The organism is Salinispora sp. CH2A1_6 (assembly GCF_056820975.1).
Map to the genome: position 1 here is coordinate 115,344 of NZ_JBXEDG010000010.1, position 230,686 is coordinate 346,029.

Genomic DNA, 230,686 nt, shown 5'->3' on the forward strand with positions numbered 1-230,686 from the left:
ATCTCCCCGGCTCTGGTTCGGCCGATTCTGCTGACTGGCGAGGCCGGAATCCCGGTGTACCTGGCGGAGATCGACGCCAAGCGCTGGCGGGGCGGACGCCGCACCGGTGCCATTGGAGGCAGACGTGAGCCTGCGGGAGGCGCACCTCAATGACCGGGGGGCCTACCAGATGTGCTGCGGGCTCCCTGGTGGATGGCCGAATGATTCTTGGAAGGGTCCAGTCACGTTTGGGGTCCGCAGCTGGTGGCCCCGCTGGGCGAGCCGATTGTGGTCGCGCGAACGACCGGCGTCGGTCCGGGTGGTGTGACTCTGGCCGCTGGGGAGGCGTGGCTGTACGGGACGGGGCCGGTAATGGTGCGGCGGTCCGCGGTGTACCTGCCGAAGCTGGACGAGGCACTGGATCGCAAGGAGAACGAGGGTGTTCGCCGTCGTCGAGCGGTTCTACCCGGTGGGGTGGAGCTGCGCGGTGGCGGCGACGAAGGTCAAGTTGCCGGGCGTGTCGGCGTAGGGGGGAAGTGCCCTTAATCCACCCGAAAGACCGCGCGGAGGTAATAGACCTCACATGGCAGCTGCTAGAGGCGGCCGGCGAGAGGGTACGCCGAGGTGCGGACCACGAGTGACGGCCTTCTGGGGGGCGTTCGACGTGCCGGACGTGCTGGCTAGTAGGGCAGCAAGCACGTCTTGGCGTGTCCGGGGACATCCGGTTTGACCGCGGCGGCCGGTTGGTGGGAACGGCGCGCAGTCATCTTCCTAGGATGCTCTACGGCGTGAGATGTCGTCACGCATAGTCGGTACATGCCGGTTTGGGGGTGTGGTCGGGGGCGTGGTGGTGGTGGAATCTCGGCGGCCGTCGGGGCGTTACACCCTGCGTACGGCCGTGGAGGTGGCCCGCTTGGGCGGGTGACACCGGGTGCGGGTCGCCGGGAATGCCGGTGGCCGGCCGGTCGTTACATCTGGACCCGGCGCCGTGCGTGTCCCCGGACCGCGGTAGCCGACCCCCTTCTCTTTTCTTCTCGTTTTGTTTTGAGCGCCGGACGGTGCTTGCACCCTGTTGCCGCCTGACCCCCTTCGGGCGTGCGTGATGGGTGTCGACCCCCGAATGGAGCAACCCCCATGGTGAACACGATTCTGCGTCGTAGTGTGCTTGGTATCGCTGGTCTGGCCCTGTCCACCGGTGTCGTCGCCGGCCCCCTGGCCACCCTCACCGACACCACCACCACCCCCGCCGCCGCTGCTGGTGTGGTGCAGGTGGAGAAGCCGGACATGGGCACGCTGATCCCGCACGGCACCCAGGGCGAGCAGTCCCGCATCGACCTGGGCGACGAGCAGGTATCGAATGTGAAGGCCATCATCGAGGCCACGAAGAAGGCCGGCATGGACGAACGCGCCGCCGTGGTCGCGATCGCTACCAGCTTGCAGGAGTCGAAGCTGGAGAACCTGGGACACCTGGGTGCGCGTAACGACCACGACTCGCAGGGCCTGTTCCAGCAGCGCCCCTCCTCCGGTTGGGGCAGCGTGGAGCAGATCACCGACCCCGAGTACTCCACCACCGCCTTCCTCAACGGCCTCAAGCAGGTCGACGGCTGGCAGGAACTGCCGTTGACCGAAGCCGCCCAGAAGGTCCAGGTGTCGGCCTACCCGTTCCACTACGCCCAGTGGGAGACCCAGGCCGCCGACCTCGTCGCCGCGCACTGGACCAACTGACCCCACCGCAGCACCACACCCCCCGCCCACAGACCTGACCCAACCAAGGGGGAAAGAAACTGTTGGCCGGCACCCGAACCGGGCGCCGGCCAACAGCCGTCTCTGGGCACCCTCGGATCCATCCCTTCAGTCTTTGGAGGGTGCCAGGTGCGTACGGTAGGGCCGGCCACGGCCAAGGAGCTCCGCGACGGCACGTCGAGCGAAACATCAGCGAAGTTTCCGCGTTCGGCTACCCCGTGGCGTAGAGCCGCGGCCCCTACCGTAGAGGTTCCCGCATTGCGCCCTCCGGGACAGGTGATGTGGGACAGCACAGCTATCGAGCCACATGGGATCGAGTGGACACCCGGTGGCGGGGACGCCGGACTATGTCCTGCCGATTACTGCCAGGGGAATGGAAGCGAATCCTGGTTGCACCTAGGATCGCGATATGTTTAGCATTCCTCGGGCGTTGAAGATCGCAATTGCCAGCGCGACGTTGGCAGCCGCCGCCTTTGTGGTGCCCACATCCGCTGCCGCGTTACCCACTCAGACAGCTGGGGGAAGCTCCTCCGGCGGGCTGGATCGGGGTGAGTTGCGCACCGCGCTCGCCGCGGTGCCCGAAGCCGGGGTCCCGGGTGTGTTGGCTGCGGTGCGCGATGGCCGGCACGACTGGCGCGGCAGTGCCGGCCAGGCGTTCCTGACCAGCCCCCGACCGATGCAGCCGCAGCTGCGGCACCGCATCGGCAGCATCACCAAGACGTTCGTCGCCACCACTGTGCTGCAGCTCGTTGACGAGGGCCGGCTGGGCCTCGACGACCCGATCGGGGAGCTGCTGCCGGAGATCGTGCCGGGTGAGCGTGGCGCCGAAGTCACCGTCAGGATGCTGTTGAACCACACCAGCGGCATCGGCAACTACACCAACGCGATGCTCGACTCGTGGGCGGCGATCGACCAGATGCAGGTCACGACGTACGTTCCGGCAGATCTGGTGGCGACGGGCTTGGCCATGCCGCCGACCAACGCGCCCGGGGCTGGGTTCAGCTACTCGAACACGAACTATATTCTGGCCGGCCTACTGATCGAGTCGATCACTGGTAACCCGGCGGCGGCCGAGGTGCAGCAACGCATTCTGCGGCCGCTGAAGCTCACCGGGACCTCGTTCCCTGGCACTGATCCGACTATTCGTGGCCCACACAGTGGTGCCTACTTCGCTCCGTTCGGGGTTCGCGACCTCAGCGAGTTCAACATGAGCTGGGGGTGGACGGCGGGCGAGATGATTGGGACCGCGGCGGACCTGAACACGTTCTTCCGGGCGCTGCTCGGCGGTGATCTGCTCAGCCCGGCCACGCTCGACGAGATGCTCGCCGGGGTGCCGATGTTCCCGGATGTGCCCGAAGCCGGTAGCTATGGTCTCGGTATCCTCTCGCTTTCTACCCCGTGCGGTGAGTTCTTCGGCCATGACGGTTTGGTGATCGGTCACCAGATGTTCTCGTTGCACAGCCGGGATGGCGGGCGCCAGGTATCGTCCGGGATCAACCTCAGTCACTATCAGATCGGCCTGCCCGAGGCCCATCCGATCGACATCGCCTGGCAGTCGTTCCTGCTGACTGCGATGTGCCCGACCAGCGAGACGAGTGGCCGGTCGGCAGCGGCCGTGCTGCAGCTGCCCAGCGTGACCCGGATGCCGGGCAATGACGCGGCGGTTGCGGGGCCCTGATATCACGCAGGGGCGAGGCCGACCGTCCGATGGCAGTCGGCCTCACTGCGGCGAGAGTGAGGAGGACGTCCCTGATTCGGGCGGCACGACAGTCGGAGCTCGGCGATCTGGCTCGGCTTGAGGTCCAGGCTGGCCAGCTCTTCCACACGGTTGGCAGGTCAGAAGTAGCTGATCATGCCGTGGATCAACAGGTCCTGCGGCGCAGTCAGCGGCAGGGGCTGATCTGGGTCGCCGAGGAAGGCGACCGGACGGTCGGTTACGTCATCGCGGCGGTGCTGGACGGCAACGCCCACATCGAGCAGGTGTCGGTAGCGCCCACGCACGCTCGGCGAGGGATTGGTCGGCGGCTCATCGCACACGTCGAGGGATGGGGGAGGCGTCAGGGTCGTCCGGCGACGACCCTGACCACCTTCCGCGATGTGCCCTGGAACGGCCCCTACTACCGGAGGCTTGGATACCGGGAGCTACCCAACGCGGAGATGGGACACGAGCTGACCGCCACAATGCGACACGAAGCCGCGCTGCCGGGCATGGACTCCTCGCTCCGGTGCGCGATGATCAAAGTTAATGGGTACGCGCCTTGACCCTGGCGGACCAGGGTCTGTGGTTGAACCCGAGTAAGCGGGGGGTTGTGGACCACAAGCCGGTCGGTGGGTGGCGGGCCGGGAGGTCGCGGCGGTGCCGGTGGTACGACTGGGGCTGGGCAGCGGCGTAACCGCCGCTGCCCAGCCCCAGCACTGGAGGGCAGCTGTCTGCCCCAGGCCGTACGCGGTCAGATGTCGGCCGCGACCGGGTAGTGGTCGGCGTAGTCGGTGTAGCAGTAGCGGACGAACCAGCTGCTCACGCACCACTTCGGTGCCTCGACGGCTAACGTCTCGTTGTCGCCGGCCCCGTTCCGTACGTGGCCGTTGCGTTGCAGGATGTAGTCGAGTTGCTGGCGGCTGTCCTGGTCGTCGTTGTAGTCGGCCATGTCGTTGCGCTGAGCGTCCCACGAGTACGGATGGCCGGTGAAGGTGGCATCGCTGACATCGAGCCGGGCCAGCATGCTGTCGTACTCCGTGGAGGAGCGGTCAACGTTGAGATCACCGGCGACGATGACCTGTTCGTCCGCGGGGGTTTGGCGAGCGTCCAGGAAGGCGTCGAGCTCGTCGAACTGGGCTGCCCGTACCTGGGCCCCGGTGCCGTCGGCGCACCCGGTGTCGGCCGCCTGCGCATGCGTGCCCACCACGTGTACGGGTTTGTCGTTGACGTTGAGCTGCGCGTAGACGAAGCCCTTGTTGGAGAACCAGTCTGCCCCACAGCCGTCCGCATAGACGTACTGGACCTTTTCCACGATGGGCCACCGGCTCAGGATGGTCACTCCACCATCCTCCGGGGTCGCGCTGGAGTATGAGCCCAGAGTGGCGTCCCAGCCGGACCTCGACCGGCCGAGAACTGGGGTGTGGTAGGGGTACTCCGCGGCGAGCTGGTCTTTGAGCTGGTCGGATGCCTCGTTGTCGAACAGTTCCTGCAGGATGACGACGTCCTGGCCGGTGATGTAGCCGGCCTCGGCGATCAGGTTGGCGCGAGTGACCTGCCCCCAGTTCGGGAAGAGTAGCTGGGGCAGGAACATGACGTTGTGGGTCAGGACCTGCAGCGGTGCCGGGGCGGCGGCGGCAGGGGCGGTGGGGGCGAGCAACCCGGTCGCGGTGAGAGCAAGGGCGAGCAGCAGACTCAGCGGTCTCTTCATGAGAATCGATGATGGTCGCTGTAGTCAGCCGAACTCAATTACTCCAGGATGTTCAATGGGTGAACGTGTTCACCGTCGTGCAGCTACCGGCCTGGGGTGGGATCAGCGGTATCCGGTGGTGTCGGCGGGCTTGCCGACGTCCTGCACTTCGACCAGGTATCGCCAGGCATCGGGCTGACTCCCATCAAGGTCGGTGAAACCGTAGACCTTCGCCAGTTCCCCGCTGGAGAGCGACCTGCCATGCCAACGGGAGGCCTCCGGGTCCTGTGCCAGGGCCGCCACGGCGCGGCCAACATAGGCCGGGCTCTCGGAGATCGCGAAGTGGGGCTCGACCGCGAGGGCGTCGCGCCAGTTCTGCTCGGTCACATCGAAGCTGTCCAGCATGTCCTCGGACCGTAACCATCCGGGCGTGAGCAGCACCGATGTCGTGTCATACGGTCGGAGTTCGTGCGCCAGTGCGAACGCCATCCGGCTCACGGCGCCCTTGGCGAGATCGTAGAAGAACGAGTTGCGGTAGGTGGCCGCGTTGTACTCGTCTGTCCCGTCGGTCATCTCGACGACCAGTCCGCCCGGGTTCCGGATGAGCAGGGGCAGCGCGAAGTGACTGGTGACGGCGTGGGTTTCCACGGCGAGACGCAGCGTGTGTAGCCCGGCGTCCAGGTCTGACTCCCAGACCGTCTTGTTCCACTCCACCTGGGAGGTGCCCCAGATGTCATTGACGAGTACGTGGAGGGCGCCCTGTTCGGATTCGATCCGGGCGATCAGCGCGCGTACCTCGGCGGGGACCAGGTGGTCGACCTGCACCGCGATGCCGACGCCACCAGCGGCGCTGACCAACTCGGCGGTCTCCTCAATGGTCTCCGGTCGGTTCATCTCCGATCGTTGGGCGCGGGTTGACCTGCCGGTGACGTAGACGGTAGCCCCGGCCGCTCCGAGCTGGATGGCGGTTCCTCGCCCGGCGCCTCGGGTCCCTCCGGCGACGAGCGCCACCTTGCCGGTCAACTGCGTAGCCATGCGCCGTACCCTAGCGGTGAGCCGCGGCTCCCTGCGTGGCTTTTTTCCGGCCCAGGTAGTAGGTCCGCTGCTCCTGGTCGAGGTGTTCGATGGCGGCGCGCAGTAGCGTCCGGGGCATGGTGGCCGCGTGCCGGTCGAGGAATTCGAGCAGCCGCGCCCGGTCCTGGTCCCCGGCGCTGCGCAACAGCCAACCGGTGGCCTTGTGGATCAAATCATGTGGATCAGCAACGAACATCTCGGCGATCCGGAACGTGTCGTCGAGGTCACCGGCGCGGACGAACGCCATGGTGCTGACGATCGCGGTTCGTCGCCGCCACGGGTCGTTCGAGTGGGCCAGCTCGTACAGCACGTCGCGGGGCTTGTCGGCCAGATGTGCCCCCACCACGTTCGCGGCACCGAGGTCGACCAGGTCCCAGTTGTCGATCCGGTCATGCCGGCGCAGGTAGAGGTCGTACAGCTCCGCCCGACGGGCATCGGTGGTCTTCTTTCGCGTGGCCTGCTTGGACATGATGCTGACCGCGCCGGCGCGGACCTCGTGGATCGGGCTGTCGAGTAGGAGTTCGATCTCGCCGGGCGCCAGGTCGATGAATTCCTTGGCCAGCGCGAATACCTGACCCATTCGGACGCCCAGGAACGTGTCGCCCTCGGCGTGCCTGAAGTAGCGCTGGATCTTGCGGAGCTCCTCATCCGACTGGTACGTCTGCAACTTCTCGAGGAACTGCGCGGCGCTGACATCCGTCATGGTGGCCCCTCCGATCGATAGGCGATCGTACCGATCCCCTAAGAGGCGACCAGCGATAGGTCCAAGCTGCGGACGGGCGGGCACCCGTGGGCAGTGAACTGCAACAGCGGCCCGAGTTCGATCCGGCTCACCCGCTGGGCTGTCATCGCCGGCGGATCCCGGACCGGGTCGTGTTTGCGTGCGTTGGTTCACGGATCGGATACGCAACCCGCCACCCGCCGACTCCGTTAACCCCTACTGCCGTCGCGAGACTATTCACTGGGAGCCCATCGCCACAGGGGGGCACCGGCAAGAGCGGCCACGTAGATCTCCCCCCGGACACCGATGGCGAGTTGGTGGGGGTTGGCGCGCTGATCAGCCAGCGCCCACCGGTGGGTGACCTGCCCGGTGGTCGACAGCCGGCACACGTAGCCGCGCTGCTCACCGTTGTTCTCATCCAGGAGATCTCCGCCGTCGAGGACGTAGACCGCGTCGTCTGGACCGATCGCGACGTCGTAGGGACGGCCCAGGGCGCTGCTGTGCCACACGTGCCGCACCGACCCGTCGGCATTGAAGACCTGCACTCGTGCGTTGCGCCGGTCGGCGACGTACACAGCTCCATTGCTGTCCAGGGCCACGCCATGCGGAATGTTGAATTGTGCGGGCTGGTCACCGAGTTCGCCCCACTGGCGGGTCAGCACGCGGTGCGTGTCGAACCGGGCCACTCGGGAGTTGCGGTAGCCATCGGTGACGACGATGGACCCGTCGGCCGACACGGCCACGTCGGTGGGGCGGGCGAAGATGTACTCGTCGAGGGTGCAGGGCAGGTTGCTGAGGACGTTACGTACTCGCAGGCAGGTTTCCAGTTCGGTGGGATAGTCGTGGCCCAGGTCACCGACCTGCCGTCCCGCCACGTCGAACGTGGTGATCTTGTTAGTACTGACGTCGGTGACCCAATACCGTCCTTCACTGTCTGCGGTGATCGAGTGAGGGGAACGAAACCGTCCCGCTCCCCAGGTGCGACGCACGGTGCCGTCGCGCGGGTGCAACACGACGACCGTGTCCGTGTCGATGACCGCGTCGTAGGCGAACGCGGTGCCCGCCCGGTGCAGCAGAGCTATCTCCCCGGTAGGCCCCACCGTGATGCCGGTACCGATGCGCGCCGTGGTAGGTAACCGTCCCCACGGCCGTAACAGCCGGTCCTCGGGGGTGGCGCCCACCGCAGGATCGCTGACCGTGGCCGCTGAGGGCGGATCGCCCCAGAGTGTGGCGCCGGCGGCGGTGAGCAGACCAAGACAACTGCCGGTCAGCACGGCGCGGCGCGACAGGTGGGGGCGGATCGAGCGTTTCGACGGCGGTTGCGATGACATGGTTTCACCCTGCCCATGCGCTCTACCAAGATCAATCAGGTGTTCCCCGGACCGCATCGCTCAGGTGCTACCCGTACGAACCCTGAGCACCTCATCAGGGCATGGGCGGCCAGGTCCGGGTCCTTGGGCACCTCGCCTCGTGGCCGACCCACCTTTCGGAGGAACGGGGTCACAGTAGGCGAGTCGTCTGCGGCGACCGGCAGGCCTTGACTGTCGGCCCCCCGCCTGCACCCGGAAGCGACCATCGTCACCAGCCGTGACCTATCCCGGAGCCGGACTCCCGTGTACCGGCAGGGCCGGTGCGCCAGTCGGGCAGCCGGTCAGCTCGCGTCACCTCGCCGGAGCACCCTTCACCTGCGAAGACATGCCGGGGTCGGGCTTGACAGGGCAACAGTCGAAGGATATAACCAAGTAGTTATGAAACAAGCTAGTTATGCACTCGACGAGCCCGAGCGTCTCGACGCCACCTTCGCGGCCTTGGCAGACCCGACCCGGCGAGCGATCCTCGCCCGGCTCGCGCAGGGTGACGCGACGGTGAAAGAGATCGCCGCCCCGTTCCCGGTGAGTCAACCGGCGATCTCTCGGCACCTGAAGGTCTTGGAGAGCGCGGGGCTGATCTCCCGCGAACGTGTCGCCCAACGTCGGCCGTGTCACCTTGAGGGACGCCAGCTCAGGTTGGTCGTGGACTGGCTGGAGAACTACCGCAGCTACTGGGCGGAGGCGTACGGGCGCCTTGACGAACTCCTCGACGCACTCCAGGCCGGCGACGATGCCCGCCAGTCGAGTGGCGGCCGGGAGGGGCACGGGACATGACGGCGAAGACCCTGCGGGTGACCACACCGGCGCCGACTGACATCGTTCTGACCCGGGTGTTCAACGCGCCACGGCACCTCGTGTTCGACACGTTGACCAAGCCCGAGTTGCTCAGGCGGTGGTTCGGCGCTCGCGGTTGGCGCCTGGTCGAATGCGAGGTCGAGCTACGGGTCGGTGGGAGCTGGCGCTTCGTCTCGGTGGGGCCGGATGGCCTGAAGATGGGCCAGGGTGGGGTGTACCGCGAGGTCAGGGCGCCGGACCGGCTCGTCTACACCGAGTCCTACGACGACCAGTGGGTGCCGGGCGAGTCCCTCGTCACCGCCGTCCTTTCCGAACGCGCCGGGTTGACCACGCTCCAGACCACGCTGCGCTACTCGTCGCCAGAGGTGCGCGATCTGGTGCTGGCCACGCCGATGGAGCGGGGCGTGGGGGAGAGCTACGACCGGCTCGACGAGGTGTTCGCGTCGCGGTGATCTGAGCCCGGGGAGCCAACAAGAATAGGTCGGCGGCCGGAGATCGTGTCCGTCAAGCAAGGAGTGCGAGCGAGAGCGGGACAATGAACTGGACTCTGGAAGTTGTGCTGGTGCCGGTGGCGGACGTGGACCGCGCCAAGGATTTCTTCACCGAAAAGCTGGGTTTCCACCTGGATTTCGATTCTCGCGGCGACGGCGAGTTCGGTCCGGTGCAGCTGACCCCACCGGGTTCCGGGTGCTCGATCATCATCGGGAAGGGCATCAGTGCGATGGAGCCGGGCTCGCTGAAGGGGGTGCAGTTCGTGGTCGCGGACGTGCGGAAGGCCCGTCAGCAGTTGGTGGAGCGGGGGGTCGAGGTCAGCGAGGTCCGAGTGGCCGGGCCGGAGGGCTTTCGCCCGGCCCGGGACGGCGACAGCCTGGACAATGTCGGTTTCATCGTTTTCGACGATCCGGACGGCAATCACTGGACAGTGCAACAGATTTCGGCCCGCGGATAGTGCGGTGGGGCGTGGGCGGTTCACGGTGGGGCCCGGGCCTGGCATCGTAGAGCCATGTGTCGGAACATTCGCGTGCTCCACAACTTTGAACCGCCCGCCACCGACGACGAGATCGAGGCCGCCGCGATCCAGTACGTGCGCAAGGTCAGTGGTGCGACCAGACCATCTGCGGCCAACGAGGAGACGTTCAACGAAGCCGTTCGGGCGGTCGCCGCGGCCACGCAGACCCTCCTGGGTGACCTGGTGACCAAGGCGCCGCCCCGGGACCGCGCAGTGGAGGCCGCGAAGGCCAAGGCGCGTGCCGCCGAGCGGTACGGGGACCGCACAGCAGCGGGGCGGGGCTGACCGGGCCGGGTCAGTCCGAGTCGTCACCGGCCTGTTCAGCGGAGAGCCGGTCGAGGATCGGTAGGAGTTGTGCCTCCTCGTAGTCGAGATGCGCCTCGACCGCGGCGGTGAGCCGGTCAACCTCGGTTTGCACGCTCGCCCGGTCCATGTCGGCTGCCCCGACCACCTGCTGCAGTTGCTGGAGCAGCGCGTCTATCGCCGCGTGTTCCTCCCGCAGCCGCCGTACCGCGTCGGCGAGCTCGGGATGGTGCTGGGCAACCACCGGGAGCAGCTGGTCGTCCTCGCTGCGATGGTGATGACCGAGGCCGCCGCAGAGGGCGAGGCAGTTGATGCGCAGCTGCGCACCGAGGCGGCTCCCCGGCCGTGCCAGCTCGCTGCGGATGACCGCCAACTCGCGGCGGAAGGCGTCGTGAATCAGCTTCAGGCCGCTGCTCCAGGTGGCGCCGACCGGCCGGCCGCGGAGCGGGTTCAGCGCCACAACCGGTGGCGGTTCCGGGGCGAGGGAACGCTTCCGCCGCAGTACGGGGTCCAGCTCCGCCGCCCGGTCGAGCGCGGCGTCCCGTTCGCCCTCCTCGAGCAGCACCGCGTGCGCCTCGATCGTGAAGGCGCTGTTCTCCAGGGTCACCTGCGGCTCGGTGAGCAGGTCGTCGTACCAGTCCGGCTTGGTGCGACAGCCGTCGGGCAGCGCGATGACCAGGATGTGTCGGTCTTCGCCGAGGAAGAACTCCACCCAGGTGGTACGCGGTGCCCCGGTTTCTCGGTTTGCGGTGGTGAGCAGGATGCGCCGCCGGTCTTCGGGAATCTTCGAGGTCTGTCCCTGCGGGGCGTGGAAATCCTTGATCTGGGTAGCGTGGTCGGACGGCAAAAGGGTGTACTCCATTCCTTGGGTGGGTGTCGTTCTTGTCAGCGGCCACCAGCGCAGCCCGAGACGATGGCGGCCGGCCAGCGAAACGGTGTGGGCACCACAAATCACCGGCTGGGGCCGGATGCGCCTGCGGGAGTGGCGCGGCGAGAGGTGGGGAAAAGAAAAGCGCAGGCGACAGCAAGCAGAAGTGCGGTTGCTGTGCTGGCAAATAGCTGATCCGGAGGGTGGGGCTCGGCCCCGCCGGGCGATCACGCCCCGGCCGGGAACCCTATTCGCTTCTGGCGTGTAGCCGACCCGGCAGTCATAGCGCGACGATAGCATAGGTGAATATCTGGGTCTCACCCCAAGCTGCCAGCTCTGCCCGGAATACCGGCACTACCGGTACTACCGGCTCGGTTGCTCTACCGGCTCGGTGGGCCACGTGGCCGCTGCGGCCGTTCGCCGCGCGGGTAGCGGGTAGCGGGTAGTAGCAGCAGCAGGCGATGGCCGTACGTCAGGATCCGCTGGTCGAGGTGAGGTGCCCGGGGCACCCGAATCAGGGGACCATGCAACATTTCCAGGGGGATGCGGGGTAGTCATAGTGTGAAGGTGCCTGCACTCCCGCCGGAAGGGTCCGGGTTCGACGCGTTCGTGCGACAGAGCGCCGCCGGGCTGCTGCGCTTGGGCAACATTCTGACGCTGGACCGAGCCGCTGCGGAAGATCTCGCCCAGGAGACCCTGATCCGCGTCGGACTGGCCTGGTCACGGGTGCGCGCGGACGGAAATCCGGTCGGCTATGCCCAGCGCACCATGACCAACCTCTTCCTCAACGAACGCCGACGTCGCCGGCCGACGCCGACCGACACCATCCCGGAAACCGGGTACGAGGACACCGCACTGGCCGCGGTGGAGTCGACCGCCGGGGTTCGGCGGATCCTCGGGAGCCTGCCACCGAAGCAGCGGGCGGCGATCGCCTTACGTTACGTCGCCGACCTGCCGGACGACGAGATCGGTCGCCTCCTGAACTGCACCCCCGCGACGGTGCGGTCGCAACTCTCCCGAGGTTTGTCCCGCCTCCGTACGACGCTGTCAGCAGAAGGGTGAATTCGGTGTCCGAGAATCTCGCCGACAAGCTAACCGAATTGGATAGAGAAGACTTCGCGCTCCCGGTCACGGACGCTTTCGTCACCCGGGTGCATCGCGGCGTACGCCGACGTCGAATTCAGCGCGCGGGTGCGGCCGGCGGCACGGTAGCCGCAACGGCCATCGCTGTCACTGTCGCGGTTTCCCTGACCGGGATCACCCCATCGGCTCCGCTTCCGAACTCGTCCACCGATCCGTTGGTGGCCGCCCCGCCGACCTTCGTTGCATACCCGCTCTACCAGCCACTGGACGGCTACCGGATCACCTCCGTTCCGGAAGGGCTGCGGGCCAATGTTGCGGAGCGTGGACCTATTAGCTATGACGTGTCGAAGAACCAACTGCACAACGACCGCGGGGTGCCCACCTCGCCAGGTGGCGGAGCGGTCGCCGACTCCGACCATCCGACGGCTGCGACAACGCTTCGTATCTATGTGCGGCCCAACGGGGCGAATTGGCTTTGGATTTCGGTGTTGCGCCCCGAACGGACGACGGCGGAGGTTGATCGGGCGCAGGTCACCGAGTGGCTGGTCGGCTGGGCCATCAAAGGCACGGAGGTGATTGACAGCTTCCCGGTTCCGGCCGGACAGGCCCAGCTCACCAGAACTGTCGGCTCCGAGGTCACCGTCCACGCGGTGGTGATCACGACGCCCAGCGGTACGGTGATCGACGTTAGCGGGAATGGAGCGGTGCCCGTTGCGGACCTGCGGGCGGTGGCCGCCGGAATTCTGCCGCCGTGACGAGTCGCCGCTCGCCAGGAGTGCGGCTTACTGCCGAGCGGAGGGCTGATGGTCAACGAGGTGGCGGTACGGATCGCGCGCCCGTGCACGGATTTGACGGCTGCGGAACGGTTCTATGTCCAGGGTCTCGGCCTGGCCCTGCTGCAGCGGATCGCGGCGAACGGGCCCGGTGAGCACGACCTGCTGATCCTCGGGCGACGGGAGGCGAACTGGCACCTGGAGCTGGTCGGCGGCGCCGACCTTACGGTGCGGCCGGCGCCCACCGCCGAGGACCTACTGGTGCTCTACCTGGACCAGCCGATCGATGAGGCGATTGTCGATGGCCTGAAGCAGGCTGGCGGCCGGGTGGTCTCCCAGGGGCCCTACTGGGATCGTTGGGGCGTCACTGTCGAGGACCCGGATGGCTACCGGGTGGTCCTGTCCAGCCGATCCTGGTCGAACGCGGGCTGACCCAGCGCGCCCAGCGAGAGCAGTTCGCCCGTCGCGCTCGGCAAGCCCGGTGCGCCCCGTGCACGCCGGCAATTGACCTCAAGCTCGCTTCAACTCCTACCGTTCCCGAATGGATCAACTCGACGAGGCCCTTCCACGGATCCGGTGCTTCGGACCGGAACGGGATGGGTGGCTCTCCAACCACGCGCCCATGGCCGTTGAGGCGCTCGCCCGGCACGGCCACGCCGCGGTCGTCCACCGATGGCTGGACGGGTACGCGGACCGGCTGGAGGAGCGACCACGGGGAATCGAGCCGATCACCGCCGACGAGTGGCGGGATCCGCTCGGCGACCCCGTACGCACCGGCGATTGGCTCAACTACTTCGATCGAGAGTTGGCCGACGAGCCGTGGCGGCAGGTGCTCGCGCGCTGGTGGCCCCGCCTGCTGCCCGGCATCGCGGCCGGCGCCACCCACGGAGTGATCCGCGTCGGCCACGCTGTTCGCGCCCTGCTGGATGAGGAGACCGTCCCGCGGGTCGGTGAACTCGGGCAGGGGCTGGCCTACTGGGCGGCCCGCTGGCAGCCCCTCGCGCCACCCGGCGCCGGGCCGTATCCCGCCATCGATCCCCGCGCAGCGCTCGACGCGGTGCCCCGCGTACCCGACCAGCGGTTCGGTATCCGGGCCCGGCTCGCTCAACTGGCTGACCTGCCCGGTTGGTCGGCGGTGGCCGGTGCGGTGCCCGGCCGAGGAGCAGGTAGCGGGAAGGTCGCCGACGGGCCGGAGGCCGTGCCAGCTCGGCTGGCCGGCATCGTGCACGCGGCGGTTGCCCGACACGGCACCCACGGCTACGCCAAGCCGGTCATGCTGGTGCACGCCGCGACCGCCCCGAACGCGGTCCTGCGTACCCTGCCCGCCCTGCCCCGGGAGATCTGGCCGGCCAGCCTCGCCGCCGGCTGGGCCGCCACCGCGGCCATCACCGCTGCGTACGCCCCGGCGATCGGAGAACCCCGGCCGCTGCTCAGGGCCGAACAGGAGGCAGCCGAGGTCATGCGGCTCGCGGTGGAGTCCGCCGATCCGCACGCCATCAAGTTTGCCGATACCGCGCTCGACGCGTACGCCGGCACCGGTGACACCGCCCTGCTCGCCGCCGCGGTACGCGCGACAGCACAGATCGGGCCGTGGTGAACCGGAGCGCCCCGGCTCCAGGGTTGTTCGGCGCAGAGTTTCACCGTTGCGACGTCGAGGTGTTACGAAGCCTTGGCGCGGCGTACGAGTCGGTGGGGCAGGTTGAGGTGGTGGCTGCGTCGGAGAGCGGCGCAAGCCGTTGATCATTCTGGTGTCTACCCGGGAGTTGCTCGTGCGTAGGAAGTGGTGGAGTGGGGTGCTGGCCGTGGTGACGGCGGGTGTGGTGGTCGGTGTCGCTCCGACGGTGGCGGGAGCCAGGGCCACGGCCGGGGCCACGCCGATTTCGGGGGCACTCGCCCAGACTGTCGAGTCGGCGTCGGCGCACACCAGCGGGCAGGTGCGGAAGCAGTTCCTGCGGCACGGTCCGGGTGCGGAGGTGTTGGTGGTGGCGCATCGTGGGCACTGGCGTGCCGCACCGGAGAATTCGCTGAGGGCGATCCGGTCTGCGGTGAGGGTGGGCGCGCACGTGGTGGAGATTGATGTTCGGCGTACGGCTGATGGTCATCTGGTGTTGATGCATGACAGCACGGTGGATCGGACGACGGACGGTACGGGTGCGGTGTCGGAGTTGACGCTGGCCGAGGTGAGGCAGCTGCGGTTGAAGGTGGGCCTGGGGGGCGATCAGGCGCCGTTGACTGAGGAGCGGGTGCCGACCCTGGCGGAGGCGATGGCGCAGGTGAAGGGCCGCGCCATGGTCAACCTGGACAAGGCGTGGGACATCCGGGACGAGGTGTATGAGGTCCTGGTCGAGACGGACACGCTTGATCACGGCATCTTCAAGGGGCCGGCGACGCTGGCGGACGCGCAGGAGTTTCTCAACTCCGACCCCGAGATTCTCTACCTGCACAAAATCAACGACGACAACGTGGATGAGATCGGCGCGTTCACCGGTCGTGCTCCGCAGGCGTACGAGATCGGCTTCGACCGGCTCACTGATCCGCAGGTGCAGCCGGCGGCGTTGGCGGCGGTCCAGTCGCACGCCCGGGTGTGGATGAACACCTTGTGGTACGGCCAGGCCGCCGGCTACACCGATGAGTCGTCGTTGCGGGATCCGGCGCAGGGTTGGGGTGCGGTGGTGGATCGGCACCAGGCGGACATGATCCAGACTGACAACCCGGAGCAGTTGGTCAGCTGGTTGGCCGGTCGGGACCGGGAGCACGGTGGTCAGGGGCAGTGGCCGTCGTTGCCGAAGGGGTCGGTGCGGGTGCAGGCCGAGGACTACTCGCGGGAGGGTAAGGGGATCGGCTACCACGACCTGGATGACGAGAACCGGGGTGGCACGGCGGGCCGCCAGTACGAGGGCGTGGACATCTGCGACAGCAATGGCGCGCTGGTGATGTGTTACATCCGCGGCGGCGAGTGGGTCAGGTACACGGTCGACGTCCCGAAGTCGGGGAACTACCGGGCGAGCGTGCGTTTGTCGTCGCCGTACTTTCCGGCGGGCCGACTCACGATCACCTTCGACGACAGGACGGTGTTCGGTCCGATGAGGGCGGCCGGTACGACATCACACCGCGCGCTCGAGTCCCAGGAGATCGCGGAGACCCACTTCCTGCGGAAGGGTACGCACGAGTTCGAGGTGCGGATGGACGACGCGGTGGACCAGAACTTCAACATCGACTACTTCCAGTTCGACCGCGTCCCGCACTGACCAGTCGAACCGCTGATGTCGTGGAGCCGTCGCGCGGCTCCGAGCGGCCACCCTTCCGCCAGGGTGGCCGCTGGCCGTCTTGGACGAGGAGATTCATCTGCGCTGGTGGGTCCGACTCGTTCGTCGTAAAACTTGATTCATTCCAGAAGAGTGGTTATCGTCGTCGCGTGACGCCCGACTTCGAGACGCAGCTGCGGGCGGTCTCGTTGCGCGTGACCCGACCTCGGATGGCGGTGCTCGCCGCGCTGCGGGATCATCCGCATGTCGACACCGATGAGGTTATTGCCCTGGTTCGGGTGGATAACCCAACCGTGTCGCATCAGACGGTGTATGACGTGCTCCGCGCGCTCACCACCGCCGGTCTGGTGCGACGCATTCAACCGACCGGCGCCCCCGCTCGGTATGAGTCCCGGGTGGGGGACAACCATCACCACGTCGTGTGCCGGTCCTGCGGAGCGATCGCCGATGTCGACTGCGCGGTTGGTCACGCTCCCTGCCTCACCGCCTCTGACGACCACGGGTTCGTGGTGGATGAGGCGGAGGTTGTCTACCGGGGCACCTGCCCCAACTGCAAGAAATCGGACGCGCCTTCCGCGCTCCACCACGTGAAGGGAAGTAGATGAGCGACACTCAGGACAACGCCCCCGTCAGCGCGCAGGGCGTGGATCAGAAGGCGGCGGCCGGCTGTCCGGTCGCGCACGACTCCGTCACCGCGCACGGCAGCGAGAGCGAGAGCCCGGCGATCGACTCTCCCCGCGCGGTTGCTGGCGGCCGTCCGCGTACCAACCGGGACTGGTGGCCCAACCAGCTTGACCTGTCGGTGCTCTCCACCAACTCGGCGAAGGTCAACCCGCTGGGCGAGGACTTCTCCTACGCCAAGGAGTTCGCCAAGCTCGACATCGAGGCTCTGAAGCGGGACGTCACCGAGGTGCTCACCACCTCGCAGGACTGGTGGCCGGCCGACTTCGGCCACTACGGCGGTCTGATGATCCGGCTCAGCTGGCACGCCGCCGGCACCTACCGCATCCACGACGGCCGTGGTGGCGCCGGTGACGGCGGCCAGCGGTTCGCGCCGCTGAACAGCTGGCCGGACAACGTCAACCTGGACAAGGCCCGGCGGCTGCTGTGGCCGGTCAAGCAGAAGTACGGTCAGAAGATCTCCTGGGCCGACCTGCTCGTGCTCGCCGGCAACGTCGCCCTGGAGTCGATGGGCTTCAAGACGTTCGGGTTCGGTTTCGGCCGGGAGGATGTCTGGGAGCCGGAGGAGATCTTCTGGGGCTCGGAGGACACCTGGGTCGGCGACGAGCGCTACGTCTCCGAGAAGGAGTTCGTGGCCGGTGTCGGGTCGACCGAGATGGGTCTGATCTACGTCAACCCGGAGGGGCCCCGCGGCAACGCGGATCCGGCCGCGGCGGCGTACTTCATCCGGGAGACCTTCCGCCGGATGGCGATGAACGACGAGGAGACCGTGGCCCTCATCGCCGGCGGCCACACCTTCGGCAAGACGCACGGTGCCGGGGTCGCCGACGACCACGTGGGTCCCGAGCCCGAGGGTGCCCCCCTGGAGGCACAGGGCCTGGGCTGGCTGAGCAGCCACGCCAGCGGCGCGGGCGCCGACACGATCTCCAGCGGCCTCGAGGTGACCTGGACCGACCGGCCGACGCAGTGGAGCAACCGCTTCTTCGAGATCCTGTTCGGCTACGAGTGGGAACTCACCACCAGCCCCGGTGGTGCGAAGCAGTGGGTCGCCAAGGACGCCGAGGCGATCATCCCCGACGCCTACGACTCGACCAAGAAGCACAAGCCGACGATGCTCACGACCGACCTGTCGCTGCGCGTCGACCCGGCGTACGAGCGGATCTCGCGTCGCTTCCTGGAGAACCCGGACGAGTTCGCGCTGGCCTTCGCCAAGGCCTGGTACAAGTTGCTGCACCGCGACATGGGTCCGGTCAGCCGGTTCCTCGGGCCGTGGGTGGCGCAGCCGCAGCTGTGGCAGGACCCGGTACCCGCCGTTGACCACGAGCTCGTCGGCGCGGCCGACATCGCCGCCCTCAAGGCGAAGGTGCTGGAATCCGGCCTGACGACCGCCCAGCTGGTCTCCACCGCATGGTCCTCCGCGGCCAGCTTCCGCCACACCGACAAGCGCGGTGGCGCCAACGGTGCCCGGATCCGCCTCGAACCGCAGCGCAGCTGGGAGGTCAACCAGCCCGAGCAGCTCGCCACCGTCCTGGCGGCGCTGGAGGAGATCCAGCGGGAGTTCAACGCCGCTGGCGGCGCCAAGATCTCGCTCGCGGACCTGATCGTTTTGGCCGGCTCGGCCGCGGTCGAGAAGGCGGCGCGGGACGCCGGGGTCGAGGTGACCGTGCCGTTCCGGCCGGGTCGTACCGACGCCACCCAGGAGCAGACCGATGTCGAGTCCTTCCAGGTGCTCGAGCCGCGGGCCGACGCGTTCCGTAACTACCTGCGTCCCGGTGAGAAGACCCAGCCGGAGGTGCTGCTCATTGACCGCGCCTACCTGCTCAACCTGACCGCACCCGAGATGACCGTCCTCATCGGCGGCCTGCGGGCGCTCGAGGCCAACGTCGGCGGCGGCCGGCAGGGCGTTCTCACCGACCGTCCCGGCGTGCTCACCAACGACTTCTTCACCAACCTGCTCGCCTCGGGTGCGCGGTGGAAGGCCTCGGAGTCCGTTGAGCACGGGTACGAGATTCGGGATCTGGCCACCGACAAGGTGAAGTGGACCGCCAGCGCGGTCGACCTCATCTTCGGCTCCAACTCGCAGCTGCGGGCCCTCGCCGAGGTGTACGCCAGCGAGGACGCGCGGGAGAAGTTCGTGCAGGACTTCGTCGCGGCCTGGACCAAGGTCATGGAGCTCGACCGGTTCGACCTCGCCTGATCACACCCCACGACGAGCCCGGTCGACCCGACGAGGTCGACCGGGCTCGTCGCTGCCCGGCCCAGCGTCGGCAGCGGTGTCCGGCCGGGCGACCGCGGCTGAGGCAGGTGTCAGCCGTCCCGCCCGGCCGGCACGATCCGCGGCCGGTCGCATGCCGCGCTGGTAGCAGCGGACCTGACCTGGCCGCCATAGTTTTATTGTCATCGAAGCCACAGTCGTCACTCTCTGGTGGTGGCGATGGTCGTCTGCGTAGGCTCACCGGTGAGAGTGGAACGAGTTCCCGCTTGTTCCTGACTCAGGGCGATCCGCGCAACGGAGTGTGGAGGTGGCTGATCCGATGGACGAAACCACGTACGATGTCCTGATTGTCGGAGCTGGACCAACTGGGCTGCTGCTGGCCGGTGATCTAGCGGAGGCCGGGGTTCGGGTCGCTGTTCTGGAGAAGCGCCGCGACGAGTCGAACCTGACCCGAGCGTTCGGGGTGCACGCCCGGACGCTCGAACAGTTCGACGCCCGTGGGCTCGCCGACCAACTGGTCGACACCGGCAAGGCGCTGGGCCGGCTCCGGTTGTTCGGCACGGTGTCGGTGTCCCTCGCATCGCTGCCGACCCGCTTCCCGTTTCTGCTCGTCACCCCCCAGTACCAGGTGGAGCGACTGTTGCTGGAGCGCGCCCTCGCCGGTGGAGCCGAGCTGATCCGTGGTGCCCGGGTGATCAAGATCGAGTCAGGTCAGGATGAGGTGCAGCTGACCGTTGACCGCGACGGGGACGTCCACACGTTGACGGGCCGGTACGTCGTCGGCACCGACGGACGCCACTCCACGGTGCGGGACCAACTCGGCCTGGACTTCCCGGGCCACTCCGTACTCCGTTCGTTGATCCTGGCGGACGTGCAGCTCACCGAGTCGCCGCCGGAGGTGCTGACGGTCCTGGGTAACCAGCATGGCTTCTGCCTCATCGTCCCGTTCGGCGACGGTTGGTACCGGGTCATGGCGCGGGACCCGAACTGGGAGCCGCCCGACAGCACACCGGTCACCCTCGAGGAGATCGCCACGTTGGTGCACCGGATCGCCGGAACTGACTACGGCATGCACAGCCCCCGCTGGATGTCCCGCTTCCACAGCGACGAGCGGCAGGCCACCGCCTACCGGCAGGGGCGGGTGCTGCTCGCCGGTGACGCCGCCCACGTGCACTCGCCGGCTGGTGGCATGGGCATGAACACTGGTCTGCAGGACGCCGCCAACCTGGGGTGGAAGCTCGCTGCCGTGCTGCAGGGTCGGGCTGGTGACAGTCTGCTCGACACGTACGAGGCGGAGCGCCGGCCGGTCGGGCGAATGGTGCTGCGTACCAGTGGCGGGCTGATCCGGGCGGTGATCCTCCGTTCGTCGCTCGCGCGGGCGGCCCGCAACGGACTCTTCCGCGCCGGCATCGCCGTGCGACCGCTGGGTGACCAGCTGCGAATGCGGCTCAGCGGGATCGGCGTCCGCTATCCGGCGGCCCGCGGCGCGCATCCGCTGGTCGGCCAGCGCGCCCCCGACCTCGTCGCCCAGGACGGGAGTCGGCTGTACCCGGCGCTGCGGGGTGGCGGTTTCGTCCTGGTGGATCCGGCTCCGAGCGGCTCCGGCTACGACCACCTGGTGACGTTCCGGCCGGCGGAGCCGACCACGCCGATGTTGGTGCGGCCCGACGGGTATGTCGCCTGGGCCGGTTCCACCGGGCCCGACCTGGACCGGGCCCTGTCCGCCTGGGGCGCCGCATGGCCAGCGCCGTGACCTGCTCCAGGTAGTCCCACTCCGGTCTCGCGTCCAGCGGATCGCCCGGGAGCCGTGGGTCACCGTCGGATCTTGCCGGTCGTCTGCTGGAGGCGGGCCAGGTCACCGGCGGTCCGGCATGTCTGCGATGGCACCGGTGTACGAGCCAGCTGACGCCTCTGCGGCCCCTTCGCCTCTCTATCAGGCTCTGTCTGGGTCCGAGCGGGTCGAGCTGCTCGCCGGCCTGGGGCGCTTTCCGGGTGACGTAGCTGCACAGTGGCGGCGACGGGTACCCGGAATCGCTCCAGGAAATCGGTCTCGCACCAGGCGAAATTCAGGCGCTGGCCACCGTGATGGGCGCGGTGGCCAGCGGCGCCGGGTCCGGCGGCTGTGGTGTTTCGGAGAGACAGGCGAAGGTCTCGATGATCCGGCCGATCGGACCGATCGCCAACACCGGCGGGTCGGTTGGCCGCGGTGGTCCGATCAGGATTCGCCCGACCGTCGCGCCGCGCTGGGTCAGCTCCACCTCGGCAGTACCCACCAGGTAACTCGCCGGCTCCTCGTCCACGAGGGCGCTGATCAGCGTACTGTGCGCCCGTGCCAGCACGATCTGGGCGTGGTAGGAGCTGGGTCGGGCAACGACCGGAACGGCCGAACTGCCGGCGGCCACCGTCCACGCGGTCGGTACATCGCTGCTCCGCCCCTTCCCGCGTAGGCCCACCAGCACCAGGTCACCGGGTTCGCTGTCCGGCACGAGCAGGGTCAGTCGGGGACGGCTGACTACTGCGGCTGTGCGGTGGAGTCGTTCCGCCAGGACGTGGCAGCAGCGACCATCGAGCAGGCGTGCCACCTGCCGGAAGTACCCCGGCGTGGTGCCGACCAACCGGGAGAACTGGGTGGTGAAGGTGGCGGCGCTGGTGTAGCCGACGCACCGACTGATCGCGGTGACGGTCCGATCCGTGTGCAGCAGTAGCCGCCGTGCCTCCGCCATACGGAGTGCGGCGAGGAAACGAGCCGGTGTCATGGTGGTCACATCTCGGAACAGCCGATGGAAGTAGAAGGGGCTGAACGGCGCTACCCGAGCCAGGTCGGCCAGCTGCAGCGGCTCGGACAGGTGCTGGCGCATGTAGTCGATCGCCTGTGCGGCGGCCGCCTTTCGGGCCTGGTCCGCGAGGTAGGGCGAGACGCCGGAGGTCGAATTCATGTGCGCCCCCTGTACGGTTGTTCGGGCACCCATGGAGAATTCTGCTGAGGCCTTCTTGAGAGCTTCTTGAAGCCGCCACCACGCATCCCCTGGTGCGGACGCAGCTTGCGTCATTCTGCTTGCGACCTGTGGCCGGTAGGGGAGCGGAACATAACTCGGAAAGATTGACGACCATCCCCGGTTCAGCCGCTGAGGTGGCAGCCGCAGGTGCACCGGGCCGAGGGCGGCGTCCCCGCGCAACCACCCTCCTGGAACAGCTGCCGGGCTAGGGCATGAACCGTGCCGAGCATGTGGTACGTCCGGCCGGCGGGGCCGTGCCGCACCTCCAACACCGACTTGTCGACCAGTCCGTCCAGTAGCGCCCGCACGGCGCGGGGGTCATCGATCAGCGCCGCACCCGCACCCACGCCGGCACCCGCAGCGGCCGCCAGGTCGAAGTCGGCGGGCATCGCCCCGAGCCCGGTGAAACAGCGCAGCTCCGCCGCGTCGAGTAACTCGATGCTGCGGTGCACAGCGGCGTGGAGCGACCGATGGTGACTCGGCACCCCTCGCCGCGGCGGCCGGAGCCAGTGCAGCGGATCGGCGACGACCTCGACCAGGGCGTCCAGCCGCTGCGTCCGCAGACACGCTGCGGCCAGCTCGATGGCGAGGGGGAGGCCGTCCAGGGCCCGGCACACCGTGGTAACCCCGGGCATGGTGGACTCGTCCAATCGGAAGCTCGGCCGCACCTGAGTGGCCCGCCGGGCGAACAACTGTTGCGCGGGTGGAGGTGCCGACGACCCTGGTTCCGGATCGGTGTGCAGTGGCCGGACCGGATACACCGCCTCGTACCGCATCCCGAGTAACTCGCGCGAGGTCAACAGGACGGTGAGGCCGGGACAACCCCGGAGCAGTTCGTCCGCCAGGTCGGCCGTCGCATCGGTAACCAACTCGGCGTTGTCGATCACGAGCAGTAGCCGTCGGTCGGTCAGCTGACGTACCAGGGGCACGGGTGGTTCCGTCGTGCGCCGCGGTGGGGAGGTGATCACGGCGATCACCGCCCGTTCGAGGGCGGGCCCGGTGCGTACGTCTGTCAGGTCGACCACCGCCACCCCGTCGGCGTGCCGCTCCCGCTGCTGCTCGGCGACGGCCAGGCCGAGCGCGGACTTGCCCACCCCGGCCGGGCCGGTGAGGCTCACCAGTCGATACCCGTGGAGCAGGTCATTGACTGCCGCGAGATCGGTCGATCGTCCGGTCAGCTCGTCGATCAGGGGTGCTGCTCCGCGCCACGGTGCGGCGTGCGCCGGGCCCGGGCGGTGAGTGGACGACGAGGTCAGCGTGGCGTCCAACACCTCGCGGTACGCTGCGGACAGTTCGGGCCCCGGGTCCACCCCGAGGTCGAGTCGAAGCCGCTCGCGGACCTCGGCGTACCGCTCGATGGCCCGAGCCCGCTGGCCGATTCGGGCCAGGGCCTGCAACAGTCGGGCTTGCACCCGCTCGTTGAGTGGCTCGGTCAGGGCCAGTTGTTCGGCGACGGGCAGGACCGCCTCCGGTCGGTCCAGCTCCAGCCCGAGGCCGACATAGTTGAGCGCCGAGGCCAGGAACTCCTGCCGCAGCGGACGGATGTCGTCCTGCTCGATCAGGAGCGCGGCCAGCTCGCTGACCTGGGGATCTCGCCACCGGCCAAGGCTCTCGCCGAAGCGGGCGAAGGCGTCGGTCGGCTGGCCGCGCTCGCGGAGTGCTGCGGCCTCCCGGACTTCGGCACGAAACGCGTGCAGGTCGAGTTGCCCGATACCGACCGCCAGTCGATATCCGCCGGGTACCGACGCGATGACGTTGGTTCGTCGGTGGCGCGGTGTGTCCGGCTCCAGCACCTGGCGCAGTCGGGCGACGTAGGTGTGTACGAGGTTGGCGGCCCGGGCCGGTGACTGTCCCGCCCAGAGCGCGGCGATCACCTCATCGAGTGGTACGTGTCGCCCGGCCCGGAGCGCCAGCAGGGCGAGAATTGCTCGTTGTTTCGGAGGGCCCAGGTCGATCTCGCTACCGCGGATCGTCGCGTGGAGGGGACCGAGGATCTGAATATAGGGTCCGATCTCGATCCGGTTCATGCTTCCCCCAAGCTGTCGTGCCGCCGCGCTCGGTTCGTAGCTATTTTACGTTAGGTTTCGGGGTGTCTGAAGTGGCTATTCGATGGCCTGGGGCGGTAGGCACTCGGACCGCGCCTGCCCATCTTTTGGTTTTGGCTTCCCTGGCGTGATCGATTTTGAATTTGTGCCGTTCGTAGGGCGGTAGGTTTGTTGTTCACGATGGGGAATCCACGAGGGGGACGATCTTTCCCCGCCCGTGCCCGGTCTCGAGCGAGCGGTGTGCCTCGGTGGCCTGCGCGAGCGGAAGCGCCTGTCGAATGTGCAGTTTGAGCTTGCCCTTCGCGTGGAGCTCGGCCAGCTCGGTGAGCTGGGCGTTGGACCGTTTCGGGGTGATGGTCGGAACGCCGAGTTCGGCGGCGAGTTCGCCGGAGACCATGGTGCGGACCCGGTTCTTGTCCCGGACCAGTTCTATCGAGGCACGCAGCGCGTCGTCGCCGGCGATGTCCAGGGCGGCGTCCGCCCCGTCGGGTGCCAGGGCGCGTATTCGCTCGACCAGTCCAGCGCCGTAGGTCACCGGAAGCGCACCCATTGACCGCAGGTAGTCGTGGTTGGCCTCGCTCGCCGTACCGATGACGGTGCTCGCTCCCCAGGCCTGGGCCAGCTGGACCGCGAAGGTGCCCAGGGCGCCCGCCGCGGCGTGGATCAGGACCGTGTCGCCGGGGCCGACCTTCATCTCGCGCAGGCACATGTGCGCACCGAGGCCGTTGGCGGAGAAGCCGCCCGCGATGTCCCAGGGCATGCTCGTCGGCTTGACCGTCACCTGCTCGGGGGAGACCACCACGTACTCGGCGTAGGCGCCCAGCGTGCAGTAGCCGAGGACGTCGTCCCCCACCGAGTGTCCGGTGACACCCTCGCCAACCTGGTCCACGACGCCCGCGTACTCGTTGCCGGGTACGACCGGGAAGGAGTTGTCGACCGTCGGCGGTGCCCACCCCTTCCTGATGGCGGTGTCGAAGTGGTTGACCCCGGCCGACCGCACGCGAACACGCAGTTGGCCGGGGCCTGCCTCAGGAGTGGTGATCTCGGTCAACGTCAGAACCTCCGGCCCACCGAAGGATGTCAAGGCGGCAGCTTTCATGAGGGTCACCTCTCACTTTCCCTGTCCTAAAATCTGGGGCTTCGACGCGGAGCGACGCCGGGTGCTCGGACCCGGGGTGGCCCCGGCGGCCCCGGCAGCGGAGGGAAGTATCAAACCTCAAGTCCACTGCAGGTCAAGGCTGACGCTGGCGATTCAGGTGGCAACGGCGGGATGCGTGAATTCTGTAAAATTAACCGCAGCCGTCTTCCACCCACTGAGCTACGCTCTTCGGGCGAGGCGTTGATGGGGACGAGTACCTCCGTACGCAGCCGTTAGCGACCCGGGGATGGTGGAAGCCCGGGGGTCTGCACGGCGGGGAAGATCACCCCGGAGTCGTCGGAAGAAAGGCCGCGAGGCCGAGTAGAACCGACCGCACCCTGAAGTGAGCGGGCCGTACGCGGCCAAGGAGGGTGGTACCGCGGGACCTCGGGGTCTCGTCCCTCCGCCGGAGCTTGCCATCCGTGTTCCGTCGGAGGAGATGTGCGTGTACCACAACGTTCCCACCCAGATCGACCTGCCCACCCTGGACCACGAGGTCCTGCGCTTCTGGCGGGAGAGTGACATCTTCGCCCGAAGCCTGAAGCAGTCGCAGGGCCGCCCGGAGTGGGTGTTCTACGAGGGGCCGCCGACCGCCAACGGTATGCCCGGTGCCCACCACATCGAGGCGCGGGTCTTCAAGGACGTCTTCCCCCGCTATCGGACGATGAAAGGCTTCCACGTCAACCGCAAGGCGGGCTGGGACTGCCACGGACTCCCGGTCGAGCTGGCCGTCGAGCGAGAGCTGGGCTTCTCCGGCAAGCAGGACATCGAGGCCTTCGGCATCGCCGAGTTCAACGCCCGTTGTCGGGAGTCGGTCACCCGGCACACCGACGCTTTCACGGAACTCACCGAGCGGATGGGCTACTGGGTCGACCTGGCCGACGCCTACCGGACGATGGATCCGGCGTACATCGAGTCGGTCTGGTGGTCACTCAAACAGATCTTCGACCGGGGCCTGTTGGCGGAGGACTTCCGGGTCGCGCCGTGGTGCCCACGGGACGAGACCGGGCTGTCCGACCACGAGGTGGGCCAGGGGTACGAAACGGTGGTCGACCCGTCGGTACTCGTCCGCTTCCCGTTGACCACCGGCCCGCTGGCCGGCCGCGCGGCGCTGCTGGTCTGGACCACGACTCCGTGGACGCTGCCGGCGAACGTCGCGGTTGCGGTGCACCCTGACGTCCGGTACGTGGTGGTGACCGACGGCGAGGAGCAGCTCGTCGTCGCCGAGCCGCTCCTCGCGTCCGCACTCGGCGACGGGTGGGACCTCACCGGGGAGTCGTTCCGCGGCAAGGAAATGGAACGATGGACCTATCGGCCGCCGTTCGCGCTGGTGGACGTCGAGGGCGCGCACATCGTGGTGCTGGCGTCGTTCGTGACCACGGACAGTGGCACCGGACTGGTGCACCAGGCGCCGGCTTTCGGCGCCGACGACCTGGCCACCAGCCGCGCGTACGGCCTGCCGATGGTCAACCCGGTCCGGTCCGACGGTCGCTTCGAACTGGACCTGCCGCTCGTCGGCGGGGTCTTCTTCAAGGCGGCGGACCGGCCGCTGATCGAGGATCTCGCGGCCCGAGGTCTGCTGTTCCGCGAGTTCCCGTACGAGCACAGCTACCCACACTGCTGGCGTTGCCACACGGCGTTGATCTACTACGCCCAGCCGTCCTGGTACATCCGCACCACGGCCGTTCGGGACGCCTTGTTGCGGGAGAACGAACGGACCACCTGGCATCCGGCGACCGTGAAGCACGGCCGGTACGGCGACTGGCTGGCCAACAACGTCGACTGGGCGCTGTCCCGGCGGCGCTACTGGGGTACTCCGTTGCCGATCTGGCGGTGCCCCGAGGGACATCTGACCTGCGTGGGCTCGTTGGCCGAGCTGAGCGAGTTGACCGGGACCGACCACAGCGAGCTTGACCCGCACCGACCTTTCGTGGACGAGGTGACCCTCACCTGCGGGTGCGGCGCGACGGCTCGGCGAGTCGAAGAGGTTATTGACGCCTGGTACGACTCGGGAGCTATGCCGTTCGCACAGTTCGGGTACCCGAATCGCGGCGCGGACGAGTTCGCCGCACAGTACCCGGCGCAGTTCATCTCGGAGGCCATCGACCAGACCCGCGGTTGGTTCTACACCCTGATGACGGTGGGCACGCTGGTGTTCGACCAGTCGCCGTACGAGACGGTGGTCTGCCTTGGGCACATCCTGGCCGAGGACGGGCGAAAGATGTCCAAGCACCTCGGCAACACCCTGGAGCCGATCCCGCTGCTGGACCGGCACGGTGCCGACGCCGTGCGATGGTTCATGGCCGCGGTCGGTTCTCCCTGGTCAGCTCGTCGGATCGGGCACACCGCGCTCCAGGAGGTGGTCCGCAAGGTCCTGCTGACCTACTGGAACACCGTCGCCTTCCAGGCCCGGTACGGCCGTACCGCGGGTTGGTCGCCGTCGCCCGCCGACCCGTCGCCCGCCGACCGGCCCGTGCTGGACCGGTGGCTCCTCTCCGAGCTGCACCTTCTGGTGGGGCGGGTTGACGCCGCTCTGGCCGACTTCGACACGCACCAGGCGGGTCGACTGCTGTCGGCGTTCATCGACGAGTTGTCCAACTGGTACGTACGGCGCAGCCGGCGGCGGTTCTGGCAGGGCGAGGGGGCGGCCCTGGCGACCCTGCACGAGGCGCTTTCCACGCTCACGCTCCTGCTTGCGCCGATCACCCCGTTCATCGCCGAGCGGGTCTGGCAGGATCTGGTGGCACCGGTCACCCCGGAGGCCGCACCCTCGGTGCACCTGGCCGCCTACCCAGTGGCAGACCCGGCGTTGGTGGACCCGGGGCTGTCCGAACAGATGGCCCTTGTCCGGCGCCTGGTGGAGCTGGGGCGCACCGCGCGGGCTGAGTCGGGGATGAAGACCCGCCAACCGCTGTCCCGCGCTCTCGCCTCCGGTCCCGGCTTCGCGACGCTCCCGCCGGAGCTCCTCGCCGAAGTCGCAGCGGAGCTGAACGTGGGCTCGGTTGCCGTGCTCGGTGCCGCCGGGGACTCGCTGGTGGACACCACGGCGAAGGCGAACTTCCGTTCTCTGGGACGGCGGCTTGGCAAGGCGGTCCAGCAGGTGGCCGCGGCCATTGCCGCAACCGACCCGGCGGCACTTCGCGCCGCCCTCCGCGAGAGCGGAACGGCCACGATCTCCGTGGCCGGTGAGCCGGTGCTGCTCCAGCCGGACGATGTCGTGTTCACCGAGACTCCCCGGACGGGTTGGGCGGTGGCCAGTGAGGCAGGAGCGACGGTCGCCCTGGACCTGGATCTCACCCCCGAGTTGCGTCGTGCCGGGCTGGCCCGGGACGCGATCAGACTGGTTCAGGAGGCCCGTAAGAACAGTGGCCTCGAGGTCACCGACCGGATCAGATTGCGGTATCAGCCCCACCGGGAGGACACCGCCCGGGCGCTTGCGGAGCACCGGGCCTTCGTCGCCGACGAGGTCCTTGCGACCGACTGTGCCGAGGGCACGCCTACCTGGCCGGACGCGGAGCCGTGCACCGACGAGTCACTCGGCCTGACCTTTTGGCTCCGTCGGGCCTGAGATGTTGGCACCGGGCCAGGAAAGGCGCCTGGGATGAGGAGGGGGTCCGCCTTCCTGGCCCGAGGTCATCCGGGCGATGCCGCGTGGCGACGCCCCGGTTGGCTGCTTCTTTCGACCGCTGGCCGTGCGGTTGCTGCGCGAGGCCTCGCCTTTCGCCAGGACGGTCAGCCGGCGGTGGGCTCCTTGTCGAGGAAGCCGTACACCGCGGAGAGCCGTCCGTCGTCGTCGGCCTTGACCACGTCAAAGCCCACGGCCACCGGCTCGGCTGCCCCGGCCGACCCGGCGGGGACGAGGTGCCAGGTGAAGCGGGCGATGTCGTGGTGGGTGTCGACCGGCCCGGCGAGGGTGAAGGCCATGCCGGGGGTCTGCTCCCGGACGGCACCGATAAACGCGTTGATCGCCTCGTGTCCACTGACATCTGTCTTTGGGTCCGTATAGGTCGCATTATCGGCGCAGATAATGCGCACCTTTTCGGCCCGGCGCGTAGTGTCCGTCTCGTTCCACATGTCGAGATATCGTGCGATGGTGGTGGTGAGGTCGTTCATGACTGTGGCTCCTCTTGTCCCGAAATCACGCGGTGTTTCCCATGACCCCTGGAGATTCGCAGCTGTGGCGGCGGAGTGTCCATTCTGTGCCAGGTAATGTTGTGCCCCATGTGACCTCGGTGTGCTGTCCGTCGCCGTGACGATCCGCGTAGTCCTCGGTCTAAACCCTCCCTGTCGCGTAGGGCTTGACCGTTTTCGCGCAGATGAACGGGTCTGATTCGGTCCAGTACGTACGGGTCGCCCAGACTGGCGCCGCCCCCGACCGGTGGTCGATCGCCGAACTGGGGGTTTTCGAGTAGGACACACTCTCGGTGCGGACCTGCCGGCGGTTTCCCGCCGGCAGGTCCGCACCTGGTTCAGGTGTGGACGTACCCGGTCGGCTACTGCTCGTCGAGGAGGGTGCGCAGCTCACGCAACGCCTCATGGAGGCGGTCGGCGAACGTGTGCATCATCTCCGCGACCGGGCGGGGAGTGCTGAGGTACAGGTGGAACCGGTCGGGTAGCAGCACGTAGGCGATTCCGATGCAACGGCTGCTGGTGGCCCCAAACCCGAAGTAGCGGATATTGGTTGACGGCGCCGAGCTGGTGCTCAGGTAGTCGTCGCGCATCGTGCGCCACCCCGGCGTCTCGTAGAGCCGAGGCGAATCCGGAACGCCGAGTGCGGCCCCCCGCCGCTGCTGGATGAGCTGCAGCTCCCAGAGGTGCTGCTCCGGTGCCGCGCCGGCCTGGCACTGCTTCGCCCGTTCGACATGTTTGTCGGCCGCGGCACGAAACGCCGCCCGTCGCTCGTCGCCAGCTGCGGCGGGATCGTCCATGACCGCGACGAACCGCAGCACCTCCGGCGTGACGACGCGCATCGCCTCAGTCCGCCCCCGCGAGTACTGGCGGGTGGCGATGGACTCGTACGTGGCGCCGGTGAACCCCTTGGCGCGCTTGTGCGCGAGCTGGTATCCCAGCTGCACGAAGGCGTCTGGTGACATCCGTAGCCGCTTGACCTCATCCACCCCAAACTCGTCGAAGGGCAGGGTCACGGTGGCGGTGTCCGCGCCGAATTGGGCGAAGGACTGTGCCGCGGTGGCGATCTCGGCCTGCAGCCCGTCGTCGAGCACGAAGGTGACCGGCTCAATCGCTGGCACGCCCTGCCCCACCGCACCGGACTGCGCGGCGTGTTCCTCCGGAGTTCCGGCGAGGATCGTGTCGACGAAGCTGAGGATGGTGGTGCCGTCCAGCTCGCAGTGCTCGACGTTGATACCGGCGGTGCCGTCCGCGAAGACGATGAGCGACACCGCCTTGTCGAACCACCGGTTGCCGCTGTCGCCGTGTAGCAGTTGGTCGCAGGCCGCCAGGTCGTCGGCGGGGGTCAGGTCCTCCAGGCAGACGCAGAACAGCGCCGTCTCGATGGTCTCCAGCGCCGCGGCGTTGCTGGGGTCGAGCGCGACCAGTCGCTGTCGGGCGGCCGCCCACTCGGCTCGGGCCATGGTGGTGAGATGGCCGGTCGCGGTGGTCATCGCCGCCGGCACGAGGCCGGCCTTCTGCAGCTCCCGCAGGCCCGCAGTCAGGTCATCGAGGGAGTACGGGTGTCCGTCCGGACCGAGTACGTCCATCCGGAAGGCGTTGCCGTGGCAGAACACCACGATGTGCCGTGCGCTTGCGGGGCCCGGCATCTCGGCGCTGTACGGCGCTCGGACGCTGTCCTGCACCGGTCCCGGGATGCGGGTGGTGGAGAAGAGAAACTTGTTTTGCTCCATCGACAGCGGCCGCCCGCGGGTCACGGCAGGGGGAATGCGTTCCGCGTCGAGCTGGACCTTGTAGTTGACGGTGGCGGCGATGAGTCGTACCGCGCGCTCCACCTGCGGGTCGGTGAACCCGCGCAGCGGCGTGTCGCGGAACAGGAAGAAGAAGTTGGCGTTCAACGCGATGCGATCGCGCCGGCCGAGGTAGCGGGCTGGCCAGAAATCGTCCAGCCAGCTGCGGGTGGCGGCATCCTCGTTATACCGCACCAGGTCGGCGTGGAGCTTCGGACCCGGACCGTCGGCCTGCGCGAACTCCCGCACCGCGGCCTCGGTGTCGGCGAACTCCTGCGCGGTCAGCAGCGGCCCGGACCACTCGAGAAACCGGGCGCAGGTCTGCTCCAGCGTGGGTAACGGTACCGAGGGCAGCTTGTCCTCGTTGTCGAACGTACTCACTCGGCCTCCTGGAATGTGCTGCTTGTCGGGCCGTCTTCTGGGCCAGTGGTTGAGGTCAAAGGGTATGCCGTCGGAAGTCTTCCGGGCTGGTCAAAACGCACTGGGTAATGTGCGAGCGCTAATCCAGCAGCTGGTCGACTCGGATGGCATGACGCTCGGCATCGCGGTGCGTGGGCAGAACCCGGCCGAAGAGCTGCTGCGTACGGGTGACGCTGCCCAGCACGCCGGGGCGCTGGGAGTAGGCGAAGATCGCTGTATGCCGCGCGATATCCCCGTGCACGGCGCTCACCCGGTGTAGCGCGTACCGCCCCTTGAACAGTTGGAGGTCACCGGGGCGCAGGATCTGCGCTCGTACCGGTGCACGATCGGTGCCGGTCAGCACCGAACGGACCGCGTCGAAGTTCTCCGCACCCGCCGAACGGATGTTCGGGCAGTACTCGAAGACGCCCCCGTCCTCCGGTTCCTGGGTCAGCAGGCTGACGGTGAACTCGTTGAGGTCAAAGTGCCACGGATGCTCCATGCCGGGTTGCACGACGTTGAGTACCAGGCCGGAGAGCGGGTCGGCGAGCTCGTGGAGCGCCGGGAGCTCGAAGCAGGCGGCGACGAAGCGTACGAACGACGGGTCGCGGTAGAGCCGGTGGACGACATTGTCGACGGGGATCAGATCGCGCGGGACGAACGCGTTGCCACGTCGCATGATGATGCGACCCGGGTGCTCCGCCGGCAGATCAGCATCGAGTTTTGTGTTGTAGACGTTGGTTTCCGTAACGTCGTAGTATGCCGACGGGGCAACCGCGGCGCCTTCGCGTCGTAGCGTCTCCCAGCTAGTTGGCCGAATGAACTCCGGCAGCACACTGCAACCGTGGTCGCGCAGGTCGGCGCGGGTTTTTGTGACGACGCGTTCCCATGCGTCGCTTCCTGGAGCGGCCAGTGGATAACGCACGGTGTCCACGTCATGCATTCAGAGGCTTCCCTTCTTCAATGGCGGCGACATGAAGAATTGCGGAATCCTAACAGGAATTACCGGTGTGCAGCCGCACGTTGGTTACCTTTTTCACAGCCACACGTCCAGAGCTCGGGTTGGCGGCGCTTGCCCCGGTTCGCTGCTGCCGTCCACCACGGACTTCGTGGGGTGGTACCAGTCGCTGCCCCACAGGTGTTGGTGGGGTGCCGGGTGTTGAGTTGCTTCGTCGGTGCGGTGCGGTGCGGTGCGGTGCGGTGCGGTGCGGCGGTGCGGTGCGGTGCGGTGGGGGGGTGGGGTGTGGTGCTGGCTGTCGAGCTGCCCCACCGGTGAGACCAACGCCCGTGTTCGCCTTCGCGTCGAGGTCTGCCGGCGTCCGGTGGTGGAGTTGGCGCGGGGAGTTGGCGGCGTTCAGCACTGCCCGGGCATGGTCAGCGCTACCGGTCCGTGCCCCAGCTGCGGGGGCAGCTCGACAGCGAGCGTGAGCATAGCGAGGCCAGGGTCGGCGGAGCGGACAGGTCCTTGTGTCAACGCAGCCACCAACTGCACCTAGGGACCAGGTTGGCGAGGGCTCACGCCCGCTACGCCGTGGCGCCGATGCGCGATGTGCCGAGGGACGCCGACTGCGCCGACGGACGCCGACTGCGCCCACGTGTCGATGTCCCGATGTGCCCGGTGCCCCGATGCCCCGTGTGCCGGTGCCGGTGCCCGGTGCCCGTGCGTCAGTGCCGCCCGTGCGCCCGTGCGTCAGTGCCGCCCGGGGTATCGGCGGCGTCACTGCATCCCGGAACCTGGTCCACCGGTGGTCACGCATTCGCCGCTGGGCAGGCGAAGGCGCCCGCCCGCGCGGCGACGCCCACCTGGTGGGCCGCGCGCACGGCGAGGTCGCTGTCGGCGGGGGACCGGAGCAGGACGAGGGTGTGGTAAAGGGGTGCGGTCGTGGCGATGAGCACGGCCTCCGGGTCGGTGTCGGGCGGGACCTCGCCGCGTTCAATGGCGCGCTGCACGATGGCAGCACAGCGCGCGTAGCGATCGGTCCAGAAGGTCCGCAGCGCCTCCGCTGCCTGGGGGGAGCGAAACGAAGCGGCGATCAGCGCGGCGCTGATCGGCGGGTCGGCGGTCAGTGCCGCGTGGATCTCACGGTTGACTGCGGCGAGGTCTGTCTCCAGTGAGCCGGTCTCTGGCGGGCTCCAGTCGTCGCCGGTGGCCTCGGCTAGGACATCGGCCAGTAGGCCGCCGACGTCCCGCCAGCGTCGGTAGACCGTGGTCCGGTGTATGCCCGACCGGGCGGCCACGGCGTCCATGGTCAGTAGGTCGAAGCCGCCCTCAACCAGCTGCGTGCGGACAGCGTCGAGCACCTGGCGGCGGACGCGCGCACTGCGTCCGTTGGGGCGGCGGGGGAATTTATCGGTTGGCGCAGGGGGCTCGATCATGTCAGCATCTTATCGCTACATCCATAGCTTTAAGGAGGCATGATGCTCCGCTAAGCGTTCCCGTGTCCGACCTCCCGCCCCAGCGGGGTTCCCGACTACGACGTTTCGGAGTTTTTCCATATGCCCACCCAGATCAGCGTCCAGAACGTGACCAAGGCGTACGGTGATCGACCTCTGTTCGACTGTGTCACCTTCGCCGTCGCCCCGAACCGGCGTACGGGGATCATCGGTGAGAACGGCTCCGGCAAGTCGACGCTGCTGCGCCTGCTCGCCGGCCGAGAGAAGCCGGACGATGGGCAGGTGACCGTCACCGCGGACGGCGGTGTCGGGTACCTCGCCCAGGATCTGAGCCTGCCGGGGCAGCTGACCGTTCAGCAGGCGATCGATGCCGCTCTGGCCGACCTCCGTGCAGTGGAGGCGCGGTTACGGGAGCTGGAGCCACGGCTCGCCGCCGGCAACCCGACCGAGCTGACCGAGTACGGGAACCTGGCCACCGCCTTCGAGCTGCGGGGAGGCTACGAGGCCGACGCCCGGGTCGAGCAGGCGTTGCACGGGCTGGGGCTGACCGCCGTGGAGCGGAATCGTCGGCTTGGCGGCCTCTCCGGCGGGGAGCAGGCCCGCGTGCACCTGGCCTCGGTGCTGGCCGCCAACAGCGAGGTGCTGCTGCTCGACGAGCCGACCAACCACCTTGACGACACCGCGTTGAGCTGGCTGGAAGGGTACCTCCGCTCCCGGCGCGGCACCACGGTCGTGGTCTCCCATGACCGGGTCTTCCTGGAGCAGGTCGCCACCGGCTTGATCGAGGTGGATGCGGATCGGCGCACCCTGGTCCGCTACGGCACGGGGTACGCCGGCTACCTGGTCGAGCGGGCGGCGGCCCGGCAACGCTGGCAGCAGACGTACGAACAGTGGCAGGCGGAGTTGGACCGGCTGTGGGAGGTCGCGGCGACCACGGCCCGAGAGGTGGCGCCCGGCCGGGCGATGAAGGATCGCAACAAGATCGCTTATGATCGCAACGCGGGCCGGGTGCAGCAGTCGGTCGCCAGTCGCGTCCGCAACGCGGAGCAACGACTGCGCCGTCTCCAGGCGGATCCGGTGCCGCCGCCGCCCGACCCGCTTCGGTTCGCGCCGCCCACGCACACGGCAGTCGCCGTCGGGGTGCTACTCGCCGCCCAGGAGGTGAGGTTCGCCGGTCGGCTCAAGCCCACCACGTTGACCGTCGCGACGGGACAACGCCTGCTGATCCGTGGGCCGAACGGCGCCGGGAAGAGCACGCTGCTGCGGATCCTCGCCGGCGACCTTGCCCCAGACGGTGGTCAGGTGACCCGTTCTGGCCGGATCGGGTACCTCCCACAGGAGGTTTCCACCGCCGAGCCGGAGCGGACCCTGCTGGCCGCCTTCGCGCACGGACGGCCCGGTCCGGCTGAGGAACACAGCTCCAGTCTGCTTTCGCTCGGGTTGTTCACCCCGGAGAGCCTCACCGTGCCGATCGGCCGGCTCTCCACCGGGCAACGCCAGCGGCTGGCGTTGGCCCGGCTGTTCAGCGAGCCCGTCGACCTACTGCTGCTGGACGAGCCCACCAACCATCTCTCGCTGGGCCTGGTCGAGGAGTTGGAGGCCGCTCTCGAGGAATACCAGGGCGCCGTGGTGGTGGTCAGTCACGACCGCCGGTTGTGCCGGCGCTGGTCCGGCGAGACCCGGGAGGTGGCCTGACGCCGTCCCCGGCTGGTAGTGCGAATGCCACGACGGCGACGAGGGTCAGGATGAGGGCGGTGAACGCGAACGCCTGCGCGTAGCCACTGACGAGATCGGCCTTGGTGGACGAATGTCGGCTGGTCAACGCGACAAGCGCGGCCAAGCCAAGGGCGCCACCAAACTGTTTGGCGGTGTTCGTCAGCCCGGAGACCGCCCCGGCATCGGAGCCGGAGACACCGGAGGTCACCACGGCGGTCAGTGGCACGATGAGCAGTCCGCCGCCGACCGACATCACGACGGCCGGGCCGAGGACGCCGGACAGGTAGGTGCTGTGGACGGTGATCTGACTCTGCCACCAGAACCCGGCCGCGGCGATGGCGGTGCCGACGATGACCAGGCTCCGTGCGGCAACGTGTCGCATCAACCATGGGGTCACGCGCATTCCGACCAGCATCATCAGCAGGGTGTGTGGTAAGAACCCGGCTCCGGTTTGTAGCGGGGTCAGTTCGAGTACCTGCTGCAGGTACAGGGTCAGGAAATACCACAGCGGAATCTGGAAGCCGGCCCCGACCAGCAGCATCAGCAGGTTGCCCAGCCAGATTGCCCTGGTTCGCAGCAGCCGCAGCGGTAGGAGTCGTGGTTCGGCGCCGCGTGCCTCGACCAGGATGAAGGCGGCCAGGCAGATCAGGCCGACGGCCAACGTCGCTGTGGCGGTCGGCCCTCGCTGGCTGTGTGGGTAGCTGGTCGTGACGGCATACGTCACCGCGAGCAGGGCGGTGGTGATCAGGGCAGCACCCTTGACATCGAGGTGGACAACCCGGTCCCGTGGCCGCCCTCCGGCCAGCGTGACAGCTGCCAGGGCGATGCAGAACACGCCGATTGGTACGTTGATCAGCAAGGTTGACCGCCAGGTCAGGTACTCGGTGAGGGCGCCGCTGAGGAGGTTGCCGGCCGCGCCGCCGGCCAGGCTGACCGCGGTCCAGACAGCCAATGCCCGGTTGCGCACGGACCCAGGTGGAAATGTCGTGGTGACGATCGTCAGGGTGGCGGGTGCCAGCGTGGCGGCACCCAGGCCCTGGAACGCGCGGGCGCCGACCAGCGCACCGGCGGTGGTGGCGAGCCCGCCGACGAGACTCGCGGCGGTGAACAGCCCCAGCCCGGAGATCAGGACCAGCTTGCGGCCATACACGTCGGCTAGTCGGCCACCCAGGAGGAGGAAGCCTCCGAACACCAGCGCGTAGCCGTTGGCTACCCATAGCAGGCCGGACGGGGAGAGGGAGAGGGCCCGTTGGATGGACGGAAGTGCGACGTTGACCACGGATACGTCGAGCACCACCAGGAACTGTGCGGTGCAGGCCAGCAGGAGTGCAGCCCGGCCGGAGGTCGTCTCCGGGGTGTGGCGCCGGACAGGCTGCGTGCCCGGCTCGTCCTCGTCCCGCCACCGCACCATGCCTCCGAGTAAATCAGTGTAAACACATTGCTATACTGCAGACCGTAGTCATGACGTAGTGTCTGGGCAACCTGGATGGGGAAGGGGAAAGGTTGGCGACCGGTCGAACTCGAGGGGTGGGCTTCGAGCACGAGCATCGGCGCAACGAGATCGCCGATGCGGTACTGGCTGTTGTCGCCGAACGCGGCCTGGCGGCCGTGTCCCTGGTCGCGGTGGCCACTCAGGCCGGCGTGTCGCCCGGCCGGGTCCAGCACTACTTCCCCACCAAGCGAGAACTGATCGAGGCTGCCTTCGACCGGGGCAACGCCCTGTCCAGCGATCGGATAGCCGCCAAGACCAGACGCGATGACCAGGACGTCAGCCGACGGCGCCTACTTACCGTGGTGCTCACCGAGCTGATCCCGTACGACGCCGTCACCCGTGCCCACCTGCGGGTACGCCAGTCATTCACCGCGGTGGCGTTGGCCGACGAGGCTATCGCCGCCCGCCTCCGCGTTGACTACGCCAAACTCCACGGCCAGCTCGCCGATCTGCTTCGCGGCGACCAGGCCGCTGGCCACCTCTGTGCCGGGGCCGACCCCGCGGAGGTGGCCGTAGCCCTGGTGGCGCTCGCTGAGGGGCTGGCCTACTACGTGCTTATCGGCGTCTGTCCAGCCGAGGCCGCTCGGGATCAGGTGCTCACTGGGATCTCCGAGGTCTATGCCGTGGCGTGAGGCGCGGGCGTCAGGTCAGTCCGACTCGGGGTGAATGGAACGTGCGACGCGGAAGCCCACGTCGTCCACGCGAAATGTCGGATGACTCCGGCGCCGTACGGAGGCCCGACAACTCCAGTGCTCGTCGAACCAGCCGCCACCGCGGAGGACCCGGTAGCTGCCGTAGACGTTCGGGTCGTAGTGATCCCAGCACCAGTCCCAGACGTTGCCCAGCATGTCGTGTAGGCCCCAGGTGTTCGGTTGTCGGCCGCCCACCTCGTGGATTCGTTCCCGCGAGTTCCCGCGGTACCAGGCGATTTCGTCCAGTGGCCCGTAGCGGGGGCCGGTCGTGCCGGCGCGGCACGCGTGCTCCCACTCGGCTTCGGTCGGCAACCGGTACCCGTCGGCGGAGGGGTCCCACTCGATCTCCTCATCGCCGGAGATTCGATAGGCCGGCAGCAATCCGTCCCGTCGAGACCAGGCATTGCAGTACCGGACCGCATCCCACCAGGACACCCCCTCGACCGGCAGTTGACCTCCGCGAGCCGTGCTCGGGTGTGTGCCGGTGATCGCGGCATACTGGGCCTGCGTGACCGGGAAACGGGCGAGCTCGTACGGCGTCAACTCGACCGACCATCGGCGCTGTGTTCGGCGGTCGGAGAGCGTTACCTGCCCCGCCGGCACAGGGATCATCAGTTCCTGCTGGTTCCCGTCCACAAGGCGCCGATCGTACCGGTCCGGGCTTCCGCTGCCGTTTCCGGCGCTGCGGGAGCCCACCCCGCTGACGTCCGGTCCCGTCCCGGTGGCAGGGTCGCTAGGCTGGGCAGCGCGTGGGAACCATTCGTAGGTGCGCGCTTCGGGTGTTGGTGGTTGGTCTTTGTTGGGGGATTGTGGTGGAAAAGGGAACGATCGTTCGGTTTGATGACGTTCGCGGCTACGGGTTTATCGCACCGTTCGGGGGCGGCGACGACGTCTTTGTGCACGCGAATGACTTCGGTGATCAGCGACACCAGGTCGCCGCCGGCATGCGGGTGAGCTATGAGGTTGTGCAGTCCGAGCGGGGCCTGAAGGTCGCCAGCGTGGCGTTGGAGACGGCGCCGGCGGCAGCAAACCGTAATGTGCCGAGCCGCCCGCAGCCCCTGTCCGACGAGGACGGTGAGTGTGATGTGTTGGCGGTCGAGCAGTTTGACAACGCGGTGACCGAGCTGCTGCTGGCGAACGTGCCCACCATGACCGGTGCCCAGATCGTCGAGGCCCGGCGGGCGCTGGTCGCCATGGCGCGCCAGTACGGCTGGGTCGAGGACTGACCGCTCCGCGCGGCGGCCCGGGGTCCGCGCCCTCCGATCTTGAGGGCGGGCCCCGGAAGGGCGCCGCGCTTCCCGGGGCGGGCAACGGCTCGCCGTGCGCGGTGAGGTGGTCGTCTCGTCAGCAATCGGCTGCGACAATCCGGAGATGGATGACAGCGATCAGGGCATTGATCGTGCCGTTGCGGGCGCTGACTTCGTTGAGTGGAACTTCTCGATCATGGCGAGTGGTTCGCCGTGGCGTATCGAGGAGGGGATGACGCAGCTGCTCGCCCATCAGGGCGCGGAGGGGTTCGGGCCGTCCCTGGCTGTCGCCGCGCGCGAGGATGCCCGGGTCATCCAGGAGTTGGGTCGGCGGGAGACACCGACGGCGGTGGCGGCGCTGCGGGCGTTCCAGGCGATGAGTCCGGTCGACACGCAGCGGGAACTGGCCGGATTGCACGCCGACCGGCTCGTCCGGCAGGGCGTTCCCGATGCCTCCTGGGCGTCCACGATCGGCCGGGTAGGGGTGGAGGGCTGCTGGTGGGCGCACGATCCCTTTGGCGAGACCGCCTTTCTGCTCTGCGTCTTCTCCTACGACGGAGACGATGAGCACGGCATTCTGGCCATGATCGACCTTGCCGTGGATGGTGGCTTGTTTCGGGAACTGACCCTGGGCATGGACGTGGAGGTGCTGCAGGATGTGCTGCGCCGTGCCGACGGAGTTGATGGTCTCGTTACCGAGCCGGTCGACCCGGCGTATGCCCGGCGGTTGTTCGAGGACGCGGTAGCCACCTCGGACGAGGTGCTGGAAGATCCGGACTACCAGCCGAATCCGGCACCGGCTGCGTACCGGAAGATGCGGGCGTTGACCCTGGCCCGGGCCCGGGCGTTGAGCGGCGCCGCCGCATCGCTGGACCCGCTGCCAGACAGCGTGGATGTCGAACTCATGAAGCGGGCGTTCCTCGCCTCCGGCATCGGTTCCAAGCTGCCCGGGGACGATGCGACGAGTCAGGCGGTGGACCTCTTCGTCGAGCAGCTCACCGAGCGAGCGTGCTGCCATCCGATGCGACTCGGCCCGCGTCGGGTGATGGCCGCCCTGGGCCTGCCAGGCCTGACCCGGGACGCCATCGGTGATCCAGATGTGAGTGACGTCCTTCCGGACGTTGTCCATGCCTGGGCTTCCTGGACCGCAGCCGAACGCGGTCTGTCCCGGGACGCCACGGAACGACTTGACCGGGCGTGTGAGCAGGCGTGTGCGCGCCTGCGTTCCACCGATCCGGAGGGCCCCCAGTCCACCTGACCTGTTCTGGCTGGCCGTCCCCGTTCACCACTGACGTACGCCGAAGCTACGCGTCGCCGTCGCGAAGATCGCGAGGGCGAGCAGAACCGACGAGTACAGCAGCACAGTCGGGACCGCGTCGAGCCACTGGACCAGTACCCCGGCTAGTGCGGGGGCTACCGGTAGCAGGCTCCCGCCGAGAAGGTGCACGGCGGCACTCACCCGTCCCTGGAGGGCGGGCTCGGCGCGCGTGAGGATGTAGCCGATGATCGCGGCGTTTCCTGCGGGGCCGAGGAAGAAGACCAGCGCGCCGATGACACCGATGAGATACGCGGAGTGGGCCACCGCCAACAGCGGAGTCACCATCGCCGCAACCCACCCGAACCACGTGATCAGCGTCCGGGGCGGGAACCGCGCGACCAGCCGGGGTGCCGCCAACGCGCCCACCAGCCCGCCCGTGCTTGTAATCGAGAACAGCAGTCCCGTGGCGGCCGGCCCCGCACCGTGGCGTTCCGCCAGGAGGACGCAGACCAGCCCGATCGACTGAAAGACGAAGGTGACGCCGGCGAACCAGAGCACCGCGCTCCGGGCGAACCGCTCCTGCCACAGCCACCGCAGACCCGCGTTGACGAAACCGCGGCCGCGATGCCGCGCACGCTCACCAGTGTTGTTCTGCAGGGGGCGTCGGATCAGGGCCAGCCCTACTGCGGAGACGAGGTAGGAGATGGCATCCACCAGGAACGGCACTATCCGACCGGCGCTGAAGAGTATCCCGCCGAGGGCGGGCCCGACCAGCGTCGCGAGCTGCGTACGGGATTCGTTTCGGGCGGCGGCCCGGGGCACCTGCGCGCGCGCCACAACAAACCGAAGGGCTGCCGTCTCCGCGGGTTGAAAGCAACTACTCAGGGCCGCTTCCGTGGCCACCACAGCGGCAAGGTGTAGGAATGTGATCCGATCGACGATGCCGGCGATGACCAGGCTGCTCAGCGCCAGCGCGCGCCCCAGATCTGCCGCGATCATGAGAAGTCGTCGGTCGTAGCGATCCGCCAGGGACCCCGCCGGGAGCCGACACACCACAGTGGTGATAGCGGCGATTGACGCGACGGCTCCCGCATGTGCTGCCGATCCGGTGAGGGCCAGAGTCAGCAGGACGAAGCTTACCGAGGAGACAGCGCTACCCAGCGCGGAAATTGACTGGCTCACCCAGAGGATGACGAAGTCACGGTTCTGGGAGAGCGGGCGTACCGGCGGCTCGGAGGTTGGCGGTTCTTGATACTCGATCGACGGATCAACCACGTCATCCGACGCTAGGCATGGTCCTGATCAGAAGCATGCGTGATCTGTGTCACCAGACCCGCAGTTCCGTCCGATGTGGAGCTGCCATACACTGCGCGCGATGATCAAGACGAGACGATTGGCGGCAGCCCTCGTCGGGCTGCTGGCGACGAGCGTGATGATTGGTCCGGCACCGGCCCTCGCGGATTGGGAGAACCCGGTCGAACCGCCGAAGGTCGAGTTGGTCCTCGATGTCAGCGGGTCGATGCGGGCCACCGACATCGACGGGCGCAGCCGGATCTCGGTTGCCCAGCAGGCGTTCAACGAAGTGGTGGACGCGCTGCCGGACGAGACGGAACTCGGCATCCGGGTCCTCGGTGCCACCTATCCCGGCGATGACAAGGAGCGGGGCTGCCAGGACACCCAGCAGATCGTGCCGGTCGGGCCGGTCGACCGGGTGCAGGCCAAGGCGGCGGTGGCGACGCTTCGTCCGACCGGGTATACCCCGGTCGGACTGGCGCTACGCTTGGCCGCCGAGGATCTCGGCACCGGTAGCACCGCGCGGCGGATTGTGTTGATCACCGATGGTGAGGACACCTGTGCCCCGCCGGACCCCTGTGAGGTGGCCCGAGAGCTGGCTGCGCAGGGGACGAAGCTGGTCGTGGACACCCTCGGTCTGGCCCCGGACGAGAAGGTGCGCCAGCAGCTGCTCTGCATCGCCGCGGCCACTGGTGGCACGTACACCGCGGCGCAGAGCGCGGACGAGCTGACTGGCCGGATCAAGCAGTTGGTTGACCGGGCCGGGGATACGCACACGGTCACGCCGGCGGTGGTCGCCGGCACCTCGGTCTGCGCCGATGCCCCGCTACTCGGTGCCGGCGTCTACAGCGACCGGGAGAAATTCTCGGAGCACCGTTGGTATCGGGTGCCGGTGTATCCCGGGCAGGAGCTGCGTGCCTCTGTCAGCGTGGCGTTGGACCGGCCGGTCAACCCCGACCACGCGGTGCTGCTGCGGGCCGTGGCCACCGACGGTCGGGAGCTGGTGCGGGGCGTGGACGCAGGTAGTGGCCGGACCGATGTCGTCTCCGCGGGTCTGCGCTGGTCGGCGGGGGAGGAGCCGGAGGGCGGGCCCTCCCCAACCCCGTCCACCACGACCGACGCCGAAGCCACCATCGTCTGTCTCGTGGTGAGTAACGCCTTCGCACCCCAGCCGGGAACCCAGACATCGCCGGGGATGCCGGTTGAGCTGACCGTGGACATGGTCGCGTCCTCGCCTGCTCCGGCTGCCCCGGATCTCGGTCGTGGCTGGGTGCTGCTGGTCCTGCTGACGGTGACTGGTCTGCTGGCCGGACTGGCGTCCGGGGTGCTCACCCGGTGGTGGGTAGTGACCTGGAGGGAGAAGTGATGCGGGTCCGGTCAATGCGGGGTGGAACCGTCCTGGCCGCTGTCGGTCTGGCCCTGCTGGTCTCGCCCGGGGCGGCCCGGGCCACCCCGACACCCTCACCGGGGGGGACCCCGATCACCCGAGCGGGGACCTCCTTCTTGACCGCCACCGATATCACCGCCGGGCAGCCGGTGCAGGTGGACGCCGCTACCGGCGACTACCTGTACTGGTCGTTCCCGGCGGTGGCCGGCGAACGCCACGAGATCACCGCGACCGTGTCGTTGCCCAAGCAGCGTGGTGGCGAGTCGACGTGGACCGTGGAGGTCTTCGACGGGCTGCGGCGGCGTCAGGCCTGCACCGCCGGCGCCCAGACGCCGACGGCCACCGCCGAGGCCGAGAGCGTCTCGCTCGGCTGCACCCTGCGGCAGGTGCGCTCCTGGGCGGAGCCGTGGTCCGCCGATCCGCTCCCCGGCACGTACTACGTCCGGCTCTCGGTGGCCGAGCTGCCGGAGGAGGACCTTGGCCTGCCGATCGAGGTTGACCTACTGGTCGGCGCGGTGGGCGAGGGTTCCCGCGACGACGGCGTGCTGGCGGAGCCGTTGGTGCTGCCCACCAAGGCTGGCACCATCCTCGATGCCGCGCCACCGGAGCCGGCTGAGGGCGACGACGGCGGCTTCTTCGGTTGGCTGCCCGAGCTCGGTTCGCGCTGGGCCTGGAGCACGGTCGGCGGCATCCTCGCCGCGGTGGCTGGAGTTGTCGGCTTCGGTCTGACCCGGCGTCCCCGTCGTCGGTGACGATGACGATGACGGTGCCGGGGTAGGCCGGGCGGGCGTCCGTGGTCCCGGGCGCCCGCTGCCGATCAGTCCTGCGGCAGCAGCTCGTTGATCCGCCCGTGGGGTGGGAAGGCCAGGGCCAGGGTCAGGTCGAGCACGGTGGCGGGGTCGGTGAGCCGCTCCCCGTACAGTTCGCGCAGCTGGCCCAGTCGGTAGCGCACGGTCTGCGGATGCACGAAGAGGTCGGCGGCGACATCGTCGCGGCGGCCGTGGTGCAGCAGCCAGGAGCGCAGCGTCTCGGTCAACCGGTCGGCGGTGGTGGGGGGCAGCGCCGCCAGCGGCGCCAACACCCGTGCCCGCAGGTCCGCCAGGCCTTCCGGGTCGTGGCTGAGTAACAGCTCGGCCAGGTGTGCCTCGGTGTCCAGGGGCGCGCCGGCCTCGTCCGGACGCAGACCCAGGGCAAGCGCCCGGGTGGTCCGCTGCCAGGAGTAGGCGACCTGGGTCCACGGGCGGGCCGGGCCGAGCACCGCCCGCCGGCCATGCAGCAGTCGGGCAAGCTGCCGCCGCCGGTCGCCGTGGATATCCGGGACGAGGAGGCCGGCGGTCTCGTCGCCGGGCCCGCTACCGGGCAGGTCGTCGGCGCTCTCCAGCGTCTGCGCGGGCAGCAGCTTGAGTGCCGGGCGCAGGTTCGACCGGGGCAGCAGGACGGCGGTGAGGGTGTGCGGCGGTGGCCAGTCGGCCCGCTCCGCGCTGCGCAGCAGTACCTCTTCGTCGGCTCCGGTGACCAGCTGCTGGGTGAGTCGTTCCAGGTTTCGGCGGCGGATGAGCCCGGTACTGGCCAACTCGTCGGCGTGGCCCGCGACGCTGGCGGCGGAGAGCTCGTCGATGTAGGCGAACATCAGCTCGGCGAACTCGGCCACCGTGGCGGCCGGCAGCTGTCCGCGTACGGCGATGGCGGACATTTCCCGCCAGGAGACCCGGGCGCCCACCCGGTACGCGGCGAGTAACGCGTCCACGCTGCGGCCGGAGCGGGCCTCTCCGCTGCCGAGCGCGTAGGCGGCCTCGACGGCGGGGACGAGTGGGGTGCTGGGGTCGGCCCCGTAGGAGCGTTCAACGAGTTGGAGGAAGGTGCCGAGGGCGATTCGTACGGCATTTTCGATCTTGTCCCGCATCTGCCCGGTGAGGGTGCCGGAGTAGCTGGGTACCTCGGCGGTGATGGCGGTGACGGTGTGCTCGGCGAGCAGGGCGAGCCGGTTGCGGAGCTCCGCGGCGACCCGATCATTCAGGTCCAGCCCCGCCGCGCGCCGGGTTGCCTCGGATCGTTCGGCCACGATCTTGTTCCCTCCGTATAAATTCGCGCATCGGGTTCACCTTCCCAGGTCAAGATTTTATGCCAGTGTGCCGCGACGATCGGGGTATGACCACCACCGTCCAGCGCCCATCCGCGCCGGCGTCCCTGCGTCGTGGGCTGCTGCGGCTCGCCGCCGCGGTCACCACCCCGCTGCTGCCCGACGACTACCTGGACCTGGTCGCCCCGCTGCGTGCCGGCGCCGACCTACGGGGCCGGATCGTCGAGGTGCGTCCGGAGACCCCGGACGCCGCCACCGTCGTGATCCAGCCGGGGCGGGACTGGCAGGGGCACCGCCCCGGGCAGTACGTCCGGCTCGGCGTGGATGTCAACGGCGTGCGGCAGTGGCGGGCCTATTCTCTGACCTCTGCTCCGGCGGGGCGCCAGGACCCGATCACGATCACCGTCAAGGCGGTCCCGGACGGACTGGTAAGCAACCATCTGGTGCGGCACGCTCAGCCCGGCATGATCGTGCAACTTGACCAGGCCCAGGGCGACTTCGTGTTACCGCCGACCCCGCCGGCGCGGGTGCTGTTGGTGACCGCGGGCAGCGGAATCACCCCCGTCATGGGGATGCTGCGCAGCGGGGCCCTCGCCGGGGCGGACGTCACGCTGGTGCACTCGGCACCCCGCGCAGCGGACGTGATCTTCGGTGCGGCGCTGCGGGACCTGGCCACCGCCGGCGGGCTCCGGCTGGTGGAGCGGCACACCAGGGATGACGGCCAGCTCAGCCTCGCCGACCTGGCCGCGCTGGTGCCAGACCATCTGGAGCGGGAGACGTGGGCGTGCGGCCCGGGCGGGCTCCTCGACGCCCTGACCGCGCACTGGACCGCCGCTGGCCGCGGCGAGCGACTGCACACCGAGCGGTTCCGCCCGACCATCATCTCGCCTGGTGAGGGCGGCACCGTCACCTTCGGCCGCAGCGGGGTGACCGTCGCCGCCGACGGCAGCACCCCGCTGCTGGAGGCGGGGGAGGCAGCTGGCGTACTCATGCCGTCCGGTTGCCGCATGGGCATCTGCTACGGCTGCGTCCTGCCGCTGCGCCAGGGTGCCGTCCGTGACCTGCGCAATGGGTCGCTCACCACCGCGGTTCCCGGTGACGGTGTCCTCGTCCAGACCTGCGTGTCGGCCGCCGCCGGCCCCTGCGACCTCGATCACTGAAATCCGGAGTACCGACGTGACAGTCATCCAACGCAAGCCCGTCAACCCGATCGCTCACCTCACCGCCGAAGACATTGAGGTGATCGGAAAGGAACTGGACGCGATTCGGGACCGGGTGCTGGCCGACCTGGGAGAGCGGGACGCCCGCTACATCCGCCGGCTCATCCGGACGCAGCGGCGCCTGGAGTTGGGCAGTCGGGCGGTGCTGCTCTTCTCGCTGTTCCCGCCGGCGTGGATCATCGGGACGGCCGGTCTGTCGATCGCCAAGATCCTGGAGAACATGGAGATCGGGCACAACATCCTGCACGGCCAGTGGGACTGGATGCGGGATCCGAAGATCCATTCCACGACCTGGGAGTGGGACCACGTCTCTCCGGCCGAGCAGTGGAAGCACTCACACAACGAGCTGCACCACCGCTACACCAACGTGATCGGCAAGGACAACGACCTCGGGTACGGCATCATGCGCGTGGACGAGGACCAGCGGTGGCACCCGCTACACCTGGGGCAGCCGTTGTGGAACCTGGTCAACGCCTGTTTCTTCGAGTACGGCATCGCCGCCTACGACCTGGAACTGGGACGCAACCTGAAGAAGGGCCGGCACCGGGATCCGGCGTTCCGGGCCCGGGCCCGGGCGGTCGGCCGTAAGATCCGCCGTCAGGTCCTGAAGGACTATGTGCTGCACCCACTGCTGTCCGGGCCATCGTTCCTGAGCACGCTCGCCGCGACCTTCACCGCGAACCTGGTCCGGAACCTGTGGAGCCACTCTGTGATCATGTGCGGGCACTTCCCGGAGGGTGTGGAGACCTTCGAGAAGACCTCGATCGAGGGGGAGACCCGCGGCGAGTGGTACCTGCGGCAGATGCTCGGCTCGGCGAACATCAGCGGTAGCCGGTTGCTGCACATCATGTCCGGCAACCTCTCCCACCAGATCGAGCACCACCTCTTCCCGGACCTGCCGAGCAACCGCTACCGGGAGGTCGTCCCGGAGGTCCGGGCACTCTTCGACCGGTACGGCCTGAAGTACACCACCGGATCGTTGCCCCGGCAGGTCTTCTCCGCCTGGAAGAAGGTCATCCGGCTGTCGCTGCCCAACCGTCGGCCCCGCGACCAGGCCAGCAACCGGTCGGCACCGGCGCTGCGCACCTCGGGTGCCTGAGCTGGCGTAGGTCAGTCAGCCCGGGCCGTCTCGGCGGCCCGGGCTCACCTGTTTTCTCCGCTGGCCCGGTGTCCCTCTGGCTGACACGCACGGGGGGTCGGACGAGCCCTCGCGACCTGGGCGTAAAAGCGGCCCGGCGTCCAGTCAGCTGGCGAGCAACCGGTCGCGAACCTCCCGGCGCAGGACCTTGCCGATCTGGGAGCGGGGCAGGTCGTTGACCACCACCACCCGGCGCGGCACCTTGTACGCGGTCAGTTGCTCCCGGCACCTGGCCCGGATGCCCGCCTCGTCGGTGGTGCAGTCGGCGTGCAGCACCACCGCGGCGACAACCTCCTCGCCGCCAGCGGCGCCGGGCAGGCCGACCGCCGCGGCGTCGTCGACCCCGGGGATCTGCCGCAGCGCCTCTTCCACTTCGGAGGGGTAGACGTTGAACCCACCAGTAATGATCAGTTCTTTGATCCGGTCAACGACCCGTACGAAGCCGTCCGAGTTCATCTCCACGATGTCCCCGGTCCGGAGCCAACCGCCGGGCAGCAGCACCGCTGCTGTCTCCTCCGGCCGGCACCAGTACCCGGCGAAGACCTGCGGCCCGCTGATCAGCAACTCGCCTGCCTCACCGGGGGCGCGGTCCTGGGCCGGGTCCTCCGGGTCAACGATGCGGATATCGGTGGCGGGGAACGGAATGCCCACCGTGCCGGGTTGCCGGGCCGCGGACACCGGGTTCCCCAACGCCACCGGGGAGGTCTCGGTCATCCCGTACCCCTCGACCAGCAGTCCGCCGGTCACCGACTCCCACAGGTCCACGGTGGCCGGGGGCAGCGACATCGCCCCGGAGATGGCGTACCGGATGGAGGTCAGGTCGACCCCACGGTCCCGGGCGGCGACGGCGAGCTTCTCGTAGATCGGTGGCACCGCCGGCAGGAACGTCGGCGGGCGGCGACGCATCGCCTGGAGGGCTTCGTCCACGTCGAAGCGGGGCAGCAGCACCAGGGTCGCGCCGATGCTGACCGAGAAGGTCAGGCAGAGCGTCAGCCCATAGGCGTGGAACAGCGGTAGCACGCCGTACACGGTCTCGGCGCCGTCGCGGAGTCCCGGCACCCACGCGCGGCCCTGCGCGGCGTTGACGCGCAGGTTGCGGTGGGTGAGGATCGCTCCCTTCGGGGTGCCGGTGGTACCGCCGGTGTACTGCAACAGCGCGGTGTCGTCCGGCTCCGGCGCGGGGTGGTCGGCGGCCAGCGGCCCGCTGTCGGCCAGCAGGCGCTCCCAGGCCCGGGTGCCCGGTGCGGGAGCGGTGATAGCCGCGCGGGCGGTGCGGGCTCGGGGCACCGGTAGCCGCAGCGCCCAACGTTTGAGCCGGGGCAGGGCCGCACTGAGATCGACTGCGATGACCGTTTCGACCTTGGTGGTGTTGGTGGTGCGCTGCACCAGTGGGGCGACCTTGTTCCAGACCACGGCGATCCGGGCACCGTGGTCGGCGAGTTGATGGGCCAGTTCCTGCTCGGTGTAGAGCGGGTTGTGCTCGACCACGATCGCACCGAGCCTCAGCACCGCGTAGAAGGCCACCACGTGCTGCGGGCAGTTCGGTAGGACCAGGGCGACCCGGTCGCCCTGGCTGACGCCGAGGCGGCGTAGCGCCTCAGCCGCCCGGTCCACCTGTGCCGCCAGCTCCCGGTAACTGGTGGTGGCGCCGAAGAAGTCCAGCGCGGTCCGGTCGCCGAACCGGTGAACGGCCACTCGCAGCAGGTCGACCAGGGACTCGTCGGTCGGGGTGATGGTCGTCGGCACGCCCGGTGCGTAGCTTCGCAGCCACGGCCGTTCGGCGCTCAGGTTCATGGTGTCCATCCTCCCCACGTCCGCCTACCGGACCGTAACCTACGGTCTGGTAGAAGACCCGGCGAGGTACCTGTCGCCGCACCGCCGATGGAGTGTTCCGTGGTCAGTGCCGTCGTTGCGATTGCCGGGCCATCTGGCGCACCTTGACCACCGCCATGATGATCACGACCACCAGCGCGATCGCACCGATAACCATCAGCCATTGGGCCGCCTGCCAGAGCAGTCCCAGCAGGATGAGTGCGGCAGCGACGATGCCGATGACCCACAGTATTACCCGCATGTCGACCTCCGTCCCGCCCCCGTTGGCGGGGGACGCTCCGCCGCCTTCCCGGCCTGGCCGACAACATGCGTGCGCGACATACCCGTCGAGCGCCGCTGCGCCGGGCGGGAACCGACGAGTTCCTGCCCGTGTGGTCAGCTCTTCGCCTGGTGATCCTGTGCAGCGCGGCGCACCGGCCCCGCCGTCCCGGCGGGTCTGCGTCGGCGGGCGGCGACCAGCAGCGCCACCGCCCCGAGGGCACCGGCGAGAGCGGCTACCAGGATTTTGACCTGGCCAGCTCCGGGCACCTGCTGGACCAGGATGAACACGCCCGCGACCACCACGAATCCGCCGAACGTCCGGCGGAGCACGACCTCGGGCAGGCGGCCGGCCAGCCGGGCGCCGGCGAGACTGCCGGCGACCGCGGCGGTGGTGACCGCGGCGGCCAGGCCCCAGTCGATGCTGACGCTGGACAAGAATCCGGCCAGACCCGCGAACGACTTCATCGCAATCACGACCAGTGAGGTGCCGGCGGCGACCGGCATCGGCAGACCACCGAGCAGGGCGAGCGCGGGTACCACCAGGAAGCCGCCACCCGCGCCGACCAGGCCGGTGACCAGGCCGACCACGACGCCGTCCAGCAGGACCCGCCGCACCGGGAGCTCGCGTGGCACCGTACCGCCGCCGGTGCCACGACGACCGCGGATCATCGCGGCCGCCGTGGCGAGCATCATCACCGCGAAGCCGGTGAGCAGGACCGTCGCCGGGATGAACGCGGCCAGCCGGCCGCCGACGTAGGCCCCAGCCATGCCGGCAGCCCCGAAGAGCAGGCCGCTACGCCAGCGGATCCGTCCGGCACGGGCATGCGGTAGCACACCGACCGCGCTGGTCACGCCGACCACCAGCAGGGAGGTGGCGATCGCCTCCTTCGCCGGCAGGTCGGCGACGTAGACCAACAGCGGTACGGCGAGGATGGAGCCGCCCCCGCCAAGTAGGCCGAGGCTGAGCCCGATCAGGACGGCCAGCCCGACGGTCAGGGCGAGGTTGACGGTCACAATCGCCGGCCGGCGGGCGAGGCGTCGCGCAGGTGACCGACGATGGTATCCAGGTCACAGCTGGCGTTCCGGTTGTACGGAAGCTTGCTGAGCAGCATGCCCAACGCGCAGGTGTTGCTCAGCGCGGCGGCGGTGAGTCCCACGCCGATGACGCCGGCTATCCACTCGGCACCGGGTACGAACAGCGAGGCCACGACACTGGCCAGCACGATGGCACCGGCGACCAGCCGGACCTGCCGCTCCAGGTCCCACCGGGGGGTGCCTTCGGTGACGGGCCCGACGGCGCCCCGCCACGCCACCATGCCGCCGGTCAGGACCTTGACGTTCGGTAGGCCGATTCCGGCGAGCGTCCGCTCGGCCTGTCTGGCCCGGGCACCCGAGTGGCAGATCAGCACCACGTCCTCGTCGAGGTGGTCGCGGAGCTCCGCGCGGTGTTCCTTGAGCAGGTCGAGGGGCACGTTGTGGGCACCGGGGATGTGCGCGGTCGCGAACTCGGCCGGAGTGCGCACGTCGAGCAGGCGCGGGGCGCTGCCCGAGTCGATGAGTGCCCGCAGCTGGGTGGCGTCGAGGGCGGTATGGGTGGTGGTCATGGTCTCCTCGCTTATGGGTGCTCCGGTGGGATGGACGAGGGGGCGCCGCTCGTCGCAGGGGCGGCCGTGCCGGTTCAGGCGTGGGTGGCACCCGGCCCGACCAGGGTGACTCCGGCCCCCGCCGCCGCGGCGAACCGGTCGTCGATGACGACCACGTCGCGGCCGGCATTCGCCAACAGCGACCCGGCGGCGGCGGCCCGGTAGCCGGAACCGCAGTGCACCCAGACCGCGCCAGCGGGCAGGTCGGTGAGCCGCCCGGGAAGCGCGGGTAGGGGAAGGTGTACGGCTCCGGCGATGTGGCCCGCGGTCCACTCGTTGGCCATTCGCACGTCGAGCACCACGTCGGGGGTGGGCAGCACGGTGGGGAGCCGCCCGGCTTGGGCGGCGGCGAGCGCGGCGAAGTCGGCCAGCGGTAGCTCCCGTAGCTGCTCGTGGTCGGCGGCCCACCGCCCGGCCGCACCGGTGGCCTGGGCAGCTGGCCGGTCGATGCCGATGCGTACCAGTTCGCGCTGTGCCTCGGCGATCTGCGCGGAGGTCTCGGCGAGCAGGGTCACCGGTGTGCCCCAGCTGATGAGCCAGCCGAGCCAGGTGGACATCGCTCCGTCCAGTCCGAGGCTGACCGTACCGGCCAGATGGGAGGCGGCGTATGCCTTGCGGTGCCGTAGGTCAACCACCCATTCCCCGGCGTTGACCCGTCGGCGCAGTTCGGCGGCGTCGGCGCGGGCGACCGGAGTGAGGTCCACCGGTGCCGGACCGCTGAGGTTGGTGGCGCCCATGTGGGCGTAGTAGGCGGGGTAGGCGTCCAACCCGGAGAGGGTCTCGGTGATGAAGGCGTCGGCGGCCAGCCGGAGCACCGGGTTGGCCTCCTTCTCCCGGCCGATGGTCGATGCCGGGGCGTCGGTCTGGCTGGCGGAGCAGAAACTGCCGAACCCGTGGGTCGGCCACACCTCGGCGCCGTCGGGCAGCAGGTCGGCCAGCCGTCGGGCCGAGGCGTGCTGGTGGTGGGCCAGTTCGTGGGCGTGTTGCTGGCCGAGCAGGTCGGTGCGGCCGGTGGTGCCGAAGAGGAGCGAGCCGCCGGTGAAGACTCCCGCCGGTCGCCAGTCGCCATCGTGCGCGTAGTCCAGGACGTAGGACAGGTGGTGGAAGGTGTGGCCGGGGGTGGCGATCACCCGCAGGCGCATCGTGTCGGAGACCGCCAGGGTGTCGCCGTCGGCGACCGGCAGTCGTCCGAACTCGACCCGCTCGGCTGCGGCGACCAGGTAGTGGGCACCGGTCGCCCGGGCCAGTTCGAGTCCACCGGAGACGTAGTCGTTATGGATGTGTGTCTCGACCACGTGGGTGATTCGGACACCCGCCGCTCCGGCAAGGTAGAGGATTCGGTCGATGTCGCGCTGTGGGTCGACGACGACCGCTACCTGACCATCGGAGGCCAGGTAGCTGCGGTCGCCCAGGGATGAGGTCGCGAGGACCGACACGGTGAACTCCACCGTCGTGCTCCTTCCAGGAGAGGTTTTATACCCCCGGGGGTATCCAGCGGGCGGATGGGTGCCTTTCGGTTGGCGTGCCGGATACCCCCTCCGGCCGCCGGAATGCGGCCGGAGGGTTGGTTCTTCGGTTGATTCAGGCCAGGGCCAGGAAGAGCTTCTCCAACTCCTCCTCGGTCATCTCCGGGGCCTCGCCCTGTTCCCGGGCGGTGGTGCAGTGCCGCATGCCCGAGGCGATGATCTTGTAGCCAGCGCGGTCGACGGCCTTTGACACCGCGGCGAGCTGGGTCAGCACCTCCCGGCAGTCCTGACCGTCTTCCATCATGTCGATCACAGCGTTGAGTTGGCCTCGGGCACGCTTGAGTCGGGTCAGCGCAGCACCGGTCATCTCGGGTCGAAGCTTCACCTGGCACCTCCGGTACCCACCATACCCCCGGGGGTATGGTGTGCGTAGTGGTCTTCGTCATGCCGATCCGGCCGGCGAGTGCCATCGCCGTTACCGACCTGGAGTGCATCCGGTGCGGCACTCGGTATCCGGTCCGGGGCTATCCGCTCGGATGCCCCCTGCCGGCCACCCGATGGTCTGTCGCGTGCGGACCACCGGGCGAGGGTGCCTGGTCGCTCAGCGGTCGCCACCGCTCGCGCTGTCGAGGAGCTGCCGGAGGTGGGGCGAGTCGATGCTCTTCGCCCGGTACATCGCCGCGTCGGCCCGGTCCAACGCCTCGGAGAGCTGGGTGGGGCAGGTGACCGGCGCCAACCCGACGGAGGCGGTCACTCGCACGCTTGCGGAGTGCAGCCGGATCGGTGCGGCGAGAACGTCGTGCAGCCGGCGGGTGGCGTGCTCAAGCCATCGCCGCTCGACCTCGGGAGCGGTGAGCAACCCGGCGAACTCATCCCCGCCGAGCCGGGCGACCGGGTCGCCGCCAGCGAAGTCGGCGAGCCGTTGGGCGACGTTGACCAGTACCTGGTCGCCGGCGGCGTGCCCGTACCGATCGTTGATCTGTTTGAAGTCGTCGAGATCGAGGACGACGGCGATCAGCGGTCGCCCGTCCGCTCGAGTCAGCAGCGCGGCGGCCAGCCGATGAAAGGCTCGTCGGTTGGGTAGGCCGGTGAGCGGGTCGTGGCTGGCCGCGTGGCGCTCGGCGGCGAGCTCGGCCTGGAGGACGGCGATTTCCGTCTCGGCCTGCACCGCCCGGCGGTGCAGCTGCCAGGACGAGACGAGGGCGCCCGCGGCGCAGACGCCGGACGCGATCGTCAGCGGATCCGGCATGAGTCCTCCCGTCATACCGATGACCCGGCATCGCCGATGGTCACCGACCCCGTGTCTGCCCTGCTAGTCGCCCAGTAAAGGTGACTTACGGTAAGCGGATCGACACCACTCCCGTCGGCTATCATGCGCTCTGTCCGATGCAGATGCAATAGCAGATGCACGTGCAGGAGCCTCTCTGTCCACCCGCACCCGCTGGGGCTGCGGTGTGGATGGATGCATGACGAGAAGGGCGCACATGCAGCCGCTACCGAATGGCGTTCCCGTTCCCGAGCTGCCGCCGTTGCGGTGGCAGAAGAGTCGCCGCAGCAACCCCAGCGGCAACTGCGTCGAGCTGGCCGAACTACCCGATGGTGCGGGCATCGCCGTGCGCAACTCCCGGCATCCCGACGGCCCTGCCTTGATCTACACCGTGGACGAGATCGCGGCCTTCGTGCTCGGTGCTCGGGATGGTGATTTTGATCACCTGATCCACTGATCCACTGGTCCACGCCGCGCCGTCGGGACCGATTCCCCTCACCGACGGGCCATGGCATGCTGGCCCGGCGACCGGGTCAGGTCCGGCACGGGCGGTCCAGCAAACGGAGGCGCGGCAGTGGCGACGATACCCGTGGAGGGGGGGTCATCGGCTGGCCCGACCGTCCTGCGGATGATGCTCGGCGCGCAGCTGCGCCGGCTGCGGGAGTCCCGCGGGGTGACCCGGGAGGGCGCGGGCTGGGAGATTCGGGCCTCTGAATCGAAGATCAGCAGAATGGAGCTGGGGCGGGTCGGGTTCAAGGAACGCGACGTCGCCGATCTGCTGACCCTCTACGGCATCACCGACCCCACCGAGCGGGACGCCCTGCTCCACCTTGCCCGGGACGCGAACAGCCCCGGTTGGTGGCACCGATACGGTGACGTGCTGCCGTCCTGGTTCCAGGCGTACCTCGGGCTGGAGGCGGCAGCTGCCCTGATCCGCACGTACGAGCTCCAGTTCGTGCCCGGGCTGCTCCAGACCGAGGCGTACGCCCGGGCGGTCGTGCTGCTCGGTCACAGCCGCGCCGCGTCGGCGGAGATCGACCGTCGGGTCACCCTGCGGATGCGGCGGCAGGAGGTGCTGCACAGGGAGGATCCGCCGCAGCTGTGGGCCGTGGTGGACGAGGCGGCCCTGCGCCGGCCGATCGGCGGCACGGCGGTCATGCGGCAGCAGGTTTCGGCGCTGATCGAGGCGACAAGGTTGCCGAACGTGCGGCTCCAGGTCGTACCGTTCGCCGCCGGCGGGCACGCCGCCGCGGGCGGCGCCTTCTCCATCCTGCGCTTCGGTGACCAGGAACTGCCCGATGTGGTCTACATTGAGCAGCTCACCAGCGCCCTCTACCTCGACAAGCGGGAAGATCTGGAGTTCTACGCGTTGGCGATGGAGCGGCTCTGTGTGGAGGCGGAGCCGCCGGAGCGTACGCCGGAACTCCTCGGCCGGATCCTGGCCGACCTGCCCGCGGACTGACTCGGCGCCACCGCCGCCCGAACTGGTCCTCGGTTGACCGTGGACCGCCTGGATGCGCGTACAGGATCAGTTCGTACCGTGTAGCCCATGCCTCGAACCGTGCACGCCCTCCTCTCCGTCGGTACCACCGCCAACCAGGAACCCCCACAGGATGGGCTGGTGGGGCACGTGATCGGCCTGGTGGAACGGCTGGGCGGGCCCGGCGCCGGCCTCGCCGTGGCGCTGGAGAACCTGTTTCCGCCGATTCCCAGCGAGGTGATCCTTCCCCTGGCCGGGTTCGTCGCCGGACAGGGGCGGATGAGCGTCATCAGCGCGATCTTCTGGACCACGGTGGGTTCGCTGGTGGGTGCGCTCGCGCTGTACTACATCGGTGCGGCACTGGGCCGGGACCGGATGCGCGCCATCGCCGCCCGGCTTCCGCTGGTGAAGCTGAGCGACGTCGACAAGACCGAAGAGTGGTTTCTCCGGCACGGCGTCAAGGCGGTGTTCTTCGGTCGGATGATTCCGATCTTCCGAAGCATGATCTCGATCCCGGCCGGGGTGGAGCGGATGCCAGTGTGGACCTTCGTCGTCTACACCACCTTGGGCAGCCTGATCTGGAACACGACCTTCGTCATGGCCGGCTACCTGCTCGGTGACAACTGGCACCTGGTCGAGGCGTACGCCGGTGTGCTCCAGAACGTCGTCATCCTGGCCTGCGTGGCGGGGCTCGTCTGGTTCGTCGTCACCCGGCTCCGCCGCTCCCGGACGACCGGGGGAGTGCGGCCCAACGGGCCGGAGGACGAGTTCCCCGCGCCGATGCCGCCCCTCGATGGTGTCCCCGACCCGCAGGGCCGGGGAACTCTCTACCGGAGCAGCTGGTCCGAGGACACCACCGTGCGCTGACGTGGCGATCGAGGTGCCGGCGGGCTAGCCGAGGTCGATGGCGGGATAGAGGGGGAAGCCGGTGAGCAGGTCGCTGGCCTGCTTGCCGACCCGGTCGGCGACGCCCGGGTCCAGCACGTACTTCGCCTTCGAGGCGGTGCCGTCGGCGTTCGTCCCGGGCGCGGTCCGGCTCAGGACGGTGTGGATCAGCTCGGCGGTGGCGTCCAACTCCGTGGTGCCGAAGCCCCGGGTGGTCAACGCCGGCGTACCGATCCGGATCCCGGAGGTGTACCAGGCGCCGTTCGGGTCCTGCGGGATCGCGTTGCGGTTGGTGACGATGCCCGAGTCAAGGAGCGCCTGCTCGGCCTGCCGGCCGGTGAGCCCGTACCCGGTCACGTCGATCAGCGCCAGGTGGTTGTCGGTCCCGCCGGTGACCAGCTTCGCGCCCCGACGCTGCAATCCGTCAGCCAGGGCCTGCGCGTTGGCGACGATGCGCTCGGCGTAGTCGACGAAGTCGGGGCGCCGGGCCTCGGCGAGCGCGACCGCCTTGGCGGCCATCACCTGCGGCAGCGGGCCGCCGAGCACCATCGGGCAGCCCCGGTCGACCTGCTCGGCGAGCTCTGGACCGCAGAGCACCAGGCCGCCGCGGGGACCGCGCAAGGACTTGTGCGTGGTGGAGGTCACAATGTGCGCATGCGGAATCGGGTCGAAGTCACCGGTGAAGACCTTGCCGGCGACCAACCCGGCGAAGTGGGCCATGTCCACCATGAAGGTGGCTCCGACCGAGTCGGCGATCTCGCGCAGGATTCGGAAGTTGACCTTCCGGGGGTACGCCGAGTAGCCGCCGACGAGGATCAGCGGCTTGAACTCGCGGGCCGCCTCGGCGACCCGGTCGTAGTCGATCAGCCCGGTCTCCGGGTCGGTGCCGTAGCTGCGCTGGTCGAACATCTTGCCGGAGATGTTCGGCCGGAAGCCGTGGGTGAGGTGACCCCCCGCGTCCAGCGACATGCCCAGCATCCGCTGGTTGCCCAGCTCGCGGCGCAAAGCGAACCAGTCGGCCTCGGTGAGGTCGTTGACGTGCCGGACCTGGGCCCGCGTGAGGGCGGGCGACTCGATCCGGTCGGCGAGGACCGCCCAGAAGGCGACCAGGTTGGCGTCGATCCCCGAGTGCGGCTGTACGTAGGCGTACGGCGCTCCGAACAACTCCCGGGCGTGCTCGGCGGCGAGCGCCTCGACCGTGTCGACGTTCTGGCAGCCGGCGTAGAAGCGACGGCCGACCGTACCCTCGGCGTACTTGTCGCTGAACCAGTTGCCCATCGCCAGCAGCGTCGCGGGGGAGGCGTAGTTCTCGCTGGCGATTAGCTTGAGCGACTCACGCTGGTCGGCCAACTCGGCGCGGATGGCGTTGGCGACCCGCGGCTCGACGGCACCGATCACCTCGAGTGCGCTGCGATAGGCGGTGGACTCGGCGTTACCCGACATGTGACCTCCTGGTGAACGTTCCCGGTGGACGTGTGGAGGCCCAGGCGCTCGGCGTGCGTCCTCGTGATGGGTCGTTCCCCGATGGTGCTCCATCCCAATCGCGCCAGTCCCGACCCGAGGGGATCCTACCGGTTCGCCTCGGCGGGGCCGGCACCCATTCGTACGCCCTGCTCCGCCGGCCGGGAGCCGATCGAAGATCGACGGTGGTGGCGAGTGTGGCTAGGATCGGACCATGACGGGGTCGGGCGATCGGGCGGATGGTCAGGGAAGTCTGCTCGCCATCAGTGATCTGCACGTGCGGCACGCGGAAAACCGGACGGTCGTCGAGCGGCTCCGCCCGGAGTCGCCGGCGGACTGGCTGTTAGTCGCCGGCGACGTGGGAGACACGGTCGCGCAGGTCGAGTGGGCGCTGCGGCTGCTGGCTGCCCGGTTCGCGAAGGTGCTCTGGTCGCCCGGCAACCACGAGTTGTGGAGCCTGCCGGCCGATCCGGTGCCGCTGCGCGGTGCCGCCCGCTACGCCCACCTGGTCGAACTCTGCCGAGAGCTCGGCGTCGTCACGCCGGAGGACCCGTATCAGGTGTGGGAGGGGCCCGGCGGCCCGGTCACCGTGGCGCCGCTGTTCCTGCTCTACGACTACAGCTGGCGCCCCGAGGGCCTCGACACGTCGCAGGCCGCGCTCGCCGAGGCGTACCGGACCGGGATCATCTGCACCGACGAGTATCTGCTTCACCCCGACCCGTACGAGAGCCGGTCGGCGTGGTGCGCGGCCCGGGTCGCCGGGACGGCCCGGCGGCTGGCGGAGCGGGACCCGGCGCTTCCGACGGTCCTGATGAACCACTGGCCGCTGCGTCGCGAGCCCACCCACATTCTCCGCTATCCGATCTTCGCGCAGTGGTGCGGCACCGAGGCGACGGCCGACTGGCATCGGCGCTTCGACGCCGTCGCGGTGGTCTATGGCCACCTCCACGTCCCGCGCACCACCTGGTACGACGGGGTGCGCTTCGAGGAGGTGTCGGTGGGCTATCCCCGGGAGTGGCGGCGACGGAGTGGGCCGCTGGGGCAGCCGCGCCGGATCCTGCCGGCGCCGGCAGGGTTGCCACCGACCGCCTGGTAGCCCGTTCCTGCGCCGGGCAATCGGGTCCGTGCGGCCGGCGATGCGCGTCCGACCTGGTGCGCGCCCGGATCACGGCTACGGTGTGGGCGTGGCGACGCCGGCCGAGCAGCTCCGGGTGGGACGGCGGCTGGTTCGCGTCTCCAACCCGGACAAGCCCTACTTCTCCGAGTTGGGGCTGACCAAACTCGATGTGGTGCGCTACTTTCTGGCCGTCGGCGATGGCATTCTGCGCGCCCTGCGGGACCGGCCGACGATGCTCGAGCGGTGGCCGCGTGGCGTCCTCGCCGGTGCCAAGATCGCGACACGGGCGGACAACCGTGGTGACGCCTTCTATCAGAAGCGGCTGCCGGCGGGCGCTCCCGACTGGGTTCGCACCGCGCACCTGACCTTCCCGAGCGGTCGGAGCGCGGACGAGCTCGCGCCGAGTGAGCTGGCCGTGGTGGCCTGGGCGGTCAACCTCGGTACGCTCCGGTTTCATCCGTGGCCGGTGTCCCGGCGTGATGTCGAGCGACCAGACCAGCTGCGCATCGACCTGGATCCGCTACCCGGAGTCGGGTTCGACCAGGTGGTTCCGGTGGCGCACGAGGTCCGCGCGTTCCTCGACGAGCTCGGGCTGGTTGGCTACCCGAAGACCACTGGGGGACGAGGGCTGCACATCTACCTCACCATCGAGCCACGGTGGGGTTTCGGTGACTGCCGCCGGGCGGTGTTGGCGCTGGGCCGGGAGATCCAGCGTCGCCGGCCCGACCTGGTCACCACCACCTGGTGGCGGGAGCAGCGGGATCGGCCGGTCTTCGTCGACTACAACCAGATGGCCCGGGACCACACGATGACCTCGGCGTACTCGATCCGGCCCACCCCGGCGGCGTTGGTCTCCGCACCGGTGGCCTGGACCGAACTGGACGACGCCCGGCCGGAGGACTTCGACATCACCACGATGCCGGCCCGCTTCACCGAGCACGGCGATCCGCACGCGGGTCTGGACGAGCGGGCCTATTCGCTGGAGCCGTTGCTGGAGTTGGCCGACCGGGAGAAGCTGGCGGCGCCGCCGGAGCGTTCAGGGTCCCGGGCGCCCGGGACCGGGAAGCGGAGGGGACGCGGTCGGGCCCCAGGGTGACAGCTCGCCGTCGAACTCGTGGAAGACCAGCCAGGTGCGGGTGGAGAGCACTCCGGGGATGCGCTGCACCCGGGTCAGCACCACGTCTCGCAACGTGGCGTTGTCCGGGGCTCGGACCAGAGCGAGTACGTCGTGGTCGCCGCCGACCAGTGCGGCGTGCGCCAGGTAGTGCACCTGGGCCAGTCCCGCCGAGACCTCACGCCAGGTGTTCTGTTCGATGGTGATGGCGATGTACGCCGAGGTACCCAACCCGGCGGCCTCCGGTGCCACCCGGGCCTGAAAGCCGGTGACCACCCCGTCGCGCAGCAACCGCTCCACCCGGGTGTACGCGTTGGTTCGGGAGATGTGCAGACGTGCGGCGAGTGTCCGCACCGACGTGCGTCCGTCCCGGACCAGCTCGGCCAGGATACGGCGGTCCACATGGTCTAGCGGCCGGGCCGATCGTCCCGGTCCGGTCGTCGAAGCCCCATCCGGGCTGGGCTCTTGGCTCATCGTGGCACCTCCTGCAGACCAATCATCCTGCGTTTTCGGGGGATCTTGAGTCAATCATCCGACCGCAGGAGCATGGGCGCACCAGATGTCCAGGAGGTATCCGCCGTGACGACCACACCCCGGGCGGTCCGCAAGAAGACCCGGCCGGCCGCGCCGCCGGACCCGGCTCGCCCACTGTTGCCCGCCAGTGCGCAGATTCGCCTGCTAGACCCCGCCGGTGCCCCGCTATTGGCGCACCCCGACTACCCGGCGCCCCCGGTTGAGGTGCTGGTCGAGCTGTACCGCCGGATGGTGCTCGGCCGCCGTTTCGACCTGCAGGCCACCGCCCTGACCAAACAGGGCCGACTCGCCGTCTATCCGTCGGCTCGGGGCCAGGAGGCGTGTCAGGTCGGTGCGATGCTCGCGCTGCGGGACGACGACTGGGTCTTCCCGACCTATCGCGAGTCGATGGCCTTGACCGCCCGGGGGATCGACCCTGTTGAGGTGCTGACCCTGCTCCGTGGGGACTGGCACTGTGGTTACGATCCGGCCGTCCGGCGTACCGCCCCGCAGTGCACCCCGTTGGCCACCCAGTGTGTGCACGCCGCCGGCCTCGCCTACGGCGAGGCGCACCAGGGCCGGGACACGGTGGCACTGGCCTTTCTCGGCGATGGTGCCACCAGCGAGGGTGACTTCCATGAGGGGATCAACTTCGCCGCCGTCTTCAAGGCGCCGGTCGTCTATTTCATCCAGAACAACGAGTACGCGATCAGCGTGCCGCTGTCCCGGCAGACCGCCGCACCCAGTCTCGCGTACAAGGGCGTCGGGTACGGCGTGCCCAGCGAGCGGGTCGACGGCAACGACCCGGTCGCTGTCCTCGCGGTGCTCACCCGGGCGGTGGCGCACGCCCGTGCCGGCCACGGCCCCTTCCTGGTGGAGGCGCACACCTACCGGATGGAACCGCACACCAACGCCGACGACGCCGCCCGCTACCGGGACGCCGATGAGGTGGAGAGCTGGCAGGACCGGGACCCGGTCGTTCGGCTGGAGACCCACCTGCGGGACCGGGGGGCGTTGGACGACACCACCGTGGCGCGGGTGGCCGCGCAGGCCGAGGAGTACGCGGCCGACCTGCGGGAGCGGATGCACGACAAGCCAACCGTTGACCCGATGACGCTCTTCGACCACGTCTACGCCGAACCAACGCCGCAACTGGTCGAACAGCGGGCGCAGGTTCGTGCCGAGTTGGCCGCTGACCAGGAGGGAGCTGGGTGATGGCAAGCATGACCATGGCGAAGGCGCTCAACACCGCGCTCGCCGATGCGATGCTCGACGACGACCGGGTGGTCGTCTTCGGCGAGGATGTCGGCCAACTTGGCGGGGTCTTCCGGATCACCGACGGGCTGGCGGCCCGCTTCGGCGACAAGCGCTGCTTCGACACTCCGCTCGCTGAGGCCGGCATCGTCGGCTTTGCGGTTGGCCTCGCCATGTCCGGGCTACGGCCGGTGGTGGAGATCCAGTTCGACGCGTTCGGGTACCCGGCCTTCGAGCAGATCGCCTCGCACGTGGCGAAGCTGCGCAACCGCACCCGGGGCGCGCTGACCGCGCCCATCGTCATCCGGATCCCGTACGCCGGGGGCATCGGCGGGGTGGAGCACCACTGCGACTCCTCCGAGGCGTACTACGCGCACACGCCCGGTCTGAAGGTTGTCACCCCGGCCACCGTGGCAGATGCCTACTCGCTGCTGCGTTCGGCGATCGACGATCCGGATCCGGTCGTCTTCCTGGAGCCGAAGAAGCTCTACTTCGCCAGCGCCGAGACGCAGTTGCCAGCCAGGACCGAGCCGTTCGGCCGCGCCGTCGTACGTCGTCCGGGCACTGATGCCACCCTGGTCGCGTACGGACCGGCGGTGCCGGTGGCCCTGGCGGCCGCCGAGGCGGCCCAGGCGGAGGGCTGGAACCTTGAAGTCGTTGACGTGCGGACGATCGTGCCGTTCGACGACGACACGGTGGCGGCGTCGGTGCGCAAGACCGGCCGGTGCGTGGTGGTCCACGAGGCCCAGGGCTTCGCCGGGGTCGGCGCGGAGATCGCCGCGCGGATGCAGGAGCGTTGCTTCCACTCCCTGCACGCCCCGGTGCTGCGGGTTGCCGGGTTGGACATCCCGTATCCGGCGCCGATGCTGGAGCACACCCACCTGCCGTCGGTGGATCGCGTGCTCGACACGGTGGCCCGCCTCCAGTGGGACGACCAGCCCGACGAGCGGTGGGTGGCGGCCTGATGAGTGAGCGGGTCTTCCTTCTGCCGGATCTCGGGGAAGGGCTGAGTGAGGCGGAGATCGTCGAGTGGCGGGTCGCCGTGGGCGACACGGTGACGGTGGACCAGACCGTCGTGGAGGTGGAGACCGCCAAGGCGGTCGTGGACGTGCCCTGCCCGTACGCCGGACGGGTGGTGGCCCTGCACGGCATGGCGGGTGAGGTGCGGCCGGTCGGCCAGCCCTTGATCACCATCGCGTCGCTGGACGCGGTCGAGACGGATGCTGCTCCGGGTAGCTCTGGCGGGCCCGTGGTCAACCGGGAGCAGGAGCAGGCTGGCTCCGGGAACGTCTTGATTGGGTATGGCACCGGCCACGGCGGAGCGGCGCGCCGAGGCCGGCCCCGGGTTGTCCGATCCGCACCGGCCGAAGCCGCCTTGGGTGGCGCTGCTGGGAGCGAAGCCGCCTCGGGTGGCGCTGCTCGGACCAACGCTGTCCCGAGTGGTGGTCGGGGAGCGTCCGGCGTGAGCGTTCGGGTCATCTCGCCGATCGTGCGGCGGCTGGCGAAGCAGCACGGCGTTGACCTGGCCGCCCTGCGTGGCACTGGCCGTGGCGGCGTGATTCGGCGGGCTGATGTGGAGGCGGCCACTCCCGCTCCGGTCGCGGTGCCCGCGGCGGACGCCGTGCCCGCCGACGGCGAGGTGATCCTGCCGTTGACCGGCATCCGCAAGGTCATCGCCGACAAGCTCTCCCGCAGCCGGCAGGAGATTCCGGAGGTGACGATCTGGGTGGATGCCGACGCGACTGCCCTACTGGAGACCCGCGCGGCGATCAACGCCGCCACCCCGGCCGAACCGGTGAGTATCCTGGCGCTGCTCGCCCGGATCTGCCTCTCTGGGCTGCGAAGGTTCCCCCAGCTCAATGCCCGGGTAGACAGTGGGGCGCAGCGGATCGTCCAGTCCGCCGGGGTGCACCTGGGCATCGCCGCCCAGACCGACCGAGGGCTCGTGGTTCCGGTGCTGCGCGACGCGCAGCGGCTCACCACCGCCGGACTGGCCACCGCGTTGGCCGAGACCACGGCGGCGGCGCGGGCTGGCACGCTGCCACCGACCCGGCTCACCGGCGGGACGTTCACGTTGAACAACTACGGTGTGTTTGGGGTGGACGGGTCCACACCGATCATCAACCATCCGGAGGCGGCGCTGCTCGGCGTCGGGCGGATCGTGGACAAGCCGTGGGTGGTGGACGGGCAGCTCGCGGTACGCAAGGTGACGCAGCTCAGCCTTACTTTCGATCATCGGGTCTGCGACGGCGGGGTGGCCGGTGGCTTCCTGCGGCATGTCGCGGACTGTGTCGAGCGGCCAGCAGTGCTGATCGCGAACCTCTGACCAGGACGCGGGGCCGGTAGGCCCCGCGTTCCGGGCTCCGCCGGACGTTTGGGTGAATTTCAGACGAACGGCCGTGGATCGCCCGGATAGGAGCAGTGAAACATGATCGGGCGGTTTCGGCGTAGAAAGCCGAAAGCCGGAAAATATGGGAGATAATACGTCGTCAAATTTGTCAAAAATGCACTCCCTGGGTGGCGCGGCGGAGAGAATGTGGCGGAGGAGGCGACCAACGGGGGTGCGCACATGACATTCAGGCGGCGAATGACGCTGCTCACGGTAACTGTCGCGGCCGTATCGGTAGCGCTCGTCGGGTGCACCGTCGGCGAGCGCAAGGAGGCCCAACCGGCTCCGCCGGAATTGACCGTGACGCCGGCCGACCAAGCGACAGACGTCCCGATCAGCGCCGAGGTCGGCACCACGGTCAAGGGCGGGACGATTACCGCGGTCCGCGTCACCGATGACGCGGGGAACGAGGTCAAGGGGGAGCCTCGGGAGGATGGCTCGACCTGGGTGCCGAGTGTGCCGTTGAAGTCAGAACAGACATACACGGCTGAGGTGACCGCTACCGGTGACTCCGGTAAAACCACCACCAATCGAAAGGTAACCTTCACTACTAGGCCGAAGTCCACCAAACCGGCAATCACCAGTACGTTGTATTTTGCGGGTGACCGGACGTACGGAACCGCTATGCCGGTGACGGTCGCGTTCGATCCGCCAATTCCGGAGGAAGCCCGGGCCGCGGTGCAGCGGCGTTTGTTTGTGCGGACCAACCCGTCCCAGCCGGGGGTGTGGTCCTGGGTGTCCGACGGCAGCCAGGCCTACTACCGGGCACCGGACTTCTGGCAACCGGGTACGACGATCAGTTTCCGCGCCGGCTTGGAGGGCCTGCCGATCGGCGAGGAGTACGTGGGCGACGCCGACCGGCGGGCGACCTCGAAGATCGGCCGCCAGGTCGCCTTGGAGATCGACAACGAGACCAAGCAGATGTCGGTGTTCCAGGACGGAAAGCTGTTGCGGGAGCTACCGGTGAGCCTCGGCAAGCCGAGCACGCCGACCTCCAGCGGGAAGATGGTGATCATGGAAAAGCATGAGTTCACCACCTTCGACACCCGTGGCTCGGCGGACCCGTACGTGGTGGATGTCGAGGATGCACAGCGGCTGACCTGGCGGGGTGAGTTCCTCCACGGCGCGCCCTGGTCGGAGGGAGTTCAGGGATACCGCAATGTCTCCCACGGCTGTACCAACCTCTCGGCCGCCAGCGCCGACTGGCTGATGGGCGTCACCCAGGTCGGCGACCTGGTGACGGTCAAGGGTACCGAGGTGACGTTGGATGAGGGCAACGGCTGGACCGCCTGGAACGTGAGCTGGGAGGAGTACGTCAAGGGCAGCGCCCTGCCCGTGCCGGCCGGCCTGAAGCCAAGCCAGGCCGCCCCGAACCCGGGCGCGGTGGCCGGCGGCTCCCCGGCACCGGTGCCGTCTGAGGGCAGCGGTTCCCCTGCCCCGGAGCCCTCCGTGAGCGGCGGCTGACCGCCAGCGCTGAGGTGACGAGTGGTCCCGGGCGTTCCCTTCGGTGATCCGGAGGGAACGCCCGGGCCCGGTCGGTGGGACGGTCAGCGGAGGCCGACCAGGTCAACGACGAAGACCAGCGTCTCGCCCGGCGCAATGACGCCGCCGGCGCCACGGTCGCCGTAGGCGAGGTGCGGCGGAATGGTCAGTCGCCGTCGACCGCCGATCCGCATGCCGACCACCCCCTGGTCCCAGCCAGCGATGACCCGCCCGCCGCCGAGGGGGAACTCGAGCGGCTCGCCACGGTTCCACGATGCGTCGAACTCACGGCCCGTGGAGTGGGCGACACCGACGTAGTGGACGCGGGCGACCTGCCCGGCCTGCGCCTCCGCTCCCTCGCCGACGGTGATCTCCTCAACGAGGAGCTCGCTCGGCGGGGCGCCCTCGATCGGTCCCACCTCGGGCTTCGTTGCCTGGTTCACCAGCGTCTCCTGTCCTTCGTCGTGGTGCCTGACCTGCCTGATCCTGCCGGATGGTCGCTGGCCGACCGCCAGGGGGCCGCAAACACGCTGGGCGGGCGTCACCACTGGTGACGCCCGCCCAGCGGAGTACCGGGATCGTCACCGGAGCCAGGGCATCCGCCGGACGATCGGGAGTCCGGCCCAGGCGCGACCGAGACCCCAGGTGTCACCGGCGTTGAGCAGGGCGATGACCGCCAGCACCGCGGCGTAGATCAGGTGGTCGTCCATGAACGGGTTGTTCGACGGCGGCAGGGCGGCCGTCCACATCAGGACCATGAGTAGTCCGCCGGTCGCGGCGGCGACCCGGATGCCGATCCCGAGCAGTAGGGCGGTGCCGATGGCCGCCAGGCCGATCATGAACAGCCAATCGGCCCAGGCCGCGCCCGCGATGCTGTTGTAGAAGCCCTTGAACGGGCCGGTCGCGCCGAAGCTCAGGAAGCCCCTCGTCGGGCTGCCGCCGTTGATCCAGGCGCTGTCGGCTTCGGTCGCCCTCCCCAGCCCGAACAGCTTGTCCAGAAAGGCCCAGAGGAAGATCCAGCCCAGCGCCAGGCGGGTGCCGGCCAGTACGTGGCGGGCGGCCCGCCCCTGCCCGGTTTCGACCTGGTTCAGGTTGCTGGTGGTCTCGGTGGCGTTCCGCTTGGTCGTCGCGGTCATCGTCTCCACGCCCCTTCCTGCTGGTGCCTCGGATCGCACTGCCTGTGGCGTGTCAATTGGATCGCAGTGGCAACGTGTGCGAACAGGGTCATGTGGGCTCGTCAGCCGGGACCTTGGGCCTGTGGGGTCAACCCGCCGGGTGGGTGACCGGTGCCGTCAGCTGGGCGGCCAAGACGGCGGGCGCCTCCACCAGGGACGGGCCGTACCACGTCAGGTGCCGGCCGGAGACGAGGGCGCACGGGAGCCCGGGGAATGCGTCCGGCCCATCCTCCACAGTGAAACGGTATGGCTCGTCGGGTAACACGACCAGCGCAGGATCCCGGCCGTGTAGCTCGTCCAGGGACGGCCGAGGATACCGCTCGGCGTGGCCGGCGTACAGATTGGTCAGCCCCAGTCGGCGGAGCACGTCCCCGGCGAACGTGTCCCGACCCAGCGCCACCCACGGGCGCCGCCAGACCGGCACCACCGCTCGACGCGGTGACCGGTCCTCGGGCAGTTCCGCCCAGGCGCGGCGGGCGGACACCAACCACTCGGGCTCACCTGGCGAACCCAGCTCGGCGAGAAGCTCGGCCAGCTCGGTGAGCGCCCCATCGACGGTACGAGGGTAGGTGACCCGCACCGGCACCCCCGCCGCCACCAGGGCGTCCGCGTCCTCGCGCCGGTTCTCCTCGACGTTGAGCAGAACCAGATCCGGCCGGAGCGCGCGCACCCGGTCCAGGTCCGGGTACTTGCTGCCGCCGACCCGGGGCACCTGTAGCCCCACCGGATGGGTGCACCAGTCGGTGGCGCCGACCAGCGCCCCGGGCAGCGTCAACGCCACCGCCTCGGTCAGCGACGGCACCAGTGACACCACCCGCATCCGCTCCGCCTCCTGTCGGCCCGTTGCGTCGATCATGCCCGCGCGGGAGTGGCCACGGCCACCCGGGCGGCCGACAATGGCCGGATGTCGCCGAACCGTGCTGAGCAATCCCCCGCCGTCCGACCGCTCTCCGACTACGGCGTGCCGCCTGCGGCGGCACTGGCCCGAGTACGCGGGTTCGCCGATGCGATGGTCCGGCGTCGTACCGTGCGGGACTTCAGCGAGAAACCGGTCCCCGCGGGGGTGCTCGAGCACGCCCTGCGGGCGGCGGCCTCGGCGCCGAGTGGCGCGAATCGGCAGCCGTGGCGGTTCGTGGTGGTAACCGAGCCGGAGCTCAAGCGGCGGCTGCGGGCCGCCGCGGAGGCCGAGGAGCGGGTGTTCTACGAGCAGCGCGCGCCACAGGAGTGGCTGTCGGCGCTGGCGCCGCTGGGAACGGATGCGAGCAAACCGTTCCTGGAGACCGCCCCAGCGGTGATCGTCGTCTTCGAGCTGCACCGCGGCCCGCAGAGTCCCCGCCCTTACTACGTCAAGGAGTCGGTGGGGATCGCGGTCGGGCTACTGCTCGCCGCGCTGCATCAGGCGGGCCTCGCCACCCTGACCCATACCCCGAGTCCGATGCGCTTCCTCAACGAGTTGTTGGACCGGCCGGCGGAGGAGCGGGGAAACCTGATCATCCCGGTCGGCTACCCGGCACAGGGGGCGACCGTGCCGGACATCTCCCGCAAGCCGCTGGACGAGGTGGTTGTCTGGCGCTGACCGGGGACGGGCGCGTCCGCCCAGTCATGCGCGGGTGCAGCGAACGCGCTCCACCCACCCCAGGTCCGGTGCGACGACGACTCGCCGACTGTCTTCGTTCCGCCCACGTCAACACCGATCGGTCGGTGACTCGGAACGACCGTTCGGGGCGCGACCCGGCAGTGCTCCGCTGTGTGGTGTCGCCAGATGTTCCTTATGCCGCCGGCGGCGGAGCTGTGGACCGCGCATCGTGATGGCCAGCGGCACTGCCTTCCAGAAACCGTTAACCCGCGTGGTCCAGCAGTGACCTGGTAAACCCCGGGGACGATGCGGAGAGCGGCGACGAAGGAGGGATTTCGGCCGAGAACCGGCGGGAGGATCGGTGTGCCCGGGGAGCGATCCGGCAGTCGACATCTATGCTCTCGGGGTTGATTGCTGCTGGTGCAGCATTTGGAGCATATCACCCAGCGTCGATCGAGTCGGACGGGTGGCGCCACTGTCGTTCATCAACCGGGATCTCGCTATCGCCGATGCGGGCAGTTGGCGTGCGATGCCCATGGTGGGACCCGTAACTGACTGGCCGGACCGACTGCAGCCAAGTCCGGTGGTGCCCGGTATGACCCCGAACCTCGGTCACGGTCGAATGGTGGCGAGCCCGGATCAATTCAGCTACTCGGGGCGCCCGTCGGTGGTCCGGTGTTCCAGTCCCGCACGGTCGATTCCGCAACCGTGTCCGTGCGCTCGTGGAGTACGCACGGCCGGGCGGACGCCCACAACAGATGCTGGGGAGTGCGGGGCATGTCCCTGGCGGCGGGGTCGTTGGTCGGCGCAAAGGCGGCGGGGCCGTGCCGGAATCGGCACGGCCCCGCCCGGGTGGGTACTCGGGCGCTCAGCGCTTCTTGTACGCCTCGACGACCTCCACCGGGATGCGGCCGCGCTCAGAAATCTTGTAGCCGTTCTGCACGGCCCATTCCCGGATCGCGCGGTTCTGCTCCCGGTCTATTCCGGTGCTGGTGCCCCGTCGCAGCGCCCGCGACGTGTCCACGCCGCCCCGGCCGATCCTGCGGCCGGCGCTCAGATACGGATCCAGCGTCTTCCGGAGGATGCCCGCATTCTCGTCGGACACGTCGATGGTGTACGCCACGCCGTCCAGGCTGAACTCGACGGTTCGATCGGCTTTTCCGCCGTCGAGGTCGTCGGTCAGAACCGTGATTACTTTTCTTGCCATGGCCGATTACTCCCTGTGTGGGGGCGGGGTGTGGTCAAAGTTTGACCTATCCCCAGGCATTTTCGCAACTAAACGCGTCGACTTCATTTCGGGTGCGGCAGAATCTGGTGCCGAATCGCCGTGATGGCAACCGAAAACGCCTCGGGCGCACCAGTGCCGACCATCCTCGGCTGGCTGGTGCGCCCGGAGTGTGTTAGCACCCGGTGGCGAGGAGTCGATCGTCGCCACCGAGGGGTCAGCAAAAGGGCCCCCGTAAATGCCAGGACGTCGGCGAGGGCCCGCCCGCTCAGCGTTGCTGCCGGCGGCGGTCACCCCCGTCGTTGTCCCGGTCGCGGCGAACAGTTGCCCGGCGCCCCTTGATGGTGCTGCCGCGCAGGCCCGAGATCACCTCGTCGGCCAGCCCCGCCGGCACCTCCACCAGCGAGAAGCGGTCGGCGATCTCGATCGAGCCGATGTCCCGTCCGTTCATGCCGGTCTCGCCGGTGATCGCACCGACCAGATCCTGCGGTCGGACCCCGGCCCGTCGACCCAGCCCGACGAAGACCTGGGTGGTGCCGGTGCTCCGGGGCCGTCCGGGCCGGCGCTCCCCCCGGCCCTCCTGCCCGGGTCGGCCGGTCCGGGGTGGGCGAACCGCGATCTGCGGAATCTCCTCTTCCTCCTCCAGGGCGCCCGGCAGGGTGGCCTCGTGGGCCAGGCGTACCGCGGCGAGGGCCACCTCCATCAGGTCGAACTCGTCGCTCAGCGACTCGACGATCACCCGGAACGGCTCCAGGTCGTCTTCCAGTAGGCTCTCCCGCAGCGCGGCCTGGGTGAGTTCCAGGCGACGATTGCGCAGGTCCGCCACGGTGGGGATCTTGTCGATGGTGATCCGTTGGCCGGTGACCCGTTCGATGGTCTTGAGCATCCGGTGTGCCCGCGGCTCGGCGAGAGTGATCGCCACTCCCTCCCGGCCAGCTCGCCCCACCCGGCCGATCCGGTGCACGTACGACTCGGGCGCCGAGGGGACGTCGTAGTTGACGACGTGGCTGAGCTGCTCGACATCCAGGCCCCGCGCTGCCACGTCGGTGGCGACCAGCAAGTCGGCGGTGCCGGCGCGCAGTCGACCCATCACCCGGTCCCGCTGCTCCTGACTCATCCCGCCGTGCAGCGCCTCGGCCCGGTAGCCGCGACCGTTCATCGTCTCGGTGAGCCGGTCAACCTCCTCCCGGCTGCGACAGAAGACAATCGCCGCGGTGGGGGACTCGACATCCAGCACCCGGCCCAGTGCGGCGGGTTTGTGGGCCCGGGCCACCAGGTACGCGCTCTGCCGTACCCGGGGCGCCTCGCCGGCTACCGGCTTCTCCCGCGCGATGAGGATGCGGATCGGGTCGGTCAGGTATGCCCGGGCCATGCCGTCGATGCGGGCTGGCATGGTCGCCGAGAAGAGCACAGTCTGCCGCTGCTTCGGCGCGTGTTCCAGGATCGCCTCGATGTCCTCGGCGAAGCCCATGTCCAGCATCTCGTCGGCCTCGTCCAGCACGACGGTGCCGACATCACCCAGGCGGAGGGTGCCGCGAGCGATGTGGTCGAGCGCTCGGCCCGGGGTGGCCACCACGATGTCCACCCCGGCGTCCAGGGCCCGCAGCTGCCGACCGATTGGCTGGCCGCCGTAGATCGGCAGCACCCGGGTGCCAAGTTCCTTGCCGTACCGATGGAACGCCTCCGAGACCTGCACCGCCAGCTCTCGGGTGGGCACCAGCACGAGCGCGACCGGATCGGCGGTCGACCGGTCGGTGGGCATCCGTTGCAGCAACGGTAGGGCGAATGCGGCTGTCTTGCCGGTGCCCGTGGCGGCCTGGCCGAGTAGGTCCCGTCCGGCGAGCAGGGGAGGGATCGCCTCCCGCTGGATCGGCGTCGGCTCCTCGTAGCCGAGCGCGGCGAGCGCGGCGAGGAGCTCGTCGCGCAGGCCCAGGTCGACGAAGGCGGTCGCCTCGTCGTCAGTGGACGGTTCAGCTGTTGGATCTGGCCTAACGGGTGCGGAACTCATGCGTCAAGCCTTTCATCACGACTCGGGGCCCGCTTCGCCGACCGGCACATCACCGCAGCCGGCCGGTGCTACCACGTACGGCGGGGTCGCCGACACCGGGGCGTGGCGGCGGGTACGGCCGGATTCCTACCTGAAGGTCTAGATACTGGTGCTTCGCGACTGACCAGACTCTTTGACTCCTTGACGGGGAAATAAGAGGAATATTCGATCTACTGCCCGTAAAGGTGATTACGATTTCACGCAGAGTGATGTTCCCCGTGGTGTGGTGACGGGAGAGGGGACCGACGATGCGTTTGCCCAGCCGAAGCCCGGGCCAGCAGCCCGGCCCGCCCATCCCGGCTGCTCCGGCCCGCCGCGCGCCGGCGGACCTGTCCCGTCGGTTTCCGGATGGCGAGCCGGACCTGGATGCGTACCGAGCCGCCGTAGCTGACCTGCTGGTCGAGGTGGGTGCGCTCGCCGGGGCCGCCAGCACCGTAGCCCGGCAGGTGCTGATCGACCAACGGCTGCGCGAGCCAGCCATCGCGGCGGTGCTGGAGGCCACCCCAGCTGGCCTGGTCGGCGCGCGCGAGACGCTGCTGTTGGAGATGGCTCGTTACCAGCCGAGCGAACGCAGTTCCGCGGCTGACCTTACCGCCCTGGCCCGGATCTATCTGCTCTCACGCATCGATGTCATGTGGTGGCGCGACGCTCCCCCCTACCGCACCGACGAGCAGGTCAACCAGAGCACCGACCTGGTTGACCTGGAGTGGCTGCGCCGCCGGGACCTGCTGCGCTTCCACTACCAGGGACAGCCGGCCACGATCTTCGAGCGGGGGATGCGGGCGCTGCGGCGCCGAATCCGCCCCTGCGCCGCCCCACAGACCGCCGGGTTGCTGTTCTGCCGATCCCGCCGGGAGATGGTGGCACTACTCAACGACATCGCCCGCGAGTTCACTGCCCATGCCCCCGCCGGGACCCCGCCGCTCTGGGTGACCAGCCTGGTTCGCAGCGCTGAGCACCAGTACCGGCTGCGGCGGCTCGGGTACGCGGCGATGGTGCCCAGCGGGCACTGTTTCGGCTGGGCGGCGGATGTGGAGATGACCTGGTTCGACCGCTTCGAAGCCCGGGACATCCTCGCCGAACTGCTCCTCGCCCGGCAGCGGGCGGGTGAGGTCAACGTGGTTGACGAGGGGCAGGCCTGGCACCTGTGCCTGGCACCCGGAGCCCGCCGTCGACTGCGCCGGGCATACGAAGCCGAGCTGGGGGTGTGAACGTATGTGTGGGATCGCGGTGAGCCTCGGTCCGGAGGCTGATCCGGCTGTCTTCCGACGGATGCTCGCCACCCTGGAGCCACGTGGTGAGGTGACCGAGACCCGGTCCGAGACTGGCCTGCTCACCGGGGTGCGCCGGCTGCCGGTCGTGGACCGGCAGCGGGCGGTGCAACCCTGGGTCTCCGCCGACGAGCGGTGGGTGCTCTGCTACAACGGCGAGGTCTTCAACCACCATGAGCTGCGCGTGGAGCTGACCGCCCTGGGATACCGCTTCCGTGAAATGAGCGACACCGAGGTGGTACTCGCCGGATTCCTGCACTGGGGCGAGGCGATGGTCACCCGGCTGCGCGGTGAGTACGCCTTTGTGATCGTCGAACGGGCCAGCGGACGGGCGTACCTGGTGCGTGATCCGCTCGGGGTGAAGCCGCTGTACTGGACCCAGGCCCCGGGCTGTCTGCAGGTGGCGAGCGAGGTCAAGGCCCTGGTCGGCTGCGGAGCGCCGATCACCGAGGTGCCGCCCGGACACCACGGGTGGGTGCAGGCCGACGCCGCAGGCAGCCTGCGTCCGTACGTCAACCTGCTCGCCCTCGGCGCGGGGTTACCGACGGTGGACGACCCGGACGAGGCCGCCCTGCTCGTCCGGGCCGCCCTCACCGACAGCATCCGGGCACGGCTGGACACCGACCTCACCGTCGGCGTGGTCCTCTCCGGTGGCCTGGACAGTTCACTCGCGCTGCTACACGCCCGCGAGCTACACCCGGACTGTGTGGCGGTCACCGTCGGCGTGCCGGAGAGCCCCGACGTGCGTTACGCGCGTCGGCTGGCGAAGGACCTTGGGGTCCCGCACGAGGTGGTGGAGTTGCAACCGCGAGACATCCGCCTGGCCCAGATTCGGGAGGCGATCCGGATTTCGGAACTCACCGAGTATGGCGACATCATCAACGCGGTGGTCTCGGTGCCGCTCTTCCGACGGCTGCGCGAGTTGGGCGTCAAGGTGGCACTCACCGGCGACGGTTCGGACGAGTTGTTCGGCGGCTACCCGATGTACCACCGGGTCGGCCCGCAGGCCGCCCGTCGGCTCTTTCTGCACAGGATCAGCAACCTCGGCCGTACGGAGTTGCAACGGGTCGACCGCACCAGCATGGCGTACGGGGTGGAGGCCCGGGTGCCGTTCCTGGACCCGAGCGTGGTCGAGCTCGCGATACGGCTGCCGATGGGGCTGAAGCTGCGCGCGGGGCAGGAGAAGTGGATCGTCCGGCGCGCCTTCGCCGATCTGCTGCCGGACTACATCCGGCAGCGACCAAAGAACCCGATGTCGTACTCTTCGGGTCTGCACGAGCGGGCCCGGCTCTACAAGCCGGTCTTCGCCCGGCTGCACCGCTCCTTCCGTTACGACCTGGCCGAGCCGGTGCGCCGGGACTTCGGCCGCGTGCTGACCAGCTGTGGCAACGACCTGGACCGGGCGATCGCCGCCGGCCGAGCACGCCCGGACTACACGGTGCTGGAGCACGCACGGGACCTGGTCGGCGCGGCGAAGTGGAACGCGGTGCCGGTCGTACGCCGGCTGGTCGGACCGCGTCGCAGCCGGGGGGACGACGTGTCGTTGCCCGACTGAGGACGGGTCCGGGGTTGACCCTGACACGGTGTCAGGGCCGACCGTGGAGGTGCCATGTTCACAATCGGAGACTTCGCCAGGCTCGGCCGGGTATCAGTGCGGATGTTGCGACACTATGACCGCATCGGACTGCTCCGGCCGGTCGCTGTTGACGCCCGCAGTGGCTACCGGTACTACACCGCCGACCAGCTACGCCGGCTCAACCGGGTGCTCGCGTTGAAGGACCTTGGTCTCACGCTGGCCCAGGTGCAGCAGGTCCTCGACGATGCGCTGGATGTCGCGGAGCTACGCGGCATGCTGCGACTGCGCCGGGCTCAGTTGGCGGCGCAGCTTGCGGCGGACGCCGCGCGGTTGACCCGGATCGAGGCGAGGCTTCGGACGATCGAGAGAGAGGGTCGGATGACCACGCAGGACGTCGTGCTCAAGGAACTGTCATCGCTGCGCGTCGCGGAGTTGACAGCAACGGCGGCCAGCCACGAGACCACTGACATTGGTCGGGCGATCCAGCCGCTCTACCCGGAGTTGTTCCGGCGGCTGGCCGTGGCGGAGGCGCCGCCGACCGGGCCCGGCCTGGCCTATTACGAGTCGGCCGGGGACGGGGAGAAGGTGGTGGTGCACGCCGCCATCGAGGTCGCGGTCGGCCCGGATCCGGCGCGGGACTTCGCGGTCGTAGATCTGCCGGCGGTGCCGGCAGCGGCGACCGTGATTCACCGCGGGCCGATGGATGAGGTCGCGGGAACCCTACAGCTGCTGGCTCAGTGGATCGAGGAGAACGGCTGGCGGGCCGAGGGCTACCACCGCGAACTGTACGTGGAGTACTGCGCCGATGATCCCGCGGCCGGGGTTACGGAGCTACAGCAACCAGTGACGCGGGTCTGACCTACGCCCGCCGCCGCGTGAGAGGGTCGACCTCCGGGTGGAAGCCGACCCCCCTTGGTGCGTCCGGTCGTGGCCGGTGACCCGGCGGCTATCGGCCGAAGCGACCGGTCTGGGTCTGTGCGTTCAGCTCCGGGTAGCGGACGAAGTTGGCCGTCCAGGTGCGCCAGTCGGTGAGCCGGAGAACGTCAAGGCCCTTGGTGATGTCGTTGGAGTAGATGTAGCCGTTGTACCAGTACGCGGACCAGGAGCCGCCGCCGATGAGGATCTCCTCGTCCAGTGGTCCCCGCTCCCAGTACGCGATCTCGCGGGGGTTGGCCGAGTTGGTGAAGTCAAAGACCGAGATGCCGCCCTGATACCACGCCTGGACCATGATGTCCCGCCCGAACACCGGGATCAGCGAGCCGTTGTGCGCCACACAGTTCTCGGTGTCGGCGTTTTCCCGCGGGATCTTGAAGTAGCTGCCGAAGACCATGGTGCGGTCGTCGCCGCGACCCACGATGTCGTAGATCGCGTCGGCCCCCCGGTTGGGGCCGATGGTGTCGTTGCAGGTGGGAGCGCCGCCGCCGCCCAGCTCGTCGGTGAAGATCACCTTCGTGCCGGCGTTGTTGAAGGTGGCGGAGTGCCAGAAGGCGAAGTTCTCGGTGTCCCGAACCCGGTTGATGACCTGCGGCGCCTCCCGGTCCGAGATGTCCATCAGGATGCCGTCACCCATGCAGGCGCCGGCGGCCAGGTTCTTCGACGGGTAGGCGGTGATGTCGTGGCAACCACTGGTCGCCGACTTCTGCCCGGGCACGCCTTCGAAGCCGCCGTCGGGGAAGAGGTTCGGGGTGGCCACCACCGCCGCGTCGGTGGGCCGCTGTACCGGCACCTTGACGATGGAGATCGAGTCGTGCGGCGGCGGGCAGCCGACGTACGTGTCCGACGGGCCGTACGACGAGACGTAGATGTACATCGTCGCCTTGTTCCGGCCGGGAACCAGGGTGTGGGTGTGCGAACCGCAGGCGGTCTGCACACTCTTTACGTAGCGGGGGTTGGCCAGGTCGCTGATGTCGAAGATCTTGATGCCCTCCCACTGGGTCTCGCTTGACGGCACCCGGGTGCTGTCGCACGAGTCGTCGCTGCGGGGCGAGTCGGTGGAGAGGAAGAGCAGGTCGCCGTGGACGGAGATGTCATTCTGCGAGCCCGGACAGAGCACGCGGGAGACGACCGTCGGTGCGGCCGGACGCGAGATGTCGTAGATAACGAAGCCGTTGTAGTTGCCGGCGAAGGCGTACCGGCCCTGGAAGGCGAGGTCGCTGTTCGTCGCGTCGAGCGGTGTCTCCAGTGGCAGGTTGGCGACCTGCTTCAGGTTGGGGCTGCTGCGGATCTCGTCAACCCCGGGGATGTCCGCGGTGGTGACGGCGCTGGACTTGGTGGTGGCCGCGCTGGCGTCACGGGGCGCTGCGGCGACCACACTCGTCAGGAGAAGGCCGGCCGCGGCCAGGCTCAGTGTGCCGAGCCAGCGGGACCGCGGCGTGCGGGATCTGCTCATCGGCGAGGCCCTTCGCGAGGTGTGAGGATTGGCCATACCCTACCGCCGAAACGACGAGTATCGATAGCCATTACGGTCGATCGGTGTCGGTTTCGGGCCCGTTCCGGCGCTGACTGATCTCGGCGACGGCGAGGCCCTCGGGCTGTCGGTCGGCTGCTTTGCCGGGCGACGTGCGGTGACTCCCGTCACATGTACTCTCGGTTGTCGATGGCTACGATCGTCGTGATCTAGACCTCCAGGGGGTGTCGGATGACCGCGCGGGGTAGGTGGGTGCTGGCCGTTGTCACCACGGTGGCTCTGTTGCTCGGCGCGGTGGTGTGGTCGGGGGCCGCCCAGGACCGGTCACGGTCCGCGGACCCGACGGCGACCGAGGTCAGCGACGGTCGCGGTCCGTCGGTCATCGTGCCCGGCCGGCCCGGAGAGCCGGCTCGGATCCGCCCTGCCGACGAGGTGCGGGTGAACGCCGCCGGAGCGCACAACTCGCTGGATACCTGGTACGTCCAGATGATGATCCCGCATCATGAGCAGGCTCTGGAGATGTCGGAGTTGGTCCCGGGGCGGGCCGCCGATCCACAGGTGGCGGCGTTGGCTGAGCGGATCCGGGCCAGTCAGGCGCCGGAGATCGAGGTGCTGCGGGCCTGGCTCGAGGCCCGCAACCTACCGGTGGAGGTTCCCGAGCACGATCACAGCGCGATGCGTGGCATGCAGTCGCCGGAGGCGATGCGCCGTCTCGCCGCGTCTCGAGGGACCGAGTTCGACCGACTCTTTGTGGAGATGATGAGCGATCACCATGCCGGGGCGGTCGAGATGTCCGTCGACCTGTTGAGGGTCGGGGCGGAGCCGGTGCTCCTGGAGTTCGCGAACTCGGTCGCGGTCGAACAGGACGTCGAGATCGGCCGGATGCGGGAACTGCTCGGCCACTGATCCGCCGACACCGCGCCGGGACTCCGGGTCACGCTACTGCCCTGGTGGGGTGGCGGTGGGACTCGGTGGCATCGTCGTGGGGCCGCCGCTCGGGGGCGGTGTCTCGGAGTCTGATGGGGAGGGCTCGGGCGTGGAGGAGGTCGGCTGCTCGCTCGGGCTCGGCGATGCGTCCGCCGATGATGACACCGATGCTGATGCCGACGCCGACACGGATACCGACGCCGACGCCGTTGGTGTCGGTATCGGCAGCTGTGGTGGCTTGGTGGTGGACCCGTTCGGTTGGTGGGGACGCTGCGGCGCCGAACTGGTGGTCGCAGTGGGTGGCGGCGGTGCCCCGTCGTCAGCTGTCGCCGTCGGCACTGACAGCGGGGTCTCGCTCGTCCGGTTGCCCGCGGCCGCGCCGATCCCCACCACCGCGGCCAGGCCGGCGATCGCCACTACCACGGTGGCCACCACCCCGACCAACGGTCCGCGTCGGGTTGGGCGGTATGCGTCAACGACCAGGTTGTCGGTCAGCGTCGTCGGCTCGGCAGTGCGCAGCGCCACCGAGCCCCCCGGGTGCACCGGTGCGGTCGCCGCTGTGGGGTCCGACACCGCGGCGCGGGCGGCTGCGGCCATCGCAGAGCCACTGCTGAACCGGTTCTCGGGGTTCTTCGCCAGGGCGCGGCGGACCAGCGCCCGCACTGCCTCCGGGACGTCGTGGGGGAGTTCGGGTGGATCTTCGTCGAGGTGCGCGACGGCGACCTGTAGCGGACTCTCGCCGGTGAATGGTGGGCTGCCGCTGAGGCAGCAGTAGGCCACCGCTCCGAGCGCGTAGATGTCGGTGGCGCCGGAGACCGGCCGCCCGGCGGCCTGCTCCGGCGCCATGTAGAGCGCGGTTCCCGGTACGGCGTCGGTGTGGGTGATGCTCGTCACGTTGGTCGACCGGGCCACTCCGAAGTCGACCAGCACAACGGTGCCGTTCTCCTGCACCACCAGGTTGCTTGGTTTGATGTCCCGGTGCACGACGCCGTGGCGGTGCACGGTCTCCAGCGCCTGTGCGGCCTGCTCGACGATTGACATCGTTTCGACTACGTCGAGGCGACCGGCGGTTTCGATCCGCCGGGTCAGGGGCTCGCCGGTAACGAACTCCATGATCAGGTAGTTGGCCTGGTCGCCGGTGGGCAGCTCGTCCGCGCCGCAGTCGAAGACCTGCACCACCCCGGGGTGCCGCAGGGCGGCCATGATCCGCGCCTCGGTGCGGAACCGGGCGATGAAGTCGGGGTCGGAGACGAGCGCTGGCAGCAGCACCTTCACCGCCACGGGTCGGTCCAGGACCAGATCGACGCCCCGCCAGACGTCCCCCATGCCGCCGGTAGCGATCCGTTCGTCCAGGCGGTATCGACCGCTGAGCACGACGCCCGATATCAACACGCCAACACCGTACCTACAGCGGTCGGCGGCGATGCGCCGTGCCGCCCCGCCGCCGGGCGGCACCCCTGTTTCACCCGGATGCACGGAGTTCGTCTGCTAGACAGAGGGAGGCCGGCCCGCGGGCACTCACCTTCGTTGGTGATCCGCGTTACGGTGGCACGGGTCGGACGTCGGCGCGGCGAAGGGGGCCGAACCATGGTGACGTCGCCGGAGGTGGACCACGGAACGGTCCTGACCTCCTCGGCCGCGGCTGCGGTCCACCTGTCCCGGATCTGTTTCAAGACCGGCCCACCCCGATGGCTCGGCGTCGAGCTTGAATGGACCGTGCACGATGCCGTTGACCCCGCCCGCCCGGTCGGGGCCAACCGCCTGCGGGCCGCCCTCGGGCCGCACAGCCCGCGCACCCTGGACACCACGAGCCCCGCCCAGCCGCTGATGCATGGCGGTTCCGTCACCGTCGAGCCCGGCGGGCAGGTGGAGATCTCCTCCGCGACACATGCCTCGGTCATGGCCCTCGTTACCGCCACCGAAGCCGAGATCGCCGAACTCACCGCGCTTCTGGGGCGAGCCGGGCTGGTCCTTGGCGCCGGCGGGATCGACGCCCACCGTTCCCCCCGCCCCGTTTTCGAAACCCCGCGGTACCGGGCGATGCGTCAGGTCTTCGATCGTCGTGGCCCGGCCGGGCGCAGGATGATGTACAGCACCGCCGGCCTTCAGATCTGCCTGGATGTCGGCGAGGCGGACCAGCTCGCCGACCGCTGGGCCACGGTGCACGCGATTGGTCCACCGTTGCTCGCCGCCTTCGCCACCGCTGGGCGGCACGCCGGGCGAGCGACCGGCTGGGTCTCGGCCCGGATGGCCGCGTGGCTCGCCATCGACCCGGCGCGGACCCGGGCGGTGTGGACTCCCGAGCAGGGCGCCGCGGATCCGATCGCCAGTTGGACGGCGTACGTCCTCGCCGCCCCGTTGCTCTGCGTGCGGGACGGGCCGGACTGGACGGCACCGGTGGGCGTCACCTTCGCCGACTGGCTTGCTGGCGCGCTGCCCCGGCCCCCCACAGTCGACGATCTCGACTACCACGTGAGCACGCTCTTTCCGCCGGTGCGTCCCCGCGGTTATCTGGAGCTGCGCTACCTGGATGCCCAACCGGAAGACAGTTGGTCCGTGCCGGTAGCGGTGGTCGCCGCGTTGCTCTCCGAGCCGGCCGTCACCCGGGCCGCCCGATCGCTCGCCGGGGCGCAGGCGCAGCGGTGGATCGCCGCGGCCCGGCACGGCCTGCACGACGACGCTCTCGCGGCGACGGCCGCTGACCTTTTTGATCTGGCGCTGACCGCGCTGCCCCGGCTGGGGCTGCCGCCCGCGCTGCACGACGACCTTGACCGAGGCGTACGACGGCGGCGCGAGGCCGCGGGAAGGAAGCGGCGGTGACTGAGACGACCGACCGGCCCGACGGGGTACGACTGCGGGAACACATCGCGGCGGAGCTGGCGCGGGCCCGGGCCCGGACCGCGATGTTGACCGACGCGGTTGACGACGCCGACCTGGTGCGACAACATTCTCCGTTGATGTCGCCCCTGGTGTGGGACCTCGCCCACGTCGGCAACCAGGAAGAACTCTGGCTGGTGCGGGACGTCGGCGGCCGGGAGCCGGTCCGCCAGGACATCGATGAGCTCTATGACGCCTTCAAGCAGCCTCGCCGGGACCGGCCGACGCTGCCGTTGCTGCCGCCGCCGCAGGCGCGGGCATACGTGGCGACGGTCCGGGACAAGGTCTTTGACCTCCTCGACGGGGTGACCTTCACCGACCGGCGGCTGGTCGCCGACGGCTTCGCCTTCGGCATGATCGTCCAACACGAGCAGCAGCACGACGAGACCATGCTCGCGACCCACCAGCTGCGCTCCGGTCCGGCTGTCTTCGACACGCCGCCTCCGCCGGAGCCCCGAGTCCGGGTGGGCCGGGAGGTACTGGTTCCGGCCGGCGAGTTCACCATGGGTACCGACACCGACCCCTGGGCGCTGGACAACGAGCGTCCGGCCCACCGGGTACACCTGCCGGCGTACGTCATCGACGCGGCACCGGTCACCAATGGTGCGTATGCCGCCTTTATCGCCGAGGGCGGGTACCGCGACCCACGGTGGTGGAGCGCCGCGGGGTGGGCGCACCGGCAGGAGGCGGGTCTGACGGCACCGTTGCACTGGCACCCGGATGGAGACGGCTGGGCCTACCGCCGCTTCGGCCGGTGGGCGCCGGTACGCGACGACGAGCCGGTGGTGCACGTCAGCTGGTACGAGGCGCAGGCCTACGCCACCTGGGCGGGAAAGCGGTTGCCGACCGAGGCGGAGTGGGAGAGGGCAGCCCGCTGGGACCCGGCGACCGGTCGGTCCCGCCGCTACCCGTGGGGCGACGGGGACCCGACGACCAGCCACGCCAACCTCGGCCAGCGGCACCTCTGGCCGGCGCCGGTCGGGGCCTATCCGGCGGGTGCGTCGCCGCTCGGTGTCCACCAGCTGATCGGCGACGTGTGGGAGTGGACCTCGACAACCTTCCGTGGTCATCCCGGCTTCACGGCCTTTCCGTACCGGGAGTATTCCGAGGTCTTCTTCGGCGACGACTACCGGGTGCTGCGCGGCGGATCGTTCGGCACCGACCGGGCGGCCTGTCGGGGCACCTTCCGTAACTGGGACTACCCCATTCGGCGGCAGATCTTCAGTGGTTTCCGCTGCGCCCGGGACGCCGCCCCCGAGGAGGCAGCAGAGTGAGGGTCCGCTGATGTGTCGTCACCTGGTCTATCTTGGGCCGCCGATCACCCTGCGGGAGCTGCTGTTCGATCCGCCGGCGTCGTTGGTTCATCAGTCTTGGGCGCCGAAGGACATGCGCCGCGGCGGGTGTATCAATGCCGACGGCTTCGGCGTCGGCTGGTACCCGGACGGCGGCGAGCCGGTCCGCTACCGGCGGGCGCAGCCGATCTGGACCGACCCGACGATCGCCCAGCTGGCCGGCGTCACCCGTTCGGGCGCGATCCTCGCGGCGGTCCGGTCCGCGACCGTCGGCATGCCGGTGCTCGACTCGGCTGCCGCGCCGTTTCTGGAGGGGCGGTGGCTGTTCAGCCACAACGGGGCGGTGCGCGGCTGGCCGGACAGCATGGCCCCGCTCGCTGGTGCGTTGCCGGTGCGCGACCTGCTCACCCTCGACGCGCCCACCGATGCGGCGCTGCTCTGGGCGCTGGTCCGGCACCGGCTGCGCGCCGGGGTCGAGCCGGGCCGCGCCGTGGCGGAGACGGTGGTGGCGGTGGCCCGGGCCGCCCCCGAGTCCCGGCTCAACCTGCTGTTGACCGACGGGCACACGGCGGTGGCGAGCGTCGCCGGGCACAGCCTGTCGGTCCGTCGGACCCCGAACTCGGTGCTGCTGGCGTCCGAGCCGCACGATGACGACCCCGACTGGCAGGCGGTGCCAGAGGGGCAACTGGTGGTGGCGACCGCCACCGGGGTGCGGACCAGTGCCCTGCTGGCGGAATGACCGCCAGGCGACCGTGATACCGCCGGAGACGTCCATGAGGAAGGGACAGACATGAGTGCAGAGCCGTTGGAGATCCACCTCGAAGAGCAGGACCTGGGACGCAACCTTCGGCAGGATGTCCGCGCCGGGTTGACCGCCGAGGAGAAGTGGTTGTCCCCGAAGTGGTTCTACGACGCTCGGGGCAGTCAGCTCTTCGAGGAGATCACCCGGCTGGCAGAGTACTACCAGACCGGGGCCGAACGTGCGGTACTGCTGGATCGGGCTGCTGAGATCGCGACAGTGAGCGGTGCCAAGACGTTGATCGAGTTGGGCTCCGGTTCCTCGGAGAAGACCCGGCTGCTGCTGGACGCGTTCACCCGTCATGGCAACCTGGGCACCTTTGTGCCGCTGGACGTTTCGGTGAGCGCGCTGCGCGAATCCACCGCCCGGATCGCCGCTGACTATCCGGGCCTGCGCGTACGGGGAATCGTCGGCGACTTCACCCGGCATCTTGATCGGCTGCCGGCGGGCGGGCGGCGGCTCGTGGTGTTCCTCGGCGGGACGATCGGCAACCTGCTGCCGGCCGAGCGCGCCGATTTCCTGGCGGCGATGCGCGCCGCGCTGGAGCCGGGGGACTGGCTGCTGGTCGGCACCGACCTGGTCAAGGATCCGGCGGTCATTGTTCCCGCGTACGACGACGCGGCGGGGGTGACCGCCGAGTTCAATCGCAACGTGCTGCAGGTGATCAACCGGGAGCTGGGTGCCGATTTCGACCCAGGGGCCTTCGAACACGTCGCGCTCTGGAATCCGGAGCGGGAGTGGATCGAGATGCGGCTGCGGGCCCGGCACCCGATGCGGGTACAGGTGCTCGACACTGAGGTGACGTTCGCCGCCGGGGAGGAGCTACGGACCGAGGTCTCGGCGAAGTTCCGGCCCGAGGGGATCGCGGCGGAACTGCTGGAGGCGGGCTTCGTCACCAGCGAGTTCTGGACGGATCCGGCCGGCCTGTTCGGCGTTACGCTCGCCCGGGCCGAGTAGGCGGACGCGCCGCCGGCCCTCCTCGTCTTACCGGCCGGTCCTCCGACATCAGTGCCGTCGGTGGTCGGCTAGGGTGGTCGGCGCGAAGGGGAGTAGCCCCCAACGTCGTGGTCGACACACTGGTGTTCCCGCACCCGGCCACACGGCCCCGCTCGGCGGGGCGGGCGAGACCTTCGACCCAGGTTGGTAGCCGGGTCGAGGTTGCTCCGTGCCTCTTTCCGGCCGGATCGGAAAGGATGTCATGGAGGGTTTCCTCGTCGCGCTGGGGGTGAGCTTTGGCGTCATCTTCGTCGCCGAGTTGGGGGACAAATCCCAGCTGATGGCCCTGACCTTTGCCACCCGGTTTCGACCGTTGCCGGTGTTGATCGGCATCACCGTGGCCACGGCCGTCGTGCACCTGGCCTCGGTGGCGATCGGCCATGGGCTCGGTGCGGCGTTGCCTACCGGATGGATCGCGCTCCTCGCCGGTGTGGCGTTTCTCGGGTTTGGCGCCTGGACGCTTCGCGGCGACCACCTCACCGAGCAGGAGCGCCGGAAGGCGAACCGGTCGGGCCGTCCGGCGGTGGTGGTCGGCGTCGCGTTCCTCCTCGCCGAGCTGGGCGACAAGACCATGCTGGCGACCATCACCCTGGCGACCCAGTACGGCTGGTTCGGTACCTGGGTTGGATCCACGCTCGGCATGGTCGCCGCGGATTCCTTGGCGATTGTGGCGGGGCGGGTGCTCGGCCGCCGGTTGCCCGAGCGGACCGTGCGCTATGGTGCGGCGCTGCTCTTCGCCGGGTGCGGTCTCTGGCTGATCCTGGATGCGGTCGGGCAGCTCGGCTGACCGCTGGTCCTGGGCGAACCGAACGAGTTCGGTTCGCCCAGGACCAGCGCCGGCAGGTGGGTCGTCGGCAGACGCTGGTTGGCGACGCCGGGGCGTCGCGGTGTCCCGGCGTCCCGGTCGGCCTGGTTAGTCGGTGCGGTGCTGGAAGACGTCGGGTACCCCGTCGCGGTTGCTGTCCACCCGTTCCTTCACCGCGATGCGCCGATAGGCCTTGTTGCGGCGGGTCAGCACGACGGAGGCGAGCAGCGCCGCGATCAGCGATCCGCTGAGTACGGCAGCCTTGACGTTGTCGTCGGCGGCACCGCTGTCGAAGGCGAGTTCACCGATCAGGAGCGACACGGTGAATCCGATGCCGGCCAGCAGGGAGACACCGAGTAGGTCGGTCCAGGTGATGTCCCGGTCCAGCTCGGCGCGGGTGAACCGGGCGAGCAGGAACGTGGAGCCGAAGATACCGAGTACCTTGCCGAGCACCAGGCCGGCGACGATGCCGACGACGATCGGGTCGGTGATCACGGCGCCGAGGTCGGCGCCGCGTAGGGACACTCCGGCGGCGAAGAAGGCGAAGATGGGGACGGCGAAGCCGGCGGAGACTGGCCGCCAGCGGTGTTCGAGGTGCTCGGCGAGCCCGTGTCGGTCACCCTCCCGGCCGCGCAGGACCGGCACCGTGAAGCCGAGCAGGACGCCGGCCACCGTGGCGTGCACGCCGGACTCGTGCACCAGGGTCCACGCCACCAGGGCCAGCGGGATCAGCGCCCACCACCAGGTCTTGCGGCGCTGCACGAGGAGACCGAAGAGTGCGATCGGCAGCAGCGCGAGCAGCAGCGGCATGAGTTTGAAGTCGCCGGTGTAGAAGATGGCGATAACCGTGATCGCGAGCAGGTCGTCCACCACGGCGAGGGTGAGCAGGAAGGCGCGGAGACCCTGCGGCAGGTGGGATCCGATGACCGCCAGCACGGCGAGCGCGAAGGCGATGTCGGTGGCGGTCGGGATGGCCCAGCCGCGCAGGTTCTCACCACCGGCGGAGAGGTTGATGCCGACGTAGATCAGGGCCGGAACAATCATTCCGCCGACCGCCGCGACGACCGGCAGGGCGGCTCGACGTGGGTCGCGAAGGTCGCCGGCGACGAACTCACGTTTGAGTTCGAGCCCGACCACGAAGAAGAAGATCGCTAGTAGGCCGTCGGCCGCCCACGCGGCCAGGTCCAGGTCCAGGTGCAGGTCGGATCCGCCTGGCCAGGGCACCCACGATGCCAACGCGGCGTAGGAGTCGCCCCAGGGCGAGTTCGCCCAGAGCAGCGCGATCACCGCGCCGAGCAGGAGCAGGCCGCCGCCAAAGGTCTCGGTCCGCAGCACGTCAGCCAGGAAGCGGGCCTCCGGCCAGGAGGTGCGCGAGAAGAGGCGGCGGGCACGGCCCGGGGGCGGGGTGCGGTCGGTCATACGCGCGGTCCATCCAAGCGGTGTCGGAGCAGCAGGAAACGTTCGCCGACCAGGCTTCCCGGCACACCGCTCACCACCCTATCCAGGCGAGTGACGGGACGGCGAACGGAGACGACGTGACCTTGCCCCCGTCACACCGTTCTCCCAGGGGGAGGAGGGGTGTCGGGCCTATCGATCGAATAGCGAAACTTCGGATATTTGATGTATGAGGCGCTGTAATGGTTTCACGGTATAAGTTGAGCTTAGGAGTTTTTGTGAGTTTCTTTGGGGTTTTCGGCTCGGTGCGGCGGCGTACCTGATGGACCGCTGCCGCCTGCACCCGGTACTGCGGCGCGCCTACCTGCGTCGCCGGGCAGTCGGCGCGCACCAGAGCGAAACATTCGGATCGCAGACCAGAGCGGACTCGTACATGGACAGCAGTCAGCGGGGCAACACGGCCGCCCTGCTGGCAACGGGGGAGCAACGATGAAGATCGGCATCCTGGCGTATCACTTTCCACCGGAACCGGCTTTCATCCCGGGCAGCCTCGCAGAGGAGCTGGCCCGTCGCGGGCACGAAGTCCGGGTGCTGACCGGATTTCCCGACTATCCGGGCGGGTACGCCTATCCGGGCTGGCGTCAGCGTTGGCGCCACCAGACCCGCAGCGAGCGGCTGACCGTGCGTCGGGTGCCCCGCTACGTTGCCCGGAGCGGCGGCCACGTTCGCGGCCGGTGGTCCGGCCCCCTCTCCTTCGCGGGCAGCGTGTCGCTGGTCGGCCGGCGGTTCTTCGCCGGTGTCGACGCCCTCTATGTGCACCAACCGCCGGCCACCGCCTTCGCCGCCGCCCGCCTGCTGCGCGCGCTCCGTCGGGTGCCGGCGGTCGTGCACGTTCAGGATGTGTGGGCTGGTTCGGAGCCGGCGGCCGGCGGGCCCGATCGGTGGACCGCTCGGCTTGCCAGGGCGATGGCCGCCACGTACCGCCGCGCCGACCGGGTCGCGGTCGCGGCCCCCTCGCTGCGGGACCTCGTCGTGACCGAGGGGGCCGACCCGGACCGGGTCGAGGTGGTGCTCAACTGGACCGACGAGCGGATCTTCCAGCCGGCTCCGCCGACCCCGGCCGCCGGTCAACTGATCCGTCGCGACGACCGCTGCGTGGTCATGTACGCCGGCACCATCGGCGCTCGACAGGGGCTGGAGACGGCGGTCCGGGCGGCGGCAGCCCTCGACCAGCGGATGGATTTGGTGCTGGTCGGGTCGGGCGAGCAGGAGCGGCGGGTGCGGGGGCTCGCCGCCGAGCTGGGCACCGACAACGTGCGGTTCGTCGACCGGCGCTCGCCGTTGGACATGCCGGAGCTGTACGCCGCTGCCGACTACCAGTTGGTCATGCTTCGGGACCTGCCCGAACTGTGCAGCACCCTGCCCGGCAAGTTGCCGACGGCCCTGTCGTGCGGGGTGCCGGTCATCGCCTCGGCCGGCGGCGACACCGCTGAGGTGGTGGAGAGCGCCCGGGCCGGGCTGTCGTGTCCGCCGGAGGAGTGGGACGCCCTCGCCGACCGGTTCTGGTTGGCCACGACCATCCCTCCGGCGGCCCGTGCCGAGATGGGCCGGCGGGGCCGGGAGGCGTACCTGCAGCAGATGTCGATGCCCGGCGGAGTGGAGCGGATCGAGTGCCTGCTGGACGAGGCCGCCAGCGGACGCCGACGGTGAGGGCGACGCGCGCCGCCCGCAGTGCGGCTGGGGCGCTGGCAAGCCGAGGTCAACCGGGGTGGGGGTAGCAGCCCGCCCAGCGACCGTGGCATGTCGGGGCAGCACACGCCGGGCATCCAGGAGTGGCGCCGGTCGGGGCGGGTAGTCCCGCTCATGCCGACCATCGAGGAGAAGAAGCGCTTGGTCCGCCGGCTCGCCGGTGGCGGGCGCGGCTTTGCTGAGCAGTACGGTTTCCGAACCACCAACAACCCGTCAAGTCTCTTCCAGCTGCTCTGCCTAGCGGTGTTGTTGTCCCGCCGCGGTGACGCTCGGCGAGCCATTGAGGTGGCCCGCGCCCTGCAGGACCATGGTTGGGACAGTGCCGCCCGGTTGGCCCGCGCCACGCCCGCGGAGCGGTCCGGGTTCCTGCGTGACTGCGGGCTCCGCGGGGCGGCCGAGCAGACCGCCGGCACGCTCGGGGAACTGGCGCAAGCGGTCGTTGACCGGTACCGGGGCGACCTTCGCCGGTTGCGTGTGGTCGCCGCCCGCGATGCCGACCGGGAACGTGCCCTACTCACCGAGCTGCCCGGGGTGGACGATACGGCAGTCGTCCTGTTTCTCCGCGAGGTGCAGGCACTCTGGCCTGAGATACCTCCGGTCGCCGATCGGCGGGCGCTGGCCGCGGCCCGTCGGCTGGGCCTCGGGCGTTCCGCCGGCGACCTGGCCGGGCTGGCGGGTGGCGGCCGGTCCGAGCGGTTGGCCTGGCTGGTGGGCGCGCTTGCCCGGGTGGATCTGGAGCAGCGATACCCGGAGGTGGTCGGCCCGGCTGTGTCGGCGCCGTGAGCGGGCAGCCCCCGGACGGCCCGGAGTCAGCTCATGGCTCAGTTTCTCGGCCGGCACGGGCCATGGGCGAAAACGAGGGCGCGCGTGAGTCGGCCAACACTTCGGTGAAAGCGGCACCGGGCCAGCGTCCCTGTCGTATGGTGGTCGGGCATTGATCCGCCTGGTTCGGGCGAAGAAAGCAGCTGACCGCCGATGGTCGTGACCCGGTTCGGGGCAATTCGTCGGTGCAGGTCCGCGTTGGGCGCCCCTGGCCGCGGTTCGTGGCCCGGGGCGCTCGGCTTCCCACTGATCGGCCCAGAGATTCTCCGCAGCCGGGGAGTAGCTATCCCGCTCCACCGGCAACCCGGCGGTTTCCGTCCCGCGCATGGTGGGTATCCGGTCGGCCGGACCGAAGGGGACAGCATGGATTACCACACCTTTGTTGACCAGGTCGGGCAGCGGACGGGCGCCCCTGCCGCGCAGGCGGTGGAGCTGACCCGGGCGGTTCTGGAGACGCTCGCCGAGCGGCTGACCGGCGGGGAGGTGCTGGATCTGGCCGTACAGCTGCCGGCGCAGCTGCAGGTGGTGTTGAAGCCGGGGCCCGACAACGAGGCAGCGCAGCGGCTTGCGGCGGCAGAGTTCGTCACTCGGGTGGCCGCCCGGGCCCACGTCGACGAAGCGACTGCGCACGGGGCCGTCCGAGCGGTCTTCAGCACGCTGCGGGAGGCGATCAGCGCTGGTGAGTTCGACGATGTCGCGGTGCAGCTGCCGCGCGACTACCGGGAACTGGTGGAGCCGGCGCTGGCGCCGGGTTCGACGCTGCGCCGGCCCTGAGCCACCGCGCTGACTCCACCGCACCCACCTGCGGTGGCTAGGCTACGGCGCCCGCAGCATGCAGGTCGGCGATGCGGTCAGCTCCGAAGCCCGCCTCGGTCAGCAGTTCGTCCGTGTGTTCACCGGGGTGCGGCGGTGGACGGCGCAGGGTCGTCGGCGTACCGGAGAAGCGTGGTGCGGGTGCCGGTTGGGTCACCCCGTGGTGTTCCACGAAAGTCTCCCGGGCCCTCAGGTGCGGGTGTGCCGGCGCCTCCGTCCAGTCCAGAACCGGGGCCACGCAGGCGTCCGAGCCGACGAACAGCGCCGCCCACTCGTCCCGGGTCCGGGTCCGGAACAACCGTGCCCACGCCTCCCGCAGCGCAGGCCAGTTCGCCGGGTCGGTGCGGTCCAGCGCGATGTCACCGGGCAGCGGAAAGCCGGTGCGCTGGACCAGCTCGTCGTAGAAGCGGGGCTCCAGCGCGCCCACCGCCAGGTGCTTTCCGTCGGCACACTCGTAGCTGTCGTAGAACGGGGCGCCCCCGTCGAGCAGGTTCACTCCGCGTGGATCCTGCCACCTACCGAGGTGGCGCAGGGCGTGGATCTGGGTGCTGAGCACCGAGACGCCGTCCACGATGGCGGCGTCCACCACCTGGCCGGTGGCGCCGCCGCGCACCGCGTACAGGGCGCTGATCAGGCCGAGGGCGAGTAGCATTCCACCGCCACCGAAGTCGCCGAGCAGGTTCAGCGGCGGCACCGGACGCTCGCCGGCCCGTCCGATCCCATGTAGCGCGCCGGTCAGGGCCAGGTAGGTGATGTCATGCCCGGCTTCCGGCGCGGCGGGCCCGTGCTGCCCCCAGCCGGTCATCCGCCCGTACACGAGGTGTGGGTTGACCGTGTGGCAGTCCGCCGGGCCGAGACCAAGTCGCTCGGTCACGCCGGGCCGGAAACCCTCGATCAGCACATCTGCGCCGGCGGTCAGCGCGAGCGCCACGTCACGGCCGGGGGGTGACCTCAGGTCCACGCCGATAGATCGCCGTCCCCGGTTCAGCAGATCAGGGTGCGGGGCGCCGAAAGCGGTCGGGTCCACGTCGGTCGCGCGGTCCACCCGGATCACCTCGGCACCGAGATCGGCCAGCATCATTGCCGCGAACGGCCCCGGCCCAATGCCGGCCAGCTCGATTACCCGCACCCCGGCGAGGGGGCCGGCCGGTACGTTGTCGGTCATCGGGCCACGATAAGCGCCGATGGGCTCGGGTGGTAGGGGGCTGGGTGCGCTGGTGGGAGATGAGGTGCCGATGGTGGGGACCGGGGTGCCGTGTGGCAGTCCGGACCTGGACTGCCCTAACCTTGTCGCGACGAGGGGAGTACTTCCCACGAGCCATTCCGGTCAGTACGGCGGGCCCGGAGCCTGCCTCGGATGGTTGCCTACGAAAGTGGGTGAAGGAGACCTCGAGCATGGCATCGTGTTCGAGGAGGCTCTATGACCGTTTTGTACCTTTCTGCCGAGCTGCAGTCGGTCGGTACGCCGACGCTGTGGGGCGTCACCATCGCCGGCATCGTCGTGCTGCTGATACTCGACTTTCTGGTCACTCGGCGGCCGCACGAGGTGTCGATCCGGGAGGCGCTGGCCTGGTCGGCGTTCTACATCACGCTGCCGCTGGCGTTCGGTGCCTGGCTCTGGTCCCGCTACGGCTCGCAGCAGGGCGTCGAGTACCTGACCGGCTACCTGGTGGAGAAGTCCCTCTCGGTAGACAACCTCTTCGTCTTCATGCTTCTGCTGGCCGCGTTCGCGGTACCCCCGGTGCTCGCCCAGCGGGTCCTGCTGTTCGGGATCACCGGTGCGCTGGTACTGCGCGCGGTGTTCATCGCGCTCGGCGCGGCTGCGCTGCAGACTCTCGACTTCGCCTTCCTGATCTTCGCCCTCATCCTGCTCGCCACCGCGGCAAAGCTGCTGCGCGACGCGATCTCCGGCCATGAGCAGGAGGTCGACATCAACGGGATGCGCTCGGTGCGGCTCCTGCGCAAGTTCATGCCGGTGACCCAGGACTACCAGGGTACGAAGATGGTCGTACGCCTGGGTGGCCGGCGAACCCTCACCCCGCTGGCCCTGGTGGTCGTCGCGGTGCTCGCCACCGATGTGGTCTTCGCCGTCGATTCGGTGCCCGCCGTGTACGGCATCACCGAAGATCCGTACCTGGTTTTCGCCACCAACGCCTTTGCGCTGCTCGGGCTGCGGGCGCTCTACTTCGTCCTGCACGCCGCGCTCAGCCGGCTGGTTCACCTCAACTACGGACTCGCGGTCATCCTCGCGTTCATCGGAGTGAAGCTGGGCCTGCACTGGGCGCACGGGGTCTGGCAGGGGGTGCCCGAGATTCCGACCCTGGCATCACTCGCAGTGATCCTCGTTGTCCTCGTGGTGGTCACCCTCACCAGCCTGTACGCGACTCGTGCCAGCAGGTCGGGTGGGCGGGAATCGATCGTCAACACCTCTGGTGGCGACGGGATCCCCCGTTAGGGGCCCTGTGTCCCCGCCACCCGGACATGACCAGCGGATAGGTCGGCGGAAGCGGACCGGCCCGTCCTGCTAGACGGGCCGGTCCAGCAGGACGGGCACACCTGACCGAGGTGTTCGCCGGCGGTGTGTGGTGCCCGCGGTGCCGCTGCCGGGCACCCCCGGGAGGTTTGTCCGGCCTTGCCCGGGGAACGGCGGTGGAATGACGAAGCCTCGGGTGGTGATTGTTGGGGCCGGTTTCGCCGGGTACCACGCGGCAAAGACGCTCAGCCGGTTGGCCAAGGACCAGGCCGAGATCGTGCTGCTGAACACGACTGACTACTTCCTGTACCTGCCGCTACTACCGGAGGTCGCCGCTGGTGTCGTCGAACCGACCCGGATCTCGGTGCCGCTGGCGGGGACACTCGACGGCGTCCGCCTCGTGGTCGGCGAAGCCGACCACGTTGACCTGCGGAACCGCTGGGTCGGTTTCACGCAGCCGGAGGGGGAGCGGAATCGGCTCGCGTACGACCGGTTGGTGCTGGCCGTCGGTAGCGTCAACAAGCTGTTGCCGATCCCCGGGGTCACCGAGTACGCGCACGGCTTCCGCAGTCTGCCGGAGGCGCTCTACCTCCACGACCACGTGGTCCGACAGATCGAGTTGGCGGAACAAGCCACCGATCCGGCCGAACAACGGGCGCGGGCCACCTTCGTGGTGGTGGGAGCCGGCTACACCGGCACCGAGGTGGCCGCCCACGGGCAGCTGTTCACCGACCGGCTCGTCGGGCAGCGGTCTCGGCTGAAGCTTCGGCCCCGGTGGATGCTGCTCGACGTGGCGCCGCGGGTGCTACCCGAGCTGAACGGGAGAATGTCCGACACCGCTCATCGCGTCCTGGACGAGCGGGGGGTGGATGTGCGGATGGGAACCTCGGTTGCGGTCGCGACCGCCGACGGGGTCAAGCTCACCGACGGGGAGTTCATCCAGACCTGCTCTCTCATCTGGTGTGTCGGCGTCCGCCCTGATCCGTTCGTCGAGCAACTCGGCCTACGGACCGAGAAGGGCCGTCTGGTGACCGATGAGTACCTCAACGTTCCGGGCTACCCGGAGGTGTTCGCCTGTGGCGACGCCGCGGCCGTGCCCGACCTGGCCCAGCCCGGGCAGGTGTGCGCGATGACCGCCCAGCATGCCCAGCGGCAGGGCAAGCTGGTAGCCCAGAACATCGCCGCCTCGTACGGGCAGGGCACCCGCAAGCCATACAAGCACCATGACCTGGGCTGGGTGGTTGATCTCGGGGGTCGCGACGCGGCGGCGAACCCGTTAAAGGTGCCGCTGGCCGGACTGCCCGCCAAGGTGGTGACTCGGGGATACCACTTGCTCAACCTGCCTGGCAACCGCGTCCGGGTGGGCACCGACTGGCTGCTGGACGCGACCCTGCCCCGTCCGGCGGTCCAGCTGAGCCTGGTGCCGGCTCACTCGGTGCCCTTGGAGAGCAGCTCTCCCGAGGTGCCCGCCCACGTCGGGTAGGCGGGGAGGGGCCCGCCACCACCAGCGTGTGGAGGTGGCCCCTTCCCGCCGCCGGGCACCGGGTTAGCTCGCCATCCCGGCCCCCACCTCGTCGATCGCGTCGTCCACGGTATGGGCCAGGTCAACATCTGGTCCGGTTACCTCCGGCGCCTCTCGGGGCCGGGAGGTCGCCACGGTCAACACCGCGGTGGTGCGGTCGGGTTGACCGATCGAAGGACCGCGTCCGGTCTGTTGTCGGAGCCGGTCGAGTCGGTCGAGCACGCGGCCGAGGTTCTCGGCGGGCAGCTCGACCGTCCGGGACAGCCCGTGCCGGTCCCCGGACCAGTACGGGAGGCGGGCCAGCTCCTCGCGCAGCTGCCCCTCCCCCAGGGCCGGGGTCGCGGACGTTGCTCCGATCACGCCTCCGCCGGGCTCGGGCGGGACGAGTAGGTCCCGCAGCCCTTCCGGGACATGCAGCGACTCGACCAGGCCGCCGTCTCGGTCGGCCAGCGCGGTGAGGGTGGCCGCCGCCTGGTAGCGGGCCTGTTCCGGGGTACGGCCGCTGAGCCGGCCCACCTCGGCGAGGAATCCGGGTAGGTCGGAGCGGTCCTCGATACCGTCCACCGGGGTGATGTCGTGCAGCCGGGTCGGAACGGCCGCGAGCAGCCGGCCGCGCTCGGCCACCCCTAGTGCGCGGGCCAGGGCCAGCACTGTCGCTGTCACGCCCACCTTTGCGGTAGGGAAGTCAACTCCGGACCGCCGGCCAACGTCGGTCACCAGGTCCTGGTAGCTGATCGTGGTGGGGCTGGTGGGACCGCTGTCCGGGATGGGCCGTGAGTTGTCCGGGGCGCCGATCGGAGGCGGGGCGGGACCACCGCTGGTGCTGGTCGGTTTGTGTCGTCCCGCCGGAGCGGGCCCGTTGCGCCGCCGTTGGTCAAGACTGGTCAACTGCTTGGTGGCGCCCAGGCTGGCCCCGGTCTCGCTGGGCCGCTGTCCCTGGATCCGGGCCTGTCGGGCGAGCGCCCGGCGGCGTTGGTTGTCGCCCTCCATCTGCTTGCGCATGTGCCAGCTCCTTCACGTTGCTTTCCGGCTGTCGTCAACTGCCTTCCCACCGCCGGCGAGCAGGAAACTAGAGCCGGGCCGGCGGCTCTCTCCCGGCTGGCGGGTGGCCGCGGCGGTGCCGGAGCCGGGCTGGCGGTGGCCGCTGTGGCAGGCCGGATTCGCCGCAACCACTGGGTCGCCCTGGGGATCCTCATCCGGCCGGGGTGATGGTCGCTCACCCGGTTGAGCCGGATGATCGCAGTGGACCGGTGGACTTCCGAGGTATGCGGAAGGGAAGGTCGTGATGAAGCGGATCGTCGAGATCATCCCCGCCCGACCCGGCTGGTACGCGCGTTGGCGTCTGACGCCCGGCGGTACCCGTTGCTACCCGGTCAGCCTGTGGGTCCTGCTTGAGGAGACCGACGGCACTGGCCGGGAGGTGATCGGGGTGGACTGCGTCGGGCAGTGGCCCGGTGCGGACGACAACGAGGCTGGCGGGGAGTTCATCCGCTACCTCTTCCAGACTCCGGATTCGGGAGCGCCGGCCGACGCCGAACAAGCGACGGTGGTGCCGGGGTGAGTAACTGGGCCCCGGCCTGCGGGCGGGGTAAGAGCGGGCGGGTACGGGTGGTAGCGGCCCACCCGGCGTGTCGGAACGGGCGTTTCACTCGAATGTTGAATATTTTTTCGGAATGTCCTCTGCGGTGCTCCCCGGGCACCGAGGATCGGTGGCGGGGATAGACGTACCAGCTGCCTGGGGGCGACAGTATGAGGTTCTCCGTCGTAGACGTCGGTTACGACCAGCGGCAGGTCGATTCCTGCCTGAATGAGCTCGGGGTTCGGTTGAGCCGGTTGGCGGCACGCGCGGCGGGTGCCGCGGGGGCCGGACGGGAGTGGGACGAGATTCGCGAGGAAGCGGCGGGTCTGTGTGGGTTGCTCCAGCGGCTCGACCTCGGCGATGTGTCTCGACGACCCGTCGACGCAGCCGATCGGGAGACGGCGGAGCGGGAGGCGGCCGAACTGCTCCTACGAGCGCGACTGGAGTTCGACTCCGCCCGGGAGGAGGCTCGACGGGTGCGTGAGCAGGTCTACACCGAGGCGGTGCAGGCCCGCCGGGAGCTTGAGGCGGCGCTACACGCCCGACAGTGCCGCGCGGCCCGGGCTGACGAGATTCTCGGGGGCCCGGCGAAGGCGGTGCCGGCTGACACGCCGACCGCCGCCTCCGCCGCCGGGCCGAGCCGAGCCGCCCGCTGAGGACAGACCGCCCACCGGGGACTGGTCGCCCAGTGCGGGGGACGAGACTCGGTCACGCCAACGCGCCGACGATCGTGGTCGCCCGGGTCTCGTGCTGGGCGTACGCGTCGGGGAAGGCGGAGATCTGGACCGATTGGGCTGCCCAGGCGACGCTCATCTCCTGCCAGCCGGGGACCTGCAGCAGCGCTTGGTAGAACGCCTCGGCGGCGTAGGTCGGAGTCATCAGCTCGGCGATGCTGCCCCAGCCGCTGCTCGAGCGCTGCTGGAACAGGCCGACCGAGTCGTGGTCCCAGCCAACTGCCTCGTGCGGGTAGTTCTGTGACTCCGGCACGCCGCCGTTGGCGTAGTTGAGCAAGGTGCTTTCCTGCATCGCGGTGGCGATGGCAACGATCAAACCACGGCGCGGGATGTTCATCTCGGTACCAACATCGACAATTGTCTTGGCATTGTCCATCTGTGTCTGGGTGAGCCCGGCGACCGGTTGGGGCGGTGCGGGCTGGCTGGGCGTGGGCTCCTCTTCTTCCTCTTCCGCCTCCGCGGTCGGGCTGGCGGTTTCGGTCGGGCTGGGGCTCGCCGGGGTGGGGGTGGCATCGGCTCGGAAGAGGGAGCGTGAGGAGCGTTCCGCGGCCTCAACCCGTTCCGCTGCCGCCTCGGCGACCGGGGTCTGCTCCGGCTGTTCGGGGGTCCGTCCCAGCCCGATGTAGGTGGCCGCGCCGAGGCAGCAGGCGAGGCCGGTGGCGAGAGCGACCCGGGCCGGGGTGGACGCCAGTAGGGCGCGGAGCCCATGGCGGTGGGGGGTGCGGACGGGGGCGATCCGCCGTTCGGTGGAGGTCTCCTCGGTTGATTGGGTGGCCGGATCGTGTTGGGTCGTCTGCTGGTCGAAGGTGTCGTCGGGGTGCATCCGCCGAGGCTAGAAAGCGGATCGCTCACTGCCATCGGTCCGATTAGTGGGGCGCGTCACTATTTGCGCCAAAGTTCGGATGGGCTGGATGAGGCCCGGGGAAACCTCACAAACCTCAGCTATCCCTAATATGCGAAATGAGCTATCAAGAACGCCGAAAAGCTACAGGTTTCCGATCTTGCCGGGTGGGTGGAACCGAGCGCGAGACCCTCCTCCGAAAGGCTGACCATAGATAGGGCGTACGGCTGCTTGCGGGGTCGGTCAGGGTGCTGATCCGACTCTCCGGCTCGCTGTGAGCCGTCTCAGTGCCGGCCGTTGTCGGTCAGCGCCACCGTCAGGTGATGTCGGCTCGCATCTTCGGTGGAGAAGGGCCAGAGTCGGTCCGCGTGTTCTACCAGGTCCGCCAGTTGTTGGCGGGTCAGTCCGGCCGACGAGATGGAGGCGCTCACGTCGGCCCGGTAGCGGCCGTCGTCGTCTCGACCGAGTTTCGCCTCGGCCCGTACCTGGACGGTGTGTGCCTCGTCGGTGATTTCGCCAGCTGCCTCCACCGCGGCGTGGTGTAGGCAGGAGGCGAAGGCGGCAGCGAGCAACTGCGACGGGCTCAGCCCGGTGCAGTGCGGAGCCAGTGGGGATGCCAGGGCGGTGGAGAGCCCACCATCCTCGGTCCGGACGTGTCCGCCCTCCGCTGTTGCGGTGGCTGTCTCGTTCAGCCAGGAGCTGTGGGCCATCGCGTTCCTCCCGTCACTAGCCCGGGGGTACCCAGCTTCCGGCCCGCGAAACCGTGTTCCGGGCACGGGAGAGAAGCTCAGGGGCGGGCTGGCCGGACCCGCCGGTTCGCTTCGGGGCCTCCCGGAGCATGCCCGAGTAGCCTGCACAGCGGAGGCACAGGAACCGCACAACCGCCCTACAGCGTGGGCATCCAGGATGAGGCCATGATGACCAACGAGCAGGTGGGACCAGCCCGGGTTGACCTCCGCCGCCCCGACGGCCAGCCCGTGCGTGTCCTGGTCGTTGACGACGAGTCCACCCTGTCTGACCTGCTGTCGATGGCGCTGCGCTACGAGGGTTGGCAGGTGCGGACCGCCGGCAATGGGGCGGCGGCGTTGAGTACGGCCCGACAGTTCCAGCCGGACGCCGTGGTGCTCGACGTGATGCTGCCCGACCTGGACGGCTTCGCGGTGCTGCGTCGCCTACGCGAGGTGGCTCCGACCGTGCCGGTGCTCTTCCTGACCGCCCGGGACGCGGTCGAGGACCGGATTGCCGGGTTGACCGTCGGCGGCGATGACTACGTGACCAAGCCGTTCAGTCTGGAGGAGGTGATCGCCCGCCTGCGGGCGCTGCTGCGCCGCTCCGGCTTCGCGATCGCCGCCCGGCAGGAGGCGGTGCTCACCGTCGGCGACCTCTGCCTCGACGAGGACAGCCACGAGGTGAGCCGGGGCGGAAAGTTGATCACGTTAACCGCCACCGAGTTCGAGTTGCTGCGCTATCTCATGCGTAACCCACGCCGGGTGCTCAGCAAGGCGCAGATCCTGGACCGCGTCTGGAACTACGACTTCGGAGGTCAGGCCAACGTGGTCGAGCTGTATATCTCGTACCTGCGCAAGAAGATCGACGTCGGTCGCGCACCGATGATCCACACTCTGCGCGGGGCGGGCTATGTCCTCAAGCCCGCCGAGTGAACGGGCTGGCCGGCGAGGATGGCTGGCCGGTCGGTCACTGTGGACGCGGCTGGTGGTTATCCTGGTTGCCCTGCTGGCCGTGGTCAGTATCGGCATCGGCAGCATCACCACCGTCGCCCTGCGGGACTTCCTGACCGACCGGATCGACCGGCAGCTCAGACTCGACGCGGGACCCCGCGGCTTCGTTCCGCCCGTGCCTCGCCCCATCCAGGATGACCTGCAGATCGCGCCTGGCATGGACCTGGGCTCAGTCGTCGCGCAACTGCGCGACGGCCGGGTGGTCAAGGCCCGAATCCAGACCGAGGCCCGGGAGGGCGGGGAGAGGATCGCCCCCGAGAAGTTGGCGGGGCTGGGTGCGCTGGTGCCCGACGAGGGGCCGCGCACCGTGGACCTGGGCGGTCTGGGGGAGTACCGCGCCATCGCCCGGCAGTGGCGTGACGGCGAGGTCACCGCGTTCGCCCTACCCCTCGCCGAGGTGCAGGAGACGGTGATGCGAATTGTCGTCGCGCAGGCCGGTGTCGCCGGCGCCGGGCTGGTCGTCGCCGGCACCACGGGCGCGCTCATGGTCCGGCGTACCCTGCGTCCGCTGCGGCGGGTCGCCGCCACCGCCCGCAGCGTCAGTGAACTCCCGTTGGACCGGGGCGAGGTGACGCTGCCGGTCCGGGTGCCAGAACCCGACACCAATCCCCGTACCGAGGTGGGCCAGGTCGGTGCCGCGCTTAATCGGATGCTCGGGCACGTCGCCGCCGCGCTCGCGGCGCGGCAGGCCAGCGAGACGCGGGTACGTCAGTTCGTGGCCGACGCGAGTCACGAACTGCGGACGCCACTGGCCGCCATCCGTGGCTACGCGGAGGTGGCTCGGCGCGGTCGGGACCGGGTGCCGCCCGACGTGGCACACGCCCTACGCCGCGTCGAGTCCGAGAGCACCAGGATGACTGGTCTGGTGGAGGACCTGTTGCTGCTCGCCCGGCTCGACTCGGGTCGTCCTCTCGCCGTCGCGCCAGTGGACCTCTCCGCGTTGGTCGTGGACGCGGTCAGCGACGCGCACGTGGCCGGGCCCGAGCACCGTTGGCAACTCGACCTGCCGGAGCAGCAGATCGGTGTGCCCGGTGACGCGGCCCGGCTGCACCAGGTGGTGGCCAACCTGCTGGCCAACGCCCGGGTGCACACCCCGGCCGGTACCACGGTCACCACCAGCCTCGCTGCCGAGTCGGACGCGGCGGTGCTTCGGGTCGCCGACGACGGACCGGGTATCCCGCAGGACCTTCAACCGGAGGTCTTCGAGCGCTTCGCCCGGGGCGACAGCTCGCGGTCACGGTCGCACGGCAGTACCGGGCTGGGGCTCGCCATCGTCGCGGCCGTGGTGGACGCCCACCACGGAGCGGTGTCGGTACGCAGCCGACCCGGCCGCACCGTGTTCACGGTACGGCTGCCGAACTCCACAGCGGAGACATAGCGCACCCATGGGGGCCGTGCAGCCCCGCCGGCCAGGCTTTCCGCCATGGACAGAACCGAGACGACCTACGGGACCCCTGCGGCCGCCCCGGCGGTGCGCGTCGCCCGGACGCCGTCGACAGAACCGGAGGCGCAGCCGGAGGCCACCCCATATCAGCCGGCCCGCTGGGCTCGCCCCTGCCTCGGCGGGCTACTGCTCGTCACCGCCGGGCTCTACCTGTGGGGGCTGGACGTCTCCGGCTGGGCGAACGCCTACTACTCGGCGGCGGCGCAGGCCGGCGCGCAAGACTGGACCGCCTTCTTCTACGGCTCGTTCGATGCCGCCAACTCCATCACCGTTGACAAGACGCCCGCGGCGCTGTGGTTGATGGCGCTTTCGGTGCGGCTGTTCGGCCTGACCAGCTGGGCGGTGCTGCTGCCGCAGGCGCTGTGTGGGGTGGCCGCGGTCGCGGTGCTCTACGCCGCGGTGCGACGTTGGCACGGGCCGGCAGCAGGATTGATCGCTGGCGCGGTCCTCGCCGTCACGCCGGTGGCCACGCTGATGTTCCGGTTCAACAACCCGGACGCGTTGCTGGTGCTGCTGCTGGTCGCGGCCGCATACGCCACCGTACGGGCGGTCGAGACGGCCGCCACGCGATGGCTCGTGCTCGCCGGCGTGCTGGTCGGGCTCGGCTTCCTCACGAAGATGCTGCAGGCGTTTCTGGTGGTACCGGTGCTCGCCGGCGTCTATCTGCTGGCCGCGCCGACCGGGCTCGGCCGGCGGATCCGCCAGACCCTGCTGGCCGGCTTCGCGGTCGTGCTGTCGGCGGGGTGGTGGGTGGCCATCGTCGAGTTGGTCCCTTCCGGCGCTCGCCCGTATGTCGGCGGCTCGCAGACCGACAGCGTGCTTGAGCTGACCCTCGGCTACAACGGTCTCGGCCGCATCACCGGCCGCGAGGAGGGCAGCGTGGGGCGGCCCGACGGAGGGGGGTTCGGTGACGGGACCGGCCTGCTGCGCATGTTCGACGACCGGGTTGGCGGGCAGATCGCTTGGCTGTTGCCCGCCGCGCTGATCCTGCTCGTGGTCGGCTTGCTGGTGGTCGGACGGGCTGCGCGGACCGATCGGACTCGCGCCGGGCTGCTGCTCTGGGGCGGCTGGTTGCTGGTCACCGGGGTGATTTTTAGCTTTATGTCAGGAATTTTCCACGAGTACTACACCGTGGCCCTGGCGCCGGCGGTCGGTGCCCTGGTCGGGATCGGTGCCACGCTGCTGTGGCGGGTGCGGTCGGCTCCGCCCGGCGCTGTCTGGCGTCGGCAGCCCCACGCCGCCACCGCCATCCTGGCCGGGACCCTGGCCGTCACCGCGGGCTGGTCCTGGCTGCTGCTGGCTCGTAGCCCGGACTGGTATCCGTGGTTGCGTACCACGATTGTGGCGGGCGGCCTCGTGGCGGCGGCGCTGCTGGTGCTCTCTCCTCGGCTGCCCCGATCAGTTGGGGCGGCGGGACTTGCGCTGGGCGCCGCGGCGGCCCTCGCCGGGCCGGTGGCGTACTCGGTACACGCCGCAGCGACGGCGCACAACGGTGGGGTCCCCACCGCGGGCCCCGCAGTGGCTGGCGATGTCGGCACCCGACCGGGTGGCCCGGGGGGCGGCCCGGGGACCCCTGGTGGCGGGCAGCCCGCCGGCGTCGGGGAGTTGCCGCAGCGACCGGATCGACAACCCGGTGCGGCGCTCAACGGCCGTCAGCCGGGCCAGTCGGGCCAGCCGGGTCAGTCGGGTCAGTCGGGCCAGCCGGGTCAGTCGGGCCAGTCGGGCCAGCCGGGTCAGTCGGGTCAGTCGGACCGGCCGGGTCAGTCGGGTCAGTCGGACCGGCCGGGTCAGTCGGGTCAGTCGGGCCGGCCGGGTCAGTCGGGTCAGCTGGGTGGGTTCGGTCAGGACAACCAGCCGGGCGGTAACGGCGGGCTGTTGGATGCCCGCGTTCCCAGCGCGCAACTGCGCGAGCTCCTCGCACGCGACAGCGACAGCTACACCTGGGTCGCGGCCACGGTGGGTGCGAACAACGCCGCCGGCTACCAGCTGGCCACCGGTGATCCGGTGCTGCCGGTCGGCGGGTTCAACGGCACCGATCCTTCACCGACCGTCGCTGAGTTCCAGCGTTACGTCACTGACGGAGAGATCCATTGGTTCATCGGCGGGGGCGGCTTCCGGGGCGCCAACGGCGGCAGCTCCGCCTCCTCCGAGATCGCCGCCTGGGTGGCGGAGACGTTCGAGGCGCGAACCGTCGACGGAATCACTATCTACGACCTGAGCAGCGAGGGAGCGGAAGCATGATTGATACAACCGAAGTCCGGGCTACCGGGTGGATTCCGCCTCTCGTTACGGCGCCCATCCTGGACGTGGTGATTCCCGTCTACAACGAGGAGACCGACCTCGGGCCGTGCGTGCGTCGGCTGCACGCACACCTGCGCGCGAACGTCCCGTATCCGTTCCGAATCACGATCGCGGACAACGCCAGCGCCGATGGCACGCTGGACGTAGCGCGGTCGCTCGCCGCCGACCTCGCCGGCGTCGAGGTGCTACATCTGGAGGCCAAGGGGCGTGGGCGGGCGCTTCGGGCCGCCTGGTCGGCCTCACCCGCGCCGGTGCTCGTCTACATGGATGTGGACTTGTCCACTGATTTGGCGGCGCTGCTGCCGCTGGTCGCGCCGCTCATCTCCGGCCACTCGGACCTGGCCATCGGCACCCGGCTTGCCCATACCTCACGGGTGGTTCGGGGCGCGAAGCGGGAGGTGATCTCGCGGGGATACAACCTTCTGCTGCGGGGCACCCTCGCCGTTCGATTCTCCGATGCCCAGTGTGGGTTCAAGGCGATCCGGGCTGATGTGGCGGCCCAGCTGCTGCCGTTGGTCCGAGACACCGGGTGGTTCTTCGACACCGAGTTGCTGGTGCTGGCCCAGCGGGCCGGCCTCCGCATCCACGAGGTTCCGGTGGACTGGGTGGATGATCCGGACAGTCGGGTGGATGTGTTGGCGACCGCGTTGGCCGACCTGCGTGGCATTGGTCGTCTGGGCCGGGCCCTGTTCACCGGCGCGCTGCCGCTGCGGCAACTGCGTGAGCAGTTCGGACGAGCCCCGCTCGCAGCGCCGCCGGCTCGAGTGCCGGTGGGGCTGCCCCGACAGCTGGGCCGGTTCGCCCTGGTCGGGGTGGCCAGCACGGTGGCTTACCTGCTGTTGTACGTCGCTACCCGCGGCGTCCTCGGCGCCCAGCCGGCAAACCTGCTGTCGCTGCTGGTCACCGCGGTGGCCAACACAGCGGCGAATCGGCGACTGACCTTCGGGATCACCGGTCGGCGGCGCGCCGGTCGGCACCACCTGCAAGGCCTGGTGGTCTTCGGGCTCGGCCTGGCGCTGACCAGCGGCTCGCTCGCGTTGCTTCACGCCGTGGTGGCGGCTCCGACGCGGATGGTGGAGTTGGCAGTGCTGGTTGCGGCAAACCTGGCCGCCACGGTGTTGCGGTTCGTGCTGCTCCGCTATGCCATGCATCACCGGCGGGGTGGCTGACGGGCGGAGTGAATCGCCACCAAATCAGAACACTGGCGTGGCTATCACCCGCATTGCGCCCTTCATGCGCGTACTGTGTCCGAATACATCCTCAGCGTATTGGAGCACCCTCCCCTGTGCGCCCGGTTTGAGGGGCCGAGGGGGCGAGATCGGAAGGAGTGGCCGGTGGATCATCTGGCCTACCTGGACGCGGGATCGGGCAGTCTGATCGTGCAGGCGGTGGTTGGCGGGGCAGCTGGTGTCGCAGTGGCCGGCAAGCTCTACTGGCGACGCTTGGTGGACCGGTTCCGCAAGCAGCCCACCGACCGGCACTGACCGGCATGACATCTGCGTATCCTGACCTGCGGGCCGAGCCCGCGTCCTTCCGGGACCCCGCGAACCGGGTCTTCCACCGCGGCGACGACGTGCTGCGTGGGTTGGACGAGCGGGCCGCCGCCGACTGGCGGGCTCTCGCCGACAGCGACTTCTTCGCGGCGCTGCTCGCCGAGGGTAAGGTCTGCGACACCGTCGAGACCAGCCCGGCACCGCCGGGTTGGTCCGCGGTGCTCCGGCACGAACGCATCCCGTTCGTCTCCCACCCGTACGAATGGTCCCACGGCATGCTGCGGGACGCCGCCCTGCTACACCTGGACATCCTCCAAGCGGCGCTGCCGGGCGGCTTCACCACCAAGGACGGTTCGGCATACAACCTGCAGTGGCGCGGTGCGGAGCCGGTCTTCATCGACATCGGGTCGTTCACCCCGGCCCGGGACGGCGAACCCTGGGCCGGCTACCGGCAGTTCTGTCAGACCCTGCTCTACCCGTTGCTCCTCGGTGCCCACCTGGGGCTGGACTTTCAGCCGCTGCTGCGGGCCCAGGTTGACGGCATCGAGGCGGACCAGATTCGTCGTCTGTTCACCGGCCGTCGCCGGTTTCGCCCCGGCGTACTTACCCACGTCCACCTGCACGACGCGATGCAGCGACGCAATGCCCGCGCCAGCACGGCCGAGGTTCGCAACCAGCTACGCGACGCGGGCTACTCCCGTGACCTCGCCGTCGCCACGGTACGCGGTCTGCGGCGCCTCGTCTGTCGGCTGGACCGGCCGCCGCCCGCCAGCCATTGGATCGACTACCAGCGCACCTGCGGCTACACCGCCGAGGACCGGGCTGCCAAGGAGCGCTTCGTCGCCGCGTCGCTGACCGCCGGACCCCCGACCCGGCTGGCGCTCGACCTCGGGGCCAACGACGGCCGGTACGCCCGCCTGGCCGCGCGCCACGCCGAGCACGTTGTCGCCGTCGAACAGGACCCGGGGGTGGTTGACCGGCTGTACCGGGAGCTGCGGGCCGCGGGGGAGCAGCGGATCCTGCCACTGGTGATGGATCTGGCAGACCCGTCGCCCGGCGGCGGCTGGCGGGGCGTCGAGCGGGCCTCCTTCGGCGAACGGGCGCGAGCTGATGTCGTCCTCGCCCTGGCCGTGGTCCACCACCTCGCGGTGGGGCGTAACGTCCCGTTGCCGGAGGTGGTCGCGTGGCTGGCCGGTTTCGGTCGGCCGGGCACCCGCCTGGTGGTGGAGTTCGTGCACCCGGAGGATCCGATGGCACGTCGGCTACTGGACAACAAGCCGGAGAACACCTTCCCCCGCTACCGCCGGGACGAGTTCGAGCGGCTGCTCGCCGCCCATGGCCACCTTGAGGAGCGCCTCCACCTGCCGTCGGGTAGCCGGACCCTGTACCGGGTGGTCCTGAGTGGTTGACCCGGGCATCACGCCCACACCGGATCAACCCGACGGCACAGCGGGTGCCTCTGATCGACGAGCTGGTGCGGCGGAGGACCCAGCCGATGCGCTGCGGCGTGGCTGGCGAGCGGAGGGCTGTCGGCTGCTGGAGCTCGCCGCTCTGCTCGGGCTCGTGGTCACTCAGCCGTTGTTGGATGTGCTCGGCCAGAGTCCGGACTTTTTTCTCTTCCATCGGGCCAGCCGGGGCGAGATCGTGCAGCTGGTCGTGCTGGTCGCGATCGTGCCGACCGTCGCGCTCGGCGCGCTCGCGGCGATGTCGCGGCTGGCCGGCCGTACCGCCCGGGAGCTGACTCACACGCTGCTCGTAGGGCTGTTGCTCGCCGCACTGGCCGTGCAGATTGGACGGTACGTGACACCGTTGCGGGGCGTACCGCTACTGGTGCTGGCGCTGGTCGTCGCAGTGGCTGCGGTGGTGGCCTACCGACGGTGGCGTGCCCTGGCCCGCGTGTTGCGGGTCGCGGCGCTCGGGCCGGCGGTCTTCGTTGGGCTGTTCCTGCTCGTGTCGCCCACCTCGACGGTGGTGTTGCCGCGTGGGGACGGCGGCGCCGTCGGGCTGGCCCGGGCTGGCGGGCACCCGCCGGTGGTCCTGTTGATCCTCGACGAGTTGCCGCTCGTCTCCCTGCTCCGCCCGGACGGGCAGATCGACGCAGACCGGTTCCCGCACTTCGCGGAGCTGGCCGCTGGCTCGACCTGGTACCGCAACGCGACCGGGGTCAGCGGTTGGACGCCGTACGCGCTACCGGCCATGCTGACCGGCCGCTTCCCGGCCACGGGGGCGGCGCCGCACTATTCGCAGCATCCGGACAACCTGTTCACCGCCTTCAGCGGGCTGTACGACATCCGTGCCGAGGAGAGCATCACCCGGCTCTGCCCGCCCAGCCGCTGTGAGACGCCGCCGGGGCGGGAACAGGGGATGGGGGTACTGGCTCGGGAGAGCGCCAAGTTGCTGGCCCGAATATCCGCGCCGACGGAGAGCCGGGTTGACCCGGCGGACTCCTACCGGGAGCAGACCGCCGCTGAGGCTGGCATCGACGCCGCCGAACCGATCCCGGAGGATCCGAAGTTTCGCTGGGACCGGCTGAACGACAACCAGCCGGCCCGGTTCAGTAGCTTCCTCGCCGGACTCCAGCCGTCCGACCGACCCACCCTGCACTTCCTGCACCTGCTGATGCCGCATTCACCGTGGGCGTACCTGCCCTCGGGAGTGCGCTACACAGCGCCAGAGGACTTCCCGAACGAGGGGGAGGGCTGGGTGGAGTTGGCCCGTCAGCGGCACCTGGCCCAGCTCGGCTACACCGACCGGCTGATCGGCGAGACCCTGCGTACGCTGCGCGCCACCGGACTCTACGACGACGCTCTGTTGGTGGTCACCGCCGACCACGGGGTGAGCTTCACCAAGGGAGCGCAGGGGCGGGGGATGGGTGCGATCGAGGTCGCCGCCGACGAGGTGGCCTGGGTTCCGCTGTTTGTCAAGTATCCCGGGCAGCGCACCGGCCGGCTCGATGACCGGAACTGGCAGCACGTTGATCTGCTGCCTACTCTCGCCGATGAGGCAGCGATCCGGCTGCCCTGGGCGGTTGATGGCCGGTCGGCGCGGGAAGCCCCCCGGGTACAGGCGAGCAAGGTCTTCTATGATCGGCCTGCCCAGCCGACCCCGATTGCTGGTGGCGTACCCACGGCGGCGCAGCCCGCCGCGCCGCACCCGCTGATTGGCAGCATGGTGCCGGACCAGCCGACGGCAGGGGTGGCTCGGGTCGAGAACCTGGCTGCATTCCAGGAGGTGGATCCGGACCAGGGCATGCTGCCCGCGCTGGTCTGGGGTGACGTGCCCGACGAGATCCCCGACGGCACGCCGCTCGCGGTGGCTGTCAACGACCGGGTCGCCGTCGTGGTTCCGGTGGTTGACCGGGACGAGGGCGGGCGCCGGTTCGCCGCCCTGATCGGTGATGACCAGCTTTTCCGGCCGGGAGTGAACCAACTCGGTCTCTTCCTCGTCGCGCGAGATGGCACGCTGACCCGACTCGCGCTCTCCTGACCCCGGGTCCCCGCTCCCCGGGTCGCCGGTCGCCGGTCGCTCGGTCCGCGGTCGCCCGGCCCTTCCCGTCCAGTCCGGCACCCAGGCTATGTGTGGTGTGCGGCTGTGATCTAAGCCGACATCTGTCGTCCAGTGGTGTCGTCCTGTCCTGTCCTGCCTCGGGCTGTCTCCCTGTCCCGGGATGGGCGATCGGTCCGTGTTTCCTGGTCGGTCGGCCGGGAAATGGGTGACGCATACCTCACCGACGAGCCACCGCGGGCGGTGTCCTCGGAAGCACGAATACGGTAAAAGCGAAGGAAATTCAATGGAGAAGATCTGTCGGCGAAGCGAGGACGCACATGACGGAAGTCAAGCTCGATCACCCCGGTGGGCAGCTGTCGATGCCGGTGAACACGGCGATCGAGGGTCCCGCCGGCATCGGGGTGAGCCAGCTGCTGAAGCAGACCGGGATGACGACCTACGATCCTGGTTTCGTGAATACAGCAGCCTGTTCGTCCGGAATCACCTACATCGACGGCGACGCGGGGATCCTGCGCTACCGTGGCTACCCGATCGAGCAGCTGGCGGAGAAGTCCTCCTTCCTGGAGGTCTCGTACCTGCTGACCTACGGTGAGCTGCCCACCCAGTCGCAGCTGACCGAGTTCACCGAGCGGATCCGGCGGCACTCGTTGCTGCACGAGGAGATGCGTCGGTTCTTCGACGGTTTTCCCCGGGATGCGCACCCGATGGCGGTGCTCTCCTCGGCGGTTAGCGCCATCTCCACCTTCTACCAGGACAGTCTCGACCCGTTCGACGACGAGCATGTGGAGATGTCGACGGTCCGGCTGATGGCGAAGGTGCCGACCATCGCCTCGTACGCCTACAAGAAGTCGATCGGCCAGCCGCTGCTGTACCCGGACAACTCCCTCGGGTACGTGGAGAACTTCCTCCGGATGACCTTCGGTGTGCCCGCCGAGTCGTACGAGGTCGACCCGGTGATGGCCCGGGTGCTGGACATGCTGTTCATCCTGCACGCCGACCACGAGCAGAACTGCTCCACCTCGACCGTACGGCTGGTGGGTTCCAGCAACGCCAACCTTTTCGCCTCGGTCTCGGCCGGGGTGAACGCCCTCTTCGGCCCGCTGCACGGCGGCGCGAACCAGGCCGTGTTGGAGATGCTGGAGACGATCCGGGCCGACGGCGGCGATGTCCGTTCTTTCGTGCGGCGGGTCAAGGACCGGCAGGCCGGCGCGAAGCTGATGGGCTTCGGCCACCGGGTCTACAAGAACTACGACCCCCGGGCCACCATCGTGAAGAAGGCCGCCCAGGAGGTGCTTGGCCGGATGTCCACCTCGGACCCGATGCTGGACCTCGCAATAGAGCTGGAGGAGATCGCGCTCGCCGACGACTTCTTCGTCTCCCGCAGGCTCTACCCGAACGTGGACTTCTACACCGGCCTGATCTACAAGGCCATGGGTTTCCCGACGAAGATGTTCACGGTGCTGTTCGCGTTGGGGCGGCTCCCCGGCTGGATCGCCCAGTGGCGTGAGATGATCAAGGATCCGGAGACGAAGATCGGCCGTCCGCGGCAGGTCTACACCGGTGCCGCCCAGCGCGACTACGTCAACCTCGCGCAGCGCTGAGCGGAGCTGACTCTCGCTAACGCATCCGCCGGCAGTCGTTGACCCGTTCAATGACTGCCGGCTCTTTGCGGTGTCGGGTAAGCCCTACCCCGCCGGCGAAGGGGCCAGCGGAGATGCTGCCGCGCTGGCAAGACCGCACGCCTATATGCGCTAATAGCGGGATGTCTTATATTGTGCATGGCGCCACTGGCGCCCAGGGCTTCCCTGTTCTGTCCGCGCTCCAGGCGGCGGGGCAGCGCGCAGTCGCGGCGGTCCGGGACACCACCACGGTGCCGGACGGATTCGCCTCGGCCGCGGTCAACCTGGCGGACGCCGACTCGTTGGCGGCGGCCTACACCGGTGCGGACGGTGTGTTCGTCCACCTTCCGTTGGGGGCGCCAACCGATCTTGAAATCTATGCCAAAGCGGTCGCCGCGGCAGTCGCAAGGGCCCGACCACACCGCGTGGTCATCTCCACCAGCGGTCAAATTGTCGACCAGCCGGGGACGCCGCTGCAAGCCGCGCCGGAGACTCCGGTCGTCCGGCTCATCCGCGACATCGAGGCGAGTGGCATCCCGACAGCGGTCGTCGCTCCCCGCCTCTACCTGGAGAATCTGCTGCTGCCCGTCGTCGCGGGGCCCGTGCGTGAGGAGGGGGTCCTGCGTTATCCGCTTCCGGAGAACTTCGCCGTGTCGTGGAGTTCCCACCTGGACGTCGCGGACGTCGTCACCCGGCTGCTGACCGACGCGACCGCTACTACCGGTACGGTCGCGGTCGGGCATCGGCCGGGGTTGACGGGGGCGGACCTGGCCGCGGGATTCTCCGCCTATCTGGGGACGGATGTGCGCTACGAGGCCATCACGCCGGCCGCGTTCGGCGATCTCATCACCCCGCTCTTCGGAGCCGGTGCCAGCGCCGGCGTGGTGGGCCTGTACGAGCTGTTGAACGCCCAGGCCGGGAATACCGTCGCCGAGGAGAACAGCGCCCAGCGGCTGCTTGGCCTCGCGCCACGTTCCGTCACCGAGTGGCTCACGCAGGTACGCGCCTGAGTCGAGGCGGTGGCGGATTCCCTCGCCGCTCGGCCCGCTGCACCACCCCCGTCCCGAAAGAGGTGACACCCTGCTCAGGGGGCGGGCTCAGAGTGCGTGATCATGCCACCGGCAGCACGAAAGCTGCCGGTGGCGTACTGGTCGTCGCTACGGGCGTACCTGAGCTGCCACACCGGCGGCCGGTGCTGTTCGTTGCCGTGCGGCCTCATACAACACGACAGTCGCCGCCGCGGCGGCGTTCAGGGAGCTGGCGGCGCCGGTGATCGGGATCCGAACCGTACGGTCGCAGGACTGCCGCCAGGCCGTGCTGAGCCCGCGCGTCTCGTTCCCCACCGCGATGATTTTCGGGCCGGTGAGGTCATGCGCGGCGATCTCCACCTCGCCGTGTTCGTCAGTTCCGACGATCTCGATGGGGATGTGCGTGGCGCGCAGCGAGTCGACCCAGTCCAGTACCGCACGGTGGCTCGGCACGCGCACCACGGGCACGGTGAACAGTGAACCGGTACTCGCACGCACGGACTTCGGATCGTAGGGGTCGGCGGCATGCCCGGTGATGACCACGCCGGCGGCTCCGAAGGCATCCGCGGACCGGACCAGCGAACCAATGTTGCCGGGCGCGGTCGGTCGGTCGAAGAGCAGCACCAGCATGTCGGCCGTGCAGGGTATCCGCGGCAGTCGGTCCTCGGGGAGCCCGACCACCGCGAGTAGCTCTGGTGACTCCTCGTCCTTGCCTCCGAGCTCACCCAACAGCTCCGGTGACACCGCTACCCGGCTGGCCCCGCCGACCCGGTCCAGCAGGTCTCGACTCCATCGGGAGAGGTTCTGCCCGTCGGGATACAGCAGTGCACGGACCTGCCAACCGTGTTCGACGGCGAGGGTGATGGGCCGGACCCCCTGGACTACGAATTCCCCCGCCCGCTGGCGTTTGGTGCGATTGGTCAGTAGGGCCTGCCATTGCTGGAAGGTCGCGTTCCGGGTGCTGACCCTGATTGTTCTCGCCACGTGCTCAGTGCCTCCTCGCTACGCGTACCTCTGGCGGGCGGCGCCAGGCGGTATGGCGGGTGTTGCCGACAGTGCCGCGGCCGGTGATCTCGCTGCCGGCCAAGTCGAAGCGTGGCCGGGTCGTTCAGGTCCGGCTGGCGGTCGGCTCTGGGGCGGATTCGTCCGCCGTGATCGAGGTGGTGAACCGAGTCAGGAGCCGGGCCAGGTCGCGTCGGTCCGTGACCGTCCAGCCGGCGAGAAGGCGCTCGTAGCGCGCGTATCGGGCCCGGTGCGTCTGCGCGAGCGCGGCCGCCCCCTGGTCGGTGATCTCCAGGCAACTTCGTCGGCCGTCGTGCTGGGAGGCGATCCGGCGTAGGTAGCCGTTCTGGATGGTCGCCGCCACCACCCGGCTGGCTCGGGATGGGTCGATGCCGAGCCGTTCGGCCACCATGCCCACCGTGACGCCTTCCTGCCTCTCGTCGGGCCCCTCATCGACGGCGTCAACCGCGGCGATCTGGTTCAGGTCGATGCGTGGCCCGTCCTTTGCAGCGATCTGGCCCAGTGCTCGTTGGGTCTGCCGGCGACGAATTTTGCTCATGGCCCGTTCGATGGCGATCAGTGTCGGGTCGGGTTCCTCGATCGCCGGCTGGGGCGTCAGTTCGGTCGCTGACATGTCCACATCTTACTACTTTAACAGTTGCGGTTAGCAAGTCGATGCTGTACGCATCTAGTTGCTGATAGCAGTGCTTGCCCGGGGGATCAACGAGGGGAAGGTAAGGCCGATGGAGACCGGAACGGGCAGCACCGAGTTGGCGGCGGTCCCACTCGGCGCCGTCGTCCTCATGTCCCTGTTCACGTCGCTGGCGGGGTGGGCCTCCTGGCGGTACTGGAGCGATTGACCCGGTTGGCCCGTGCCGTCTGGACGGTGATCGCCCTGAGTGTATTGGTCATCTCCTACGGCGGCCCGCTGCTTGGCGCCGGCATCCCCACCGGCTCCCGGATCACCCTGGCGCTGATGCACACCACTGTCGCGGCGGTTCTCATTCCCGTGTTCCGCAGCACCTCTCCGACCGTCGCTGCCCGGTAGTCCGAATTCGACCGGGGCGGTCAGGGAATGGGCCACTCGTGGGCCGGTCGATTGCTGTGCATCAGGTCCACGTAGTGGCGAACCACCTCGCGCAGGGCCTCGGGCCGGCTCAGGCGGTCAGCGGACTCAAGCCGGTTCAGGGTGGCGACCTGCCAGCTCGCCCCGTTGCGGCCGGTGAGGCAGCGCTGCTCGATGATTCCGAGCAGCCGATCCCGCTCGGTCGGGTCCATTCCCCAGCGGTCCAGCCCGTGGTGGGCCAGCGGCAGTAGTCGGCGGAGCACCAACTCGGTGACGGGTAGGTAGCCGAGGCCCGGCCAGAAGACCTGCGCGTCGATGCCGTGCCGAGCGCAGGTGGTGAAGTTCTCCTCGGCGGCGTTGAAGGACATCTGCGACCACAGCGGGCGGTCACTCTCGGCCAGCGCGCGGACGAGGCCGAAGAAGAATGCCCCGTTGGCGACGGTGTCCACCACAGTGGGCCCAGCCGGTAGTACGCGGTTCTCCAGTCGCAGCTCTGGCCGGCCTGCCAGGACGTCATATCTCGGCCGGTTCCACCGGTAGATGGTGCCGTTGTGCAGGCGTAGCTCGGCCAACTGCGGCACGGCACCAGCCGCGACCGCGTCGGCTGGGTCCTCCGGGTCGCAGACCGGCAGCAGCGCGGGGAAGTAGCGGACGTTCTCGTCGAAGAGGTCGAAGACGGTGGTGATCCAGCGTTCGCCGAACCACACCCGGGGACGGACGCCCTGTGCCTTGATTTCCTCTGCGCGGGTGTCGGTCGCCTGTTCGAACAGCGGGATCCGCGTCTCCCGCCACAGCTCCCGGCCGAAGAACAGCGGTGCGTTGGCGCCCAGCGCGACCTGAACGCCGGCGATCGCCTGCGCCGCGTTCCAGTAGTCGGCGAACTGGGCGGGGCTGACCTGGAGGTGGAACTGGGCGCTGGTGCAGGCCGCCTCTGGGGTGATGGTGTCCACGGTGATCGCCAACCGTTCCACGCCCCTGATGGCGATTCGCAGATCTTCGCCACGGGCAGCGAAGATCTGTTCGTTGAGCAGTGCGAAGCGGGGGTTCGCGGAGAGCGCGGCTGAGGTGAGGTGTTCTGGCCGTAGCGTCGGCAGGATGCCGATCATGACGAGACGGGCGCCGGCGGTGCGCGCCCGGGCATCGGCGGCGTCGAGGCGCTCACGTAGCGTTTTCTCGAACTCCAGGGCGCCGGCGCCCGCGAGCCGCAGGGGAGCCACGTTGATCTCCAGGTTGAACTGACCCAGCTCAGTCTGAAAGTCTGGGTCGGCCACCGCGGCCAGCACCGCTTCGTTGCGCATCGCGGGCTGGGACGTGTCGTCGATCAGATTGAGCTCGATCTCCAGCCCGGTCGTCAGCCGGTCCACATCGAACCGGGAGTCTGGTAGTAGCTCGGCGAAGGCCCGGAGGCAGCGGTGGAGCTTTTCGCGATATCGGGCTCGATCCGCACGGTTGAAGGTCCGCACGTCACCGTTCTCGCGCATGGTCACCGCCCTGTCACCGCTGGCCCGTTACCTGACAGTCGCACAGTGCGTCCAACTGCGGTAGACCTGTGGGCTTCTCCCACCCGCCGGTGGGCTGCGCTAGCCATCCGTCGATTCGGTGTGGCTCCCGCAGTCGCGTGGACAGAGTAGCTACCGGGACCGGCTCACCGCAGGCTGGAACAGGCGGCCACCGCAGCCAGCAGCAGCAGGCCCAGGCTGGCCTGGAGCAGGAGCGGCGGCCCGAGATGCGACCAGAGCGTCGCCCTACGCGGGGTGAGCGACTGTCCGGTGGTGAGGTTGACGATCCGCTCGATCCTGGGCGGAAGCTCGGAGTCGCGCTGGCGGCGTAGGGTGAGTTGCACGTGGTCGGCCGGGTGCAGGGCACTCTGCGGCAGGTGTCCGTGTAGCTCGACCTCGCACAGCTGTCCGGTGGAGTCCCGCAGGCGGACGGGGGTGACCAGGAACTCCGGCCCGTTGCGGAGTTCCTTGAACGTGCGCCGACCGCGGCCGGAACCGGCCGCTGCGAGCTGCTGGAGCAGGGCCATCAGCATTCTGACCACGCCGGCTGTCACGAGCACCGCCACCAGCACCGGCTGGCCCACCCGTACCGCACGTGGGTAGCCCTCGAGTAACCGGACGATTCGCCCGGTGACGATGCGCGCCGTCGGATGTGTGATCCGTGGGGCAGGTAGGTCGCTGTCCATCGCCACCACCCAGGGTTGATCTGTTCCCCGATGGTATCGGCCGCTGTGGGTGAATGGGGGGAATGAAACATCGGTCACGTGGCGTGGGTCAGGTGACAAGTCAGCCGGCTCGGGTAACCGCAGGGTCGAGCTGGAAAGGGGTCGCGCATGCAGCTGTCCTTCCTACGCCCGCTCTATGATCGACCGGGCCCGTGGTGTTCGGTGTACCTGGATGCCTCCGCCGACACCGAGGATGCCCACGCCGCGCTGGATCTGCGCTGGCGCGCGCTGCGGGATCGACTTCAGGAGCAGGGGGCCGACCCGGCGTCGATCGAGGCGATCGATCGGGTGGTTCGGGGGCATGATCCGATGCCGGGTGACTACGGCATCGCGGTCTTCGCCAGCCACGGTCGGGTGGCCCTGTCGGAGTATCTGTCCGCCCCGCCGCTGCGGGACATCGCCGCGGTTGCGTCGCTGCCACACGTGATGCCGCTGCTGGCCCAGCGGGGCGAGCAGGTGGCCTGGGTGCGGGTGATCGCCGACCGGACCGGAGCGGACGCGATGGCGGTCAGTGCGGGGGGCGTGCCACGGCACGCCCATGTGCAGGGCCGGCAGGACTACCAACTGCGTCGCGTACGGCCGGGCGGTTGGTCCCAGTCCCGCTATCAGCGGGCTGCGATGGAGGCCTGGCACCGCAACGCGGGTGACATCGCCGCCGCCGCCGCGGAGCTGGCCGAGCAGGTACGGGCCGACGTGGTGGTGGTGTCCGGAGATGTGCGGGCCACCGGTGTGATCGCCGCGCAGCTGCCGGAACGCTGGCAGGAGGTGCTGGTCCGTACCGATGCCGGCAAGCGAGCCGACGGCGCCGACCACACCCAGTTGGATGACCTGACCGTGCAGACCATCGCCGAGGTGGCCGACCAGCGGGTCAACACCGCCCTGGACCGGTTCGGCCAGCAGGAGGAGGTCGGGTCCGGGCTGACTGCGGTGGTCTCCGCGCTGCAACGAGACCAGGTCGAGAACCTGCTGATTGTGGATGACCCGTCAGCGACGGGAGAGTTGTGGGTTGGGTCGGATCCCAGCCAGATCGCCACTGATCCCGGGCAGCTGTCTGCCATGGCGGTCCGGGACCCGGAGCAGGTACGCGCCGATGCCGCCTTGGTTCGGGCCTTGGTGGGGACGGACGCGGAGCTGACCGTCCTCGGCCCCGACGAGGCGCCGGAGCTGACCGGCGGGGTGGGCGCGGTACTGCGGTACGTTGATGCCGCCACGCCGGGGCGGGACCGCGCCTGAGATCCCACCACCCATCCGTCGGGATTACCGGGTTAATCCCGAGGAGTAAGGGATGCCCAGTTTGAACCCCATCCGGGCGGGAAGCTGGGCTGCGTGGCTAGCGAACGAAGAAAGGTCGGGGTGCGCGCGGGGCGCGCCGGTGGGCTGGCTGGCGACCGCGTCGTCGCAGCCGGCAGCGTAGCCCGGACCCTGGTCGCGGCCACCGCCCGGGCCCTACGCGGCACCGACTGCGCCGACCTGGGACACCCCAGAGGGATGTCCCGTCTCAGTGGGGCACCCGAACCGGTGCGGCGGGCAGCGGCTGCCCGGGCCGCCGGTCGGGTCGCCCTGACCGTGGGGCAGGCCGCCGAGGTGGACGCGGACCAGGTGGCCCGCTGGTTCGCCGACCAGTACCCCCGCCGCCGCTACCCGGGCGTGCTCCTCGGCTCCCCGCACGGCGCGGCAGCGCACCTCGCGGTCGCGCTCGGCATCCCGTGGCTGCCCACCGGCTTCGAGCTGAGCGTCCACTGGCCGCAGGGGGCGGTGGACGGGCCGCAGGCCGCGCTCGATCACGGTGCCGCGCTGGCCGCACGGCTGCTGGTGGCCAACCCCGAACTCCACGTCCGGCAGGTGCACTGCCCCGCCAGCCGCGGTGCGCTGGCGGGCGCGACCGTCGCGCTGGCCGCTCGCTGGCGTTGGCTGCCGGCGGCCTACCTCCGGTTGCTGGCCGAATGCCTGGAGCCCGGAGCGCCGGTGCTGCTGCTCTGCGACGCCCGTACCTGGCCGGTGTTGGACTCCGCCCCCGGGCACAGCTTCCAGGTCGGCTCTCCGGGCAGTGGGTTTGATCCGGTGGACTTCCACCCAGACAGCCCCGCGTTGCGCCAGGTGCTCCACGCGGCCGGAAGCGACGGCGCCCGGTGGTGCCCGCCGGCGGTGGCGGGGGCACCTCGGCTGGCCGAACACGGGGTCGAGCCCGGGTTCGAGCAGTCCGTTCGGGAATGGGGTGCGGTGCGCCGGCATCCGTCGCATCGGGTACTCGTGCCAGAGCCGGCGGTGTTGAGCGCGGCGACGGCGGACCTGTACCGGCACTGGTTGCGTGCGGCCGGAAAGACCGGCAACCGTCTGGTCGTCGAGTGCGGCCGGCTGCTCGACCCGTGGCAGGTGCTTCGGGCCGGCATGGTGCCCTACTGGTGTGAGAGTGCCACCCGGCGCAGCGTGGAGGGGGTGGAGTGGTGGCTCGCCGGCAGCGAGCCGTTCAGCTCGGTGGACGTGCTGCCGGAGCCGCCAGGGCTGCGGTCGCCGGCGGTCGCCGGGCTTCCCCAGTGGCTGGCTGTGGCCGGCTTCGGCCGTCGTCGGCGGGTTCTGGACCGGTCGGCGGCCCGGGGCTACCCGGTCACGTCGGTGCCCACCCGTCGGGCGACCGAGGTGCTGCGGGCGCAGTCGTACGACCTGCCGACGCCGCCGCCGATGACTGTCGCGGCAGCCCTTGCGGCGCTCCGCGACGGCGGCTACCAGCAGGGACTGCTCGTCTCCTGACCTCGGACGCGCCGAAACATCCTCGCGAACCCCGGGTCTCGTGATTGAGTACCTACGGAGCGGGAACACCGCTGGCTGCGGCGACCGGATCTTGCCGGCGCCCGCTGGCGTCCCAGCCACGAAACCCATTTCCGACCCGGTGCGTGGTGGTGTCACCACGCGCACGACCGGTTTGCCAAATCCGGGCGGGACCTTCCTGAGGGAGGCGCGGATGTTCGGACAGACCACCACAAGTACTCCGTCACCGACCGAGCGAGGCCTGGAGGACCTCGACGCGGCAGCTCTGGCGTATGCGGCCCGGATCGAGGGGTTGCCGCCCCAGCGGTGTCAGGAGGCCCGTGACGACCTGGTCCGCTTCGCTCTGCCGTTCGCCGGACGACTGGCCCGTCGGTATCGCGGGCGGGGCGAACCGCTGGAGGACCTGGAACAGGTCGCGCGGCTCGGGTTGGTGAACGCGGTGGATCGTTACGACCCGGAGCGGGGCTCCTTCACCGCGTACGCGGCGATCACTATCGTTGGTGAGATCAAGCGCCACTTCCGGGACCGTACCTGGGGGGTGCATGTGCCCCGCCGGCTGCGTGACCTCATCCTCGAGGTTGGCCAGGCCACCGCGGCGCTGACCAGCGAACTGTCTCGGGCACCCACGGTGGCGGAGCTGGCGGCGCGGTTGGAGACGCCGGAGGAGGAGATCCTCGCGGCGCTGGAATCGGCTGCCGGCTACAGTCCGGCGTCGCTCAACGCCCCGGTCGGCGGCGAGAGCTCGGCCGAGTTCGGCGATCTGGTGGGTGAGTCCGACAACGCGCTGGAGTCGGTGGATGATCGGGTCACCGTCAGCGGCCTGCTGCATCGATTGCCCTGGCGGGAACGGCGGATCCTCGCCATGCGTTTCTACGGTAACCAGACCCAGGCGGAGATCGCCGCCCGCTTCGGCATCTCCCAGATGCACGTGTCCCGGCTGCTTTCCCGGGCGTTGACCTGGCTGCGGCAGGCGATGCTCGCCGACGCGCCGCCGCCGTGGCAGAACGGCGTCGCCGAGGCGGAGACCGGCCGCCCCAGAGCTCGGTGAGAGCGGGCCGGCTACTCCGGGCGGAGGCCGGGCCATCCGCGAGCGCCGAGCTGGCTCAGTTCTCGGCGCTGTCGCCAGATCCACGGGGATGGCGCCACCGGTCGTTTGGTTCCTGCGGGGCTTCGTGGTCGGTGTTCTCCTCGGGCCCGTCGGTCTCCTCGAAGCTGGGTCGGCGTACGTCCTCCGGCTCCGGCACCTCGACTGGCCGCGCCCCGGACTGCGGGGCGGGGTGGTAGGCCACCGCCTCGCGTGCGCCGACCGCGCCCTCGGCGCTGGGTGGCTCGGGCAGGTGCGGCTCTCGGTGCAGCTCGTCGCGGAGCTTCTGCGGCGGCCGGGTGGTGCGCTGCGGCAGGTCGCGGCCGAGATCGGCGACGAGTGGACCGTACTTGGCGTCGAAGGCCGGGCGCTCCGAGCGGATCCGGGGTATCTGGTCGAAGTTGCGCAGCGGCGGGGGACAGGTCGTCGCCCACTCCAGGGAGTTGCCGAAGCCCCATGGGTCGTCCACGTTGACCACGGGTCCGTACCGCCAGGACTTCCAGGCGTTCCAGATGAAGAACAGGGTGGACGCTCCGAGTACGAACGACGAGACGGTGGAGATCGTGTTCAGGGTGGTGAACCCGTCGCCGGGCAGATAGTCGACGTACCGCCGGGGCATTCCCTCGTTGCCCAGCCAGTGTTGGACCAGGAAGGTGCCGTGGAAGCTGAGGAACATGGTCCAGAAGTGCGCCTTGCCGAGTCGTTCGTCGAGTAGCCGGCCGGTCATCTTCGGGAACCAGAAGTAGATTCCGCCGAAGAAGGCGAAGACCACCGTACCGAATAGCACGTAGTGGAAGTGCCCTACCACGAAGTAGCTGTCGGTCACGTGGAAGTCCACCGGTGGGCTGGCCAGCAGCACCCCGGTGAGACCGCCGAACAGGAAGGTGACCAGGAAGCCGATGGAGAAGAGCATCGGTGTCTCGAAGGTGAGCTGCCCCTTCCACATGGAGCCGATCCAGTTGAAGAACTTGACCCCGGTCGGTACGGCGATCAGGTAGCTCAGGATGCTGAAGAACGGCAGTAGCACCTGACCGGTGCCGAACATGTGGTGTGCCCAGACCGCCATGGACAATACGGTGATGGCGCCGGTGGCGAACACCAGTCCGGTGTAGCCGAAGACGGGTTTGCGGGAGAACACCGGGATGATCTCGGTGATGATCCCGAAGAAGGGTACCGCGATGATGTAGACCTCGGGGTGGCCCCAGAACCAGAACAGGTGCTGCCAGAGCAGTGGTCCGCCCGTGGCCGGATCGAAGACGTGTGCCCCCAGCAGGCGGTCGGCGAGCAGGGCGAAGAGCGCGGCGGCCAGCAGGGGGAAGACCAGCAGGATCAGGATGCTGGTGAAGAGCATGTTCCAGGTGAAGATCGGCATTCGGAACATGGTCATGCCGGGGGCGCGGAGAGTGACGATGGTGGTGATCAGGTTGACCGCGGTGAGGATTGTGCCGACCCCGCCGAGGGCGAGGCCGACCAGCACCATGTCGGGGCCGATGCCGGGGGAGTGTTCGGCCTGGCTCAGTGGCGTGTAGGCGAACCAGCCGAAGTCGGCGGATCCGCCCGGGGTCAGGAAGCTGCCGAAGAGCAGCAGACCGCCGAAGAGGAAGAGCCAGTAGCCGAAGGCGTTCAGGCGGGGGAACGCGACATCCGGCGCCCCGACCTGAATCGGGACGATGTAGTTGGCCATCCCCAGCGCCGCCGGGGTGGCGAAGAGCAGCAGCATCGCGAGGCCGTGGGTGGTGAACAACTGGTTGTACTGTTCGGGGGAGAGGAACTGGAGCCCAGGTCGGGCCAGCTCGCCCCGGATCAGCATCGCCTCGATGCCGGCCAGCACGAAGAAGCCGAAGGACGTGATCAGGTAGAGCAGGCCGATCTGCTTGTGGTCGGTGGTGGACAGCCACCGGGCCAGCGTGCTGCCGGGTATCGCCGGCCGTCGCGGGCCCGGGTAGCCGCCAAAGCGCGCCGGTGCCAGGATCGCCGGACCCCGGTCCCGTGGTTCCGTGGTGACCCGCTTGGGCATGGACCCCTCACCCCGCTACGACAGATGGGACGGGCGCGGCTACCCGCCCCTCTGACCATGAAACCAGGCGAGAGGGATTATTCAGGCTAGAGCGGCATTTTCGTTCCTTCAGACCTGCGGTGCCGCGTTCCCCGCCCTGGACCGCCTTGGTCGTCCTGCGGGGCGCAGTCCCCGGTGGCGCTCCTTGCCGACGCCGGCGGACCGGGCGGGCCGGGTGAAGATCGGTTCGGTCGCGTACCGTTGCCGCTCATGGGTGTGTCGCAACGGTTGAAGACCAGGTTCCGCCGATTCCTCCAGCGCCCCGGGACGACAGTCGACCTCGCACCGCTGGAGAAGATTTTGCCCGCGATCGAGGCCCGGGTTGCGGAACTGGAGGCGCTCGACGATGTCGGGTTGACCGAGGCCGCCGGCCGGGCTGAGGGCTACGCGGAGATCTGCGCGGTTGGCCGCGAGGCCGCCCACCGCGGACTGGACCAGCGGCCCTACGATGTGCAGCTGCTCGGCGCGATGGCGCTGCTCTCCGGCAAGGTCGCCGAGATGGCGACCGGTGAGGGCAAGACCCTGACCGCGACGGTCGCCGCGTACGGGCATGTGCGCCTCGGCAACGGTCCGGTGCACGTACTGACCGTCAACGACTATCTGGCCCGCCGGGACGCCCAATGGATGAAGCCGGTGTACGACCTGCTCGGCCTGACTGTCGGCTGGGTCAATGAGGCCTCCACCCCGGAACAACGGCGCGCGGCCTACGCCTGCGACGTCACGTACGTGTCGGTCAGCGAGGCGGGCTTCGACTACCTGCGCGACCAACTCGTCACGGACATTGAGGACCGGGTCCAACCGGCGCTGAGTACCGCGATCGTGGACGAGGCCGACTCGATCCTGATCGACGAGGCGCGGGTACCGATGGTCCTCGCCGGGGCGGTTCCCGGTGATCAGGATCCGGTGCACACCGCCGCGGCGTTGATGCGTGGGTTGCGCGAGGGCCGGCACTACACGGTGGCCGAGGACGGTCGCAGCGTCGCCTTCACCACCGACGGTCTCAGCGCCGTCGAGGCCAAACTCGGCATCGACCTGTACGACGAGGAGCAGGTCGCCCAGCTCTCCACGGTGAACGTAGCGCTGCACGCGCACGCCCTGCTGCACCGCGATGTGGACTACATCGTGCGGGACGGCACGGTCGAGTTGATCGACGAGATGCGCGGACGGGTGGCGCAGCGTCGCCGTTGGCCGGACGGACTGCAGGCGGCGGTCGAGGCCAAGGAAGGGCTCGACGCCACCGCCGAGGGGGAGGTGCTCGGCACGATCGCGGTGCAGGCATACATCGGGCTCTACCCGACCGTGTGCGGGATGACGGCGACCGCGGTACTGGTCGGCGAGCAACTGCGCGAGTTCTTTGATCTTGAGGTGGCGGTGGTCCCGCCGAACACCCCGTGTGTCCGCGAGGACGAGCCGGACCGGATCTACGCGACCCAGGCGGAGAAGGAGGAGGCGCTGATCGACGAGATTCGGCGTAATCACGAGCGGGGGCGGCCGGTCCTGGTCGGTACCCTCGACGTGAAGGAGTCCGAAAGCCTGGCGGCCGGTCTCGAGGCCGCGAACGTCCCCTGCATCGTGCTCAACGCCAAGAACGATGATGAGGAGGCGGCGATCATCGCTGAGGCCGGCGCTCACGGCGCGGTCACGGTCTCGACCCAGATGGCCGGCAGGGGGGTCGACATCCGTCTCGGCGGCAGTGATCAGGCGGACCGGGACCGGGTGGCTGAGCTGGGTGGCCTCTACGTGATCGGCAGTGGCCGGCACGACAGCCGCCGGGTGGACGACCAGCTGCGGGGGCGGGCCGGTCGGCAGGGCGACCCGGGTGGGTCGGTCTTCTTCGTCAGTCTGCAGGACGATCTCGTGGTCCGGCACGCCGGTGACACCGTGCCGCCGTCGCCCCGGATGAACGCCGACGGCCTGGTTACCGATCCGCAGGTGGATTACGCCGTGGAGCACGCCCAGCGGGTCGCCGAGGGGGTCAATCATGAGATCCACCGCAACACCTGGCGCTACAGCGTGGTGGTGGAGCAGCAGCGTAAGGCGTTGGCGGAGCGCCGTGAGCGGCTGCTGACCAGCGACGTCGCCGCCCTGATGCTGCTCGACAAGGTCTCGGACAAGGCCGGCGAGATGGACGAGGATCTTCTCGCCGGGGCCGCCCGCTCCATCGCGTTGTTCCATCTGGATCGGCTCTGGGCCGAGCACCTCGCTGAGCTCTCCGAGGTCCGTGAGGGCGTGCACCTGCGGGCGTTGGGCCGGTTGGACCCGCTTGACGAGTTTCACCGTGCCGCGGTGCCCTCCTTCAACGAACTGGTGCCGGAGATCGAACGGCGCTCCATCGAGACCTTCACCGAGACGGAATTCGACGAGGACTGGGAGCCGGACGAGGCCAAGCTGGTCCGGCCGAGCGCCACCTGGACGTACCTCGTGCACGACAACCCGTTCGGTTCGGAGCTCGACCGGCTCATCGCCTCGGTGGGGCGGCGGCTCAGCTCCGGATCCCGCTGACGGGCCGGGAATGTTCCGGTAGCCTCCGGCTCCGGAGCGCGCCCTTTTGAGTAGTTTCGACCCCTTCCCCTCGGGGTAGTAGGCCGGGGCCGCGGAGTCGGGACAGGTCCGCGCTCCGGCGGTCCGGTGGTGGTGAGACGTGTGGCGTACGCGCAATGGAGGTGGGTCGGGTGAACCTGGAGATGCGGGAGTCGGTTGGGGAGACGCTCGGTGTCCTGGAGACCGCGGGACTACTCCGGGAGCTGACCGCCGAGCTGATCGGCGCGACCGACCTCGACGCCGCGCTGATCCTCCTCGTCCGGATCGCCCGGGATGGCGTCGCGGGGGTCGACTGGTGTGGTTTCACCTCCCTACGCGCGGGGGAACCGGCCGGAGCGGTGACCTCCGACACCCGGCTCGCCGAGCTCGATGACCTGCGGCATGGCCCGGACTCGCCGGCGATGGCGGCGATCGGACGGCGGGAGCTGGTGATCGCGGAGCGACTGAGCACCGAGACACGATGGCCGGAGTGGACCTGGCGCGCCCGTGCACTCGGGGTGTCGGCCGTGATCTCCGCGCCGGTCGACATCGACGAACAGGTGATCGGCGCGCTCAACCTCTATGCGGGGGCTCGGGAGGTGCTCACCCCCCGGCACCAGCTGACCGCGATGCTCGTGGCCGAGCACGCTGGTCTACTGCTCGCCGCGGTACGGGACCGGGCGCGGGCGGTGGCCGAGGCCGGTCAGGTCGACCTGGCGCTGCTCGGCGAGAGTGTTGTTGGCCAGGCGATCGGTGTCGTCATGACCCAGCGGGGATGCCGGGCGGAGGAGGCCGTGACGGTGCTGCGTGGCGCGGCGTCCTCGCTCGGGATCCCCCTGCGAGAGGTGGCCGAGCGGTTGGTTACCACGGTTTCGCGGCCTCGCGACAACTAGCCGTGCCGGAGCCGCGCGGTGGGGTGACTTCCGGCGGGACTCGCCGAAACTGTCAGTGCGCGACCCGGTGGTGGGCGGCCAGGAGGTCGGCGCCGAAGTCGCTGCTCGGGCGGCGAAGCACGGTGTGGGCGTGGTTGCCGTCGTCTGCGGTGTTGTCGTATTCGATCAGCAGGTCGTCGCCGTGTAGGCGGTAGTAGTGCCGCTGCCCCGGCCAGCTCGGTCCAGCCCAGGCGAAGTGCACCGGGGACCCGGCGAGCCGACGGGCCTCCCGGTCTGCCAACTCCGGCGGGAACCGTTCCAGGTAGAGAGCGACAAGTTGGTCCAACAGGGCTCGACCGGTGGGGCTCAGCTGGTCGGCGGAGATGCCGAGGGGAGCCATTGGGGTGTCCACGCGCGGTCGGGTCGCGCTGATGATGTCGCTGGGGGCCGCATCGGCGATGACGGCCGTCGCCCGTAGTCGCGGGCTGAGGGAATCCAGCAACGTCCGGCCCAGGTCCTCCTCGGGGCCGAGCGGGCGGGTGACCGGCCGGCCGGCCCACCGGACGGCGGCCGGGTTCGCCCCGAAGAAGACCGGAGCGGGGGAGACCTGGTCGGCGACGATGGTCATGCTGATCGACAGGTGGTGCCCCTCGACCCGCCACCCCCACGCCTCGTCCTGGATCGGGTCACCGAAGACCGCCACCCAGTAGTCGTCGCTGTGTCGGCCGCGGCGTCCCCCCTCGGCTCGGTCCAGCACCTCCTCCAAGCCGATGATCGTCACCGCCTGGGCATAAGCCGACGGGCTCAGGGCGCTCGCCAGGAGTCGGTGGGTGTTCTTCCGTGCAGCGCGGCGCAGGTCGGCCAGGCAGACGCCGGGCCGGGGCCGGGGCCGGTACTCGATCCAGCGCCGTGCCCTCAGGTCGTCGAACCGGTGGGTTGCCCGGGCACGTTCCGGCTCGTCCAGGGCGGCGAGCAGCGCGGCGGCGGCGGCGCGTTGCCGCTGGGCGAGCGAATCCTCCACCATCCCTGTATACCCTGCCGAGCACCGGGCGCCCCGGGGTGGTGGGCCTGGCACCCGCAGATGTGAACGCGGGAGGGACCCCCGGATCGGGTCCTCGCAGCGGCTCTGCTGTAATCAGTTGACCTCGTACGCAGAGCGAGCATCTCGCTCCGATGTGTTAGTCAACTGTCACATCCATGGAACGCAGCTGCCCCTTGACCCCCGAACGGGTGCCGGGAAGCATCGGTGAAGCGGCGTCCCGGGCCGTTGGGGAGATACCCGGACCAGCCAAGGAGGACCATGTCGGTCAGCCCCGCCTCGTCGCGCGCCGGATGGCATTCGTCCCAACCCGCTGTTCCCGGTCGCCCTCCGGGTGGTCAGCGCCGTCCCACCAACACGGTTCCCCCTGTCCTCACGGTGACCCTGTCGATCCCGTTGGCCAGCGACGAGGTGCTGAACCCGGCGGCCCGGCGGCTGTTGGACGCGGCCCGAGAGTTGATGGAGGGTGGAGACAGCACGGTCACCATGACCGGCAACGGGCTTTCGGACCGGCGGGTGGAGCCAGTCCCGACCGCCCGCCCACCGAGCCGGTCGCTCGCCCCAACCATCCCCACCCTGCACATCCTCGCCTCCTCCCGGTCCGTGCTGCGCGACGGCGAGCCGTTGTCGCTGACCCGGCTGGAGTTCGATCTGCTGCTGCACCTGGTCGCCCACCCCCGGCGGGTCTTTACGCGGCTACAACTGCTCAATGCGGTCTGGGGCTATGAGCACGCCGGGGTGCGCACCGTGGATGTGCACGTGCGCCGGCTGCGGGGCAAGGTCGGTGTGGACGTCCCCCTGGTCACCACCGTCTACGGGGTCGGCTACCGGCTCGCCGACGACGCCCGGGTGACCATCGACCGCAGCGGTTGACGGAGGCAAGAGCCCGCCCTGGCGCTGCCGGGGCGCCGGGCGGGGCCCGAGTAGCCGGTCAGACGGCGTTTGGTTCGTGGCGGTGCGGGGTATTCGGTCGGCTCACCACACGGGTCGCCACCCGTGCAGCGACGATCAGCACCGGTCCGGTGGACCGGGAGGCCCTCAGGAAGGCAGGCAGCAATGCTCGTCCACGACCCGGTCGACACGCCCCGACCCCAGGCGGAAGCCGATCAGATCCGGCAGTCCCTGCAGGCCCGTTACGACGAACTCGCCGCCGAGTATGAGCAGGCTGTGGTGCAGAGTCAGGTGCTGCGTCTGGTGGAGGTCGGGGACACCGCGGGCGATGACCAGGCCGACAGCGGCACGAAGACCGCGGAGCGGGACACCGCGCAGTCCCTGTTGCGCACGATTCTCGACCGCCGGGCACAGTTCGAGCACGCCCTGACCCGGCTGGAAGAGGGTACCTACGGCTTCTGTGAGGGCTGTGGCGCGTCCATTCCGGTGGAACGGCTGGAGATCTTCCCGTCGGCGACGACCTGCGTGACCTGCAAACAAACCCGGGAGCGCCGCGCGGCCTGACCCGCCGCGCCGCGACGGCGCGGCCGGAGTAGACGGAGGTGACTGGACGGTGACGGTGCAGACGAGACCGGAGCGCCGTCAGGGCGGCGTTGTCCACGTTGTCGGGACACCCGGCGGTCGGCGACGGGCGAAGCGACCCGGCGGAGTCAGCCCGGTGCGACAACACCGCGGCCCGGTGGGCCCCCCGCGGCGAGACGACGATGGCCGGTGGGGACCCGACGTTCGGCGGTGGAGAGAGCGCTGAGTAGCCACGGTCCGTGGTTGGTGCCGTTGACTGGCGAACCACCAGCGTCGGAGTCCTGGGACGGCTACCGTGTGGTGGGGAGGGCCGGAGGTGGGGCACACCCGCCGCACGACGGACCCCGGCGTTCGGACGGGGCACAGCCGAGGAGCACCCATGGCATTCAACGACGACGACATGACGACCTCCGGCGGCACCGGCCTCGAGGGTCCGGCGGATGGTGGGGCGACTCCGGGCCAGCATGATGGTGGTGCCGACGGCAGTGCGGAGGGTCCGGCGGACGGTGGGGCGACTCCGGGCCAGCATGATGGTGGTGCCGACGGCAGTGCGGAGGGTCCGGCGGACGGTGGGGCGACTCCGGGCCAGCATGATGGTGGTGCCGACGGCAGCGCGGGCTGAACCGCGCTGTGCCGTACCCTGACTCGCCGGGCGGCCCTGCTCGCCTGGTCACCGCGTTCGCCACCGAGGGCTCGGCGCGTCCCGTGGGGTCGCCGTCGGCGCTGGCCCGGTGCATCTCGGCCGGGCCGGCGAGGTTCGCCGCCGTGCACTGGGGACGGATGCCGCTGCTGTCCCGCGCCGACGAACTTCCCAACCAGAGTGGTTTTCGCGACCTCCTCAGCCCGGCCGACGCGGACGAACTGCTGAGTCGGCGCGGCTTGCGGACCCCGTTCCTGCGGGTGGCGCAGGACGGCGTGTTGGTGCCGGCGGCCCGCTACACCGGTGGCGGGGGCGCGGGCGCCGAGATCGCCGACCAGGTCCTCGACGAGAGGATTCTCGACCTGTACGCCAGCGGCGCCACCCTGGTGTTGCAAGGCCTGCACCGAATCTGGCCGGCACTCATCGACTTCACCCGGGAACTCGGCCTGGCGGTCGGGCAGCCGTTGCAAACCAACGCCTACCTGACTCCTGCCGGCAGCCAGGGATTCGCCACTCACTATGACACGCACGACGTATTCGTCCTCCAGGTGGATGGTGAGAAGCACTGGCGAATCCATCCCCCGGTGCTCCCCGATCCGCTGGAGCGGCAGCCGTGGGGCGGCCGGGCCGATGAGGTCTCCGCGACCGCGACCGGTACACCTACCCTCGACGTGCGGCTCGGCCCCGGCGACGCCCTGTACCTGCCCCGTGGCTGGTTGCACAGTGCCAAGGCCCAGGAACGCAGCTCACTTCACCTGACCGTCGGCGTTCGGGCACTGACTCGATACACGCTGGTCGAGGAGCTGCTCGCGCTCGCCGCCGAGGAGCCGCGGCTGCGGGCCACCCTGCCATTCGGAATTGACGTCTCCGACCCGGCGGCGGTGGAGCCCGAGTTGACGGAGACCGTGGAGGTACTGCGGGACTGGCTGCGCCGCGTCGATCCAGCAGTGCTCGCCGCCCGGCTGCGGCAGCGCGCATGGCCGGCGGCCCGGCCGGCTCCGCTGTACCCCCTTGCCCAGACGGCCGCGTTGGGCGCGCTCGGCCCGGACAGCCGGGTCACTCTCCGCCCGGGCCTACGGTGGCAGCTCACACCGGCGGGAGAGCGGGTCACGCTGCGGGTCTTCGACCGTACGATCACCCTGCCGCAGATGTGTGCCCCGGCCCTGCGCGCGTTGCTCTTCGCGGAGGTCAGCCGGGTCGGGGACCTGCCCGGCCTGGTCAACGACACCGACCGGGTCACCCTCGTGCGTCGCCTGCTCCGGGAGGCGGTCGTCGTACCTGCCCAGGACAGCTGCCGGAGCCGGCCCGAGGGGGTCGCGGCGGATGGCCTGACGCCACCGCCACTGACCGGTTCAGCGGGCCACGGCGACCAGGAGCCCCGTCGCCAGCAGTCCGGCGACGACCACCACGGCCATCGGGCGCGGGCCCAGCACCGCGTGGCGCCGGTCGGCGAGAACCTTCGCCGGGACCAGGCCGGCCAGCGGGCCGAGCAAGGTCACTACCAGCGCCAGCACCGGCAGCCCGACCGCCAGGTCCCCGCCGTACCGGTCGCCGGCAGTCCGGGCGACGGTGCCCAGGGCGTAGGTGACCAGCGCACCGCCGAAGCCGCAGACGGCCAACAGCGGATTGGTGGATCCGGGCAGCTCACCGGGTTGACCGGTACGGGCCAGGAGGTCCCGCACCGCGGCCAACATCGGCAGGGGATTCCCGGCGGCGCCGTTGACCGGGCCGGGGGGCCCGCCCATCCGGCGGCCCGCCGACCGAAACCGCCCGCGTAGCTCCTGCCACAACAGCCGGACCTCAGCCTCGACCCGCTCTTGCAGCCCGCGTGCTGCTGTCACCTCCCGTTCCGCGTGACGGACCTGGTCCTCGGCGTTTGCCACGGCGCGCCGCGCGGCTGCACACTGCTGCTCGTACCAGGTGTGTGCCTCGGCCCGTTGCGCCGACACCTGCTCGGTCAGGTCAGCCAGTCGTCGTACCTGCGCCGGATACGACTCGCTCGGCACTGGTTGATTCACCGCTGGTGCCCGTACGGGATGATCGTCTGCCCGGTGCGGTGGACCGCCCGGTCGAAGAAGAGGCCCCGCCACGGGCGGGGGTACCAGTCCGGCCCGCCGGTACCGGGGTAGAGCGAGGCGCCCAGTTCCCCACCGTGCGTGTCGAGCGCCACCCAGGCGCCCACCTGGTCGGTACGGGCGGCCGGTCCGCCGAGGTCGGCCCGCATCCGCGCGACTCCCCGCCACCAGGCCAGTACATGGGTCCGCCGCTCAGGCCCGTCGTGGAGGACGCGACGCAGCTGCTCCAGCCCGGTCTGGCCGCCGACCCGGGCGGAGAGCGCCCCGGCCGCCGCGTCAACCGCGAACAGCAGCAGGTAGTGGGGGGTGCCGACCCCAGGGGCGCCCAGCCCGGCGGTCGTCTCGGCCATCAGTTCGGTCACGGTCTCCTCGTCATACCAAGCGGCATCGTCGGCGAGGTCGGCGTAGAGGGAACGGGCGGCGGAGTCGGCATCCGGATCCAGGCAGGCGATGGAGAACCGCGCCGTTCCGGGCTGGTGTTGCCGGGCGAGCGACCGGCCCGCAGCGGCGAGTACGGCGCAGGCCTCGTCGACGCGGGTGCCCAGCACGGCGAGGTTGCGACCGGGTGCGCGCGGCAGTCGAAGCACCGCCGAACGGGCCTGTACGTCGATGATCTCGCCGAGTAACGCCGTCGGGGCGCGCGGGGTCCCGGTCTCCGGTGCGGCGAGCGCCTGGTAGTCCGGGGCGTCGGTCAACCGGGGGATCGCGTCGCCATCGAAGAGCCGCGCCGGGGCGGCATCCGAAGGGCGCATCCGCCAGAGTCGGTGCTGCAGCCCGCTCCACGTCTCCCAGTCGCTCGCCGACGGGATCCGGGCGATCTCGTTCCCCTCGGCCAGGCCCGACTCGGCGTTGACCACGGCGTGGTGGCGGGGTAGTGACTGCGCGGCGTCGTTGCGCTCGGCGAGGATCCGCAGCGCCTTGGGTAGGGCGATGCGGAGGGTGAACTGGGCGACCAGGGCCGGCCGCCCCCACAACGCCTCGATTCCCCGGACATCCTGCGAGGCGAGGACCAGGTGGATGCCCTGCGAGCGACCGCGTCGGGCCAGGTCCTCCAGGAGGTCGGCGGCCTCCCGGGCGACCGCGTCCCGGCCGGCGAGCAGCATCTGGAACTCGTCAACCATGGCGACGATCCGCGGCCAGCGTCCGGCTGGATCCACCGCGCGCAGTTCGGCGAGCTTCGTGACCTCGTGTTCCTTTGCTGCGTCGGCGCGCCGACGCAGCTCTTCGGCGAGGAAGCGAAGCAGGGCGAGACCGAACTCCCGGTCCGTGTTGACGTTGATCCCGACCAGCCGCATGTGCGGCAGCCAACTCGGGTCGCGGCGACCCTGCGCGAACCGGGCGAAGGAGACGCCCTCCTTGAAATCGAGCAGGTAGAACTCCAACTCGGCCGGGGAGTAACGGGCGGCGAGCGCACCGATCCAGGCAAAGATCAGATTTGTCTTGCCGGTGCCGGACGGGCCACCGATCAGCGCGTGCGGCGGATAGTCGCCGAGAGTGACCAGCACCGGCTGGCCGTCCGTTCCTTCGCCGATTGGCGCGATCAGGCCGGCCGCCGAGTCCTCCCCCCACATCTGCTCCGGCGGTGGCAGCAGATCGGTGAAGGGCGTCGGCTCCGGGCCGGCGTTGACCTGGGCGGCGACGGCCCGGCAGGTCTCGGTGACCAGGGGCGCCGGGGGCGCCGGGTCGAGCGTGACCGGCGGCGCACCGGCGAGTTCGACCCGGCCCGGTTCAACGCGGATCCGGGCCACGGTGGCGTCCTCCGGCAGCGCCAGGCCGCGTACCACCAGGTGCACGCCGCACGCCGCGCCGGTGCGGACCACCCGGTCGAGTTGCCCACGTTCGTGCCGAGACGGCTCCTCCCCGCCGAGTAGTACCGCCACCCGCCACGGCTCGGGACGACGACCGGTGGCTGCCGCCAGCTCGCGTAGGGACCGGTGTTCCCCGGCCAGGACGGTCGAGTTGATCCGGTGGATCTCGTCGACGAGGCCGTCGAGGAGCCGGCCCAGCCCACCGGGGCCGACGAAGGTCAGCAGTCCGGCGGTGCCCAGCGGCGCGAAACCGGCCAGACCGCCCCCGAGCCGCTCCGGGTCGTACCCGGTCAACCGGACCGCACCCGGGTCTGTCCGGCCTACCGCCCGTAGCAGCAGCGCGGCCACCACCGTCTCGCCCGCCACCCGGTCGCCTCCGGTCAGCTCGACGTGCCCGGCGTCGAGCAGCGGCACCAGCGCCGGCACTGGCTCCCCGCCCGGGACGGTGAGCGTGCCGACCCGGAGCGGGCCGGGCGGCTCCGTCCGGCGGGCGGGGGTCGGTCGCCATTGTGGCCAGTCGGCGGTCGCCGCGCCGGGGGCCTCCCGGCGAGCTGCTTCAGCCGCTCGCCGGGAAAGCTCGGCGATCCGGGCTGAGTGTTGGGCGTCGATCTCGGCGAGCCGCCGGTCTCGCTCCGCGCCGACCCGCGCCGGCACCGCGGCGGCCGCCTGGCGGACGCGGTCGAGTCGGCCCCGCTCGGCGGCGAGTTCGGTCTGCGCCGCCGCCAGCCGGGTCCGCGTCGCGCCGAGGGCCTCGCCGAGGGTTTGCCGGACCCGGGCGGCGAGCTGCGCCCGCCGGTCAGCCATCGGCGTCCCGTCGAGACGAGGGACGCATGGTGTCGGGCGCCCCGCGCCGACTCTCGGCCGGGAGTGGGCCACTGCGGCGTCCGCCGGCAGCCGGCCGCTGGCGGCTGGCAGCCTGTTGCCCGATGACGGCGGCGCGCCGCCCCCACTCGGCGTCGGCCTGCCGGTCGTGGTTCGCGGCGGCTCGCCGCTGGTCGTCCACCGCCGCCGGCCGGGTCCGCGCGTCGTCGGTGCGGCGCTCGCGCTCCGCCGGAGTCGGTAGCTCGCGGCCGAGCCGGTCGAGCAGGACGCCGGTCAGCACCCCGGCGGTGACCGCCGAGTCGGCGGCATGTGGCTGTTCGGGGTCGTCCCGGCGGGGCGGCGGCATCCGGCAGACCCGGGCCAGCAGCGTCTCCACCACCGGCGCGGGCAGGCCCGGCAGCAGGTCGCGGGTCCGGCTGTCCAGGGCTTGGCGGAGCCGCGGCAAATCCTCGGCCCGGGGCGGGTGCCCAAGAAACTCCCCGGCCAGTTCCCGCAGCAGGGGAGGGGCCAACGCGGCCAACCCCAACCCCACGTCGGCGTGGGCGCGGCCCAGCTCGACGCGGAGTCGTTCCCGGCTACCGGCGCGGACCTCGTGGACGACTCGGCGCAGCAGCACGTTGGAGTCGGCGATCGCCGCATCCGGTTGCCCCGACACGCTCCCGCCACCGGTCAACTCGGCGACCCGGACAGCCCACCACCGGGGTGCGGCGGCCGGGACTGGCGGGACGGTGGCCGTCTCCGGTGGCATGGCACCACGGGGAGCGTCGTGTGCCGGTCGCCGCTCGGGGGTGGTGCGTGGCGCGGGTGAGTCGTCGGCCGCCAGCCCGATCCTGGCCAGGTACGCCGTCAGCTGCTCCTGGGCGACGCGCAGCGCGTAGCCGGCGGACTCGGCGTGTTCGACGGCGCTGGACAGCTCCGGCACCCCCATCGGGTTGGCGGATTCCTGGCGTACCCAGCGCAGCCGCTCGGCGGCCAGCCCGAACCGTTCGAGCGCCTCGGCGAGTTGACCGAGCGGCAGGTCATCGCTGGCGGCGCGCACCTGCGCGCCGAGATCTTCGACGATGGACACGGCGGCGCTCAGAGGGTCGCGACGTACAGCTGGGCCTGCTCGACCGCGACGAGTGTGGCCGCCAAGCACTCCTCCAACTCCTGCCCCGCCTGGGTCAGCGAGGCCTGCGCCGCATCCACCGTTTCGTGTCCGCTGCCCTCCAGCGCGCCGGCCAGTGTCTGCTGCGCCTCGGCCAGCTTCTCACCGGCAGCGTGCACAGCGCTCTGGCCGTCACCGATCTGTTGGAGCGCGACATCGATGGCTGCCTTGAGCTCGGCGACGCTCGCCACGACGGAACCTCCTGGGGCAAGGGGAGGCCTCCATTAGAGCCTATCGGCACCGGGGAGAGAACATCCTCCCTGCCACTATTCAACCCTACTGAGCGGTTGTCATCCGCAGGCGCGGGGAGGTCGATTGTCCCCGCCGCGTGGGGATGGGGTTCAGGGGCCGGTCAACCAGCGCGGCCCCTGCACCTCGGCACCCCGCCGGAGCACACGTTCTCGCAGTTCACGGTCGGCGGTGACGACGACCCGGCGGCGCTGCGGATCGGCGGCGACCAGGTCCACCACCGCATCGTCGCCGGACTGCTGGGCCACCACCACCCGTACCCCCGACACCGCCGGCACCCCGCGCGCCGCGCCCTCGACCACCAGCACCACCTCGACCGGCGGCGGCAGCTCCGGGGGCACCCCGGAATCGGGCACGCCAGTGAGGCTGTCCCGCAGTCGGGTGGTCGCCCCGACCCGGTCCCGCCACCACCCGTCGGGCCGGGATCCCACCACGTTGGCGGCGTCCACGATCAGCAGCGGTGTCCCGTTCATGCCGCCAGCCTGCCACGCGATCCGCCCACACCCCGGCAACCCCGGTGGCCAGCCGGCGGAGTTTGTCCCGACGACTGCCGGGTAGCCCCTGGCGACCGTGCCGCGCCGAGCAGCGGAGGAGACAGATATGGGACCCGGCGACTTCGGCTCCGACCCGTGGGACGAGTTCCTGGCCCGGTACTTCGGCCGGAGCGAGGGTGGTCGCCGGCCCGCGCACCGGGTCGACATTACCCGGCTGATGACCGCCGATGCCCGAGAGATGCTCGCCGACGCAGCACGTCGGGCGGCTGAGCGGCACAGTACCGACCTGGACACCGACCACCTGCTCTGGGCCGCGCTGCAACGGCAGTCCCTGCGTGATCTGGTCAAACGAGCCGGTGCCGAACCCGAGACCCTGCTCAACGCGCTCGGCGGGCGGGGTGAGGGGGCACCGGGGGGCGAGGTCCCGCCGAACCTGTCTCTCACCCCCGCAGCCAAGCGGGCGCTGCTCGATGCCCACCAGCTCTCCCGCGCCATGAGTGCCAACTACATCGGGCCAGAGCACATCCTGATGGCGTTGCCGCTGAACCCGGAGTCGCCCGCCGGCCGGATGCTCGCCGCCGGCCGGATCCAGCCGGAGTCGTTGCAGGCGGCGAGCGCCGACCGGGCCCCGGCAAGTGGGCCGCGGCCGGATCGGGGCACCCCCACTCTCGACCAGTACGGGCAGGATCTCACCGAACTCGCCCAGAACGATCAGATCGACCCGGTCATCGGCCGGGCCGACGAGATCGAGCAGGCAGTCGAGATCCTGTCCCGGCGGACCAAGAACAACCCGGTGCTGATCGGTGAGGCCGGTGTCGGTAAGACCGCAATTGTGGAGGGGCTCGCGGAGCGGATCTGCGACGGCGACGTGCCGCAGACCCTGCTCGGCAAGCGGGTCATCCAACTGGACCTGGCCGGCCTGGTCGCCGGTACCCGCTACCGGGGTGACTTCGAGGAGCGGCTGAAGAAGGTCATTGACGAGATCCGGGCCCATCGCGAAAAGCTGATCATCTTCCTCGACGAGATTCACACCCTGGTCGGAGCGGGCGGGGCCGGCAGCGAGGGCGGCATGGACGCGTCCAACATGCTCAAGCCGGCGCTGGCCCGCGGTGAGCTGCGGGTGATCGGCGCGACCACGCTGGACGAGTATCGCCGGACCATCGAGAAGGACGCCGCGCTGGCCCGCCGTTTCCAGCCGGTCTTCGTGCCCGAGCCCGGGGTTGACGACACGGTGGCCATCCTGCGTGGCCTCCGGGACCGTTACGAGGCGCACCACCAGGTCCGCTTCACCGACGAGGCGCTGGTCGTCGCCGCGGAGCTCTCCGATCGCTACGTCACCGACCGCTACCTGCCGGACAAGGCGATCGACCTGATGGACCAGGCCGGCGCGCGGGTGCGGCTGCGCACCCGGACCCCGGCCTCGGACGTACGCGAGTTGGAGACCCAGCTCGACGAGGTACGCCGGGACAAGGAGCAGGCCGTCGCGGACGAGCAGTACGAGAAGGCCTCCACGTTGCGCGACCAGATCGTCGACCTGGAGGCCCAGGTCCGCCGGGTTCGCGGCGACGAGGGTAGCGCCAACCAGGTGCCGCAGGTGGGGCCGCACGAGATCGCCGAGGTGGTCTCCCGGGCCACCGGCATCCCCGTTGCGCAGCTCACCGAGGAGGAGCGGGATCGGCTCCTGCGGCTGGAGGGGCATCTGCACGAGAAGGTCGTCGGTCAGGACGACGCGGTCAACGCGGTCTCCGAGGCGGTGCGCCGTTCCCGTACCGGGTTGGCGGATCCAGATCGGCCGATGGGTAGCTTCCTCTTCCTCGGCCCCACCGGCGTCGGCAAGACCGAGTTGGCCCGGGCGCTCGCCGAGGCGCTGTTCGGCGAGGCCGACCGGATGGTGCGCGTCGACATGAGCGAGTTTCAGGAGCGGCACACGGTCAGCCGGTTGGTTGGCGCGCCGCCCGGCTACGTCGGGTACGAGGAGGCCGGGCAGCTCACTGAGGCGGTGCGGCGCCGCCCGTACGCGGTGGTGTTGCTGGACGAGATCGAGAAGGCGCACCCGGATGTGTTCAACATTCTGCTCCAGGTGCTTGACGACGGTCGGCTCACCGACAGTCAGGGCCGGACGGTGAATTTCAAGAACACCGTTCTGATCATGACGAGTAACCTCGGCTCGGAGCTGATCACCGGCACCCAGCGGGCAGTTGGCTTCGGAGCCGGGGCGGCGGGTGGGGAGAACGACGAGCTCCGCGACCGCTTGTTGCGTCGGCTCCAGGAGAACTTCCGTCCGGAGTTCCTGAACCGTATTGATGAGATCATCATCTTCCGCCGCCTGGAGGCGGAGCAACTGCGGCAGATCACCGAGCTGCTGTTGGCGGAGACCCGCCGTCGGTTGCACGCGCAGGATGTTGATGTCGAGATCACCAGTGCCGGCATCGACTGGCTCGCCGAGCACGGCTACCAGCCCGAGTTCGGGGCCCGCCCGCTGCGTCGGGTTATTCAGCGCGAGGTGGACAACCCGTTGTCCCGGATGCTGCTGGAGTCCGCGGTGTCGCCGGGCCAACGGGTGGTCGTCGACGCCCGTGACGGCCAGCTGACCATCGATGTCGCCGAGGGCGGCGGCTACACCGCGGCCACCACCACGCATCCCCGTTGAGCGCCGGGAGGCGGAGATGACCGAACCCGAGGAGACCCAGGAGAACATCGAACGGACCGAGCCGATCGTTGCCGCACCGACCGCGAACCCCGCCCGGGTGCAGGTGCCACCAGAGGGTCCGGGGCAGCAGGGGACCGGCGAGCCGGACCCGGCAGCGGCCGACGGACCGCGAGAGGAGGGCTGATGGTACGCGAACAGCGGCTCGATCCGCAGGTGGAGGAGCTCTGGGAGAGCTTCCACGAGCGGGTCAACGTGCCGTCCGAGAAGCTGCGGCAGTGGCTGCTTACCCGGGGCTCCGGCGAGGAGACGTTCGGCCCTGACCCCGACCTTGGCCTGCCCGAGCCGGGCCGGCACATCCTGCGGGTGCTCACCAAACGCAAGGTGGACCTGACCCGGGACGACATCGAGACGATGCGGGACACGATCGACGAGATCGAGAACCTGTTGGCGGCGAAGCCGCCGCGGGGCAACGCCGATGACCGGTGGCGGCACGCCCTGCTGGATCTCGGTCATGACGTCCTGGTGGAACGCTGACCGCTGGCAATACCGTCGGGTGGGGCGCCGGCTTCGGGGTTCACCGGCACCCGCACCGACGGATCAATCCGCGCCGGGTTCCAGGCTGGTGATCGTCAAGCCCGCCGCGTCGGCGGCGGCCTCCCGATCGGCGCGGGTCTGCCGTTCCCGGGTGAGCAGGTTGGCGTATTCGGTGATGTCTGCCGGAGTGGGAACCACCGGTAGGCGGCGCAGGAAGAGCTCCACGTCCCGGGCAGCGGCGGTGTGCGCGGTGGCCGCCTGCCGTAGTGTCTCGCGGTCGTCGGCGGTGGGGTACAGGTCGGTCATACCCGTCTGTTACCCGGCGGCACGGTGTTCGCACCCCGCGGACCCCTTCGACAGCTGTCGGATCCGGGGCCGACCCCATCCCGGGTGCTCTCCTGGTATCAAGGAGCGATGAGGAGCGACGCCGCCTGTGCCCACCCCAAGCCCACCGACGAGGTCATCGGCCTCTGCCAGGATCTGCTGCGCATCGACACCACCAACACCGGCGACAACGACACCAGTGTCGGGGAGCGTCGAGCAGCCGAGTACGTGGCAGAGAAGCTCGGTGAGGTCGGCATCGACTCGGTGCTCTACGAATCCGCACCCCGTCGGGCCAACCTGGTTGCCCGTATTCCCGGCACCGACCGGAACCGACCCGGTCTGCTCGTCCACGGCCACCTGGACGTGGTACCGGCCGACGCCGACGAGTGGTCGGTGCATCCGCTCTCGGGTGAGCTTCGGGACGGCTACCTCTGGGGCCGTGGCGCGATCGATATGAAGGACTTCGACGCGATGGTGCTGGCGGTGGTGCGGCACTGGCAGCGCAGCGGATTTCGGCCGCCCCGGGACGTGGTGCTCGCCTTCACCGCCGATGAGGAGGCCGGCAGTGAGTACGGCGCGCACTTCCTGGTGGAGAACCACCCCGACCTCTTCGCGGGTTGCACCGAGGGCATCGGCGAGGTCGGGGGGTTCTCCTACTCGGTGAACGAGACCCAGCGGCTGTATCTGATCGAGACCGCGCAGAAGGGCATTGACTGGTTGCGGCTGCACGCCCGGGGACGGCCGGGGCACGGCTCGATGGTGCACGACGACAACGCCGTCACCGCCCTCGCCGAGGCAGTCGCCCGGATCGGCCAGCACCGCTTCCCGGTCGTCGTTACCGACACCGTCCGCGCGTTCCTCCTTGAGGTGTCCGAGGCACTCGGCATCGAGCTGGACCCGGACGATCCGGAGGCGGCCATCGGCAAACTCGGCCCGATCGCCAACATCATCGGGGCGACCATCCGCAACACGGCCAATCCCACCCGACTCGCCGCGGGCTACAAGGACAACGTCATTCCCGGACGGGCTACCGCCACCATCGACTGCCGTAGCCTGCCCGGCCAGTCGCAGTTGCTGGAGCGGCAACTGCGCGAGTTGGTGGGCCCGGACATCGAGATCGAGTACCTCCAGCGCCAGCCCGCGTTGGAGACCACCTTCGACGGTGCCCTGGTCGAGGCGATCTCCGCCGCGTTGCGCGCCGAGGACCCGGGGGCCCGGCCGGTGCCGTACATGCTCTCCGGTGGCACCGATGCGAAGGCCTTCGCGCGGTTGGGCGTCCGTTGCTTTGGCTTCACGCCGCTGCGCCTCCCCGCCGACCTGAACTTCTCCGCGCTGTTCCACGGCATCGACGAGCGGGTTCCAGTGGACGGACTACAGTTCGGCGTGCGGGTTCTCGACCGGTTCCTCCGCAACTGCTGAGCCGCTTCCGTACTTCGGCGCGGCGCCTTCCGAACACCGAAGGGACGCCTTACATGATCGACCAGCATGGTGAGCTGGACACTGCCCTCGAACGCGTCATCGAGGCGGCCCGTCACCACCTGGCGGCTGTGCGCGCTGCGCAGGGCCGAATCGACGACGATGCCGTCTGGCAGGCATACGTCGACTTGAACAACGCCTCGTACGCCTACGACGAGCAGCTGATGGAGGCCTTCGGCGAGGTGAGTCCCTGGGATGTGCAGGCGATCGACCCGGAGGAGGCCGACGAGCGCTTCGCCAACCCCGACGGATCGCCGGCCGCCGACAGCCACCCCCGGGTCATCTCGGTACGGCAGCGTCGGGACTACCGGGTGCCGAGCGTCTCGGCGCTGATCCGGGCCGCCACGTCGGCCCGGCGGGCGGAGACCCCCGATGAGGAGGAGCCGGCACCTGTCGAAGGGGTCGGCGAGGCGGTCCTGGAGCTGTTGCAGAGCGGCGACGGATCGCTCGCCGCGCTGGATGTGCCGGAGCTGGAGCCGATGGACGGCGTCGTCATGGTCAGCGAGGTTGACGCCGCGGTCGATCTCGAGGCCTTCGACGATGACGACCCGGTGGGTCCGTTCCAGCCCGCCGCCGAGGACCGGCTGGTCGGGCGGCTCGATGAGCACCCCTTCCTCGAACTGGACGACGAGGAGTACGACCATTCCCACTAACGTGATCTCTACCTGGGGTCGGGTGGTATCGACCCTGGGCTGATCACGGCCGTAGCCCCTGGTTTGACCGTTCTTCTCGTCGAGGGAAGAAGATCAGGACCAGGGGCTCCCCGCACCCCACTGCCATGCGTCCAAGGGTAGGATATTTCTGACTCGATAGGCTCGGCGTATGGCTACGCTGCGTCAGCTCGAGTACTTCGTGACGATTATTGACGAGGGCTCCTTCACCCAGGCCGCCGCCCTGCTCAACATCACCCAGCCCGGGTTGTCGCACCAGTTCCACGCCCTCGAGAAGGAGATGGGCGGCCGCCTCCTGGAACGCCTGCCGCGCGGCCTGCGGTTGACCGCCGCCGGGCGTGCGATGCTGCCGTCCGCCCGAGCGGCCCTGGCCGACGCCCGACGGGCCGTCACCGCGGCCCGGCGTGCCACCGGAGTCGCCTCCGGCGAGCTTCAGCTGGCCACGCTCTACTCGGTGAGCTACGGCATCCTGCCCACGGCGCTGGCCCTCTGGCGCACCCGCCACCCCGATGTACGCGTCACCCTGTTCGAGCACCGGCACACCACCGAGCTCGCCGCCGCCATGGCGGACGGAGAAGCCGACATCGCCATCGGCCCGCCCCCGCCCAGTGGGGAGGGCACCATCCGGCACCTGGGAGCGGAGGAGTTCTTCCTGGTCACCCACCCCGACGACCCCCTGGCCGCGGTCTCCGGCGGCACGGTCCGCCTCGCCGACCTCGCCGAGCGGGAATGGGTGCACTTCACCCCCGACAGCGGCCTGGCGCAGCTCCTCGACCGGGCCTGCGCCGCCGCGGGCTTCCCACCCCGGATCACCGTGCGCACCCAGCAGGCGCCGTTCGCGGTCAACTTCGCCGCCGCCGGGCTGGGCCTGGCGCTCGTCCCCGGGAACACCGTTCCTCCCCACTTCGACGCCGCGCTGCTCCGCCCGGACCCCGCGCTGCTGCGCCCCCTGACCGCGTACACCCGCAGCCAGCCCGACCCCATCGCCCGTGCCTTCCTCGACATGCTTGCCGAGGAGGTCCCCCTCACCCCCGCCCACGTACGCGAGCGCTTCCCCGCCCCGACGTTGGCGGACCGGACAACCATCCTCTGAGGTCGTTCCGCCGACGAACAGGCCCGGCCTGGAAGGCGCATGCGTTGCTGCCCAACCGCGCTCATCGACCGAACGGCACTTCTGGTCATCGACCGCGACCGTACTTGTCTGATAACTTCGCAGCGGCGGATCGTCATGGTTCGGGTTCGGCGATGATCGCCATGGTGAACCATCGACGCCAATGCGAAATGGTGGGATACGGTGACAGCGTCAGTCGAGTTCTCGGTCGATCACGGGCACGTTGAGCTGCTTCCGATCCACTTCGACGACCTCGACTCGATGGGGCTCGTGCACAACTGCCGCTACGGAGTTCTGGTGGAACGTGCCCTCAACACCTTCTGGACGTCCCACGGCTGGACGTTCGACGGTGGCACCTACAGTCACCCGGACGTGTTTCTCGCGGTGGCCGAGTTCGCCATCTCCTACCGCATGCCGTTTCGGGGCACCGGCGCCATGGCCGTCCACCTCTGGATCGATCAGTTCAGCGGGTCCAGCGCCGGGTACGGGTTCCGTTGTCTGTCCCGGGATGGGCAGACCGTGCACGCCGAGGGCAGGCGGGTGCACGTCCGCATCGACCCGAAGACCCTGCGCCCCACCGCCTGGGCGGATGACACGCGGTCGGTCATGGAGGGCATCGCACGGCCTTCCTGAGTCTGACCTGGGCGCGCCCAGGTCAGACCGGCACCGCCACCACGACCGAGAGCGCGGATGCGGTCGGGATGATCTGGCCCAGGCGGAAGCCCTCTCCCGCGAGTAGCACCCCGAACTCCTCGGCCGTGCGTTCCCGCCCGTCCCACAGGGCCATCATCAGGACGTCCGACACGACGGCGGGGTGTGCGCCCGGAGTCGAGGGCACCACGGCGTCGACCACCAGCAGCCGCGCGTCGTTGGCCATGGCCTTGCGGCATGAGGCCAGCACCGCAGCCGACTCCTCGTCGCTCTTGTCGTGCAGGATTCGCTTGAGCAGATAGACGTCCCCACCGGGCGGGACGGCGTGGAACAGGTCGCCGGCCTCGGTACGCCACCGTCCGGCCAGTGCCGGGACGTCAAGAAGGTGCCGCTCCAGCACCGGGGCGCGGTCCAGCAGCACGCCGCGTAGCCCTGGGTTCGCCGTCAGCACCGTCCGCAGCAGCCCGCCGCGTCCGCCGGCGACATCCACCACAGTGCCCGTCGTGGGGAAGTCGTACGCGGCTACCACCGCCTCCTGTTCCAGCTCCGAGACCGTGGCCAGGGCATCGGCGAAGAGTTGCTCGGTCTCCGGCGCGGTCGGCAGGTGGTCGAAGAACGGCAGACCGAACACGTCGGGGAAGGCGGTCCGCCCCTGCCGTACCGTGTCGTCGAGCCGCCCGGCCGGCCGCCAGTACACCTCGTCGGTGAAGAGCAGCACGATCGACCGTAACGGCACCGGGGCATCAGTGCGAAGCAGCCGTGCTGCCGGCGTGAGCCGGAACTGGCCCGCGTCGTCCTCGGCGAAGACCCCGCGGGTACTGAGCAGTCGCAGTGCCCGGCCCAGGCGTCCGGCGTCGACGCCGGTGCGGGCGGCCAGCTCTGCCGCGCTGCGGGGCTCGTCGAGGTGGTCGGCGATCGCGAAGCGGGCCGCGACCCGCAGCGCCGCCGGGTAGAGGTAGCCCAGCGAGTCTCCGAGTATCTGCCGGATCGTGGTCGGGTCGATCCGGCCGTGATCGGCCCCCGTCACCGTCATCGTGTCGCCCTCCTCGCCATCGACGGGGCAGGGGCCGCCCCTTCGGGTGTCATCGGATCCCCGCCTCGTCGGGGGCGCTGGGTGCCGCCGGCGGGGCCGGCACGGCTTCGACGATCGACAGCGTCCCGGGAGTCGGGATCACCCGGACGGCCCGGAGGTCCGCGGCGGCCAGGAGGGTGTCGAACTCGGCCCTGGTGCGTTCCTTGCCGTCGAAGTTGGTCATCATCGCGAGGTCATAGAGCTTGCTCAGGTGCGGATCGTTGCCCGAGGGGATGACCGCGTCGATGATCAACAGCGTTGCCTCGTCCGCCATCGCCTGCCGGGTCGCCCGGAGGATGCGCAGGCTGTCGCCGTCGTCCCAGTCGTGCAGCACGCGCTTGAGGACGTAGATGGCGCCGCCGGTCGGGATCTGTCCGAAGAAGTCACCCGCCACCGGCTCCCAGCGCCCGGCGATCGCGGGATCGCCCAGCCGGTGCTGGGCGAGGACAGACTCCTGTTCGAACAACACCCCCCGCAGGCCCGGATTGCGGAGTAGGACCGCGTGCAGCAGGCCGCCGGGCCCGCCGCCGACGTCAACGACGGTGCCGGTGTCCGGAAAGTCGTAGCTCGCCGCAATGGGATCCTGCTCGGTGACCGACAGGTCGGCGATCGCGGTGTGGAAGATGTCGGCGCGGTACGGCTCCCGGGCGAGGACGTCGAAGAGCGGGCCGCCGAAGATCTCGTTGAACACTGTCGTGCCGGTCTGTACGGTCTCCTCCAGCCGGCCGGCCGGTAGCCAGTACATCTCGTCGGTCAGCAGCAGCACCATCGAGCGGACCGACATCGGAGACTCGGCCCGCAGCAGCTCCGCGGCGGGCGTGAGCTGGTAGGCGCCCTGTTCGTCCTCACGAAACACCCCTCGCATCGCGAGGAAACGCAGTACCCGGGCCAGGTGTCCGGGATCCGCGCCGCTCAGCGTGGCCAGCTCGCTCGGGGTCCTCGGCCCGGACGCGAGATGCTCGGCGAGGTCGAGGCGTACCGCGACACGCAGCGCCGCGGCATTCAAGAAACCCAGGGCATCCCCCATGACCTGCCGGACCAGGTCCCCCGGGAGGGCCTGTTCGGTGGTGGGTGCAGCGGTCAACGTTCTACCTCCATCGTGGGTATGGCCGGGGGACCGCGGTGGAGTGCGGAGCCGGCACTGGCCCAGGATCGTGGACCGGGCTGACACCGGACTGATGTGCTGCTGACACGCCGGCCGGCCCCGGTCACCGCCGTCGACCCCGCGGCGACCGGGGCACCGCTGTGGAGGCGCATCCGCGCGTGCGTCGGCGGAGGAACCATCGAGCTCCTGCTGGAGGGGGCGGGGATCGCCCGGGTGCTCGCCGTCGGATCGCCCATCGCCCGGAAGGCGGCGCCGGAGGCCGGGACGAGGAGCGCCGCACTTCGGATGGGCTGTGTTGCTGGCCAGGTCACGCGGCGTTGCGGTCGGGTGACCCGGTGGGCGGTCCGTCGGCACCGTCGGCGATGGTCACCTCGACCTGGCGTCGGCGACGCTCGTCGACCTCGACCGCGATCTCCTCGTCCCGCGCCATCATCTGGTCCAGGTCCACCTCGGCGAAGCCCAGGACACCCAGGTCGGCGAAGGCGCGGTGCAGCTTCGGTCCGAAGAGGCCGATGTCGCGCAGCGTGGGGACGATGCGCGAGAACAGGTGGCTGCGAAACGCACGGAAGTGCGCGGAGCGACGCATGAAGTCGATGCACTCGTCCGCGTCGATATCCAGGTGGCGCCACACCTCCTCGCCCACGAACCGTTTCGCCATCAGGTGACAGGCCTCGACGCAGAACTCCTCGCGTTCGTCGCGCTCGGCCTGGGTGAGCTGTGGGTAGTAGTCGCGCAGGGCCAGCCGGCCGAAGGCCACGTGCCGCGCCTCGTCCTGCATGACGTAGGCGTTGAGGGCCTGGGCCAGCGGCTCCTTGGCGTAGTCGCGGATCAGGCCGAACGCGGCAAGCGCCAAGCCTTCGATGAGCACCTGCATGCCCAGGTAGGTCATGTCCCAGCGGGAGTCGGAGATCACGTTGTTGAGCAGCGCCTGCAGGCTCGGATTGATCGGGTACGCCAGCTCGAGCTTCTCCCGCAGGTAGCGCGAGTAGGCCTCCATGTGCCGGGCCTCGTCCACCACCTGGGTGGCCGCGTAGAACTTCGAGTCGACATCGGGCACACTCGCGACGATCTTCGACGAGCAGATCAGCGCCCCTTGCTCCCCGTGTAGGAACTGGGAGAACTGCCATGCGTTGAGGTGTAACCGGACCAGCCCGCGCTCCTTCGGACCGAGCTTGTCCCATACCCGGGAGCCGTAGATGGCGATGGACTCCTCCGGTACGCCCATCGGGTCGTTCGGGTCGATCTCGATCGACCAGTCCAGCCGTTCGGCGGCGTCCCACTGCCGCTGCTTGCCCTTCTCGTAGAGGGCGAGCAACCGGTCCCGGCCGGTGTCGTAGTCCCAGTCGAAGACGGTCGTCGCCCCGCCCGGCACGTGCCAGCGGGTCTGCTCCACCGGGAGCGTGTAGATGCGCGTGCTCAAGCTCGCCTCCCCAGCTGGTCGCCTAAGCCGGCCCGGGCGGCCTCGCCCGGCCGTTCGTGCTGACAGTCTCGGCTACCGTCACCCGGCGTAGCATTGGGGAGATCCCCAGGTGCACGGGTACGTCAGCCGTCGGTCAGCGGCGCGTCAGCGGGCCCGCCCACCATCGGGGTCATGAGCGTGGACAGCGCAACGGACCCGGAATCCGGAGGCTTTCTGACGTGGGCCGGCGGATTCACCTGGTATCGGCCGGTCGGTGACCTGACCAGCGGTCCCGCGCCCGTGGTGGTGTGCCACGGAGGACCGGGCCTCACCCACGACTATCTTCTGTCGTTGGCGGCACTCGCCGCCGGTGGCCGGGCCTACGTCTTCTACGACCAGCTCGGAAACGGCCGATCCGATCGCCGGACGGATGTGGCGGACGCGTTCTGGACGGTGCCGCTGTTTATCGCCGAGCTGCGCGCACTGCTGACACACCTGGGCATCACCGACGGCTATCACCTGCTCGGCCACTCCTGGGGCGGCCTGCTGGCCCTGGAGTTGGCCACCGAGCGTCCGGCCGGCCTGCGGTCGCTGGTGCTCACCGGCAGCTTCGCCGCTGGCGCGACCTACCGGGCAGAGGTCGGCCGGCTCCGCGACGAGCTGCCCGACCCGGCGCGTACCGCGATCGCCGGCCCGCCCGACAATCCCGGGTACGCCGATGCGGTGCGCACCTTCTACACCCGGCATGTCTGCCGTGCGCGACCGGTGCCCGACGAGGTGCTGCGGACCCTTGGCGCGGTACGCGAGGATCCGCGCGTCTACGAGACGATGGCGGGCGGCACCGAGTTCGACCTCCGTGGCCGCCTCGCCGACTGGGACATCCGGGATCGGCTGGGCCGGGTCGAGGTCCCCGCTTTGTTGATCTCAGGGCGGTATGACGAGGTGACCCCGGCGGCGGTGGCCGAGCTGCACCACGGGCTGCCCTCCTCCCGGTGGGAGTTGTTCGAGGAGTCCAGCCACATGCCACACGTCGAGGAGCCGGAACACTTCCGCGCGACGGTCGACGCCTTCCTGGTCCACGTCGATGCGGCCAACGGTCGTTCGGCCACATCGGACCAGGTCCGCTCCGTGGTGCGCTGAGGACCGACGATGTCGGGACCGGGACCGGGACCGGGACCGGCGCCCCCCGCCGCCCCGGCGACGCGCGGCGCACCGGACGCCCACGAGTTCCGTCGGGTGATGGGGCGGTACCCCACCGGCGCGGTGGTGGTCGCCACGATGCTCGCCGGCCGGCCGTACGGCATGGCGGTGAACTCGTTCACCTCGGTATCCCTCGACCCGATGCTCGTTCTCTTCTGCGTGCACCGGTCATCGCGGACCTGGGGGGCGCTCCGGGCCAGTGGACGGTTCGCGGTCAGTGTGCTCGCCGCCGACCAGGCACCCGTCTGCCGGGTGTTCGCCACCCCGGGCGCGGACCGTTTCGCCTCGCTGCCCTGGGCAACGAACGACTCCGGCCAGCCGGTGCTGGGCGGGGCGGTGGCCTGGCTCGACTGCGCGATCACCGCGGTGGTCGACGGTGGCGATCACGAGGTGGTGTTCGGCGCGGTGCGGTCCGCGCACGACCGTCCGGACGGCGGTCCGCTGGTCTGTCACCGGGGTGAGTTCACCGGCCTGTCGGAGCCGTGACCGCGGCGGACACCACGGCCATGGTCCCGGCCGGGTCGTTCAGGCCTTCCCGAAGACGAGGACGGCGTTCTGGCCGCCGAAGCCGAACGAGTTGCTGATCGCCACGTGCACCGGGGCGTGCCGGGGTGCCTTGGCCACCACGTCGATGGTGATCTCCGGATCCTGACGTTCCAGGTTCGCGGTGGGGGGAATGGCGTCGTGCTGTACGGAGAGCACGGTGAGGGCGGCCTCGATGGCACCGGCGGCGCCGAGCGTATGTCCGATCACGCCTTTGGTCGAGGTTACGGCGGGGCGGGGGCCGAGGGTCCGGGCGATGGCGGTGGCCTCGGTCCAGTCGTTGGCCGGGGTCGACGTGCCGTGCGCGTTGACGTGGTCCACGTCGGACGGGGTTATGTCGGCGTCGGTGAGCGCGGTGCGGATCGCCTGGGTGATGCCCCGCCCGCCGGGCTCCGGCGCCGTCGCGTGGTACGCGTCGGCGCTGGCCCCGTAGCCGAGTAGGCGTGCTCGTACCCGGGCACCGCGGGCCCGGGCGTCGGTGGCCCGTTCCAGGACGAGTACGGCGCTCCCCTCCCCCAGAACGAAGCCGTCCCGGTCCGCGTCGAAGGGGCGCGAGGCGGCGGCCGGATCCTCGACCCGGGTGGACAGTGCGGTCATCTGGGCGAAACCGGTGAGGATGAGCGGGCTGACGCCGGCCTCGCTGCCGCCGGTGACCACCACGTCGCAGGCGCCGCTGTGCAGCAGGGCGCGGGCCGTGCCGATGGCGGTGGCTCCGGAGGCGCAGGCGCTGGCGGTGACGAAGTTCGGGCCGGTGGCCCGAAGCGCGATGCCGACCTGCCCGGCGACCATGTTCGGCACCAGCATCGGGATCAGCAGGGCGGAGACCGTCGGCGGGCCGCCGCCGAGCAGGTTCTTGTGCTGGGTCTCCCAGGTCGCTACCCCGCCGAGACCACACCCCATCACCACGCCCACCCGCGTGCCGTCCCAGGTGGCCGGGTCCAGCCCGGCGTCGGCGACGGCCTCCCGCGCGGCGACCAGGGCCAGCTGGACGAAGCGGTCGTACTGCCAGGAGCGACGGCCTACCGCCCTGCGGGGCTCGAATGCGGGCACCCGGCAGGAGAAGGTGACGGGCAGATCGGCCAACTCCGGGTCGGTCCGCGCGGTGGAGGTGCCCGCGCACACGCCCCTCCAGGTGGCGTCGACGCCGATCCCGGCCGGGGTCACCAACCCCAGACCGGTCACCGCGAGGTCGCCACCGGTCATGCCGGCGCCGCCAGGCGGGCGTCGATCAGCTGCGCCGTCTCGGCGATCGTGCTGTGCGGGGTGGCGTCCCGTTCGTCGAGCTTCACGCCCAACTCCTGCTGCACGACGAGACCGAGCTCCACCAGGAACAGGGAGTCCAGTTCCAGGTCCTCGAAGGTGACGTCTGGGCCGACCTCGTCCGGCTCGACCTCGAAGCGGGTGATCAAGATGTCGACGAAGCGGTCGTAGGTGGTTGCGGTCATGCGCGCGCTCCTCGTTCTGAAGGACTGGTCGCGGCCAGCCCGGGGCAGTTCAGTGACGGCCAGGTGAGGGCGGCCGACCCCCAGGCCAGTCCACCGCCGAAAGCGGTCAGTACCAGCCGGTCGCCGGTGCGTAGGGTGCCCGCGGCGAGGGCGTCGGCAAGGGCCAGGGGGATCGACGCGGCTGCGGTGTTGCCGACGCGGGCGATGTTGCTGACCGCACGGGCCGGGTCGAGGCCGAGGTCCTCGGCCAGGCGGTGCAGGATGCGGCTGTTTGCCTGGTGGCTGACCAGGTGATCGAGATCCGCGGCGCGCCAGCCGGCGCGGTCCAGCACGGTTCGGGTGGAGGCAGCCATCCGGAGCACGGCGTGCCGGAACACCTCCCGGCCATCCATGGTGAAGTAGTGCTCCTCGGGTGGCACGGGCTGACCGGAGAGCCGCTGCCGGGACCCACCGGCGGGTACCGCGATCAGCCCGCTGTGTTCGCCGTCGCTGCCCAGGTCGAAGGGGCCCACGCGGCCCGGCTCGTCCGGGTCTCCGCTGGTCAGCACCACCGCCGCCGCGCCGTCGCCGAAGAGCACGGCGGTGGTCCGGTCGAGCGGGTTGAGGATGCTGGAGAAGGTCTCCGCCGCGATCACCAGGACCCGGTCCACGATGCCTGCCGCGATCATGCCCGCGGCGTTGGCCAGGGCGTAGACGAAGCCGGCGCAGACCGCCATGACGTCGTACGCGCCGACGCTACCCAGTCCGAGTCGCCAGGTGACCTCGGGTGCGATGCCCGGACAGGGGCGATCCGGTGTGGTGGTGGTGACCACCACGGCATCCACCTCGGACAGCTGGGCGTGTGCCAGGGCCCGGGCACCGGCGCGGACGGCCAGATCAGAGGTGGCGGAGCCCGGCTCGGCGAAATATCGCTGGCCGATGCCGGTCCGCAGCCTGATCCACTCGTCCGACGTGTTCAGCTCGGCGGGGAGGGCGCTGTTGGGCACGCGGCGTGGCGGCAGCCAGCTGCCGATTCCCCGAAGGACCGCTACGCGGGTCATGCCGTTCCTCCTCCTGCACCGGTGTCGGCCGGTCGGGTCCGACCGCCGGATCCGGTGGTCCCACCCTCCCGACGGAAGCTGAAAGCGCACTGACGCCGTACTGACGGGCGGACCGGTCGGTGCCGTCTCCGCCCCCCCGTGAGCTGCTTGCTGAAGCTGCCGAACGGACAGCGGCTCGCGGCGGGGCGGATGACGACCGGTGGTCGGCGGCCGTGCCCCTGCTGCGTCTGGTCTCGCACCCAGCCGGCCCCGCGCGTCGGCGGGGCCCGAGACCACACGGGCCCCGGTCAGGCAGCAGCCTCGAAGGCGCGCAGGGCGGGATCTCGGAGCAGTATCTCGAGGTACCGCTTCTGCAGCCGGTCACCGGGGTCGAGGCCGATGTCCCGGGTCAGACGCAGTCGGAGGCGGTGGTAGGCGTTTACCGCGTCGACCTGTCGCCCACACCGGTACAGCGCCACCATGAGTAGCTCGGTGAAGCGTTCCCGCAGTGGGTAGCGGGCGGTGAGCTCCTCCAACTCGGGCACCACCGTCCGGTCCTCGCCGAGGGCGAGGCGGGCGGCGATCAGATCCTCGTTCGCCATCAGTCGGTTCTCGTCCAGCCAGCAGGCGGCGGCCCGGCAGACGGGGCCGGGGCCGGCGTCGAGCAGCGCCGGGCCGTGCCAGAGCCGCAGCGCCTCCTCCAGCAGCGCGACCGCCCGCCGTGGATTCTCCGCCCGGGTCGCGGCACCGAGACCAGCCAACTGCCGGAACCGGTTGGAGTCCAGGGCCTCCGGGGGAAGGTCGAGCTGGTAGCAGGTGCCGATCGTCTGGATGAGTGATCCCCTCGTCCCGTGATCGCGTCCGCCGTCGAGGAGCCGACGGAGTCGAGTGATGTGCGCCTGGAGGGCGTTGCGGGCGTTACCGATCGGCCGGTCGGGCCAGAGTTCGTCGACGAGCCGGTCCGTTGTCACGAGACGGCCCGCGTCGAGGGCCAGCAGCGCGAGTGTCGTACGGACCTTCTCGCCTCGCACCGGCTGGCGACCCGCCTCGGTGATGATGGCGATCGGGCCGAGAACAGACAGTTGCATTTCGCCCCCGAGGGTGGTCGATTCGCCGTGCCGCACCTGTCGACGGCGACGTGGCCAAGCGTTTCAGCAATGCCACATCGAGATCTTTCAACAATTAGGTCAGTTTCAGCACGAGCGTTCTTGCGGGGTTGGTGGAAGTTTTACTTGACCCGGCGTCCGGTGTCAATGGAAGTGTCGGCAGGAGGGCGCGACGGTGATATTGATAGACCGGACATAGAGGCTGTAAGGTGTGTATCGAGCAGTAGCTTTCTGATCGGTTTGACTCGCGCTACTCCGGCTCGGCAGGGCGGTGGTGGACGGGCGACTGGTTGGCGGATGTCTCCTTCCCGACCCGCAACCTCGGGTTTTCCCCAGTGCTGAACCTGGGGCCGGTTGGCCTATGCTCGCTCCTGTCGGTGAACGGTTCGATCGTTTCTCGGAATTCGTGTTTTCGAGTCGACTCGAGCTGGCTCCAGAGGCGATGACAAAGACGGAAGGTCTGCCATGGCAACCGGCTGGACGCCAACCCGTAGTGTCGCAAAACCATTGCCGGACCATTTCATGGTGTTGCTGGACGGTGCCGCCTACAGCGAAGTGCGGTCGAATGATTTCCTCCATGACCGCTTCGCCCGGGTCAAGGGAAAGAACGTAAACAGCTCCCTGGCCGGCCGGTACACGACGGTGGGTCTCGCCGGACGCGAGACCCTGCTGGAACTGTTCGGTGCCCCCGTGCCCGGTCCCCGGCCGGTAACCGGTGGACTCGTCTTCTCGTTCCCGCGGATCGGCTCGGCGCTCGAGGCCCGGCGACTGCTCGCCGAGGAGTATGGGGTCAGCTCCCACCACGAGCTCGTCCGGCGCACCGAGCCGGGCAAATCCGACGGCCACCCCTGGTACCACCTGGTCAGTGTCGACCTCGGTGCGGACAGCCCCGTCGTGCTCTTCCTCAACGAGGTGACTCCCGAGTACTACGCCACCCTCGGCGTCCGGCCCGGGCCCGACGGAGAGCTGAGCCGCGCCGCGTACCTCGACGGGGTGCTCGGACCGTCGTCCGGCCCGGAGACGTTGATGGCCGACATCGCCGGCGCCACCCTACGGCTGCGCCCGGAACGCGTCCGGCGGGTGGCCACCGTGCTCGGCGCGCTCGGATACGCCCATGACAGTGCCGGCGCCGACACCGTCGTCCACGACGGCAGCATCCGGTTACGGCTACGCCCGGACGACACCGCGGTCGAGGGGCTGACGGAGGTCGAGGTCGCCCTCACTGCCACTGTGGACGCGGCCGAGTACCACTTCGGCGCGACCTGCCGGCTGGCTGTCGGGCCCGACGACCGGGCCCGGTGGAGCTTCACCCCGGTCGACCCCGCGGAGCTGCGGCGGTGAGCGGCCTCGACGGCACCGCCGACCGCGACCTGTCGGGCGCCACCGGACACGTGCCCAGCCACCGCCGGCTCCTCGCCGCAGCCCGGACCACCCCGGAGGCGGTGGCGCTGGAGTACCGCGACGAGCGGGTCAGCTACGCCGACCTGGACCGGCGCTCAGCGCGGCTGGCGGTGCTGCTACGCCGGCAGGGGGTGGGCCGCGGCAGCGTCGTGGCGGTGGCGCTCGAGCGCTCACCCGAGCTGGTGGTGACGATCCTCGGGGTGCTCCGGGCCGGCGCGGTCTGGGTACCGGTGGATCCGGCGTACCCGGCCGAGCGGTTGGCGCACATGGTGACCGACTCCGGCGCGCGGGCGCTGGTCGCCACGCCGGCCACTGCCGCCGCGCTGCCGCCCACTGCGGCGATCCGGCTGGATCCGGGGGCCGGCGCCGACGGGACGCCGCCGGACCCGGCCACCGGACCGGACGATCTGGCCTACCTGATCTACACCTCCGGCTCCACCGGACGCCCCAAGGGCGCCCTGCTCACCGATGGCGGTCTGGCCAACCTGTGCCGGGCGCAGGCCGAGCTGCTCGCCGTCCCGCGGCAGGCCCGGGTGCTCCAGTTCGCACCCGCCAGCTTCGACGCCTCCGTCTTCGAGCTGGCCATGGCGCTGGCCGCCGGGGCGACGCTGGTGCTCACCCCACGGCCGGCTATCGCACCCGGCCCGGACCTGGCAGCCACCCTCCGCGAGCTGCGGATCACCCACGTCACGCTGCCACCTTCCGTGCTCGCCACCCTCCCGGCCGGCGAGGAACTGCCCGAACTGCGAATGCTGGTGAGCGCGGGGGAACCGTTGCCGGTGGCGCTGGCCCGCCGGTGGGCACCGGGCCGCATCATGATCAACGCCTACGGCCCCACGGAGACAACCGTCTGGGCGACCGCCGCCACGGTCTCCCCCCATGACAGTCGACCCGGCATCGGATCGGCGATCCACGGCGTGTCCGTGCACGTCGTGGATGCGCACCTGCGGCCGGTGCCCGACGGGGAACCGGGCGAACTACTCATCGGCGGGGCCGGGGTGGCCCGCGGATACCACGGGGCGCCCACCCTGACCGCCGAACGGTTCGTGCCCGACCCGTTCACCGGCTTGCCCGGCGCGCGCCTCTACCGCTCCGGCGACCTGGTCCGGCGTGCCCCGGACGGCGGGCTGACCTTCCTGGGCCGCCTCGACGACCAGGTCAAGCTGCGTGGCTTCCGGATCGAGCCGGACGAGGTCACCGCCGTGCTCCGGGAACATCCGGCCGTCCGGGACGCGGCCGTGGTGGCCCGCGACGACGCAGGCGGCCCCCGCCTGGTGGCGTACGCCGTCGGCGACGAGCCACGACCGGAGCCGCTGGTCGCATACCTCGCCGCCCGGCTGCCGGCCTACCTGGTGCCCTCAGCCGTGGTGGCGCTGGACGAGCTGCCGTTGACTCCCAGCGGCAAGGTGGACCGGGCCGCGCTGCCCACGCCCGACCGGAGCAGCGCCGGCATCACCACCCAACCGGTGGCTCCCCGCTCCGCCACCGAGACCACCCTGGCCGCCCTGGTCGGGGAGCTGCTGGGGCTCGGCGAGGTCGGGGTGACCGACGACTTCTTCGCGCTTGGCGGGCACTCGCTGCTGGCCGGGCGACTGGTCGCGCGGATCCGCGCCGAGCTGGGACGCGAGGTGCCGCTGTCGGCTTTTCACCGCGCACCCACCGTCGAGGCGCTCGCCGAACTGGTGGACGCGGGCGAGCCGCCGGGACTTCCGCCGCTGGTGCCCACCGACCGCACCCGCCCCGTCCCGTTGGCGTACCCACAGGAGCGGATCTGGTACCTGGAGCAGCTGTCGCCGGGCAACCGGGCCTACCACGCCCAGGCGACCCTGCGGCTGCGCGGCCCGCTGGATCAGGACGTGCTGCGGGCCGCGTTGCACGAGCTGGTCCGCCGGCACGAGATCCTGCGTACCGCCTTCGTGGATGAGGGCGCCGGCCCGGAGCAGCGGATACATCCGCCCCTGCCGGTGAAGCTGCCGGTGACCGACCTGTCGCACCTGCCTGTGGCGCAACGGGAGGAGGTGGCGGAACGGCAGGTGGCCAGCTTCCTCACGGAGCCGTTCGACCTGCGCCGTCCACCGCTGGTCCGATGGGCGCTCATTCGCCATGACCGCGACGACCACACCCTGGTCCACGTCGAACATCACCTCGTCCACGACGGCTGGTCGTACGCGGTCTTCCTGGACGAGTTGGGCGTTGTGTACGCCGCGCTGGCCCAGGGCCGCCCGGTGCCCCTGCCCGAGGCCCCACAGTACGCCGACTTCGCCCGGTGGCAGCGCTCCTGGCTGCGCGGCGAGGTGCTGGACCGGCAGGTGGAGCGTTGGGCGGCGGAGCTGGCCGGAGCTCCCGCGGCGTTGGCCTTGCCGACCGACCGACCGCGGCCGTCGGTGCAGAGCTTCGCCGGCGCCGCGTTCCGGGTGGACCTGCACGTCGACCTGTGCCGACGGTTGCGCCGGTTCAGCCGTGAACGCGGTGTCACCCTCTACCCGACCATGCTCGCCGGCTTCGCTGCCCTGCTGTCCCGCCACAGTGGGCAGGAGGACCTGGTCATCGGTAGCGGGGTGGCCAACCGGCGGATCGTCGCGATTGAGCGGATGCTGGGCATGGTCGTCAACACCCTGCCGCTGCGGATCGATCTGCGCGGCCGCCCCGGGTTCGCGGAACTGGTCCGCCGAACCCACGACACGGCGGCCCGGATGTACGAGTGGCAGGACGTCCCGTTCGACCAGCTCGTCCGGCGGCTGGCGCCGGAGCGGGACCTGTCGCGTAACCCCCTGTTCCAGGTGATGTTCAGCTTCCACGACTCGGCGCTGCCGCCGCCCCGGTTCGCCGGGCTCACCGGCACGGTGCTGGAACGGCACAACGGCTCGGCCAAGACCGACCTCAACATCGTGGTGCTGCCCCGCGATGAGCAGCTGGCCGGCCACGGCCCGCGGGACGACGCTGCCCCCATCACCCTGATCTGGGAGTACGCCACCGACCTGTTCGACGCCGACACGATCCGTACGTTGGTCGACCGCTACCAGCGGCTGTTGGCGGCGGCGATGGCCGCGCCGGACCGGCCGGTGGGACAGACGCCGATGCTCACCGCCGAGGAGACGGACCGGCTGCTCACCGCCGGCCGCGGGACCCGGACCGCGTTCGGGGCGGACCGCAGCATCCCGGAGGTCTTCGCCGACCAGGTCGCCGCCCGCCCGAACGCGCCCGCCCTGACCGACGGCGACACCACGCTGACCTACGCCGAGCTGGACACCCGCGCGGAGAAGCTGGCCCGTCGCCTGCGCGACCGCGGGGTCGGGCGCGACACCGCGGTGGGCGTCCTCCTGGAGCGGGGCCCCGAACTGGTGACCGTCCTGCTGGCGGTACTCAAGGCCGGCGGCGGGTACGTTCCCCTCGACCCCGGCTACCCGGTGGGCCGGCTGGGCTGGATGTTGGCCGACTGCGGGGCAGCGGTGGTGGTGTCCCGGCGGGCGTTGGCCAACCGCCTGCCCGACTCGGCCCGGGCCGACCTGGTGCTGCTCGACCGGGTCGACGAGCCGGCGGAGGCGTCGCGTCCGCGGCGGCCGGCGGCCGCGCCGACGAGCCTGGCGTACGTGCTCTACACCTCCGGCTCCACCGGGCGGCCCAAGGGCGTGATGGTGGACCACCGGGCCGTGCTGCGGCTGGTGCGGGCCACCGACTACCTGCGGTTCGGGCCGGGGGAGCGGTTCGCGCAGGTCGCCGATGCGTCGTTCGACGCGTTGACCTTCGAGCTGTGGGGCGCACTGCTGCACGGCGGGACGGTCTGTGTGGTGCCGAAGGAGGCGGTGCTCACCGCCGGAGGGCTCGGCGAGTGGCTGCGTCGGTACGGCGTAACCAGCATGTTTCTCACCTCGGCGCTGTTCAACGAGGCGATGGCCACCCACCCGGACAGTTTTGCCGGGGTGACGAACCTGCTCGTTGGAGGGGAGGCGCTCCACGCCGAGCGGGTCCGGCGGCTACTGCGCTCGTCCGCGCGGCCCCGCCGGGTGCTCAACGGGTACGGACCGACCGAGACGACGACCTTCGCCGTCGTGCACGAGATCGACGACGTGCCCGACCACGCGACCACCATCCCGATCGGACGCCCCATCGCCAACACCACCGCGTACGTGCTGGACCGGTACCTCGCACCGGTGCCCACGGGCGTGACCGGGGAGCTGTACCTGGGCGGCCCGGGGGTGGCCCGTGGGTACGTCGACCGGCCCGGCCTGACCGCGGAGCGTTTCGTGCCAGACCCGTTCGCCGGTGCCGGCAGCCGGCTCTATCGCACCGGGGACCTGGTCCGCTGGCGGCCCGACGGCAGGCTGGACTTCCTCGGCCGGGCTGACGACCAGGTCAAGATCCGGGGATTCCGGATCGAGCCGGGTGAGGTGGAGGCGGCCCTGGTGACCCACCCGGAGGTGGCCGGAGCGGTGGCGACCGTGGTCGACGACGGCGGTGGCCAGCGGCTGGTGGCCTTCGTGACGACGGCGGGCGCGGCCCCGTCCCCGGCGGCGCTGCGCGAATTCCTCGCTGAGCGACTGCCGCCGTACCTGGTGCCGGCGCGCATCGTCGCGCTGCCGGCACTGCCGCTCAACGCGCACGGCAAGGTGGACCGCTCGGCGCTCCCGGTTGCCGAGCTGGGCCAGGCCGCCACCGTCGTCGACAGCACGCCGCCGTCTGGGCCGACGGAGCAGTCGATCGCGCAGCTCAGCGCCGCCCTGCTCGGGGTGGAGCGGGTGGGCCGCCACGACGACTTCTTCGCCCTCGGCGGGCACTCGCTGCTGGCCATGCGCCTGGTCACCTTGACCAACCAGGAGTTCGGCCGGGAGGTGCCACTACGCGCCTTCCTGGAGCGACCCACCGTCGCCCACCTCGCGTCGGTGGTCGACGCGGCGGACCGGTTGCGGACGGCGGCCCCGGAGATCCGGCAGTCCGGCCCGCGCGCCGCGCAACACCTGCTCGACAAGGTCGACGAACTCTCCGACGAGCAGGTGGAACGCCTGCTCGCCGACCTGGCGGAAGGCGAGGCGAACTGATGACCGACACCGTCCCGCCCGCGGACGGCAGCTCTGCCCGTCGGGCCTTGCTCACCGAACGACTACGGCAGCGGGCGCGGCGCAGCCACCCGTTGTCGTACCCACAGCAGCGGTTGTGGTTCCTCGACCAGCTCGACCCGGAGAACCCGGTCTACAACATTCCGCTCGGCTGGCGGATCAGCGGCCCGCTGGACGTGCCGGCCCTGGAATGGGCGCTCACCGAGTTGGTCCGCCGGCACGAGGCGCTGCGCACGGTCTTTCGCACCGTCGACGGCCAGCCGCGTCAGGTGGTAGCGCCCGCCGCTCCGATCCGGATCGTCGTGGTCGATGTCGACGACGACGAGGAGGCGGCGCGACGGGAGGCCCGGACCGGGTTCGACCTGACGACCGGGCCGCTGCTCCGGGTCACCCTGCTGCGCGTCGGCCCCACCGAGCACCGGCTCTGCCTGACGGTCCACCACATCGCCTGCGACGGCTGGTCGATCCGGGTGCTGGAGCGGGAGATCTCCGCGTTGTACCGCCAGGCCGTCGACGGGACACCCGCGGGCCTCGACGAGCCGGTGACCCAGTACGCCGACTTCGCCGAGTGGCAGGTCGCCAGGCTGCGCGACGGCGGGCCGCAGGAGGTGATCGCCTACTGGCACCAGCGGCTGCGCGGAGTGCCGGACGTTGTCAGCCTGCCGACGGACCGGCCGCGGCCGCCGACCCAGACATACCGGGGCGGGCACCTGTCCGTCGACCTGCCGGGCGCGGCGGCGGTCGCCGCGGTGGGCCGGCCGGTGGGGGCGACACCCTTCGCCGTGCTGCTGGCAGCCTTCGCGGTGCTGGTCCGGACGCACACCGGCGGCAACGAGGTGGTTGTCGGCTCCCCGGTCGCCGGGCGTCTCCGACCGGAGCTCGACGGGCTGGTCGGCTTCTTCGCCAACACGCTTGTGCAGCGGCTGGACGTGACCGGGCGGCCCACGTTCCGGGAACTCGTCCGTCGGGCCCGGGACGAGTCCCGGGCCGCGGTGGCCCACCAGGAGCTGCCGTTCGAGCTGCTGGTGGAGCAGCTGCATCCGAACCGGGACCTGGCCCACAACCCGCTGTTCCAGGTGCTGTTCAGCTACCACGAGGCGGACCCGCGCGGGCTGGAGCTGACCGGCGCCCGGGTCCGACCGGTGCCCGGTGACAGCGGCACCGCCAAGTTCGACCTGAGTGTCAGTGTGACCCGGGTCGAGGACGTCCTGTCGGCCCGCATCGAGTACAGCGAGGACCTGTACGAACGCGGCACCGCAGGTCGGCTGGCCGACGGGTTTCGTACCGTGCTGGCCGCCGGGATCGCCGACCCGGACCTGCCGATCGACGACCTGCCGGTGCTGACCCCCGAGGAGCGGCGGCGGATGCTCGTCGACTGGAACGACACCGCCGCGGCCCAGCCGCCGGACACCCTGGTGCACGAGTTGTTCGCCCGGCGGGTCGCCGAGACACCGGGCCTGCCGGTCCTGCGCGAGGCCCGGCAGGCCCCGGAGGAGGCCCTGACCTACCGACAGCTCGACGAGCGGGCCGAGCGGCTGGCGGCGCGGCTGCGCGCGGCGGGGGTCGGGCCGGACGTCCCCGTCGGGGTGTTCCTCGACCGCGGCGTCGATCTGGTGGTCACCCTGCTCGGCATTCTCCAGGCCGGCGGGGCCTACCTGCCGCTGGATCCGACGTACCCGGTGGGGCGGCTGTCGTTCATGGTGGCGGACTCCGGCGCGCCCGTGGTGGTCACCCACTCGGGGCTGGATGGTCGGCTCGAGCCGCTGCCGGTGCCCCGGCTGCTGCTGGACGACGCGGTGGAGGCCACGCCCGGTGCGCCCGGCGTGCGTCCACGCCCGGAGAACCTGGCGTACCTGACCTACACCTCTGGCTCCACCGGGCGACCCAAAGGGGTCCTGGTGACACACCGCAACGTCGGCAACTTCTTTGTCGGCATGGACGCGGTGCTGGGCGCCGGGGAGCCGGGTACCTGGCTCGCCGTCACCAGCGTCTCCTTCGACATCTCGGTGTTGGAGCTGCTCTGGACCCTGGCCCGGGGGCACCGGGTGGTGCTACGGGCGGACGAGCGGCAGGGGCACGAGGGGGCGGTGGCGGCGGAGGTGCAGGCCCGGCACGTCGACTTCAGCCTCTTCTATTTTGGCGGCGACGACGGCGCCGATCCGGCCGACCGCTACCGACTGCTGCTCGACGGCGCCCGGTTCGCCGACCGCAACGGCTTCGCCGCCGTCTGGACCCCGGAACGGCACTTCCACGAGTTCGGCGGGTTGTACCCGAACCCGGCGGTGACCGGGGCGGCGGTCGCCGCCGTGACCGAGCGGGTGGCGGTGCGGGCCGGAAGCGTCGTCCTGCCGCTGCACGACCCGCTGCGGGTGGCGGAGGAGTGGGCCGTGTTGGACAACATCTCACACGGCCGGGCCGGCATCTCCATCGCCTCCGGCTGGCAGCCAACCGACTTCGCCCTCGCCCCCGAGCACTACGCCGACCGCAAGGCGCGAATGGTGACCGCGCTCGCCGAGGTGCGGCGGCTGTGGGCCGGTGAGACGGTGACCCGACGTGGCGGCACCGGGGCCGAGGTGCGGGTCGGCACCCACCCCCGGCCGGTGCAGGAGCGGCTGCCGGTCTGGGTGACCAGCGCCCGCAACGTGGAGACCTTCGAGCTGGCCGGTCAGCTCGGCGCGGGGCTGCTCACCCACTTGCTGGGGCACACCGCCGAGGAGCTGGCCGGCAAGATCGAAGCGTACCGGCGGGCGTGGCGCGCGGCGGGGCACGATGGGGACGGCCACGTGGCACTGATGGTGCACACCTTTGTCGACCCGGACACCGAGCGGGTGCGCAAGCTGGTCCGCGAGCCGCTCAAGGCATACATCCAGTCGTCGTTCGACCTACTCTCCGGCCTGGGGGCGGCGCTCGGCCGGCCCGGAGACTTCCGGGACCTCCCCGCCGACGAGCTGGCCGAGCTGGTCGAGCGGGCCTTCGACCGCTTCTTCGACACCGCGGCCCTGCTCGGCACGCCGGAGCGCTGCGCCGACACGGTCGACCGGCTCAAGGGCATCGGCGTGGACGAGATCGCCTGTCTGGTCGACTTCGGCGCGCCGCACCGGGAGGTGCTCGCCAGCCTGGAGCACCTGGCCGGCGTACGGCGGATCGTGACGGCCCGGCGAGCCGCCGCGCTCGACGACGAGCCGCTCGGCGACCAGCTGCGTCGCTGCGGCATCACCCACCTGCAGTGCACCCCGTCCCTGGCCGGGGTGCTCGCCGACGATCCGGCGTCCCGGGCCACGTTGGGTGACCTGCGCCACCTGCTGGTGGGTGGGGAGGCGCTGCCGGCCCCGCTGGCGACGACCCTGGCCGCCGCCGTGCCCGGGAGCGTGCACAACATGTACGGTCCGACCGAGGCCACCGTCTGGGCCACCACCGACCCGGTGCGCCCCGACGGCGGGCCGGTGACCATCGGGCGCCCACTGGCCAACACCCGGGCCTACGTCGTCGACGCGCGGCTGCGGCCGGTGCCGCTCAACGCCCCCGGCGAGCTGTTGATCGGGGGGGAGGGGGTGGCGCGCGGCTACCACCGGCAGCCCGGTCTGACCGCCGCGCGGTTCGTACCCGACCCCTACCGGGCCGACGGGAGCCGGCTCTACCGCACCGGCGACCTGGTTCGCTGGCGGCCCGACGGCAGGCTGGAGTTCCTCGGCCGGATCGATGCCCAGGTGAAGATCCACGGGCACCGGATCGAGCTCGGTGAGATCGAGAACGTGATCGCCGCGCACCCACAGGTGCGCAGCGCGGTCGTGCTGGTCCGGGGTGAGGGGGCGCACGCGACGCTGGTGGCCTACTGCGTACCGGCGGCCGATTCCGATCCGCAGCCGGAGCACGTTCGCGCGGTCGCCCGCAAGAGCCTGCCGGAGTACATGGTGCCGGCCCGGGTGGTCCTGCTCGCGGAGCTGCCCGTGACCCCGAACGGGAAGGTCGACCGGGGACGGCTGCCTGACGGCCTCGAGGAGCGGACGACCGCGTACCGGCCGCCGCGGACGGACCTGGAACGCATCATCGCCGACGTCTGGGCGGAACTGCTCGGCCGTGACCGCATCGGCGCCGACGACCACTTCTTCAGCGTGGGCGGCAACTCGCTGCTCGCGGTCCAGGCACGCAGCCGGCTGCTGGCCCGCGGGGTCGCCGGGGTGTCCCTGGTGGACATCTTCCGGTATCCCACCCTGCACGAGCTGGCGGCCTCGCTGACCGCCGGTACGGATGCCCTGGACGTGGAGCTGGACCAGGTCCGGCGGTCGGCCGACCGCCGGACCGCTCGGTACGCCGCCACCGCCCGTCACCGTCGAGAGCGGAGCAGTTGATGACCGAGGAGTACGACGGCGCGGAGCCGATCGCGATTGTCGGGATGGCGGCCCGGGTGCCCGGCGCCGAGGGGGTCGACCCGTTCTGGGCGGCGATGCGCGACGGCGTCGAGTCGATCTCCCGGTTCGACCGGTCGGAGCTGCTGGCCGCTGGCGTGGAGGCACAGGCACTGGACGCACCCGACTACGTTCCCGCCGCCGCGGTGATCGATGACGCGGACGCATTCGACCCGGACTTCTTCGGCCTCACCGTCCGTGAGGCCGAGGTGCTGGACCCGCAGCAGCGGGTGCTGCTGGAATGCGCCTGGACGGCGCTGGAGGACGCCGGGCACCATCCCGCGGGGACCCGGGGGCAGATCGGCGTCTTCGTCGGCACGTTCATGAACAAGTACCTGGCCGCGAACCTGGGTACGAACCCGCGGTTCATGCGGTCCCCGATGGCGCCGGCCGCGCGGATCTTCAACGACAAGGACTTCCTGGCGACCCGGCTGGCCTACCTGTTCGACCTGGACGGGCCGGCCTGCACGGTCCAGACGGCCTGCTCGACCTCGCTGGTGGCGGTCCACCTGGCCTGCCAGTCTCTGCTCAGTTACGAGTCGGACCTGGCGCTGACCGGCGGGGTCACGGTCAACCTGCCGCTGCGGGCCGGCTATCCGGTGGTCGACGGCGGCCTGTTCAGCGCCGATGGGCACTGCCGCCCGTTCGATGCCGCCGCGTCGGGCACCGTACCGGGCAACGGTGCGGTGGTGCTGCTGCTGCGTCGGCTCGCGGACGCGGTCGAGGACGGCGACCACGTCTACGCCCTCATCCGCGGCACCGCGGTCAACAACGACGGGCGGAACAAGGCCGGGTTCACCGCGCCCAGCGTCCACGGGCAGGCGAAGGTGGTCGCCGCGGCCCAGGCCGTCGCCGGTGTCGACGCCGGTTCGATCGGTTACCTGGAGGCGCACGGCACCGCCACCGCCGTCGGCGATCCGATCGAGGTGGCGGCCCTGACGCGGGCGTTCCGCGCCGGCACCGATCGGCGCGGCTACTGTGCCCTCGGCTCGGTCAAGGCCAACGTGGGGCACCTCGACGCGGCCGCCGGGGCGGCCGGGCTGATGCGCGCCGCGCTGGCCCTGCGGCACCGACAGATCCCACCGAGCGTGAACTTCACCGCGCCCAACCCGGAACTGTGCCTCGCCGAGAGCCCGTTCTACGTGCCGACCCGGCTCACCCCGTGGGCGCCCGGTCCGCAGCCGCGCAGGGCCGGGGTCAGCTCGTTCGGGGTGGGCGGCACCAACGCGCACGCGGTGCTGGAGGAGGCGCCGGCACGAGTCGCGACGACCAACCGCCGGCCATGGCAGGTGTTGCCGCTGTCCGCCCAGAGCCGGGCGGCCCTGGACCGGCTCACCGAGCGGCTCGGCGCACACCTGGTGGCCCATCCCGAGCTGGACCTCCCCGACGTGGCCTTCACTCTCCAGGATGGGCGGCGTACCCACGAGGTGCGCCGGATCGTGGTGGCGGAGGACAGCGCCGACGCGGCGGCGGTCCTCGGCGGCGCGGAGCCGGGGCGGCTGCACACCCGGACCGGCGACCGGGACCGTCGGGTGGTCTTCGCTTTCCCCGGCGGCGGCTTCCAACACCAGGAGATGGGCCGGGACCTCTACCGCACCGAGCCGGTCTTCCGCGCCGAGGTGGACCGCTGCGCGGAGTTGCTGCGGCCCCGGCTCGACGTGGACCTGCGTGCCGTGCTGTACCCGTCGCTGACCGGAGCGGCGCGCCGACGTCGGAGCCTGGGCCGTGCCGCCGGACCGGTCGCAGTCTCCGCTCTCTTCGTCACCGAGTACGCCCTGGCGAGCCTCTGGCAGGCCTGGGGGGTACGGCCCGTCGGCATGATCGGGCACAGCCTCGGCGAGTACGTCGCCGCCTGTGTGGCCGGGGTCTTCGACCTGCCCGACGCCCTGGAGATCACCCTGGCCCGGGGCGAGCTCTTTGCCCAACTGCCCCCGGGCCGGATGCTGACGGTGGCCGCGCCGGTCGAGGAGGTGGAGCCGCTGCTCGACGAGCGGCTGTCGGTCGCCGCCGTCAACGGTCCTCGGCTCACCGTCGTCGCCGGACCGGACGTCGACATCGACCGGTTCGCCGCCGAGTTGGTCGGGCGGGCGGTGGAGTGCAGCCGGATCAACGTGCCGGTGGCGAGCCACTCCTGGATGGTCGAGCCGTACCTGGACGTATTCACCCGCCGGGTGAAGGCGCTGCGCCCGCGGGCGCCACGGATCCCGTTCGTGTCCTGCGTGACCGGCGCCTGGATCACCGCGGAGGAGGCCACCGACCCGCACTACTGGGCCCGGCACCTGCGGGAGCCGGTCCGCTTCGGTGCCGGCTTGCGCACGGCGCTCGCCGAGCCCGACCGGCTGCTGCTGGAGGTAGGGCCGGGGGAGGGGTTGACCGCACTGGCCTCCGCCGCCGGGCTGGCCCCGATGCCCCAAGCGATCTCGTCGATGGGGCACCCGCGCGCGCCGGAGCCGGAACCGGCCCACCTCGCCGGGGCCCTCGGCCGGCTGTGGCAGGCCGGGGTCGAGGTGGACTGGCGGGCGGTGCACGGCCAGGACCGGCCGCAGCGCGTCAGCCTCCCCGGATACCCCTTCCAACGCCGCCGGTACTGGATCTCCCCGGGGCGCGCCGTCCACACCGAATCCGACGAACCGCAGGAGCCGGCCCGCACCGAGGACATCGGGCCCGACGACCACCTTCCGCCGCGCACCGAGCGGGAACGCCAGGTGGCCGCACTCTGGTCCGACCTGCTGGGCGTCGACCGGATCGGGGTGGACGTGGACCTGTTCTCCCTGGGCGCCCACTCCCTCATGATCACTCAGGCGGCCCGGGAACTGCGCCGGCTCAGTGGCCGAGACATCACCGCTCGCCAGGTGCTCCAGACGCCGACCGTCGCGGCACACGCCGCGCTGGCCGACGGACGGGCCGTCGACCCGGCCATGGCCGCCGGTGACGACCTGGCTGCCGACGTCGTGCTCGACCCCGCGATCACCGCCGCCGGACTGCCCGCACCCTGGTCCGGTCCGCCCCGAACAGTGCTGCTCACCGGCGCCACCGGCTTCGTCGGGGCATTCCTCTGCGCCGAACTGGCGGAGCGCACCTCGGCGCAGATTCGGTGCCTGGTCCGGGCCGCTGATCCGGCCGAGGGGGCGGAACGGCTGCGGGCTGCCCTGGAATCGTACGGGCTGCGGTGGCCGGGCGCCGAGCGGATCCGCGTGATCCCCGGCGACCTGAGCCTTCCGCGGCTGGGGCTCGCCGCCGAGGAGTACGCGCGGCAGGCCACCGAGCTCGACGTCATCCACCACTGCGGAGCCCAGGTCAACTTCGTCCGCCCGTACCGGTTCCTGCGGGCCACCAACGTCCGCGGCACCGAGGAGGTGCTCCGGCTGGCCACCACCACCGTGCTGAAGCCGGTGCACCACATCTCCACGCTGGCCGTACTCGCCGGCGCGGTGGCCACCGGCGTGTCGGAGGTCCGGGAGGACGACCCCCTGCCGCCGCCCGTCGGGCACGACACCGCGTACAGCCAGAGCAAGTGGGTGGCCGAGGGGCTGGTGGGGTTGGCCCGGGAACGCGGCGTTCCGGTCTCGGTCTACCGGGCCGGGGCGGTGCTGCCCGACAGCCGCACCGGTGCGGCCAACCGCGAGGACTACGTGACCAAGGTGATCCAGGGTTGCGTCGAGCTGGGCGCCGCCCCGGCCCGCCGGTACGAACTGGCGGTGGCCAGCGTCGACCACGTGGCGCGGTTGGTGGTCGGGCTCTCGGTCCGGCCCGGGACCCGGGGGGCGACCTTCCACACCGTGCACCCGGCGCCGCTGGCCTGGAACACGATTTTCGCGCAGCTCCGTCGCTGCGGTCACCAGGTGCGGTCGGTGAGCTGGGACGACTGGCGGGCGGAGCTGACCAGGGCGGTCGAGGAGGACGACGCGGCGAACGCCCTCGCCCCACTGATGGCGATGCTGGGCGAGGTGGCGGACCGGGACATGCCCCGGATGGACTGCGGCAACGTGCTCGCCGGTCTGCCCCCCGAGGCATCGCGGGCACCCGACCTTGACGAGCCCTTCTTCGACAAGATGTTTGGCCACTTCGTCCGGTCGGGCTGGTTGCCACGCCCGCAGCAACCGGCACCCGAGGGGGAGGAGCCCCGTCCATGACCACGCTGCTCACCGGTGCGACGCTGATTGACGGTCTGGGAGGTGAACCCGTGCCCCGCGCCGACGTGCTCGTCGACGGCGACCGGATCCGCGCCGTGGGGGAGCAATGTCCACCCGCCGACGCCGACGTGCTGGACCTGAGCGGGCTCACCCTACTGCCCGGGCTGATCGACGCTCACGTACACCTCGGCTACTCCAGCGAGATGCGGGCCATGCTCAGTGCGGAGCTGTCGGTAGCCGAACGGGCGGCGGACATCTTCCGCAACCTGCGCGAGACCCTGGAGGGCGGCTTCACCGCGGTCCGCGACTGCGGTGGAATCGACCACGGCGTGCTGCGCGCCGTGGGGCGTGGCCTGGTCCCCGGGCCGCGGATCTGGGCGTCGGCGTCGCCGTTGACCCAGTGCGGGGGGCACGGTCACCTCGGCTCGCCGTTCCTGCCGCCGGACGCGCAGTTCCACTTCCGGGTCCGCGGCCTCACCGCGGTGGGGCGGATCTCCGACGGGCCGGACGAGGTGCGCAGGGCCGCCCGGGAGTGCTTCCGGCAGGGCGCGTCGTTCCTCAAGATGTCGGTCACCGGCGGGGTGGTGTCCATCGCAGATGATCTTTCCGACACCCAGTTCACCGTCGGTGAGATCGAGGTGGCCGTCCAGGAGGCCGCCGCCCGGAACACGTACGTGACGGTGCACGCACACAACGTTCACGGGATCCGCAACGCGGTGCGTGCCGGGGTCGGCTGCGTGGAGCACGGCACCGGCATCGACGAGCCGACGGCGGCCATGATGGCCGACCGGAGCGTACACCTGGTGCCGACGCTGACCATCGCCCGGTCGTTGCTGGACGACTTCGCGCAGCACGGGCTGCCTTCGCAGATCCGGGATCGGGTGGGCGACACCGAGCAGGGGATGGTCGACGGGATGTTGGCCGCCCGGGCGGCCGGGGTGCTGGTCGGCTCGGGGTCGGATCTGATCGGCCCCGACCAGCGGGGCCGGGGCCGGGAGGTCGCCCTGAAGGCGGCAGTTCTGGGGCCGATGGCGGCGATCATCTCGGCGACCTCGGTCAACGCCCGGATCATGCGGATTGATGGGCAGGTCGGCTCGGTCGAGGTGGGAAAACTGGCCGACCTGGTGGCGGTCGACTTCGATCCACTGGCGGAGCCAGCGGCGTTCGGCGACCCGGAACGCGTCGTGCTGGTGGTCAAGGGCGGCCGGATCGTCAAGGACGTCCGCAGGTGAGCGCGGCCGACAAGAGGGAGGACGGACAGGTGGACGAGGAGCGGTACGTCGTGGTCGTGAACGACGAGGAGCAGTACTCGATCTGGGAGGACGGTGCTCCCGTGCCCGGCGGCTGGACCCCGACCGGGTTCACCGGTGATCGGTCGGCGTGTCTGGCGCACATCGATGCGATCTGGACGGACCTGCGTCCGCGCAGCCTGCGGGTGGCCGCGGAGCAGGCGTGAGCGCACCGCCACGGACGGGTCGCCCGACCGCGACGCCGGACACCTCCGGCGCGGCGACCAGCTCCACGGGGCCGGCGGCCTCGGTCGGCGGTCGGTCCGTGGGTCCGGCGGTCGCGCCGGGGTCCGCTGATCCGGCGGTGACGACCGCGGAGCGGATCGCCGACCTGCGTAGCCGTCGGGAGCAGGCGCGACAGCCCGGGTCGGCCCGGTCAGCCCGTCGATTGGTGGCCCTGGGGCGGATGACCGCCCGGGACCGGATCGACCACCTGCTGGACGAGGGTTCGTTCGTGGAGACCGATCGACTCGCCCGACACCGGGCGCGGCACTACGGCATCGAGGCGGACCGCCCGTACGGCGACGCAGTGGTTACCGGCTATGGCACTGTCGACGGACGGCCCGTCTGCGTGTACGCGCAGGACGGCAGCACGCTCTCCGGCAGTGTCGGGGAGGTCTTCGGCGAGAAGGTGGGCAAGCTGCTGGAACTGGCGGTGCAGACGGGCTGCCCGGTCGTCGGTATCAACGACTCCAGCGGTGCCCGCCTACAGGAGGGGGTACTTGCGCTCGCCGCGTACGGTCGGGTGGCCCGCCGGGTGGTCGGTGCCTCCGGGGTGATCCCGCAGCTCTCACTCATCATGGGCGTCTGCGCCGGTGGCGCGGTGTACACGGCGGCGGCGACGGACTTCGTGGTGATGGTGGAGCGCACCTCTCACATGTTCGTCACCGGACCGGCGGTGATCCGGGCGGTCACCGGCGAGGACATCGGTTTGGAGGACCTCGGTGGGGCCCGGGTGCACACCGAGCGCACCGGCAACGCCCACTACCTGGCGACCGACGAGCAGGACGCCATCGACTACGTCCGCGAGCTGCTCGGCTACCTGCCCTCGAACAACCTCGACGAGCCCCCCGCCCTGCAGGTGGCTTCGGATCCGGAGGTCACCGGGGCGGACCTCGTCCTCGACCGAATCATCCCGGACGCACCGGAGCGTGGGTACGACATGCGGGCGGTCATCACCCACCTGGTCGACGACGGCGAGCTGCTGGAGGTGCATGACCGGTTCGCACCCAACCTGCTGTGCGGGTTCGCGCGGGTCGACGGCCGCACGGTCGGGGTCGTGGCGAACAACCCCCAGTGGCTGGCGGGCGCGCTGGACATCGACGCCTCCGAGAAGGGTGCACGTTTCGTCCGTTTCTGCGATGCCTTCAGTATCCCGCTGCTCACCCTCGTGGACGTGCCCGGCTTCCTGCCCGGAGCCGCGCAGGAGCACCACGGCATCATCCGGCGCGGGGCGAAGCTCGGGTTCTCCTACATCGAGGCCACTGTCCCGAAGGTCACCGTCATCGTCCGCAAGGCGTTCGGCGGTGGGTACGCGGTCATGGGCGCGAAGGAACTCGGCGCGGACCTCTGCGCGGCCTGGCCGACCGCCCAGATCGGCGTGATGGGGGCGGCCAGCGGGGTGGGCCTGCTCTGTCCTCGGGAGCTCGCCGAGGCGGACGGAGCGGGCCGGCAGGCGTTGTACGAGGAGTACGAACAGCGACTGGTCAGCCCGTACATCGCGGCCGAGCGGGGCAGCGTGGACGACGTGATCGTGCCGTCGGAGACCCGGCTGTGGGTGCAGCGGGCCTTCCGGACGTTGCGCACGAAGCGGGTGGTGTCCCCGCCTCGCAAGCACTCCAACATCCCGCTGTGATCAGCCCGCGACGCACAGCGCGACGGCCACCCGTGAGGTCACGTTGAGCTTGGTGAAGATGTGCGCCAGGTGCATCTCGACGGTCTTCTCGGTCACGAAGAGCCGTTGGGCGATGTGGCGGTTGGTCAGCCCCTCGCTGACCAGGGTGGCGACCTGACGTTCGCGTCTGGTCAGGGAGGCTACTCCGGCCTGCTGCACCTGGTGCCGGCGGCGGGGGACACGGGCGGCGAGTCGGCGGCGTTCCAGTCGGGCCTGCTTCAGGTACGCCACGGCGCCGCACTCCCTGAATGCCAACTCGGCGGCCTTGAGGTCGGCGGCGGCCCGCTCGCACTGCCCCTCGACGGCGAGCACGGTGCCGCCGACGAGCACGGCACGGGCGGCGTCGAGCACCAGGCCCGCGTCGTTCAACGTGGCCGCGGCGCGCTCGGACAGGTGGTACGCGTCGGCGTTACCCCGGGCCGCCGCGACCTGTGCGCGCGCCAACAGTGCCAGGCCGGTACGGCCGGACAGGCCCAGCGGCTCCGCCGTCTCTTCGGCCCGGTCGGCCCACGCCTGCGCGCTCTCGAGCTGACCAAGGGCCAGCGCGGCACGAGTCATGATCTCCGCCCACACCGGACGCGAGCAGTGTTCGGTGCGGTCCAGCGACAGCCCGCCGGCCCGCTCCACGAGGGTGGTGGCAGCGGCCGGATCGTTGCCGACGACGTACGCGTCGGCCAGCATCCGGCGGGCGAGCATCGACTTCCATTGGTCGACTCCGGGTAGGTGGGCCTCGGCGGGACCACTGTGCGCCAGGCCGGCGTCGTCACCGGTCAACGCGCCGATCCACCGCTGCATGGCCAGGGCGCAGGCGAAAAGCAGACCACTGCCGGAACGCTGGGCCAGGGCGAGTGCCTCTCGGGTAGCGTCGGTGGCCTCTCCCAACCGGCCCCGACTCCGCAGGGCGATCACCTTGGCGAGGTAGAGCGGGTGCAGCACGAGGCTCTGCTCCGCCCGTGTCGCGGCGGCCAGCGTCCGCTCCAGGTGCCGGAGGCCGTTGTCCCAGCGTTCGAGCAGCACTTCACCCCAGACCACCGAGATGGCAGCCTGGTGACTCGCCGTGAACTCGCCGTTGAGCATGGCGTCCAGTAGGTTCGCGGCCTCGTCGAGGTGACTGCCGGCGGCAGGCAGGTCGCCCCGGGCGGCGTCGGCCATCGCCAGCAGACCCAGCGCCGCGGCCTGGTAGGGCCGCACACAGTGGCGCTGGCTGCTGCGCAGCACCTGGACGGCGTTGGCCCGGCCCGCGTCGATCTCACCCGCGGCGAGGTCTCCGGAGGCCCGCTCGAACAGCAGGATGGCCCGAGCCATGCCATCCTGCTGGTGGGGGCTGTTCAGCTCCGCGCGCAGCAGTGCGTCGGCCTCGTCCCGGTGTAACAGCAGGCGCTCGATCAGCACGCAGAACGCCATCGCGCGGGCGCGCCGGTCGGCCGGGGTCGCCGGCAACAGTTCCAGTGCCTCGTGCATGACCTCCCGGCTGGCCTCGAGCTGACCGTTGAGGCCGAGCGCCTCGGCCAGGCTGACCAGCAGGGTCGCTCGACGCCGGCGGTCGGTGTCGGCCGGTAGAATGCGCAGCGCGGCACGCAGCCAGGCCACCGACGAGGCGACTGAGACGCGCCGGGCCGTGGCCGCGGCCCGTTCCAGCACCGCCACGGCGGCCAGGTCACCACGCGGGGCGGCGTGCTGCAGGTGGTGGGCGAGGGCGGTGGCGCTGGCGCCGCGTCGTCGGAGCACCGCCATCGTCTGGGCGTGCAGCGCGATCCGCTGCCCCGGGCTGGTGTTCTGGTAGAGGGCCTGGCACAGCAGGGGGTGCCGAAAGCCGTAGCGGCGTCCATCCCGGGTGGGGCGGACGAGATCGAGCGCGGTCAGCTCATCGAGGCGTTCGACGACGTCCTGCTCGTGGTGACCGGTCACTTCGGCCAGTAGGTCGGCGCTGAACGGCGCGCCGGCCACCGCCGCCGCGTGGGCGAGCTGGCGTGCCGCTGTCGACGCCTGCTCGACCTCGCCGAGCAGGCGGAGGTTGGTCGAGTTGAGTAGTTGCGGGCAGTCGGCGACAGTGGTCTGGCCTGGATGGTGTCCGAGCCGGGCCAGGGATTCCAGGTAGAGCGGGATTCCGTGACTGGCGTCGTAGAGCTCGCGGACGGTGGAGCGGCTGCGACCCCCGCCGATCAGCGCGGCGGCGTCGTCCTCGCTGATCGGACCGAGTTGCAGGTTGCGGATGGTCCTGCTGTCGGCCAACAGGGTGTGCAGGCGCAGCGGCGCCTGCCGCTGCCGGTAGGCCAGGACGACCACCAGGGGCAGCCGGGGCGTCTCGCGAACCAGCCCACCGATCAGCCGGGTGGTGTCATCGTCCGCGTGGTGGATGTCGTCGAGGAGCAGCAGGCTGGTGGGTGTGGCCGGGGCGCCGACCAGCCGCGCGAGTACCGCCTGGCTTGCCTGGTCGGGGTGGTGCGGTAGCGACCCGGTGTCGGTGACCGAGCCGAACGGCGTCGGAAGGCCGGCCGTGCCGGCTTCGGCCGGCTGGTCGATGTCGGCCAGCGCCTCCAGCAGCGGCGCGTAGGAGGACCGACGGTACAGCGGGTAGCCGCGTCCGGCGAGGACCCGGAGCCCCTGCTCGGTGCCGACGTGCCGGAACTCGGCGAGTAGCCGGCTCTTCCCGATGCCCGGGTCGCCGGTGACGACGAGAATCTGGGTGCGCCCCGCGCGGGCGCGGTCGAGGGCACGCCGGAAGACGTCGAGTTCCCCGCACCGACCGACAAGGGGGCCGGCGGGGCCGAGGCTCGTCGCCGCGTGATCGTCGGTGGCCGTGGAGAGTGCCGCGTCGAAACGGTGCACCATCGCCCCCTGTCGCCGTTGAGCCGACATCCGTCGGGGTGACTCCGTCCGGCTGTTCTGCCGCACAGTCCGTATCGACGATTGTCGTGGCAATCGGCGCTGTGGCCGGTCGGCTGGGCGCCTTGCACAGTATGCTACTGTAGCGCGTTAAACTCCACGGTGGATTATTGTGCCGACGGGCGTGCGCGGTGTGTGGTGGGTTCTCTCCACCGCCGTCCGGGCGGTGGCGGCTAGTAGGAGAGGCCGGGCGGTGGCGGGCTGATCCGGCGACGGCGCAGCACGACCTGCCGGGTCCCATCCCGGAACAGCCGGACTCGGGCCAGCTCCCAGCCGGAGAACTCCGCCTGGATGGCGAGCTGCGCCGCCGCGGTCAGCCGGTCAACGTTTGGGGGCAACCGTAGCGGCGCGTATTCGTAGTCCATGGCCTTATGCTGCCCATCCGCCCAGCCCAGCGCCACCCCGCAGGCACCCCCGGCCGGCCCGGTTATCCCAGGCCAGATGGGGTGCCTGCGGCCCGGAGTCAACCGTCGCGCTCCGGGTAGCCGACCGGGACGGCGGAGACGTCGTCGAGGGCAGTTTTGATCTCTTCCGGCAGGGTCATCTGTTCGACCTGGAGCGCGCCGAGTAACTGCCCCACCGTACGCGCGCCGAGGATCGGCGCGACGACCCCGGGCCGGTCGCGGATCCAGGCCAGCGCGACCTCCAGCGGGGAGACGCCGAGACCGCCGGCGGCGGTGGCAACCGCCTCCACGATGCTGGAGCAGCGCGGTTCCAGGTAGGTCGCGACGAACCGCTCGAAGTGCGGTGAGGCCGCCCGAGAGTCCGCTGGTCGGCCGTTTCGGTACTTGCCGGTCAAGACTCCCCGTCCCAGCGGCGACCAGGGCAACACCCCCAGCCCGAGGGCCGCGCAGGCCGGTAACACCTCCCGCTCGATGCCGCGTTCCAGTAGCGAGTACTCCACCTGGGCGGCGACCACCGGGGACCGGCCGGGCCAGGCCGCCTGCCAGGCCGCCGCACGCGCGGTCTGCCAGCCGGAGAAGTTGGCGACGCCCACATACCGGACCCGCCCGCTGGCGACCGCGTGGTCCAGCGCCGCGAGGGTCTCCTCCAACGGAGTGTCCGGGTCATACCCGTGCACCTGGAACAGGTCGACATGGTCGGTGCCGAGCCGCCGCAGTGACGCGTCCAGGGTCCGGAGTAGGTGCCCACGGGAGCCGTCGCGGCGCCGGCCGTTGCCCGGGCGTAGCCCCGCCTTGGTCGCGATCAGCAACTCCTCGCGGGGGACCAGGGTGCCCAGCAGTGAGCCGATGACCGACTCGGCGTCACCGTCACCGTAGACATCGGCGGTGTCGACCAGGTTGCCGCCAGCGTCGAGATAACCTTTCAGCTGGGCCGCCGCGTCGTCGGCGTCGGTGTCTCGGCCCCAGGTCATGGTGCCGAGCGCGAGCCGCGAAACCGCCAGCCCGCTTCGGCCGAGCGGTCGCTGTTGCATGGCTGAATCTTATTTCCATCAGGGGTCGCACCGATATCCTCGCTACCGCCCAGTCTGCCGCCCCGTTCGTCGCCGCGCTCCTCGAGGTACGTCGCGGCCCACGCTGTTTACGTGAGCCGGTGATCGAGGGGGGCCACGGTATTGCGTAACCTGATGCGACCTGTGGTGTGAATGGGGGAGGACTAGTGCGACTCGGGCTCAGCCTCGGTTACCAGACGGCGTGGAGTACCCCTGCCGACCATCTGGCTCTGGCTCAGGAGGCGGACCGGCTCGGCTACACGGTGGTGTGGGCGGCGGAGGCCTACGGCTCCGACTCGCCGAGCATGCTCGCCTGGATGGCCGGCCAGACCACACGGATCGAGCTGGGTAGCGCGGTGATGCAGATTCCCGGCCGTACGCCGGCGATGACCGCGATGACCGCCGCGACCATCGACGCCCTCTCTGGTGGCCGGTTCCGGCTCGGCCTGGGAGTTTCAGGTCCGCAGGTCTCTGAGGGCTGGCACGGCGTACGGTTCGGCCGGCCGCTCGCCCGGACCCGTGAGTTCGTCGACGTCGTTCGGCTGGCGGTGGCCCGCAAGGAGGTCATCTACAACGGCGACTTCTACACCCTGCCGCTGCCCGACGGCCCGGGCAAGGCGCTGCGCCTGGGCTTCCACCCGCCCCGGGAGTACATCCCGACGTACCTGGCTGCCGTCGGTCCGAAGAACCTGGAACTCGCGGGAGAGATCGCCGACGGCTGGCTCGCCGTCTTCTACGCGCCAGAGTTCGCCGCCGAGCAGCTCGCTGCGATCCGCGTTGGTCGGGCCCGCGCCGGTAAGGAGCTGTCTGGGTTCGATATGGTTCCCTCGGTGCCGGTGGTGATCGGTGACGATGTCGCCAGCTGCGCCGAACTGGTCCGCTGGTACGCCGCGCTCTACCTCGGTGGCATGGGCAGCCGGCAACAGAACTTCTACAACCAGCTCGCCACCCGGATGGGATACGGCGACGCTGCGCGCGAGGTGCAGGATCTGTACCTGGCCAAGCGGCACCGCGACGCGGCCGCCGCGGTGCCACTGGAGTTGATCGACCGCACCTCGCTGCTCGGTCCGAAGGAGCGCATCGCCGAGCGGATGCGGGAGTTCGCCGCCGCCGGCGTCACCACCCTGTCGGTGACCCTCTTCGTGGCCGATCGGGACAGCGGCGTGCAGACCCTACGGACCGTCGCCGAGGCGCTGGATCTCGCGGGAGTCGGGGAGTGACCTGGGTCGAGGCCATTGTCCTGGGCATCGTGCAGGGCCTGACCGAATTCCTGCCGATCAGCTCGTCGGGCCATCTGCGGATCACCTCAGCGATCTTCTTCGAGCGGGACGCCGGGGCGTCGTTCACCGCCGTCACCCAGCTCGGCACCGAGGCGGCGGTGCTTCTCTACTTCGCCAAGGACATCTGGCGAATCACCCGTACCTGGGTCGTCGGAATCTGGGACCGGTCGGTGCGCAGCAGCCTCGACTACCGGATGGGCTGGTACGTCATCGTCGGCTCGATTCCCATCGGTGTCTTCGGCCTCTTGTTCAAGGACCAGATCCGGGAGACCGCGCGAAACCTGTGGCTGGTTGCCAGCACCCTGATCCTGTTCGCCTTCGTGCTGGCATTCGCCGAGTACTGGGGCCGGCAGACGCGTACGCTGGAGAACTTCCGGATGCGCGACGGTGTGGTGATGGGTTTCGCGCAGGCGATGGCGCTGATTCCCGGCGTGTCCCGTTCGGGGGGGACGCTCACCGCCGGCCTGCTGCTCAACCTGACCCGGGAGACCGCGGCCCGCTACTCGTTCCTGCTGGCCATTCCCGCGGTGGTGATGTCGGGCGTGCTCAGTCTCGAGGATGTCTTCGCGCCGGCCGCCCCGGGCACCTCGGTGCCGAGCGGGGCACAGATGATCGTGGCCACGGCGGTCGCCTTCGCCGTGGGTTATGCGGCCATCGCCTGGCTGTTGCGCTACGTGGCGCACCACACCCTCTACATCTTTGTCCTGTACCGGGTGGCGTTGGGAACGCTGGTGCTCGCCCTGTTGCTGACCGGGACGATCAGCGCCACCTGACCCTCGCGCCGACGCGCCCGCGCACCGCCCGGAGCGCGTCGGCGGGCCAGGGGTGGGGTAGGCCCTAGGGTGGTCACCGTGGCGACCCTACTGCTCCTGCGACACGGCCGGACGACCGCGAACGCGGCCGGCGGGCTGGCCGGTCGGCAGCCGGTTGAGCTGGATGAGACCGGCCGTACCCAGGCCGCCGCGGTCGGCGAGCGGCTCCGGCTGCTCACCTGCGCGACTGTGGTGACCAGCCCGTTGGTCCGTTGTCGGCAGACCCTGGACCGGGCGTTGCCCGAGGCCGTGCCGGTGGTGGAGGAGAGGCTGACCGAGTGCGGTTACGGCAGCTGGGAGGGGCAGCCGCTGAAGCAGCTCGCGAAGGACCCGCTCTGGCCGGTCGTGCAGCAGCATCCCAGCGCGGCGGTCTTTCCGGGTGGGGAGGCGATGGCGAGCATGGCGGCCCGGGCGGTGGCCGCGGTGCGTTCCTGGGACGCTCGGGTGAGTGCGGAGCACGGGCCGGACGCGGTCTGGTTGGCCTGTACACACGGCGACGTGATCAAGGCGATCGTGGCGGACGCACTCGGCCTGCACCTGGACCTCTTCCAGCGTCTCGTCGTGGATCCGGCCTCGGTCACCGCGATCCGCTACACCCCGCTGCGTCCGTTTCTGGTGCGGCTCAACGACACCGGCGGCGATCTGACGGCGCTGGTGGCACCCCCGCCGAAACAAGGTGGGGGGAGCACCGCCGACTCGGACGCCGCGATCGGTGGCGGCGCCGGGGCCGGGGCCTGACCGCCGCGGACCCGCGTCGGCGCTGGCGAGGGGCGACGCGGCCCGGGTGGCCACGGCGGGGCCGCGGGTCGCCGTGGCGCGGATGCGCCGCGCCGATTCCGGTCGGTGGGGTGCGCGCTGTGCGGGTGCGCCGGATAGGGTCGAGGTATGACCCACCAGGTGCACGCCTTCGAGCCGCCGGAGCGGTTCGTCGCCGGAACCGTCGGGCCGCCGGGGGATCGCACGTTCTTCCTCCAGGCGCGCGGCGGTGGCCGGCTGGTCAGCGTCGCGCTGGAGAAGGTGCAGGTCTCACTGCTGGCGGAGAAGCTGGAGGAGTTGCTCTCCGAGGCGCAACGGCGGTTTGGGGTGAAGCTGCCGGAGACCGGCCCGGTCGGTGGTGACAACGACCCGCTGGACACACCCGTTGATGAGGAGTTCCGGGTCGGCACCCTGGGGCTGGCCTTTGACGTGGATACCGAGACGGTCGTGATCGAGGCGATCGCGGTCGGCGAGACCGAGGCCGAGGCCGAGGTTGGGCCCGAGGCTGCGGCTGAGGTCGAGTTGGATGAGTCCGACGACGACCTGGACCGGCTGCGGGTGCGGTTGACCCCGGAGGCGACGCGCGAGTTCATCGGACGGGCCCGGCGGGTGGTGAACGCGGGCCGGCCGCCGTGTCCGCTCTGCGGCCAACCCCTCGACCCCGTCGGTCACCTCTGCCCACGCCACAACGGCTACCACCGGTGACCTCATCCGGCCTGCGCCGCAGCTGGGACCGGGAGTGGCCCCGCCAGGACGATGATCCGTCGCTTCGGCTGCTCCGGGAGGGCGCGCTGGATCTGGAGGGGCGGCTGGTTGACGCCTCGAACACGACGTTGCGCGCGGCGTTGACCCTGGACGGGATGACCGCGCATTGTGTCTACAAGCCGGTCCGGGGTGAGCGGCCCCTGTGGGATTTCCCAGACGGCAATCTCGCCGGGCGTGAGGTCGCTGCATATCTCGTGTCCGCCGCCACGGGCTGGGACCTGGTGCCGCCGACGGTGCTGCGCGACGGGCCACTCGGCCCCGGCTCCTGCCAGCTGTGGATCGACGGGCCGGACGGGTTGGAGCCGCTGGTCGGGTTTGTTCCCGCCGACGCGCTGCCGTCTCAGTGGTTCGCGGTCGCGGCAGCACGGGACGACGAGGGCACCCCATATGCCTTGGCGCACGCCGACGACCCGCGGTTGGCTCGGCTGGCGGTGCTCGATGTGGTCATCAACAACGCCGACCGTAAGGGCGGACATGTTCTGGTCGGCCCGGACGGCCGAATCTACGGCGTGGACCACGGGGTCAGCTTCCACGTGGAGGAGAAGCTGCGTACGGTCCTGTGGGGCTGGGCGGGCCGCAAGCTGCCGGCGGAGGTGGTGGAGGTGCTCGCGGCGCTCGCCGACGCGGTCACCGGAGATCTGGGCGAGGAACTCGCCCAGTACCTCACCCGCGGTGAGATCGCCGAGGTTGCGGCCCGGATCGGGCGGCTGCGGGCCGCCGGTCGCTTCCCGCTGCCGTCGCCGCAGTGGCCGGCGATTCCGTGGCCACCCATGTGAGCGGCTGTCACCTTAGTCACCTCTCGGGTGCCCCGGAGTCCACTGCCGGCTGGTTAGGCTGGCGGTCATGGACTCTTGGGCGGAACACGAGGTGCCACGGCTACCGGGCCGGGGCGGGCCGCTGATGTTGTTTGACTCGGCCCGGCGAGGCACCACCGCCAGCCCGCTGGCCGGCACCGGCACAATGTACGTCTGCGGCATCACCCCGTATGACGCCACCCATCTCGGGCACGCCGCCACGATGATCACCTTCGACCTGATCCAGCGCGTGTGGCGGGATGCGGGACTGGACGTGACGTACGTGCAGAACGTCACGGACATCGATGATCCCCTGCTGGAGCGGGCCGCCCGGGACGGCGAGGACTGGAAGGTCCTGGCGATGCGGGAGACCGCCCTGTTCCGGGAGGACATGGAGGCGCTGCGGATCATCCCGCCGGAGCACTACGTCGGTGCGGTGGAGTCGATTCCAGACATCGCCGAGCGGGTCCTGACCCTGATGAAGGAGGGTGCTGCCTACCGGCTGGAGGACGGCACCGGCGATGTCTACTTCGACATCTCGGCCGCGCCCCGGTTCGGGTATGAGTCACACCTGAGCCGGGAGCAGATGCTGGAGATCTTTCCCGAGCGCGGTGGTGACCCGGATCGCGCGGGTAAACGCGACCCGCTTGATCCACTGTTGTGGCGTGGTGCCCGCTCGGACGAGCCGTCGTGGCCCGGCGGTGACCTGGGTCCGGGCCGCCCCGGCTGGCATATCGAGTGCGCCGTGATCGCGCTGAATCTGCTCGGGGAGCAGATCGATGTGCAGGGTGGCGGCAATGATCTGATCTTCCCCCATCATGAGTGTTCGGCCGCGCACGCCGAGTTGCTGACCGGGCAGGCCCCGTTCGCCGGGCACTACGTGCATGCCGGCATGATCGGCCTGGACGGGGAGAAGATGTCCAAGTCCCGCGGCAACCTGGTCTTCGTCTCCCGGTTGCGAGCCGACCAGGTGGACCCGATGGCGGTCCGGCTGGCCCTGATGAGCGGGCACTACCGCAGCGACCGCTCCTGGAACGACGAGCTGTTGGCGACCGCGCAGGAGCGGTTGGGCCGATGGCGCAGGGCCGCCGCGCTTCCCTGCGGGCCGTCCGCGGAGGCGCTTCTGGCTACGCTTCGCACGCGTCTCGCCGATGACCTCGACGCCCCGGGGGCGCTTGCGTTGGCGGACTCCTGGGCGGAGGCGGCGCTCCTCGGTACCGGCGACGACCCGGCGGCCCCCGCACTCTTCACCCGGTCCCTGGACGCCCTGCTCGGCGTCCGGTTGTGAGCGGCTGGGCGGTCCGATCGGCCGGGTCGGCGTTCGGGCCGCCGGGTAGCCCTTCGCCGCTTCGGCGGCTCGCCGCCTGGGCGGCCGCGATCGGGTACCGGGAGAGGGCGGGCTGGGCTGGTCGGAGCCCGATCAGCCGAGGACGAGCCCCGGATCCGGACCCGGATCGGTCGCCGGGGCGGGGATCCGGTACGCCTCGGTCAGGGTGGTGACCGGGCCGGGCCAGGTGGCCTGGGCGACCTCAATGGGCTTACGGCGCTCGTCGTAGGCGACGTGCAGCAGGTGGAGCACCGGGGTGTCGGGTCGGATCTGGAGTGTCTCCGCCTCGTCCCGACTGGGCTGCCGAGCACTGATCGTGTCGGTCGCGGTGACGTATCGCCGGCCGGTGGCTTCCTCGGCCTCCTGGTAGAGGGGGCGGCCGAACGCCTCGGCCCGTTCCAGTGCGGTGCCGGCGGTGTCGGTCGGTAGGAACCAGGCGGCGCCCAGCTCTACCGGGGAGTCCTCGGTACGGACCAGGTGCCGGCGACAGAGCAGTTCGGTGCCGTCGGATACGCCGAACGCGTCGGCGACCTCAGGCGGTGCGGGGGCGGGCCCGACGGAGACGAGCTGTTGCCGGTACCGGGCGGCGAGGTCGGTGTGGTAACCACGGAAACCGCCGTACCGACCCCGGGAGAGCCGGTGGAGACGGCGTCGGGTACCGCGGACGTATGTGCCGGATCCGGGCTTGGTGATCAGGATGCCCTCGACCCGTAGCTGGTCCACGGCGCGCTGCACGGTCTGCTTGGCGACGCCGAACATCTCGGCGATGGCCGGGATGGAGGGTAGCCGCTCGCCGGGGCCCCAGTCACCGCGGCGCACCTGTGCCTTGATCTGCGCGGCGATCTGGCGGTGCGGGAACTCGGCCGCACCCGGGTTGATCTGCATGCCCGCCTCCTCGATCATCACTAGGTTCCTAGGATGCCGTAGCGGGTGTGTCGTGTCCACACCCGACTCACCGCCACCGAAGGACGGCACAGGCCTACGAGCAGGGGGTGCGGTGATGCGTCACGTCGTCGCGGACAGAAAGCCGGGGTGGCCCGCCACCGTCACCGGTGGCGGGCCATGAGGATCAGCGTGCTCCGGGTTACCAGGAGCCGGCGGTAGGTCCGGCGGAGCCGCCGCGCCGACGCAGGTACTTCTCAAACTCCTGTGCGATCTCGTCCCCGGTCAGCGGGGTGATGCCGGCGTCACCGACCCGCTCCTCCAACTCGCGGACGTACTCACCAAGCTCGGCGTCCTGCTCTGCGGCGCCCCGGACCCGCTGCTCCCACTCGGCGGCCTCCTCGGCGAGGTCGGCCATCGGCACCGGCAGGTCCAGCACCTCCTCAACCCGGTGGAGCAGGGCCAGGGTCGCCTTGGGGCAGGGTGGGTTGTTGGCGTAGTGCGGCACATGCACCCAGAACGAGACCGCGTCCACCTCGGCCCGCGAGCAGGCATCGTGCAGGACCCCGACTATGCCGGTGGGCCCGTCGTAGCGGGTGGGGGTGAGCTGGAAGCGCTGCGCCGCGCCCTTGTCGGAGGCGCTCCCGCTGATCGGTAGCGGTCGGGTGTACGGCACGTCGGCCAAGAGCGCGCCGAGCAGCACCACCCGTTCGACCTCCAGGCTGTGGCAGATCTCCAGCACCTGCTCGCAGAAGGTGCGCCAGCGCATGCTCGGCTCGATACCACGGATCAGCACGACATCCCGCTCGGTACCGGCCGGGCTGGCGGCCATGAACCGGGTGGTGGGCCACTCCACCCGTCGGGTCTCGCCGGCCGACATCGCGATCGTGGGGCGGCTGACCTGGAAATCGTAGAAGTCTTCCGGATCCAGCTCGGTCACCGGCCGGGCCTGCCACACCTGTTCCAGGTGCTCGACGGCGGCCGTCGAGGCGTCGGCGGCGTCGTTCCAGCCTTCGAAGGCGGCGATGGCCACGGGGGACCGCAGAACCGGCAGTCCGTCGAACTCGGTCACGCGGTCACCTCGTCCCGCCCGTCGGGGCGGTGCCGGGCGAAAGCCCGATTGGCTGGCCGCCATGCATCGTGGCGTCGCTGTAGTCCCTCACGTCCGTCAGCCTACGTGCCAGGGGCGGGAACCGGACCGTCGGCCGCGCCGATCTACCAATCGACAAAACGGCTATTCTGGCGGTAAAAGGGCGACATGTGCTAGTTACACCATGTGGGACCGGAGGTCGGGGATAGACCACACCCCGTATTGTCGCAGTAACCTGAAGCTGTGGTGATCTCTGTGCTTGACGCGCTGACCGACCGGATCCTCGTCGCTGACGGGGCGATGGGGACCATGTTGCATGCGGCAGACCTGACTCTCGACGACTTCGATGGGCTGGAGGGCTGCAACGAAATCCTCAACGTGACCCGGGCGGACGCTGTTCGTGGCGTGCACGAGGCGTACCTGGCCGTGGGCGCAGACTGCATTGAAACCAATACTTTCGGCGCGAACCTGGCGAACCTGGCCGAGTATGGCATTGAGGGGCGCATCCGGGAGCTGTCCGAGGCCGGCGCCCGGCTGGCCCGCACCGCCGCCGACGCGTACGCGACACCGGAGCAGCCGCGCTTCGTCCTGGGCTCGATCGGGCCGGGCACGAAGCTGCCCACCCTTGGGCACGCCACGTACGCCGCGCTGCGGGACGCGTACCAGGAGAACGCCGTCGGCCTGATCGCCGGCGGGTCGGATGCGTTGATCATCGAGACCTGCCAGGACCTGCTTCAGGTGAAGGCGGCGGTGATCGGGTCGAAGCGGGCGATGGTCGAGCTGGGCCGATCGGTCCCGATCATCTGCCACATGGCGGTGGAGACCACCGGCACGATGTTGCTGGGCAGCGAGATCGGCGCTGCGCTCACCGCGATCGAGCCACTCGGCATCGACCTGATCGGGCTGAACTGCTCTACCGGCCCGGCGGAGATGGGCGAGCACCTGCGCTACCTGTCGCAGCACTCCCAGATTCCGGTGTCGGTGATGCCGAACGCCGGCCTGCCGGTCCTCACCTCCGACGGCGCGTACTTCCCGCTGACCCCGGATGAGATGGGCGATGCCCTGGAGCAGTTCGTCACCGACTACGGTGTGGCGCTGGTCGGCGGATGCTGCGGAAGCACGCCGGAGCACATCCGGGTGCTGGCCGAACGGATGCGTGGCCGGCGACCGCTGCTGCGCGAGCCACGGCCCGAGTCCGGTGCCTCGTCGATCTACCACCATGTCCCCTTCGCGCAGGACGCGAGCGTGCTGATGGTGGGGGAACGGACCAACGCCAACGGATCCAAGGCGTTCCGTGAGGCCATGCTCGCCGAGGATTGGCAGGGCTGCGTGGAGATCGCCCGTGGCCAGGCGCGGGACGGTTCGCACCTGTTGGACCTCTGCGTGGACTACGTGGGCCGCGACGGCACCCAGGACATGCGTGAGCTGGCCAGCCGGTTCGCCACCGCCTCCACGTTGCCGATCATGTTGGACTCGACCGAGCCGGGTGTGATCGAGGCGGGGCTGGAGACGCTCGGTGGCCGATGCGTGGTCAACTCGGTCAACTTCGAGGACGGCGACGGCCCCGACTCCCGATATGCCCGCCTGATGCCCGTGGTCACGGAACACGGCGCGGCGGTGGTGGCGCTGCTCATCGACGAGGAGGGGCAGGCGCGTACCAAGGACTGGAAGGTACGGGTGGCCACCCGGCTGATCGACGATCTGACCGGCCGTTGGGGGATGGCCCGTGCGGACATCCTGATTGACGCCCTGACCTTCCCGATCGCCACCGGGCAGGAGGAGACCCGGCGGGACGGGATCGAGACCATCGAGGCGATCCGAGAAATTGCTGCTCGTTACCCGGGGGTCAACTTCACCCTCGGTATCTCCAACGTCTCGTTCGGCCTCAACCCGGCGGCCCGGCAGGTGCTCAACTCGGTGTTTCTGCACGAGTGCGTCCAGGCCGGGCTGACCTCGGCGATCGTGCATGCCAGCAAGATCCTGCCGATGTCGAAGATTCCCGACGAGCAGCGGGAGATCGCACTCGATCTGATCTACGACCGACGCCGCGAAGGGTACGACCCGGTCCAGCGCTTCATCGAAGCCTTCGAGGGGGTTGACGCCGCCTCGGCGCGGGCCAGTCGAGCTGAGGAACTGGCCGCGCTGCCGCTTAGGGAGCGGCTCAAGCGCCGGATCATTGACGGCGAGCGCAACGGTCTCGAGGCCGATCTGGATGCGGCCCTCGCCAGCGGGTTGGCGGCGATGGCGGTTATCAACGACATTCTGCTGGATGGGATGAAGGTGGTCGGCGAGCTGTTCGGTTCCGGCCAGATGCAGCTGCCGTTCGTACTCCAGTCCGCCGAGGTGATGAAGTCCGCGGTGGCGTACCTGGAGCCGCACCTGGAGAAGGCAGACGACGGTGGTAAGGGACGGATCGTGCTCGCCACCGTGAAGGGCGACGTCCACGACATCGGCAAGAACCTGGTCGACATCATCCTGTCGAACAACGGCTATGAGGTGGTGAACATCGGGATCAAGCAGCCGATCAACGCCATCCTCGACGCCGCCGAGCAAAACCGCGCGGACGCGATCGGCATGTCGGGGCTGTTGGTGAAGAGCACCGTCATCATGAAGGAGAATCTGGTCGAGATGGCCACGCGGGGCGTTGCGGAGCGCTGGCCGGTCCTGCTGGGGGGCGCGGCGCTGACCCGCGCGTATGTCGAGGACGACCTGCGATCGATGTTCCCCGGCCAGGTGCACTACGCCCGGGATGCCTTCGAAGGGCTCTCCCTGATGGACCGGGTGATGGCCGCCAAGCGCGGTGGCGCACAGGTGGTGGACCCGGAACGGGAGGCGGCGCTGGCCGCGCGGCGGGAGCGGCGGGAGCGGCAGCGGGCGATCGTCAGCGAGTCGTTGCCGGAGCTGAACGATGCCTCCGTCCGCTCCGACGTGGCCACCGATGTGGAGGTGCCCACCCCACCGTTCTTCGGCACCCGGGTGGTCAAGGGGCTGCCCCTCGCCGACTACGCGGCCCTGCTCGACGAACGGGCGACCTTCCTCGGGCAGTGGGGACTGCGCGGCACCCGTGGCGGCAAGGGCCCCACCTACGAGGAGTTGGTGGAGACCGAGGGGCGGCCGCGGCTGCGCTACTGGCTGGACCGGCTCATCGCCGACCAGGTGCTTGAGGCGGCTGTGGTGTACGGCTACTTCCCGGCCTACTCCGACGGCAACGACCTGGTGGTGCTCGATGAGAACGGGCATGCTGAGCGGGCCCGGTTCACCTTCCCCCGGCAGCGCCAGGAGCGACGGCTCTGCTTGGCCGACTTCTTCCGTCCTCGCGGCGGTGAGCTTGACGTGGTGGCGCTACAGCTGGTCACGGTTGGTCAACCGATCAGTGAATATACGGCGAAGCTGTTCGCCCGGAACGAGTACCGCGACTATCTGGAGGTCCACGGGCTGTCGGTGCAGCTCACCGAGGCCCTCGCCGAGTACTGGCACCAGCGGGTCCGGGCCGAGCTGAGGCTGTCCGACGACCGTACGGTAGCCACCGCCGACCCGGCTGACCTGGCCGGGCTGCTGCGCAACGACTACCGGGGCTGCCGGTATGCCTTCGGCTACCCGGCCTGCCCTGACCTGGAGGATCGGGCGAAGCTCGTGGACCTGCTGGGGGCGGAACGGATCGGCGTGCAGCTGTCGGAGGAGTTCCAGCTCGTTCCGGAACAGGCTACCGATGCAATTGTCGTGCACCACCCGGAGGCGAGTTACTTTAACGCCAAGTGACACCTGGCCCGTCCGACCAGGTCCTGGTCAAGTGGTCCATTTTTTGATAACCATCGATACCCTTGCTGGGGCTGGGGCGAAATCACGGTGGGTGCCAGCCGGGGCGCCCGGGAGAGCAGCTCAATCCACGAGCTGGGGAAGGTCGAAAGCTCCGCGGGCAGAGGGCAGCTCCCTGCCCGAGGCCGGGCCCTACCGGCCGACTGAGGCCAAATCGTCCACGTTTTCCGCCGAGCTCCTCGCCTGGCAACAGGCCGATGCCCGTCCTCGATGTTCGGTCTCCGGGGCCCAGTCCGGTCCCCTGCTGCGGAAGTAATGGGCCGATACGTGGACTGAGGTTGCCGTTGCTATTAGATTCCAACGCTTCGGCGGCTGGAATAGTGGCGTTTCCAGGGAGGTGACTTGGCTGTGGTCACTTATTTTGGCCATGCCCGGGGCTCGGTGTTGCTGTCTATTCGGGCGTGTTCAGCCCTATGGTGTGGTTGACTCGCGCCGAGTCACGCCGTGCCGGACGGGTAGGCCACGTGCTGTTGTCGCCCCAAAACTTCTGGTGTAAATCGGATTATTGCCTTGATAGCGGGCTGAAGGAAGCGGGGTCGCATCGAACCCGCGGTGGCGGCGCTCAGTAACGTTGTGACGAGGGTCAATGGGAATGCCGTTAATCACACTGCACCGCCTTTGTTTAGGTGCTCGCGCTGCGCAACCCTGTGCAAGTGCGTACTACCGCCTGTCGTGGCCAGATCCCTGGCCTGGCGGGAGCGTGGCGGAGGGTGTAGTTACAGCCAGTGAGAAATACAGTGGATCTTGGGTTGATCCTGTCGGGTATTGGCTCCAATAGTTCCCGTGGGGTGGTGGCGGCTATGCCGTTGGTGGGGAAGAATCACTCTTCAATGCCCCATTCGAGATTTGAGGTACTTGTCATCCCCAGTCGGTTCTGGTATTAGGTGCGTATCCCCATGATCGGCATGATGTCCACAAATTTTGATCGAACAACTATCCAACACAGTGCCCGGGTGTCAGCCCGGCTCCGGGCGCCACCCTTTCCGAGAGCAGCGCGACCCGGCCGCCGTTGGCGTGCCGAGTCGTGCGAAACGTCGCCTTGCAGCAGCGGCCGCTGGCCGCGTACGGGGGACTGGTTTGTCATCTACGCGCAGGTGAGTAGGTCGGGTACTCGGTGACTGACGCCAGTATTGGCGTCGTCAGGCGAGGAGACTGCGCGAGCCGTGGGGAGGATCTCTTGGGTAAGTCAATGCCGTCGGTGCGATTTCACGCCCACCCGTCGCGGAAGGTGCGTGGCTGGGAGGAGCACCTGGAGCAGATCAGTACCGATCTGCGCCGGGTGGTGACCGGCGGGCGGTGCCGGGTGCTTATCGTGCAGGCAGCGCCCGGCGGCGGCAAGACCCGGTTGTTGGCCGAGGCGGTCGAGCTCGCCGACGGCATGGGTTTCACCGTCGTCAGTGGTGCCATGCCTGGTCCTGAAGCGGCACCTGACGTGGTGCGACTTCCCGCCGCTACGCACTTCCAGGTGGCTGGCAGCGACCCGGACCGTCGTTACGGTACCCGGGTGACCTCCCTGGTCGAGGCGACCGCAACGCGACTGGGGCAGGTCGCGAAGGACGTTCCCACGGTGGTTACCCTCGACGACCTGCACCTGGCTGACCCTGCCTCGCTAACGGCGCTGTGTGATCAGATCCTGGCGCTCAAGGGCCGACCGACCCTTTGGCTACTGACCTTCACCTCGTTGGCCAGCTCCGTCCCTTCCGGCCAGGCGTTGATGTGTTTGAGCAGACTACGGGGCAGAGTGGCGGTGGAGCTGATCCGAGGGTTGAGTCCGCTCTCGACCAGAGCACTGGAGCAACTGGTCGCCGACCACACCGGATCCGTCCCCGACCCCACGCTGCTCGCCCTGGTGGAAAGCCTCAACGACACGCCCTCCGCGGTAATCGAACTGATCCGTGGGCTCATGGAGGACGGCGTCATCTGTACGGTTGAGGGCACCTTGGGGCTGACTCCAGGTGCGTTGAGCGGTCCCCGCGAGGTCCACGCTGTTCAGGTGCCCGCGCCAGTGCCGAAGCGGCTGTCCGCCATGATCGAAGAGAATCTCCAGCAGCTCTCCGAGCCGACTGTCAATTCCCTTCGGCTGGCGGCCGTACTCGGGTCTCCGTTCGCACCGGAGGAGCTGTCGGCCATGCTCGACGAATCACCGGCTGGTCTCCTGACGACGGTGCACGAGGCCGTGGAACGCAGGATGCTGGTCAGTTGTGGGCAGAAGCTTGCCTTTCGCACTGACTCCATCTGGCGGGTGCTCCTTGACTCGGTGCCGCCGCCGGTACGCGTGTTGTTGCATCGGCAGGCAGCGGAAGTGCTGCTGCAGCGCCCGGACGGGGCCGAACGTGCCGCCCTGCAACTGGCGCACATAGCGCAACCCGGCAACGTCAGGGATATCGAGATCATCGTGGAAGGAGCTCGACGTCTCGTCGCCACCGATCCCACAACCGCAGCCTCCCTGGCGATTCGTGGGATGGACCTGCTGAATCCGGGACAAGACCAGCGCGTGCGCCTGGCCAACACGGCGGCGAAGGCGCTCACCAAGTCGGGGCGGTTGGACGAGGCGGTCACCCTGGCCAGGGACGAGATTGACCTGGCCGTGAGTAGGGCGCCCGCGTCGGTGCCGCCGGCCCGCGACATCGCTGCCCTGCAGGCATCGATGTCGACCGCATTGCTGCTGCGAGGCGACGTGCCGGCCGCCCGCCGAGCCACCGACGACGTGTTGGCCCGGCAGACGGGGGGACTTCCGCGAGCCGAAGCGACCGTCACCCATCTCGCCGCTTCCTATCTGATCGGTGACGGTACGGCGGTCGAGCAGGCACGCATGATCCTCAGCAGACCCAACCGACGGGACCTGGCGGTCAGGGTCAGCGCCATGACGGTCCGCGCCCTGGATCAGTGGCGAGATGGTCATGTGGTGGAAGCGGTGGGGATCCTGCGGGAGGCTGTGGCGCTTGACTATGTCGGCGACACCGTCCAGGTCCTCGACCCGTGCTGGTTCCTCGCCTTCGCGCTTATCCGGATCGATGAGTATGGCGAGGCGGAGGAGGTCGTTCGAGGATTCGCCCGAACGGCCGCTTCGACGGCGAACACCCCGGCCACCGCGGTGCAGGCCGCGCTTCGCGCCCCCCTTCACCTCGCCCAGGGACAGCTGGACGAAGCCGAAAGAGTTGCCCGAGTCGCCTTGCGGCAGGACGGCGCGTACATGCCGATATTCGCACCGCAGGCGTTGCTGGTCCTGGCCCACGTAGCCCTACGTCGTGGAAGTCCAGCCCTGGCCGCAACCCATCTCAAGGCGCTGGAAGGGGAGGGTCCACAGCATTCCTCCAGCCCGTGGCAGGCCGAGTATCTCCTCCTGCAGGCGCAACTGGCCGAGGTGAACGACGGTCCCGCAGCGGCACTGGAAGTGTTGACCGAGACTGGGGCACAGCCCATCACAGCTCAGGAGATCATTCTGGAGGATCCGGCAGTCGCCGCCTGGTGGGTACGTTGCGCACTGACGGCAGACCAGCCCCATACCGCAGGAGCAGTCGTCGACACGATCGATCACCTCAGCAAGCTCAATCCAGACACCCCCGCGCTCCTCGCCGCGGCCACACACGCCCGAGGGCTCGCTGAGGCGGATACCGACGCCCTCGCCGAGGCCGGTCGACTACACCGAAACCCCTGGGCCCAGGCCGCAACGGCCGAGGATCGTGCCCGGCTCTTTCTCTTTCAGGAGAACCATGAGTCTGCCGTCGTCGAACTCGACCGCGCCATGAACGCCTACGCCCGGTTCGGTGCGGAGCGAGAGGCCGCCCGCGTACGCGCCCAGCTACGCGGACTCGGCGTGTGGCGTCGGCACTGGAAGCATGCGAAGCGTCCAGAGTCCGGCTGGGAAAGTTTCACCGAGACCGAACGAAAAGTAGCCGAACTAGTGGCCGGTGGTCTTACTAACCAGCAGGCAGCCGACCGTTTGTTCATCTCACCGCACACCGTTGGTTTCCATCTGCGGCAGATTTACCGGAAGCTCGGTATCCGATCCCGCTCCGCACTGATCCGAACTGATGCGTCCCGCATGTCACAGCCCCGCAGCATCATCGCCTAGGGTCTGTTTCGGCGGTGGATGGTCGGTTGTGCTGACGGGCCCAGGGTACGCCTGAGTGCGGTGGGGACTGGGTGCGCAGATCGGGGGACGGTCGCATCAACGACCGTCCCCCGGTGCCACCGCCAACCGGCACGACTCGCCGCCGCTGCGCGACCTCCCCGAAGCCAGCCGCACCGAACTCCGCCAGCACCGGCCTGAACAGGCCGCCCTGCCCACCGTGACCACGTCGCGGCACCAACCGCAGGGCCAACTCGTTCTGTCGGGCTTACGGATCTGTGTCAACGCGGCGTGTTCGTGTGCACCAAACTCAGGAGAGCACAGCGGGCAGGAAGCTCATTCGACGGATCATCCACTCTGACTCCCATTGGACGGCGGTGTCGGCGCTGAGCCGGGCCTGTGGGAACCGTCGTAGGAACCCGCGCACTGCGATTTTCGCCTCGAGCCGGACCAGCGGGGCGCCGATGCAGTAGTGCATGCCGAGGCCGAAGGACAGATGCCCGTGCCCCCGTCGCTCCGCGTCGAAGCTGTCGGCACCCTCGCCCGGTTGCCGGTTTGCCGCCGCGATGCTGACCTGCACTGGGGCGCCCTTGGGAATGAGGTAGCCGCCAAGTTCAATATCCTCCAGGGGAAAGCGCCAGGTCGGGTGCGGGAATGGGGGGTGCACCCGCAGGGTCTCCTCGATCCACGCGGTGATGTCCTCATCAGTTCGCGGTCGCTCGTGCGGTGGCCGGCGTAGGGCCTCGTACAGCGAAGTGGAGATCAGGCTCCCCGTGGTTTCGTAGCCAGTAATGATCATTCCCAGGGTCCAGACGATAACCTCACCCTCGGTGACGGCGGCACCTGGTCCGTCGGAGCCGGCCAGCAGCCCGGTTATCACCCCGTCGCGTAGCCCAGCCGGGTTGCGTACCCACTCCTCGACGGCCCCGAACAGACCTCCGATCGCCTCCCGGCGGGCGGCGTAGTCAGAGGAGTAGAGCATGATGTCGGTGATGCTGCGCAGCCGGTGCTCTGCCACTGGGGGGAGACCGAGCATCTCGGAGATGAACGCCAGCGGGATCTTGTGGGTGTAGTTGGTAACCACGTCGACCTCGGCGCTGCTTCCAGCAGCCGCTTGGCTGAGTTCGTCAAGGAATCCCTCGACCTTGTCGGCTACCTGCTCGCCCCATCGCTCGGTGTTACGAGGGCTGAGTACCGGGGCGTGGATCCGCCGGATCCGCGCGTGGTTCTCACCGTCGCTCATGATCATCGCCCGCGCGTACTCTGGCGGCGGCTGGGCTGTCACCATCAGTCCCGGCTGACGCATCCACTCTGGGACAAGGGTGATGTCCTTCCCCATCTTGGGATGGGTGAGAGCCTGCTTGACCAGCTCGCGGTCGCAGACGACCCAGGCATGCCGCCCGAGGTAGGGAATGCGCACCACCGGTGCTATCCGGGCGGCCGCGATCAAATCCGGCATGCAGTCAAACAGCCCTGGGTCGACCGGCATGGCCGTCTCGGGAGCTTCGTGTAATTCGGCGTTCGTGGTAGCACTCATGGTGTGGGACCTCCGGTAGGGACTCGACCCTGTGATTCAGCCATGTCCTCGATCAGCTCAGCCGCTCGTTGCGGTGCGTCGTAGCGTTGGTGTTCGCGGGACAGCGCGCGTGCCCGCTGCCGGTAGCGCCCGTCGTGCAGTACGGTGACCACGGCATTACGCAAGGCGTCTTCGGACACCGCACGGCGGGGAACAACGACACCCGCTCCGGACCATGTGATCCGGGCCGCGACGTCGGGATTCTCCTCGGTCGCCGGGGCGGCGACCAGGGGCACACCGTGGGCGAGGGCAGCGTTGACGCCGTTGTAGCCCCCGTTTGTCAGCATCACGTCCACATGTGGCAGTAGGTGGTGGTAGGAGACGAACCGCTCCAGCCGGACGTTGCCGGGTAGCGGCTGTAGCAGCTCGACGTCCAGATCGCTCCCCGTGGTCACCACCACCAGGAAGTCCTCACCTGCCAGCGCCCGGACTGCGGGAACAAGCAACCGGTCGACATCGTTGGCGGTGGTGCCCTGGGTGATGAGCACCACCGGCTTGCCGGCATCCAGCTCGTGCCACCAGACGGGCGGGTCGAACCTCTCCGGGGGCACCCCGAAGAGGCCGCCGATGAAGTGCGTTCCTGGTAGGAGGTCGGTGCGGGAGAACTCAAAGGACGGCACGGTCGTCACCAGATACAGGTGTGGGGGACGTGCGATGTTCTCCATGGCTCGGGTCCCCAACCGTGGCAGATTCACCGAGTCTCGTACCCGATCGGCCTCCCCGCGTAGGTCCCGCATGGACAGGTGATCGCCGACGAACCGCAGCAGGGCGTTCCGGGCTCGTCCGAGGGGGGAGGAGTTCGGTGGCAGCCCCAACCCGAGTGGTGCGGTGTCCCGACTGCCCAGGATGTAGATCGAGTTGCTCAGCCAGGCCAACGGCAGACCGGTCCGTTCGCTTGCGAAGCATGCGCCATAGCACATGTCGTCGGCGAGGATACAGTCGGCGGGAAAGCGTTCGAGTACGCGGAGCAGATCGGTGAGCTGGCCGGGTGCGGTGTGGTAGAAGATGTCGCGTACGCCGATCTTGAAGCTGGCGAGTCCGGTCAGGCCAGCGTGGTGTGGAAACGCCTCCTCTCGACTCCTGCCGCCGAAGTCGAGTGCGTCACTCATGGGCTCGAATCGCGCCCCTGCCTGCTCGACCTGGTTCTGGAAGGCGCGGCCGGTGTACCACCGCACCTCATGTCCACGTCGAGTCAGCTCACTCGCGACATCCACCATGCTGACGACATGTCCGGGTGCCGGCGTGGTAGCGATCAATACTCGCATCAACATCGCCTCCGTCGGGCCTCGCTTCACCGTTCGCCAGTGTCACCGAATGCCGGGTCGTGAGCATCACCTCGGGGTGAATCCCACGCGTCCACGTAGGATGGCAGCACGCTGCGGCGGTGTGGGACGCACCGGTTCGCCGGGCAAACCCACTTGTGGTCGTGCCCATCACGTGATGTGCGGACGGTGCCCTGGTGGAATGATTGTCGACAGGTCGATTTCGTCATCGCCCTTCGAGCACATTCCTGTGCTGTGCGCATCGTGTTGGGAGGACACCTGTGATGGCAGCCTTGCGAAACAGCGGCGGGCCGGGACTCGCCATTAATGGGCAGAAGCGGGTCACCGTAATAGGCGCAGGAATCGCCGGGCTGGTGACGGCCTATGAACTTGAGCGCCTCGGCCACAAGGTCGATATTATCGAAGCGAGCCGCCGCGTCGGCGGCCGAATCGACACACACCGGTTCACCGTCGGTGGCCGACCCGGTCCTTTCGCCGAACTAGGGGCGATGCGGATCCCCGCAGGGCACAGGCTGACCAGGCACTACATCGCCGAGCTCGGTCTGCAGGATCAGGTTCACCGGTTTCAGACGCTCTTCTCTGACGACGCTGCCTATCTGCCAACCGCGACGGGCTACGTCCGCGTCGGCGAGGCGCACGAAACGCTGGTTAAAGAGTTTGTTGCGGGGCTTCCGAACCGGCGCTACCGGGAGGACACCCTGCTCTTTGGCGCCTGGCTCGACGCCACCATCCGGGCTGTGGCGCCCCGTCAGTTCTACGACGGCCTGCAGAACGAGATCGGTGTGGAACTACTCGACCTCATCGATGACATCGACCTGACGCCGTACCGGTGTGGTAGCTCGGGAAACCGAATTGATCTGCACTCCTTCTACGCTGACCATCCGATGGTCCGCTCCCTCTGCCCGCCGCATCTCGAACGCTTCCTCGACGACGTACTCGACGAGACCGGCTCCAGCATCATCCGGCTGCGGTCGGGAATGGACATGTTGCCCCAGCGGCTCGCGGCCCAGATCCGTGGACCGATCTCGACGGGCCACGAGGTGGTGAAGATCGAGGTCCACGACGACACGGTGGTGCTCCATGTTCGGCAGGGTGCGAAGATCGTCACGACGAGCTGTGACTATGTGGTCTGCACCATTCCGTTTACGGTGCTCCGGGGAGTTCGGCTGGTCGGATTCGACGACGAGAAACTCGACATTGTCCATCAGACGAAGTATTGGCCGGCCACGAAAGTCGCCCTCCACTGCCGCGAAGCGTTTTGGAAGAAGGACGGAATCAGCGGTGGTGCCTCCTTCACCGGTCGGCACGTACGGCAGACCTACTATCCGCCTGCTGATGGTGATCCGGCACTCGGGGCCGTGCTGCTCGCCAGCTACAGCATCGGGCCTGACGCCGACGCACTCGGTCGCCTGAGCGAGGCGGAACGTAACGCGCTGATCATCAGGGAACTGAGTGACATGCATCCTGAGCTGCGTGAACCCGGCATGATCCTCAACGTGGCAAGTCGGGCCTGGGGCCGGCACCGATGGTCACTCGGGGCAGCCACCGTACGATGGGGGCAGGAGACCGCGCTCCGCGAGGCGGAGCGACGAGAGGCGGCGCGGCCGCAGAAACGCCTCTTCTTCGCAGGTGAACACTGTTCGTCGAAGCCCGCCTGGATCGAGGGTGCGATCGAGTCGGCCATCGATGCCGCCCACGAGATCGAATGGCACGAGCTCCGCGCCGACCGTGAGTTCGCCACCACCAGGTCGAGCCAGTGGGGAAAATCGGCATGAGTGTTTTCGATCTGCCCCGGCTGCACTTTCGGGGAGCGGCGACGACACACCTGCCCACCGGTCCACGGAGCGGCCTGGTGGACCTTGCCACGAACACCGCGCTCACCGAGGACGGTCGGGCGTTTGCCGTAGCGCGTCCGGCGCACGCATACCACGACTATCTCGACCAGGTGGGGCCACGCTTTGACCGCACCGGCCGCCCCTGCGCCGACGGACCCTTCAGTGCGGCCAAGGGTAGGGACTTCGCCGGCAACGGACACTTTTCGGTGGACGCGCGGATCGTCAGCGTCGAGGTTCGCACCAGCGAGATCAATACTGCGGACCCGGTGGTCGGGCGCACCGTTGACATGTGGGGGCACTACAACGAATACCTTGGCACGACGGTCAACCGGGCCCGTGTTTTCGATGTTGACCCGGCCTCTGACCGGACCACGACGCTGATGGTGGGGCAGTTTGGCTTCGGGCGCGACGGGCGATCCCATGACCGCGGCTACCTCGCCACCGGATCCGTCCACGGCTTCGTGCCGCCGAGGTGGCACAACGCGGATCACCTTATCGACATCGACGACCACTGGCAGGCCAAGGAGCTGCGTCGGTCCGTCGTGCACCAGTTCGTCGTCACGAAGGACGAACTGACCTGGCTCGACGCGGCAGCAGCCTTCCCGGCCGTGCGGCTACTCAGAGACACCGATGCGAGCGGCCTGGTGGTGCAGTTCTCGCTCAGCCACATGTCCGTCCCGACCACGCCCGACCAGCCGAGCCGGTGGCAGCTGTCCGGGACGATAGCCCCCTGGTACCCGCACGAACTGCGCAGCTACCCGGCGGGCCGCCTGCTCGTCCCGGACAGCCGGGGTCCGTGCCGCACCAACGGCCGGCTGCACAACCTGTCAGTCGAGCTGACCGACACCCACGCCGTCCTCAACATGATCACGGCGGTGCCCGTTGACAGGAATGGACCGGTAGATCTCGGGGATCTCGAGTTGCGTACCGCCGACAGTGATCGGCTGGTAGCCCGCCTGCCCCGGGAGGCGTATCTCGGCCAGGAGTACCTCCTCGCCTGTGGCCTGGTGACCGTGCCTGTCGAGACATCCGCCGAGGCCGTGGCCGAGGAGCCCTTGAGCCTGGTCACCAGGGAACCGGGCGCCGCGCGGCGACAGCTGCGGGAACGAGAGGTCAACGTCCAGGTCGACGAGTCGGCCCGCATCCTTGAGCACCCACGAGACGCCGAGGACGCGAACCACGACATCGAAGTTCCCGTGCGGGCCTTCGTACGGGGCCGGCCGAGCGCCGTCCACGAGATCTGGGTGCGGCAGTTTTTCAACCCCCGGGCTCTGCCCGGTAGTCCGGCAGCCTGTTCCCCCAAGGCCCGCTGTTCCGACATCGACGTGGTCCGGCTGCGTTCGGGACGGGGCAACCAGCCCGGGAGCTGGTCGAGCGCCTGCGTTCTCGGTACTGACCAGGAGGGGTATGGGTGGTTCACGATGCGGGGCGCGACGGCCGGTACGGCCTTGGTGCTGCTCTCCACCGACGCCGACGACCTGCCCTGCGATGTGGACGCTCCCGGCTCCGCGTCGCTGGCCTACGACCACGACGACACCCTCGGCTATTGGCCCGGGGCCGGCTACCTGTCGATACGTGTCCTACCCGACGACTGGCGGCTGGCCGGCCTCGAGCAGAAGGACGTGACGTTCGAGCTGGTCTACCGGGAGGTCTTCGCCTTCTACGAGCACCTGTTCTCCTTCATGAAAGCAGAGGTCTTCAGCCTGGCGGACCAGTGCAAGGTGGAGACGTACGCCAAGCTGATCTGGCAGATGTGCGACCCCCGGAACAAGGCGAAGACCTACTACATGCCGCCAACGCGGGATTTGTCTGAGCCGAAGGCCCAGCTCCTGCTGAAATATCTACGCGCGCAGCAGGTGCCGGATACGGTCCTCCTGACCGCACCGGCGACGAGTCGCCGTAGCCACCGGATAGCCAGCCGTGATCAACTTGTGCACGTGCTGCGTGAGGCGGCGGCGGTCGAATTAGCCGTCATGCTCCAGTACCTCTACGCAGCCTATTCCGTGCCCACCTACGGTGTTGGGCGGGAGTACGTACGGCGAGGTGTGTGGACATCCGAGCAGTTACTGCTGGCCTGCGGCGACGGTGGGGAAACCCTGGACGAGGGTGTCCGTAACATGCTGCTGAACATCGCCCGCGAGGAAATGATCCACTTCCTGTTGGTCAACAACATCCTCCTGGCGGTGGGCGAGCCATTCCACGTGCCGCGGATCGACTTCGCCACGATCAACAGCGAGCTTCCCGTACCGCTGGATTTTTCCCTCGAAGGCCTCGGAATCGGTAGTGTCGAGCGCTTCACCTTGATCGAACGGCCCGAGAATCAGGTACCCGACGTGCTACGAGCTGATGGCGCGGCGGCCCAGGAGGGTGGCCACACCTACGCCTCGCTGAGTGACCTCTATTCCGCCATCCGGGAGGGTCTACAGGACATACCCGACCTCTTTCTGGTCGACCAGGGTCGGGGTGGCGGGGAACATCATCTCTTCCTGCGGGAATCGGTCAACCGCCGCTACCCCGACTACCAGCTTGAGGTCGACAACCTGTCGAGTGCGCTGTTCGCCATCGATATCATCACCGAGCAGGGCGAGGGTGGAGTGCTCACCGCCGGCCCTGACGAGGAGTCGCACTACACCTCATTCCTGCGAATCGGCGAACTCCTCCGTGGCACGGTCACCCCGGGGGGCGATCTGTGGCACCCGGCCTACCCCGTGCTGCGGAATCCGACCCTTCGGCGTGGTGAACGGGCCATGGAGACGGTCACTGACCCGGATGCCCGAACGGTTATGGCACTGTTCAATCGCGCGTATTACATGGCGTTGCAGCTCATGGCGCAACACTTCGGTGAACGTCCGGACGGGAGCCTGCGGCGGTCCGACCTGATGAACGCGGCGATCGACATGATGACGGGCCTGATGCGCCCCCTCGCTGAGCTACTGGTGACGCTGCCCTCGGGGCGGCGCGGTAGGACTGCCGGACCCTCGTTCGAATTGACAGAACACCCCGCACCGGTGCCCCGCCCAGAGGTGGCCCGACGCGGCATCGCCCGGCGTCTCGATGACCTCGCGGCCGAGTGCCGCACATCTTCCCTGGTGCCGAGGCGGGTGGGGGAGATGAGCGCGTTCTGGGCCGACCACTTCCGGCCGTGATGGTGACCGGGCTTCCCGCGGTGGCTGAGCAGCAACCCGGGCCGACTTTCTGGAGGGAGAGCGTATGTCGTCCACGACATTGCCGCGATTCACCCTGACCGGCTGGACCAGGGAGGACATCGTCAATCCCTACCCGGTGTACCGGCGCTACCGGGAGGTCGCTGCGGTGCACCGGGGCGAAGCGGGCGGCGATGCCCCGGAGACCTTCTACGTGTTCTCCTACGACGAGGTTGCCCAGGTGCTGTCCAGTAGTTGCTTCGGTAGGGGGAGGTCCCTGGACGCCACAGCGGCATCTGTCCCGGTACCGGCCGACCAGAAGGCCCTCCGGGCTGTCGTCGAGAACTGGCTGGTGTTCATGGACCCGCCACGGCACACCGAACTACGTTCGCTACTGAACCGAAGCTTCTCTCCCCGGATCGTCACCGGCTTGCGGCCCCGCATCGCGCGGATCGCACAGGAGCTCCTGTCCCGACTGGGCCAGCAGGTGGAGACGGACCTCGTCGAGGGATTCGCCGCGCCGCTACCGATCCTTGTCATCGCCGAGCTGCTCGGGATTCCGGCGGAGCGTCACGGGTGGCTGCGTACGAACGCGATAGCGCTACAGGAGGCCAGCTCCTCCCGGGCACGTCGGGATACAGACGGCTACGCACGGGCCGAAGCGGCGGCGCAGGAGTTCACCGAGTACTTTCGGGAGCAGGTGTGCCTACGGCGCGGCAGCACCGGTGATGATCTGCTGACGATCCTCGCCAACGCGCAGCTACGCGGAGCACCAGTAAGTCTGGACGCAGTCGTGGGGACCGCTGTTCACCTACTGACCGCCGGACACGAGACCACCACCAACTCGTTGGCGAAGGCGGTGCTTGCGCTTCAGGCGCATCCAGCGGTACTCGAGGAGCTGCGTGGCGCTGACCGCCTGACGGCTGATTCGATCGAGGAGTTCCTGCGCTATGACCCGCCCGTGCAGGCGGTGACCCGGTGGACGCACCAGGACACCACCCTTGGCGGTTGGGACGTACCTCGTGGTAGCCGAGTGGTGGCGTTGCTGGGCTCGGCCAATCGGGATCCGGCACGCTTTCCGCTGCCTGATGCCCTGGACGTGCGTCGTCCCGCCGACCGGCATCTCGGGTTCGGCCTGGGCATCCACTACTGCCTCGGCGCGACGTTAGCCCGCGCCGAGCTCGAGATCGGGCTCCAGACGCTACTGAACGGTCTGCCCACCCTGGGCTACCCAGCCCAGTACGTCGACTACGCCGACGACATGGTCTTCCACGGACCGAGCCGGCTGATACTTGTCAACCCAGGAGAAAGGTTCTGCTAATGACCGCAATCTCGTCCCAGCCTGTGCCGCAGGCGGTCGGTGAACTCTACGACCGTCTCACCCTGAGCGCCATGAGTGACGGAACGTTCAACCCCAACGTACACATCGGATTCTGGGATTCACCGGAGTCGGGTGCTTCGGTCAACGAGGCGATGGACCGGCTGACCGATGTGTTTATTGAGCGCCTGCGGGTCAGCGCTTCGGATCATGTTCTCGATCTGGGTTGCGGAGTCGGTGGACCGGCGCTACGACTGGTGGCGCGGACCGGCGCACGGGTCACCGGCATCAGCATCAGTAAGGAGCAGGTGAAGAGCGCCAACCGCCTGGCTGCCGAGGCGGGGGTCGCCGACCGCGCCGTGTTCCAGCACGGGGACGCGATGCGACTCCCATTCCCGGACCAGTCGTTCGATGCCGTGATGGCTCTCGAGTCGATGTGCCACATGCCGGACCGGCAGCAGGTGCTCGCCGAGGTGTGCCGGGTGCTTGTCCCGGGTGGCCGGCTCGTCCTGACCGATGTGTTCGAGCGCTTCCCGCGTAAGGAGGTCCGGCATCAGGGAATTGACAAGTTCTGCAACGACCTGATGTCGACCACGGCGGACATCGACGACTATGCTGCCATGCTCCACCGTTCCGGTCTGCGGATGCGCGAACTCCTCGACGTCACCGAACAGACCACCCTTCGCCTGGCGGAGGAGTTGGCGAAGTTGCCCGTACTGGACGAACGCCCCGCTGCGCTGAACGAAGGCAACTTCGAGTTCTCCGATGACGCCTTCAAGCCGTCCGACCTGGAGGGTGTGGACGACTTCGGCTGCCTTCTGGCAACGGCGGAGCGCCCCTAGCGCAAATTCGGTGCCGGGGGGCGGCATCCAATGTCCCCCGGCACCGGAAGGGCTATCCGATTTTCGGCATGAGGAAAGCGGGACAATATGTCTGACTCCAGCGAGTGGACCGACGTGCTGATCGTGGGCGGAGGGCCGGTCGGAATGGCGTTGGCTCTGGACCTGAGATACCGCGGAATCGCCTGCATGGTGGTCGAGTCGGGTGACGGTGAAGTCCGGCACCCCAAGGTGAGTACGATCGGCCCGCGCTCGATGGAGCTGTTCCGCCGTTGGGGACTCGCAGCTGCCATCCGTGGTGCAGGCTGGCCAGCCGATCATCCACTGGATATCGCCTGGGTCACCAAAGTCGGTGGTCACGAGGTGCATCGGTATAGGCGGGGCACGACGGCGAGCCGTGGACCTTTCGTGCACACCCCTGAGCCGGACCAGATCTGTCCGGCGCACTGGCTGAACCCACTGTTGCAACGCGCCGTCGGAGTGCACCCGAACGGTCCGTTGCGACTGAGGACAACCGTGGACCGCGTACGCCAGGCGGACGACCACGTCGAGGCGACCCTCATCGAGGGTGTTTCCGGCCGCACCAGCACTGTTCGGGCGCAGTTCCTGGTTGCCTGTGACGGTGCCGCCTCTCCCATCCGGCAGGCGTCCGGCATCGACGCTCGGCCTCGCCACAAGACCCAGGTGTTTCGGAATATTCTCTTCCGAGCCCCTGACCTCAAGCGGCAACTCGGCGACCGGGTCGCCCTGGTCTACTTCCTCATGCTGTCCTCCCGATTGCGCTTCCCCATGCGTTCGCTGAACGGCAGTGATCTCTACAACCTGGTTGTTGGTGTCGACGGCGGGGCTCAGGTCGATAGCAAATCATTGATCAATGATGCCATCGCTTTCGAGACTCCGGTGCAGTTGCTCAGTGACAGCGAGTGGCATCTCACCCATCGGGTGGCCGATCGCTATCGAGCGGGGAGGGTATTCCTCGCCGGCGACGCCGCCCACACGCTCTCACCCTCCGGTGGATTCGGCCTCAACACCGGGTTCGGCGATGTCGCCGACCTGGGCTGGAAGCTCGCTGCCGCACTGAATGGCTGGGCCGGGAGCCAGCTACTGGACACGTACGAGAACGAGCGTAGGCCGATCGCGCTGGAGAGCCTGCACGAGGCGAATCTCAACCTGGAACGCACCATGCGTCGACAGGTTCCGCCCGAGATCCACGCCGATGGTCCCATTGGTGAATCGGCTCGTGCAGAGATGGCCAGCAAGCTGGTGCAGGGCGGAGCGCATCGCGAGTTCGACGCACCGGAGATCCACTTCGGGCTGTCATACCGATCCTCGACCATAATCGCGGACCCGCTGGGTCCGCCGCGTCCAGGCAGGCCGGACGCCCACTGGCGACCGGGCAGTGAGCCCGGCTACCGGGCCGCACACGCCTGGTGGGACGCCAACACATCCACGCTCGACCTTTTTGGTCGTGGCTTCGTTCTGCTCTCCTTCGCCGAGAGCATGAAATTGTCCGCCTTGGAACGCGCCTTCGCCGAACAGCACGTACCGCTGACCGTACGACGCGGATCCGATCCGGAGGTCGCCAAGCTCTACGAGCGTCCCTTCGTGCTGGTTCGCCCGGATGGCCATGTCGCGTGGCGCGGCGACGAGCTACCGATCGATCTCGTGACCTTCGTTGACAGGGTCCGCGGCGAACCTTGACCTGCCTACGCTCTCGGAGTTCGGGGGAGTGCCCTGGCCGGGTGGCATGGCAACGACCGCAGCGGTGGACGTGCTGGGAGGAGTGTCTTCCGGTGGCGGCAGGGCCGAAATTCCGGACCCGGCTCTGCTCCGGGAGGCCGAACACATGGAGGAAGTGGTGTGAAAGGAATAGTTCTGGCCGGGGGGTATGGGACCCGGCTACATCCAATTACTCTGGGTGTGTCGAAGCACCTTTTGCCCGTCTATGACAAGCCAATGATCTACTATCCGCTATCCGTTCTCATGCTCGCAGGAGTAACGGACATAAAGATCATTTCCTCGCCAGATGACCTTCCTCTGTTTCAGCGACTGTTGGGTGACGGTTCCCAGCTTGGGCTGTCGCTGAGCTACGCCGAACAGGACAAGCCCCGAGGTCTGGCCGATGCTTTCCGCATCGGCGCCGACCACATTGGTGACGACTCGGTTGCCCTCGTGCTGGGTGACAACATATTCCACGGTCCCGGCTTCAGCGATCTGTTGCAGCAGACCGTGGTGAACATCGACGGCTGCGTGTTGTTCGGCTACCCCGTACGTGACCCGGAACGGTACGGAGTGGGCGAGGTGGACCGGCACGGACGGCTCGTCAACCTGGTGGAGAAGCCGTCCCGACCCCGCTCCAACCTCGCCATCACGGGACTCTACCTCTACGACAACGACGTGGTGGAGATCGCTCGTGATCTCCAGCCGTCCGACCGCGGTGAGTTGGAGATCACCGACATCAACCGCGTCTACCTCCAGCGCGGTAAGGCCGAACTCATCTCACTGGGGCGCGGCTTCGTGTGGCTGGACACCGGAACTCACGATGCGCTGACCGCGGCCAGCCAGTATGTACAGATCATGGAGCACCGACAGGGTGTTCGAGTCGCCTGTCTGGAGGAGATCGCCTGGCGAATGGGGTTTATCGATCAGGATGCCTGTCACCATCTTGGTCGCCAACTCGCGAAGTCACCCTACGGGCAGTACGTGATGGAGGTGACCGCAACCGCCCGTCGGACCGCCGCCACCGCCTCGTAGCTATCCCGATTCGCGTGCCTCCGAGAACTGGTGTTACCCATGCCTCTGATTCCATGTAGTTACCGCCACCTGGGCGCCCTCATCCCGGTCGCAGCGGGATCCGGTGACGGCCGGGCGCCTATTCCGCCAAAAAATAGCTTCGCTGTCGACCGTTCCGGACCGACTGCCCTCGCCAGCCGGCCTGTCGCGGTGGGTGGGAGGCCCTGGTGAGGATTCTGGTCACCGGCGGTGCCGGTTTTATTGGCTCACACTATGTGCGCTCCCTGCTGGCCGGCGAGTTGGCCGCGGAGGATCCGGCCGCCACGTCGGACGCCTGCGTCACTGTCCTGGACAAGCTCACCTACGCCGGCAACCGCGCCAACCTGCCAGGCGCACACCCACGCCTGGACTTCGTGCAGGGTGACATTGGTGATCAGGTGCTACTGCGGGACTTGTTCGAGGGCCATGACGCCATCCTGCACTGCGCTGCCGAGTCACACGTGGACCGCTCGGTCGACGGTGCGGAAGCCTTCGTACGCACCAATGTGTTGGGTACCCAGTCGGTGCTGGAGGCCGCTGTCGCAGTTGGTGTACCACGGGTCGTCCACGTCTCTACCGACGAAGTATACGGATCCATCGAACATGGTGCATGGACCGAGGCGTGGCCACTCCTGCCGAACTCCCCGTATGCGGCCTCCAAGGCGAGTGCGGACCTCATTGCCCGATCTTACTGGCGCACCCATGGTCTGAACGTGTCGATCACCCGATGCGCCAACAACTACGGGCCCTACCAGCACCCCGAGAAACTCATTCCGCGTTTCATTACCAACCTGCTCGAGGGTGTGCCGGTGCCCGTGTACGGCACCGGGGCGAACGTGCGCGAGTGGCTGCACGTCGCCGACCACTGCCGTGCACTCCACCGGGTACTCATCCACGGGCGTCCCGGTGAGGTGTACAACGTGGGCAGTGGAACCGAGCTGACGAACCTCGACCTTACCGAGCACCTGTTACGACTGTGCGGTGCGGACAAATCCATGATTCGCTACGTCACTGACCGTAAAGGGCATGATCAACGGTACTCCCTCGACGACACCAAAATCCGCGAAAGTCTCGGCTACCGGCCGCGGGTGGCCTTCGCCGAAGGGCTGGCCGAAACCGTCGCCTGGTACCGCGACAACCCGCAGTGGTGGAAAGCCGCCAACGTCGGCGCACCTCGGACACCATCGCGGCACCCAGCCGGGCGGCGACCGGTGCGCTCGGTGGACCACGCATCCGAATCGACAACCAGGAGTCACTGAAATGACGACCCGTGTGTGGGACTACCTACCGGAGTACGCCAAGGAAAAGGACGACATCCTCGACGCGGTGCAAACAGTGTTCAGCTCGGGGCAGTTGGTGCTCGGTGCGAGTGTCCGCGGCTTCGAGGAGGAGTTCGCCGCCTACCATTCGCTGCCGTACGCCACCGGGGTTGACAACGGCACCAACGCGTTGAAGCTGGGGCTGGAGGCGCTTGGCATCGGACCCGGTGACGAGGTCATCACGGTCTCCAACACCGCCGCTCCCACCGTGGTCGCCATCGTGGGGGCCGGAGCGACGCCGGTCTTCGTGGACGTCCGCGAGGAGGACTTCCTCATGGACACCGACCAGGTCGCCGCCGCCATCACGCCCCGGACCCGCGCGATTCTGCCGGTGCACCTCTACGGCCAGTGCGTGGACATGGCGCCACTGACCCGGCTCGCCGAGCAGCACGGCCTGAGAGTCCTGGAGGACTGCGCCCAGGCGCACGGTGCACGCCACCATGGACGCCTCGCGGGCACCATGGGCGATGCGGCCGCTTTCTCCTTTTACCCCACCAAGGTTCTCGGCGCGTACGGCGATGGTGGAGCGGTGATCACCGCGGACGAGTCGGTCGACCGTCACCTCCGGCAGCTGCGCTACTACGGTATGGAAAAGGTCTACTACGTGGTCCGTACGCCGGGGCACAACTCGCGCCTCGACGAGGTGCAGGCCGAGATTCTGCGGCGCAAGCTTGGCCGGTTGGACGAGTATGTCGCCGGGCGCAACGCGGTTGCCCGGCGGTGGGAACAACTGCTCGGCGACGTTTCCGGCCCCGGTGGACTGCGGCTGCCGACCACCAACCCGGGCAACACTCATGTCCACTACGTCTATGTGGTCCGGCATCCAGAGCGAGATGCGATCATCCAGGCGCTGCAGGCATACGACGTTTCGCTCAACATCAGCTATCCGTGGCCCGTGCACACGATGGACGGCTTTTCGTACCTCGGCTACCGAGCGGGCTCGCTGCCGGTGACCGAGGGGCTGGCCAGGGAGATTTTCTCACTACCCATGTACCCGTCCCTGCCGGAGTCGGAGCAGGAGCGGGTGGCGGTGGCCCTGCGCGAAGTGTTGGCCGGACTGTGAGCCCGTACCAGAACCCCGGATCCAAGAACCGGCAGCGACAGCCGTTCCCGGAAGGAGATTTCCTGATGCCGGAGGACAATTCCCCGAAGAACGGGCATCGACCCGAGGACGTGCACGGAGTGACGGTGCGCCGACTCGCCATCGACGGTGCCCTCGAGTTCACGCCCAACGTCCACCGGGACCGGCGCGGGCTGTTCGCGTCGCCGTACCAGGAGCCGGCCTTCACCGCGACGTTCGGCCGGCCGCTGTTCCCCGTACGCGACCTCAGCCACAATGTGTCGGCCCATGGTGTGCTGCGTGGTATCCACTACACCTCGACGCCCCCCGGGCGAGCGAAGTACGTCTACTGCCCGTACGGGAAGGTGCAGGACTTCCTCATTGACCTGAGGGTCGGATCGCCCACCTTTGGTCGTTGGGACAGCACCGAACTCGACGGTGATATCTGCCGGGCGGTCTACATTCCGGTGGGAGTCGGCCACGCCTTCCTGTCGTTGGCGGACGACTCCATGATCGTGTATGCGATGTCCAAGGGCTACGTCGCGGAGGACGAGCTGGCCATCTCGCCGCTGGACCCGGCACTGGGACTGACGTTCCCCGCGGGGATCACCCCACTGCAGTCGGACCGGGACCGGGCTGCCCCCACGCTCGCCGAGGCGTTGGATCGTGGGCTGCTCGGCGACTATGCGCTGTGCCGAGACGTGGAGGCGAAGCTGTGGCAGTAGAACGTCCCCTCGTCGTGCTGCTCGGTGCGACCGGCTTCGTCGGCTCCGCCGTGCTGCGCGAGCTCGCCGCACGTGACGTTCGGGTGCGGGCCGTCTCGCGACACGCGGCGGCAGTCCCCGCACCCACTCGCGCCGAGATCGAGGTGCACACCGCCGACCTCACCGAGCCCGGTCGGCTGCGCCAGGCCGTTGCCGGCGCCGACGCCGTCATCCACAGCATCGCCTACATCGCCGACTCGACGACCTGGCGCATCAACGAAGGCGACTCGGCCGCGGAACGCGTCAATGTCGGGCTGGTGCGCGACCTCGTCGGGGTGCTCCGCGACGGCGACCGGAACCGCCCGCCCCTGCCCGTGGTCTTCGCCGGCGCCGTCTCGCAGGTCGGGTTCACCGACAAGGAGGTGCTCGACGGCAGCGAGCCCGACCGACCCCAGGGCGAGTACGACCGGCAGAAGCTCACGGCCGAACGGGTGCTGTTGGAGGCACATGCCGAGAAGACGCTGCGCGCTGTGTCGATCCGGCTGCCAACGGTGTTCGGGTATGGCCCGCGCTCCACCGCCCGGGACAAGGGCGTCGTGTCCACCATGGTACGGCGGGCTCTGGCTGATGAACCGATCACCATGTGGCACGACGGCACCGTGCGCCGGGACCTGCTCTACGTCGAGGATGTGGCGCGTGCACTCGTCGCAGCGGTTGACCACGTGGATGCCCTGGCCGGGCAGCCGTGGCTACTCGGATCCGGGCGCGGGTTGCCCCTGGGTGAGGTGTTCACCACGGTGGCGGATCTGGTCGCCGCTCGCACCGGAAAGCCGCCCGTGCGGGTCACCTCGGTTCCGCCACCCCCGCATGCGGAGCCGGGCGACTTTCACCACCTCACGGTCGACGCGACCCCGTTCCGGACGGTCAGCGGCTGGCGCCCGCGGGTGCCACTGACCGAGGCGCTGCGTCGCACGGTCGACTTCTGCGCCAGTGGTGCCGAGGCGGAGCTGTCATGACCCGGCATCGCGCCAGTTACCGCTCGGCGGCCCGGCGCCCCCGCGCGCGATCCCGCCGCCAGGTCTCCCGATGACCGCGCCGACGGTACTGCGCCGACGCGTCGACGACACGCTGGCTCAACGGTTGGCACGCTCGGCCGCCCGGCAGGCTGAGGGCTTCGCGCTACGCACGGACGAGGTCGCCGGTTGGCTTGCCGGACGGGCTCGGGCGCATCACTTCCGAGTCGAGCGAATCGGGCTGAGTGATCTGGATGGCTGGTTCTTCGCGGCGGATACCGGCAACCTGCACCACCGCACCGGCCGCTTCTTCTCGGTCGAGGGACTCGACGTCAGGCGTAGCGAGGGAGTGATCCGCCAGTGGCAGCAGCCGATAATCCGCCAGCCTGAGGTGGGAATTCTTGGCATCCTGGCCAAGGAGTTCGACGGTGTGCTGCACTTCCTCCTCCAAGCGAAGATGGAGCCCGGTAACCGGAACATGCTGCAGTTGTCACCAACAGTGCAGGCCACTCACAGTAACTACACTGGCGCGCACCGGGGGGCACCGGTGAAGTACCTGGAGTACTTCACCGACCCCAGCCGCGGCACGGTGCTGACCGACGTCCTCCAGTCGGAGCACGGTTCCTGGTTCTACCGGAAGTCCAACCGCAATATCGTGATGGAAGCGGTGGGCGACGTGCCGGTGGACGAGGACTTCTGCTGGCTGACGCTCGGGCAGATTGGTGACCTGCTGCGTCAGGACAATGTCATCAACATGGACGCCCGAACGGTTCTGGCCAGTTGTCCGGTGCGGTCGAACGAGCCGGGCGCCCTGCACACCGACATGGAGTTGCGGTCCTGGTTCACCGTCGAACGGTCCCGACACAGCGTGACCGTCCAGCGGGTTCCACTGGCCGGTATCGAAGAGTGGAAGCGCGACGAATTCAGTCTCAGCCGGGACGACGGTCGATACTTCCGGCTGGTCGCTGTTGGCGTCGAGGCGGGCAACCGTGAGGTCACCGGCTGGTCGCAGCCGCTGTTCGAACCGACCGGCACTGGTGTGAGCGCCTTCCTGTTTCGCCAGTTCGCGGGCGTGCCGCACCTGTTGGTGCAGGCGAAGGTGGAGGCCGGGTTCCTGGATACCGTCGAGTTGGCGCCGACGGTGCAGTGCACGCCGGAGAACTGGGCGCACCTGCCGGAGCCGCTCCGTCCCTCTTTCCTCGATGTCGTCCAAGCGGCGGGCCCTGATCGTGTCCGCTACGCGGCGGTGCATTCCGAGGAGGGCGGACGGTTCCTCAATGCGGAGAATCGGTACATGTTCGTGGCGGCCGACGAAGCGCAGGCGCCGCTCGAGCCGCCCACCGGCTTCCGCTGGGCGACCGCGGGGCAGCTCAACAATCTCGCCCAGCACGGCCACTACCTCAATGTCCAGGCCCGCACCCTGCTTGCCTGCCTCAACGCCGGTACGGTGCGTTTGGATGCCGTGGGGTGAGGTGATCGCGCACCGTCCCAGGGCTCTCGCGGTCGGAGCCGCCGCCTCGGGGTGAGGACGGCGATCGCCAGCAGGGACAGTACGGCCATCAGCACCATCGCGGTGGCGACCGGCACCACCGTGCGAGCGCACCAGCGACCGGTGGTGGAGTGGACGAGGAGGCCGAGGACGAGTCCGCTCATGGTCCGACCCGCGTTCTGTAGGGAGACCGTGACGAAGAGGGGCGTGAACTCACGGGCCTGGAACAACTTTCGATAGGTGCGCATGGACAGGCAGTCTGGTGAGCCTCGAATCCGGTGAGATAGGTGGTCGTCTCCACCCGAAACGACACTCGTCCGTCCCAGGGCGGCCGGAGGGGAGCGGGCTGGGTGGGGATCTGGTGGGATCAGCACGGAATCCCCGGCACGGAGCCGATTCGCCATCTCCGCGTTGGCCAGCTGGCCACGTCGGCGGCGGCTTCTCGAGGCCGACATCGTCTCCCGGATCGGACCACTCAGCTCCGGTGGTGGGGCCGCCGTGCTCGCCCAGACGCGGCCGGGGATGCGCTGGCTCGGCGACGGTCGGCTACAGGTCAACACCAATGACCGTCCAGCGGAAGACCTGGCGGAGGCGCCACTGCTGCTCATCCCGGGCAGCACCCGCCGGGGTTGGCTCAGCTTGGTCAGGCCACATCGCTACGCGGTGGTCTACCCCTGCTCCGCAGTGCTGGCCGACCCGTCCCTCGACCCACCACCACACGCCCCGAGCCGCCTACTCGGTCCGGTCCGCGCGACCATCCTCACCCTGCTGGACTCCCCGAAGCGCCCGACCCGGTTGGTCGCGCTAACCGGATATGGCTTCGGCTCCGTCGGCGGTCACCTCAACGTCCTGCTACAGGCGCAGCTCGTTGGGCGACGGCGGTCGGGGCGATCCGTGCTCTACTTCCGCACACGCGGCGGCGACCTGCTGATCGAGCTGCGGTCTGGCACCGAACCCGCTGACCCTGGTCACGGCCAGTGCAACCGGGCTGGGTTCGCCGATCGTCGGAACCTCCGCGCGGAGCAGCGGGACAGCCTCGGCTGAGCGCGACCAGGCCACCGGATGCCCCTTCGGGCCCGGGTAGCTCTGCGGTCTGTCCGCGAAGGTCACCTCGGCCCCGAGTGGCCAGCACTCCCCGGTTGCCGGTCCGCATGAGATTCCCCAGGAATTGGCTCCTGCGATTCCCAGCCGGGGTGGCTCATCAACCGAGCTCCGCCCTGGTGTCCTCGAACATAAGAGTCACCCCAGGATAAATGACGGAAGTCTCATTATATGAATAGGATCTAACGCCGAGTATGGTTTCGCCACGCTATATTACGTCCTAGGTCGGCTGGACGACGAGGTCAATCCGAACGCGGCTTCACTCCCACCATCTAGCGCGTAGGTGCTCACATGTCAGAACCACAGATCCCGAACAGTGGACGGATTATCGATCATTGGCTTGGAGGCACACACCACTTCCCGGTTGACGCGGCCGCAGCGAGTGAATTCGCCGGCCTATACCCGGGGTTCCCCCAGGTGTACCGCACCCAACGGGCGTTCGTTCGGCGCGCGGTCCGAGCCGTCGCGGACGAAGGAGTCGACCAGTTCCTGGTGCTCGGGGCGGGAGTCCCGACACAGGGCAACGTGCATGAGGTAGTGCCGGGGGCCCGTGTTCTCTATACCGACATCGACCCCGCCAACATTGCGCTGGGGCGTGAGATCGTCGCTGCCACGCCCGGCGTGGACTACGCCTACTGCGACGCCTCAAACCTCAGCACGCTTGATCGGGAAGCAGCGGAGCGCATCCTCGATCCCGCGGCGCGGCTGGGGGTGGTAGCAGTTGGATTTTCGACATCCCTGGAGGACGGAGCGCTCCACGCAACACTTTCCGACATCTTCGACTGGGCACCTCCCGGAAGTTTCCTGGTGGCGGACTTCGACGGTCAGGCACTGCTCTCCCTACCGGCGATACTGGCGAAGATCCTCGATCAGGCAGGTCGACCGCTGCACCTACGTGATCCCGGCCGAATCCGACCGCTACTCGGGCGGTGGCGACTCACCGAAGACGGCATCTGCGCAGTCGACGCCTGGCGCACGTCGGCGCCACCGCCCGACCAGGTGTTCGCGTATGGCTGCCTGTCACACAAGCCCGACGACTCGAGCTGACTGGCGCCGCACCCCGTTGTAGCCCTGTTGGCCCGGCGACTCCGGAGTCGTGGCTGCGGGTCGACAGCCACCGGGGCGACACCGGTGTCGTGGTGTTGTTGGGGCCAGACGCCGACGCTGCCGGCGGGGTGCTTCCTGACCAGGACCACCCCGCCGCTCCGGCTCCTCGGGTGACGCTGTCGCGATTGCCGGCGCGGAGCCGCGATGCGGACGTAGGGTGTGCCCGACGAGCCTTTGCCGCCGGGAAACGCTGTATGCCGATCCGTAGCCCTGGTCGCTGGCAAGCCCTGGGAGGGTAAATGCCGGACATGGAACAAGATTTTGACATGATTGCTTCGGATTCACTTCTGTTGAATCCGATGTTCGCGCGTCCAGGCCAGTCGACGGAGATTGCCCGGTTTTCGATTCCGGACGCCGCCACGCTGCCCGAGACCGCATTCCAGATCGTGCACGACGAGGTGGCCCTCGACGGGAACGCCCGACTAAATTTGGCCACATTTGTTGGCACCTGGATGGATGATCATGCCGAGAAGCTGTTCGCGGAAACCTTCGACCGAAATCTTATCGACAAGGACGAGTATCAGGCGTCCGGCGCCATCGAGAAGCGATGTCTGGTTATGCTGGCAGATCTCTGGCATGCACAGAACCCGCGGCGCACTATCGGTGCGTCCACGACCGGTTCCTCGGAAGCGTGCATGTTGGGGGGGCTGGCGCTCAAGCGTCGTTGGCAGCATGCGCGCCGCCGTGCCGGCAAGCCGACCAGCCATCCCAACCTGGTGATGTCGAGCGCGGTGCAGGTGTGTTGGAAGAAGTTCTGCAACTACTGGGATGTGGAGCCCCGCTTCGTTCCAATCTCCGACGAGCACAAGACCCTGGACGGTCATGAACTTGCGTCATACGTGGACGAGAACACGATCGGGGTCGTCGCGATTCTTGGCGTGACCTATACCGGAATCTATGAGCCGGTCGAGCGCATCGCGGCCGCGCTGGACGAAATTCAGGACTCGACCGGGCTTGATATACAAATTCATGTAGACGGAGCTACCGGTGCGTTCGTGGCGCCCTTTGTCCAGCCAGACCTGGTCTGGGACTTCCGGCTCTCGCGAGTGGCGTCGATCAACGTCTCCGGTCACAAATATGGACTGGTCTACCCCGGGCTGGGATGGGTGGTCTGGCGAGACGAGGCGGCGTTGCCCGAGGATATGATCTTCTGGGTGAACTATCTGGGTGGTGAAACACCGACGCTCGGGCTGAACTTCACCAGACCGGGGTCCCAGGTGCTCTTGCAGTACTATCTCTTCCTGCGTCTGGGTCGAGAGGGATTTCGGCGGGTGCAGCTCGCCATGCATGATGTCGCGCGGTATCTGTCCCAGGAGGTCGCAAAGATACCGCACCTCGAGCTGTGGAGCGATGGTAGCGATATTCCGGTGCTGGCCTGGTATCTGCGGAGCGGGTACACCAAAATTTGGAACCTGTATCACCTGTCCGATCGCATGCGCATGAAGGGATGGCAGATCCCCACCTACGCGATGCCCGAAAATCTCACGGACCTCACGGTGCAGCGAATCGTGATTCGCAATGGGCTCAGCCGTGACCTCGCCGAGGTGTTTATTAATGAACTTCGTGGCGAGATAGCGCACCTTGACTCCCTCAACTCTCCTATACCCACGGCCGGTGAGCGATCTGGGTTCCATCATTAGTACTCTGCGAGAGTGTCATGGCTCCGTCAGATAGTCGGCCGGCGGGCAAAAACCCGGCGAAGATCAGTGTCCTTGGGCTGGCGATGCTCAACATCGTCGCGGTGGTCAGCCTGAGTGGCCTACCGGCCGAGGCCGAGTACGGGTTGAGTGCGGCATTTTACTACATCTTCGCTGCGTTCTTCTTCCTCGTGCCAGTCTCCTTGGTCGCCGCTGAGCTAGCCACCGGATGGCCGGAGAAGGGAGGTGTGTTCCGTTGGGTTGGCGAGGCGTTCGGGGATCGTTGGGGGTTCGTGGCCATGTTCCTACTCATGGCCCAGGTGACAATCTGGTTTCCGGCTATCCTCACCTTCGGGGCGATCTCGCTCGCTTACACCGGCCCGGAGGCAACTCTGGATGAGAAGTTGTCCGGCAACCGAATATATATTCTGCTGACCGTGCTTGCGGTGTTCTGGATCGCCACCGCGATCGGTGCCCACGGGCTTGCTGCGTTTACCCGTATCGCGAAATGGGGCGGCATCGTCGGCACCATCATCCCCGCCCTACTCCTCGTGATCCTCGGTCTTGTGTACCTGAGCTCGGGCGGGCAGTCGCAGACCCCGTTGGGCTGGAGCGAGGTGATCCCGGACTTCACGCGATTCAGTAACCTGGCGCTGGCCGCGAGCATCTTCCTCTTCTACGCCGGCATGGAAATGAATGCGATCCATGTGCGGGACGTGGAGAATCCATCCCGGCACTATCCGCTAGCGGTGCTGATCGCGGCGGTGGGAGCGATGAGTATCCTGGTGCTGGGTACGTTGACGATTTCGTTCGTTGTGCCGCGGTCCGAGATAGACCTGACACAGTCGTTACTGATAACTTTCCTCGACGTTTTCCGCTGGCTCGGCCTCGCCTGGGCCGCACCGATAGTGGCCGTCGCCTTGGTCATCGGCGTTCTGGCCGGCATCGTAACCTGGGTCGTCGGCCCGTCAACCGCGATGCTGGCGGTGGCAAAGGCCGGCTATCTGCCGCCTTTCTTTCAATCGACGAACACATACGGGATGCCTACCAGAATTTTGCTGTTGCAGGCGATTTCGGTTAGCGTCCTGGCGGTGCTGTTCATCGTTATGCCATCGGTGGAGGCGGCCTTCCAGGTCCTCAGTCAGCTCGCTGGCCTCCTGTATCTCCTAGTCTATCTGGGCATGTTCGCTGCGGCGATCCAGCTACGCTACAGCCAATCTGATCGACAACGGCCGTACCGAGTGCCGGGTGGGCTTCCGGGAATGTGGGTCATCGGTGGCATCGGTTTCGTCGCATCGGCGCTCGCACTCTCCTCCAGCCTTACACCCCCAGATCAGATCGGCGTCGGAAGCCCTGTTCTCTACATCGGACTGCTCGTCGGGCTGGCTGCCGTGATCATCGCGGTACCGCTCATCGTGTACACCCTGCGCAAGCCGGACTGGTGTGACCCAGGTCGTGATGTCGCACCGTTTAGCTGGGAAGCGCGCGGCGATCGTTAGCCCGACCGATCGTCAGGGCAACGGTTGGCCGGCAGCAATGAGTCAGTGGGGCCGGCGGAATGGCGCAATTCCCCACGGGTCGCCGATGATCCGCCTACCGTGACCTCGTGGACGGCGGGGCGGAAGCTGAGACAGGCAAGGGCCGCTCGTGGACCCGAGCCCAGAAGTGGACGATCGTCGCGGCTGGCCTTGGCGTCTTCATCACCCTGCACGACGTGCTGGTAGCGAATGTGGCGCTGCCCCGAATCCAGGCCTTCTATGACCTGGGGGAGTCCGGGCTGCAGTGGATCGTCGCCACCTACAGCATGGGAATGGCTATTGCCATCATGCCCGCGGCCAGCGTGGCTGACCGGTTCGGGCGGCGGCGACTGTACCTGACCGCAGTGGTGGTCTTCATCGCGGCCTCGGTGACGGCCGGACTTACCTCCACCTTCACCGTCATGCTGGTGGCGCGGGGGATTCAGGGAGTGGCTGCGGCCGTCATCACCGTCTCCGCACTGGCCCTGGTCTCGGCGACTTTCCCGCAGCAGCGGCAGCGCTTCTTCGCCCTCGGGCTCTTTGCCGCGGTCGCGGACATCGGGCTGGCGCTCGGCCCGCCGCTCGGTGGGATTCTGACCGAGGCAGCGAGCTGGCGGGTGGTCTTCTTCGTCAATGTTCCGGTCGCCGTGCTGGCGGTCGGGCTTACCCTTCGGTACGTCACCGAGTCGCGTGAGTCCACCCGTCGTGTGGTCGATCTGCCAGGGCAGCTGCTGTTTGTGTTCACCGTCGGAGCATTTACTTTTGCCGTCATCGATGGCCATGATCTGGGCTGGGGGTCGCCGATAATTCTGGCAACGTTCGTCGCCTTCGCCATTGGCCTCGTTGCCTTCATTCTCCGTGAGCTCCGCACCCAGTCACCGATGATGGATCTGCGGCTCTTCACCAGCCGCGCCTACCGACTGGGGAATATGACCATATTTTTTGGGTTCTTCACGGTGTATGGCGCCATGTTAATCGTTACCCAGTACTTTCAGAACGTCCGGCTCTATACCCCGGTCGAGGCGGGTCTGCTTATCTTGCCGTCCTCCCTCGCGTCGGTGGCGATCTCCCCGGTGGCCGGCTTCATCGCTGCCCGCCGTGGCGCCCGCCTGCCGGCCCTCGCTGGCCAGGCTCTGCTCGTCGTCGGATTGGCCATCATGGTGGTCGGGGTGGCGCGAAGTGTCGTCGCTGTCGTGCTGGGCTTCTTACTCCTGGGCGCCGGTCTCTCCCTGATCACCCCGCCGGTGCAGGGGCTGGCGCTGAATTCGGTGCCGGTGGAGCGGGCCGGTATGGCCTCCGGCATCGTGGCCACCCAGCGAGGTCTTGGATCAACCGCTGGCTACGCGGTTCTGGGAACGATCGTTTCCGTATGGGTCGGTATCTTCCTGGACGGGGACCTCTCCCGGACCATTCCCGATCGTGCCGAACGGGCTGCTGTGGTCGAGCAAATCGTGGACGACACCAATCCGAACGCTTTCGAGGCGGTGGTCGGGCCTGGTCGGCCAGTTGACCATCCCGAGCCCGACCGGGTGACGGCGATTCGTACGGTCGCAGACCGTACCTTCGTGCGCGGCATGCAGCTCGGCCTGGGGTTCGGCGCTCTGGTCGCCCTGGTCGTCTTGGTGATCCTCATTCGAGGCTTTCGCGACCCCCAAGATCAGTAGGTTGGATCTGTGTCGCGGGCTCGCCCTGCCGTGGGACGGTCGCTGCTTCGGAACCGGTGGTGAGGTGAACTCTCCTCCGCTTTTCAGGGCGGTGGTGGAGGTAGCGGCCCACGGCGGCTGCCGTGCCGAGGATGAATAGATTCGGAATCGAGAAGGCGGTGCCCGCCGTAGCCGGTTAGCTTGAGTGGCACGTTGACCGTAGGGCGGACAGAGGAGCAGTGCGTACGTGAGCGTTACGTCGAAAGCTGGTAAGGACGGCAAACAGGCACAGTCGTCCCAGAAAGAAGGATTCTCCGAGGTCGAGCGTGCCGCGATCAAGGACCGAGCGGCGGAGTTGAAGTCGGCGGCTCGCCGTAGCAAGAGCGCGAACAAGGCGGCGGCCGACGAGCGAGACGTCCTCGCAAAGATCCACGACATGGCGCAGCCGGACCGCGCGTTGGCCGAACGCCTGCACGCCATCATCACCGAGACCGCCCCGGAGCTGGCGCCGAAGCTGTGGTACGGCCAACCCGCCTGGGCCAGGAGCGGGAAGGTGGTGTGCTTCTTTCGCAGTGGACAGGGGGACAAGCAGCGTTACTCGACGTTCGGGTTCTCGCCGGAGGCGAGGCTCGACGAGGAGCATGGCCTGTGGGCGACATCGTTCGCCCTGGTAGAGCTGAGTAGCCAGGCCGAGGCGAGCACGGAGTGATCAGGCGTCGCGGCGTGTGAGGAGGAAGGCGGCGAGTGCCAGCAGAGCGGCGGTCCAGAGGCCGAACACCCCGAAACCCTGCCAGGGCGTGAGGAGGTCTCCCTCATGCTGGATGGCCTGGCCGATCAGGATTCCGGCCTCGGTCGGCAGGTAGGCATGGGCGTACTCGCCGAACGCGCCGGGCAGCAGCTGCACCAGGGGCGCGAGCACGAGCACAAACATGATCACGCTGGTGATCCCGGCCGCGGTACGTCGCACGATGGCACCGATGGCGAGTGAGAACAGACTCAGCATGGCCAGGTAAAGTGCGGTGCCGATCACTGCACGTAATGCACCGGGATCGCCGAGTGACGCCTCTACCTTGTCGCTCAACATCGCTGCGCCGATGAAGAATGAGACGAAAGCCGCCACCAGGCTCACTGCCAACACGACCAGGCTCAGCATCACGCCCTTGGCCGCGAGCATCGGGATCCGACGGGGCTTCGCCAGCAAGCTGGCTCTGATCATGCCCGTGGAGTATTCAGAGGCGATGACCATGACGCCCAGGACGCAGATCGCTGGTTGGCTGATCAGGAAGCCGCTGCCGAGGATGACGGCCGTCGGATCGCTGACGACCAACGCGAGGTCGCTCGGATCGGTCTGCTCCCAGTTGGCGACCGTCAGGCCGACGAGCAGCGCGGTGAAGGACGGATACAGCAACGCGAGTAGTCCGAGGGACCAGCCGGTCGACCGGACCGACCGGAGCTTCGTCCACTCGGAGCGCAGCAGCCCACCGAAGCTTGAGCGGGCGGTCACCGGGGTGGCGGTGGGGCGTGCGGCGGTCGCGGTCACTGGGCTTCCCCTTCGGACTTCCGGGCCCCGGCATCACGGGTGGAGCCGCTGCCGACGTACTCCACGCTGTCCCGGGTCAGCGCCATGAACGCCTCCTCCAGGGTGCCGCGTTGCGGGACCACCTCATGTAGGACATGGCCGCCCGCCGACGCGATCTCGCCGATTCGTGCGGCGCCCAGGTCCTCCACACTCAGTTCGCCGTCGTCGGTGCGGGACACCGTGCCACCTGCCCGTACGATGGCCTCGGCCAGTTCGTCGGCGTGCGGGCTGCGGACGAGCACCGTCTGCTTCGTGCCCCGATCGATGAACTCCTGCGTTGGACAGTCCACGATCAGGCTGCCGCGGCCGATGATGATCAGGTGGTCGGCAGTCACCGCCATCTCGTTCATCAGGTGGCTGGAGACGAAGACGGTTCGGCCCTCAGCCGCGAGTTGCCGCATGAAGGTCCGGACCCAGAGGATGCCCTCTGGGTCGAGCCCGTTGACCGGCTCGTCCAGCACGAGCACGGCTGGGTCCCCGAGCAGGGCGGCGGCGAGCCCAAGCCGTTGCCCCATGCCAAGGGAGAAGCCCCCGGCCCGCTTGTGTGCCACTTCGCGCAGCCCGACCAGGTCGAGTACCTCCGAGACTCGCTTCTTGCCAATGCCCTGCGTCTGGGCCAGGCAGAGCAGGTGATGGTAGGCGGTCCGACCCGGGTGCACGGCCTTGGCCTCCAGAAGCGCGCCGACCACCGTGAACGGGGTGGCGAGGTCTCGGTATCGCCTACCATCGATGGTGGCGGCACCGTGATCCGGGTGGTCGAGACCGAGGAGTAGGCGCATGGTCGTCGACTTCCCGGCGCCATTGGGGCCGAGGAACCCGGTCACTTTTCCGGGTCCAACGGTGAAGGACAGGTCCTTCACGGCGACCGTGTCGCCGTAGCGTTTGGTCAGGTTCTTGGCTTCGATCATCCGTTCCGTCCTGAGAGGCCGTTGGTCGGCAAAGTAGGAAACCCCGGAAGTCGGCACCGTCGCTGGTAGCTTCGCCCGTGCGGGCTCTGGGAGAACCGCAGTGCGTCGCCAGCCTGGACCGCGGAACGTGCGGATCGTAGAACGTTGCCGGCATCGGGCTGCTCGCACGAAGCGAGGGCAAACCAGCGCGATCCTCAAACGTGTGGTCCGGGCGAACCCGCGGCCCACCCCGAGGGAAGGTGAACGGATTCTCCTGGTCGTCCACGGCGAGGAAGTGCTGCGTAACCCTGACTTCCATGTTCTCCATGCTATGAATGGCGGGTAGCCGCCCGCTTCTTGATTCCTGATGGGCCTGGAGCGAACTGTTGTCAGTGGGGATGTGGTGCTACCAGTCGGTGTGGCGCCAGCCGAGTACATTCCGGCAAGGCCCACGGGCAATGGTGCGGCGATCGCCAGGTACGGTTCCCCGATCCGGTCCTCGACGTGGGGTTGGCGCCCTCCGGCGCCGAACATCCGAACCGTGGGCCCCAGAGCCGGATCCGGCACCATCTGCTCGTCGGGCGGCGGCGTGCCCCTCCGCACGCAGGTGACCCGCGCCGTCCGCCGCGACACTGCTGCGGGCGGGAGGAACGGGACCGCGGCGTCAGCCGGTGGTAGCCATTGATTGCCGGGCAGACATCAGGCAGCCGCCAGCGCTGGTGTGGCGACCACTCTTCGGAAGCCATGTTCGGCTTCGCCCCGGTTCCTGCCCGCCCTCGCTGAGAACCAGGAGAACGGATCAGGAATCAAGAAGCATCGGGGGACTGCCGGCCGTTAGCGTAAGCGCTATGAACATCACCATCCACTCGAGCTTTTTGCCGCACAATAACGCGGATGCGTCGGTCGCCTTCTATCGGGAAGTCCTGGGCTTCGAGATTCGAAGCGATGTCGGTTACGACGGGATGCGGTGGATCACGGTGGGCCCGGTCGGTCAGGCGCAGACCTCGATCGTGCTCCAACCACCGGCGGCGGACCCCGGGATCACGGATGACGAGCGGCGCACGATCGAGGAGATGATGGCGAAGGGCACGTACGCCGGTGTCCTCCTCGCCGCCTCCAACCTCGACGAGGTGTTCGAGCGGGTGCAGGCCAGCGGGGCCGAGGTGGTGCAGGAGCCGATTGACCAGGACTACGGGGTCCGGGACTGCGCCTTCCGGGACCCGGCCGGCAACCTGATCCGGATTCAGCAGGCGGGTTGAGCTCCGCGCGGAAGCGTCATCTCCCTCGTGGATCGCAAGCCCACTGCTGCCAAGGAGGTCATCACCCGCATGTTGCTGCCTGACATGATCACGCTCGGTACCACCGACGTGCACGCCGCACACGTCTTCTACCAGTCTGTGTTCGCGCCAACCGTCGTAAGTCATCAGGACGAGCGAGTGGAGTGGGATCTGCACGGTGTGGCCCGGCTCGCCGTGTGCCCGGTTGCGGAGCTGGCGGCGCAGGCGCACGCGGAGCCCGCAGCACCGAATTACCGCGGTTACGTCCTCAGTTATGTTGTCAGCCAGCCCGATGAGGTGCGGAGCATCCTTGATGCTGCCGCCCGGCAGGGCGCGCACGTGCTCAAGCCTGCGAAGAAGGCCATGTTCGCCGGTTTCTCCGGTGCCTTCCAGGCTCCGGACGGTGCGGTATGGAAGCTGACGTCGGCGAAGGCGAAGGCGACCGGGCCGGCCCAGGAGACGCCGGTGCCGAATGAGGTCGGAATCCTCCTCGGCGTCGCTGCGACGAAGTCCGCCAAGTCTTTCTATGCCGCTCTGGGCATGGTGGTTGACCGGGACTATGGCAGCAAGTATATCGACTTCCAGCCAAGTCCGGCCGGCTGCCGGCTGGGCCTCATGGACGGAAAGGTTCTGGCCAAGGATGTCGGAACCACGGAGGAGCGCGCTGGCTTCCGGGCGGCGGCCTTCGAACGGATCGTGCCCTCGCCGGACGAGGCCGACTCCCTGCTGTCGGCAGTGACTGCTGCCGGCGGACGCGTCGTCACCCCGGCCGTAAAGTCTGGGATGGGCGTCTACGCTGGCTACTTTACCGATCCGGACGGATTTCTCTGGAAGGCGACTTCTGGGTAGCGGTCGTGCCGATCCTGCGGCCTGACCCCCGGGGCACTTGAGGCCTGAAATGCCCCCTTGCCCCGGCGAGTCGTCGGCGAACGGCTGGACGAGGCTGCGGAGACTCTGCAGAATTGCATACGTGCGTGCGCGGCAGCCGAACCCGGAGGGGAACGACGTCCGATTCCGCCTGCGCCATCTCGCGCGGCTGCGGCAGGTGCGGGACCGCATCGACCGGGAGTACGCGCAGCCGCTGGACGTACAGGCGTTAGCCCGCGGGGTGAACATGTCGGCCGGGCATCTCAGCCGTGAATTCCGCCTTGCTTACGGTGAGTCGCCGTACGCGTACCTGTTGACCCGACGGGTGGAGCGGGCGATGGCGTTGCTGCGACGGGGCGACATGACCGTCACAGAGGTCTGTTTCGCGGTCGGGTCCTCCTCGCTGGGGACGTTCAGTACCCGGTTCACCGAACTGGTGGGGGTGCCTCCGAGCACGTACCGACGGATGGCGTCGGAGGCGATGGCGGGGATGCCGTCGTGCGTGTCGAAGCAGGTGACGCGGCCGGTGCGGACGGCGCGGAGCCGACAGATGGGGGAGCGACAGCCGGCCTGAGCCCGGGACGGCCCGAGCCCGGGAGTGAGCGCTGCCGGAGCGCCGCCGGCCAGACTCCGGCCGGGTAGCCATCGGTCGGCTGGAACTCTTGTCTGCCAGGTCTCCGGTCTAGCGGTGGCAGACGCGTGAGGCCGGTCACGCTCTCGGCGCGGAGCTGGCGCATACCGACTACGGCCGGTACGTCCTGAACGTGGCGGCGCAGGCATGCGGAGCTCTCGCTGCTTTGGCCGGCGACGCCGGCGCGGTACTGGTGGTGCAGGGTCTCCGTCGTCATCCGGACGCAGCGGACCGGTCGGGCGAGAAGAGATTGATCAGGGCTGCTATCAGGGCGATGGCGAAGAGCCCGACGATGACCAGCGCCGGGATGCGGAAGGCGGTCAACCAGTCGCCGGTCCGGTCGAGGCTCGCGAAGAGGGCCGTGCCGACAAGACCAACTCCCAGACCGCCACCGAATGCCTGCCCCGCCTGAAGCATCCCGCCAGCGCTTCCGCCCTGGGTCTGTGGCACGGGAGTGAGGGCAACGGTCAGGTTCGGGGCGATCACCAGGCCGCCGGCCACCCCCGAGGTGATCAGCCCGCCGCCCAGCCCGACCAGGAGCAGCGGCAACGTGGCCGCGTGCGGGGAGTCCGGGTCGGGAAGAAAGACGTCGGCGACGAGCAGGGCGGTGAGCCCCACTGCCGCGAGGAGCAGGCCGGAAACCACCAGCGGTTTGCCGAGCCGCCCCGCCTTGGACCCGGCGATCACCGCACTGATGGCGGCTCCCAGGGCCAGTGGGGTGAGCGCGATCCCGGTCACCAACTCGTCATGCCCGAGTCCGTGTTGGAGATATTCCGACATCAGGTAGTAGATGCCGTCGTAGCCGGCGGTGTAGCAGATGGCGATGACGACTCCCGCCGAGAAGGAGCGGAACCGGAACAGCCTCATGTTGAACATCGGTTCACCGTGCCGGGCGTATCGTGTCTCCCAGCGGACGAACCCAACCAGCACCGCCACCGCCGTGGCCAGGAGCGTCCAGGTCAACCAACCCGGCATCTGCTCACCCTGGATCAGCCACACCAAGCCCAGCCCGACCATCAGCAGGACGGCGCCCACCAGGTCCATCCGTGGCCGCTCGGCCCGCTCCGCGACGGGGAGCAATCGCCATCCGAGAACCGCGATGACGATCCCGATGGGCACGTTGACCAGAAAGGCCCACCGCCAGCCCCACTCGGCACCGCCGAGGGCGATCAACCCGCCGCCGAGTATCGGACCGATCAGCCGGGCGACGTTGATCCCGGCGGCGACCGCTCCGAAGGGAAGTCCCCGTTCCCGGGGGGAGAATATTCGCTGGATTGTCCCGAACACCTGGGCGAGTGCGAGCCCGATGCCCGCGCCCTGAACAAGTCGGGCGGCGATCAGCCACGCCTCGTGTGTGGCCAACGCCGCGGTTGCGCTCGCCACAACGAACGCCACCACGCCGGTGACGAAGATGTCGCGCCGGCCGTGTACGTCACCGAACCGGCCCGCGGGCACCAGCACCAGGCCGATCGCCAGATAGAACGCCGAGACCAGCCATTGCTGGGTACTCGAATCCAACTCGAGCGCGGTGCGGATCGTTGGCATCGCGATCACCATCAGGGCGATGTTGAGCCCAGCGATGAAGGTGATCAGCGTACTCACCGCCACCACCGGACCCCGTGGTATCGGACGACCCGATCCGGTCCGCGGCAATCCCCGCTGATTCTCCGTGGTCACGGCAGGGCTACCCGAAGAGCTGAGTGAAGGGCCATGTACGCAATAACGATCCGTGGCGCAGCTTGGCGGTACCGGAAGGAAGCTCCTTGCGGTGTCAACGCACCGGTGCTGGCGCATGGTCGATTGCTTCGCCGCCGAAGGCGGTGCGCCCTGCCCGGCCGGCCAGCGGCGAAGGTCACTGGCCCGCAGGATCGGTGTTGCGGCGGGGTCAGCGGCTGGCAGCATCGGTGGTACTGCGAACCCGGAGGAGGCCCACCCTGAGCGCCCAACATCCTGCCGCCGTCCTCTTCGACATGGACGGTACCCTGGTGGACAGCGAGAAGCTGTGGGACATCGCGCTGCACGAGCTGGCAGCCACCTATGGTGGCGTGCTCTCCGCGACCACCCGCCAGGCCATGATCGGAACGAGCATGGCGGCCTCGATGCAACTCCTCCACGAAGACCTGGGCCAGCCGGAGCGCGACCTGCTGGCCAGTGCCGCGTGGATCAACGCCCGGATCCTGGAGTTGTTCCGCGACGGGCTGCAATGGCGGCCGGGCGCGCTGACCCTGCTGCGCGCCGTCCGTGCCGCGCGGATTCCGACGGCCCTGGTCACCTCCAGCGCTCGGGCGCTGGTGGAGGTTGCCCTCGACACCCTGGGGCGGGACAGCTTCGACGCGGTGGTGTGCGGGGATGAGGTGGATGCGGCCAAACCGCACCCGATGCCCTACCTGACCGCGGCTCGGCTGCTCGGTGTGCCGATCGGTCGCTGTGTGGCGATCGAGGACTCCCCGACCGGGGTGGCGAGTGCCCTTGCTGCGGGGGCGGCGGTCCTCGCGGTCCCGGCGGAGGTACCGGTCGAGCCCTGCGCCGACGTGCACCAACTGGCGAGCCTGGCCGCGGCAGACCTGGAGCTCCTCGCGGCGCTGCTTGGGGACCGCCTGCCGGACGCCGCTTTCGGCGCTCGGTAGCGCGCGGCCGCTCCGGCGACCTTCCCCCAGCGTGCGGAAGGGCCCCGGTCCTCGGGGCCCTTCCGAGCTGGCTCAGTCGTGGGCGATAGCGCCCAGGACATCGATGCGCGCGGCGCGGACTGCGGGAATCACCGCAGCGAGGACCCCGACGAGCGCGCCGAGGCCGACCATCGTCCCCATGTCTGCCCAGGGCAACACCAGGTCGGTGATGCCCTCGTCGCGCAGCGCCTCGACGACGGCCGCGCCGAGGCCCGAGCCGACGGCGATGCCGAGCAGCGCACCGAACACCGAGATCACTACCGCCTCTACAGTGATCATGCCCATGGTCTGCGCCCGGCCGAGGCCAACCGCGCGGAGTAGCCCGAGCTCCCGGGTGCGTTCGAGGACCGACAGGGCCAGGGTGTTGATGATGCCGAGCACCGCGATCACGATGGCCAACAGCAGCAGGATCTGGATCATTCGCAACAAGCCGTCGAGCTGGGAGGTCTGCTGCTCGATGAACGCGTCCCGGTCGGCTACCGACACCTCCGGGCTGTCCGCCAGGAGCGTCTCCACCCGGGGCAGCACGTCAGCGGCCTGGGCATCGGGCGTGAGCTGGATGAAGCCCATCATCGGCTGGGGGATGGTGAAGCCCTGCGCCGCGGTGGCCGGCAGAGTGATCGGATCGAGGAACTCACCGGCTTCGTAGATCCCGCTGACGGTGTAGGTCTTCGCCTCGGCGCGGGCCAACCGCACCGGCATGGTGGAGCCGACGGAGAGTCCGCGCGAGGTCGCCACATCCGAGCTGACCAGCATCTGATCCGGCCCGAGTCGACTGATGTCCCCGGCGGTGGCCCGCGCGCCGAAGATCTGCGTCAGCGTCGACACGTCGCTGTTGGCGCCCACCCAGGTGCGCTCGTCGCCGACCTGGGCCAGATCGCCGTATGTTCCGCCGACCAGCGCCACCTCGGGCAGCGCCGCGGTCTTTTCCAGCACCGCCGGGTCGAAGGTCGGCGGTCGGGACCCGGTCTGCGCGCCGGCGATCACCAACTCGGCTTTGATCGTGTCCTGGGCCAGGCCGCTGATGCTGCTCTTGGCGGAATCCAGGATGACGGTGACTCCGGTGACCAGGGCGATGCCGACCATCAGTGCGGCCGCCGTGATCGCCGTACGACGCGGGTTTCGTCCGGAGTTGAGCCGGCCCAGTTTGCCCGGCATCCACCAGGAGAAGATCCCGCCGAGTAGACCGACCACCGGTCGGCTGATCAGCGGGGTCAACAGCGCCACCCCGATGAAGGCGAAGAGCACACCGCCGAGGATGGTGATCAGGGTGTTGCCGCCGGCGTGCCCGCCGAGGCCCAGGAAGAGCAGCGTGGCGCCGGTCGAGGTCACTGCCGCGCCGGCCACCGTGACCTTGGTCAGCGGCCGGTCCGGCGTCGCGACATCCTGCATCGCCGCGATCGGCGGGATTCGGGACGCCCGCAGCGCGGGCAGCAGCGCCGCCACCACCGTGATGATCAGGCCGACCCCGAACGCCCCGATAACCGCCGCCGGAGGTACGGCGATCCCCGCCAGGTCCAGCCCGCCGGAGAGGTTGCCGAACAGGTACGCCAACAGCGCGCCGATGCCGACGCCGGCGCCGAGGCCGAGGCCGGAGGCCAGCAGGCCGACCGCCACCGCCTCCAGGATCACCGAGCCGATGATCTGGCGGCGGCCCGCCCCGACGGCGCGCATCAGCGCCAACTCGCGGGTGCGCTGCGCCACGATGATCGAAAACGTGTTGATGATCAGAAACGTGCCGACCAGTAGTGCCACTGCGGCGAAGCCGAGCAGGATTCGGTTGAAGAAGGACAAGCCCTCTTTCAGGGTCGCCGCGGAGTCCGCGGAGAGCTCGGCACCGGTCTTCACCTCGAAGTCGGCCCCGAGGGCGGCGGCGATGTCGTCGCGCAGCCGATCGTTGGCGACGCCGTCTGCGGCGGTGACCGTGACGTTCGTGAAGGCGTCGCCCTGGCCGAGCATCAACTGCTGCGCTACCGGAGTGGTGAACATGATCTCGTTGACGCCACCGAGGGAGTCGCGCCCGCCGCTGTAGCCGAAGACCCCGACGATGGTGAACTCCTGCTTCGGCGCGAGCGTGAGCACGCCCACCCGATCGCCGGCGGTGACCCGGCCGGCCTTGGCCAGCCCGGCATTGACCAGGATCTCGTCAGCTGCCTGCGGCTCCCGGCCCTCGCGCAGCTGCACGAGATCGCTCACGCCCACCCAGTTCGCACCGATTTGGGGTGGCCCGAAGGAGGCGACCACCTTGCCATTGCTGCCGATCAGGCGTGCGCCGTCGGCGGCCACGATGCCGGTGGCGTCGGCCACCCCGGCAACGTTCCGGATTCGCTCCACCGTCTCGGCCGGCACCGGCGTTGCCACCGCGTCGCCCTCGAAGTCGCCCACCTCCATCCTCGGCTTCGCGGAGACGTTGACGTCCACCCCTTCGTACGCGTCGGCGAAGACGGCGTCGAAGGAACGGCCGAGGGTGTCGGTGAGCACGAACGCGCCCGAGACGAACATGACGCCGAGTACCACCGCCAACCCGGACAGGATCAGCCGGAGCTTGCGTGCCAGCAGGCTCTTGAGGGTCGCCCGGAACATCAGTCGCCCACCTCGACCTGGGTGTCGAGCTTCTTCATCGTGTCCAGCACGGTCTCCGCCGTCGGCTCGATGAGCTCGGAGACGATCTGTCCGTCGGCGAGGAAGACCACCCGGTCGGCGTAGGCTGCGGCGGTTGGATCATGGGTGACCATGACGATGGTCTGCCCGTGCTCCCGCACCGAGTTGCGGAGGAACTTCAGCACCTCCGCCCCGGCCCGGGAGTCGAGGTTGCCGGTCGGCTCGTCCGCGAAGATCACCTGTGGGCGGCTGACCAGTGCCCGCGCGCACGCCACCCGCTGCTGCTGCCCACCGGAGAGCTGCGCCGGCCGGTGCCCCAGCCGCTCCCGCAGGCCGACGGTCTCGATCACCGTGTCGAACCAGGCAGGGTCCGGCTTACGCCCCGCGATCGACAGCGGCAGCAGGATGTTTTCCTTTGCGGTCAACGTCGGCAGCAGGTTGAACTGTTGGAAGATGAAACCGACCTGCTCGCGGCGTAGCTTGGTCAGACCGGCATCCCCCAGGCCGGTGACCGTGGTCTCGCCGATCGAGACCGTGCCCCGGGTCACGGAGTCCAGCCCGGCGAGGCAGTGCATCAACGTTGATTTGCCCGACCCGGATGGACCCATGATCGCGGTAAATCGGCTCTGCTCGAACTCACAGGTGACCCCGCGAAGCGCGATCACCTGTGCCTCCCCGCTGCCGTACACCTTCCACACCTCGCTCGCGCGGGCCGCGGCCTGCGCCTGACGGCCTACCGTCGCGGTCACGTCTTCTCCCTCTCGTCGTTCGGTCCGCGCCGCCCCCCTCGGCCGGCGCGGCAGTCCCATCATGGGTGTTCCCCGGCCCGTATCCCTCCGACTTGGGACGGAGCCGCGGCGGATTTTGTGCTGCGGGTACCCCCGATCGCCCTTCAGGGTTGCCCCTGAGCCCCCGGTGGATTCGAGCCGGGACCCGACCCACATCGGGACCGACCCCGCACGGTGATGTCCAGTGACGGTCAGCCCCGTTGCCCGTTTGTTGGTCACGGTAGGTGAGCGGGACAACCTCCGGCGAAGGGCGGGCAGTCGGGGACCGGGTCAGCCCGGAGTCGGACGCCAGCACCATCGCCCGCACCGGTCGCGGAGCCAGAGCTTGGTCAGGACATGACCGACGTGCCTGCACCGTGGTCTCGCTGACCGACGTGCCGGGGCGATCTCCGCGCTGGACCGCTCCCGGGCGACCTGGATCAGCACCTCCCGCTCCCGCCCGGTCAGCTGGTCGAGCGGCTGCGACGGGGCGTCCGCGGGGCGCGGCAGCAGCCGGCGAGCCAACTCCACCGCCTCGCCGTCGGTGCCGGCCTCGGCCACAACGGCGAGGCCGACCCGGCCCCGGGTGTCGTGCGGTAGCCGGTGCGCAACAGTGGCTGGCCGGCGACGATCAGGATCCGCACCGGCCGCCGCCGCGGGCCGGTGCCCGCGTGGTGCCCACTCACCCGTCGGTGCCCGGCGGCGTCGGCTGGGATCGCGAGTCACGGAGCGAGTCGGCCGGATTCGGGCCCACCGGGAACGGCGGCGGCGTGCCCCCGAAACTCGGACACAGCCGCTGGTGGCTGCACCAGTCACAGAGCCGGCTTGGCCGTGGGCGGAAGTCCTGGGCGGCGGTGGCGGCCTCGATCGCCCGCCAGAGCGCTACCACCGTGCGCTCGAATCGCACCAGTTCGTCGGCGTCCGGGGTGTAGTCGCAGACCTCGACATCTTTCAGATAGAGCAGCCGCAGCACCCGCGGTACCACGCCGCGGGTACGCCACAACACCAGGGCGTAGAACTTGAGCTGGAACAGTGCCCGCGCCTCGAACGCCTCCCGCGGTGCACCGCCGGTCTTGTAGTCGACCACCCGCAGTGCGCCGTCCGGCGCCACGTCCAGCCGGTCCAGGTAGCCCCGGATCAGCAGCTCCTCGTCGACCACCGCGGAGATCAGACTTTCCCGCTCGGCCGGCTCCAGGCGGCGTGGATCCTCCACCGCGAAGTAGCCCTGGAGCAGCCCCGCGGCCGAGTGTAGGAACGTTGACCGGGCCTCGGCGTCGTCGGTGAACAGGGCGGCCAGTTCCGGCTGCTCGGTGACCAGCCGTTCCCACTGCGGAGCCACCAGGTCGCTGGCGGCCCGCGGGGTGCGGCCGGCGGGGGCAGGTCGAACAGCCGCTCCAGTACGGCGTGGACCAGGGTGCCCCGGGCCTGCTCCACGGTGGGCTGCTCGGGCAGCCGGTCGATGCTGCGGAACCGGTAGAGCAGCGGGCAGGTCTTGAAGTCGGCCGCCCGCGAGGGGGACAGTGAGGCCCGCACCGTGGCCGGCACCTCCGCCGTGGGCGAGAGCTGCTGGGCTGTCACCGGATCCGCTGTCATGACCGCAAAGGGTAGGGCACCGGGGTGACAGCGTGACCCGCGCCGTCTGCAAGGCATGATCGGCTCCCGCGTAGCATAGGCCGGTGGAGTCCAGGAGGCGAGGCCCGCATCGACCGGCCGGGGTAACGGTCGGCCGGGTGATCGGGGTGCCGCTGCACCTCGACTGGTCGATGCTGCTGCTCACCCTGGCCGTCACCGTGCTGTACGCCGAGTTCGCCCGTCGGGAGCTTGCGCTCTCTCCGGCCGGTGGCTACCTGATCGGCCTCGGCTTCGTGGTCTCCCTACTCGGGTCGGTGCTGCTGCACGAGCTCGGTCATGCCCTCACCGCCCGCCGATTCGGGATCGGGGTCCGGGGCATCACCCTGGAGCTGCTCGGTGGCTACACCGAGATGGACCGAGATGCCCCGACTCCCCGGGCTGATCTGCTGGTATCCCTCGCCGGGCCGGCGGTCTCCGCGGTACTGGGCGCCGCGGCGGTCACCGTCACCCTGGCGCTCCCCGAGCGCACCCTGGCGCACCAGCTCGCCTTCCAGCTCGCGGTGAGCAACGTGGTGGTCGCGGTGTTCAACGCGCTGCCCGGGCTGCCGCTCGACGGCGGTCGCGCGCTGCGGGCCGCCATCTGGGCCGCCACCCGGGACCGGCACCGGGCCACCGAGGTCGCGGGCTGGGTCGGTCGGGTTGTCGCCCTCGGTACGGGCGGGGGCGCCGTCGTGCTAGCCCTGACCCGTCCGCCGACGCCGCCGGTGCTGCTCGCGATGCCGCTGATGCTGCTGGTCGCGGTCACCCTCTGGCGGGGTGCCGGGCAGTCCATTCGGCTGGCCCGGATCACCCGCCGGCTTCCGCTGATTGATCTCTCCCGGCTGGCCCGCCCGGTCTGCGTCGTTGCGACCGGCACCCCGCTGGCCGAGGCGCAGCGGCGCGCGGCCGGAGCCAACCCACCGGCCGCGCTGCTGGTCACCGACTCCGCGGGCTGCCCACACGCCCTGGTCAACCCGGCTGCCGCCGCGGCGGTCGCGGTCAACCGCCGGCCCTGGTTGCCGGTGGACGCGGTGGCCCGGCCGTTGGCCGAGGTGCCGACCGTGCCGGTCGACCTCGATGGCGAGCAGGTGATGGAGACCGTGCGGCGCCACCCGGGCGCACAGTACGTGGTGACCTCAGGCGAAGATACCGTCGGCATCCTGTACCTCGCGGATCTTGCTCAGCTGCTCGAACCCCACCGGAGATGAACACGTGACTGCACCGCCCTCCGACGCGCCCGACCAGCACGTCCCCGCACCGCCTCCCGCGCGCCGGGGGCCCTTTCAACCCGGTGACCGGGTGCAGTTGACCGACCCGAAGGGGCGAATGCACACAGTTACCCTCGAGCCGGGCAAGGAGTTCCACACCCATCGCGGCATCCTGCACCACGACGCGCTGATCGGTCAGCCCGACGGCAGCGTCGTCAGCACCGCCGGCGGCGGTACGGCGTTCCTGGCCCTGCGCCCGCTGCTCGCCGACTATGTCCTGTCGATGCCGCGCGGCGCCCAGGTGATCTATCCGAAGGACTCGGCTCAGATCGTCGCGATGGGCGACGTCTTCCCCGGCGCGCGGGTGCTGGAGGCGGGGGCCGGGTCCGGTGCGTTGAGCTGTTCCCTCCTGCGTGCCGTCGGCCCTACTGGAGAGCTGCACTCGTGGGAGGCGCGCGACGACTTCGCGCAGATCGCCCGACGTAACGTCGAGGCGTTCTTCGGCGGCCCGCACCCGGCCTGGCGGCTGCGGGTCGGGGACGTGGCGGCGAACCCGGAGACCGGTTTCGACCGGATCATCCTGGACATGCTCACGCCCTGGGAGCAGCTCGACATGGTCGAGCGGGCCCTGGTGCCCGGCGGGGTGCTGATTGGGTACGTCGCCACCACCCCGCAGCTGTCCGAGCTGGTGGAGGCGCTGCGGGAGCGGGGTGGCTGGACGGAGCCGCGGGCCTGGGAGTCGCTGGTCCGGGACTGGCACGCGGAGGGGCTGGCCGTCCGGCCCGACCATCGGATGATCGCGCACACCGCGTTCCTGGTGTCTGCGCGTAAGCTCGCCCCGGGTGTTACCGCCCCACCTCGTCGTCGTAAGCCCAGCAAGGGTATGGAGGCGTACGCGCAGCGCCGGGCGGTGCTGCGGGAGGCGGCGGCCGCCCAGGCCGGCTCGGTGGAGGAGGGATGACGGTCATGACGGTCGAGCAGGACAGCGGGGAATGACGCGACAGCGGCCGACCGGCGTGGACCGGTGGTGCGGGGAGGCGGAATGAAACGGCCGGGCCTGGGCGGCGGCGACGTGCCCGCGGTGTTTCCGGACTGGTCGCCGTATCGGGACCTCGAGTCCGCGACGCGCGCCTACCTGCGCGACCCGGATGTGGCTCTGGAGGCGCTCGGCGGTGTGCTGCGCGGTGCCTCCGTGCTCGGCTTCACTCTGGAGCGGTTCGTCAACGAGGTCAACGGAGTCTGGCAGGAGGTGGTCATCTGTGATGGCAGCCGCCTGGTCCTCTGGCACGGCGAGGACATCCCGCCCGGAGAGGGCCCACCTGGCTCGATGACCTCCTCGCTGCGGGTGGTGCCGGTCTCCTCGGTCACCGAGGTGGGGTGTCGGCGGCGGCTCACCCGCGTTGACGACGGCACCGTGCGGGTGGACGGCATCGATGTCTACCTGTTGTTGAGGTCGCTGGACGAGGCGCCGTCGGGGGAGGAAGGGGTTGGTTCGCTCCGGCATGACGCGTTGCGCTTCGGCAAGACCCTCGATGACGGCGGCGCCGGGCAGATCGCCCGCCTTGAGGAGTTCGCCCGGTTGGTCGCCTCGGCCGTCGGTCGGCCACTGCGTTGAGGAGGGGCCACTCGGCTGAGGACTGACCGCCACGCGTTCGGCGGGAGCCGCTCGGGTGTGGCAGCGCCACTTCCGGCGGTGGCGGTCAGTCCTCGGCGGTGGCGGTCAGTCCTCGGCCTCTGGACCGGCGACTGGCGTGCCGTCGCCGCCGCGGAGCACATGGATGCACTCGCCCGGGCACTCCTTCGCCGAGTCGATCACCTCAAGTCGGAGGTGTTCCGGCACCTCCACCCGACCGCCCGGGGCCTGTACCAGCTCGCCGTCCGGTCCTTTGACGTAGGCGAGTCCGTCGATGTCGAACTCGAAGACCTCTGGCGCGTACTGGACGCAGAGCCCATCGCCCGTGCACAGGTCCTGGTCCACCCAGACCTGTAGCTGGTCCGTCGCGACCTCGATCACGGTTCCCCCAGGTTCGTCCGTCGTACGCCTTGACGGTACCCGAACCGTCGGACGGGTTCCCGAGCCCACCCGGGGCGATCAAGGTTCGGTGACGAGGGTGTTGCATGGGACCGAATCGGCCTCATAGCGGTTAGTGTTAGGGCAGAACGTTCAAGCCCCCCGGGGAGGTGGGACGTGGCACGCAGCGACGACGCGGACTCGCGCGCCGCACGGTGGGAGAAGGAGGCCCACGATCTCTCCACGCAGGTCGCGTTCCTGCAAGAGGAACTCGCTCTGGTGCGGCGCAAGTTGACCGAAAGCCCCCGACAGGTCCGGCAGCTCGAAGAGCGGCTGGCGGCTGCCCAGGCTCAGCTGGGGCGGCTGACTGAGAACAATGAGCGGCTCGTGAGCACTCTCAAGGAGGCGCGAGCGCAGATCGTGACGCTCAAGGAGGAGATCGACCGGCTCGCCCAGCCGCCGAGCGGCTACGGCGTCTTCCTGGCGCGACACGACGATGGCACGGTGGATGTGTTCACCGGTGGCCGCAAGCTCCGGGTAGCCGTCTCACCGTCCCTGGAGGTCGCCGAGCTGCGCCGGGGGCAGGAGGTCCTGCTCAACGATGCGCTCAACATCGTTGACGCGTTCGGTTATGAGCGGGCCGGTGAGGTGGTCATGCTCAAGGAGGTGCTCGCCGGGCCGGACGGCGCTCCCGGCGACCGTGCCCTCGTGGTCTCCCACTCCGACGAGGAGCGCGTCGTGCACCTCGCGGAGACGCTGATCAATGCCCCGATTCGGGCGGGTGACTCCCTCATGATCGAGCCTCGCTCGGCGTACGCCTATGAGCGGATTCCGAAGAGCGAGGTCGAGGAGCTGGTCCTGGAGGAGGTGCCGGATGTCGACTACACCGACATCGGCGGTCTCCACGCGCAGATCGAGCAGATTCGCGACGCGGTGGAGCTGCCGTTCCTGCACGCTGACCTGTTCCGGGAGCACCAGCTTCGGCCACCGAAGGGCATCCTGCTCTACGGGCCGCCGGGGTGTGGTAAGACCCTGATCGCCAAGGCGGTGGCGAACTCGCTGGCGAAGAAGATCGCCGAGCGGCGTGGCGAGGAGAAGCACACCAGCTACTTCCTCAACATCAAGGGCCCGGAGCTGCTCAACAAGTACGTCGGCGAGACCGAGCGGCACATCCGGCTGGTCTTCCAGCGGGCCCGGGAGAAGGCCGGCGAGGGGACCCCGGTCATCGTGTTCTTTGACGAGATGGACTCGGTGTTCCGTACCCGCGGCTCCGGTGTCTCGTCGGATGTGGAGAACACCATCGTCCCACAGCTGCTCAGCGAGATCGACGGGGTGGAAGGTCTGGAGAACGTCATCGTCATCGGCGCCTCCAACCGGGAGGACATGATCGATCCGGCGATCCTGCGACCGGGTCGGCTCGATGTCAAGATCAAGATCGAGCGGCCGGATGCCGAGGCGGCGAAGGACATCTTCTCCAAGTACATCCTCCCCGGGCTACCCCTGCACCCGGACGACCTGGCCGAGCACGGCAGCGATCCGCAGGCCACCGTTGCGGCGATGATCGACGCGGTCGTCCTGCGGATGTACTCGGAGACC

General features: G+C 69.4%; 186 protein-coding genes, 4 pseudogenes and 1 riboswitch (1 of these 191 running past the window's edge). Of the genes and pseudogenes, 118 read left to right on the forward strand and 72 right to left on the reverse strand.

The features are described 5' to 3' along the window. The first annotated feature begins 1,113 nt into the window (after window positions 1-1,113). The 3 genes from AC1UKG_RS14055 to AC1UKG_RS14065 all read left to right on the forward strand — a co-directional run bounded on the left by AC1UKG_RS14055 (window position 1,114) and on the right by AC1UKG_RS14065 (window position 3,984). A complete protein-coding gene (locus tag AC1UKG_RS14055; RefSeq protein WP_482643188.1) occupies window positions 1,114-1,704 on the forward strand; it encodes a hypothetical protein in 591 nt (196 codons plus the stop codon). 571 nt (window positions 1,705-2,275) lie between these two features. After that, complete coding sequence (locus tag AC1UKG_RS14060) at window positions 2,276-3,400, forward strand: serine hydrolase domain-containing protein (protein ID WP_029124481.1); 1,125 nt, start codon at window positions 2,276-2,278, stop codon at window positions 3,398-3,400. A gap of 56 nt (window positions 3,401-3,456) precedes the next feature. Further along, window positions 3,457-3,984, forward strand: coding sequence for a GNAT family N-acetyltransferase (locus AC1UKG_RS14065; protein ID WP_018742737.1), 528 nt, complete (start codon window positions 3,457-3,459; stop codon window positions 3,982-3,984). A 188-nt stretch (window positions 3,985-4,172) separates the two neighbouring features. Here AC1UKG_RS14065 and sph read toward each other — a convergent pair whose 3' ends face one another. From sph to AC1UKG_RS14085, 4 genes are all read right to left on the reverse strand, one after another. Continuing rightward, window positions 4,173-5,129: a sphingomyelin phosphodiesterase gene (gene sph, locus AC1UKG_RS14070; RefSeq protein ID WP_018742736.1), complete on the reverse strand. Its 957-nt coding sequence runs from the start codon at window positions 5,127-5,129 to the stop codon at window positions 4,173-4,175. Between the two features lie 102 nt (window positions 5,130-5,231). Beyond that, entirely contained in the window at window positions 5,232-6,143 is a 912-nt protein-coding gene (locus tag AC1UKG_RS14075) for an SDR family oxidoreductase (protein ID WP_018742735.1), read from the reverse strand. A gap of 10 nt (window positions 6,144-6,153) precedes the next feature. Further along, complete coding sequence (locus tag AC1UKG_RS14080) at window positions 6,154-6,885, reverse strand: DNA alkylation repair protein (protein ID WP_482642491.1); 732 nt, start codon at window positions 6,883-6,885, stop codon at window positions 6,154-6,156. Between the two features lie 251 nt (window positions 6,886-7,136). Beyond that, window positions 7,137-8,234 (reverse strand): peptidyl-alpha-hydroxyglycine alpha-amidating lyase family protein, encoded by a 1,098-nt coding sequence (locus AC1UKG_RS14085; RefSeq protein ID WP_482642492.1) that lies wholly within the window; start codon window positions 8,232-8,234, stop codon window positions 7,137-7,139. A gap of 417 nt (window positions 8,235-8,651) precedes the next feature. Here AC1UKG_RS14085 and AC1UKG_RS14090 point away from each other — a divergent pair, with 417 nt between their 5' ends. From AC1UKG_RS14090 to AC1UKG_RS14105, 4 genes are all read left to right on the forward strand, one after another. Next, window positions 8,652-9,047 (forward strand): ArsR/SmtB family transcription factor, encoded by a 396-nt coding sequence (locus AC1UKG_RS14090; protein ID WP_482642493.1) that lies wholly within the window; start codon window positions 8,652-8,654, stop codon window positions 9,045-9,047. Beyond that, entirely contained in the window at window positions 9,044-9,520 is a 477-nt protein-coding gene (locus AC1UKG_RS14095) for an SRPBCC family protein (protein ID WP_018742731.1), read from the forward strand. Before AC1UKG_RS14090 ends, AC1UKG_RS14095 begins: the two co-directional genes overlap by 4 nt. 83 nt (window positions 9,521-9,603) lie before the next feature. Then, the gene (locus tag AC1UKG_RS14100; RefSeq protein WP_482642494.1) at window positions 9,604-10,017 is read left to right on the forward strand and encodes a VOC family protein; all 414 of its coding nucleotides are present in this window, start codon (window positions 9,604-9,606) and stop codon (window positions 10,015-10,017) included. Window positions 10,018-10,071: 54 nt separating this feature from the next. Continuing rightward, window positions 10,072-10,362 carry a DUF2277 domain-containing protein gene (locus AC1UKG_RS14105; protein WP_018815661.1) on the forward strand — a complete coding sequence of 97 codons (291 nt, stop codon included), beginning with the start codon at window positions 10,072-10,074 and terminating at the stop codon, window positions 10,360-10,362. A gap of 10 nt (window positions 10,363-10,372) precedes the next feature. Here the strand turns inward: AC1UKG_RS14105 and AC1UKG_RS14110 are convergent, their stop codons facing one another. Continuing rightward, complete coding sequence (locus tag AC1UKG_RS14110) at window positions 10,373-11,227, reverse strand: nitroreductase/quinone reductase family protein (protein WP_482642540.1); 855 nt, start codon at window positions 11,225-11,227, stop codon at window positions 10,373-10,375. 582 nt (window positions 11,228-11,809) lie between these two features. Here AC1UKG_RS14110 and AC1UKG_RS14115 point away from each other — a divergent pair. The 8 genes from AC1UKG_RS14115 (at window position 11,810) to AC1UKG_RS14150 (ending at window position 21,019) form a co-directional block, all read left to right on the forward strand. Further along, window positions 11,810-12,310, forward strand: a complete 501-nt coding sequence (locus tag AC1UKG_RS14115; protein WP_018815659.1) for a SigE family RNA polymerase sigma factor — start codon at window positions 11,810-11,812, stop codon at window positions 12,308-12,310. Next, window positions 12,307-13,086: a hypothetical protein gene (locus AC1UKG_RS14120; protein WP_018815658.1), complete on the forward strand. Its 780-nt coding sequence runs from the start codon at window positions 12,307-12,309 to the stop codon at window positions 13,084-13,086. Before AC1UKG_RS14115 ends, AC1UKG_RS14120 begins: the two co-directional genes overlap by 4 nt. 48 nt (window positions 13,087-13,134) lie before the next feature. Further along, a complete protein-coding gene (locus AC1UKG_RS14125) occupies window positions 13,135-13,536 on the forward strand; it encodes a VOC family protein (RefSeq protein WP_018742725.1) in 402 nt (133 codons plus the stop codon). 109 nt (window positions 13,537-13,645) lie between these two features. Beyond that, window positions 13,646-14,701: a questin oxidase family protein gene (locus AC1UKG_RS14130; protein WP_018742724.1), complete on the forward strand. Its 1,056-nt coding sequence runs from the start codon at window positions 13,646-13,648 to the stop codon at window positions 14,699-14,701. 172 nt (window positions 14,702-14,873) lie between these two features. Next, window positions 14,874-16,352, forward strand: a complete 1,479-nt coding sequence (locus AC1UKG_RS14135; protein WP_482642495.1) for a glycerophosphodiester phosphodiesterase family protein — start codon at window positions 14,874-14,876, stop codon at window positions 16,350-16,352. A gap of 167 nt (window positions 16,353-16,519) precedes the next feature. Next, window positions 16,520-16,975, forward strand: coding sequence for a Fur family transcriptional regulator (locus AC1UKG_RS14140; RefSeq protein ID WP_018742722.1), 456 nt, complete (start codon window positions 16,520-16,522; stop codon window positions 16,973-16,975). Beyond that, window positions 16,972-19,248, forward strand: a complete 2,277-nt coding sequence (gene katG, locus AC1UKG_RS14145; RefSeq protein WP_018813427.1) for a catalase/peroxidase HPI — start codon at window positions 16,972-16,974, stop codon at window positions 19,246-19,248. The genes AC1UKG_RS14140 and katG overlap by 4 nt, the downstream gene beginning before the upstream one ends. 319 nt (window positions 19,249-19,567) lie before the next feature. After that, window positions 19,568-21,019, forward strand: a complete 1,452-nt coding sequence (locus AC1UKG_RS14150) for an FAD-dependent monooxygenase (protein ID WP_018813428.1) — start codon at window positions 19,568-19,570, stop codon at window positions 21,017-21,019. A gap of 313 nt (window positions 21,020-21,332) precedes the next feature. On the opposite strand, the gene AC1UKG_RS14155 is transcribed toward AC1UKG_RS14150, so the two are convergent. The 3 genes from AC1UKG_RS14155 to AC1UKG_RS14165 all read right to left on the reverse strand — a co-directional run bounded on the left by AC1UKG_RS14155 (window position 21,333) and on the right by AC1UKG_RS14165 (window position 25,406). Beyond that, window positions 21,333-22,202, reverse strand: coding sequence for a helix-turn-helix domain-containing protein (locus AC1UKG_RS14155; protein ID WP_018813429.1), 870 nt, complete (start codon window positions 22,200-22,202; stop codon window positions 21,333-21,335). 182 nt (window positions 22,203-22,384) lie between these two features. Then, entirely contained in the window at window positions 22,385-24,289 is a 1,905-nt protein-coding gene (locus AC1UKG_RS14160; protein WP_018813430.1) for a BTAD domain-containing putative transcriptional regulator, read from the reverse strand. A 193-nt stretch (window positions 24,290-24,482) separates the two neighbouring features. Then, window positions 24,483-25,406, reverse strand: coding sequence for an NADP-dependent oxidoreductase (locus AC1UKG_RS14165; RefSeq protein WP_482642496.1), 924 nt, complete (start codon window positions 25,404-25,406; stop codon window positions 24,483-24,485). A gap of 484 nt (window positions 25,407-25,890) precedes the next feature. On the opposite strand from AC1UKG_RS14165, the gene ileS reads away from it, so the two are divergent. After that, window positions 25,891-29,013 (forward strand): isoleucine--tRNA ligase, encoded by a 3,123-nt coding sequence (gene ileS / locus AC1UKG_RS14170; RefSeq protein ID WP_018813432.1) that lies wholly within the window; start codon window positions 25,891-25,893, stop codon window positions 29,011-29,013. A gap of 164 nt (window positions 29,014-29,177) precedes the next feature. Here the strand turns inward: ileS and AC1UKG_RS14175 are convergent, their stop codons facing one another. The 5 genes and pseudogenes from AC1UKG_RS14175 to AC1UKG_RS14195 all read right to left on the reverse strand — a co-directional run bounded on the left by AC1UKG_RS14175 (window position 29,178) and on the right by AC1UKG_RS14195 (window position 34,063). Further along, entirely contained in the window at window positions 29,178-29,558 is a 381-nt protein-coding gene (locus AC1UKG_RS14175; protein WP_018742715.1) for a nuclear transport factor 2 family protein, read from the reverse strand. 380 nt (window positions 29,559-29,938) lie between these two features. Then, window positions 29,939-31,744 (reverse strand): choline/carnitine O-acyltransferase, encoded by a 1,806-nt coding sequence (locus AC1UKG_RS14180; protein ID WP_482642497.1) that lies wholly within the window; start codon window positions 31,742-31,744, stop codon window positions 29,939-29,941. Window positions 31,745-31,862: 118 nt separating this feature from the next. Further along, window positions 31,863-32,705, reverse strand: coding sequence for a HalD/BesD family halogenase (locus tag AC1UKG_RS14185; protein WP_018742712.1), 843 nt, complete (start codon window positions 32,703-32,705; stop codon window positions 31,863-31,865). A 93-nt stretch (window positions 32,706-32,798) separates the two neighbouring features. Beyond that, window positions 32,799-33,032 (reverse strand): hypothetical protein, encoded by a 234-nt coding sequence (locus AC1UKG_RS14190; protein ID WP_482642498.1) that lies wholly within the window; start codon window positions 33,030-33,032, stop codon window positions 32,799-32,801. A 447-nt stretch (window positions 33,033-33,479) separates the two neighbouring features. Next, window positions 33,480-34,063: pseudogene (locus tag AC1UKG_RS14195) on the reverse strand (TetR/AcrR family transcriptional regulator). A 195-nt stretch (window positions 34,064-34,258) separates the two neighbouring features. Here AC1UKG_RS14195 and abc-f point away from each other — a divergent pair. Further along, complete coding sequence (abc-f, locus tag AC1UKG_RS14200) at window positions 34,259-35,851, forward strand: ribosomal protection-like ABC-F family protein (protein WP_018813436.1); 1,593 nt, start codon at window positions 34,259-34,261, stop codon at window positions 35,849-35,851. Here the strand turns inward: abc-f and AC1UKG_RS14205 are convergent. Next, window positions 35,793-37,280 carry an MFS transporter gene (locus tag AC1UKG_RS14205; RefSeq protein WP_482642541.1) on the reverse strand — a complete coding sequence of 496 codons (1,488 nt, stop codon included), beginning with the start codon at window positions 37,278-37,280 and terminating at the stop codon, window positions 35,793-35,795. The two genes, abc-f and AC1UKG_RS14205, sit on opposite strands and share 59 nt — an antisense overlap. A 119-nt stretch (window positions 37,281-37,399) precedes the next feature. Between AC1UKG_RS14205 and AC1UKG_RS14210 the strand changes: the two genes are divergently transcribed. After that, a complete protein-coding gene (locus AC1UKG_RS14210; RefSeq protein ID WP_018742708.1) occupies window positions 37,400-37,996 on the forward strand; it encodes a TetR family transcriptional regulator C-terminal domain-containing protein in 597 nt (198 codons plus the stop codon). 15 nt (window positions 37,997-38,011) lie between these two features. Here AC1UKG_RS14210 and AC1UKG_RS14215 read toward each other — a convergent pair whose 3' ends face one another. Further along, window positions 38,012-38,692 carry a formylglycine-generating enzyme family protein gene (locus tag AC1UKG_RS14215; RefSeq protein ID WP_026271143.1) on the reverse strand — a complete coding sequence of 227 codons (681 nt, stop codon included), beginning with the start codon at window positions 38,690-38,692 and terminating at the stop codon, window positions 38,012-38,014. A gap of 173 nt (window positions 38,693-38,865) precedes the next feature. Between AC1UKG_RS14215 and AC1UKG_RS14220 the strand changes: the two genes are divergently transcribed. Together AC1UKG_RS14220 and AC1UKG_RS14225 are read left to right on the forward strand one after the other, a co-directional pair. Next, entirely contained in the window at window positions 38,866-39,282 is a 417-nt protein-coding gene (locus AC1UKG_RS14220; protein ID WP_018742706.1) for a cold shock domain-containing protein, read from the forward strand. A 145-nt stretch (window positions 39,283-39,427) separates the two neighbouring features. After that, entirely contained in the window at window positions 39,428-40,561 is a 1,134-nt protein-coding gene (locus AC1UKG_RS14225; protein WP_026271144.1) for a hypothetical protein, read from the forward strand. Window positions 40,562-40,585: 24 nt separating this feature from the next. Here AC1UKG_RS14225 and AC1UKG_RS14230 read toward each other — a convergent pair whose 3' ends face one another. Continuing rightward, a complete protein-coding gene (locus AC1UKG_RS14230) occupies window positions 40,586-41,836 on the reverse strand; it encodes an MFS transporter (protein ID WP_482642499.1) in 1,251 nt (416 codons plus the stop codon). 100 nt (window positions 41,837-41,936) lie between these two features. Between AC1UKG_RS14230 and AC1UKG_RS14235 the strand changes: the two genes are divergently transcribed. Then, window positions 41,937-43,220 carry a VWA domain-containing protein gene (locus AC1UKG_RS14235; RefSeq protein WP_018742703.1) on the forward strand — a complete coding sequence of 428 codons (1,284 nt, stop codon included), beginning with the start codon at window positions 41,937-41,939 and terminating at the stop codon, window positions 43,218-43,220. Beyond that, a complete protein-coding gene (locus tag AC1UKG_RS14240; RefSeq protein WP_482642500.1) occupies window positions 43,220-43,993 on the forward strand; it encodes a peptidase in 774 nt (257 codons plus the stop codon). The genes AC1UKG_RS14235 and AC1UKG_RS14240 overlap by 1 nt, the downstream gene beginning before the upstream one ends. A 65-nt stretch (window positions 43,994-44,058) precedes the next feature. On the opposite strand, the gene AC1UKG_RS14245 is transcribed toward AC1UKG_RS14240, so the two are convergent. Beyond that, window positions 44,059-45,303 (reverse strand): helix-turn-helix domain-containing protein, encoded by a 1,245-nt coding sequence (locus AC1UKG_RS14245; RefSeq protein WP_018742701.1) that lies wholly within the window; start codon window positions 45,301-45,303, stop codon window positions 44,059-44,061. Between the two features lie 86 nt (window positions 45,304-45,389). Between AC1UKG_RS14245 and AC1UKG_RS14250 the strand changes: the two genes are divergently transcribed. Next, a complete protein-coding gene (locus AC1UKG_RS14250; RefSeq protein WP_018742700.1) occupies window positions 45,390-46,481 on the forward strand; it encodes a ferredoxin reductase in 1,092 nt (363 codons plus the stop codon). A 16-nt stretch (window positions 46,482-46,497) separates the two neighbouring features. After that, the gene (locus tag AC1UKG_RS14255; protein ID WP_018813444.1) at window positions 46,498-47,640 is read left to right on the forward strand and encodes an acyl-CoA desaturase; all 1,143 of its coding nucleotides are present in this window, start codon (window positions 46,498-46,500) and stop codon (window positions 47,638-47,640) included. A gap of 144 nt (window positions 47,641-47,784) precedes the next feature. On the opposite strand, the gene AC1UKG_RS14260 is transcribed toward AC1UKG_RS14255, so the two are convergent. The 7 genes from AC1UKG_RS14260 to AC1UKG_RS14290 form a co-directional block, all read right to left on the reverse strand. Then, complete coding sequence (locus AC1UKG_RS14260) at window positions 47,785-49,473, reverse strand: long-chain-fatty-acid--CoA ligase (protein WP_482642501.1); 1,689 nt, start codon at window positions 49,471-49,473, stop codon at window positions 47,785-47,787. A gap of 103 nt (window positions 49,474-49,576) precedes the next feature. Further along, window positions 49,577-49,753 (reverse strand): hypothetical protein, encoded by a 177-nt coding sequence (locus tag AC1UKG_RS14265; protein WP_018742697.1) that lies wholly within the window; start codon window positions 49,751-49,753, stop codon window positions 49,577-49,579. A gap of 134 nt (window positions 49,754-49,887) precedes the next feature. Then, a complete protein-coding gene (locus AC1UKG_RS14270; protein WP_018813446.1) occupies window positions 49,888-50,787 on the reverse strand; it encodes a sulfite exporter TauE/SafE family protein in 900 nt (299 codons plus the stop codon). Further along, the gene (locus tag AC1UKG_RS14275) at window positions 50,784-51,377 is read right to left on the reverse strand and encodes a rhodanese-like domain-containing protein (protein WP_482642502.1); all 594 of its coding nucleotides are present in this window, start codon (window positions 51,375-51,377) and stop codon (window positions 50,784-50,786) included. Before AC1UKG_RS14275 ends, AC1UKG_RS14270 begins: the two co-directional genes overlap by 4 nt. 74 nt (window positions 51,378-51,451) lie before the next feature. Further along, the gene (locus AC1UKG_RS14280) at window positions 51,452-52,864 is read right to left on the reverse strand and encodes a rhodanese-like domain-containing protein (protein WP_482642503.1); all 1,413 of its coding nucleotides are present in this window, start codon (window positions 52,862-52,864) and stop codon (window positions 51,452-51,454) included. 133 nt (window positions 52,865-52,997) lie between these two features. Then, window positions 52,998-53,267, reverse strand: a complete 270-nt coding sequence (locus AC1UKG_RS14285; protein WP_018813449.1) for a metal-sensitive transcriptional regulator — start codon at window positions 53,265-53,267, stop codon at window positions 52,998-53,000. A 216-nt stretch (window positions 53,268-53,483) separates the two neighbouring features. Further along, window positions 53,484-54,131: a GGDEF domain-containing protein gene (locus tag AC1UKG_RS14290; RefSeq protein ID WP_018742693.1), complete on the reverse strand. Its 648-nt coding sequence runs from the start codon at window positions 54,129-54,131 to the stop codon at window positions 53,484-53,486. 235 nt (window positions 54,132-54,366) lie between these two features. Between AC1UKG_RS14290 and AC1UKG_RS14295 the strand changes: the two genes are divergently transcribed. The 3 genes from AC1UKG_RS14295 to AC1UKG_RS14305 all read left to right on the forward strand — a co-directional run bounded on the left by AC1UKG_RS14295 (window position 54,367) and on the right by AC1UKG_RS14305 (window position 56,496). Continuing rightward, window positions 54,367-54,606 carry a DUF397 domain-containing protein gene (locus tag AC1UKG_RS14295; RefSeq protein ID WP_018731107.1) on the forward strand — a complete coding sequence of 80 codons (240 nt, stop codon included), beginning with the start codon at window positions 54,367-54,369 and terminating at the stop codon, window positions 54,604-54,606. Between the two features lie 171 nt (window positions 54,607-54,777). Beyond that, window positions 54,778-55,611 (forward strand): Scr1 family TA system antitoxin-like transcriptional regulator, encoded by an 834-nt coding sequence (locus AC1UKG_RS14300; protein ID WP_018742692.1) that lies wholly within the window; start codon window positions 54,778-54,780, stop codon window positions 55,609-55,611. Between the two features lie 87 nt (window positions 55,612-55,698). Further along, on the forward strand, window positions 55,699-56,496 hold the full coding sequence (locus tag AC1UKG_RS14305) for a DedA family protein (protein ID WP_018813450.1): 798 nt from the start codon (window positions 55,699-55,701) through the stop codon (window positions 56,494-56,496). A gap of 24 nt (window positions 56,497-56,520) precedes the next feature. On the opposite strand, the gene AC1UKG_RS14310 is transcribed toward AC1UKG_RS14305, so the two are convergent. Continuing rightward, complete coding sequence (locus tag AC1UKG_RS14310; RefSeq protein ID WP_482642504.1) at window positions 56,521-57,957, reverse strand: glycine hydroxymethyltransferase; 1,437 nt, start codon at window positions 57,955-57,957, stop codon at window positions 56,521-56,523. 31 nt (window positions 57,958-57,988) lie between these two features. Beyond that, window positions 57,989-58,078, reverse strand: a riboswitch (ZMP/ZTP riboswitch). A 111-nt stretch (window positions 58,079-58,189) separates the two neighbouring features. Between AC1UKG_RS14310 and AC1UKG_RS14315 the strand changes: the two genes are divergently transcribed. Next, a complete protein-coding gene (locus tag AC1UKG_RS14315; RefSeq protein ID WP_482642505.1) occupies window positions 58,190-59,071 on the forward strand; it encodes a metallophosphoesterase family protein in 882 nt (293 codons plus the stop codon). A 40-nt stretch (window positions 59,072-59,111) separates the two neighbouring features. Continuing rightward, window positions 59,112-60,188 (forward strand): non-homologous end-joining DNA ligase LigD, encoded by a 1,077-nt coding sequence (locus AC1UKG_RS14320; protein ID WP_080641885.1) that lies wholly within the window; start codon window positions 59,112-59,114, stop codon window positions 60,186-60,188. Here AC1UKG_RS14320 and AC1UKG_RS14325 read toward each other — a convergent pair. After that, the gene (locus AC1UKG_RS14325) at window positions 60,129-60,680 is read right to left on the reverse strand and encodes an Lrp/AsnC family transcriptional regulator (RefSeq protein ID WP_026271148.1); all 552 of its coding nucleotides are present in this window, start codon (window positions 60,678-60,680) and stop codon (window positions 60,129-60,131) included. The genes AC1UKG_RS14320 and AC1UKG_RS14325 overlap by 60 nt on opposite strands. Before the next feature lie 72 nt (window positions 60,681-60,752). Between AC1UKG_RS14325 and pdhA the strand changes: the two genes are divergently transcribed. The 4 genes from pdhA (at window position 60,753) to AC1UKG_RS14345 (ending at window position 65,826) form a co-directional block, all read left to right on the forward strand. Further along, a complete protein-coding gene (pdhA, locus tag AC1UKG_RS14330; protein ID WP_026271149.1) occupies window positions 60,753-61,934 on the forward strand; it encodes a pyruvate dehydrogenase (acetyl-transferring) E1 component subunit alpha in 1,182 nt (393 codons plus the stop codon). Then, the gene (locus AC1UKG_RS14335; RefSeq protein WP_018813452.1) at window positions 61,934-62,938 is read left to right on the forward strand and encodes an alpha-ketoacid dehydrogenase subunit beta; all 1,005 of its coding nucleotides are present in this window, start codon (window positions 61,934-61,936) and stop codon (window positions 62,936-62,938) included. The genes pdhA and AC1UKG_RS14335 overlap by 1 nt, the downstream gene beginning before the upstream one ends. Beyond that, window positions 62,923-64,299 (forward strand): dihydrolipoamide acetyltransferase family protein, encoded by a 1,377-nt coding sequence (locus AC1UKG_RS14340; protein WP_029123029.1) that lies wholly within the window; start codon window positions 62,923-62,925, stop codon window positions 64,297-64,299. The genes AC1UKG_RS14335 and AC1UKG_RS14340 overlap by 16 nt, the downstream gene beginning before the upstream one ends. A 243-nt stretch (window positions 64,300-64,542) precedes the next feature. After that, on the forward strand, window positions 64,543-65,826 hold the full coding sequence (locus AC1UKG_RS14345; protein ID WP_033662584.1) for a L,D-transpeptidase family protein: 1,284 nt from the start codon (window positions 64,543-64,545) through the stop codon (window positions 65,824-65,826). 83 nt (window positions 65,827-65,909) lie between these two features. Here AC1UKG_RS14345 and AC1UKG_RS14350 read toward each other — a convergent pair whose 3' ends face one another. From AC1UKG_RS14350 to AC1UKG_RS14360, 3 genes are all read right to left on the reverse strand, one after another. Beyond that, the gene (locus tag AC1UKG_RS14350) at window positions 65,910-66,287 is read right to left on the reverse strand and encodes an FKBP-type peptidyl-prolyl cis-trans isomerase (protein ID WP_018742682.1); all 378 of its coding nucleotides are present in this window, start codon (window positions 66,285-66,287) and stop codon (window positions 65,910-65,912) included. Window positions 66,288-66,425: 138 nt separating this feature from the next. Beyond that, entirely contained in the window at window positions 66,426-66,989 is a 564-nt protein-coding gene (locus AC1UKG_RS14355) for a DoxX family membrane protein (protein ID WP_018742681.1), read from the reverse strand. 118 nt (window positions 66,990-67,107) lie between these two features. Beyond that, window positions 67,108-67,839, reverse strand: a complete 732-nt coding sequence (locus tag AC1UKG_RS14360; RefSeq protein ID WP_018742680.1) for a helical backbone metal receptor — start codon at window positions 67,837-67,839, stop codon at window positions 67,108-67,110. Between the two features lie 48 nt (window positions 67,840-67,887). Here AC1UKG_RS14360 and AC1UKG_RS14365 point away from each other — a divergent pair, with 48 nt between their 5' ends. Next, on the forward strand, window positions 67,888-68,595 hold the full coding sequence (locus AC1UKG_RS14365; RefSeq protein WP_482643202.1) for a nitroreductase family protein: 708 nt from the start codon (window positions 67,888-67,890) through the stop codon (window positions 68,593-68,595). Between the two features lie 868 nt (window positions 68,596-69,463). Here the strand turns inward: AC1UKG_RS14365 and AC1UKG_RS14370 are convergent. Beyond that, the gene (locus AC1UKG_RS14370) at window positions 69,464-69,802 is read right to left on the reverse strand and encodes a histone-like nucleoid-structuring protein Lsr2 (protein WP_011905986.1); all 339 of its coding nucleotides are present in this window, start codon (window positions 69,800-69,802) and stop codon (window positions 69,464-69,466) included. 286 nt (window positions 69,803-70,088) lie between these two features. Further along, window positions 70,089-71,828, reverse strand: coding sequence for a DEAD/DEAH box helicase (locus AC1UKG_RS14375; RefSeq protein ID WP_018742678.1), 1,740 nt, complete (start codon window positions 71,826-71,828; stop codon window positions 70,089-70,091). Window positions 71,829-72,115: 287 nt separating this feature from the next. On the opposite strand from AC1UKG_RS14375, the gene AC1UKG_RS14380 reads away from it, so the two are divergent. Genes AC1UKG_RS14380 through AC1UKG_RS14390 form a run of 3 tightly spaced genes read left to right on the forward strand, consistent with a single transcriptional unit; the run spans window position 72,116 to window position 75,572 of the window. Further along, window positions 72,116-73,078, forward strand: coding sequence for a DUF5715 family protein (locus tag AC1UKG_RS14380; protein ID WP_018742677.1), 963 nt, complete (start codon window positions 72,116-72,118; stop codon window positions 73,076-73,078). Window positions 73,079-73,082: 4 nt separating this feature from the next. Beyond that, window positions 73,083-74,693: an asparagine synthetase B family protein gene (locus AC1UKG_RS14385; RefSeq protein ID WP_482642507.1), complete on the forward strand. Its 1,611-nt coding sequence runs from the start codon at window positions 73,083-73,085 to the stop codon at window positions 74,691-74,693. Window positions 74,694-74,747: 54 nt separating this feature from the next. Then, entirely contained in the window at window positions 74,748-75,572 is an 825-nt protein-coding gene (locus AC1UKG_RS14390) for a MerR family transcriptional regulator (RefSeq protein ID WP_018742675.1), read from the forward strand. A gap of 88 nt (window positions 75,573-75,660) precedes the next feature. On the opposite strand, the gene AC1UKG_RS14395 is transcribed toward AC1UKG_RS14390, so the two are convergent. After that, window positions 75,661-77,103 carry a hypothetical protein gene (locus AC1UKG_RS14395; RefSeq protein WP_018742674.1) on the reverse strand — a complete coding sequence of 481 codons (1,443 nt, stop codon included), beginning with the start codon at window positions 77,101-77,103 and terminating at the stop codon, window positions 75,661-75,663. A 249-nt stretch (window positions 77,104-77,352) separates the two neighbouring features. Between AC1UKG_RS14395 and AC1UKG_RS14400 the strand changes: the two genes are divergently transcribed. Further along, on the forward strand, window positions 77,353-78,027 hold the full coding sequence (locus AC1UKG_RS14400) for a DUF305 domain-containing protein (RefSeq protein WP_018742673.1): 675 nt from the start codon (window positions 77,353-77,355) through the stop codon (window positions 78,025-78,027). A 33-nt stretch (window positions 78,028-78,060) separates the two neighbouring features. Here the strand turns inward: AC1UKG_RS14400 and AC1UKG_RS14405 are convergent, their stop codons facing one another. Beyond that, window positions 78,061-79,440, reverse strand: a complete 1,380-nt coding sequence (locus AC1UKG_RS14405) for a protein kinase domain-containing protein (protein WP_026271150.1) — start codon at window positions 79,438-79,440, stop codon at window positions 78,061-78,063. Between the two features lie 195 nt (window positions 79,441-79,635). On the opposite strand from AC1UKG_RS14405, the gene AC1UKG_RS14410 reads away from it, so the two are divergent. The 5 genes from AC1UKG_RS14410 (at window position 79,636) to AC1UKG_RS14430 (ending at window position 84,799) form a co-directional block, all read left to right on the forward strand. Further along, complete coding sequence (locus tag AC1UKG_RS14410) at window positions 79,636-80,868, forward strand: glutamate-cysteine ligase family protein (protein WP_018742671.1); 1,233 nt, start codon at window positions 79,636-79,638, stop codon at window positions 80,866-80,868. Beyond that, on the forward strand, window positions 80,865-82,199 hold the full coding sequence (gene egtB, locus AC1UKG_RS14415; protein WP_018742670.1) for an ergothioneine biosynthesis protein EgtB: 1,335 nt from the start codon (window positions 80,865-80,867) through the stop codon (window positions 82,197-82,199). The genes AC1UKG_RS14410 and egtB overlap by 4 nt, the downstream gene beginning before the upstream one ends. Window positions 82,200-82,209: 10 nt before the next feature. Further along, a complete protein-coding gene (gene egtC / locus AC1UKG_RS14420; RefSeq protein WP_029123020.1) occupies window positions 82,210-82,956 on the forward strand; it encodes an ergothioneine biosynthesis protein EgtC in 747 nt (248 codons plus the stop codon). A gap of 51 nt (window positions 82,957-83,007) precedes the next feature. Next, window positions 83,008-83,973: an L-histidine N(alpha)-methyltransferase gene (gene egtD, locus AC1UKG_RS14425; protein ID WP_018742668.1), complete on the forward strand. Its 966-nt coding sequence runs from the start codon at window positions 83,008-83,010 to the stop codon at window positions 83,971-83,973. Between the two features lie 241 nt (window positions 83,974-84,214). Further along, window positions 84,215-84,799 (forward strand): TMEM165/GDT1 family protein, encoded by a 585-nt coding sequence (locus AC1UKG_RS14430; protein WP_482642542.1) that lies wholly within the window; start codon window positions 84,215-84,217, stop codon window positions 84,797-84,799. Window positions 84,800-84,925: 126 nt separating this feature from the next. Here AC1UKG_RS14430 and nhaA read toward each other — a convergent pair whose 3' ends face one another. Then, window positions 84,926-86,236, reverse strand: coding sequence for a Na+/H+ antiporter NhaA (gene nhaA, locus AC1UKG_RS14435; protein ID WP_482642508.1), 1,311 nt, complete (start codon window positions 86,234-86,236; stop codon window positions 84,926-84,928). A gap of 465 nt (window positions 86,237-86,701) precedes the next feature. Between nhaA and AC1UKG_RS14440 the strand changes: the two genes are divergently transcribed. The 3 genes from AC1UKG_RS14440 (at window position 86,702) to AC1UKG_RS14450 (ending at window position 89,557) form a co-directional block, all read left to right on the forward strand. Next, window positions 86,702-87,922, forward strand: coding sequence for a glycosyltransferase family 4 protein (locus AC1UKG_RS14440; RefSeq protein WP_482642509.1), 1,221 nt, complete (start codon window positions 86,702-86,704; stop codon window positions 87,920-87,922). Window positions 87,923-88,075: 153 nt separating this feature from the next. Continuing rightward, complete coding sequence (locus AC1UKG_RS14445; protein ID WP_018742664.1) at window positions 88,076-88,744, forward strand: hypothetical protein; 669 nt, start codon at window positions 88,076-88,078, stop codon at window positions 88,742-88,744. A gap of 402 nt (window positions 88,745-89,146) precedes the next feature. Further along, window positions 89,147-89,557 (forward strand): DUF2267 domain-containing protein, encoded by a 411-nt coding sequence (locus tag AC1UKG_RS14450; protein ID WP_018742663.1) that lies wholly within the window; start codon window positions 89,147-89,149, stop codon window positions 89,555-89,557. 37 nt (window positions 89,558-89,594) lie between these two features. On the opposite strand, the gene AC1UKG_RS14455 is transcribed toward AC1UKG_RS14450, so the two are convergent. After that, on the reverse strand, window positions 89,595-90,761 hold the full coding sequence (locus tag AC1UKG_RS14455; RefSeq protein ID WP_018813457.1) for a CaiB/BaiF CoA transferase family protein: 1,167 nt from the start codon (window positions 90,759-90,761) through the stop codon (window positions 89,595-89,597). A 255-nt stretch (window positions 90,762-91,016) separates the two neighbouring features. Between AC1UKG_RS14455 and AC1UKG_RS14460 the strand changes: the two genes are divergently transcribed. Continuing rightward, the gene (locus AC1UKG_RS14460) at window positions 91,017-92,051 is read left to right on the forward strand and encodes a TerC/Alx family metal homeostasis membrane protein (RefSeq protein WP_018742661.1); all 1,035 of its coding nucleotides are present in this window, start codon (window positions 91,017-91,019) and stop codon (window positions 92,049-92,051) included. A gap of 199 nt (window positions 92,052-92,250) precedes the next feature. Next, complete coding sequence (locus AC1UKG_RS14465; RefSeq protein ID WP_018813459.1) at window positions 92,251-93,552, forward strand: NAD(P)/FAD-dependent oxidoreductase; 1,302 nt, start codon at window positions 92,251-92,253, stop codon at window positions 93,550-93,552. Between the two features lie 63 nt (window positions 93,553-93,615). Here the strand turns inward: AC1UKG_RS14465 and AC1UKG_RS14470 are convergent, their stop codons facing one another. Then, the gene (locus tag AC1UKG_RS14470) at window positions 93,616-94,593 is read right to left on the reverse strand and encodes a DUF2267 domain-containing protein (RefSeq protein ID WP_018742659.1); all 978 of its coding nucleotides are present in this window, start codon (window positions 94,591-94,593) and stop codon (window positions 93,616-93,618) included. Between the two features lie 283 nt (window positions 94,594-94,876). Here AC1UKG_RS14470 and AC1UKG_RS14475 point away from each other — a divergent pair, with 283 nt between their 5' ends. Then, entirely contained in the window at window positions 94,877-95,152 is a 276-nt protein-coding gene (locus tag AC1UKG_RS14475) for a hypothetical protein (protein ID WP_018813460.1), read from the forward strand. Between the two features lie 188 nt (window positions 95,153-95,340). Next, the gene (locus AC1UKG_RS14480; RefSeq protein ID WP_018742657.1) at window positions 95,341-95,826 is read left to right on the forward strand and encodes a hypothetical protein; all 486 of its coding nucleotides are present in this window, start codon (window positions 95,341-95,343) and stop codon (window positions 95,824-95,826) included. Between the two features lie 52 nt (window positions 95,827-95,878). On the opposite strand, the gene AC1UKG_RS14485 is transcribed toward AC1UKG_RS14480, so the two are convergent. Beyond that, complete coding sequence (locus AC1UKG_RS14485) at window positions 95,879-96,727, reverse strand: hypothetical protein (protein ID WP_018742656.1); 849 nt, start codon at window positions 96,725-96,727, stop codon at window positions 95,879-95,881. A 302-nt stretch (window positions 96,728-97,029) separates the two neighbouring features. Continuing rightward, complete coding sequence (locus AC1UKG_RS14490; RefSeq protein ID WP_018731067.1) at window positions 97,030-97,455, reverse strand: OsmC family protein; 426 nt, start codon at window positions 97,453-97,455, stop codon at window positions 97,030-97,032. A 204-nt stretch (window positions 97,456-97,659) separates the two neighbouring features. On the opposite strand from AC1UKG_RS14490, the gene AC1UKG_RS14495 reads away from it, so the two are divergent. The 9 genes from AC1UKG_RS14495 (at window position 97,660) to AC1UKG_RS14535 (ending at window position 109,858) form a co-directional block, all read left to right on the forward strand. Next, complete coding sequence (locus AC1UKG_RS14495) at window positions 97,660-98,406, forward strand: response regulator transcription factor (protein WP_482642510.1); 747 nt, start codon at window positions 97,660-97,662, stop codon at window positions 98,404-98,406. 22 nt (window positions 98,407-98,428) lie between these two features. After that, window positions 98,429-99,862, forward strand: coding sequence for a sensor histidine kinase (locus AC1UKG_RS14500; RefSeq protein WP_026271151.1), 1,434 nt, complete (start codon window positions 98,429-98,431; stop codon window positions 99,860-99,862). A gap of 45 nt (window positions 99,863-99,907) precedes the next feature. Beyond that, window positions 99,908-102,169 (forward strand): glycosyltransferase family 39 protein, encoded by a 2,262-nt coding sequence (locus AC1UKG_RS14505; RefSeq protein WP_482642511.1) that lies wholly within the window; start codon window positions 99,908-99,910, stop codon window positions 102,167-102,169. Next, entirely contained in the window at window positions 102,166-103,398 is a 1,233-nt protein-coding gene (locus AC1UKG_RS14510; protein ID WP_026271152.1) for a bifunctional glycosyltransferase family 2/GtrA family protein, read from the forward strand. The genes AC1UKG_RS14505 and AC1UKG_RS14510 overlap by 4 nt, the downstream gene beginning before the upstream one ends. Window positions 103,399-103,563: 165 nt before the next feature. Further along, window positions 103,564-103,713, forward strand: a complete 150-nt coding sequence (locus AC1UKG_RS14515; RefSeq protein WP_018731062.1) for a hypothetical protein — start codon at window positions 103,564-103,566, stop codon at window positions 103,711-103,713. A gap of 5 nt (window positions 103,714-103,718) precedes the next feature. Next, window positions 103,719-105,131, forward strand: coding sequence for a class I SAM-dependent methyltransferase (locus AC1UKG_RS14520; protein ID WP_018742651.1), 1,413 nt, complete (start codon window positions 103,719-103,721; stop codon window positions 105,129-105,131). Next, window positions 105,124-107,208 carry a sulfatase-like hydrolase/transferase gene (locus AC1UKG_RS14525; protein ID WP_482642512.1) on the forward strand — a complete coding sequence of 695 codons (2,085 nt, stop codon included), beginning with the start codon at window positions 105,124-105,126 and terminating at the stop codon, window positions 107,206-107,208. The genes AC1UKG_RS14520 and AC1UKG_RS14525 overlap by 8 nt, the downstream gene beginning before the upstream one ends. A gap of 338 nt (window positions 107,209-107,546) precedes the next feature. Then, window positions 107,547-108,830 (forward strand): citrate synthase, encoded by a 1,284-nt coding sequence (locus AC1UKG_RS14530; protein ID WP_482642513.1) that lies wholly within the window; start codon window positions 107,547-107,549, stop codon window positions 108,828-108,830. A gap of 161 nt (window positions 108,831-108,991) precedes the next feature. Next, window positions 108,992-109,858 carry an NmrA family NAD(P)-binding protein gene (locus tag AC1UKG_RS14535; RefSeq protein WP_026271153.1) on the forward strand — a complete coding sequence of 289 codons (867 nt, stop codon included), beginning with the start codon at window positions 108,992-108,994 and terminating at the stop codon, window positions 109,856-109,858. Between the two features lie 147 nt (window positions 109,859-110,005). On the opposite strand, the gene AC1UKG_RS14540 is transcribed toward AC1UKG_RS14535, so the two are convergent. Continuing rightward, window positions 110,006-110,860 (reverse strand): TrmH family RNA methyltransferase, encoded by an 855-nt coding sequence (locus tag AC1UKG_RS14540; protein ID WP_018742647.1) that lies wholly within the window; start codon window positions 110,858-110,860, stop codon window positions 110,006-110,008. A gap of 124 nt (window positions 110,861-110,984) precedes the next feature. Next, on the reverse strand, window positions 110,985-111,512 hold the full coding sequence (locus AC1UKG_RS14545) for a MarR family winged helix-turn-helix transcriptional regulator (RefSeq protein ID WP_018813465.1): 528 nt from the start codon (window positions 111,510-111,512) through the stop codon (window positions 110,985-110,987). Between the two features lie 195 nt (window positions 111,513-111,707). Between AC1UKG_RS14545 and AC1UKG_RS14550 the strand changes: the two genes are divergently transcribed. Beyond that, on the forward strand, window positions 111,708-111,926 hold the full coding sequence (locus AC1UKG_RS14550; protein ID WP_475889454.1) for a DUF6069 family protein: 219 nt from the start codon (window positions 111,708-111,710) through the stop codon (window positions 111,924-111,926). A gap of 20 nt (window positions 111,927-111,946) precedes the next feature. Here AC1UKG_RS14550 and AC1UKG_RS14555 read toward each other — a convergent pair whose 3' ends face one another. Both AC1UKG_RS14555 and AC1UKG_RS14560 read right to left on the reverse strand, forming a co-directional pair. Beyond that, window positions 111,947-113,425 carry a glutamate-cysteine ligase family protein gene (locus AC1UKG_RS14555; RefSeq protein WP_018813468.1) on the reverse strand — a complete coding sequence of 493 codons (1,479 nt, stop codon included), beginning with the start codon at window positions 113,423-113,425 and terminating at the stop codon, window positions 111,947-111,949. A 164-nt stretch (window positions 113,426-113,589) separates the two neighbouring features. Beyond that, window positions 113,590-114,138 carry a hypothetical protein gene (locus tag AC1UKG_RS14560; RefSeq protein WP_018813469.1) on the reverse strand — a complete coding sequence of 183 codons (549 nt, stop codon included), beginning with the start codon at window positions 114,136-114,138 and terminating at the stop codon, window positions 113,590-113,592. Between the two features lie 138 nt (window positions 114,139-114,276). On the opposite strand from AC1UKG_RS14560, the gene AC1UKG_RS14565 reads away from it, so the two are divergent. From AC1UKG_RS14565 to AC1UKG_RS14575, 3 genes are all read left to right on the forward strand, one after another. After that, window positions 114,277-115,401 carry a baeRF2 domain-containing protein gene (locus AC1UKG_RS14565; protein WP_018813470.1) on the forward strand — a complete coding sequence of 375 codons (1,125 nt, stop codon included), beginning with the start codon at window positions 114,277-114,279 and terminating at the stop codon, window positions 115,399-115,401. Window positions 115,402-115,521: 120 nt separating this feature from the next. Then, a complete protein-coding gene (locus AC1UKG_RS14570) occupies window positions 115,522-116,916 on the forward strand; it encodes a hypothetical protein (RefSeq protein WP_018742640.1) in 1,395 nt (464 codons plus the stop codon). A gap of 211 nt (window positions 116,917-117,127) precedes the next feature. Beyond that, a complete protein-coding gene (locus tag AC1UKG_RS14575) occupies window positions 117,128-117,982 on the forward strand; it encodes a SigB/SigF/SigG family RNA polymerase sigma factor (RefSeq protein WP_018739629.1) in 855 nt (284 codons plus the stop codon). A 55-nt stretch (window positions 117,983-118,037) separates the two neighbouring features. On the opposite strand, the gene ctaD is transcribed toward AC1UKG_RS14575, so the two are convergent. Beyond that, window positions 118,038-120,035, reverse strand: a complete 1,998-nt coding sequence (gene ctaD, locus AC1UKG_RS14580; RefSeq protein WP_475889457.1) for an aa3-type cytochrome oxidase subunit I — start codon at window positions 120,033-120,035, stop codon at window positions 118,038-118,040. Between the two features lie 249 nt (window positions 120,036-120,284). Between ctaD and secA2 the strand changes: the two genes are divergently transcribed. Continuing rightward, a complete protein-coding gene (secA2, locus tag AC1UKG_RS14585) occupies window positions 120,285-122,576 on the forward strand; it encodes an accessory Sec system translocase SecA2 (protein WP_026271154.1) in 2,292 nt (763 codons plus the stop codon). A gap of 170 nt (window positions 122,577-122,746) precedes the next feature. After that, window positions 122,747-123,487 carry an ANTAR domain-containing protein gene (locus AC1UKG_RS14590; protein ID WP_475889460.1) on the forward strand — a complete coding sequence of 247 codons (741 nt, stop codon included), beginning with the start codon at window positions 122,747-122,749 and terminating at the stop codon, window positions 123,485-123,487. Window positions 123,488-123,539: 52 nt separating this feature from the next. On the opposite strand, the gene AC1UKG_RS14595 is transcribed toward AC1UKG_RS14590, so the two are convergent. Continuing rightward, window positions 123,540-124,487 carry a DUF3500 domain-containing protein gene (locus AC1UKG_RS14595; RefSeq protein ID WP_026271156.1) on the reverse strand — a complete coding sequence of 316 codons (948 nt, stop codon included), beginning with the start codon at window positions 124,485-124,487 and terminating at the stop codon, window positions 123,540-123,542. A 396-nt stretch (window positions 124,488-124,883) separates the two neighbouring features. Between AC1UKG_RS14595 and AC1UKG_RS14600 the strand changes: the two genes are divergently transcribed. The 4 genes and pseudogenes from AC1UKG_RS14600 to AC1UKG_RS14615 form a co-directional block, all read left to right on the forward strand. Beyond that, window positions 124,884-125,378 carry a winged helix-turn-helix domain-containing protein gene (locus AC1UKG_RS14600; RefSeq protein WP_018742634.1) on the forward strand — a complete coding sequence of 165 codons (495 nt, stop codon included), beginning with the start codon at window positions 124,884-124,886 and terminating at the stop codon, window positions 125,376-125,378. 183 nt (window positions 125,379-125,561) lie between these two features. Continuing rightward, window positions 125,562-125,960: a TraR/DksA family transcriptional regulator gene (locus tag AC1UKG_RS14605; protein ID WP_018731046.1), complete on the forward strand. Its 399-nt coding sequence runs from the start codon at window positions 125,562-125,564 to the stop codon at window positions 125,958-125,960. Window positions 125,961-126,357: 397 nt separating this feature from the next. Beyond that, complete coding sequence (locus tag AC1UKG_RS14610; RefSeq protein WP_018742633.1) at window positions 126,358-126,600, forward strand: hypothetical protein; 243 nt, start codon at window positions 126,358-126,360, stop codon at window positions 126,598-126,600. Window positions 126,601-126,608: 8 nt separating this feature from the next. Beyond that, a pseudogene (locus AC1UKG_RS14615) lies at window positions 126,609-127,901 on the forward strand (cupin domain-containing protein); the annotation flags it as partial. A gap of 69 nt (window positions 127,902-127,970) precedes the next feature. Here the strand turns inward: AC1UKG_RS14615 and AC1UKG_RS14620 are convergent. The 5 genes from AC1UKG_RS14620 to AC1UKG_RS14640 form a co-directional block, all read right to left on the reverse strand. Then, on the reverse strand, window positions 127,971-128,636 hold the full coding sequence (locus tag AC1UKG_RS14620) for a hypothetical protein (RefSeq protein WP_475889463.1): 666 nt from the start codon (window positions 128,634-128,636) through the stop codon (window positions 127,971-127,973). Next, on the reverse strand, window positions 128,633-131,305 hold the full coding sequence (locus AC1UKG_RS14625; protein WP_018742631.1) for an FtsK/SpoIIIE domain-containing protein: 2,673 nt from the start codon (window positions 131,303-131,305) through the stop codon (window positions 128,633-128,635). The genes AC1UKG_RS14620 and AC1UKG_RS14625 overlap by 4 nt, the downstream gene beginning before the upstream one ends. Further along, the gene (locus tag AC1UKG_RS14630; protein WP_482642514.1) at window positions 131,298-132,392 is read right to left on the reverse strand and encodes a hypothetical protein; all 1,095 of its coding nucleotides are present in this window, start codon (window positions 132,390-132,392) and stop codon (window positions 131,298-131,300) included. The genes AC1UKG_RS14625 and AC1UKG_RS14630 overlap by 8 nt, the downstream gene beginning before the upstream one ends. Before the next feature lie 8 nt (window positions 132,393-132,400). Continuing rightward, window positions 132,401-132,661 (reverse strand): hypothetical protein, encoded by a 261-nt coding sequence (locus AC1UKG_RS14635; protein WP_018731041.1) that lies wholly within the window; start codon window positions 132,659-132,661, stop codon window positions 132,401-132,403. A 150-nt stretch (window positions 132,662-132,811) separates the two neighbouring features. Continuing rightward, entirely contained in the window at window positions 132,812-133,192 is a 381-nt protein-coding gene (locus AC1UKG_RS14640) for a hypothetical protein (protein ID WP_018742629.1), read from the reverse strand. A 127-nt stretch (window positions 133,193-133,319) separates the two neighbouring features. On the opposite strand from AC1UKG_RS14640, the gene AC1UKG_RS14645 reads away from it, so the two are divergent. The 3 genes from AC1UKG_RS14645 to AC1UKG_RS14655 are packed head-to-tail and all read left to right on the forward strand — an operon-like array spanning window position 133,320 to window position 136,397. Further along, window positions 133,320-135,863, forward strand: a complete 2,544-nt coding sequence (locus AC1UKG_RS14645; protein WP_018813476.1) for an ATP-dependent Clp protease ATP-binding subunit — start codon at window positions 133,320-133,322, stop codon at window positions 135,861-135,863. Between the two features lie 16 nt (window positions 135,864-135,879). Further along, window positions 135,880-136,047 carry a hypothetical protein gene (locus AC1UKG_RS14650; RefSeq protein ID WP_018742627.1) on the forward strand — a complete coding sequence of 56 codons (168 nt, stop codon included), beginning with the start codon at window positions 135,880-135,882 and terminating at the stop codon, window positions 136,045-136,047. Beyond that, the gene (locus AC1UKG_RS14655; protein ID WP_018742626.1) at window positions 136,047-136,397 is read left to right on the forward strand and encodes a DUF3140 domain-containing protein; all 351 of its coding nucleotides are present in this window, start codon (window positions 136,047-136,049) and stop codon (window positions 136,395-136,397) included. Before AC1UKG_RS14650 ends, AC1UKG_RS14655 begins: the two co-directional genes overlap by 1 nt. Before the next feature lie 63 nt (window positions 136,398-136,460). On the opposite strand, the gene AC1UKG_RS14660 is transcribed toward AC1UKG_RS14655, so the two are convergent. Next, window positions 136,461-136,703 carry a hypothetical protein gene (locus tag AC1UKG_RS14660; protein ID WP_018742625.1) on the reverse strand — a complete coding sequence of 81 codons (243 nt, stop codon included), beginning with the start codon at window positions 136,701-136,703 and terminating at the stop codon, window positions 136,461-136,463. A 108-nt stretch (window positions 136,704-136,811) separates the two neighbouring features. On the opposite strand from AC1UKG_RS14660, the gene AC1UKG_RS14665 reads away from it, so the two are divergent. The 4 genes from AC1UKG_RS14665 to AC1UKG_RS14680 all read left to right on the forward strand — a co-directional run bounded on the left by AC1UKG_RS14665 (window position 136,812) and on the right by AC1UKG_RS14680 (window position 140,612). Continuing rightward, entirely contained in the window at window positions 136,812-138,140 is a 1,329-nt protein-coding gene (locus AC1UKG_RS14665) for a M20/M25/M40 family metallo-hydrolase (RefSeq protein WP_029122992.1), read from the forward strand. Window positions 138,141-138,193: 53 nt separating this feature from the next. Further along, window positions 138,194-138,850, forward strand: coding sequence for a hypothetical protein (locus AC1UKG_RS14670; protein WP_018742623.1), 657 nt, complete (start codon window positions 138,194-138,196; stop codon window positions 138,848-138,850). Window positions 138,851-139,019: 169 nt separating this feature from the next. Beyond that, a complete protein-coding gene (locus tag AC1UKG_RS14675; RefSeq protein ID WP_018813478.1) occupies window positions 139,020-139,961 on the forward strand; it encodes a LysR family transcriptional regulator in 942 nt (313 codons plus the stop codon). A 201-nt stretch (window positions 139,962-140,162) separates the two neighbouring features. Continuing rightward, complete coding sequence (locus AC1UKG_RS14680) at window positions 140,163-140,612, forward strand: thioesterase family protein (RefSeq protein WP_018742621.1); 450 nt, start codon at window positions 140,163-140,165, stop codon at window positions 140,610-140,612. Window positions 140,613-140,634: 22 nt separating this feature from the next. Here AC1UKG_RS14680 and AC1UKG_RS14685 read toward each other — a convergent pair whose 3' ends face one another. The 3 genes from AC1UKG_RS14685 to AC1UKG_RS14695 form a co-directional block, all read right to left on the reverse strand. Then, window positions 140,635-141,663: a methyltransferase gene (locus AC1UKG_RS14685; protein WP_018742620.1), complete on the reverse strand. Its 1,029-nt coding sequence runs from the start codon at window positions 141,661-141,663 to the stop codon at window positions 140,635-140,637. A gap of 49 nt (window positions 141,664-141,712) precedes the next feature. Further along, window positions 141,713-142,729 carry a methyltransferase gene (locus AC1UKG_RS14690; RefSeq protein WP_050564227.1) on the reverse strand — a complete coding sequence of 339 codons (1,017 nt, stop codon included), beginning with the start codon at window positions 142,727-142,729 and terminating at the stop codon, window positions 141,713-141,715. A 385-nt stretch (window positions 142,730-143,114) separates the two neighbouring features. Continuing rightward, window positions 143,115-144,227: a ferritin-like domain-containing protein gene (locus tag AC1UKG_RS14695; protein ID WP_018742618.1), complete on the reverse strand. Its 1,113-nt coding sequence runs from the start codon at window positions 144,225-144,227 to the stop codon at window positions 143,115-143,117. Window positions 144,228-144,398: 171 nt separating this feature from the next. Between AC1UKG_RS14695 and AC1UKG_RS14700 the strand changes: the two genes are divergently transcribed. Together AC1UKG_RS14700 and AC1UKG_RS14705 are read left to right on the forward strand one after the other, a co-directional pair. After that, a complete protein-coding gene (locus AC1UKG_RS14700; RefSeq protein ID WP_482642515.1) occupies window positions 144,399-145,346 on the forward strand; it encodes a proline iminopeptidase-family hydrolase in 948 nt (315 codons plus the stop codon). Window positions 145,347-145,355: 9 nt separating this feature from the next. Then, window positions 145,356-145,892, forward strand: coding sequence for a flavin reductase family protein (locus AC1UKG_RS14705; protein WP_026325129.1), 537 nt, complete (start codon window positions 145,356-145,358; stop codon window positions 145,890-145,892). A gap of 39 nt (window positions 145,893-145,931) precedes the next feature. On the opposite strand, the gene AC1UKG_RS14710 is transcribed toward AC1UKG_RS14705, so the two are convergent. The 4 genes from AC1UKG_RS14710 to AC1UKG_RS14725 all read right to left on the reverse strand — a co-directional run bounded on the left by AC1UKG_RS14710 (window position 145,932) and on the right by AC1UKG_RS14725 (window position 149,501). After that, the gene (locus tag AC1UKG_RS14710) at window positions 145,932-147,152 is read right to left on the reverse strand and encodes a beta-ketoacyl-[acyl-carrier-protein] synthase family protein (protein ID WP_482642516.1); all 1,221 of its coding nucleotides are present in this window, start codon (window positions 147,150-147,152) and stop codon (window positions 145,932-145,934) included. Continuing rightward, a complete protein-coding gene (locus AC1UKG_RS14715) occupies window positions 147,149-147,394 on the reverse strand; it encodes an acyl carrier protein (RefSeq protein ID WP_018742614.1) in 246 nt (81 codons plus the stop codon). Before AC1UKG_RS14715 ends, AC1UKG_RS14710 begins: the two co-directional genes overlap by 4 nt. Next, complete coding sequence (locus AC1UKG_RS14720) at window positions 147,391-148,434, reverse strand: beta-ketoacyl-ACP synthase III (protein WP_018742613.1); 1,044 nt, start codon at window positions 148,432-148,434, stop codon at window positions 147,391-147,393. Before AC1UKG_RS14720 ends, AC1UKG_RS14715 begins: the two co-directional genes overlap by 4 nt. 287 nt (window positions 148,435-148,721) lie before the next feature. Next, window positions 148,722-149,501 (reverse strand): AfsR/SARP family transcriptional regulator, encoded by a 780-nt coding sequence (locus tag AC1UKG_RS14725; protein ID WP_018813481.1) that lies wholly within the window; start codon window positions 149,499-149,501, stop codon window positions 148,722-148,724. 540 nt (window positions 149,502-150,041) lie between these two features. Here AC1UKG_RS14725 and AC1UKG_RS14730 point away from each other — a divergent pair. Genes AC1UKG_RS14730 through AC1UKG_RS14760 form a run of 7 tightly spaced genes read left to right on the forward strand, consistent with a single transcriptional unit; the run spans window position 150,042 to window position 167,657 of the window. After that, on the forward strand, window positions 150,042-150,860 hold the full coding sequence (locus tag AC1UKG_RS14730; RefSeq protein WP_482642517.1) for a DUF5829 family protein: 819 nt from the start codon (window positions 150,042-150,044) through the stop codon (window positions 150,858-150,860). Continuing rightward, window positions 150,857-155,956, forward strand: a complete 5,100-nt coding sequence (locus AC1UKG_RS14735; protein ID WP_482642518.1) for an amino acid adenylation domain-containing protein — start codon at window positions 150,857-150,859, stop codon at window positions 155,954-155,956. Before AC1UKG_RS14730 ends, AC1UKG_RS14735 begins: the two co-directional genes overlap by 4 nt. Next, window positions 155,956-160,323, forward strand: a complete 4,368-nt coding sequence (locus tag AC1UKG_RS14740) for a MupA/Atu3671 family FMN-dependent luciferase-like monooxygenase (RefSeq protein WP_482642519.1) — start codon at window positions 155,956-155,958, stop codon at window positions 160,321-160,323. The genes AC1UKG_RS14735 and AC1UKG_RS14740 overlap by 1 nt, the downstream gene beginning before the upstream one ends. Next, a complete protein-coding gene (locus tag AC1UKG_RS14745) occupies window positions 160,323-164,513 on the forward strand; it encodes a type I polyketide synthase (RefSeq protein WP_050565248.1) in 4,191 nt (1,396 codons plus the stop codon). Before AC1UKG_RS14740 ends, AC1UKG_RS14745 begins: the two co-directional genes overlap by 1 nt. Then, on the forward strand, window positions 164,510-165,745 hold the full coding sequence (locus tag AC1UKG_RS14750; protein WP_018742608.1) for an amidohydrolase family protein: 1,236 nt from the start codon (window positions 164,510-164,512) through the stop codon (window positions 165,743-165,745). Before AC1UKG_RS14745 ends, AC1UKG_RS14750 begins: the two co-directional genes overlap by 4 nt. Further along, on the forward strand, window positions 165,742-165,969 hold the full coding sequence (locus tag AC1UKG_RS14755; protein WP_018742607.1) for an MbtH family protein: 228 nt from the start codon (window positions 165,742-165,744) through the stop codon (window positions 165,967-165,969). Before AC1UKG_RS14750 ends, AC1UKG_RS14755 begins: the two co-directional genes overlap by 4 nt. Beyond that, entirely contained in the window at window positions 165,966-167,657 is a 1,692-nt protein-coding gene (locus tag AC1UKG_RS14760) for an acyl-CoA carboxylase subunit beta (RefSeq protein WP_018813484.1), read from the forward strand. The genes AC1UKG_RS14755 and AC1UKG_RS14760 overlap by 4 nt, the downstream gene beginning before the upstream one ends. Here AC1UKG_RS14760 and AC1UKG_RS14765 read toward each other — a convergent pair whose 3' ends face one another. From AC1UKG_RS14765 to AC1UKG_RS14775, 3 genes are all read right to left on the reverse strand, one after another. Continuing rightward, the gene (locus AC1UKG_RS14765) at window positions 167,658-170,528 is read right to left on the reverse strand and encodes an AAA family ATPase (RefSeq protein ID WP_475888957.1); all 2,871 of its coding nucleotides are present in this window, start codon (window positions 170,526-170,528) and stop codon (window positions 167,658-167,660) included. A gap of 227 nt (window positions 170,529-170,755) precedes the next feature. Next, complete coding sequence (locus AC1UKG_RS14770; protein ID WP_018215309.1) at window positions 170,756-170,947, reverse strand: DUF5703 family protein; 192 nt, start codon at window positions 170,945-170,947, stop codon at window positions 170,756-170,758. Window positions 170,948-171,045: 98 nt separating this feature from the next. Next, window positions 171,046-172,017: an aldo/keto reductase gene (locus AC1UKG_RS14775; protein ID WP_018742604.1), complete on the reverse strand. Its 972-nt coding sequence runs from the start codon at window positions 172,015-172,017 to the stop codon at window positions 171,046-171,048. A 185-nt stretch (window positions 172,018-172,202) separates the two neighbouring features. Between AC1UKG_RS14775 and AC1UKG_RS14780 the strand changes: the two genes are divergently transcribed. The 6 genes from AC1UKG_RS14780 to mshC all read left to right on the forward strand — a co-directional run bounded on the left by AC1UKG_RS14780 (window position 172,203) and on the right by mshC (window position 177,730). After that, on the forward strand, window positions 172,203-173,255 hold the full coding sequence (locus AC1UKG_RS14780) for an LLM class F420-dependent oxidoreductase (RefSeq protein WP_482642520.1): 1,053 nt from the start codon (window positions 172,203-172,205) through the stop codon (window positions 173,253-173,255). Next, on the forward strand, window positions 173,252-174,088 hold the full coding sequence (locus AC1UKG_RS14785) for an undecaprenyl-diphosphate phosphatase (protein WP_018742602.1): 837 nt from the start codon (window positions 173,252-173,254) through the stop codon (window positions 174,086-174,088). Before AC1UKG_RS14780 ends, AC1UKG_RS14785 begins: the two co-directional genes overlap by 4 nt. A gap of 69 nt (window positions 174,089-174,157) precedes the next feature. Next, window positions 174,158-174,865, forward strand: a complete 708-nt coding sequence (locus AC1UKG_RS14790; RefSeq protein WP_018742601.1) for a histidine phosphatase family protein — start codon at window positions 174,158-174,160, stop codon at window positions 174,863-174,865. Between the two features lie 147 nt (window positions 174,866-175,012). Next, window positions 175,013-175,588 (forward strand): DUF3090 domain-containing protein, encoded by a 576-nt coding sequence (locus AC1UKG_RS14795; RefSeq protein WP_482642521.1) that lies wholly within the window; start codon window positions 175,013-175,015, stop codon window positions 175,586-175,588. Beyond that, a complete protein-coding gene (locus AC1UKG_RS14800) occupies window positions 175,585-176,424 on the forward strand; it encodes an SCO1664 family protein (RefSeq protein ID WP_018742599.1) in 840 nt (279 codons plus the stop codon). The genes AC1UKG_RS14795 and AC1UKG_RS14800 overlap by 4 nt, the downstream gene beginning before the upstream one ends. Window positions 176,425-176,491: 67 nt before the next feature. Next, window positions 176,492-177,730, forward strand: a complete 1,239-nt coding sequence (gene mshC / locus AC1UKG_RS14805; RefSeq protein WP_018742598.1) for a cysteine--1-D-myo-inosityl 2-amino-2-deoxy-alpha-D-glucopyranoside ligase — start codon at window positions 176,492-176,494, stop codon at window positions 177,728-177,730. A 132-nt stretch (window positions 177,731-177,862) separates the two neighbouring features. Here the strand turns inward: mshC and AC1UKG_RS14810 are convergent, their stop codons facing one another. Beyond that, window positions 177,863-178,654: a GntR family transcriptional regulator gene (locus AC1UKG_RS14810; protein ID WP_026271160.1), complete on the reverse strand. Its 792-nt coding sequence runs from the start codon at window positions 178,652-178,654 to the stop codon at window positions 177,863-177,865. A 199-nt stretch (window positions 178,655-178,853) separates the two neighbouring features. Next, window positions 178,854-179,723: a PAC2 family protein gene (locus AC1UKG_RS14815; protein WP_018252797.1), complete on the reverse strand. Its 870-nt coding sequence runs from the start codon at window positions 179,721-179,723 to the stop codon at window positions 178,854-178,856. A gap of 261 nt (window positions 179,724-179,984) precedes the next feature. On the opposite strand from AC1UKG_RS14815, the gene metH reads away from it, so the two are divergent. Next, window positions 179,985-183,500, forward strand: a complete 3,516-nt coding sequence (gene metH / locus AC1UKG_RS14820) for a methionine synthase (RefSeq protein ID WP_018813491.1) — start codon at window positions 179,985-179,987, stop codon at window positions 183,498-183,500. Between the two features lie 1,246 nt (window positions 183,501-184,746). Continuing rightward, window positions 184,747-187,632 carry a LuxR C-terminal-related transcriptional regulator gene (locus AC1UKG_RS14825; RefSeq protein WP_482642522.1) on the forward strand — a complete coding sequence of 962 codons (2,886 nt, stop codon included), beginning with the start codon at window positions 184,747-184,749 and terminating at the stop codon, window positions 187,630-187,632. 307 nt (window positions 187,633-187,939) lie between these two features. Here AC1UKG_RS14825 and AC1UKG_RS14830 read toward each other — a convergent pair whose 3' ends face one another. Beyond that, a complete protein-coding gene (locus tag AC1UKG_RS14830) occupies window positions 187,940-189,166 on the reverse strand; it encodes a cytochrome P450 (protein ID WP_026271161.1) in 1,227 nt (408 codons plus the stop codon). Next, window positions 189,163-190,470: a glycosyltransferase gene (locus tag AC1UKG_RS14835; protein WP_482642523.1), complete on the reverse strand. Its 1,308-nt coding sequence runs from the start codon at window positions 190,468-190,470 to the stop codon at window positions 189,163-189,165. Before AC1UKG_RS14835 ends, AC1UKG_RS14830 begins: the two co-directional genes overlap by 4 nt. Before the next feature lie 278 nt (window positions 190,471-190,748). On the opposite strand from AC1UKG_RS14835, the gene AC1UKG_RS14840 reads away from it, so the two are divergent. The 17 genes from AC1UKG_RS14840 to AC1UKG_RS14920 all read left to right on the forward strand — a co-directional run bounded on the left by AC1UKG_RS14840 (window position 190,749) and on the right by AC1UKG_RS14920 (window position 213,694). Beyond that, window positions 190,749-192,263 carry an NAD(P)/FAD-dependent oxidoreductase gene (locus AC1UKG_RS14840; RefSeq protein ID WP_026271163.1) on the forward strand — a complete coding sequence of 505 codons (1,515 nt, stop codon included), beginning with the start codon at window positions 190,749-190,751 and terminating at the stop codon, window positions 192,261-192,263. Beyond that, window positions 192,260-195,469: a ferritin-like domain-containing protein gene (locus AC1UKG_RS14845; RefSeq protein ID WP_018742591.1), complete on the forward strand. Its 3,210-nt coding sequence runs from the start codon at window positions 192,260-192,262 to the stop codon at window positions 195,467-195,469. Before AC1UKG_RS14840 ends, AC1UKG_RS14845 begins: the two co-directional genes overlap by 4 nt. A gap of 64 nt (window positions 195,470-195,533) precedes the next feature. Then, window positions 195,534-196,787 (forward strand): cytochrome P450, encoded by a 1,254-nt coding sequence (locus tag AC1UKG_RS14850; RefSeq protein ID WP_018742590.1) that lies wholly within the window; start codon window positions 195,534-195,536, stop codon window positions 196,785-196,787. After that, on the forward strand, window positions 196,787-197,626 hold the full coding sequence (locus tag AC1UKG_RS14855) for a methyltransferase domain-containing protein (RefSeq protein WP_018742589.1): 840 nt from the start codon (window positions 196,787-196,789) through the stop codon (window positions 197,624-197,626). Before AC1UKG_RS14850 ends, AC1UKG_RS14855 begins: the two co-directional genes overlap by 1 nt. 87 nt (window positions 197,627-197,713) lie before the next feature. Further along, a complete protein-coding gene (locus AC1UKG_RS14860) occupies window positions 197,714-199,324 on the forward strand; it encodes an FAD-dependent monooxygenase (protein ID WP_482642524.1) in 1,611 nt (536 codons plus the stop codon). A gap of 159 nt (window positions 199,325-199,483) precedes the next feature. After that, a complete protein-coding gene (gene rfbA, locus AC1UKG_RS14865; protein ID WP_026271164.1) occupies window positions 199,484-200,377 on the forward strand; it encodes a glucose-1-phosphate thymidylyltransferase RfbA in 894 nt (297 codons plus the stop codon). A 206-nt stretch (window positions 200,378-200,583) separates the two neighbouring features. Then, on the forward strand, window positions 200,584-201,654 hold the full coding sequence (gene rfbB / locus AC1UKG_RS14870; RefSeq protein ID WP_018813495.1) for a dTDP-glucose 4,6-dehydratase: 1,071 nt from the start codon (window positions 200,584-200,586) through the stop codon (window positions 201,652-201,654). A 1-nt stretch (window position 201,655) separates the two neighbouring features. Further along, complete coding sequence (locus tag AC1UKG_RS14875; protein WP_018742585.1) at window positions 201,656-202,777, forward strand: DegT/DnrJ/EryC1/StrS aminotransferase family protein; 1,122 nt, start codon at window positions 201,656-201,658, stop codon at window positions 202,775-202,777. A gap of 65 nt (window positions 202,778-202,842) precedes the next feature. Further along, window positions 202,843-203,499, forward strand: a complete 657-nt coding sequence (locus tag AC1UKG_RS14880) for a dTDP-4-dehydrorhamnose 3,5-epimerase family protein (RefSeq protein WP_018813496.1) — start codon at window positions 202,843-202,845, stop codon at window positions 203,497-203,499. Next, window positions 203,490-204,494: an NAD-dependent epimerase/dehydratase gene (locus AC1UKG_RS14885; RefSeq protein WP_026271166.1), complete on the forward strand. Its 1,005-nt coding sequence runs from the start codon at window positions 203,490-203,492 to the stop codon at window positions 204,492-204,494. Before AC1UKG_RS14880 ends, AC1UKG_RS14885 begins: the two co-directional genes overlap by 10 nt. A 70-nt stretch (window positions 204,495-204,564) precedes the next feature. After that, window positions 204,565-205,962 carry an NDP-hexose 2,3-dehydratase family protein gene (locus AC1UKG_RS14890; RefSeq protein ID WP_018742582.1) on the forward strand — a complete coding sequence of 466 codons (1,398 nt, stop codon included), beginning with the start codon at window positions 204,565-204,567 and terminating at the stop codon, window positions 205,960-205,962. A 429-nt stretch (window positions 205,963-206,391) separates the two neighbouring features. Beyond that, window positions 206,392-207,024, forward strand: coding sequence for an ArsR/SmtB family transcription factor (locus AC1UKG_RS14895; protein ID WP_482642525.1), 633 nt, complete (start codon window positions 206,392-206,394; stop codon window positions 207,022-207,024). Window positions 207,025-207,372: 348 nt separating this feature from the next. After that, window positions 207,373-208,128, forward strand: coding sequence for an SAM-dependent methyltransferase (locus AC1UKG_RS14900; RefSeq protein WP_026271167.1), 756 nt, complete (start codon window positions 207,373-207,375; stop codon window positions 208,126-208,128). A gap of 299 nt (window positions 208,129-208,427) precedes the next feature. Beyond that, the gene (gene gad / locus AC1UKG_RS14905; RefSeq protein ID WP_033669158.1) at window positions 208,428-209,828 is read left to right on the forward strand and encodes a glutamate decarboxylase; all 1,401 of its coding nucleotides are present in this window, start codon (window positions 208,428-208,430) and stop codon (window positions 209,826-209,828) included. Window positions 209,829-209,845: 17 nt separating this feature from the next. Beyond that, window positions 209,846-211,324: a glutamine/gamma-aminobutyrate antiporter GadC gene (gene gadC / locus AC1UKG_RS14910; protein ID WP_026271169.1), complete on the forward strand. Its 1,479-nt coding sequence runs from the start codon at window positions 209,846-209,848 to the stop codon at window positions 211,322-211,324. A 107-nt stretch (window positions 211,325-211,431) separates the two neighbouring features. Next, window positions 211,432-213,006: a DHA2 family efflux MFS transporter permease subunit gene (locus AC1UKG_RS14915; protein ID WP_018742577.1), complete on the forward strand. Its 1,575-nt coding sequence runs from the start codon at window positions 211,432-211,434 to the stop codon at window positions 213,004-213,006. A gap of 226 nt (window positions 213,007-213,232) precedes the next feature. After that, on the forward strand, window positions 213,233-213,694 hold the full coding sequence (locus AC1UKG_RS14920) for a DUF1801 domain-containing protein (RefSeq protein ID WP_482643203.1): 462 nt from the start codon (window positions 213,233-213,235) through the stop codon (window positions 213,692-213,694). Here AC1UKG_RS14920 and AC1UKG_RS14925 read toward each other — a convergent pair whose 3' ends face one another. Together AC1UKG_RS14925 and AC1UKG_RS14930 are read right to left on the reverse strand one after the other, a co-directional pair. Continuing rightward, window positions 213,695-214,525 (reverse strand): ABC transporter permease, encoded by an 831-nt coding sequence (locus tag AC1UKG_RS14925; protein WP_018742575.1) that lies wholly within the window; start codon window positions 214,523-214,525, stop codon window positions 213,695-213,697. It abuts the gene before it with no gap. After that, entirely contained in the window at window positions 214,522-215,472 is a 951-nt protein-coding gene (locus AC1UKG_RS14930; RefSeq protein WP_018742574.1) for an ATP-binding cassette domain-containing protein, read from the reverse strand. Before AC1UKG_RS14930 ends, AC1UKG_RS14925 begins: the two co-directional genes overlap by 4 nt. Before the next feature lie 827 nt (window positions 215,473-216,299). Between AC1UKG_RS14930 and AC1UKG_RS14935 the strand changes: the two genes are divergently transcribed. The 3 genes from AC1UKG_RS14935 (at window position 216,300) to AC1UKG_RS14945 (ending at window position 218,169) form a co-directional block, all read left to right on the forward strand. Next, window positions 216,300-216,710 (forward strand): VOC family protein, encoded by a 411-nt coding sequence (locus tag AC1UKG_RS14935; protein ID WP_018742573.1) that lies wholly within the window; start codon window positions 216,300-216,302, stop codon window positions 216,708-216,710. 69 nt (window positions 216,711-216,779) lie between these two features. After that, window positions 216,780-217,577, forward strand: a complete 798-nt coding sequence (locus tag AC1UKG_RS14940; protein WP_033669169.1) for a VOC family protein — start codon at window positions 216,780-216,782, stop codon at window positions 217,575-217,577. Window positions 217,578-217,698: 121 nt separating this feature from the next. Continuing rightward, window positions 217,699-218,169, forward strand: coding sequence for a helix-turn-helix domain-containing protein (locus AC1UKG_RS14945; protein ID WP_018742571.1), 471 nt, complete (start codon window positions 217,699-217,701; stop codon window positions 218,167-218,169). 270 nt (window positions 218,170-218,439) lie between these two features. Here AC1UKG_RS14945 and AC1UKG_RS14950 read toward each other — a convergent pair whose 3' ends face one another. After that, a complete protein-coding gene (locus tag AC1UKG_RS14950; protein ID WP_482642543.1) occupies window positions 218,440-219,852 on the reverse strand; it encodes an MFS transporter in 1,413 nt (470 codons plus the stop codon). 308 nt (window positions 219,853-220,160) lie between these two features. Between AC1UKG_RS14950 and AC1UKG_RS14955 the strand changes: the two genes are divergently transcribed. After that, a complete protein-coding gene (locus AC1UKG_RS14955) occupies window positions 220,161-220,853 on the forward strand; it encodes an HAD family hydrolase (protein WP_482642544.1) in 693 nt (230 codons plus the stop codon). Between the two features lie 72 nt (window positions 220,854-220,925). On the opposite strand, the gene AC1UKG_RS14960 is transcribed toward AC1UKG_RS14955, so the two are convergent. The 4 genes and pseudogenes from AC1UKG_RS14960 to AC1UKG_RS14975 form a co-directional block, all read right to left on the reverse strand. Then, complete coding sequence (locus tag AC1UKG_RS14960; protein WP_475888887.1) at window positions 220,926-223,475, reverse strand: FtsX-like permease family protein; 2,550 nt, start codon at window positions 223,473-223,475, stop codon at window positions 220,926-220,928. Continuing rightward, window positions 223,475-224,242 (reverse strand): ABC transporter ATP-binding protein, encoded by a 768-nt coding sequence (locus AC1UKG_RS14965; RefSeq protein WP_018742567.1) that lies wholly within the window; start codon window positions 224,240-224,242, stop codon window positions 223,475-223,477. Before AC1UKG_RS14965 ends, AC1UKG_RS14960 begins: the two co-directional genes overlap by 1 nt. 304 nt (window positions 224,243-224,546) lie before the next feature. Then, window positions 224,547-224,946, reverse strand: a pseudogene (locus AC1UKG_RS14970) (response regulator transcription factor); the annotation flags it as partial. Then, window positions 224,943-225,853 (reverse strand): annotated as a pseudogene (locus tag AC1UKG_RS14975) (RecB family exonuclease). The pseudogenes AC1UKG_RS14975 and AC1UKG_RS14970, both read right to left, overlap by 4 nt. Before the next feature lie 170 nt (window positions 225,854-226,023). On the opposite strand from AC1UKG_RS14975, the gene AC1UKG_RS14980 reads away from it, so the two are divergent. The 3 genes from AC1UKG_RS14980 (at window position 226,024) to AC1UKG_RS14990 (ending at window position 228,694) form a co-directional block, all read left to right on the forward strand. Continuing rightward, on the forward strand, window positions 226,024-227,079 hold the full coding sequence (locus AC1UKG_RS14980; RefSeq protein WP_482642545.1) for a site-2 protease family protein: 1,056 nt from the start codon (window positions 226,024-226,026) through the stop codon (window positions 227,077-227,079). A gap of 4 nt (window positions 227,080-227,083) precedes the next feature. After that, window positions 227,084-228,040: a tRNA (adenine-N1)-methyltransferase gene (locus tag AC1UKG_RS14985; protein ID WP_026271172.1), complete on the forward strand. Its 957-nt coding sequence runs from the start codon at window positions 227,084-227,086 to the stop codon at window positions 228,038-228,040. Between the two features lie 81 nt (window positions 228,041-228,121). Further along, entirely contained in the window at window positions 228,122-228,694 is a 573-nt protein-coding gene (locus AC1UKG_RS14990; RefSeq protein WP_018742563.1) for a hypothetical protein, read from the forward strand. Window positions 228,695-228,799: 105 nt separating this feature from the next. Here the strand turns inward: AC1UKG_RS14990 and AC1UKG_RS14995 are convergent, their stop codons facing one another. Beyond that, window positions 228,800-229,093, reverse strand: a complete 294-nt coding sequence (locus AC1UKG_RS14995; protein ID WP_018742562.1) for a ferredoxin — start codon at window positions 229,091-229,093, stop codon at window positions 228,800-228,802. Window positions 229,094-229,267: 174 nt separating this feature from the next. Here AC1UKG_RS14995 and arc point away from each other — a divergent pair, with 174 nt between their 5' ends. After that, window positions 229,268-230,686 carry the 5' portion of a proteasome ATPase gene (gene arc, locus AC1UKG_RS15000; RefSeq protein ID WP_018742561.1) on the forward strand. It continues 363 nt past the right edge of the window, so the window shows 1,419 of its 1,782 coding nt (coding positions 1-1,419); it begins with the start codon at window positions 229,268-229,270; its stop codon lies off the right edge, out of view.

What these genes read in the sequence shown, in the direction of transcription:
- AC1UKG_RS14520 (WP_018742651.1), top strand. Translation starts at nt 103,719, where the DNA reads ATGACATCTGCGTATCCTGACCTGCGGGCCGAGCCCGCGTCCTTCCGG.
- AC1UKG_RS14795 (WP_482642521.1), top strand. Translation starts at nt 175,013, where the DNA reads ATGACCCACCAGGTGCACGCCTTCGAGCCGCCGGAGCGGTTCGTCGCC.
- AC1UKG_RS14400 (WP_018742673.1), top strand. Translation starts at nt 77,353, where the DNA reads ATGACCGCGCGGGGTAGGTGGGTGCTGGCCGTTGTCACCACGGTGGCT.
- AC1UKG_RS14720 (WP_018742613.1), bottom strand. Translation starts at nt 148,434, where the DNA reads ATGACCCGCGTAGCGGTCCTTCGGGGAATCGGCAGCTGGCTGCCGCCA.
- AC1UKG_RS14880 (WP_018813496.1), top strand. Translation starts at nt 202,843, where the DNA reads ATGCCGGAGGACAATTCCCCGAAGAACGGGCATCGACCCGAGGACGTG.
- nhaA (WP_482642508.1), bottom strand. Translation starts at nt 86,236, where the DNA reads ATGACCGACCGCACCCCGCCCCCGGGCCGTGCCCGCCGCCTCTTCTCG.
- AC1UKG_RS14900 (WP_026271167.1), top strand. Translation starts at nt 207,373, where the DNA reads ATGTCAGAACCACAGATCCCGAACAGTGGACGGATTATCGATCATTGG.
- AC1UKG_RS14185 (WP_018742712.1), bottom strand. Translation starts at nt 32,705, where the DNA reads ATGCATGACGTGGACACCGTGCGTTATCCACTGGCCGCTCCAGGAAGC.
- AC1UKG_RS14535 (WP_026271153.1), top strand. Translation starts at nt 108,992, where the DNA reads ATGTCTTATATTGTGCATGGCGCCACTGGCGCCCAGGGCTTCCCTGTT.
- AC1UKG_RS14545 (WP_018813465.1), bottom strand. Translation starts at nt 111,512, where the DNA reads ATGTCAGCGACCGAACTGACGCCCCAGCCGGCGATCGAGGAACCCGAC.
- AC1UKG_RS14370 (WP_011905986.1), bottom strand. Translation starts at nt 69,802, where the DNA reads ATGGCAAGAAAAGTAATCACGGTTCTGACCGACGACCTCGACGGCGGA.
- AC1UKG_RS14130 (WP_018742724.1), top strand. Translation starts at nt 13,646, where the DNA reads ATGGATCAACTCGACGAGGCCCTTCCACGGATCCGGTGCTTCGGACCG.
- AC1UKG_RS14315 (WP_482642505.1), top strand. Translation starts at nt 58,190, where the DNA reads ATGACGGGGTCGGGCGATCGGGCGGATGGTCAGGGAAGTCTGCTCGCC.
- gad (WP_033669158.1), top strand. Translation starts at nt 208,428, where the DNA reads ATGCCGGACATGGAACAAGATTTTGACATGATTGCTTCGGATTCACTT.
- AC1UKG_RS14490 (WP_018731067.1), bottom strand. Translation starts at nt 97,455, where the DNA reads ATGGCCCACAGCTCCTGGCTGAACGAGACAGCCACCGCAACAGCGGAG.
- AC1UKG_RS14725 (WP_018813481.1), bottom strand. Translation starts at nt 149,501, where the DNA reads ATGCAACTGTCTGTTCTCGGCCCGATCGCCATCATCACCGAGGCGGGT.
- AC1UKG_RS14105 (WP_018815661.1), top strand. Translation starts at nt 10,072, where the DNA reads ATGTGTCGGAACATTCGCGTGCTCCACAACTTTGAACCGCCCGCCACC.
- AC1UKG_RS14395 (WP_018742674.1), bottom strand. Translation starts at nt 77,103, where the DNA reads ATGAGCAGATCCCGCACGCCGCGGTCCCGCTGGCTCGGCACACTGAGC.
- AC1UKG_RS14310 (WP_482642504.1), bottom strand. Translation starts at nt 57,957, where the DNA reads ATGTCGGGTAACGCCGAGTCCACCGCCTATCGCAGCGCACTCGAGGTG.
- egtD (WP_018742668.1), top strand. Translation starts at nt 83,008, where the DNA reads ATGAGTGCAGAGCCGTTGGAGATCCACCTCGAAGAGCAGGACCTGGGA.
- AC1UKG_RS14095 (WP_018742731.1), top strand. Translation starts at nt 9,044, where the DNA reads ATGACGGCGAAGACCCTGCGGGTGACCACACCGGCGCCGACTGACATC.
- AC1UKG_RS14380 (WP_018742677.1), top strand. Translation starts at nt 72,116, where the DNA reads ATGCGTTTGCCCAGCCGAAGCCCGGGCCAGCAGCCCGGCCCGCCCATC.
- katG (WP_018813427.1), top strand. Translation starts at nt 16,972, where the DNA reads ATGAGCGACACTCAGGACAACGCCCCCGTCAGCGCGCAGGGCGTGGAT.
- AC1UKG_RS14830 (WP_026271161.1), bottom strand. Translation starts at nt 189,166, where the DNA reads ATGAGTGCTACCACGAACGCCGAATTACACGAAGCTCCCGAGACGGCC.
- AC1UKG_RS14055 (WP_482643188.1), top strand. Translation starts at nt 1,114, where the DNA reads ATGGTGAACACGATTCTGCGTCGTAGTGTGCTTGGTATCGCTGGTCTG.
- AC1UKG_RS14320 (WP_080641885.1), top strand. Translation starts at nt 59,112, where the DNA reads ATGCGCGTCCGACCTGGTGCGCGCCCGGATCACGGCTACGGTGTGGGC.
- AC1UKG_RS14765 (WP_475888957.1), bottom strand. Translation starts at nt 170,528, where the DNA reads ATGGTGCACCGTTTCGACGCGGCACTCTCCACGGCCACCGACGATCAC.
- AC1UKG_RS14485 (WP_018742656.1), bottom strand. Translation starts at nt 96,727, where the DNA reads ATGCACCCCGACGACACCTTCGACCAGCAGACGACCCAACACGATCCG.
- AC1UKG_RS14470 (WP_018742659.1), bottom strand. Translation starts at nt 94,593, where the DNA reads ATGCGCAAGCAGATGGAGGGCGACAACCAACGCCGCCGGGCGCTCGCC.
- AC1UKG_RS14390 (WP_018742675.1), top strand. Translation starts at nt 74,748, where the DNA reads ATGTTCACAATCGGAGACTTCGCCAGGCTCGGCCGGGTATCAGTGCGG.
- abc-f (WP_018813436.1), top strand. Translation starts at nt 34,259, where the DNA reads ATGCCCACCCAGATCAGCGTCCAGAACGTGACCAAGGCGTACGGTGAT.
- AC1UKG_RS14165 (WP_482642496.1), bottom strand. Translation starts at nt 25,406, where the DNA reads ATGAAAGCTGCCGCCTTGACATCCTTCGGTGGGCCGGAGGTTCTGACG.
- AC1UKG_RS14625 (WP_018742631.1), bottom strand. Translation starts at nt 131,305, where the DNA reads ATGGCTGACCGGCGGGCGCAGCTCGCCGCCCGGGTCCGGCAAACCCTC.
- AC1UKG_RS14990 (WP_018742563.1), top strand. Translation starts at nt 228,122, where the DNA reads ATGAAACGGCCGGGCCTGGGCGGCGGCGACGTGCCCGCGGTGTTTCCG.
- AC1UKG_RS14940 (WP_033669169.1), top strand. Translation starts at nt 216,780, where the DNA reads ATGTTGCTGCCTGACATGATCACGCTCGGTACCACCGACGTGCACGCC.
- AC1UKG_RS14480 (WP_018742657.1), top strand. Translation starts at nt 95,341, where the DNA reads ATGAGGTTCTCCGTCGTAGACGTCGGTTACGACCAGCGGCAGGTCGAT.
- secA2 (WP_026271154.1), top strand. Translation starts at nt 120,285, where the DNA reads ATGGGTGTGTCGCAACGGTTGAAGACCAGGTTCCGCCGATTCCTCCAG.
- AC1UKG_RS14710 (WP_482642516.1), bottom strand. Translation starts at nt 147,152, where the DNA reads ATGACCGGTGGCGACCTCGCGGTGACCGGTCTGGGGTTGGTGACCCCG.
- AC1UKG_RS14345 (WP_033662584.1), top strand. Translation starts at nt 64,543, where the DNA reads ATGACATTCAGGCGGCGAATGACGCTGCTCACGGTAACTGTCGCGGCC.
- AC1UKG_RS14825 (WP_482642522.1), top strand. Translation starts at nt 184,747, where the DNA reads ATGCCGTCGGTGCGATTTCACGCCCACCCGTCGCGGAAGGTGCGTGGC.
- AC1UKG_RS14240 (WP_482642500.1), top strand. Translation starts at nt 43,220, where the DNA reads ATGCGGGTCCGGTCAATGCGGGGTGGAACCGTCCTGGCCGCTGTCGGT.
- AC1UKG_RS14100 (WP_482642494.1), top strand. Translation starts at nt 9,604, where the DNA reads ATGAACTGGACTCTGGAAGTTGTGCTGGTGCCGGTGGCGGACGTGGAC.
- AC1UKG_RS14510 (WP_026271152.1), top strand. Translation starts at nt 102,166, where the DNA reads ATGATTGATACAACCGAAGTCCGGGCTACCGGGTGGATTCCGCCTCTC.
- AC1UKG_RS14610 (WP_018742633.1), top strand. Translation starts at nt 126,358, where the DNA reads ATGGCATTCAACGACGACGACATGACGACCTCCGGCGGCACCGGCCTC.
- AC1UKG_RS14175 (WP_018742715.1), bottom strand. Translation starts at nt 29,558, where the DNA reads ATGAACGACCTCACCACCACCATCGCACGATATCTCGACATGTGGAAC.
- AC1UKG_RS14650 (WP_018742627.1), top strand. Translation starts at nt 135,880, where the DNA reads ATGACCGAACCCGAGGAGACCCAGGAGAACATCGAACGGACCGAGCCG.
- AC1UKG_RS14430 (WP_482642542.1), top strand. Translation starts at nt 84,215, where the DNA reads ATGGAGGGTTTCCTCGTCGCGCTGGGGGTGAGCTTTGGCGTCATCTTC.
- ctaD (WP_475889457.1), bottom strand. Translation starts at nt 120,035, where the DNA reads ATGCCCAAGCGGGTCACCACGGAACCACGGGACCGGGGTCCGGCGATC.
- AC1UKG_RS14460 (WP_018742661.1), top strand. Translation starts at nt 91,017, where the DNA reads ATGACCGTTTTGTACCTTTCTGCCGAGCTGCAGTCGGTCGGTACGCCG.
- AC1UKG_RS14495 (WP_482642510.1), top strand. Translation starts at nt 97,660, where the DNA reads ATGATGACCAACGAGCAGGTGGGACCAGCCCGGGTTGACCTCCGCCGC.
- egtC (WP_029123020.1), top strand. Translation starts at nt 82,210, where the DNA reads ATGTGTCGTCACCTGGTCTATCTTGGGCCGCCGATCACCCTGCGGGAG.
- AC1UKG_RS14935 (WP_018742573.1), top strand. Translation starts at nt 216,300, where the DNA reads ATGAACATCACCATCCACTCGAGCTTTTTGCCGCACAATAACGCGGAT.
- AC1UKG_RS14930 (WP_018742574.1), bottom strand. Translation starts at nt 215,472, where the DNA reads ATGATCGAAGCCAAGAACCTGACCAAACGCTACGGCGACACGGTCGCC.
- AC1UKG_RS14700 (WP_482642515.1), top strand. Translation starts at nt 144,399, where the DNA reads ATGAGCGTGGACAGCGCAACGGACCCGGAATCCGGAGGCTTTCTGACG.
- AC1UKG_RS14740 (WP_482642519.1), top strand. Translation starts at nt 155,956, where the DNA reads ATGACCGACACCGTCCCGCCCGCGGACGGCAGCTCTGCCCGTCGGGCC.
- AC1UKG_RS14455 (WP_018813457.1), bottom strand. Translation starts at nt 90,761, where the DNA reads ATGACCGACAACGTACCGGCCGGCCCCCTCGCCGGGGTGCGGGTAATC.
- AC1UKG_RS14655 (WP_018742626.1), top strand. Translation starts at nt 136,047, where the DNA reads ATGGTACGCGAACAGCGGCTCGATCCGCAGGTGGAGGAGCTCTGGGAG.
- AC1UKG_RS14645 (WP_018813476.1), top strand. Translation starts at nt 133,320, where the DNA reads ATGGGACCCGGCGACTTCGGCTCCGACCCGTGGGACGAGTTCCTGGCC.
- AC1UKG_RS14275 (WP_482642502.1), bottom strand. Translation starts at nt 51,377, where the DNA reads ATGACCACCACCCATACCGCCCTCGACGCCACCCAGCTGCGGGCACTC.
- AC1UKG_RS14450 (WP_018742663.1), top strand. Translation starts at nt 89,147, where the DNA reads ATGGATTACCACACCTTTGTTGACCAGGTCGGGCAGCGGACGGGCGCC.
- AC1UKG_RS14260 (WP_482642501.1), bottom strand. Translation starts at nt 49,473, where the DNA reads ATGAACCTGAGCGCCGAACGGCCGTGGCTGCGAAGCTACGCACCGGGC.
- AC1UKG_RS14810 (WP_026271160.1), bottom strand. Translation starts at nt 178,654, where the DNA reads ATGCAGATCAACCCGGGTGCGGCCGAGTTCCCGCACCGCCAGATCGCC.
- AC1UKG_RS14385 (WP_482642507.1), top strand. Translation starts at nt 73,083, where the DNA reads ATGTGTGGGATCGCGGTGAGCCTCGGTCCGGAGGCTGATCCGGCTGTC.
- AC1UKG_RS14775 (WP_018742604.1), bottom strand. Translation starts at nt 172,017, where the DNA reads ATGCAACAGCGACCGCTCGGCCGAAGCGGGCTGGCGGTTTCGCGGCTC.
- AC1UKG_RS14685 (WP_018742620.1), bottom strand. Translation starts at nt 141,663, where the DNA reads ATGACGGTGACGGGGGCCGATCACGGCCGGATCGACCCGACCACGATC.
- pdhA (WP_026271149.1), top strand. Translation starts at nt 60,753, where the DNA reads ATGGGCGCACCAGATGTCCAGGAGGTATCCGCCGTGACGACCACACCC.
- AC1UKG_RS14855 (WP_018742589.1), top strand. Translation starts at nt 196,787, where the DNA reads ATGACCGCAATCTCGTCCCAGCCTGTGCCGCAGGCGGTCGGTGAACTC.
- AC1UKG_RS14555 (WP_018813468.1), bottom strand. Translation starts at nt 113,425, where the DNA reads ATGCGCGAGAACGGTGACGTGCGGACCTTCAACCGTGCGGATCGAGCC.
- AC1UKG_RS14155 (WP_018813429.1), bottom strand. Translation starts at nt 22,202, where the DNA reads ATGAATTCGACCTCCGGCGTCTCGCCCTACCTCGCGGACCAGGCCCGA.
- AC1UKG_RS14160 (WP_018813430.1), bottom strand. Translation starts at nt 24,289, where the DNA reads ATGAACCGGATCGAGATCGGACCCTATATTCAGATCCTCGGTCCCCTC.
- AC1UKG_RS14530 (WP_482642513.1), top strand. Translation starts at nt 107,547, where the DNA reads ATGACGGAAGTCAAGCTCGATCACCCCGGTGGGCAGCTGTCGATGCCG.
- AC1UKG_RS14250 (WP_018742700.1), top strand. Translation starts at nt 45,390, where the DNA reads ATGACCACCACCGTCCAGCGCCCATCCGCGCCGGCGTCCCTGCGTCGT.
- AC1UKG_RS14335 (WP_018813452.1), top strand. Translation starts at nt 61,934, where the DNA reads ATGGCAAGCATGACCATGGCGAAGGCGCTCAACACCGCGCTCGCCGAT.
- AC1UKG_RS14670 (WP_018742623.1), top strand. Translation starts at nt 138,194, where the DNA reads ATGATCGACCAGCATGGTGAGCTGGACACTGCCCTCGAACGCGTCATC.
- AC1UKG_RS14770 (WP_018215309.1), bottom strand. Translation starts at nt 170,947, where the DNA reads ATGGACTACGAATACGCGCCGCTACGGTTGCCCCCAAACGTTGACCGG.
- AC1UKG_RS14660 (WP_018742625.1), bottom strand. Translation starts at nt 136,703, where the DNA reads ATGACCGACCTGTACCCCACCGCCGACGACCGCGAGACACTACGGCAG.
- AC1UKG_RS14080 (WP_482642491.1), bottom strand. Translation starts at nt 6,885, where the DNA reads ATGACGGATGTCAGCGCCGCGCAGTTCCTCGAGAAGTTGCAGACGTAC.
- AC1UKG_RS14225 (WP_026271144.1), top strand. Translation starts at nt 39,428, where the DNA reads ATGGATGACAGCGATCAGGGCATTGATCGTGCCGTTGCGGGCGCTGAC.
- AC1UKG_RS14075 (WP_018742735.1), bottom strand. Translation starts at nt 6,143, where the DNA reads ATGGCTACGCAGTTGACCGGCAAGGTGGCGCTCGTCGCCGGAGGGACC.
- AC1UKG_RS14890 (WP_018742582.1), top strand. Translation starts at nt 204,565, where the DNA reads ATGACCGCGCCGACGGTACTGCGCCGACGCGTCGACGACACGCTGGCT.
- gadC (WP_026271169.1), top strand. Translation starts at nt 209,846, where the DNA reads ATGGCTCCGTCAGATAGTCGGCCGGCGGGCAAAAACCCGGCGAAGATC.
- AC1UKG_RS14305 (WP_018813450.1), top strand. Translation starts at nt 55,699, where the DNA reads ATGCCTCGAACCGTGCACGCCCTCCTCTCCGTCGGTACCACCGCCAAC.
- AC1UKG_RS14605 (WP_018731046.1), top strand. Translation starts at nt 125,562, where the DNA reads ATGCTCGTCCACGACCCGGTCGACACGCCCCGACCCCAGGCGGAAGCC.
- AC1UKG_RS14860 (WP_482642524.1), top strand. Translation starts at nt 197,714, where the DNA reads ATGTCTGACTCCAGCGAGTGGACCGACGTGCTGATCGTGGGCGGAGGG.
- AC1UKG_RS14290 (WP_018742693.1), bottom strand. Translation starts at nt 54,131, where the DNA reads ATGCCGGATCCGCTGACGATCGCGTCCGGCGTCTGCGCCGCGGGCGCC.
- AC1UKG_RS14690 (WP_050564227.1), bottom strand. Translation starts at nt 142,729, where the DNA reads ATGGGGGATGCCCTGGGTTTCTTGAATGCCGCGGCGCTGCGTGTCGCG.
- AC1UKG_RS14750 (WP_018742608.1), top strand. Translation starts at nt 164,510, where the DNA reads ATGACCACGCTGCTCACCGGTGCGACGCTGATTGACGGTCTGGGAGGT.
- AC1UKG_RS14125 (WP_018742725.1), top strand. Translation starts at nt 13,135, where the DNA reads ATGGTCAACGAGGTGGCGGTACGGATCGCGCGCCCGTGCACGGATTTG.
- AC1UKG_RS14300 (WP_018742692.1), top strand. Translation starts at nt 54,778, where the DNA reads ATGATGCTCGGCGCGCAGCTGCGCCGGCTGCGGGAGTCCCGCGGGGTG.
- AC1UKG_RS14575 (WP_018739629.1), top strand. Translation starts at nt 117,128, where the DNA reads ATGTTCGGACAGACCACCACAAGTACTCCGTCACCGACCGAGCGAGGC.
- AC1UKG_RS14360 (WP_018742680.1), bottom strand. Translation starts at nt 67,839, where the DNA reads ATGCGGGTGGTGTCACTGGTGCCGTCGCTGACCGAGGCGGTGGCGTTG.
- AC1UKG_RS14565 (WP_018813470.1), top strand. Translation starts at nt 114,277, where the DNA reads ATGCAGCTGTCCTTCCTACGCCCGCTCTATGATCGACCGGGCCCGTGG.
- sph (WP_018742736.1), bottom strand. Translation starts at nt 5,129, where the DNA reads ATGAAGAGACCGCTGAGTCTGCTGCTCGCCCTTGCTCTCACCGCGACC.
- AC1UKG_RS14085 (WP_482642492.1), bottom strand. Translation starts at nt 8,234, where the DNA reads ATGTCATCGCAACCGCCGTCGAAACGCTCGATCCGCCCCCACCTGTCG.
- AC1UKG_RS14715 (WP_018742614.1), bottom strand. Translation starts at nt 147,394, where the DNA reads ATGACCGCAACCACCTACGACCGCTTCGTCGACATCTTGATCACCCGC.
- AC1UKG_RS14235 (WP_018742703.1), top strand. Translation starts at nt 41,937, where the DNA reads ATGATCAAGACGAGACGATTGGCGGCAGCCCTCGTCGGGCTGCTGGCG.
- AC1UKG_RS14475 (WP_018813460.1), top strand. Translation starts at nt 94,877, where the DNA reads ATGAAGCGGATCGTCGAGATCATCCCCGCCCGACCCGGCTGGTACGCG.
- AC1UKG_RS14705 (WP_026325129.1), top strand. Translation starts at nt 145,356, where the DNA reads ATGTCGGGACCGGGACCGGGACCGGGACCGGCGCCCCCCGCCGCCCCG.
- AC1UKG_RS14375 (WP_018742678.1), bottom strand. Translation starts at nt 71,828, where the DNA reads ATGAGTTCCGCACCCGTTAGGCCAGATCCAACAGCTGAACCGTCCACT.
- AC1UKG_RS14845 (WP_018742591.1), top strand. Translation starts at nt 192,260, where the DNA reads ATGAGTGTTTTCGATCTGCCCCGGCTGCACTTTCGGGGAGCGGCGACG.
- AC1UKG_RS14875 (WP_018742585.1), top strand. Translation starts at nt 201,656, where the DNA reads ATGACGACCCGTGTGTGGGACTACCTACCGGAGTACGCCAAGGAAAAG.
- AC1UKG_RS14090 (WP_482642493.1), top strand. Translation starts at nt 8,652, where the DNA reads ATGAAACAAGCTAGTTATGCACTCGACGAGCCCGAGCGTCTCGACGCC.
- AC1UKG_RS14640 (WP_018742629.1), bottom strand. Translation starts at nt 133,192, where the DNA reads ATGAACGGGACACCGCTGCTGATCGTGGACGCCGCCAACGTGGTGGGA.
- AC1UKG_RS14745 (WP_050565248.1), top strand. Translation starts at nt 160,323, where the DNA reads ATGACCGAGGAGTACGACGGCGCGGAGCCGATCGCGATTGTCGGGATG.
- AC1UKG_RS14265 (WP_018742697.1), bottom strand. Translation starts at nt 49,753, where the DNA reads ATGCGGGTAATACTGTGGGTCATCGGCATCGTCGCTGCCGCACTCATC.
- AC1UKG_RS14850 (WP_018742590.1), top strand. Translation starts at nt 195,534, where the DNA reads ATGTCGTCCACGACATTGCCGCGATTCACCCTGACCGGCTGGACCAGG.
- AC1UKG_RS14835 (WP_482642523.1), bottom strand. Translation starts at nt 190,470, where the DNA reads ATGCGAGTATTGATCGCTACCACGCCGGCACCCGGACATGTCGTCAGC.
- AC1UKG_RS14410 (WP_018742671.1), top strand. Translation starts at nt 79,636, where the DNA reads ATGGTGACGTCGCCGGAGGTGGACCACGGAACGGTCCTGACCTCCTCG.
- AC1UKG_RS14325 (WP_026271148.1), bottom strand. Translation starts at nt 60,680, where the DNA reads ATGAGCCAAGAGCCCAGCCCGGATGGGGCTTCGACGACCGGACCGGGA.
- AC1UKG_RS14980 (WP_482642545.1), top strand. Translation starts at nt 226,024, where the DNA reads ATGCTGCTGCTCACCCTGGCCGTCACCGTGCTGTACGCCGAGTTCGCC.
- AC1UKG_RS14505 (WP_482642511.1), top strand. Translation starts at nt 99,908, where the DNA reads ATGGACAGAACCGAGACGACCTACGGGACCCCTGCGGCCGCCCCGGCG.
- AC1UKG_RS14295 (WP_018731107.1), top strand. Translation starts at nt 54,367, where the DNA reads ATGCAGCCGCTACCGAATGGCGTTCCCGTTCCCGAGCTGCCGCCGTTG.
- AC1UKG_RS14730 (WP_482642517.1), top strand. Translation starts at nt 150,042, where the DNA reads ATGGTGTTGCTGGACGGTGCCGCCTACAGCGAAGTGCGGTCGAATGAT.
- mshC (WP_018742598.1), top strand. Translation starts at nt 176,492, where the DNA reads ATGGACTCTTGGGCGGAACACGAGGTGCCACGGCTACCGGGCCGGGGC.
- AC1UKG_RS14675 (WP_018813478.1), top strand. Translation starts at nt 139,020, where the DNA reads ATGGCTACGCTGCGTCAGCTCGAGTACTTCGTGACGATTATTGACGAG.
- AC1UKG_RS14960 (WP_475888887.1), bottom strand. Translation starts at nt 223,475, where the DNA reads ATGTTCCGGGCGACCCTCAAGAGCCTGCTGGCACGCAAGCTCCGGCTG.
- AC1UKG_RS14445 (WP_018742664.1), top strand. Translation starts at nt 88,076, where the DNA reads ATGCCGACCATCGAGGAGAAGAAGCGCTTGGTCCGCCGGCTCGCCGGT.
- AC1UKG_RS14465 (WP_018813459.1), top strand. Translation starts at nt 92,251, where the DNA reads ATGACGAAGCCTCGGGTGGTGATTGTTGGGGCCGGTTTCGCCGGGTAC.
- AC1UKG_RS14440 (WP_482642509.1), top strand. Translation starts at nt 86,702, where the DNA reads ATGAAGATCGGCATCCTGGCGTATCACTTTCCACCGGAACCGGCTTTC.
- AC1UKG_RS14665 (WP_029122992.1), top strand. Translation starts at nt 136,812, where the DNA reads ATGAGGAGCGACGCCGCCTGTGCCCACCCCAAGCCCACCGACGAGGTC.